Below are 230,686 nucleotides of genomic sequence, written 5' to 3' on the forward strand. Positions count from 1 at the left end.
ATGGCGATGCAAACTCGTGAGCAGCACATCCGCCGCGAGAAAGCGACATCGAACATCTGTACGGCTCAAGCACTGCTTGCGAACATGGCTTCTTTCTTTGCTGTGTATCACGGCGCAGAAGGCTTACGCACTATTGCTCGTCGTACGCATCACCTAACGGCTATTTTGGCGGCAGGTTTAACGAAAGCAGGTTACGAGCTAGCTCATAACAGCTTCTTCGATACCATCACGCTAAACACAGGCGACAAAACGGCAGCATTGCTTGAAAAAGCACAGCAAGCCGACATCAACCTTCGTCAACTTGATGGCCAAATCGGTATCAGCCTTGATGAAACCACGACAACTCAAGACCTAGAAGCGCTATTTGGCGTATTCGGTGCAGAGCAAAACGTGGAAACGCTGTCTGCGGAAATTGAAGGCAACGAATTTGCAGCAATTCCAGAAGCGTGCCGTCGCGAATCTGAGTACCTGACTCACCCTGTATTCAATACGCACCACAGCGAAACGCAAATGATGCGTTACCTGAAGCAGCTTGAGAACAAAGATTTCTCGCTGACTCACGGTATGATCCCGCTAGGCAGCTGCACAATGAAATTGAACGCAGCCGCAGAAATGATCCCTGTCACTTGGCCAGAATTTGGCGCGATTCACCCATTCGCACCACTAGACCAAGCGGCTGGTTACACAGCACTTGCTCAAGATCTAAAACAGAAGCTATGTGAAATCACTGGCTACGATGACTTCTCTTTGCAACCGAACTCGGGTGCATCGGGCGAATACGCGGGTCTTATCGCGATTCAGCGCTACCACGCTAGCCGTGGCGAAGGTCACCGTAACGTTTGTTTGATCCCAAGCTCTGCACACGGAACTAACCCAGCCACAGCTTCAATGATGTCGATGAAAGTCGTGATCGTTAAGTGTGATGACGATGGCAACATCGCAATGGACGACTTAGCGGCTAAGATCGAGAAACACAGAGACAACCTTTCAAGCATTATGATCACCTACCCTTCTACGCACGGCGTATACGAAGAGCAAGTGAAAGAAGTGTGCGAAATGGTTCACGAGGCTGGCGGCCAAGTTTACCTAGACGGCGCAAACATGAACGCGCAGGTAGGCTTAACTTCTCCAGGCTTTATCGGTTCAGACGTTTCTCACTTGAACTTACACAAAACGTTCTGTATTCCACACGGTGGTGGCGGTCCGGGTATGGGGCCTATCGGTGTGAAATCGCACCTAGCACCTTTCTTGCCAGGTCACATCGAAAACGGTGTACAGGGCGAAGATTACGCAGTAGCCGCAGCCGATTTAGGCAGTGCTTCGATTCTTCCAATTTCTTGGGCTTACATCGCGATGATGGGCACACAAGGTCTAACGGAAGCAACGAAACTGGCGATTCTAAACGCAAACTACATCATGGAACGCTTGCGTTCTCACTACCCTGTTCTTTACCGTGGCACCAACGGCCGCGTAGCGCACGAATGTATTATTGATATTCGTCCGCTGAAAGAAGAAACCGGCATCAGTGAAGAAGACATCGCAAAACGTTTGATGGACTACGGCTTCCACGCGCCAACCATGTCGTTCCCAGTAGCGGGTACGTTGATGGTTGAGCCAACGGAATCTGAAGATTTGGCTGAGATAGACCGTTTCTGTAACGCGATGATCGCCATCCGTGAAGAAATGTCTAAAGTGAAAGACGGCGAATGGCCACTGGACAACAACCCATTGGTTAATGCCCCTCACACTCAAGCTGACTTGTCTGAAGACGAGTGGAACCGCCCTTACTCACGTGAGCTGGCGTGCTTCCCATCTGCGCAAGCAAAAGCATCGAAATACTGGCCAACGGTTAACCGCGTAGACAACGTGTACGGCGACCGTAACCTTATTTGCTCTTGCCCAAGCATTGAGAATTACGAAGACTAGTTTTTAGCTGATCACAGATAACCAAGTTGGAAACTGTGATAACCGAGTTGAAAACCGACAACTAAGTTGGAAACTAACTTGAATAACAAAAGGCGAACCAATTGGTTCGCCTTTTCTTTTGGGGTCGTTCTAGCACATATGAATAACCAACTTAATAGCGTTAACTTAGCTGTGATCTGCTCCAGCAAGACTGGACACTTCATTAAGCGACATTTTGCTGTTCAAAGTTAACTGGGCTTAGATACCCAAGAGCACTGTGCCTTCTCATCCGATTATAATCAACCTCAATGTACTCGAAGACCGTTTGGCGCATCTCATTTCTTGTCATGATCGGTTCGTATTGGATCGCCTCGACTTTCATAGAATGGAAGAAGCTCTCAACACACGCATTATCCCAACAGTTTCCTTTTCTACTCATACTTTGTTTTAGGTTATAAGCACTTATTATGTCCCTATAGTCTTTTGAGCAATACTGGCTACCTCGATCACTATGGACAGTAACATGCTCAGGGAACCCTCGACGGAACAGAGCCATTGATAATGCATCGCAGACCAGAGTTGCCGTCATCCTCGTATCCATTGACCAACCGATCACTTGTCGTGAGTAAAGGTCGATGATGACAGCCAGATACAACCAGCCTTCGCTCGTGGCAAGATACGTGATATCTCCCGCCCATTTTTGATTCGGAGCCGTTGCGTTAAAGTCTTGAGCTAGCAAGTTCGGCGCTACGGGCATCTTATGCTTGCTATCCGTCGTACATTTAAACTTGCGTGCCGCTTTCGGCGTTAAATCCTGACGCTTCATACTGGCGGCAATGGTTTTAACATTACGGCTATCCCCATTCTCAGCTAGCTCTTTCTGGATGCGCCTTGAGCCATCACGCCCCTTACTATTGTCAAAAGCTTTTTTGACTTTTTCATCAAGCTTTTGGCGTATTGCCTCACGCTGGATGTACTTGTGGCGATGCTTAATCCAGTAATAGAACCCACTTCGTGAAACTTCGAACACCTTAGCCATGCGGACCACATTGAAACACAGAAGGTGTTCTAGCATAAATTCATAGCAATCTACTTTAGATTTTTCGCGAAGTAGGTGGCGGCCTTTTTTACGATATCTAGCTCTTCAGCTTGCTCAGCCAATTGCCTTTTGAGCTTGGCGACTTCGGCAGCGAGATCTCTTTCACGCTGACTGGTACTGGTGTCTTTTTTAATTGCCTTACGCCAACCGTAGATCTGGGATTCATGCAACCCGAGCTGCCTCGCTGCCGCAGCAACTCCCACTTTCTCTGATAGCTTCAAAGCTTCTGCCTTAAATTCAGGGGAATGTTTAATTCTAGTTTTTTTGTTAGTTGTCATTGTTCACCTCGTTAGTGATTGTACTCACTTAACTTGGTGTCCAAAACTGCTGGGGCGGATCATTCTATTGAAGAGAGAGTTTTCAACTTAGTTAACCAAACCTGATGGCTTCATTTGCCATTAAGCGGTGGGAGTTTGCAACTTGGTTATTTTTGAGAAGTATTCCAGATGTCTGATTTAGAAAGCTAGCTAGTTTCCATCTTAGTTATCTGTGATCATTAGCAGTGCCAGAGAATTCTAATTTTAGACAAAGTGCCTAGTTTGGAGGAGATCTAAGCTTGGTATATTTAAAAATCAGACAAATTTCGGTTTGTCTGATTTTTTATTGCTTGTCACTATGTAATCATCCCCTAAACTAGGGACATTTAGAATTAGAGTTCTTCGGTTTAAACTAAACCAAATGGAGAACACTGATGAAAAAATCACGCTATACAGAAACGCAAATCGTCAAGATTCTGAAAGAAGTTGAGGCTGGCAGGTTGGTCAAAGAGGTCTGCCGAGAGTATGGCATATCAGATGCCACTTACTACAACTGGAAGTCCAAGTACGGCGGCATGGAAGCCTCAGACGTGAAGCGACTGAAGGAGCTTGAGGATGAAAACCGACGCCTGAAGCAAATGTTTGCTGAACTGAGCCTCGACCATAAAATCCTTAAGGATATCGTCGAAAAAAAGCTGTAAAAGCCCACGATTCGGCGAGAGTGGGTGGATTACGTCAATAATTGTCACTGTGTGAGTCTGCGTAGGGCTTGTCGTTTAGTCGGCATCAGTGACTCGGTCTATCGGTATCGACCAGATAAGCACCGAGATACCCCTGTGATTGCCGCCTTGCAAGAAGCCGTTGAACGTTATCCTGCATATGGTTTTGGCATGTTATTCAAAGTGCTTAAGCGATGGGGGTATCGCTGGAACCACAAACGAGTGCATCGACTCTACTGCGAACTGAAGTTGAATAAGCGCCGTCGTGGAAAGAAGCGGCTACCAACAAGAGAGCCTGCCCCTCTCTGTGTGCCAGAAACGTTCAATCAATGTTGGTCAATGGATTTCATGAGCGATTCACTGATGTGTGGTAGACGCTTCAGGACGTTCAATGTTATCGATGACTTTAACCGTGAAGTGCTGGCCATTGAAATTGACTTGAATCTTCCCGCTCAAAGAGTTGTTCGCGTGTTGGAACGCATCGTCGCCTGGCGAGGTTATCCGAGTCAGTTACGTATGGATAACGGTCCAGAGTTTATCTCAACGGCTTTAGCTGAATGGGCGGAACAACATGACATACAACTCGAATTCATACAGCCAGGCAAGCCCACACAAAACTCGTTTGTTGAAAGGTTCAACCGGACCTATCGAGATGAAATACTCAACATGTATGTGTTCAGAACGTTAAAAGAGGTACGTGAGCTAACAGAAAACTGGGTTCGAGAATACAACGATGAACGTCCCCACAGCTCGCTGGGTGACCTGACCCCTTGGGAATATCTTGCTAAGTTGAAATTGCCGGAAGACTCTAATTTAGGGTGTCACTAAAAAAGGGATGTTTACACAGCTATTAAAATGAAATCAGGCACAGTTTGTGTACTAGGCGACCTTATGATGATGAGCCATACGGCTATTTATAGAGCTTTTGGCGATAGGGACGCTGTAATTCATTGGGGTTACATTAATGCTGCTCCAAGATAGACTTTGGATAAGGCTAGCAATGTATTTCTTGTTTTAATTTGTTCGAGAATGCGTGATTCTGGGCAGCAATCAAAATTTTGACTTATCCAGCGGTCATCTTGTGAAAAGACATCAATGGGACTCAAACGTTTTCCAAGTTCTTCCATTTCATAGCTTTTACTAGAACATCAGGCTTTTTTACGCTAAACAAGTCAATGAAAAAGGGTTGATAATAGACAATGATAATTTATCCTTTTTGCAAATATCTACATATCCACACTACTCATGTATAAGCAAAGCACTATTGTCCCTAAACTAATTGTGCTTTTTTGTAAGATAGGATACATTTTGAAAAGTGATTAGTTTAACTATTTGATAATAATAGCAATAAGGTGGTTTGTGGTTAGATGCTGAATTCAGAATGTATACAGCTTGATTCTTCAAAATCTTTACATGTCATAGAAATCGAATCGATAACTGAAGATACAAAGAAGCTATTAGATACATACTTTGTGTCGATTTGTGAAGGTGACTCAGATAGTAAGATCGACTTAGTTAAGAAGAGACTAGCAAAGTTCCTTGAAACTAAAAGTGTAGAGATACAGATGGGAGCTATTGCCGAGTTCTTTGTTCATCTCTACTTGAATCAGCTTAGCTTCAAGCAAGAGTTTTTATTCTTCAATTTGGAAGAAAACTCAATAAAGAAAGGCTTTGATGGTTTGTTTTCTAAAGACTATGAAACTTTTTTAGTAGAAAGTAAATCCGGAGCGCTCTTAACAAAGGGGATCAGCCATAAAAAGAAGCTTAATACAGCATATACAGATTTAAAAAACTATGTGTCCGGTAAGTGCGAAAAGGGAAAAAATAACCCTTGGAAAAACGCATATAATCATGCTAGTCATATTGATGTAGGAGCTGAAAAAGGAATAAGGAAAAAAATAGCAAAGCTTAGAGACATGTATGATTCAGGTAAGTATACAAACATTAAAGATTATAAAATAATTCCTTGCTCAACTATTTTTTTAAATTCAGTTTTGAGCAGTAATAAAAATTCCGAAATTTTATTAGAGCATGAATTCTTAAAGGAATATGATTGCATGTCATTGGACGCTATATGTATATCAAAAAATGGTTTAGAATTATTTAAAAATTATCTAGGTGAATAGTTTGGCAATTTCTTTTAGTTGGCTTAAAGATAATGACATATTTTTCTCTTCTATGAGAAAAATGTCGCTCAATACTCCTTTGAATATTGAGGAAATGGAGTACATGCTGGGGTGTGCAGTACTTTTTCTTGAAGAGTATCGTAAGGATAATCGCAGGCATTTATATTTTGAACTTGCTTACTTTATCGTCCTTAAGTGTGCAATCAACAATAATGTTTATGAGCCATTACTTGATGTTAGTGCCAACTTTGGCTTGTATCCAATATCAAAATATATTACTAAACACAATCTATACCATATTAATGCTTCTTCTGAATTTAGTCTGTCTTACCAGTTAAGTAAATTTAAACACAATGATATTGTTGAAACATACGAACAAAGAAATTCTAGAGTACAACTAGTTGAAAGCCAAGATGAAGAAAACTGCTATATTGCACCTACATCTTTTGGAAAGAGTTCTTTGATTACAGAGATTATAAGAGAAAAAGATTTTAATAAAGTTGCTATAATTGTTCCAACAAAATCTCTTTTAATCCAAACATACAAACTAATTAAATCAAACTTTTCAAAAAGGAATATAATATTCCATGATGAAATGTATGATGGATCAGAAGACTTTATCGCGATATTTACTCAAGAACGAGCGTTAAGGCTTCTAAAGGACGAAAGGGTTTTTTTTGATTTGTTAATTATTGATGAAGCCCATAACCTATTTAGCTATGACTCTAGAAGCTTATTACTAACTAGGCTTATCAGAAGAAATAGAAAAAGGAATCGAAAATCAATCAATTACTACTTATCACCTTTAATATCTAGCTCAGATAATCTAAAGGTTGATAGTAAACAAGAAATATTCGAAAAAAAATCATTAGTAACATTAAGGAGCCTGATATATATGAATATAAAGAGTCAGGTGAAGTAAGGAAGTACAATCGATTTCTAGATGTCTTCTTTGAATCAGGGAATAGTAATAGCTATCTAAATTATATAATTAATAATAGTAAAGAGAAGAACTTTCTATACCTTCGGGCTCCCAAAAAGGTGGAAGAACTATCTATACTCCTTGACTCGAAGTTAGAGCTAGTAGACTCTCCTAGCTTAGTGGAGCTCTCTGATGTAATTTCTAAGAATGTTCATAAAGACTTTTATTGTGTTGAATACATAAAGAAGGGATTGGTTTATCTCCATGGAAAACTACCAGATTTAATTAAAGAATATTTGGAGTATAAATTTTCAAAGAATAAAGATGTTAAATATGTGGTTGCTAACTCTGTAATACTTGAAGGTGTGAATTTACCTGTAGACAATATGTATATAATGAATACGAACTCACTCGATGCAAAATCTCTAACTAATTTAATTGGTAGAGTCAATCGATTGAATGAAGTATTTGATGATGGAAGAAAATCTCTAGATAAACTTCAACCTAGCGTTCATTTTGTTAACTCAGAAGATTTTAACCGTAAAGGTGGAAATATGGAGAATCAAATTATAAAGCTAAAGAGTGGCGTATTCAAAGATAACCTAGAGAATCCTCTTTTAGTGAATTTTGATATAGAAAAAATGAAGCTAGAACTCGAAAAAGCTAAGAACAGAAATAATATAGAAAAAGTTCTAACTTTGGAGAAAAAATTATCCGAATATCGAGAAATTAAAGGTGTTGAAGATTTTCTTATAACCAGTGAATTGGATGATAATAATAGAGTTAAGAAAGTTCTTCTTGAGTCTGATATTCTTTCTTTTTACTCCAGTCCTGAACAGGTTATAGATAGACTTTCAAGTAAAGCAGATATGATAACTCTGCATCCAGAGTGGAGGGATTCTCATATAATAGATAAAATTTATTTATTTTTTATCCAAGGCTTAGAAAGTTACTTTGCTAAGATGGATTTTCTCCGATTGCAACATATTAAAGCGCGGGATTTCTACAAGATGTTTACCGGAAATCTCCACAGACTAAGTTTAAAAGAGCATATATCTGATACTATTAGTTACTTCCAATCGATAAAGTACCTTCCACAAGGTAGAGAATTCTATATTGGGGACTCTTATGGAGAAATCGGTAAGATAAATATAGATGGTAGGAGAGGAAAGCTTGTTTACATTGATCTTTCGAGTAAATCCAACAAAGAGCTTGCGAATATCGCGTTAGTTAAAATAAAAATAGAGAGTGATTTTGTATCATATACATTAAATAACTTTGTTAATGTAATGTATGATTTGGATGTTATTTCTGAGGAAGAATATGAACTATATATTTATGGGACTACAAATAAGTCTAACTCTGAGTTTGTAAAGCTAGGTATTAGTGGCTCTTTGATAAATAAGTTAGTTCGAGATAAGCAAATAAGAAATTTATCCATTAATGAACATGGATTAGTAGAGTTTAATGATGATTTCTCGAAATATATTAGTTCTCAAGATGACCTCATAAAGTTCGAAATAAGTAAATTCGTGGATATTTAATTTAACGTGTAGAAATCGAATATTTTGACTTCATTTTAAATGAAAATCACCTTATCCTAAAGTTGAGATAATAAGCTATTGCGAGCTATAGATCGGTGAATTGTAATTCACTTCACCGACTAGCTCTTTTGAACGCATAAAAAGAACTTTAAGGAACACTCACTCTAAGAAAATACGAAACCCATCAATTACAGTGAGTTGTGCCTAGATCCACAAACGAATTAACGGGGACACTCACCCTAAGAAAATACGAAACCCATCAATTACAGTGAGTTGCGCCTAAATCCACAAAGGCTGTACTAGCCCGTTTTCCACTCTAAAGCTTTCGCGTAGGGTGAGCTCTTTTCTTTTTAAAGAGAGCTTCGTGAGAATAACGGGGACACTCACTCTAAGAAAATATGAAAACCATCAATTACAGTGAGTTGCGCCTAAATCCACAAAGGCTGCACTCGCCCGTTTTCCACTCTAAAGCTTTCGCGTATGGTGAACCCTCTTCTTTTTAAAGAGAACTTCGTAACCATGACCAAAGCCCGTGCTCAGTTAATCAGCCTAGAAGCAACACCCTATTATCATTGTGTTTCACGCTGTGTGCGGCGCTCATTCTTATGCGGTTACGATTCGCAGCAAAACCGATGTTTTGAACACCGTCGAGGCTGGATTGAAGAGCGATTGCTGAAACTGGCACATGTATTTTGTATCGATGTATGCGCCTACTCCATTATGAGTAACCACTACCATGTTGTTCTTCATGTCAACCAAGAAGATGCGCAGTCTTTGTCTGACCAAGACATTTGTGAAAGATGGCTGAGCTTTCATACTCCTCCATTGCTGATTCAAAAGTGGTTAAAACAAGACGCTCTATCAGAAGCCGAACTACTAAAAATTCATGACATTATTGGCACTTGGCGTGAGAGATTGTCGAGCATCAGTTGGTTTATGCGTTTACTGAACCAGTACATAGCCACGCAAGCCAACAAAGAAGACGGTTGCACAGGGCATTTTTGGGAAGGGCGATTTAAAAGCCAGGCGCTTCTAGACGAATCAGCCCTCGCCGCCGCCATGGCTTATGTCGATTTAAATCCGGTTAGATCCAACATCGCAGGCAGCCCCGAAACGTCAGAATACACTTCCGTGAAAGCCAGAATTGATGTTCTTAAAGAGAATAACATCTCCTCCCCCTGTTTATATCCGTTCGTAGGTAACCCTCGAAAAGATATGCCACAAGGTATCCCTTTTAGATTGATGGATTATTTGGAATTGGTCGACTGGACTGGTAGGCAAATTCGCGACGACAAACGGGGAAATATCGCTAACACTCTCCCACCTATCCTTAATCGATTAGGCATTAGCCAAGAAACGTGGCTAAACGCCTGCACTCAGCTGGAAAGAGGAAATGTGATTGGTAAGGAACATTCGATAAAACATGCGCTACCAGTGTTAAAACGAAAGCGAGTCTCGGGCTTTCGGCTCCCTGATAGCTAATCGCGAGAACTAGCTCGGCTGCTCCCTAATCTAATATTCATTCAAAGCATGCTTTGGCAACTTCGTTTACTTAAAAATCGTGAAAAGTAATTGAAACGGAGCGTATTTACCAAAATCTAATCTAACAAGCCAAGTGATTTTTTCAGGTATCGATATTTAGGCTGGTTTTGTGAAATTGACTCGGCTATTTCTAAATTTCCTGTCCTTACTTTTCTTTCTATTTATTTTTCTCCTGCTGTAATTAACACCTTCCCTTTTTTGCCTGACCTGGAGGGCAAAATTTGCCTTCTGGTTGTTCTGACTTGGGCTGCTCCTTAGTTCCAACTTTAATTTCAACGTCATCGACTTCACCTTCGACGCGTGTCAACTGGCATCCGTTTAACAAGAAAGCAATAAAAACTAACGAAATTATACTTTTCATATAAGCTCCATTTAAAACCAATAAGACAAGATACTGATATCTGTTTTTATTATGTACAAGTGTTGTCCTTAATTTGTCCCATCTCTTAAAATTGATACACGCTCGCCGTACTCTTCAACTGCCTGTCCCATTTAATTCCTGCCTTACGCCAACCGTAGATCTGGGATTCATGCAACCCGAGCTGCCTCGCTGCCGCAGCAACTCCTACTTTCTCTGATAGCTTCAAAGCTTCTGCCTTAAATTCAGGGGAATGTTTAATTCTAGTTTTTTTGTTAGTTGTCATTGTTCACCTCGTTAGTGATTGTACTCACTTAACTTGGTGTCCAAAACTGCTGGGGCGGATCACTCCAAGAGTAGGTATGAAAAGCTATGCTACCAAGTCAACTCACTCGAATGTAAAAATCTTCCGATGCACAAATGGGGCAGACCCAGTTCCCATGGTACCTTTATGGCCATTTTCTCACGCGCCTGTCGACAAACCAGAGTTTAGGCTCGATTCATCAAGCGGCGTAAACTTTGAATCCCATAAGCTATTATCCGGTGTCGGTTATGTTAAGAACCTCCGTTCCGACAGTTGGGGTCATTTAAATCGTGCAGCAATTGCCAACCTAAATCGCCCTGTGCGTATGAAGTTTCACAATCGTCACCAGGTCACCTTTAGCCAGCGCTGGTCAGATAAGATCGCATCAGCGATCATCACACTATTGAAAGATGCTGGATACGGAGCATTAGTAACAGGACAAGGGATAATTGTTGCGGGTCTCACCTATTACGACCTACTCGCCAGAGCAATGGAGAAAGTCGCCAAGTCCTCACAAAAACTTGCTGAGCAGACTAAAGGACTACTAGGTCACATGCTTGTATTCGCAGGAAAAGTGGCGAAAGACGTAACCGATCTTTCTTACAAGTTTATTAAGTGGGTATTTGAAGTAACCGTTGCTAGGTTATATCGAGCAGTAAGACAAGCAATAGCCTAGGCTAAATCGGCTGAGGCTTATAGTTAAACATTTGAAAAGCTTACTCTAGAATATAAACTCCAAACAGCAAAAAGAGCCAACAGTTTTACTGCAGGCTCTTTGAGTTTACATGTAGTGCTCTGAATAGGTCTTCTTTATACCCAAACAACCTCAAAGCAATCGGTTCTGCGAGAATAGTTTGGGTATAAACTTAGTTGATGTTGCTGAGCATCTCTATCAATTCAATTTCGGTTTCTGGGATCTTCGCCAATTCAATAGAGGGAGAGTTTCCTCCCTTGAGCATATAGGCGTTTTGTGTACAGTGATCATAGTGAAACCACTTACCATTCACGCACACGTCGGTGTAACACCGAGGATCATCCTTTAATTTCATATAACACCTTTTTAACACTGAATAACAATTACAACCTACTCGCAACATATGAAACTCAGCTTGATCTAGATCAAACTGAATGGAATTGGCGCACTGATTTCATAATTACAGTTTATTAAATGACAAAATGGCAAGCCATAAGCGTTATCGACACAAGACTTAAACACCCTCTTATCGCGTTCCAGCGCCCCCATTTTTCAAGGTAATGTTGCCATGTTTGAATCAGTTGGGTACCTGAATCTTTTAACCGATTATTGAGTGGAACATTAAAAAATAACGTTATAAGAAAACCGGATATGGCGAGCCCTGCGCCGGACAAAAACAGTAACATTGTTGGACTTTGTTCTTGGTACAAGATGATCAGAATGCAAAGAATGCTGCTCAATGGCGAAGAGAAAAATACCGTCAAGAACCCCTTATTCAAAATGACCTCATTGATTCTCACCATTACCTCTGGTGTCTTTCGCTCTTTCAATACAGGCATAACCGTGTTGTAGAAAATGAAATAAAGCCCTGCAAGTAGCGATGTTGTAACAAAGGTGACAATTTCCAGCACCATCAACAATGAATCAAACACACTCTTCTCCTTTTCGTTTGGGTATTGGGTAGTTGGGTAGATAACCAAGCTGTTGAATCGGTAATTGTGTATTTAATAGAAATAGGCAATCATTTGATTTGCATAAAGTTCGCAATTCTTTGCAGGAAGTACAAAAATGCCTAACAGCAATCTAAGCGCTCAAGATCGTCTGCGGAACAAAATCCCCCATCAAGCAGAGAATGTATCCCCACTTGCTTATCTATCGATGAGAAGCGTCTTTTATACACACTCCCTGTTAGAAGAGCCCTGGGGTATTGCTATACCTAGCATTCCTTCCAGCTGCATGTTTCACCTCATTACGAGCGGTACCGCCACCTTAAACATTGCTGAGGAAAGCATAGAGCTGCAAGAAGGCGATTTTATCCTCCTACCCAAAGGAAACGGGCACAGTTTTGTGGATAGGAAAGGGTCTAAGGCAGTCAATCTTTTAGATTTAGAGATAAAGAAGATAGGAAATCATCACGAGCAGCTAATTATTCAGGGATATGGTCGCAAAACTCAGGCATTGTGCGGTACGGTAGTGTTCGACAGCGAGCTTGCTCATTCCATTACCAAATCGATGCCTGATTTCGTTTTCATTGGTTCTGATTCACACCTCTACTCCACCCTTTCCCAAATTGTATCTTTGATTCAGCAAGAGCTCGCCAACGAAGAGTTTGCATCCAGTATCGTCATCACCAAATTGGCTGACATCTTGATTCTTCAGAGTATCCGAGCTTGGATTTCAGAACTTCCTGCAAATGATCAGTCTTGGATCAACGCTCACTCAGATAAACATTTAGCAAAGGTAATGGCAACCATTCACCACTCCCCAGCTTCAAACCTTGATGTTAATACACTTGCCAAGATTGCTGGGATGTCTCGGACCGCTTTTATTGATCATTTCAAACAAGTAGTAGGTTCAACACCCAAAAAGTACGTTACCGATTGGAGACTGAATCTCGCCAAAGATAAGCTCACCAAAGGGAATGAATCCATTATAAGTATCGCGATGAGCGTTGGTTATCAATCTGAAGCTGCTTTTAGTCGGGCGTACAAAGCGGCATTTGGTTTTCCCCCTTCCCAAACCAAGAAAGCCTGATCTTGTGAGGCGCTTTGTCACTTCTTACATAAAGAAACAGAACAGACTAATTTTAAAATCCACAAATATCCATTTATTCAGATTATTAACCTGAATAAAAATCACAAACACAGTAATTAACTCTAAAATAATGCACCAATCTGCTTACTTTACAAATATTGCCTGATAAGTTCGCTTTGCTCTCAGAAATGATACAGAGAGCCCTATTCTCATACACATCTGTTCATTAACCGAGTGTATAGGGAAGGTAATAAATCTATAAAAACAGGTAATTAAATATGATTTTAAAAAGAAGCTTCGCTGCCCTCGCCATTTTAACGGCTTTTAACGTCTCCGCTTACGAACACTACTCCGTGTTTGAAGATTATGTGGACTCCAATAGCGTACAAGCAACCACCGCTCGCTTGACTCAAGTCGCGAAAGAAGCCGGTGGTCAAACGACAGTCGCTGGTGCGTATTCTTACGACCATCTGGGTAGAGTGACTCAACGAGATTACGCAGACAGCACTTTTGATTATGCATACAACGAACAAGGCTTATTGCAGTCTGCTCGCGCATTGATGAAGCACGGTTCAATCAATAGCTACGTACGACACACAAAAGAGAATTTCATTTCCGACTACAGCTACAACGATCTAGGGCAAGTCACGTTCGAGAACAAAAAAGTGTTTCATGACGAAGCAACGAATTTAGATGGCACACCTATCGCGTCATATCGAATTCAATACACGTACGGGGCAGATGGTAAGTTGCTTCAGCGTAGACAAGCCCCAATTACTGGGGAAGATACCGCCGTTAGAGAGTTTCACTATTACTACCATGAAGACGGGAAGCTAAGAAAAATTCGTGAAACTCGATTCTCTACACCAAAAGAAAAGAACACATTGCTCCTTCAGTACCACCCGAATGGGGAGATTAAAAAAGCGACCCAAAAGCTATTTGGTAAGCCAACAAAAACCGTTGAAATGGAATATGTCGATGACGGCTCTCTCGTATATGGTGTGTATTACGCCGATCCAGTCAAAGAATGGAAAGTGGACGTAGACTTCTTTGGGTTGGCATTTCACCCAATTCGCAATCTGAAGCAAACTGTAGAAGGGAGCGTAACGAACTACAGATACCAGTACCACAACCTTGACGGCGACGTTCTGCCAGACAGTTTGGAGCTATTACTCACCTTCCCAACTGGGGCGAGCACAACGTTGAATTATAGTATGAGCAACAAGTAAAGAATATCCAGAAACAAAGGCGAGCAACGTAGCTCGCCTTTTTCTTTACAAAAAGCGAACCTTATTAATAAACTGACCTCTAATCTTGACCAAACAAATGAATTCGATAATAACAATCAGATGCTTAAATAATTAAATTAGATTAGATATTTTGAACATTTTCGCTTGAGTTTTGTTCAAATTATCTGCAGTTCATAATAAAAACATAAATATAAAATAAGGAAAATGGACATGAGCCATACCATGCGCTTTTCACTACTTGCTGCTTTAATTTCAGGTGTACTTTCCCCAGCCCATGCAACGCAAATCCCCAAACCTAACGAAGCAGCATTACAAAAAGCCGTACTAGAATCGGCGGATGAAACAGTGCCAGAAACAGGTGCTTCAAATGCGCCACTCTGGCTGCGAAATACCGCTTTGTCTCCAGATGGAAAAACCTTAGCTTTTACCTACCAAAGCAAGATATTTTTGGTTTCAAGTCAGGGGGGCGATGCTAGGTCGATCACCAATGGGGACTTTTACCCGCATAATTTGATGTGGTCACCCGACAATCAAACACTCGCATTCGCAGCAAACCCTTATGGTAACGATGATGTATTCACGATAAACCTTAAAACTGGCCAGATGGCTAGACACACATATCATTCTGGTTCAGATATTCCCACTGGGTTCAGCGAAAATGGCGATGCTTTGTTGTTTAGTACTTCAAGGCTAACCAATAAAACGCAAGATTTTTATAGCTTGCCAGAAGGGTCCTTGTACCCTCTCGGGAATCAGCTATATCGTGTCGCACTTCACTCCAATCAATCCTCTGCGGTTCTGAGCGTACCGGCGAAACATGCGGTTTGGAATTCCGATGAAACAAAGTTGTTGTACAACTCTCCACACAAAGACCAGCAATATCGCAAGCATCAACGTTCTTTTGCGGTTCCGAATATCTGGCTTTATGACGCCACCACAGGTAAACACAGCCAGCTCACTGAAGATCGCATCGCGGCACAACAGCCCATTTGGAATGCAGATGAGTCTGGCTTTTACTACCTCAGTGAGCGTGATGGGAATTTCAATGTGTGGTTTTACGATTTAACAACCGCAGAAAAGTCTCAACTTACACATTTGTCTACGCACCCCGTCCGCCATCTGTCTGTGGATGGAGAGGGCAACCTCGCGTTTTCATATAATGGTGAGCTATACACCCAACTGCATGATGATAAAACGTCAAAGAAAGTGAACATCAATATTCACAATTTCACCGTACAGCCAAGCCAATACCACTTCACTAATAATGCCACCAGCTTTGTCCCATCGGAACTCGACGTAGGTGAAATGCTGCTGAGCGCCTATGGGGATATCTATGCTTTCGATGCAGAAAAAACAACGGTAAAAAACATAACCAATACGATTGGTGCGGAAAAACACGTCGAATTCACCTCAGACGGATATGGCGCTATTTACAGTGCACTAAGGGATGGTAAATGGGGACTCTATACGGCATATTCTCAAAAAGAAGAAGAACGACTGTCGAAAGCAATCATTACTGACGAAGCCCCTTTTCTTGTTTCTGAAGAACACAATTTAACCCACCCCAAATACTCTCCGGATGGGAATAAACTCGCGTTTATTGTCGATGGAAGAGCACTTCATGTACTTGATATCAGTGACAGTAATGAAGAGTCTGTATTAGACAAAATCGAAGACGCACTTACTTCTGAAGATGATGAAACCGCAAATTTAGGCGTGGAGCTTATTTCTGCGGAAACAGTCAGTGAATCAAACCGAATGGAGTTTTCTTGGTCTCCCGATTCTTCACAACTTGCTGTGCATTTATCGCCTAGCCCGTATGTGGAGCAAATTCACGTCGTGCAAGCGGATGGAAGCGAGTCTTCAATTAACGTGTCTCAAAGTGGCTTTTACAATGGCATGCCACAGTGGAGCGCTGACGGCAGAATTCTATTTTGGGAAACATCAAAGTACGGTACAAAATCGGCGGATGGCGAAGACACCGGATTTACCCTTAACGGTATCTTTGTAAATAATCGCGCAAAGAAAGATTTTAGAGACAACATCGAACCGCCAGAGGAAAACGAAAGTGCACCGAGTTACGCTTTCAACGCCAACAATATAGAGTATCGCGAGGCATTCCACCTCCCCTTCTCTACTACCGTCATTGGTGCGCACTTAATGGGCGACCACTTGCTTGTCATCGATATGTATTCAGACCCATCAGGTGAATACAGTACACGAGGGTTTAGCTACAACATCAGAACCAACGAGTCTTCATTGCTGTTTTCTGGTCTCCCAGAAGCCAATAGTGTTTACATCTCATCGAACCAAGAATTTGCTTACCTACTCACAGAGTATGATGTGATTGAAGTAGATACGAATTCTGGTGAGCCCCTATATCACGCCATAGATCTCCCTGTAGATTTTGACGTGGTACCAAGGAGAAAAGCCGCATTTGACCAAATCGTTACCCAAACGAAAGAGCAATACTATCGCCCCGATATGGACAATGTGGATTGGGACTTCTATAGCGACAACTACCGAAAATTTCTACCTCACATTAACAATGACCTCGACTTTGCCACCATTTTAAGTGAGCTCAGTGGCGAGCTGAATTCTTCTCACACTGGGGGTTATGGCAGTCCGAAAGCGCCTATGCGTTACGACGAGACGGCATCACTTGGGTTAGTGTTTGCTGAAAACATTGCACCCTCGTTTACTCTCACAGAATCTTCGAATACGGATGCAAAATACAATGCCGACGAAACTGCGGACGAAACTGCCGAAAAAACGACTGAAGAAGAGACTTTGTTCAACCTTGTCATTAAGGAAGTGTTGCCCGGTGGCCCTGCCGACATTGAGGACGTCGTGCTTAAAACAGGTGATCGCATTACTGCTATAAATGGAAAACCCGTTTCTAACCTCGCTGAACTTTCTCAAGCTTTAAATAACAAAGTAGACACGCCTGTCGCCGTTACTTTAATGAGAGGAGAAAAGAACACTTGGCAGCAAGAAATCACACCAATGAGCGATGGCGAGCAATATGGACTGGTTAGCAAACGTTGGGAACTGGCAAGACGCGACCACGTTCTTAAAACAAGTAATGGCAAAGTTGGTTATGTCTACCTGCCTGACATGTCTGCTCATAGTTTTGAGCACCTTCGAGCAGAAGCGCTTGGCCGCTTAAGAAACACAGAATCACTGATCATTGATGTACGCTTTAACCGAGGTGGCTTCTTAGCCGATACGTTAATTGAATTTCTAACCGCTCAAAAAGCAGCGGTTGTCGTTCCGAAAAAAGGTAAACCCGCTTCAGATGCAAGCAGACGTAGCTGGTTAAAACCTTCGGTAGTGATAGCAAACTCCGCCTCTTATTCAGAAGGTTCTGCGTTTAGCCAGTATTACCAAGATCTGAACGTCGGCCCTATTATTGGTGAGCCTGTTCCAGGGACAGGCACGGCTGTAATGGGTGCGTTCTCTTCAGTATACCCTGACGTTTTCTTTAGCTTCCCTTACCTTCCATTAAAAACATCCGACGGTCGTTATTACGAGAACCTTGAACTCATCCCAGATATTCAAGCCTTTAACCGACCTTCTGAAATTGCTGTTGGTAAGGACACACAATTGGATACCGCTATTGAAGCAGCATTAAGTCAAATTCAGCCGTAAAAGGCGCGTTAGAAATGTCATTTAAACAAAGCCTTTTCTGAACTAAGGCTGATGTTGATAAATATTAAGGCGAGCATTGCGGCTCGCCTTTTTTTTTAGTTGGGGAGATAAGAATAGTATTCACGATGGCGGATATTTGACGTTATTGACCAAATTTGACGATACCAATCCAATAATTATCAAAGCTCTTATTACTTTGTAAGATATCAACCATTTTGGCTAGCTTGAGTTACGGTATGCGTCTTTTTAGAGTTTGATTGCTCTCGCTGTCTATAAATTCACCCAAAAACTCTTAATTTATTGATATTATTTACTTAATTATAAATAAATCGATTCCCCTTTTCCGTAAAACAAATTTTGCTATTTTGTTAATCTGGAATTAAGTGCATATTTCCATACAAACCCAATATGAATAGCAATTAAACTCATATCAACCCTCACCATACACAACTTATTGATTAAGAAGAGTTTTATGACGTTATCTTTACCCCTCACTGTTTCTAGCTAGCTGATTTCTCACAAATTTGTAGGAATTCAGCGGATTGAGACTATCAGGTCCAATGAGTTAAATTCTTTTGGGAACATTCCCGTTCATGACGCGATTGAGATTCCACTATTCTTGCTGCCTAAACGAAAAAATCATGCGTTAACCGCAAGTGTCTTATGCGGTAGTTGCCATTGATTTATCAGTTATTGGAAGCCCAATCAAAGCACACCGACAACGCTCATTCCCTATTTGAACGTACCCAAAAGAAGAAATCATAGAATGACAAGCTCTCACAAAAAAAGGTTAAATCGCCCACATGTTGCCATATTAGGTGCGGGGATTTCAGGCTTAGCCATGGCTCACGAATGCCGTAAGCGTGGATACAATGTATCCATTTACGATAAGGAACAGCAGACTGGGGGGAAATGCCTTGGTACGGTTGTTCATGGGTGTGTACACGAACTCACTCACAGACAACTTTTTGCAAAGAACCATAATTTACTGAACTTTTTGAAGGAAATACCAACGGAGACTGGAAGCTGTTTTGACTCCCTGTATCCGCAAGAGAAAGTGCAGTTTGTGTGGGGCAAAAAAGGCAAAACCATGCAATTTCAACGTCGCTACTTTCGTCACGTCGAAAAGCTCATGGATGACGCAAAATCTGCCTACGCGATGCTCTACTCAAAAGTCCCGGTTCAAGACGTACTTTGGTTTAAAAAACAGTTAGAACAAACCTTTTCTGCGGAAAAATTGCTGAGAACACCCGTTAGTGAATATTTTGAATATCAGCAAAGACCTAAGCTAGCTCAATTCCTAAAACCCGTACTACTCGGTTGGATTGGTGCAACAGACAGTACACCAGCGCTATCGGTGTTAGATCTGCTTAACAATAAAACGGGGACGTTTCACCCTGATTCTCCAAACGCATACAGCCTAGGAATTCGCGAACCTATTGGCGATGCCATTATTGCTCCTCTTACCGAGCACCTAATACAGAGTGGCGTGCATTTTTACCTCGGATGCGAAGTCACCTCGCTGAAACAGAATGAATCTGCCACATCGATTTCTAGTGCTATCACAAAAGAGGGGGAAGCTATCGAAGCCGATTTCTTTGTGCTGGCATTGCCTGCTCATGTTACTGAAGCACTGATCGGTAATCACAGTAAAGCGCTGGATTACAATTATGTATTTAGCCACGGCTTCCAATTTCATTTTTCTCAAATGCCCGCCAGTTTAAAGGGAAAAACTGTGGGTATAGCGGTCGATTCGCCGTGGGGACTGAGTTACCACATTACCAGTAGAAAAGTGGGTCAAGTTGAGCGAGTTTGCTTGTCCGTTACTGCTACCGATTTGAACCATGCTTTGGGGGTTGTATACCAGCGCCCTATGCTGGAGTGTAACGAGCATGAAGTGCGAACTGAATTGCTGACTCAACTCTTCGGAAATACATCTTTAGCCGAAGAAGACGCTTTTATGAGTTTTCATGTTGGATTAGGCGCAAAACTGGTTCCAGAGGAAGAGTTAGAAACAAGCTACAAAACATGGTTTAAGGGCGGCACTGTAAGAGACGATCAGGGAAACAAGCAACGCTGGGTTATTCAGCACGCTCTGACTCACCCGACAGCAAAAAGCATGCAATCCTTATCAGTTGACGCCTTTCACAATCTATTTTTGGTTGGAGAGTACCTCTCAGATTCAAAACAAACTTGGCGTGTCCCCGTGACCCTCGAGCGTTGTATTGAAACGGTCCGATTAAGTGCTGAACAGCTGAGTGCAAAAGAGGACGTCGCATGAACAACCGTGTTTATGCACCACTTTCCTCAGTTCTGTTCTTAGCGATTTGTTTTATCTATGGCAGTGGTTTCTATCAACTAGTACAAAGCTCCGTACTCTTAACTTTGTTACTAACCTTGGTCTTTCCAATCGTTTTTTGGCCGCTCATAAAAAAGGTCGATAACGACGATGAAATAAAACGCATCTTGTTTCTAGAAACAGGGTTTAATTTGCTGTGTTTTTTGGCAATAAGCCATTGGATTCAAGTTGGCTTCATCGACAAAGGGTTAGTTGTCTTTTTCCTATTTCAAGCTGGCGGTTTTATATTCGTTCAGTTAAAGAAACAGGCAACGATGTCGGCATTAATTTCATTGTGTTTAGCCGCAGCTATTGCTTACTGGATCATTGAAAGCACTCAGACTCAGCTAAAAGGTGATGGCGCGCTGCTTTTGTTTGGTCAAACCGTGCCATGGCAACTCAAAGTGATTTATGGCGCATGGTTAGCTCAGTTGCTGTTGGTGGAATACCGGTATGTGCTTCCTAAAATCACGCTTATGTCTTGTCACATTGCGTCCTACTTTATCGCCATTCATGCAGATGATTTTTTTCACGCTCGCATAATTACGGCTAGCCACTTACTGTTCTTAGCGCTTTGCTTTGACTTTAAGTCAATGGATTGGGGAGGACGTCAGTTCGCCACGTCGACGATGATGCAACAATTCGTCTCTAGGTCCTCGGTACAGCATGCTTTGTCGGCAAGTTTATTAGCCATCGCTTTATCCAGTTTGGGGACATTGCTACTGTTTCATTAACAATGAATTGATTAATTTAACAAGGGGGACGTCTGTTCCCCTCATAATTCTTTGATATTCACAAAAACAGTCACACTCGCTGGTCACATTCCCCCAGTCCTGACACATTTTGTCAGTAAAACAGAGTATTTTAATAGTTCAGTCAACTTTCTGGATCCCATTATGTCACCCTCAACCCAATGCCTGTGCGGCAAAGTATCGCTCACCGTGACCTCCCCTAGCCCCAATTTTAATGTGTGCCATTGCCATTCTTGCCAAACATGGAATGGTGGACCTTCGCTAATGGTGCCATGTGGAGAAGAAGTGGATATTATTGGGAGTGAATACGTTAAAGAGTACGACTCTTCAGAGTGGGCAGTACGCGCATTTTGCTTAGATTGTGGTACGCATTTGTACAGTCGATTCAAACAAACGAATCAATTTAATGTTCCTGCTGGGCTATTTTCCCAATGGGAAGCGTTGGATATGGCAATGCAGTATTTCATCGACATTAAGCCAAGTTACTACTGTTTTTCAAACAACACGCCAACAATGACGGAATCAGAGGTTTTGAACCATTTTTCGTCAACACCCAAGTAACCCTGAGATGCTTGGGTCTAAAGGCTAACGCAACACAGCCATTAAGAAGTAACTCGCGATTCCAAACAAAGACAAAAGCCCTGAATGTTTGGTATTCAGGGCTTAACAGAACTAAAACAAAGTTTATGGATTAAAACTCAAAATCGACAGCAGCGTAGAAAGTACGTCCAGTATCTACGTAGCCGTAATCGACATCTTGCTCGTCGAAGCGGTAATCCGTTAGATTGGTAATACCGGCTTTAACAGCAAAATTACCACTCACTTGGTAACGACCACCCAAATCAACGGTAGTAAAACCTGCCAAATCTTCTCGGCTCCAGTTAAGCTGTTTTCCGGTGTATTTCACGTCGGTAAACAATGATAACTCATCAGATGTGGCCCAATTCAAACCCGCATTCGCCGCCCATTTTGGTGTAAAGGGCAGTTCTTCATCGGCTCTCGTATCTTTACTGTCTGTATAGGTTGCGTTGGTTGTTAGGTACACCGTATCGGAAAGATCGATCTCCCCTTCAATTTCAAAGCCTTTTGTTTCCACTTCATTACGGTTGATGTTGGCAATGATCTTTTTACCGTCTGGCGAGGTTCCTTTGTTTGAATCCAAGTCGCGATCAATCATGTCCTTCAGCTTGGTTTGATACACCGTACCTTGCACAAACCATGTTGGCTGAGTGTATACCGCCGTTAATTCAAGAGACTTAGAGGTTTCTGGTTTGAGATCTGGGTTACCTGTTAGGTAACAACTACCACGACAGCTGATCATGAAGAACTTATCTGAAGAACGCCAAATAGCCGGTGCTTTAAAGCCCTCTCCATATCCACCTTTGATCGTCAGATTTTCTGTCGCTGAATACACAAGGTACGCTCGTGGGCTAAAGTGGCTACCAAATTCGTTATGCTTGGTGTAACGACCACTCGCCGTTAACGTCAGATCGTCATTTATCGCAAATTCATCCTGCAAATATACCGCCGCCTGATGGTTTTTCTCGCTGTCGGTGTAAAACTTGGTGTGGGTAATTTCTGTGTGGCTGAAATCAAACCCAGCGGTTAGCGTGTGGCTACCCAAAGCTAAAACTGTTTTGCCATCTACGTTATGGTTGGTTTGCGTGCCCGTCATAACGTCTGGAAGCGCTGGGTGAGCGTTATCTTCAATGATTTCTGCTTTTTCGAAATAGTAATTTAGGTTGGAAACACCCCAATCCGATACTCGCTCATAACCTGCACCCACATCAGAACGCTGACTTTCGTAGTAACTGGTACCTGCACCTGGCCATGGGGCGACGCGGTCATCTTTCACGTAACCGAGATCAAACAAAACAGTATCTTTTTCAGTCGCAAGCCAAGTTAGCGTGGTATCAAAACTTGTTCTTTCTTGCCCTTCTTGAACCGCTGACGTCGCAGTGCGTTCGTCACTGGCTTGCCATACTTTACGATCACTCACGTCTATCGACGTATTGAAAAGTAACTTATCAGGAATCACAGAACCGCTAGCAAACAAGTTATAGCTCGCTAATTCACCCCCATCTTTTTGAGGTTTTGAAAACGCCAAGCTACCAGCAACAAACGTCTCGTCCGTGGGCTGTTTCAGAATAATGTTTACAACCCCACCAATGGCTTCACTTCCGTATAGCGTAGACATAGGACCACGAACCACTTCGACACGATCAATCGCGCTCATTGGAATACTCGACATGTCGAACGCACCACGAACAATGGCGTCTTTTGAGTTCACTTTTCTTCCGTTTACTAAGATCAGCGTATAGTCCGAATCTAAACCACGGATTTTAATAGAAGGCTCATCCCCTCCGCGAGAATCAAGCTGAAGACCAGCGATTTTACCCAACGCTTTTGTAATGTCCGTTGCAGGAATTTTACTGATTTCCTCAGAAGTAATTACACTGACCGACGCAGGTGCTTGCTCTATGGATACCTGATTTGTCGTTGCTGTAACGACCATTACCTCATCTTGAGCTACGGCAGGTGCAACTGATAGCGCTGCCGCGACCGCGCAGCTTAACTTCAACAGTTTCATTATTCGTCCTTTATGATTTACTACTTTACTGGCATTGGAAACAAGCGTTTAAGCCCATCGACCAACGTAATACGCCAACTGAAATAATCGTGTCCGCTGGCAAATTCTTTGAGCATCACCTGATAGCCTTTATCTTTAAGCACTTGATGCATGTTTCGATTGGTCCCCAAAATATTGGCGAAGTCTGGTTTGACTTCGAAGAGACCAGCATTCAGATAAACTTGAATAGGTTTGTGGGGGCTTTGTGAGATTTTCTTTGTTAGCCATTCAGAGTCTTCATGAGACCACCAGAACGATCCCGATTGGCTCAACACCTTGCCGAAAACATCCGGATACTGGTGCGCTATATAAAGCGATGCTAACCCGCCATAACTCGCGCCAGAAAGGACGACCTGTTCAGAGTTTGGCGATATTTCGTGATGTTTCGCCAACCAAGGAATAAGCTCAGTTGCCATCATTTTTGCAAACTCCGGATTGGGTGGCAACTCGGTTCCTCGAAGCTTTCGTGAAGGGTTGTTAACAAACACGGCTCTCATTGGAGCAAGTTCACCCGCTTCTATCAGGGCGTCTAATACGAATGGGGTCAGTCCTTTATCTAAAAAGGCGTCACCATCGAAAAGGATCAGCAGTGGCGTATCCGCATTCAATTTTTGATCGTTAAAAGGACGGTAAATAGATAACTTTCTAGAGTTATCTAACAGCTCGCTAGAAAAGGTATGATGAGTCAATTTGCCTTGTTGGGATACGGCACCGTCTAGCCAATGGGCACTCGGTGGATTTCCACTTTCAATTGTAGAGTAAACTCGCCCCTCTTCGGGAACTGGCCAAGGGTTAAGATTGTTTGGGTCAGCTTGTAGAGTTGCCAAGATTGCCCTACGTTGCTCCCACCCTTGCGGGCTCTCTAACCGAGGCATGTTTGGCGCAACTTGATAAGACAATCGAAAATCTTTAGGCACTCGGTATGATTTATACCAAGTCTTGCTGTTTTCCATACGTGACAAATGCGCGTGCCCATCGTACGGCGCACCCAATAAGCGGACGTTGTTTACGTCACCTTTCCATAGAAAAGTAAGAAGAACTTCATCACCGGATTGGGGTTCTATGAGTGGTGTGCCATGCGCTTCTATCTCTGTCCAGAATCTCTCTTCTGCCGAGGTTTCATTGTCATCAATTGCGTTTTGCAACCTTTTCAGCCTTGGACTCAGGATGGGTTCTGATGGGTTGACGACTCTATCTTCTTTTAGTGGGACATCCCAAAGCGAAAAATGAACATTGGATGCCTTATTCCCTGCCTTAACCTCAATCGAATACGTATCGGCGTGTTGAAGGTAAAGATAGATTTCTTCTTCGATTCTCTTTTGAGAGGAATAGGTCGTTAAATCTTGTGAATCTCCTACTTGTGGCTCACTTGTATGTGCATCTATTGTATGTAGCTCTCTAGCTTGCGCACGATTAAACAACGATTTAGATAATGACTGGTCACTGCGATAAACTTTGATACTGGCGAGATCACCATCGTAGGAAAATGTACCTCGTATGTACTGAGAACGGTTTGAAGTGACCGAAATACGAGTCGTCTCACGAGCTTCAACATTTAATTCAATGTGCTCAGTCGTACCAAGATTAAGGGTTAAATCTTTTGTTTTTTCTTCCGCGAGCAGGTTTCCCGTACTCATCAGCCCTAGCGAGATTAAAGACGCTGAAGTGGTAAACATTCTCACAATCGCCACCAATAGTAATAATTATCATTATCGTCAATTTGGCGCGATTATACTTGGAGGGATGAACGGGTAAAGAAATGTTACATTTATGAGACGCTGACTATTGTATTACTTTAACTAACTAATAAATATGAATTTTTAGAATGGCATACTTTTTAGAATGATTTTCATGTCGAGCTCAGATTTTGCTTAATTCAACTGCTCGACATGAAAAGTGACTCTCTGATAAAAGCTTAAAGCTCTATCAAAAGCTTGCCTTTGTTCTCGCCAGTAAAGAAAAGATTCATTGCAGACATTGCGCTTTCAAGTCCATTCAATACATGTGTTCTGTACTGAATCTGTCCATTCATGACATACGGTGTTAGCTTTTCTAGCAACTGAGGAACCTGATGAAGGTGATCCGGCATGGCAAAACCTTGTACCGTGATTCGTTTTTTGATTAACGGAATCCAGTTGGGCCCTGCTGAAGGTTCTGAAGCTGTATAGTCAGCGATCATACCGCACACAACAATTCTTCCGTGAGCATTCATTCGGTCAAATATATGGTGCTGAATAGGACCACCTGTATTTTCAAAAAACAGGTCCACACCATCTGGCGTCAATGATTCGAGTTGAGATTTCAAGTCATCTTTCTTGTAATTGATTGCCCCATCAAAGCCTAGTTCATTGACTATCCAATCTGCTTTTTCGTCACTTCCAACCACACCAATTACACGTAAGCCCTCTGCTTTTGCAAGCTGGCCAACGATGGAGCCTACCGAACCTGCAGCACCGGTTACTACTATTGTTTCACCCGACTTGGGTTTACCTATATTAAGTAGCCCTTGAGTGGCAGTTAAACCTGGTAAGGCGAAAACGGAAAGTGCCGTTTCTGCATCGATGTCATTCGACACCTTGTTGATACCCTGACCATTGGTTATTGCGTATTCAGTCCAGCCCATCATTCCCATCACTTTGTCGCCCGCGGCAAACTCTGAGTTTTCAGACGCTACGACTTCGCCAAAACCGCTAGAGCGCATACGAGTGTTCAATGCTACAGGTGGAATGTAGCTTTCCTCATCGGGCATCATCCAACCTATCATGGCAGGATCCATCGACATATGAGTTTGTTTAATAAGGAACTGTCCTTCGGAAAGTGCTGGAGTTTCACTCTCAATAACCTCAAACATGTGAGGCCCAATAGGGTTGCCGTCTGGACGTGCGGTAAGCAAAATTTCTTTATTTAGCGTCATTGTTTTCTCCTTAGATCGTGTAAGCAGTATTGCACAATGATTCATTTACAAATAGGCTGCATAAAGCGAATCACTTTTGCTTTAAAGGCAATAATATGGACAAACTAAAAGCACTATCCTACTTCGTAGAAACGGTAGAAAAAGGGAGTTTCTCAGCAGCAGCAAACCACTACCATGTTCCTGCTTCTTCCATTTCACGACGAATTGCCGATCTCGAAGCCGAGCTAGGCGCACAGTTACTTGTCCGAAGCACGCGATCTATCTCGCTGACAGAAGTAGGCAAGCAATACTACCAGCAAGCCCAGCATATACTTGAACAAGTGCACTTTTCCGATCAACTGGTTAAGCATTATCAAAGTGAACCGACAGGTGTATTGAAAATCAGTGCTATGGTGGGGTTTGGTGAAAGCATTCTTCTTCCTATTCTCGACGACTTTTCTAAGCACTACCCCGAAATTATTCTTGATGTTGTGTTAAGTGATGAAATTTCAAAACTGGAAAAGGATGACGTGGATATCGCCATAAGAGGTGGCTACGCACCAGACGAACGCGTCGTCGCTAAAAAGTTAATGAATAACGATTTCGTTGCTGCCGCTTCTCCAGCCTATATCCAGCAAAATGGTAAGCCTACTTGCACGTCCGATCTCGTTCATCACCAAGGTTTATTTTTTAAAACGCCAGCCGGTCCAACACCTTGGTTAAGTGAAATTGACGGGCAATGGCAAGACGTATCTGGAAAGGTGAAACTGGTAAGTAATAATGGACACTGGTTACTAAACAAAGCCATACAAGATGAAGGTATATTGATGCTGCCTAAATGGGTACTTCAGCCCAGTTTTGAATCCGGCGTATTACAAGAGTTAACCTTCGATCAACCCTTGCAAATAAGCCACGGTAGAGATTTTGCCATATTCCTACTTTATCAAAAACTCGAATACTCAATTCCTAAAATCAAAGCCGCTGTCGATTTCATTTGTGAGCAAGTTAAGCTTCAGTACCCAAATTAGAATTCACAATGACGATTCATCCTTATGGCTTAAACCGCACCATGGGATGTCTGTTGGTAGAACAACTATGACTCGAACTAGATTAACGTCTGGTCGATAGCGCCAGCCCCACGCTCATCCAAAGTCACCTTGGCCACCGCACCATTGATTAAGGTTAAGTTAGGAGGAACATGCCCAATATCCATGTCGTAGATCACTGGAATGCCAAGGTTACCCAAATGCCTTTCTAGTACTTCTAGGTAACTGAGTTCATTCTGATTACTGGCATCTTTGGCACAATTTCGCCCAATTAAGATCCCGTTAACGGAACTAAATACGTGCCTAAACTTCATGTTTAAAATTGCACGAGCAAGTTCAACTGGCGGCATTTCAGCATTTTCTAGATACAACAAAATACCCTTTGGCGCTTTCTTTGCAAAAGCATTGAGATCGAGATATTCAGTATTAAACAAATGATGCAGAGTATCCCAGCACCCACCAAGCAATCGACCTTCTAAACAGTATCCTGATTCGGGCTTTACGAGCCATTTCCATTTGGTATTGATGTTACATTCCAATATAGCTTGTGGGTTCTCAGTAATTGGTGGCCATGTCTTTGTATGCTTTTCGGAAGCGAACTGGGTAAAGCTCTCCCCTTCATTTTGTGAAAGGTGCGTTAAAGTAGTTGAAACCAAAGGATCTGTCGCATTTTGAGTGAGATCCATCAAGTTTGAGCAGTGCACAGTAGCCCAGCCCAACCTAGAAGTAACCACCGATGTGATTGTACTAATATCGGAAAAGCCCAGTATCCATTTAGGTTTCGCGTTAGCGAGTTTTTCGAAATCAAGATATGGAAGCAGCTCCATCGCCAATTCTCCACCCCAAGGTGGCGCAATAGCATCTATCTCATCATCCATTAAAAACTGCATCAGTTCAGAAGCTCTTTCTTCGGCACAAGCACTGACGTGTTTACTCTGCCCTCTTAAGCAATTCCCTTCTATCACTCTAAACTGCAACGAGTTGAAATATTCGAGAACAAATTGATACCGCGATTCATGCGCTTCGCTAATTCCAGAAGAAAATGCCGTTACACCAATCGTGCTTCCGGCGATTAAAGGGGCTGGGTATTTCATACTATTCAGTTTCCTACAAAAGTTAGTCATTCAGCTTCAATTTTTTGAACCCATATGATGGACAGATTTTTACTATGCACTGAGTCTCAATTCATCACAAAAACAAATGAAATGGATTGCATTTAGTGGTCATATAAACACATTAAATCAACACGTTAATGAATGTAAGGATAACTAACAATTATGAAAGGAATGTTAGATAGAAAAGTCGAGCGCGGTCATATTCATTCTTTTCTTAATAGTTCTCCCTCAAATAGCCAGCTATTTTGGATTAATGGTCCTATAGGTTCAGGAAAAACGACTCTACTGAGGTACATTGCAGAGCGTTACGCTAATAATGTTCTATGCCTTAATGGAGAAAACAGGTTATTAAGATGCAATCAAAATGAACAAAATAAAGAATTTCATACCTTATCAACTTTGGTGACCCATATTTCACTAAGTCATCCAATGAAGTTCCACAAGGCATTATCTATTTCAAATGATATACCTGCTCTACCGCCGCTATGGAAAATAGTTTTCAAAGTAACTAGCCTGATACCAGAGATGCAACAAGTTAATGGGCTATTTGATGGCGTAACACGGCAAGGCGAAGAGCTAGAAACTAAACTTAGAAATATTGTGACTCCAAACCTTGTGAAGGAAGCAGTTTATGACCTTATCTTGGATTTCTTTACCGAAAAAATAAAGCAGTCTAGCTTTACTGTTATTATCATTGACGACATTCAATGGATAGACCAAAGATCATTAGAAATACTACTTCCAATTATTAACGAATTATTTAACAAAAATTATGGTATTTATGTTTTTTGTCTAGTCATGATCAATGCCCTTCTATTATAAGAGATAAGTATATAAAGGATTTGGTTTGTGACTATTTCTATAATAGTACTCAAATAATTAGCCTAGACAACTTAACTAAAAGTAAAATGTCTGAGATTTTCGGTGAAGCAAACAAAGAGCTCCCAGTTGATTTAATAGATAAAATACATAGAGAAACTGAAGGTAATTTTGAGAAGTTAGGGAAGATTTTAAGAAAAAGCAAGGAAGAAATTCATGAGATTTACGAAGAATTAGAAACCAAAAGATCAAAAGGAAGCTATTATGATGACTCCTTTCAAAAAATCACCGAACAAAAACCTTATCTAATATATATTTTCTTTATTTTATCATCATTCAAAAATAAGTGCACCACAACGACTTTAAATATCTTGTTAGAATCTTTATCTCTTAGGTTAAATTTTGATTATAATTCAAACCAATTGAAGCTAGATTTAAGTGATTTGGAATCATTATCTGAGTTAAAAATGTCAAACTATTTAATCGAGTGCCATACAGAAAGAAGCGAGCTAGCAATTAGAATGTTAAAGGTTCGTGGTGAATATGAGAAATCTATAATAATTTTATCTCAAATAATTATAGACTACACTATAGAGAATGACAGTGGATTATTAACAGTTGCATTTTCGAATCTAAAGAAAGTAAATCCAAATCTAGTTATTAATGAATTTAGAAAGTTATTATTGAATAAATATGATTACCTATTTCATCGAGAAATAATCGTATCAATTAGTATGTCGGCACTTGAACTTAGTAACGACAAAGTAATAGAGAATTTTTCTCTTTTAACTAAACTAACAACATCCTTGGCAAGGAAAAATGAATTCCTATTAGCTTCTAAATTAGGTCGTAAATTAATAAGATTAAATACAAATAAAAATTTATCGTATAGCTTTTTGTACGACTATATGAAGTCAATGAGAGAGTCTGGACAAATTAAAAACCACAATGAAGTAAAATCTATTTATCAAGTGATGGTAAAAATGTCTACAAATTTATCAGAAAACTTGAAAGCAAAACCCTTTACTGTTCAATTCTTGAGCACTTAGGTAAATATGATTATATTAGAAAAATATATAAGGATATCGATAACAAAACTAAAGACCTAGATTTCAATAACAAAAACGACATTATAATCAATGCAATAGCAGTACGAAATAAAGGATTATCTGAGTTTCATGGTGATATTATCAACACATATCATGACGCATACTCAATGCTAGAAAGTATATCATCAAAGGATAGAGAAATTACGCTGCTAAAAGCAGCATTAGCTAATCACTGTGGGCTTGCCAACTATTATCGAGGAAGTCAGAAAACAGTTATAGATTTTTTTGCCCAATCTCATAGTCATCTGAAAAGTTTGTCTTTGTACCTGGAAACTCCTATAAACAACATCGCTTGTTCTCTTATATTGATGAAAGATTACAATAAAGCTTTGGACTTTATTGAAAGGGCTGAAAAATACATCTGCAAACCTATTTATCAAACACACTCAATTGCAATTAATAAGTCAATTATTTATTGGGAGCTTAATGAGAGAAAACTTGCAATTAATCAAATAGAAAAAGTTATCAATAGTAATAACATTCCTGACCCAATGATACTTGCTACTGCTAATGTAAACTATGGATACTTTCTATTTAAAGAAAACAAGTTTCATGAGGCGGCATTAAAATTTAAGGAGTCAAGAAAATTTAAATATAGATCTCTTCATAATGAGTATAAATTTGTTGAATCAAAACTTGAGAAACTATGTTTGATCAAAGATGGTTTTCTCAGCTCAGAAGACTTAGGTGACGTATCTTTGATCGACTTTAAGGATGTGTTATCAATACCACACAGAAAAATATATAGACCCGATACTAATTCATTGTATGTCGATTAATCTTTTATATAACAATGATTTTAATATACTGCTATTTCGTGATTGCTTTTGTAAATCAGTTTTTAAAGTACTCTTAAGTGAGTGTTCAAATAAATTTATAACTGGTTTGGCATGTATTATATGAATGGATGATTTGATGTTGTTATACTCTAAACTAAGTTTGAAGTATGGGGAATTTCTTTCATAATCGACGATATCTTCGTCAAAAAATATAACATCAAATTTTTTTAATTCAGTGCAGCTAAATAAATCATAATTATCGCTGTAGAATGGTGACCTTACTTCAACTTTATTACCTTTCCACTTTTTTAAACCTTCAACAAGTGAATTGACACATCTTTTGGGTTCAACTGCTACGACTAATACATTTAAGTCATTTAGTTTTTTTGTATTTTTATATATACTGGACAAATAATTAATAGCCGTTGTTGGATGAGATTTTTGTCCATGTCCGGCAGATATCACTGGAACACTAGAACCTTGAATAAGGTCATCAAAGTAAGATTTAGAATTGCAACGTATAGCTATTAGGTCAACATATTGGCTAATATAACCAGTTATACCAGACAGTGGCTCATTGGACATGTTTTTTTCTATTAACTTTTCATACATATCAAAACTCAAATGAGACCCTCCCAATCTTAAAAATGAGGAAACAAACCCAGCTCTAGTTCTTAAGCTATCAGATACAAATAAAGTTGCTAGAATTTTAGAACGTAGTGAATATGCATTTTCATGATAATAATCTTTAATTGTTGCTTCATTTCTACAAATATCCAATAATTCAAAGACTGTAGATTCTATCTGATCTTTAGATATGTCTTTTATACTAACGAAATGATCCATAATTGTTAGTTATCCTTACTTTTTCATTATGGCACTCCTGAGGTTTGATTTTTGTAGTTTCTGTTGGAGTAAAGTGTCGGATACGTGAGTATAGATTTCGGTTGTTGAAATACTGCTGTGCCCCAACAGTTTTTGTACGTATCTCATGTCTACACCGGCCGCTAGAAACTCACACGCAGCACTATGGCGAAACATATGAGGAGTGGCTTTAAGATTGGAATTGGTTTGGTTTGAAATATTTCGAACTAACTTTCTTGTAAATTGTGTTGAAGCTGGTTTTCCACGGCTATTAACCAAGAAGTTGTCGTGCTGAGGTTCAACTACGTGTCTTAATTCAATGTAACGCCTAATTAAGGTGCACAACTCGTTATCTAAAATATAAACAAAGCGTTCTCTAGAGCCCTTACCCATAATCTTAATCTTCTTCTCAGGCAAGCTGACATCGTCTAGTTTTATTCCCGCTAGCTCTCCTACTCTGACCCCTGTCGTAACAAGTAGCTCGACTACAACAAGCGCGGTGAAGTGATTTAAACCTTTCCCATTTTGAATATGTTTATCTATAAATGGCTGTTTTCTATCTTCACCTGTATTTGTCGAAGATCTTGCTTGGTTTAGAATAGATTTCAAATCGGACTTTGCAATGTTTCTGGGGAGATGCTTTGGTAGCTTTAAATTGAGTACAAACTTGTGGAAAGGGCTTGCATCAATGTGTTCTTCAATTTCTAGCCAAGAAAACATCGCCTTAGCGCATGCTAACTTCCTCTTTATCGAAGTTGGTTTAAGTTGATTTTGGGTAAGATAATCAAGAAACTTTGAAATGGAATGCTTATCGATATCCTTCAGCAAAACATTTATGCCAAGGCATTCCATCAATTGACGTAAGTCGATGCGATACGCTTTAATCGTATACGACGATAACCCTCTGATATCCTTGCAGTGTGATAAATATCTTTCGGTTGCTTCAATCAAAGTGTACATGGGCTCTCCAGTTTTATGTTCGTGCTGGTATCGAAAATGCCCTTTTAACAAATCTATCATTACAAATGCAATGATATGTACTCACTTCTACATTAAACAGATTACTTACTATCGAAATCGGAAACGACCAACTTCACAGTATGAAAGATAGGTAATGGGTTGTTATCAGCTTGCTACACCTAGAATTTCAGCATACAAAGCAACAATCAAATCGATATGTATTTGTTCACTTCACAAACCGAATGACTAGTTATATTATTGTTATATAAGAACTTATTACAATAAAACAATACGCCATTCTTAGTTTTCTGTCACATATGGCTACTACTTCCTAACGCGTCAAATAGGAAGATTATGTCACTTTTGGAATTAATCATTTTCATTTATTCCCTATATCAATAAAAACGAAAGCGCTACATTCACGCCGATTTAACATAAATAACACAAGTATAAAAATTACTTAGCTTCAGCTTAATCCGCTAAACATGGAATGTTCTGAAGCCTTTAAGAGGTCCTACATATGAGTGAAACACTATTAGCCTTAATCGCATTCTCGCCCATTGTGGTGGCTGCGATTTTGCTGGTTGGTCTAAATTGGCCAGCAAAGAAAGCCATGCCCGTAGCCTTTGGGTTAACTGTCGTTATTGCCCTTTTGTTCTGGGACATGTCTACCAACCGAGTTCTTGCTTCGATATTCCAAGGGTTAGGGATTACCGTTTCTGTATTGTGGATAGTGTTTGGTGCCATCTTTTTGCTTAACACCTTAAAACATACCGGCGCTATTTCCGTTATCCGAAATGGGTTTACCAACATCTCCCCCGACAGACGAGTACAAGCGATCATCATTGCTTGGTGTTTTGGATCGTTTATTGAGGGCGCATCTGGGTTTGGGACACCTGCTGCCATTGCCGCCCCCCTTATGGTTGCCATTGGCTTTCCAGCGCTAGCCGCTGTCTTGATGGGGATGATGATTCAATCAACTCCGGTTTCATTCGGCGCTGTCGGCACGCCTATTATCGTTGGCGTAAACAAAGGGTTGGATACACACAATATCAGCGAAGCGTTGGCTGCGAATGGTTCGACGTGGGATGCGTACTTACAACAAATTACCTCCAGTGTTTCCCTAATTCATGCGGTTGTCGGCACATTAATGCCTGTATTAATGGCAATGATGTTAACTCGATTCTTCGGAAAAAATCGTAGCTGGACTGAAGGGTTGGATATTCTTCCATTTGCGGTATTTGCTGGTCTCTCTTTTACCGTCCCTTACGCATTAACCGGTGTGTTCCTAGGCGCTGAATTCCCGTCACTGATCGGTGGCTTGGTCGGCTTGTCTATCGTTGTACTCGCAGCAAAAAATGGCTTCCTCATTCCAAAGTCCAAGTGGGATTTTGAAAAAGAAGATAAATGGCAAGCTGAATGGCTTGGTACGCTAAAAATTGATCTAGAAGATAGCAAGAGTAAGCCAATGAGCCTTGCGATTGCGTGGCTTCCGTATGTGTTGCTTGCCGTTATTCTCGTTGCAAGCCGCGTAAGTGTTGATTTGAAAGATATGCTCAAGAGCGTCAGCCTATCATTCGGCAATATTCTTGGCGAAACAGGCATAAGCGCTGCTATTCAGCCTCTTTACCTGCCTGGTGGGATCTTGGTGTTTGTCGCATTACTTGCCACGCTCATTCAGGCTCGCAACGCAACGCCTCTTGTAAAAGCGTTTGGCGAATCAAGTAAAACGTTGATTGGCGCGGGTTTCGTTTTGGTGTTTACCATCCCAATGGTACGGATCTTTATCAACTCAGGTATTAATGGTGCCGACCTTGCGAGTATGCCAGTTACCACCGCAAACTTTGCTGCTGGGCTGGTTGGTGATGCTTTCCCAGCGTTAAGCGCTACAGTTGGTGCTTTAGGTGCGTTCATTGCAGGATCCAACACAGTTTCGAACATGATGTTCAGCCAATTCCAATATGAAGTGGCACAGACGCTTTCTATCTCTAGTGCGGTTGTAGTCGCGCTTCAAGCTGTTGGTGCCGCTGCCGGTAATATGATTGCCATCCACAACGTGGTCGCTGCTTCCGCTACGGTTGGATTGCTCGGTCGTGAAGGTGCGACACTTCGCAAAACAGTTATCCCAACTTTCTACTACCTTGTTGTTACCGGAGTGATTGGCATGGTGGTGATTTACGGTCTCCGAGTTACGGATGCCTTAATGAAATAAGAAATCGTTCTAAAAGTAGATTAATGGGCGCAAAGACGCCCAATATTCGGCGCTAATGCCATTTGTTTTTTAACTCTTAACTTGCTCAACGCCCACGAACCTAAGAGTTAGATATAGAAATCAGGATAGAAATTATGATTATCTCCGCATCGACTGATTATCGCGCTGCAGCAAAAGCAAAACTGCCACCCTTTTTGTTTCATTACATTGATGGCGGCTCTTACAATGAGCATACCTTAAGACATAATACTGATGACCTTTGCGACGTAGCATTACGTCAACGCGTTCTCCGGGATATGTCCGATCTCAGCCTAGACACTGAATTGTTTGGCGAGAAGATGTCACTTCCAATCGGGCTTGCTCCTGTCGGTTTAACAGGCATGTATGCACGCCGTGGTGAGGTTCAAGCCGCTAAGGCCGCTGATAAGAAAGGCATTCCTTTCACCATGTCTACCGTGTCAGTTTGCCCGATTGAAGAAGTCGCTCCAGCCATAGAGCGACCAATGTGGTTCCAGCTATATGTATTGAAAGATCGTGGCTTTATGCAAAATGTACTTGAACGAGCCAAAGCGGCGGGTGTGACGACGTTGGTCTTCACCGTGGACATGCCCGTTCCTGGCGCTCGATACCGCGACATGCATTCTGGAATGAGTGGTCCTAATGCTGCGATGCGCCGAGTATTCCAATCAATGCTTCACCCGAGTTGGTCGCTTGACGTGGGTGTTCTAGGAAAACCACACGATTTGGGTAACATTTCGACCTATCGTGGTGAGCCAACCAAGCTTGAAGATTACATTGGATGGTTAGGCGCTAACTTCGACCCATCAATCAGCTGGAAGGACTTAGAGTGGATCCGAGATTTCTGGGATGGTCCGATGGTTATTAAAGGCATTCTGGATGAAGAGGACGCCAAAGATGCGGTTCGATTTGGTGCGGATGGCATAGTCGTCTCTAACCACGGCGGTCGACAACTAGACGGTGTTTTATCAACGGTTCGTGCTCTCCCTAACATTGCAGATGCCGTAAAAGGAGACTTAAAGATCATGGTCGATTCTGGTATCCGAACGGGATTAGACGTTGTTCGCATGCTGGCACTCGGTGCTGATTTTACACTACTCGGTCGTTCTTTTGTGTATGCGTTGGCGGCACAAGGCGGTGCGGGCGTAGAAAACTTGCTCGATTTGTATGAAAAAGAAATGCGCGTTGCTATGACTTTAACTGGCGCAAAAAGCATCTCCGATATTTCCTCTGACTTATTGGTCGATCTGAATAAGCAGACACTTTAGAACACCACTTAAAATAAAAAGTGCGAGGGATTTAACAAAATTGCTCGCCTTTTTGTTCATTCATCGCCAAAATACGCCCCTCCTGACCATCTAGATTATCAATACTCATGAAAAAATCCCTACTACCATTGGCTCTGCTGGCTATTTCTTGTGCCTCTCAAGCAGAAGAAGGTTACTACTTCGGCCTGGGCTACAACATTTCAACTTCAGATCAAAACGACAGTAAAACAGGGTTAAGTGCAAGCTTCGGGCATACATTTCCGCTTGGAAGCACCTTCATGATGTCTTCAGAGTGGCTCTATACCGATTTAGGCAAACACAATGACTATGAACTTTCCAGTATCGCATGGAACTTAAAACCGTCACTGCCGCTTAGCGAAATAATGCACATCGCAGGTGTTTTTGGCACTAACTACTATTTCCAAGAAAGCAGTACTGATAAAGACAACAAATTTGGTATTTCTTACGGAGCTGAAATTGGATTGCGACTCACGCAAAATATTGCTGTGAATACGGGCTACAAGATCTTTGATGCGAAGTCAGAACTTTCATCAATGTACGCTGAATTCCAGCTAAGATTCTAGGTCACTAGTGCCAAAGATTCATGAACTGAATTGAGTCATTCTGCAATTGAAAATGCCGACTTAACGTCGGCATTCATTATTATTCAACACAGATAATCCACTCCATTAGAGATTCCCTTTCGCATTTTAACCTGCGAGTTTGCTCTCTGCCTTCGCTTCGTATTGCTGATACGTTTCCGTAAATTCTGGTAACACGGACATAAGAGAAACAAACATGAGTAAGGAATAAACAACAGGTAGAAGCACAGACATCACTTTAATTATGGAGCTCGATGGAAATGGAGCGTCACCAAAGCGATTATCGACTGTGTCACCGGGTGCAAGACAAAGAGGGAAATTGAGCACCGGTATCCACGCAATCAATACCAACCACGGGGAAAAGCCGATATCCCTTAACCTTTTTACAATGAAAAGAACATAGAAAAAGAAGGTAATGGGCATAACAAGAAACCCAAACTCACCCAATAAATTGGGCAATAGCAAACAAGCGGTAGCCCAACAGGCAAACTCTGTTCGATTTAACCGGCCTTTAAGCTGATAGAACTGAGGCTTGGTTTCTTTTAGGGGTATATCTGGGGAACGAAGTAACTCTGATTCCGTCATTTTTTATCCTGATTTTAGTTTTTATCTAGCCAACTTTTCTTGTACAGGTATGGGAAATTCGGTTTGAAATATAGAGAAAAAAGTAAATGCGTTTTAACTAATATACTAAAGCCTTTAGCAGTTAAGACTCTCCTAATTTGAGCCTTGAATACGCATAACTATTCAATCTATAAACAAAGAAGCACCCAATGAAGAGTGTTAAAACACCCTGACCGACAAGATTTTTTTTATATACCCAAGTGACCTCAAGATGCAGGGTTCAGAGCCTCATATTCTGTTTCAATTCAAGGAAAAGAACGCTGTGGAATGACGAGTCCTTTCCAAGTTCTTTGACGAGGAAGTGAGGCAGAATATGGGCTCCCAAGGGCGAGTTTAACTGGCTTTCATACTTCGTTATCGATTCTTGATTTAGAACCACTAGATCTTCAAATCGATGCCTTGCCTGAAAGCCAGTTCCCTATTCTTTGGTAGGGAAGCCGCTGAAACAAGCATTTTGAGGTTACTTGGGTATCATGAACAACAATATAACGGCAATTCAAACATAGTCAGGGAAAATCGCATAAACACGCGATACTCTTAACAGTTTTTAAATCTTCTAAGTAGCGCTGCGAGTTCAACTTCATCAAGATGTAAATTCGGATATGCGCGTAACAGACGAGACGGAAGGTTTGAAATGGCGCTCTTTTACTTTTGCGTATTCAGCATCAGTGAAAAACGCTTCTTTTGTCTTCTCATCAGGAAAAATCAAAGTAAATACTCGATTTATTGCCTCAGGTGTTTGCGACTTTAAGACTTCAGAGACCACAAAGTCATAGCCAAATTTGCCTCCGTAACTTTTTAAGATGGGCATCATCGCTTCCCTGTATTGACGGTAACCTTGTTCGTCAGAGACCTCTATTCCAATTAACATTTCAAAAGCCATAATACATTCCTTCTGTTGAGATTTAGACATCCTATCAAGGGTTTATTTATGCGATGTTAACTGGCAATAGACGTTTGATTTTTTCCATCGCCCTCAAAAAAACCGGGTGACAATCTGCTAACGCTTTTCCTTCTAAGTCCTGCCAGAAAAATTGAAAATCGTGTCCGCCGTCGTCTAACGTATGGAATGTCCATCGTTCTGGTTGCGGGTTGACCTCGCAATATACAAAGTGCCAAATATGCCCTCTGTAACCTGACTCCCATCGCCCCAAATATTGAGTCCCCAAAACGTGGCTTAAACCAGATTCTTCCGACAGTTCTCGTATAGCCGCTTGTTCATAGGAGGTATCTTGAGGCTCAACTGTACCTTTAACAATCTGTATCCCAGCAAGGGGATGCTTGAACATTAGCAGCTCCCTTTTCCCTGCTTTTTGCCTAACCACCACTGGGCAAACTTTCAGAACGCGACTTTCCAGTTCGGCTTGTTCATCTAAAATCAATCTGTTAACTCCAGTTGCCAATAGCTCACATCGATCAGTTCACCAAACTTCAATCCAACCTTCTTAAACTCCCCCACTTTTTGAAATCCTAGAGATTGATGCAATGCGATGCTCGCGTCATTTGGTAAACTCACCACACCTAACACGTTACGGATACGGCGCTTTGCGAGAATAGAGATTAAGTGAGAATAGAGAGCTTTCCCGATACCCTTGCCTAATGCGTTAGGTGAAACATAAACCGAAGCCTCAGCTGTATGCCGGTAAGCACTTCGGTTGTTCCATAGCCCTGCATAGGCATACCCGAGCACCTTTTCACCCTCCACCATCACAATCCAAGGTAAAGAATAGCTTTGGATTTTACCGACTCTTTGGTTCATTTCTTCAGTTGTAACTGGCTTTTCTTCAAACGTTGCGGTGCTGTTTACAACAAAGTCATTGTAGATGTTTGTTATCGCCTCAATATCTTGTGAATTTACATATCTGATTTCCATATCCACTCCTTCTTCCCTTTATACCCAAGTAGCCACAAGATACTTGAGTATATAAACACCGATCCTTTATGCAGTAATGTGGATTTAACATATATTCAAATTTTTCGAACAAAATAGTCAATAAAGACGTATTTTTCATTCATAGGTATTTAACCTCAGCTTTGGATGAAAAATAGCATAACTCATTGAATTAACGCAGTTAGCGGATAGCAATTCAAGGCTCTCTACTTCAAAATCAGGAACGAAGTGGAATGACGAGTCCTTTCCAAGTTCTTTGACGGTGAAGTGGGACAGAAGATAAACTCCCAAGGGTGAGTTTGCCTAGTACCTTGAGGTAGCTTGAGTATAAGGTTCGTCTAGTTCATCAAACAAACAATCTTTAGGGTAAGGCAACGCCAAGTCGGGCATTTTGTCTTTGCTAAAATATTGCAGTGCTTTTGTTTCTTCGTCCAACTTTTTACACGGTAACCCAGTAATATGACATCGAAACAGTATAACGGTGTAATCGACTCGGTCTCCATTAGGATAAGTAAAAGAGAACCCTTCGCCACCAAATGTACCTAAGATTTTCATTGCCGAGACCGTATACCCTGTCTCTTCCAATACTTCACGCTTTATCGCTGCGCTTGGCGACTCACCAGGCTCTATCATCCCTGCTGGCAAGCTCCAAGACCCATCTTGTTTCTGTTGAAGCAGTAGGCGTTTGTGCTCATCTAAAATGACAGCTGCGACACTAGGAATCAACAGCGGCTTGTTCCCTATAAGAGATCGAATTTCTTTAATATAATGACTCGCACTCATTGCTTTCCCTTAAAGCTTACCCAATATAAGTAACTGAAATTTTATAGAATAACGGAACATTCATGCCCAACATCAGACCCGCAAAATCAGAAGACATACAGAAAATCGCTGAAATCGAATCCCTATGCTTTCCAGAAAGTGAAGCGGCTTCTCTCAAGAGCTTTACCGAACGATTCCAGGTTTTTCCTGAATGCTTCTTTGTATTAGAAGTTAATGGAGAAATCGCTGGGCACATAAATGGATGTAGATACCACAAAGCCGAATTGCCCGACGAACTTTTTGAAAATGCCAATCTTCACAATCCAAATGGTATGTACCAAACCGTTTTTGGCTTGGCAGTCGCTCCTTCCCACCAGCGTAAAGGCTACGCGTCTATACTCACAAAGCATTTAATAGAGGTTTGTAAACAGCGCAACCTCACTGGCATGGTTCTGACTTGTAAAGAACACCTCATTCCTTTTTACCAAAACCATGGATTTACTTCTCAAGGTCAGTCTGATTCCTCGCATGGTGGTGCACTGTGGTACGACATGACTATTGAGTTTTAACTAGGCGGAAAGGCGTTAGGTCTATCTCTTCAATCTCACACACCGCTTTAATCGTAGGGTGGTGGCTTAATGCTTGAAGGTACGTTGCAAGATGAGGAAATGTCATCGGATTTTTCTCAACTGGCAGCGACCATTCAGCCAGCATAAACAAGAAGTAATCACAAACCGATATGCTATCGCCAATCAGGTATTCGTGCTTCGATAATTGATCATTAATCACCGACAATGCATTCGCTATTTGAACTTCTTGCGCCGCACGTACATGTTTGATTGTGCTTTCATCATTTGTGTGGCGATGCGGGTAATAGTAAACCATAAGCTCTGCTTGCAACGTGTTGTTCAAGTAAGCAAGCCATTGAAGAAAAACAGGGCGGGATTTATCTCCGACCAGCGGAATTAACTGATGTTCTGGATGACTCTCAGCTATGTGCATGCAAATAGCTGGGCTTTCAAAAATCGGTTGTCCATCGTCAATTAGGGTTGGAATTCGCCCAGCAGGGTTTAGCTTTAAATAGTCCGCTGACTTTTGAGAATTGGATTTTTTATCAACCAAAACCAGCTCATAAGTCAATTGCATGTGATGCAGTAAAAAGTGTGGCGCTAAACTGGCATTGTTTGGGTAATAGTAAAGTGTGTACATCGTCATTCCTTTTGAAAGTGTTAAACAGCCGTTTTAACACCATTCACTTCGTCTGGTTCAGGGTTACTCAGAAAACGTCTGACCTTAATCGTATCCTTTCCTTCCATAATGCACTTGGCTATTCGATGCATCCCATCAAATACGCGAAAGTCTTCGGTTAGAATAACGGGATAGGACAAGTCTGCATTCAGGATTCTTTTACAGTGTTCCGCCACATTTCGACAAGTTGGTAACGGACCTTCTAGACTAAACCATGTGACCTCATCAGGACCACATATGTCGCTGATGGCGATTTCTTCAACTGGAAGAGATTCAGCTAAAGCCCATATCCGATCAACATACCAAACTGAACTCACTCCATCATTAATTTCACCGTAGCGCTGTTTGCTCATTCTGAATCCTTTCTCTTATTAGCAACGCTAGAAGGTAATAAGCAAGGAGCTAATCGTCAAACAATCAATAAGAATATGCCCGTACAATCAAATAATTAAATGAAATATTTGGCGAGTTTACAGGGTGCAATAACGAAAAGGTCAGCGGCAATTTAGTTCCATGTAAACCGAAGTAGGGTCATGTTCGTAGTCGCCATATACGTCTCGGCGTTTAAAGCCAAAAGTTTCATACAACTTTATTGCCGCAACTTGTTTATTGCCCGTCTCAAGGCGAATGGTGCGTACTCCACGTGCATTCGATTCAGTGATCAAATGGTCTAATATGCCTTTAGATAGATTTTGCCCACGGAATTTCGGTTTAACATAAATACGTTTGAATTCGCCGTAGGTTTTGTCTGCTTTCTTAAATACAACCGCACCGCAGGCAGCCAGTTCCTCGTGTATGTAAACACCAGCAAAGTAAACATTCTCTGAGTTTAGTGCGCCGAGTGGAAGTAAATCATTGGAATCTTCTGAATAAAGTGAGTTCATTAAATGATCGATTTCTTCAATGATCTCCGGCACACCAATATTATGTGGGTACAGCTGAATAATATCCATATCAAATACTATAGTTCAAAGTAATAATTTGAATATACCATGGCAATTTCAGTTAGTTATTCTTATTTAACTCTTATAAAAGCCAACTAAACTGTCTAAGGAACGGATACACAAGCAAATGACTCTGGCTTAATTTCACCAGTTATAGAAGTGTCGTATTTTAGAAAAGTTTGATCGCACTCGCTGCTTTCCCATGGTAAGCAGCTAGAGAGTGAAATAGTGCAAGTTTGTTCAAAGCAGCCCGCCTCTAAACGGTTTATATGATTTTGCATGTTGTTACCGACTAAACTGGCGATCACGTCTCCCACCGTATTGCTATCCAAATAACAACTGCGTTGATCTTGTCTTAATGGCACTTGAGCGAATTGGAGGACTTGGGATATTTGAGGGGTTGTATTGGCGATATTTCTCACTGCGAGCTGGGAATACACATCGTTGCCATACCACCCTATCACCAACGTTAAAACCAATGCCACCAGTACTTTCATTCCATTGAATCCCTCTGCAATTTGAGGGACTCACTATACCTATAATGGTAACCCGTTATAGGCTCATAATTGAGAAACGCGTCGCGGCTCCGCTTAATTATGCACTGATTTGATTAAGGCAAATCAGTGCCTGAACAATCACCGCTCAACAGAACTCTTTCTTTTATTTGCTTTGTGGAACTTGAAAGCTCGCTCGCGCTTTGTCGACTTCTAGACGCTTCGAACATTCTAAAGCGTGATCATTAATTAACCCCATCGCCTGCATAAAAGCGTAGGCGGTTGTGGGTCCTACAAACTTCCACCCTCGCTTTTTTAGTTCTTTCGATAGAGCGATCGACTCCGAAGACGTGGATGCTGCTTGCGGTTTAAAATCAGCGGACAGTTTTTCTTCATATCGCCACAAAAATGCTGCAAGTGATCCCTCTTCCGCAACCAACTCTTTTGCTCGTTTCGCGTTAGTGATCACCGCTTCAATTTTCCCACGATGCCTTATAATGCCTGCATCTTGTAATAAGCGCTCAACGTCTTTTTCATCAAACTCTGCTACTTTGTAAAAATCGAATTGCGCAAAGGCTGCTCTCAAATTCTCTCTTTTAGACAAAATAGTGCGCCAGCTTAAACCCGATTGAAAACTCTCTAAGCAAAGCTTTTCAAACAACCTTTTGTCGTCAGAAACCGGAAAGCCCCATTCTTTATCGTGATACTCAAAAAAATCCGGCGCTGCACTACACCAACCGCAGCGAGGTAATCCATCTGGTCCCGTTACCGTATCTGCCATACTATTTCCCTTCCAAAAATTGCAAATTTTTATTCCTTTTGTTGCTTCACTATGTGTTGCTCTCAATGCTTAGCGTAATGGTTCACACCAAAGCTATACACCACTTTTAACATAAACAAAGCACTGACAATCTCCATCCAATTTGGAAGTTGAAGAAGTGGCAGTAACAATAGCTCCACACACATAACGGTGGCACCAATAAATGTTTGAGATGAGCTTCCAGCATAGCGATTCACGACCGTGGCGAAACCGATAGTAAATGCCCAGACGATGCCTGCTTCTAGAAGGGGACCTTCCAACAACCAAGCAATAAGCAGGATGTGAACGTGGCTAACAATAAAAACTATCCGCGCTTTGAGTTTGCTCGCATAGTAATTGTTTGTTCCTCGGCTAAAATTAGCAATACAGCCGGCTAGAACATCAGCCACGATGATGAAGCCAACGATAGTCGCAATGAGCCCCCTACCCTCATCAATATTCGGCAAATAGTACGACGTGTAAATTAGCCAAGTTCCCAACGTGGCAAACAAAGCGATACAAACCACTTCAAAGTAAGTTTGCTCCTCTCCCAATACTTCATGTAAAGACGGATGAACCTGAAAACTTGTCATAGAAAACTCCTTCCTAATCTTTCTGCTTTCAGGCTATCAAACCTTGTAATAGCACCAAATTAATACCGTGACACCTCGTATCCCCGAAAGCCAATTTCCAAGCTGCATAGAAACGAAATCTAATAGATAAAACTAACATTCACCGGACTTATATCAATTACAGCAGCGGTATATTCGCTCCAATATAAATAACACTATAAAAATGCGACATGAAATTACTTGCTCCCACCCTCTTGATAACATCATTCATTTTCGCGACTCAGACGCGCTCAGCAGATGCATTAGATTTGTCTAATCATACTGAAGCTCAAAGCGATATTGCAGAGCAAAGCGTTCTAGACAACTTAAGCTATTCCGCGTCAGCTGGATTAATTAAAGCAACCTATCAGAAGCAACTCTATACCTTGTCGCCGTTCAAAGAAGGGCATTTTGGGTTACGAATGTACCGCCAAACATTGGACCCACAATACAAATATGCCATTTGGAGCGACCTCGCGCGCGTAGCAAGTAAACTCAATCGCTTTAGTGAAGAAGTACATACGCCAGAGCAAATCCATGAATACTCTATTCAGAGACTTTCTCGTTACCTCGACGATCGCGATGAACGCAGTTTACGCAGGTTTAACGCCACCAAGATGATGCCAGAATATATGTACCTAGGTGTGGGTCTTCTAGGTTCTATGGCACGGGCAAACGAGTATGGGCTGCAACACAAAGCAGACGCCAAGCTTAGATCCGTTATTCGCCGTTTTGATTTTAAAAAATACGCGACCAATTCGACCATGATCGAAGCGTGGGCAGCACAACTTGCGAATCAAGTGTATTGGCTTCGCCAGTTGGGGGAACAGGACGTTGTCACAGAATTCATTGAGAGCTTCCGTGCCACCTATCCAGATGAAAAGGATACCGAACTCACTCGGCAGCAATTTGGCAACAAGCTTTATGGAATGACCCATATTATCCTTGCAGACTCAGGCTATTACCAATATCCAGTTTCGGAAAAAGAACATCAGTGGATCTACGATTACTTTAGAAGCAATATCTCGCTTATTCTTGAAAGAGCAAAAGAGGATGTGATAGCCGAAGTGGGGATTTCATTCTTGCTCGCGGGTTTGGACAATGATCCCGTTGTTGAAAAGACAAGGAAAGCCATCAAAGCTTCCATCAATCTGGAAGCCGGATTGGTTCCATCGGTTTCAGGTAGTGTCTCACTTTCTGGTGGTGAACATCGAAATGTACTAGCCATTATGTTGCTAGACTGGAAAGGCACTAACGCTGCCCCCAAATATCAGAAACACGGTTCGGTTTTCTCTTCACTTCCCTATGGGCTTGAACCGAAAGATATTGAATCGAGAAGCCTAGCTAAGACACCTCATTAGCCTGAATTTAGGGTCTTCAGACCCTAATCTTTTGAAACGCCATCTAGCCTTTTACCCATACTCACTGACTCATCCACCGCATAACCCAAGTGTTTGTAAAAGGCGATCACCTTCTCATTGGTGCTTCTAATTTGGAGGTTAATTTTAGGGCAACCTTTCGCTAAAAGCTTTTCTTCCAGTGCATCCATTAGCGCTTTTCCTGCCCCACTGCCCTGAAAACTTGGATCCACGGCTAAATAGTTTGCCCAGCCTCGATGCCCTTCATACCCGCCCATAACACTTGCCGTGATTTGACCGCCTTGCTCTAGCACCAAAAATAACTCGCGGTCATGAGCAACTTTTATGTCTATGTCTTTACTGGGATCGTTCCACGGTACAACCAATCCACAGGCATTCCATAATTCGATGACTCTCGATTTATCTGAGTCCTTAAATGTCCGTATTTTCATATTCGTCCTTTATTCAGCTAATAATGCTATTTATATATTCGATTCTTGATTTAGAAACACTCGTTCTCCAAATCGATGCCTTACCTAAAAGCCAGTTAACTCTTCTTTGGTAGAGAAGTCGCTGAACCTAGCATCTTGAGGTTAATTGGGTATTGTATCTCAAGGTACAAAAATAAAAGGGCTGAGAAAACACAGCCCTTTAAAAATCAACAAATTGAGTATTTAAGTACCCTTTGTCCCTCTGGCTCTACTAAAGCAATATAAAGAGACCCGCTAAACACGCACTCATTAGGTTTGCCAACGTACCAGCCAATACCGCTTTAAAGCCCAAATTCGCCACTTCAGAACGTCTCTCTGGCGCAATAACACCAATAGAGCCCAGCTGAATGGCAATTGACCCAATATTCGCAAAGCCACACAATGCAAAAGTAACAATCACTTGAGTGTGCTCTGAAAGCGCACCTTTGTTTGCTACAAAGTCGATAAAGGCGACAAATTCATTCATGACCACCTTTTGACCAATGTATGAACCCGCAGCAAGTACTTCACTTCCCGGAACACCAATTACCCATGCTAATGGCGCAAAGATATAGCCAAAGATAGCTTGGAGAGTAATGCCTCCAAAGCCGACCGAATCTCCTAGCGATTCCAATCCTGTGTTCACCATTGCAATCACACTAACAAAAGCGATAAGCATGGTTCCAACCGCAACAGCGACTTTCATTCCATTCATTGCGCCACTCGCCAATGCATCAATCACATTACTTTGCTCAGCTTTGTCCATTTCTACATCAAGATTCTGCGCAGGTGTTCCTTGCTCTGGCACCAAGATCTTTGCCATCAGTAAGCTGCCCGGTGCCGCCATGAAACTCGCAGCGATCAGGTATTTCAATTCCACACCCAACCCTGCATAGCCTCCTAAAACACTGCCCGCAACAGAAGCCATACCACCCGCCATTACGGCGAACAATTCTGATCGTGTCATCTTGGAAAGAAACGGACGGACTAGGAGTGGAGATTCCCCTTGAGACAAGAAGATATTACCAGTCGCAACGAGGGATTCTGCTTTGCTCGTTCCAAGAAACTTTTGGATCCCGCCACCTATAAATTCGATGACTTTTTGCATAATGCCAAGGTAATACAGCGCCGAGATTAGCGCACTGAAGAAAATGATGATCGGCAGAACTCGAACCGCAAATATGAATCCGGTGTTGGCAAGATCACCGAACAGAAAGGCGATCCCTTCATCGGTAAAACCGAGCAAACTCGACACTCCACTACTCAAAGTGGTTAAGGCTGCTTGCCCCCATGGGAAATAAAGCACTAACGCAGCAAACCCAACCTGAAGCATCAAAGCACGCGACACGGTTTTCCAGTTTATGGCTTTACGATTTTCAGAAAAAAGAAACGCACAAAGTAACAGGGTAAAGACACCCAAAAGGCTAAATAGAATCGTCATCAGATTTCCTGTTATCGGCAGCAAAAAGTGGAAGCATTAAATTGCAGAGCGGAATACAGAAAACAAGTTTGACTGGGCATGGTATGAAACCAACCCACGGGAGAATAGGACATAAAAGTCATTGAATGTTCACCTTTACAAGCAGTTAAAAATAGCTGGTCCGGTCCTTGGGGTCATTCACATGCCCTATCGAGCACTCCTTGTGACGGCTTGTATTGGTTATTTATGATTCATCGCTTTGAACGAAAAAACGATGAATTAATCAGCCTCGGCTTATAACCGAGCGAGAAGTATAGAGAATAAATTGAGATATTCATCGCATTTTTATACGCAAACGTTCGCGCGACCAATACTTAAGCAATTTTAGGATTCACTCTCCTTTGCAATCGTTTGGCTCATTCCCAACCCATTTCCAATTCTTAGAATCCAAACAAAATGCGCTGATTTAGCGGTGACGTTACACTCTGACCAAATGGTGCTGCCACATTGTAAGAGAACACTTACAAATACATGATATAAATGTGATTTCTACGAATTGTTTTGGCTCCGTTATCCATGCATCATATTCAATATGGAATGGAAGGAGCACAGCATGGATAGCAAGCAAATTTTGGTCGTAGATGATAATTTGGAGCTCCGAGAAGCATTAACGGACTATTTAGGACGCTCTGGATTTACCGTTGTGAGTGCCGAGAATGGTACCCAAATGTGGCAATTCTTAGCTGATCACACACCAGACTTAATCATCCTAGATATCATGATGCCCGGCGAAGATGGGTTCACGCTGTGTCAAAAGCTAAGAAAAACCTCAGATATCCCCATCATTATGCTCACCGCGGTCACAGAAGAAGCCGACAGAGTCGCTGGCTTGGAGATGGGCGCTGATGATTACATTACAAAATCATTTAGCCCGCGGGAGTTGCTTGCAAGGATAAAAACCATTCTCCGTAGAAGCCAAATATCCTCAGACAATGCGATTCCTAAATGCATCCGCTTTGCTCAATGGGAGCTCAATACGGTAACAAGGCAATTGATCCATTTATCCACTCAAGCCACTAAACAGATGTCTGGTGCGGATCTTTCTCTTCTCTCATTATTTATTAGAAACCCCGAATCGATATTGACCCGAGATGACATTGCCCGAGAAATTTGGGGGAGAGATGCCGACCCATTAGAAAGAGGCATTGACGTTCAAATTAGCCGACTTCGCCACCATTTGGATGATAAAGATCGTTCGCTCATTCTGACCGTCCGCAGCAAAGGTTATATGCTCACGTCAGGCGTAAGCTATGAACATTAACCTCATTCCGCGATCCCTTGCTTCGCGGACTTCTCTGTTTCTTCTTGTCGTTATTGTGCTCGCCCAATTGCTGTCTGGTGCGATTTGGTATCAACAATCTGCGAACAAAGACAAACAAGGGTTACTCAATACAATAAGAAGCTTAACGCTTAGTGCGTCATCTACGGTGTCTTTCTTTCAAACACTTCCTTCGGAATACCGCCACCTCGTTCTCAACCAACTGCGCAATATGGGCGGTACACGCTTTTTTGTTTCACTCAATAATCATCAAATCCCGCTTACGCCAATTGCAGAAAGTGAAAGAAAATCTCTGGTTATTGATGAAGTCAAAACAGTACTCGGAAGCGAGCTGGATAACGTTCGAAGCATGAGCATTGATTTCACTTTGCGAGAACACCTAAAAGTCTTTAACAACGAATTGCCTATCGATGAGCTTCCCTTATTGTGGGCACATTACACTCTTTCTTACGGTGACATTAATCCGCCTATATTAGTGATGCAAATTGAAGTAGCACCGAGTGAATGGTTCTACCTCGCTGCTGTTTTACCTGCCCCTTATGTCAATTTGGAAACGAGTTTTTTCGACATCAGAGAGTGGCTCACCATGTTTTTATCGGCATTTTTATTACTCGGTTGTACTTGGCTGGTTGTTCGAAAAGAATTACGTCCAATCCGAGCGCTGGCAAAGGCAGCAACTTTGATGTCTAGCAAGCTAAAGGTCCCAAATGTCAAAGAAGAAGGCAGTTCTGAGTTTCGCGCCGCCATCCATGCCTTCAATAAGATGAATCGAAGAATTGATAGCCACATAAACGATCGCGAAATGCTATTCAGCGCTATTTCTCATGATTTAAAAACCCCTATTGCGTGTTTGAAGCTACGCTCCGAAATGCTCGACAACGCTGAAGACAGAGAGCGTTTTTCCAGAATCGCCAACGATCTGGATTTGATGGTAAAGGGTGCGCTGCAATGTATAAAAGCCACGGATATCCATGAAGAGATCGAGCTCATCAGTATCCCTGCTTTGTTAGAACACATCATTAGCACCACGCAAAATGGTAGTTCAACAATCTTAGTTCACACACACAATGCACAGCCCTATGCGGGTAAACCTTTAGCCATGAAGCGCTGCCTACAAAATCTTATTGATAACGGCATTAAATACGGTCAGAAAGTTGAAATCGATGTCAACGACTCAGAAGAATCACTGGTTATCAATATATGGGACCACGGAAAAGGAGTAGAACCCGCGCTCATTGACAAGATCTGTGAACCTTACTTTCGTATCGAAAATACCTCCGATAAAGAAGGAAATGGTCTTGGCCTCACTATCACACAAAGTATCGTTAAAGCGCACGGCGGTCATCTTTCTTTTCAACCCGCAACAACCGGTGGTTTATGCGCAACACTGACACTCCCAAGAGGTTAACAAGATGATTCGTATGGTTTTTGCGGCAACGCTATCCGCATTTTCAGTCTCAGCCACGACCACAACCGCTACGGAAATGGAGTTCCTACATTGGTGGACATCACAAGGCGAAACAAAAGCACTCAATGTGCTCAATGAACAGCTGCATTCACATAATATTGAACTGCATAGTGCTTCCGTTGTTGGCGGCGGTGGAGACAGCGCGATGACGGTTCTGCAAGCAAGAGCATTAGCAGGAAACACACCTCACTTTGCGCAAATAGAAGGGCTTGCTATCCGTTCATGGGATGCCATTGGGATTTTGCATAACTTAAATACCACTGCCAAAGCTCAAGGGTGGGATCAACACTTGTACCCGCTGGCACAGTCTATTAACCACACCGATAACGGGTATGTCGCACTTCCTATTACATTACATAGAATGAACTGGCTTTGGGTTAATCATAAAAACCTTCGCGCATTAAACCTTGAAGTGCCCTCAAATTGGGATGAGGTATTCAATGCGATGGACAAAGCAAACCGTCAGGGCATTACGCCACTTGCTATTGGCATGCAGCCTTGGCAAGTCGTTCAGCTCTTTGAAAATTTGCTTTTGGCAAAAGGAGGCGTCGATTTTTACTACCAAACGCTCGTGCAGCTTGATTCCACCAGTTTAAAGTCCGACACAATGCAAGCTATCTTGCGTGATTTTCGTAAGCTCAGTCAGTTTGTTCAAAAAACACAGCCCGATTCAAAATGGGATACCGCAACGCAATCTCTTGCCGAGAATCGCGCGCTCTTTCAATTAGGGGGAGACTGGATACTGGGTGATCTCATGGCACGTGGTGTAAACGTTCCAGAAGACATCGGGTGTTATGCCGCACCGCAGACCCAATCGGTGTTTTTGTACAATATGGATAGCTTCATTTTTATGTCGCGGAAATCTTTTGATCAGCAGCAAGCCAACAAACTCGCTAACGTAATGGCAGACAAAGACTTTCAGTCTTCCTTCAATCGGTTAAAGGGCTCGATTCCCGTTCGAAAAGACATTTCACTCAGCAATTTTAACCCTTGTCAGCAGCAATCTCAGCGCGATTTCATTCGAGCGACCATCAATAACCTCGCGGTACCGAGCATGACGGATTCCATGGCGGTCAATCCAATAGAGCAACACGCCATCAATAGTGAGTTGTTCCGCTTTTTCAAAGACACCAGTATCTCGGTAGATACTGTCATTACACGCATCGTTTCCATCGCCAGCAGTAATTAACCCCTAACGAAACATTTCTGCGTTGCTTGGCGATAGGGCTGGCAAAAACAATAGGTAAAAAAATACCCCAGATTACGTCTGGGGTATTGGATTTTATGAATCAGTAATTTTCCGTGCTACTCGTCTTTTAGCTCCACCAGCTTAGTACTGCCGCCGTGGAACTTCTCGCGTTTTCTCTGCACCATTGCGTAGAAGCTTGGAATCAAGAACGTACCCGCAAGAAGCACACAAAGTAGACCGCCCACCAAAGAGACACCCAATGAGTTTTGACTAATGTACCCCGCTCCGGATGCAAAAATTAGTGGTGTGATACCCAGTATGAACGACCAAGACGTCATGTTAACCGCGCGGAAACGCAGCTCACCGCCTTTAACGGCTGCTTTTTCAATCGCGACTTCTTTATTTTCCCGCTCTAATTTCGCGAACTCCACAATCAAAATGGCGTTCTTGGCGGCGAGCGCAATAAGCAGAACCAAACCTATCTGTGCGTATAAGTTAAGCGGTATACCCGTTAGATTCAGTGCAATGAAAGAACCTAAGGTTGCAACCGGAACCACCAAGATGATCGCCAGTGGGATCGTCCAGCTTTCGTACTGAGCAACCATAAACAGGTAGATAAAAATCAGCGCAAGGGCGAAAGCATAAATCGCCTGATTACCCGCTAACTTTTCTTGATACGCCAAACCTGTCCATTCGTATTGGTAACCATGAGGCAACACCTCAGCCGCAACACGCTCCATTGCCGCAATCGCGTCACCGCTTGAATACCCTGGTGCCGCTTCCCCTTGGATAACCGCAGAACGGTACATGTTGTAACGCCATGCTACATCTGGCTCAAACACTTGCTCATAGGTGACTAAAGTGCTCAGTGGAATCATTTCGCCTTTTTGGCTGCGAACATGAAAACGACCGAGATCTTCCATGTCAGTACGGTGCTCCGCGTCGGCTTGCATGGTGACGCGGAAGTTTTTACCAAACATGGTAAAATCATTGACGTAGATCGAACCCAAGTTCCCTTGCAATGTTTGGAAAATCTCGCCTAAAGGGATTCCGAGTTGCTTCGCTTTTTGACGATCGATATCGAGATAGTAGTGCGGAACGTTTGCACGGAATGTACTGTAGGTATAAAGAATTTCAGGCTGCGCGTTGGCTTTTGCCATCACCTCACCCATAACCTGAGCCAAGTCACTGCGATCTCGACCTAGCGCATCTTCCAACACAAATTCGAAACCCGATCCTGCTCCCATACCCGGTACGGCAGGCGCCCCCATAGCAAACACAACGGCTTCCGGAATTTCTTGTGCGGCACGAGCATTAATCCGTGCAGTCACAGCAAAGGAAGAATGATCCCCTTCCATACTGTTTCTTTGGTTCCAATCTTTTAACTTAACAAACAGCGATGCACCGTTTGAAGCGGCGGCTCCCGTAAGGAATGCATAACCATTTGCTACCGTTACACCTTCAATACTCGGCTCTTGATTGATTAGGTCCATCAGTTTTTCTGTTGCCGCTTCGGTTCGAGACAATGAAGCAGAATCAGGAAGCTGAACGTTAACCAACATAATGCCTTTGTCTTCTTGAGGTACAAACGCAGTCGACGTTGTTTTCGCGAGGTAAGAAACCGCCCCCACCGCTACGCCAAAGAACACCAATGCTAGAATCGCTTTTTTAACTAAAAAGCCAGCTGCGTTTCCGTATTGCTGGGTGATCTTGTCTAAGCCGCGATTGAATGCTTCAAACCATTTTGCCGTATTACCGCCTCCCTGTTTCAATACCAACGAACACACTGCTGGTGACAGCGTCAGTGCGTTAATGGAGGAAATTACAACTGAAATACAAATGGTCAGGGCAAATTGGCGATACATGATACCCGTGATACCAGGAAGCATCGCTACGGGGATAAATACAGCTAAAAGAACCAATGTTGATGTAACGATTGGACCTGTTACCTCTTTCATTGCTCTTAAGGTTGCTTGCTTAGGCGATAAGCTTGGATCGCGCTTCATGATCGTATCGACATTTTCGATGACCAAAATGGCGTCATCTACAACGATACCAATCGCCAAAATCAAACCGAATAACGTCACGGTATTAATCGTGAAGCCTGTCGCCAACATTATGGCAAATGTACCGATAAGTGATACTGGAATCGCAATAACCGGAATTAACGTCGCGCGTGCACTGCCAAGGAACAGATAAGTGACGGCAATAACCAGTAGAATGGCTTCGATTAAGGTTTTAACGACCCCTTTTATCGACTCTTCAACAAACAGCGTTGTGTCATAGCTGGTTTCATAAGCCATACCTTCTGGGAAGGTTCCTGATAACTCCCCTAAACGATCCATGACCAAACCGCCGCTTTCCAAAGCATTAGCGCCCGATTGCAAGCTTAGGACAACGATTGATGCATCGTGCCCGCGGAATAATCCGGTTCCGTTGTAGAAGTTTTTGCCAAGTTCCACTCTTGCAACGTCTTTCAAGTACACAGCGGAACCATCAGGATTCGCACGAAGCATGACACTTTCAAACTCTTCTACCGTTTCCAACCGCCCTTTAGTAACCAAGTTAAACTGCACGTCCTGAGGGTTGGCATATGGCGCAGCACCAATATTACCGGCAGCAACTTGCACGTTCTGTTCAGCTAAAGCGGCATGCACATCAGAAGTCGTCATACCTAAGCTTGCGAGTTTTTCAGGGTCGAGCCATACGCGCATTGCATATTCACCGCCGCCAATTACGCTCACATTACTGATGCCTTTTACTCGAGCAAGCTGGTCTTTCACATTCAGGTTGATGTAGTTAATCAAAAACTGGTCGTCGTACTTATCTTCAGGAGAAAAGAAATTCAGCACCATAAGAAGATCAGGCGAATTTTTCTTCACCGTTACCCCAACCATTCGTACTTCTGGGGGTAATTTTGACTCGATTTGGGTCACTCGGTTTTGCACATTCACCTGTGCCATATCGGGATCAGTACCAATATCGAAAGTCACGTTTAAAGAATACGAACCGTCGTTCGCACTTTTGGAAGACATGTAAATCATATCTTCCACACCATTGACCGACGTTTCTATCGGATCGGCGATAGCCTGCTCCACTACTTCAGCACTGGCACCGGTGTAATAAGCCGTGACATTCACAGATGGTGGGCTAATTTCAGGGTATTCCGAAACAGGCAGTACCAGAAGAGACATCGCCCCAGCCAGTGTCAGAATAATGGAAATAACCAGTGCAAACTTCGGGCGCTGGATAAAAAAGCGACTAAGCATAGTTAGGCTCCAGTGTTAGCGGTATCTGAGTTTGTTACATTGACAGGCATTCCATTTCTGACACGTTGCAAGCCTTGTGTTATCACACGCTCATCTTTCGCTAAGCCTTTGGTAACAATGACGCCTTCAGCCGTCTGACGACCCATTTCAATATTTCGGCGTTCGGCGATGTTTCCTTCTGTGATAATCATAATGAAGTTACCTTCAAGATCCGTTTGCACAGATTTTCTCGGGATAACGATAACTTCTTCAGCACTTTGTTCTTGAATCGCAACTCGAACGTGTTGACCTGGTAACAAGGCGTGTTCTGGGTTATTCACACTCGCTCGAAGAGAAATGGTTCCCGTATTTAGGTTGATGCGGTTACCGATAAAATCGAGCTTCCCTTTGTGTTCGTAAACATCACCGTTCTCAAGTTCAATCAGCACGTCTAACGCGTTGGCTGCGCCAGCCCCATCGCCGCTCACTTTGTCCATTCCAAAATCTAAACGTTCGCGCTCACTGACGTTAAAGCTGGTATGAATAGGATCAAGGCTAACAATCGTAGTAAGGGGACCAGAAGATGGAGATACGAGGTCACCGATGCTAACGTTGCTACTGCTGATTCTTCCCGAGAATGGCGCAACAATTTGGGAGTGAGATAAGTTCACGTTAGCCAATTTTAATTGTGCTTCTGCCGCCTCCACTTGCGCCTCAGCGCCAAGCTTTGTTGAGGTCAATGAATCGAATTCTGACTGTGAAATGTTCCCTTTAGGAAGAAGGTTCTTACCTCGTTTAAAGTCCAGTTCCGCTTTTTTAAGCGCAGCGTTTGCTTGAGATAAAGAGGCTTTTGCTGTCGCAACCTGAGCTTCGAACGACAAAGGGTCAATTTGGTACAACACGTCCCCTTTTTCGACAAACTGCCCTTCAATAAACAAACGTTCTTTTAGATAACCGGAGACTTGAGCGCTGATGCTCGCATCTTCTACTGCTTCAACTCTCCCTACATACGTCTTACTTTGCTGGTGCATTATTGTGGTTGATTCCACTACGACGACATTTGGCGCAGCGGCTTGTTGATTTCCATTTTCTGCTTCACCACATCCAACCAAGATTAATGAGCTGACTATTGCCAAGCTAAGTAATTTCTTTTTCATGTATTTACCAATTTTTGAAATGCAGATTATTAGGGTCTGTTGACCTTTCAAGATGATTCTTAAACCTAAACCGTTTGGCTCTGTGATTCTCACTGCCCACCTTTGGGCAGAAAAGCACGTATTCTCACTCTATGATGACACTTTATTTTGTTAGATTGCTTCAAATAATTCACGTAATAATGTGTCAAATTATTGCAAAATAAAATCATCGCAAGCCAATGATTACTAATACTACCTAAACAGTAGTATTACATAAAACGATTTGAAATATTAATGTATAAAGATAGAAGATTTACGTAGGGAATAACAAACAGCTAAAGGGGGTTACTCCACTCGCGTATTTAGGAGGAAATTGGATAGATATTGGAATAAACTCAGTTTGCCTCAACCTCTGCCAGCCAAAGCTTTGCTATGTATTGAGAGAGACTATCAGCATAGATATCCCTAAAAAGTGAGACTACATTCCTTTGAACAAATGCTGAGAGGCGCGACTTACAGGAAGTTCACAACGACCGATTTTAGCAAACATTCTCCCAGCAAGATCTTTCTTCACCTTATCTATCGCTGGCACTGAAATGATTGTTGAACGGTGTATTTGCCAAAAACGATTCGGATCCAGCTGATCGAGTAACTCCTTGAGTGACATCCGAATGACATATTCATCAAACCCATCATCTTCCTTTCTACAATATACAGAAACGTATTTATCTTCCGACTTAAAGTACGCAACATCATCAATAGATACGAGGTGGATCTCATCTCCCAATGACGCTCTTATCCAATGGAGATAATTTTGTGTGGGGTTCGATTGCTCTTTGAGTTGTTCGAATAAGGAGTGTAAATCGGGTTGCGAAGACTGGCTTTGTTCAAGTTTTGCTTGCACTTTTTGGCAGGCTTTGAGTAACCGCTCTTCATTTAAAGGTTTTAGCAAGTAGTCTGCGGCACTTAGATCAAAAGCCTTAACGGCATATTCATCGTACGCTGTTGTGAACACAATAAGGGGTGGTCGCAGCAATTTGTTGAGCTTGGCTGCCAACGATATCCCATCAAGCTCTGGCATTCGAATATCCAAAAAAACCACATCTGGGTCGTGCTCCAGTATGGCTCCAAGCGCGCTTTTACCATCCTGAACTTTCGCAACTACATCAAGCTCTAGCCAAACGTCGGACAGCATTCTTTGAAGATGATGAAGCAACAGTGGTTCATCATCGGCAATTAGGGCTTTTACTTGTTTTACCATTCTATGTCCTTACACCAAACTAAGTTTTAAGGAGCACTTCCAGTGCCAATTTGTTAATGGTGACTCGAGACGTCACACCATGGGTATCATTCTGTATAACAGCAAGTTTCGCATCTTCGCCAAGCAGTGTTTTCAAACGAGCACGAATGTTTTGCAACCCAATTCCATGGCCACCTGATGCATTATTGCTGACTAACCCTACCCCGTTATCACTGACTTCAAGAATAATATCAAACTGATTTTGCGTAACATTCACATTAATATGCCCACGGTTCATGCTGGGTTCCAACCCGTGTACAACAGCATTCTCTACAAGTGGCTGTAATAAAAAAGGTGGCACCATTAACGCTTCGGTTGATTCATCTTTTGTGACAGTGTAACTCATAAGCTCACCCAACCTAATTTGTTGAATGCCCAGATACGCCGAAAGCAAATCCAATTCATGTTCCAGCGGCACAAATTGTGTTCTATTTTTCCGCAATGTGGCGCGAAGCAAGTCAGTTAAACGAGAAAGCATTTCTCTTGCTCGCTCGGGATCACTTTCTATTAAAACGTTGATGTTTGCTAATGTATTGAACAAGAAATGCGGCTCAATCTGACTTTGAAGCTGCTTAAGCTCTCCTAACACAAGCGCTTTTTCTTGATCGGCTTGGATTCTACGAGCTTTTTCAAGTTCGTGTTTCGCCTGAATGTTTTGCTCATAGGAGTAGAAATAATAAAAACAAAATGCCGTGAAAATAAAACCCAACATAACAATGGGTTTCATGTCCTCGTAGGTCGAAAAGTTTGAATACTCACTCACCCAATAATGCGCGTTAACACTTCCACCCAGCATAGACAGTATTAACGACAATACATTTACGATCCTTGGCGAAAGTTCTGGTGTGATAAATGTGATGATTCTTGCGCCAAGGACAGCGCTGTATCCGTATCCAAGGCTGATCAATAAGTGCTTATAGTAAGGCGCGTCCCAAACGTAAAACGTTACGGTAGCGATCATCACACAAAATAATGATGTAAAAGTGATGCTCTTAACCCACTCATTTCGGAGCACACCAAATTCTGTAACCATTAAAATTTTCCCTTAAAATTTAACAAAATCATACGGCTAGTTTGTAGATTTTTATAGACTGAGCCTGATTTTCCACCATAAAAACGTGCGGCAAGCTCCGTCTCAAAACGAGCATTACCATCGTCATACCACTCCATTCCAATTCTAGGTGTGGCTATTACTCCTCCGTCTTCCGGTGCAACAATGACGTCGACGGTAGGTGTGATCTTTTCAAACCACGAGGGCGCACTTTCCCAATTTGTGCCCTGCCAATTCTGGGTATCCAATGTCCAGTGAAGCATCATGTTATGTTGGACCAAGTTTGCACCCGAAAGCCCAAAAGCATAGGAATTGGCTAACCCATCTTGGTGATAGTCGTTTCGCAAAGAGGTGGCGCTTTCGAATGCATTTTTCCATTCATCATCACCCCATGCTCGGCTGTCGAACCAATACTCTGCAATCACACTATGACCTGAATAACTACTCCAGGTGACCCCTGTTAACGCTTGATAAGCAACGTCTTCCTTTCCAATTTCTACGGGTGAAAAGAGTGTCTCTGGCTGTACGTATGTCATGTGTTTACGTTGAATAACTGCCGAAGAATGCCATGCCCATTCGTGTCCAAATACCGTCACCCAACTGCCACCAACCAGACCTTGGCGCACATTGTCACAATAAGCGAGTAACTGATACTCGCTATCACCTTCTAAACCGTAATAGCGAACTCCTAGACCATTTTGTTCAGACGCTTCCTGCAACTCGCTCCCTTCTTGCTGGATAATCGAGGAAGTCGTCGCAAGAAGTGTCCATTCTCCTTTCGCTCCATAGTGAGAAAGGCTAAATAGCCCCACTCCTTCCTCAACCTGAATACCAACAGGGTTGCGACGATAAGGATTAAATACATCTAATGGGCGGTAGCCATAAGCCACACCGTAATCTTGCCGAATTTTCCCAACTGTAAAATCCCAGTATTCACTACCCAGCCCCAACTCTCCTTGCCAAAAAAGCTCACGTACAATGATTTGATTTTCATTGTTTTCACCATTTTTTGACTGGTAAAGGTCATCTGCTAGTAACGCGAATGTCCCAGAGACAGAAAATCCACTTAACTCCAGTTCCAGTAAGGCATCTACGCTTTGTGCTTTGATTTCACCACTTGAAAAGAGTGGAGAGTTTGATCTTGGCAAAATGGAGTCCGCACTCACTGTCCAATCCCAATTTGCACTAAGCTCGGACGCGTTCAAAGAACCGGATAGCAAAAAAGCGATCGAGACGATATTTAAGCGAGTCACGTTACAGCTCCGACACACTATTTCGCACTAAATACGACGGGTTGTAATATTTTTCTTCCAGCTCAAACGGTGAGATTTCTTTATATTCTATCTGGGTTTTTTGGTTTGGCTGAATCTTATCCAGTAAAGTCATAGCGACAACAGCTCTCCCCCCATTACGTTCACCTTTAGTAAACCAAGCTTCTTTGGCGATCTTTCCAGACTTCAAAATCAAATTGGCTTTAATTGGAAAGTCTGTTTCGGGTGCAAGCCAAAGTTCTATGGTGTGGTAGCTTGCTCCTTTTGTTTTTGCGGTCAAAAGCAGTTTATTGCCTTCTATTTCACTACCATCGGGTTTGGTCACACTTTCGATTTGCTCAAACACCCCTTCGTAGTCGTCACTCCATGTCAGGGTTGATATATCACCGACAGACGCTTCTCCCAGTAGTTTTTGCATAGGTGTAATTCGAATAGGGCGGCGACTCTTTGGCATCACCAGCCAATAGTTATCTTCCAGCATTAACATTTTTTGTCCTGCCTCTACCTTAGATTTAAAAATCACGAGAGACTGCCTTTGAGGGCGTGTGTAGACGTGGTATTGGTGCGTTTTTTCTCTTTCATTGTTTTTGAAAAGATGTACAACAGACACGACTTTAGAGGACTCGTCTTCCATGCGATATTCATCCGCCTTTTTGAGTATTGCATTTACGTCAAGCGTTGCGACATCGACAGTTGCGTGTACTTGGCCAATCGTCAGTACCAACCCAGCCCCGCTCATCATGACAAGTAATACGATTCTGGAAATAAACTTAAACATACGCCAAAGCCTCTGTAATAGGTTTGTTTGCGCCCTTACGAGCAGAAAGATAAGCAGCAATGATGCAAATGATCATGACGCCAAGAGTCGAATACGCAGCTAGTTCTGGGGAGAAATTGATTTGCAGCGGATAACCTTCACTGTGACCCGGAGGTGGTGGCATATCGATATCGACAACTAGCAGCAATAACCAAACACCAATACTGCCAATCACTCCTAAAATGCTTCCAAAGAGCGCCAGCAGCCCAGCTTCTTTTATGAAGCCAGAGATAATTTCGCTAGAATACGTCCCAAGAGCGGATAACGTGCCGATTTCACGTGTTCTTTCAGTCACCGACATTGTCATGGTGTTGAACAGAGACACGAAGACAACTAAACCCATCACCAATCCCATGATGCCAAATATGCGGTCGTACAAGTCTTTGACTTTCTTGTAGAAGAAAGCGCGTTCTTGCCAAGGAGTCAATTGGTAGGCTTGCTCGGAAGACGTGTTATCTATCAAGGATTGCACCTGTGCTTGCACCGATGAGGTTTGCTCTGTTTCAAAAAGAAAAACCGATAAAGTGCTTATCTTTTCAGACACCAAAAGCTCTTGAGCAGAATTGATATGAAGATATAGCTGGCGCTTGTCTAATTCTGGTATACCTGTTGAATAGATACCGCGAACCATAAAATCCAGAGCATTAAGCGCGCCATCACTTGTGGTAGCAAGAAGAGTCACCCAGTCGCCAACTTCTACTTTGAGGTTTCGAGCCAATTCATAGGCCAGCATTATTTGAGGCTCTTCAGGGTTATATCGACTCGAACGAGGGCTAGACAGTGTTCTCCCCTGTCGAACATCGAGAAAAGGCCCTTTTAGGTCGAATTCTTTCTCATTAACGCCATTACCAACAAAGATGGTTGACTTGTTTCCATTGGAAATCAAACCCGTAAAGTAAATTCGGGGTTGCACCGATCGCACCTCATCCAAGGACATTATCTTTCCAACAAGTGCCTGAGTATTGGATAGCCCATTGGAGAGCGGCATTTCTTCATCTTCTTCAAAAAAACCTGGCTGGCTGAGTGTTAAATGCCCAGTGTCCCTAGCGGTAGACTCTTTGAGTGACTGATAAGTAAAAAGACCGAACCCACCTGCGCTCACCATAGCGAAAACCGCGATAGCCACAATAAAAACGGACAGTGCACTTCGGCGACCATTTCGACGAAGGTTTAAAACCGCATGGCGGAGCCCTTCGAATACACTCCATGCTGAAAGGGATGTGGTTAGCTTACCCATTTGAGCGCCTCCTCTTGGATATGCCCATCAAAGAGAGCAATCGTTCTGTCACAACGATCCGCCATTCTTTGATCGTGCGTCGCGATAACAAAAGTGGTGCCAAACTCTTGACCTAAAGATTTCATGATATCAATCACCAACGTTGCGCTTTCGCTGTCTAAGCTGGCTGTCGGTTCGTCCGCAATAACGAGCTTGGGTTTGTTCACTAACGCGCGGGCGATAGCGACACGCTGTTGTTGTCCGCCCGACAAATGATCGGGTCTATGATGAATAAACTCTGCCAACCCAACTTTTTCTAATATGCCTTCCGCAAGTTCATGTTGTTCGCGTTTGGAATACCCCACCAGCCTTAGTGGGTACATGACGTTTTCTAGTGCGGTCATCACTGGCACCAAATTAAAGCGCTGAAATATAAACCCCATTTCAAAGCGGCGAATACGCGCCGCTTCTTGAGGCTCTTTTGGCATCGGTTCACCGCCAAACTCGATTTCGCCGGAGTAATCGGTATCAAGCAAACCTAAAATATTGAGCAGTGTGCTTTTACCAGAACCAGAAGGACCACAAAGCGCGAGCATTTCACCTTTGCGAATGTTACCCGTCGCGCCTTTCAACGCTGGAACATCGATCATTCCAAGTTGGTAGTTCTTCTTTATATGATGGAAACTAATCATATTTCCCCCTTACACCTTCTCTAACAGAGATTGGGCTTTTTGGGTTTCGGGGTGAGAAGCATTTTTCTCTTTCATCAGCGCCAACCATGCATTGGCGCGGTCGATATCTTCAGCGCGAATGGCGGTCTCAATGGCAAAGGTGTAGATCCAAGACGTGGCTTCAAAAGGGGCTTGCTGAAATTGCGATTCACCAAGTAAGTCAATAAACAAATCGTAGCCACGATCGAAGTGATTAAACATATCAGGGAGTTGGCTATAGGTTGCAGCAGACAATGCTCGTGCCAAATACGTGTCTGGCAGACCTTGTATAACCGGCTGTGATTCTAACGGGATAGATTGCGAAGCGATTAAACTTAATCCTTTATCTATCGTAACTAGGCCTTGCTCCACATATTTCATTTTGTTCCAAGGCATCCAGGCATCGCGTCCTTGCAAGGTTTGTGTACTGCCTAGGTAAACAAGGCTTAGAGGTTTGGCACCTTCGTTTTGGATCAATTGGTTTAACTGTTTATAAACCAGTTCGACTTTGTCCGTATCGCCTTGCGCGGCTTGATTATATTCATTAATTAACTCGTTGGATGGGTTAGCGACAACTTGCGACATTCCAGCAAAAAGAAGTGACGAAATAACGAGTGCATTTTTTAAGACTTTCATAACCGATATCCATTCTGTAGTTGGTAAAGCTACTCTATTGCTCATGGACGCTCGGTTCTGTTGAATGCGACAAACGGTCGATATGAGGAGTGAATGGTTTTTCTGCCTATACTCAATATTTGTGTAAATTTTAGAAATCTAGGCATTTTTTTTGCTTAACGTTAACCGGACACACTATTTATTTGCCGCTTGTGAAAGAAAATGGGCAAAAAACGGTTCTATATGCCTGTTAAAAGGTCATGGATGTAAATTATGAAAAATATTGTCGCACTCTCATTAGCATTGGTATCTGGTTCAGCATTAGCAATGGAACCAGTTGAGGAATATGGAATTATTGGCGCAAGCGGAACGTTTGGGCAGTCGATCTATTCAACAGAAGATTCAGCGCAGTTTGGTGTAACACCCAATCTGTTTTATTACGGTAATCGCGGATTTATTGATGGCAGCCTGGCAAATTATAACCTCTTGCCGTACGTAGGCATTTCAGGAAATTGGCGATTCGCGCAAGTATCCAACACATTCGACACAATTCCGAATGGAATCGATGAACGAGATGGCAACTTGGAACTGGGTATTACACTTGGAACTCCGGGTGCCCGGATCACCTACTTGCAAGACGTGATGTCTGTGCACGGAGGAAAAGAGATTCAGGTTCACCTTGGTAAAACATTCGATACCCCGATGCGTCGCTTCACGTTAACACCTTATGTAGAACTGGACTGGAGAGACAGAAAATTGTCTCAGCACCTATATGGTGTAAGCGCTTCAGAATCAAGTGCTTCCGGATTGATGAAGTACGACGCTTCAAGCAGCTATGTGTATCAGGCTGGTGTAATTGGCTTGTACGATTTTTCTAAAAAGCTAGTGATCATCAGTAAAGCTCGGATGGAAAGCCACGATGATGATAGCCCAATTGTTCAACGTAGCTTCGGTTGGTCTTTTGAACTGGGTCTGACGTACAAGTTTGCTGGGAAATAATGGCGAATTTAACTATTAATGTTAGTTAATTTCACCTGACTGATCATAGCAGTCTATATAAATCAATAAGTTAAAAATGGCACGCATATTGAAATAGTTATATTCAATTTTGTGTGCTTTTTAATTTGATTTGAATGGATTTGATTATGTCTTCAGTGTCTAAAAGGTTCTCTCTAAGCAAAGTACTTTCCTCTACTAATGTGTTCTCTCCTGTAAAAGGGGTAAATGCGCTACTGTTCACCATCGCTATCATTTCACTGATTGTCGCCGACTCTGCGCTGGCAGATGAAGAACGCGCCTTTCCAGTCGACGATTTTCACTCCCTTTCTGTTGCTAAAGATGTCAGCGTATCTGTGATTTGTGGCTCCGCTCCAATGGTTATTGCCAAAGGTCATAAAGATGTACTCGATGATCTGGATATTGACCAATCTAACGGAACACTGTCTATTTCTAATGATGGTGAAGATCCCGGTATATTTTCGAGTAAACACCTTGATATCAGTGTTATCACCAACAAACCAATTGATGATATTCAGGCGATCATGGGTAGCCAACTTCAAGCTCATCCCTGCGCAATCTCAGATAAAAACCTACATGTCGTCGCCAGCATGGGTGCAGATGTAAAAATAGAGGGCAAAGTCCAATATTTAAATGCAGAATTTTCAATGGGTGCGAATTTTAATGAAAAGGAATCGGATCTCCAAATAGAGCGAGCGAATGTGGATGCCGCAATGGGTGTAAACGCATTTCTCTGTGGGGCTAAGTATGTATCCGGAGAACAAGCAGCAGGTACGCTACTGAACATAGGGCAAGATACACAACAAAATATATCAACCGCGATGGGGGCAGCGGTTTCTAAGTCAGGTTGCAGCTAATTTATACCCATTAATTAAGTTTGAATAATCCTAAATATACGTACACAATAGGTTTTACATTAAACCTATTGTGTACTAGAATCGACATGCAGAAAAGAAAAGTTCCGTCCATACGACGACAGCAACGCGATGCACATCATGTTTTTTATATCAAATACCTCAAAACACGTAAATTTCTAAAAAAACTGTAACGAATTCCGCCAATGTTTAGCCCTACCGCAAACAGGAGTGAGTTAAGTTCCGTTCAAACAATAAACACTTTTTTTCTTTTTATATTTCTTCCTAAAACCACCATATCCTATTGTTAATTAAGAATTTATATTTATCCCAAAATCTAAATTTTGACGCTCTTCAAAACGATTTCCGCTAAAAATTCGCGACAATAAATTTCTCATTAAGCTTATTCACGTACTCAATCGAACCAAGATTTCGGTGTGCGAGTATCCAGCGGCCTATCAGTGCTGGCACACCAAAAAGCTATGTATTTTAGGAGTTAACATGAATAAGATTTTTAAACCTAGCCTTATCGCAATGGCAGTCAGCAGTGTTGCATTTACCGCTTTTCCAACCATCGCCGAAGAAACCGATGCCAAGTACGACGTATACGGCATTATTGCTGTTCAAGCTCATTATCGTGACTACGAAAATTCCCCGAGCCTAACAGGCTTTCAAACCAATAATGAGAGCCGAATTGGGTTTAGAGGTTCTAAACAATTCCAAAACCTTGGACCTAAATTTATTTGGCAAATTGAAGGGGGTTATGTCGATCCTTCTTATTCTGATCACACATCAAACGGTGGTTTTGGTGAAAGGGATACCTTTGTCGGATTCGAAGATTTTGAGTCGTTTGGTCAAGTTCGAATTGGTCGTGTATTAACACCACTTTACGAAGTAGTTGACTGGCCAGGTGCTAACCCAGGTTTGGGTGATGTTTGGGATTGGGGTGGCTTGATAGGCGGTGCAAAATTCCAAGACCGCTCATCGAATACCGTTCGTTGGGATTCACCAGAATGGGGAGGAATGACATTTGATGTGGCGTACGGCAGAACTAAAGCCGCCGCAACTGGAAGCGATGAAGGTTGGTGGCAAGGTGCAGCAGCGCATTACAAAGTCGGACCTTTCCAATTTGATGCTGCATATGAAGTAAACCGAAACACAGCGGAAAGCTTCCAAGATGGTACGTTAGACACTAGCGCACACGATCCGAGTACCAAACAAACCTTCAACCGTGTTTGGGACAACAATACTTATTTAGTCGGCGTACAAGGCTGGTTTGAAAACGGTATTTCCTTCTTTGCACAATATCGAATCCAAGATGCTGAAGTCACCGAAGGCATTGATTCTGGCCGTGAAGAGAAACAAAACGCAATGACATCGGGGCTCATGTACAACACGGGTGACTGGCAGTTTAAAGTCGGCTACACCAAAAACTTCGAACTTGAAGTCAATGGTGAAAAAGTGGAAGACAGCTCAGACGACGTTATCTCTGCTCAAGCAATGTACTTTGTAGACCCATCTGCAGTGCTTTACGTACGTGCTCGCGACGTCACAATGGGCGGTAATACTGTCGATTCTGGCAATACAGGTATGACATACGATCGCTGGAAGTCCGATTCTTTCAACGAGGTTTCCATTGGTGTTGAATACTACTTTTAACCTATTTAAATCATAATTTCAGGGCGAGTTTATACTCGCCCTACTCCGTTTTTGTATATTATTTTTCCGGTGCTTCTTATGCGAATAACACATACATTCACTTTACTCTTGGCGCTTTTCTCTTTCTCAACAGTCGCCTCTACTCATCGTATAGAAATCAGTAAGGAGATGACTCCTAGAACCTTAAACGGGCAGAAAGTCGAGAGTAACTGGATAAAGTCAGACTCATCTGTCGAGCTGGATTCTGGTATTAACCAGCTTGTCGTGACAATTGGGCAAATTATTGTAGAAGATGGGCGACGAACTAAATATTACTCTCAACCCTATATCCTTTTATTCGAAACGAATGATTCACTTTCCCTGAGCTATAAAACATTCCGCACCATAGAAGATGCTCGTCAATTTGAGAAAAGCCCGCAATTTGAACTTACCGACTCGACGGGTAAGCAAGTCAGCTTTAAATTAGACTCTGTTCATATAGGTGGGCTTCAAACACGTCAAGACTTCGAATCTTCAATCAAAAAATACAACGAGAATGGGCGAGGAGAAGCTGTGCTTAGCCACTCAGAACCTATTTCTTCCTTAAGTTCTTCCATAAGCTCAAAAGATACTCACACTATTTCAAGTGTAAAATCTGGGTTTTTGTCCCTTAATGAAATGGAGCAGAGACGCTTTATGAGCTGGGCAATGGAAAACCTTAAGTAGCGAGCCTAGTAAACAATGTGGGGACCGCAGACCCGCAAAGCTCTAGCTACTCCAAATGGGGTGTAGCAACTAAAATTACCAATATGCGAAAGCATCATCAGAACATTAAATGTGAAAGAAGACACACCGTATAAATTGATAACTACTTTGATTCTCAAAATAGGAAGTCAAAAAGCAATGACATAAACTTGTTTAAAAACAAAGAAATACGTTAGCAATATATTGGCATCACCTTTGCAATCTAAAGCATATAGCGCAAAGGAAACCACATGCCACCAATTAACCCGACATCTGAAATTGAAACACACAGAGGCTCAGCAATTGCACTGACGACCTTATGTGCGGCTATTGGGGTGCTTTGGTACTTTGTCCCCCACCCCGCGATTCCAGTTGCTTTGGCGGTGGCACCGTTTGCTCTGCTTCTCACCATTCACTACCCGGTGTTACTGGCACTTTTATTTATCGTATTTTCGTATTTTCGTCTTCACGAAGCGTTCCCATTTCTCATGCCTTTCAGAATCCCGCTTCTACTTTCGCTTGGGACGTTGTTTACTTTTTTTTGGCACATTGCCATTTCAAGAAGTATTCAATTCAAACCGTGCAAAGAGCTAATGTGGCTAGCACTCTTCTTCATGGTGGTCACAATGGGTATTGTATTCGCGAGTAACAAAACGGCGTCTATCAACTATTTCACCAGTACTTACGTAAAAATCGCCATTATGACGCCAGTATTAACGTGGATCCTGACCAACCCTAGCCACTTTAGGCTCGCCATCCGGCTGTTTTGTTTTGCTGGGTTGGCTGTTGCTTTCGTGGCAATTTCGAACAAGCTTGCAGGCATCGGAATTGTCGAGGGTAGCCGAGTCACAATAGGGCGAAGCTTTCAATCCGTACTGGGCGATCCGAATGACCTGTCGCTCGTACTTTTATTCCCATTCTCATTTGCGATAGCGCAAATCCTTGCCCCAGGAATGACGCGGTTAGAAAGATTGCTAGGTATTGCATCAGCAGTGTTCATTGTTTGGGCAATTATTGCCACACAAAGCCGAGGCGGTCTGCTGGGAATGGCTAGTGTTGTGGGCATCTTCGCTTACCGTAGAGTGAAATCCAAATCACTGCTGATAATGGGAGGCACGGTACTCATGATGGTGTTGTACCTAGCGGCCGGTATCAGTGGAAGGAAGTCTGGAGGCGCTGCTGAAGAAGGCATAGATGAATCCGCAATGGGCAGGCTTCATGCGTGGGAAGCGGCTTTTAAAATGGCGGTAGATAACCCGTTAACAGGCGTGGGAATCGATAATTACCTCTACAACTATTTCTTCTACAGCAGTTACTGGGATGGGATGAATCATGCCGTCCATAGCTCTTGGTTTGGCGTTCTTGCTGAATCCGGTTTTTTGGGGCTAGTACTGTTCATTGCCATGATCGTCACCATGTTTAAAACATCCATTTCTTCGGTCAGAACGGTCAGCGAAAACCCTGATAATTATCCACCAATCACCTACGTAATGAGCGAAGGGACGCTCGCTGGGCTCATTGCATTTTGTGTATCCGGCTCTTTCCTAACTCAAGGGTACACATGGCCTATATACATATTACTTGCACTCACTGTCGCCAATTTCAATTACATAAATCAAAGTAAGGAGACACAAAATGGACAATAGAATACCGTCGCTAGACGGACTTAGAGCCGCGTCCATTGGGTTGGTATGCTTGGGCCACTTGGTCGGCACAGTTAACTTCCCTACTATTTTTGGTCCTTTGCAAAGCTTGGGAAACTTTGGGGTAAAAGTGTTCTTCGTAATTTCAGGTTTTTTAATCACTACCTTACTTTTAAATGAGCTTAAAAAAACGAGCCGAATTAACCTGTCTCAGTTCTTCATTAGACGCGTATTCCGCCTCTTCCCAGCTTTCTATTTTTATATTTTATGCATCGCTATCGCGGAGCATTTGGGCTGGCTTTCCCTCATGCCCGGTGATCTATTCCATGCCGTGACGTATACGATGAACTATCACCATGAACGCGAATGGTGGCTCAATCACACATGGTCTCTTGCGGTAGAAGAGCAATTTTATTTGCTGTGGCCATTACTCCTTACGCTACTTGGTCGTCACCATGCTAAATACCTTCTTGTTGCCACGATTATTGTTGTGCCGTGTATAAGAGGATGGATGCTTTTTGGTTTGGAAAGCTCACCTTCGGCATTAACGCGTGAATTTCAAGCTATTGCTGACGCGCTGGCTATGGGGTGCGCATTAGCCTATCTAAAAGAAAGTGGATTTAAATTACCCAACTACTTTGCATCCGCGTGGTTTGTTGTCGTGCCCGTCTGCATGATTCTGATTCCAAGTGTGATGTACAAAATCCAGCCCAACTGGTTTTATATTGGTGGACAAACGTTCATCAATGTCTGTGCTGCATTAATGATTTTGCGCTACAGCCAGTTCAATCAAGGTCTGAGTTTCAAACTATTAAATAGCAAACCCGCAATTTGGCTTGGTGCACTCAGTTACTCACTTTACTTATGGCAAGAACCTTTCCTCAACAGTTGGACGCAAGCATGGTATGCCACTTGGCCAATTAACCTTGTACTCGCATTTGGTTTTGCACTGATTTCTTACTACTTAATTGAAAGACCTGGATTGCAGTTGAGGAAAAAATGGCAATCATCCAGATCATCACATCGTGGTATTTCTATTGATAAGTCGAAAGCGTAGCAAAATTGAGGATAGCCATAGAAATGTTAAACCCAGTTGGGATTAAAGCAGGAATAGCACTACGCTAGAGTGACGTAACAACAGATACTTCACGACGGCACTTATTCAATAAGGAGTTCACCATGGAATTGGGCGCTTTTTCTGTCAGCTTGAACGTAAAAGACCTTCAGGCATCAAAGCAATTTTACCAAGCACTCGGGTTTTCAGTTTTTGCGGGAAATGAATCTGAAAACTGGTTAATTCTATCTAATGGCGATCATAAAATTGGGCTATTTCAGGGGATGTTTGAGAAAAACATGCTGACATTCAACCCAGGCTGGAAACAAGATTGCAGTACATTAAGTGAATTTTCTGACGTGAGAGACATTCAAAATCACTTAAAAAAAGCAGGGATTGAATTAACGATGACTGCCGATGAATCGACATCTGGACCCGCTAGTATCATGCTTGAAGATCCCGATGGTAATCCGATTCTTTTAGACCAACACGTGTAACATCACGAAAACACTTACTTTTCCTTGAGAATAAGCAACGTTAGGAATAGTTTGAATACCCTATTCACTCAAGGTAGAAGCGGTAATGATCTCTGTTCACTATTCATACCGAGAAGGCGATAACAAAGAGCCTTCTCATTTTTCCTCAGAAAATGCGACCGTAGAGCACGTCGCATCCATCATTGCTGAATACCCGTGGGATACTGAAGGGGAATTACCCAGTGAAGAGCACGCTGGTGGCGCTGTATTCATTGAGTTTACAAATAGTGACAAGCAAACTGCTCTTTTCCAATTAGTCCCCATTGGTGAAGGTCGCTGTATGTTGTTTGTCGACGTAATACTTAAAAAAGGGTTTCTTGGATTTATTGGGAAGAAAGCAGTATCCCGAACGTTTGATGACCATTCCGTTGTAGAATTCAGCAAAAACATAAAGGCTTATTGTGAGTCGAGCATCAGCGAACTTTATGGCAAATTCTCCTAACACTTAAGCTGCCAAAAAATCTAATCGAGATACATTGAGGCATATTCGCAAAACCAGCGGTTGACCGTGGAGTGTATAGGCAAATTTTCATTCCCCACACGACTAAAAACACTGAATGGTATTTTGTAGTCTTTGGCAAGCAAAGCGCTTTCTTTTTTGATTAACTCCCCTTTTTCGACCCAATATCGAGTTCTATGTTGTGGCAAATATGCCCAACCATTTGTGCGTAGAAAAGTAAGCAGTAAGCTGAAATCATTAATTTTTCTTGTGTGGTTAGCAAATGATTTAATGATGCTATCGTTGCCTCGTTCTTCTAGCTGATACTGAATACTGTTGTGAATATCATCCATAGATATCAACTTTTTTGACGCCCAGTTGGAGTCTTTCCCCACATATAGCCCAAATGGGACATAACCTAAATGTGTAAACTGGACTGGCTTTTCTGCATAAGCCATTCCTTTGCTCGATAACAATGCAAAATCCATCTCACCAGCCATCAGAAAGTCCAAACATTCTTCGCGACTACTGGCGATCCAATGTACGCGAAGATTGGGGTAATGCAGTAAAGATAGCGCTTCTATTTTTTCGATAAAATCCACTGGAAAACAGGACTCATAGCCAATTTTCAGTTCATCAATGCCCTTTTCAAACAAAGAATGCCCGTACTGCACTAATGATTGGTTCTGAATCGTTACAATTCGGACCTGATTGATCAACTTTTCTGCATATTCAGTAGGAACCGCTTTTCGCCCAACGATTGAAAAGAGTTCCAAGCCTAAGCAATCTTCATAAGCTTTAACCAGCTCTCTTATTGTCGTCCTGTCTTTTTTAAGTCTTTTTGCGGCCGCACTGTACGAACCATTTTCATATACCTCAACAAAGGCATTCAACTGATCGAGCGTATGCATAGTCATCCTGCAATTTGAAGGGATTTCCCCATCAAGGTTGGTTATTAGATGGAGATGTTAACACGTTAATATTAAACCAAACACCCAACGAATACTTCTATGACCACTCAGCACTTAGCTCTCAAAAAAGGTAAATCTGGATATATGAATATCGCTTTGCTAAAAAGTGCCCTCATGATTGCCATACCTGTCACGCTTCAAACTTTATTCTTTTCGAGCAAAGGGTTAATAGATCTAATGATGATCGGTCAACTTTCAGAAGAGAACATAGCTGCCATGGGAGTGGGCAGCCGAGCACTCTTCGTTGCAACCATTTTACTTTCCGGTGTCACTGCCGGCGGAGCAATGCTGGTTGCGCAGTTTCATGGTGCGCGTAAGGAAAAACGAATAAGCCAAAGCACAGCACTTACTTGGCTTATGACCAGCCTTTTTGCTATCGCTCCTATGCTACTTTTTGCTACTTATGGCGCTGATATCGTTGGGTTATCGTCTGGTGATGATATTGTGCGCCATCTTGGTCACCAATATTTGACAATTACGGGGATAAGCCTACTTTTTATCGCTTATTCCACCAGTATAGCCGCGGCTCTCCGTTCAACACATCAGGCAACATTAGGCAACATTAGGCACCCTATTTAGCATCGTTGGAATCACTGTCAATGTGTTTTTAAACTGGGTACTTATATTTGGTCACTTGGGTGCGCCAAGCATGGGGTTAAAAGGGGCTGCCATTGCAACATTAATTGCAGCTGGCTTTGAAGCGTTATGTATCTTTGTGTATCTATATGCTTCCAAACACCTTCTAGCTTTCAAAGCACGTGATTTATTTGCTTCTCTCCGCCCAAAATACATCCGTCAATTTTGGACGCTTTCTCTCCCAACTACATTCAATTTCTTAGTTTGGGCAGGCGGACTATTCACCTATACCGCGATAATGGGTCAAGCAAGTGACATAGGGCTAGTCGCTTTAGCCGTTATGATTCCGATAGAATCCGTTGCTCTTGCGCTGCTCGTGGGAACAGCAAATGCATCGTCGGTTATCGTAGGCAATCAAATTGGGGCAAAAGACTATAATGCAGCCTATTACCAAGCAGTAATTTTCACCGTTGCAGCCATAGTCCTTACCTTGTGCGTTGCTGTCGCTTTGTACTTATTACGAACACCAATTCTCAACACATTTACTTCCCTTTCAGCCGAAGCCCGACTGTTGGCAGAAACGTTTTATACAATTTTATGCTTCGGGATTGTGTTGAGGTCACTACCGACCAATATGGTTGTCGGCGTTCTTAGGGCTGGGGGCGACGTTAGATTCTGTTTGTATCAAGACATATTTACGCAATGGTTTTTTGGCATACCTATCGCTGCTTTCTGCGCTTTATTCATCGGTCTGCCACCAGAAGTTATTTACGCTACATTCTTTTTGGAAACACTTTTCAAATGGGTAGCATGCCTGTATCGCTTTCGCAGCAAGAAATGGATCCATCAACTCGCACACTAAGGAATATTGAATATGAATACCTTTTTGAACTGGCTACCTACAATAATGCTGTATTCCGCCGTTATCATGGTCAGCATTTATATTCACTTCAACTACCTGAAGGATGAGAAAGGTCGTGAAGCATTTTTGAAGTCTCTGTGGGAGGGTATGAAAAACACATCGCACGCCGAAAACTTAAGAAACCTTGGTTACGATTTAGATAAGGACACATCTGACCAATCGAAGCGCAACTAGTTTTGTTCCAATAAGGTCGTTTTTATTGGGCGTACTTTAATCTGCTGAAATCTCACTGAGACTATTTTTTACACATCACTCTCAACCAAACATGATGTACTACCCAAAAATGTAATATGTGAAAATCTTTTTGCACTTTAAAAATAAAGTTATGAGCTCAAATTGCAGAGAGTTATCTTACTGGAATATTGATCACCCTAAATGTTCTAAAAACAAGTTTGACGCTCCGTAATGTGGCTCCTAAAGTTTGCTATACCCGTTGTTGTTCTTATTAACAATAAGCGGTCCGTCAAACACTAAACATAGGAGCCATCATTATGAAAAGAGCCAGTTCAGCCTACCGCCTTCAAATGATCAAAGAAGTCGCTACACGGAACCAAGAGCAACCTAATGATGACCCTATGGCAAGTTACATACGGCAAATCCTAGATGAAGAGCCGCAGAAAGAACAACACATGGAATCGCAGCATCGTTTTATTGGCGCACATTTTGACGAGCAAGCAGGTGGGTGGGTAGACGATCGTTGGAATATGAAGTAATGGATTCGCTTCAGGCTTAATTGAAATAGTGGTCTTCTCTCTATTCGATCGCAAATGGAGATCCAAAATGAATAAGGGGGGAAGACCAAATTCCATGAAACTTGGATATTTGGTCTCGCTGTGAGGCTTATTACTCAGGGAGATCCAAATGAATTTCTCTTCTACCTTGAATATTGAGACCTTCTTTTGTAAAAACCTCAGAGAAATGTTTTTTGAGTAACACATCCATCTCCCCAGACTTATGAAAATCAGCAATCGCAGCCTCTAGAATTGGTTTAAGGTGCTTATTTTTATGGGATAGATAGATTCGAAAATCACGCTTGTAAACAAATACGAGGTTTTTTTCTATATCTAGATAGGGATGTGCATCAGCTTCAGCAGAAATTTCTATGATTGATCTTGAGAAGTAGTCTATCCCTCTCGTTTGAGCTGATAACATTTTGTAAATTCTGGGATTCCAGCTCCCATCCAATTCGTAAGTTTTTAACTCATTCGTTTGCCAGATGGCAACATCTGACCAACCCTCACCAAAGCCACCAACTTTACCTGTCGCTCTAAAATCCTCTAACGTTTTTATGGGATCAAAGTCCTTCTGCTTGCCTTTAGGAATAAACAATACTCTGTACCCCTTTAAGCCATTGGTTATATCAACTTCAACAGAGGCAAATTTATTATCCCAAGTAGAACTCTGACCTCGCCAATGAAGTGACAGACTGTCACCATCGCTTAGAAGAAGCATGACTCTTTTATGTGGTAAATCATTAATACCATTAATAGTAACGTCGTACCCATGATGACTAAGTGACTTAGAAATAAGTTCGGATACGTAGCCGTAATTGTCCCTGATAGCCAAATTCAGATTGATGCTCTTCGCTTGGATACCTAACGAGGTAAACACAGATAAAGTCAGGAGAACTACTATATACGGTTTCATAAAAAACTATCCGACTTAACAGTTGGTGAGCTAAATATGAAAATAATAGACAAGAAATGCTTTGTACGCCAATAGCCGAAAACTACCATGCTACTGTAGTCCGAATCTTTTGAAGCAAAACTTAGGCATGGAACAAACTGACTATGACACTTAAACCGAACAAAGACACCTAAAATAAAGCAATAAAATCAAAAGGATAACCAACCCATATAGAGTGTTACTTTGAGTCAGCACAAATAACTAATACAGACTATTCTAATGATAGTATTCTGGTATTTGATGGTAATTTCAGCGCATACTTTAGGTGTCTCATTATAAAAGCAATTTTACATAATAAGATATCAAAGAATTGCCTACACTCTGGCAACACGGCAGGTATTATTCCTGCTATACGTATAGGCTAGGAAAATGAATAATAATCACATATCTATTTACTCCACAACTCAAATACGTGATGGGGAAAAGCTAGCAGCACAAAAGCTTGGCATTCCGATGTATGAGTTAATGGAGCGAGCTGGAAAAGCAGTATTTCGCTTGATTAACGACAAATTCACAACAGCAAAAAGACTGCTGGTTGTATGTGGTACAGGGAATAATGGTGGCGATGGCTATGTCGTCGCAAAGTTAGCAAAGTTGTTTGGTCATGATGTGATGCTGTGGCACGTGGGTGACTCTGACAGATTGACGGGAGATGCACTCACCGCCCAACAAGGTTGGCTAGGTGTTGGTGGAGAAATATTGTCACCGAGCTCATCGTTTCCCAAAGAACTCGATCTTATCGTAGATGGGATGCTTGGGACGGGTTTATCTGGCATAGTCCGACGCCAATACGCCGAAGTCATCGATAAAATAAATCAGCACCCTGCGCCTGTTATTTCTATCGATGTGCCTTCCGGGCTTTGTGCTGACTCTGGCGAAGCACTAGGGGCAGCCGTTGAAGCGGCATATACCGTCACGTTCGTTGGTTTGAAACGAGGATTAATCACAGGAAAAGGGAAAAACTATACAGGTATCTTGTCTTACGACAGTTTAGGTACCGACGAATATTTTCAGCAAAACGTTACTTCCCAATATAAAGTGATTGGTGGTCAGATTCTGAAAGACACATTGCCCCACCGCAAACCCAATAGCCACAAAGGCAACTTTGGTCGTGTGCTTCTTGTTGGAGGCGCACACGGCATGGGCGGCGCAATTACTCTAGCCAGCGCCGCTTGTGCTCGCACGGGAGCAGGTCTCACCAAAGTCATCACCTATAAAGAGAATGCCCCTTCTCTCTTAGCGGCTTATCCCGAAATAATGATCGATCCACATATGGGCAATAAGCACCTTGTAAACGAGTCGCTGCAATGGGCTGATACCTTGGTACTCGGTCCAGGTTTGGGTCAGCTTGTCTGGGGTAATGAGCTTTTCCACCTATTTCACAATTTAGCGCTTCCCAAAGTGCTCGATGCTGACGCATTAAATTTCTTGGCAACTCAACCTGATAAGGATCAACGACGAGTTATTACTCCTCATCCAGGTGAGGCAGCGCGCCTCTTAGATTGTTCTGTACAAGACATTGAAGACAATCGATTCCAAGCCGCTAAAGATCTTCATGAAAAATATGGCGGTGTGATTGTTTTAAAAGGCGCTGGAACCGTAGTTTATGGTGGCGATACTTTTTGGGTATGCAACCAAGGAAACCCTGGAATGGCAACTGGCGGAATGGGAGACGTATTAAGCGGAATCATTGGAAGTTTACTTGGCCAAAAACTGAGTATGATCGATGCAGCATGTTTGGGGGTTTGGCTACACAGTAACGCTGCAGATAACTGCGCACAAAATGAGGGGCAAATAGGCATGCTCGCCAGCGACCTCTTCCCGTACATTCGGTCGATCTTAAATGGACATACTTAAACACTCACGACGTAATGTGAATTGAGTAGCACTCCAGCGAGGAACACAAAATACTCCTCGCTGACTTCATTAACTTGGAGTAAATTATCCTTTATATACAATCACTCACATTAGTAGTAATGATCAGAAAATACGCCCTAATCTGTCTTTCCTTATTGAGCCTAACGCTTCCTTTTATGGCTTTCTCTGCTGTAGACCTTGTTAAAGTTGTAAAATCAGAGCGCACAATGACACTGCTAAGTAAGGGGGAAGTCGTCAAAGAATATCGAATAGCACTGGGAGGCTCGCCAAAAGGGCATAAACAGCAAGAAGGTGATCAAAAGACGCCTGAAGGACGATATATACTCGATTACAAAAAAGAAGATTCAGCCTTTCACCGTTCGATGCATATCAGCTATCCAAACGCAAAAGACAAAGCCAGAGCAAAAGCTCTCGGTGTCGACCCCGGTGGGTTCATCATGGTTCATGGAAACAACCCAGAAAATCGACTTCTACAATTTGACTGGACAGAAGGCTGTATCGCGATAACAGACGATGAAATGGACGAGTTCATGGACCTTGTTCAAGTGGGTACTCCGATAGAAATTACGTGGGAAGAGTAATTTATTAAACACTCAGCTCACTAGAACTTTCGCTCCTCTTGGAAGCCCATGTCACTACCACTTCAATAATCCATTAGATTTTCTAATCCAATTCATAGAAAAGTATCGTGTATTTGCCCTGCATTCCCCCTTGTTAACGATACTCTTTACTCTTAATATCTCGACAACTTCGGGGTGTACCTTTTTATGCCCCTGAGGTTTAAGTGGATAAGAAAAAATAAGACGCTTATTTTCCTGCTATATCCTGATTTTCTTCGCTTTCTCATTAGGAGTAGTAAAGATGTCTTCTTCGGTACCCTTGGTACGATTGACGTTTTTAATCGCCATTCTTGCTGCAGTGGGTCAAATGACTCAAACGATGTATGTTCCATCCATTGGGCATATGGCAGCAGAGTTCATTGTGAATCCTGCGGCATTACAAGCAGTAATGGCTTGCTTTCTTATTCCTTATGGTTTGTCCCAATTTGTCTACGGTCCGCTATCTGACCGGCTAGGCAGAAAGCCTATTATAATATCGGGTCTCATCATTTATTTGTTGGGAACACTCGTTACGTTGTTTGCCCAAGACTACACGCTATTTTTACTCGGCTGTTTTATTCAAGGCGCGGGGATTGGGTGTGGCGGCACTATGGCTCGTACTCTAACCAGAGATTGCTTTGAAGGTACAGACCTGCACCGAGCAAATAGCCTGATCAGCATGTGTATTATATTTTGCCCTTTACTTGCACCATTGCTGGGAGGGTACTTAACCGAAACAACGGGCTGGCGAAATAGTTACTTATTTCTTGCCTTATTTGCAGCTGCCGTTTTGCTCACAATGATAACGAGTTTTAAAGAAACACTGCCTATAGAGCGCAGAAATGCCGCCCCAGTTTGGGAAAACTATCGATACGTATTGGTAAACCGTCGCAAGGTTACTTAGTGTGCCTTGTTGCTATGTTCTCTGGTGTAGCGGTATTTGAAGCGGCGGCAGGTGTATTGTTAGGTGGCACGTTGAAGCTGCCCGCTACCGTTGTAAGCTTGCTATTTATCGCCCCCATTCCAGGATATCTAGCGGGAGCAGGGCTTTCGAGTGTTATTGCACGAAAAAGCTCTGAAAAACACGCCTTGATATACGGGATGGTTGCAGCAGTCATTGGCTCAGCAATCGTTTTGATTCCGGGGCTTAACGACAAAACCACTGCGGTGACACTAGTAGGTGGTGCGACGGTATATTTTTTGGGCGCTGGCATTTTGTTCCCTGCCGCGACGACAGGTGCATTAACCCCATTCTCTTCTCATGCTGGCACCGCAGGTGCGCTCCTTGGAGGAATGCAAAATTTTGGTGCAGGGATCGCTACAATGGCCGCATCTGTGCTTCCTGCAAGTAACCAATTACCTCTAGGCATCATCATGCTTATATGCGCAATTTTTGCGATGTTAGGGTTGATTTGGGTAGACAAGAACCCTGAAATACAAACCGATAGGCAAGTAACTGCGATTTAGATCCAGCTTTGTAAACTCTCTTTTTAAACTGTAGTAAAAGTGTAACAAAGGATATTTAGCCTCACTATATTCACTCACCTCATAAATAAAGCGATAATGCTTTTATGGTGAGAACAAATATCATTTACAGTTACGATAATTATGACTAACATTATTTAGTCATTAAAAATCGCAGTAGAGTATAGATTGAAATATAAGTTAATTTCCCCTCGCATCACCTATATTTGGTTAACAGGCATCTTAGTTGCTCTACTTTGCTTTTATACAATTAATTTCTATGAAGGCAAGCGAGCACAATATAGCTTAGAGCTGAAAACAAACGAACAAATTGAAGCCCTAGAAAACGCCATAAGTGCTTTAAAAACTGTACTTCATTCTACTCGTGACTTTCTTCAAATCAGCAATGATCTAACATCTGAGCAATTCCATAAATTACTGCGTGATAGAACAGGGATTGGTTCAGGTATACATACTATTTTTTGGGCACCGCTCATTTCGACTAGACACCCTGCTGAAAGCGACATATTAAAAATAAAAAGCAGCCAACTTGGCTATGCAATACACCCTGATATTTCAACCAATTATGCATGTTCCAATTGGTTGGGGCTTCATGCATTCCCCGTGCTGTATGCATCCCCTCAGTTTGAAGGAAGTGAATTTTTAGGTAAAAGGTTGGAAAGCCACTGTCCAAATAATAAAGCGCTAAGACGAGCCATTGAAATTAATGAGGCAAAGGCGTCTACTTTTTACCATGAAGGAAAAAGAGGACTGCAAATATATTTGCCCGTACAATCATCACAAGGACAAACACTGGGTATCTTGGTGATGAACATCATTTTATTTGAGTTCCTTGAGCTGACTTGGCAAGATGAATTTTTAGCCAAAAACATTGAAATCATTGTACAAGATGAGAATAAAAGAGAATTATTTCAAATGCGCCACCCAGATCAAAAAGACAATCTTTTTGGTCTTCTAGAATTTCCATCAGTAACTAGAAGTTTATATTTTCCTACATTAGATAAGTCTTTAGTTATCACAACAATTTATTTGGATACCGATTATCGCCCATTTATTTATGGGGCAGCTTCCTGCTTCTTAATCTTTATGTTAACTCTCTCGGTTTCCGTTAGCGTTAAAAGCTATGCTAGCCGTTTACAAGTGTCGAATAAACTTGTTGCTGAAAAAACACAACGGCTTAGAGTTCAAGCCACACACGACTCACTAACAGGGCTATTCAATCGGCAAGCACTAGCAGAACAGTTAGAAGATTTTATCAGCCAAATCACCCCAACGGGTGGCAATGGCTTTGCCATTCTGTTTATCGATTTAAATCGATTCAAAATTGTTAATGATTCAATGGGTCACACGATCGGAGACTTGCTGCTACAACAAGTTGCTCAGCGATTGATCAACAATGTCCGCAATGACGATATCTGTTATCGATTTGGTGGGGATGAATTTATCGTTTGCCTCAGGAATAAACTTAATCGATACGACGTTAGTAACGTCTGTCAGCGCTATCTAGCGGCACTGACGGAACCCTACTACTGTGACGGTCTCTCATACAATATTGGTGCAAGCATCGGTGTCACAACGGTCAATTCACCCACTCAAACCTTAACCAACATTCTACGAGAAGCCGATACCGCCATGTATCGAGCCAAAAATTCATCATCGGATCATGTTATTTTTTATGATGACACTATGTTTGATCAGGCCAAGCAGCGCTTTACTGTAGAAAACGAATTGAGCGAAGCACACAGCAAAAAGCAGTTACTTCTTTATTATCAGCCCGTTTTCTCCGTAAGCTCTGATACGGTTACGGCATTTGAAGCTTTGTTGCGTTGGAATCACCCAGAAAAAGGGTGGATCTCACCTGCTGTCTTTATCCCCGTAGCTGAAGAAACCGATCAGATTATCGAAATAGGTGATTGGATATTAGAAGAAGTTTGCGACACTATTCAGCAGATATGGGACAAGTCGCCTTCTGGCACATGTCCTCGAATCAACGTGAACGTTTCGGTGAAGCAGCTTAAGTCAGGTCATATCGTTAAAACACTTCGTAGCGTTCTTAAAAAGTATCGGTTCCCTAACTCCCTTCTGGGTATAGAGATCACTGAATCCACACTACTCAACCACTCAACAGCCAGCAACACGCTTAAGCAGATAAAAACGCTAGGAGTATCACTGTATCTTGATGATTTTGGTACTGGTTACTCGTCTTTGGCTGTGCTTAACGACTACCCGTTTGACGTTTTGAAAATGGATAGAAGCTTCATATGGAAACTGAATAAGAAAGGAGATAAATCCTCACAGCTTTGTGAAGCCATTATCAAGATGTCGCATTCAATTAACCTAACAGTAGTCGCAGAAGGGGTCGAAACTCAAGCTCAATTCGATATGCTCAAAAGCTACCAATGCGACTATATCCAAGGCTTTTTGAAAGGAAAACCGGTGGCAAAATGTGAAATGTCACGCTTTATTGTCTCTTCAAGCGCAGCTAAGCAATTATCAAATATCGCGTTAAAGCATAAGAAATCTGAAAACGCTTAGCCGACGCTAAGGTGATTACTTAATCTGAACTCGGGATAAGCGGTGACTAATCCGCTGGATAAACAACACCTATCTGCTTTCTGACTTCTGTTAGTACTTTCGCCGTTATTTTTGAAAGCTTCTCGGCATTTGAATCCGTTGCGTCACCGTTGACTAGCTTGGCAAAATATTGCGCTTCATACACCATGCTCATTTCGTTAGAAGGCAATGTTATGTTTTGTGTTGCACCACCTCTTGGTTTGATTTCAATGTTCTGTGCTTCGGACAAATGATGAATAACAATGTTGCCGTTCTCACCTTGTATCTCACTGGGTATCGCTGAATCCGCTACTTTAGAATGCGTAATCACCACATCAAAGCCATCATAGTTAAGCAACACACTGCCCTGACCATCGACCCCAGATTCTAAAATTGTCGCCGTCGCGTGCACACTCTTAGGTTCGCCAAACAGGCTTATTGCGCTCGCGATGCAGTAATAGCCAATGTCCATTGTCGAACCGTTCGAAAACTCGGGGTTAAATGTATTTGGGTTTTCACCATTCAGATATTTTTGGTAACGAGAAGAATACTGGCAGTAATTTAGGATGGCTTTGCGTACAGGAGAGATATCAGAAAGCTTGTTTTTGACTAACTCAAAATTGGGCAGATAATTTGTTTTAAACGCTTCAAATAGAACGACATTGTGTTGGTGTGCCACTGCGAACATTCTTTCAACTTCTTCATAATTGGATGCCAATGGTTTTTCACAGATAACGTGCTTTCCATGTCGCATCAATGCAATGGCTTGTTCACAGTGGAAGGAATTAGGGCTTGCGAGGTATACGGCATCAGTATCGTTGTTTGCACATAATGCATCAAAATCCGTAATGATCGTCTTGCAACCGAAGTTTTCAGCAAACGCCACTCCCGTCTCGTGATTTCTGGAATAAACCGCGGCCAAAGAGTACTGCTCAAAGCTCAACGCGGCTTTTACAAAATGCTCCGTAATCCAATTTGTCCCTACTACTGCCAGCTTTATCATTTGTTTCCCTAATTAGTTAACGTCGCTTAGTCCCTAATAATCATCTTCTTAAAAGGCGTCATTTTCAACACCATTTCAAGTAAGGATTTGTGACAGAAACAACCTAATGATCAACAAATTATTTACAATTCCGACCCAATGCTCTTCAATAAAAATATTGCTCGTACTCTGAGCTAACAATTTGGAGACGCTATGACTGGCAGTAAACCCATCTGGGTCCCGACCTCTGAAAGAATAGAAAACGCGTTAATTACAGACTTCATTCAACAACTGAATGCTCGGTATGCGTTATCTATTTCTACTTATGACGAGCTTCAACAGTGGTCGGTGGATACCAGTTCCCAGTTTTGGCAATTCTTATGGGATTACCTTGGGGTTGTAGGGGTACAAGGGAAAACCATCAACGAACTGGGTCCTTCCAAATGGCAAGAAAGTGTCATTAGCAGAGATACGCTTTGGTTCCCCGAAGCAACATTAAATTATGCTGAAAACCTTTTAGCTGGATCATCGGTTTCATCGCAATCCGATGCGATAGAGTTTTACAACGAACGAGGTGAATCGAGTACCTTATCTTGGAAACAACTTGAAGAACAGGTCTCAACAGTTCAACAATGGCTTCAAGATTGCGGGGTCAAAAAAGGCGACGTGGTTGCGGGCTATCTCCCCTACCTTACTGAAACCGTCGTCGCCATGCTTGCAACAACAAGCTTGGGGGCTATTTGGACGTCTACTTCACCCGACTTTGGTATAGACAGCGTTCTTGAACGTTTCGGACAGGTGAAACCTAAAGTTCTGTTTTGTTGCGATGGTTACTCCTTTGGAGGGAAGAATCATGATATGCGAAACAAAAACCAAGCACTCGGCGAGCATCTCTATTCACTAAAACAGATATGCCAAATTGAATACCTAAATTTGCCACCACTAAAGGGCAGCATAAGCTGGACTGAGGTCATCACGCGCTTTTCGCCCACAGAGATTGAATACTGCCCAGTAGGTTTTAACGATCCTTTATTTATTCTTTATTCTTCTGGCACGACAGGAAAACCCAAATGCATCACCCACTCTGTTGGTGGCACGCTTCTTAACCACAAAAAAGAGCATCAACTTCATTGTGATATCAAGGCAGGAGATCAGGTGTTCTACTACACCACATGCGGCTGGATGATGTGGAATTGGCACGTTTCTGCACTTGCTAGTGGTGCAACTTTGGTGGTGTTTGATGGCAGCCCTGTGTACCCAAATGAGGGGATTCTGTGGGATATTGCGCATCGTGCTGGTGTGTCACTGTTTGGCACTTCGGCAAAATATCTCGCGGCGTTAGAGAAGAACGGCTATTCGCCGAAACAACACTTTGACCTCAGTACCGTTCGAACGCTTTGCTCGACAGGGTCGGCGCTCTACCCCGAGCAATTTGACTACGTATATCAACATATAGGGCAAGATATTCATCTCGCCTCTATTTCTGGTGGCACCGATATTTGCGGTTGTTTTGTATTAGGAAATCCAATCTCCCCCGTTTACAGGGGGGAATGCCAAGGGCGCGGACTCGGGCTCAATGTCGACGTCGTTGATGATAATGGACTGCCTCGTCGTTCAGAACGTGGGGAATTAGTCTGCTTGAACAGTTTCCCGAATCAGCCAGTTGGTTTTTGGAATGACAGCGGTGAACGTTATCACAACGCTTACTGGGATAAATTTGAAAACGTGTGGCACCACGGAGACGATGTGGTACTAACAAGCAACAATGGCATGGTCTTCTATGGTCGCAGTGATACCGTGCTCAATCCAGGTGGCGTGCGTATTGGCACTGCTGAGATATATCAGCAAGTCAATCAATTGGACGGGGTAACTGATTCCATAGCTGTCGGACAACAATGGGATGGCGACGAGCGCATCATACTGTTTGTCCAGTTAGAAAAAACACACTCACTCTCCGATGATTTAATCGCCTTGATTAAAAGTACGCTTAAAACTCGCTGTTCACCACGACATGTCCCAGCGGTAATCCTTGCGGTAAGTGACATTCCAAGGACGAAGTCCGGCAAGCTCGTTGAAGTTGCGGTTAAGGAAGTCATACATGGCAATGAGGTCAAAAACATTGGCGCCATTGCCAACCCTGAAGTACTCGGGGAAATCGCCTCGGTATTTGGCCGGATCTAACACCGAGTCAAACAACCTTAGTTCAATCAGCACCCAAACCAGCTTTACATGAAGCTGGTTTCTACTCGATCCGTTACGAACTGTCGTAAATGCTTGCAATATTTGCTATTTTTTAATGACGTCTACCCATAAACCTCTCTGGAATTACGCACTTTATGAACCTTTCTCAAGTTGAAGCCTTTTGCACCGTAGCTGACGTTGGTTCGGTTTCTGAAGCAGCTCGTCAACTCGAATGCAACAGAACCAAACTCAGTATGGCGATAAAAGCGCTAGAGAAAGAACTGAATACAGAATTGTTTGTGCGCTCTGGCAACCACCTTTCCCTCTCAGAAGCGGGTAAAGCAATTTATAAAGATTGCGAAAGTTTACTGGTGACACAAAAGAGGATCGTGCAAACTTGCCGCCAAGTATCCGGTGAATTTAATGCAGAAGTATGGATTGCGCGAGACGACTCACTTCCAGATGAACTATGGCAAAATCTAGCGCACCAGATAAACAAAAAATTTCCTGCCACCTCCTTTAATATGGTTCTCGCATCGAGCGGCGACCTCGCTAACTTGGTCGAAACACAGCAAGTGGATTTCGCATTCGGTGTCGATTACGAGCGAACGGATGACCCGCGTGTCACTTACCATCCGATCGGTAAAATTCGAATGATGTCTGTCTGTCGAACCGGGCATCCTTTAACAAAAATGCGCCGTGTCGCAGATGAAGATTTACGAAATGCGATGCAAGCGTCCATCGCCTACCTGAACGAAAAAGATAATCCAGAACTTCAGCCTTTTTCACTTCGCTATATTGGCTTTTCAAGCTTTGATTACATGCTCAGTACCATTCTCGGAGAAGATGCCTGGGGCGTGTTACCTGAACCCTTGATTCGCCCCCTGCTTCGTCAAGAAAAAATCGCGGTAATTAAGCATACCTATGGTTTGACTCAAGAAGACTATTGCATGTTCACCGCAGCAGGAATGACAGAGGACGCCGCCATGGTTTGGCTGGCCGACAAACTCAGTGACTACCTTTTTGATTTCTAACTCATCACTGACCGTCAAATATACTGTCACCATAATAAATCATCAAAGCATTGATTTTAAATGATTATATTTTCAATCGTAACTTAACCGGCTTTTGCTCAGTCAGTTTTTGTTTGTAAAATGTCCATCTAGCGCGAAGAATGAAAGTGTATTAACAACCGAGACATTTTATGTGTGCTAGGACAAGCAAAAACGAAAACAGCGTATTAACCTTTTCAGCCCTTTTAGCCTCTGGCTTTGCATTCGGTGGCTTGATTCTTGGATTATGGGTAGGTTCGCTGGTCATTGTTTTTGATGGTGTCTACTCCTTAATTAGTCTGCTGTTAACTTTATTGTCACTAGCCGCCGCGTGGTACATTCAAAAGCCGTCTGATGCGCAATTCCCCTTCGGTCGCGCGGTTATCGAACCCATTGTCATTATTATCAAAGCAACATCCATTCTCGGTGTTGTGGTGTATGCCTTGTATTCAGCAATTGAAGCCCTATTGACAGGCGGACGTGAGGTCGATGCTTCTATTGCAACACTATTTGGTGTCGTGAATGTGTTAGGTTGCGGATACGCATGGTGGGTCATTGCTCGTAAAAGCAAGCAACATTCCTCTGGATTAATTGAAGCAGAAGCCAAACAGTGGCAAATGGACACCTTACTGAGTGTCGTCGTTACAGCAGGGTTTGTTGTCGCGTGGTTTGTTTCTATTTCTCCATATAGCGAATATGCCGTATACGCCGATCCAGCTATGATGGTGTGCATGTCTTTCTATTTTATTAAAGTACCGTTTGATATGTTGAAAGACGCACTTCGTGAATTACTGATGATGTCGCCCAATAAAGAACTGTGCCAAAAAGTGGATAAAGGCATATCGGCAGTAGAGCAAGAAATGCCGCAAGACATTCATGTTACTGGCGTAGCTAAGATAGGTCGTGAACTGAGAGTGGATGTAGATATTCACACCAATAAGAAAACCATCGATATCGGTGATATAGAACGCACAAGAACCAAGATCACTCGCAGGCTTTCCGCCCTACCCTACGATCTGCAACTCAATTTGAACGTCTGCTAACCACTGCCCAAATGACACACAAAACGCGCTAATTTAAGCGCGTTTTTTAATAGGTGATATAACCCAAGTAACCTCAAGACGCTGGGTATAGTTATAGAGCTATCAATATCTTTAGATGAACTGAGATGAATCAAAGTTTTTATAGCGAAACAACTTTAAAGTTGTATTATAAATACATCTTTAAAATCTAAAGGTATGAGCAATGTTAAACATCACCGACATGAGAGTCGAAAACAAGATTCCCCCTATCTTACGCCTTGGTTTTAGACCATTCTTTCTAGCGGGCCCGATCTACGCAATTATCGCTATAGTTGTCTGGGTATTTGCTTTTCAGAACGGTCAACCTAGCGACTTAAATGTCCCTGCATTATGGTGGCATGTACATGAGATGTTTTTTGGTTTCGCTATGGCGATTGTGGCTGGCTTTGTTCTCACCGCGGTACAAAACTGGACTGGTGTCAATGGAACGAAGGGGTATCGGCTAGCGGCAATTTTCTTGTTGTGGTGCCTTCCTAGAGTATTGTTTTGGACACCCGCTCCCCTCTGGCTCATCTCTATCATCGAAGCCATGTTTCTTCTCGCGACAGCTTATGAAATTGGTTATCGAGTATTTAGAACAAAAGGCTGGAAAAACTTATTCTTTGTGCCAATGTTTTTGCTAGCCATAGGCGCTAACTTCGCAAGCTACGCGGCCATTAAAGGTTTGCCCCCATTTCCTGCAAGTGCTGTATGGCAATCGATGATGTGGTGGTTTGTGTTGTTGCTCTCCATCATGGGGGGAAGAGTCATTCCGTTTTTTACCGCCAGAAGATTTCAGTTCGAAAAACCACAACCCATTGTTTGGCTAGAGTGGGTGGCAACACTACCTTTGGTACTTTTATTTATAACGAGCTTTTTCCCTCTTACAGATCAACAAATTGGGCAGTGGCTTATGCTGATTGCCGCGGTAGGTCAATTTTATAGAGTGGCTCGTTGGAAAACATGGAAAACCTTCTCTGAGCCCTTGGTGTGGTCGCTACACTTAGCTTACCTTTGCATTCCTATTGCATTAACCGTTCGCGGGCTAACTTCTAATGGCTTTGTAAGCCATACTATGCTGCATCTCATCGCGTTAGGTGCTCTCGGTGGTTTAATTCTCTCTATGATATCGAGAGTTACGATGGGGCATACTGGTCGAGAGATTTACAAAGGACCGAAGATGAGATTTGCCTTTGCAGCGTTAATCTTAGCTGCTGTGCTGCGTAGTATTGGTGTTTCTGTAGCACCATCAGCCATGATGCCACTGATCCACACATCGGCATTGTTGTGGGTTGTCGCATTCGCCCTATTCGTATGGAAGTTTGCCCCAATGCTTTGGTCACCAAGAATCGATGGCAGACCAGGCTAAGACCTTAGAATTCACCCAGCCCCTTTTATATGGGGCTGGTCGGTCAATAACCTTAATCATTACAACCTATCGAGTAGTGCTTTAACCAACTTATTAATCCCAGCAGACGCTTCAGAAATCGATTCAGCTAACATATAAGCTGGCGTGGTAATGAGCTTTCGTTCTTCATCAACAAGTATATCTGTCACATCGCAGTTAACGTGCTTTGCACCCATAGATTCCAACGTCGACGCGGTTTCTGCATCTTTCCCGATCGTCAACTTAACTCCTTCCCCGTAAATTTTGGGCAATAGCGCTGGCGCAATACACATATACCCCGCAGGCTTGCCTTCATGAGCAAATGCTTTGCATACGTCAAGTACTGAACTATGTACGCGGCATTCCTTGCCATCAAACGCGAATGAAGACAAGTTTTTAGCTACCCCAAACCCGCCAGGTACAAGGAGCGCGTCAAACTCGCTTACCTTTAATTCGTCGATATCTTGAATATTCCCTCGTGCGATTCGTGCAGATTCAGAAAGAACATTCCGAGTTTCAGCTGTTACTTCCCCGTTTAGATGATTAACAACATGATGCTGTTCGATATTTGGTGCAAAACAATGCCAAGAGGCTCCATTTTGCTCTATCGCGAACATAGACAATACGGCTTCATGAATTTCAGCTCCGTCATATACACCACAACCACTTAAAATAACTGCCACTCTTTTCATTCTTTTTCCTTGCCTTATCTGACGTTCTCATCGACCAAATTCTCACTATACCCAAAGAAATTAAACAAAAGCGCGATCACCGTCAGACAAAAACGGCCTGCTTAAAAGCAGGCCGTTAGATTTGATCATTATGGATAGCGTGTTAGGAACTAAGCCGCTAAAACGCTATCGCTCAAAGCTCCTATACAACACTAGAGCTTAAAGAAAGAAAGCTGATGTTTTTGCTGTTCTGCCAGCTCAGATAATTCACCACTTGCTGTCGCACTTTGGCTTATACCCGTAACATTTTGGTTAACAAGCTCCGACATGTTGTTGATGTTGCGGTTAATATCTTGTGTTACCTGAGATTGCTGTTCTGCTGCAGTTGCGACCTGAGCGTTCATATCATTGATATCCGCCACCGATTCAGTAATCCCTACCACGGAATCATTTGCTTGATTACTCAGTGATTCGTTTAACTTCAGCATCTCCAAGCTGGTTTGCATACTTTGGTTAGCTAAACCAGATTTAGCTTGTAGCTCTTCAATAATGGCTTGGATTTCTTGCGTTGAATCTTGCGTACGTGCCGCCAGCATTCTCACTTCATCCGCTACAACGGCGAAGCCTCTGCCCGATTCTCCAGCGCGTGCTGCTTCAATCGCTGCATTCAACGCTAATAAGTTGGTTTGCTCAGATACACCACGAATTACTTCAATAACATTGTTGATTTGCTCTGATTGCTCTTGAAGCTGAGTCACCACACTTGCCGCCTCATTCAATGATGAAGACATTTGCGCGTTCGCATCTTCAGCTTCTTTGAACACATCTAGGCTCGATTTTGCCAATTGGTCAGCTTGCTTAGCCGTAGAATCCGCTGCTGTCGCATTGTCGGATACGTTATCAGCCGTACTCGCGAGCTCTGTTACCGCGGATGCAACTTGTTCCAACTCATTTTGTTCTTGCTGAGCATTTCGTTCCGCTTGCGTCATTACTGCTGCCAACTCAGTTGATGCAGAAGCAACATCTTCACTGATGCGTGTTAGCTCTCCTACCGTTTTGTGCAACTGAGAAACCGTGGTGTTTACATCAGCACTTAGCTTAGCAATCTCGTTGTCACCATCTTGATCGGCTCTTACTGTTAGATGACCAGCCGCCAGCTTGCGCATAACGTCTTGTAACTTAGTGATAGGTGTTACGATCAAGCCCGATAACCACCATGCCACTATTAGAGAAATAGCAAATACCGTTAACAGAATGTAAGTAGCATTGGATTTAACTTGTTCGTTGCGTCTTAAGCTGTCGTCCAAGTGTTCCATTGCGTATTCATTAACTTGCTTCGATAGCGCGTTGATCTCTTCCACCATATCGTTACCAATTTTCCGGTATTCAGAGATAAACGCATCAAACTTAGCATCTGATAGTGTACCGTTATCGTGTTTGTTAAGAATTGGCACCGCTCGGTGTGAGTAATCTACGTATGCTGAAATAGATTGTTTCACCTTATCGACTTCACGTTGAAAAACGGTTGTTTTTTCAAGTTGCGATAATTGCTGAGTAAGAAACTGCCCTTTCTCACGTAGGTGTAATTGAAAGTCGTCTCGGCGGCTAGGATCGTAAATTGCGTAAACAGCACTGATCCTTAACGGGTATATAGTATCGTCTAGCTTGGCAAGGGTATCTTTATAGAAAACTAATGAGCTTACATTTTCTGCCATGTCTTTTTGTTCAGCTTCCAGATTCGTTTTTGTTATCCAAAGTGAACCAAATAAAGCGATGACAAGAATAAGTACCGGGATTAGGACTTGAACTCGAATTGATATATTTTTCAAAGAAAATGGCATAGGTACCTCATACAGTTTGTTAACTGCATCCCTGCTGGTCATATATAGAAGGCAGGAATATAGAGCAGCACCTCATTTTTGTCCACAATAAAAACAAGCTTTACTCATTTTAATTGGTTAAAATTTAAGCCATTAAATTGACACGCAGTCAGTAATATGGCGTTTTTTTATTTGTTAGTGATCTATATATCAAGTAAAGGTCAAAAACATAAAATAAATAGAATTATTTAAATTTGTTACAGTTGGTTAATAAACCGTATATTAGCCTTTTCACAATGAAAAAGGTTATCATTTACATAACAATAAGTTACAGTAACATCTAGCCGTCCACACTTCTAACAGTCTTTTAATCGAGAAATGTTACACCGAAGTTGCATGTATTGGTGTTTATTTTAATTGCTGAATAAACATTCAAATTCATCTCTTTTAATAAAAAGAACTTATTAAAACCAAAAAATAGAAACCATAGAAAGGATATAACAATTATCATCTAAGTATGACAAGTTATAAAAGCCCTTTTGTTTTGGAAAATATATCAATATTTTAATTGACCTTAATTTTAATGCTGTTACTAACGTTACACTTTAAATAACTTATAAAATTAGTGAGTCACTTTGTGTATATATCCAAGTGACCTCAAAGTGCAGGATTCAGAGCTCTATCCTCTGTTTCGATTCAAGCCTCTCTACTTCAAACTCAGGAGCGCACTGGAATACGATACAATCACCACACTACTGTCACAAACTGTCACCCATCGAATCCATCCTCTCTTTATAATACATACGTAGAAAATGTCTCTAACATCGGCAGGTGAACTCATGCTAACGATTCGGGTCAATTAATCCTGCGTTAATGGCTGCCTGACATGATATCGGCAATCCGTATGATTTGGTTGTATGTACTGAGCGGGTTCTTACAAGTAATCTTCAACGTGGTGTTTTTTACTAACACTTAGCTAATCAAACCAATCGAATGGAACCATAAATACATCGTATTGTCATAACTGACTGTTATTACACAAGTTTAATATTGGCACTTAGTTTGCAAAAAGTCTCGAAAAACGTTGTGCCCGTAACTGAGTTGATTGAACACTCTGCCGTGCGTCAATCTTTGAACTGTTCATTCAAAACACAACGAAACCGGATCTCATTTTTACCCGTATTAGAGATGAACTTAAAGAAAAAAGGGAAAAAAATGTCTAAAAAATTATTACGTTGGTTGGCTCCAGTAGTAATTCTTGGTGGCGCTTATGGCGCTTTCAATGTAATCGCAGCAAACGGACCAGAAGCGGAGGAAAAGAAAGAGGTTGTCACCATTCCTCTGGTTCAGGCTGAAAACATATTCCCAAGTGACCACCAAGTCATCATTTCAAGCTTTGGCGAAATTTCTCCCGTAGAACAGACACGACTTTCCGCTCAAGTATCAGGGGAAGTAACAAGTTGGCACCCCAATTTTGTCGCTGGTGGGATAGTGAAACGCGGTGAGGTTTTATTTCAATTAGAACGAGATAACTACGAAGCAGCGGTCTTACAAGCAGAAGCATCACTCGCGAGTGCAAAAGCCTCACTCATAGAAGAGCAAGCCAAAGCAAAGGTTGCTGAAAAACAAGCAAGAAAGCTAAACAAAAAACAAGTGACAGACTTGTACCTAAGAAAACCTCAGGTGTTGAGTGCTCAAGCACAAGTAAAATCAGCACAAGCTGGTTTAAAGCGCGCCAGACGCGATTTAGAAAACTGTACTGTGATTGCACCGTATGACGCGCTCGTTGTTTCACGAAATATAGGTGTGGGTCAGTATGTTTCGGCAGGCTCTGAAGTCGCACAACTCAACAACATTGAAGCAGCGGAAGTCAGTATCCCTATTGCTGGGTTCGATAGTTCATTCCTTCCTGAAACTCTCAGAGGTATCAGAGCAACCGTTATTGAAAAAGGTGTTCGCTCCATAGAGCGTGAGGGCTTTATTTCTCGTGATCTCGGCATAGTCGACAGCAGCACGCGAATGGTTAACCTTGTGGTCCAAATTGAAGATCCATATGGCGTAAACTCGAACAGACCTATCTTAAAGTTCGGCTCCTACGTACAGGTGCGATTTGCTGGCAAAGAGCTCAAACACATTTATCGTCTTCCACAAGAACTTGTGAACAATCGAACTGTTTGGATCGTGAATGAAGAGAACCAACTAGAGCCAAGAACCGTTAACGTTTTACGTGAAGAAGGTGAGTTTTTCTTGATTGGTAGCGGCATTAAAGAGAAAGATCAGGTGGTTCTGACGTTACCTGAATACCCACAGAAAGGCATGAATGTCGAAATCGCCCAATCAGGGTCTGAATCCGCTAGTGTTGCGAAATAAGGACTGATTCATGGACATGGATACAAACAAACCGACTCAACCAACGGAAAAAGGGTTGATTGCTTATTTCGCTAATAACTCAGTCGCTGCCAATTTAATGATGATCTTCATTATCATCATGGGCGCTGTGAGCTATTTCTTCATTCAAAAGCAGATGTTCCCAAACAGCGAAGTTAACTACGTTAACATCAGTGCTTCCTATCCCGGTGCTTCCCCTCAGGAGATTGAAGAAAGCATTTTGATAAAAATTGAAGAATCGCTGAAAGATGTAACAGACATCAAAAAAGCGGTTTCTACGGCTTCACGTGGCAGTGCGCATCTGTCGCTGGAAATTGACGTCGATGCTGAACTCAGTGACGTGTTAGATAAAGTGAAGCAAAAAGTCGATTCCATTGCCTCCTTCCCTGCATCAATGGAACCCGTCAACGTATACCAAGTCGAATGGCAGCAAGATGTCATCGAAATCGCTCTGGTTGGTGACAAACCGCTAACAGAGCTAAAGCCTTTGGCGAAAGTTATTGAAGACGAACTGCTTCAACTCAGTAATGTTGCACTCGTCGATTTAAGCGCACCAGAGGATGAAATCGCCATCGAGGTTCACCCTGATACACTAAGAAAATACGACCTAACATTGAACGACATCACCAATGCCATTCAGCGTTATTCAGCGAATTACTCAGCAGGAGAAGTCAGCACCAATACAGGTATGATTTCTGTTCGAATTGAAAACCAATATTACCGCGGGGAAGAATTTCGCCACATTCCTGTAAAAATTGGCGCTAATGGCGCAAAAGTTCATCTTCAAGATATTGCCACGATTAAAGATGGGTTTGTCGAAGGTGAGCGCCACTTCAAATACACAGGGCAGAACGCAATTTACCTTTCCGTTCAAGCAACCAAAGATCAGAGTATAATTCCCGTCGCGGAGTCAGTAAAAGCGTACATAGAACATAAAAACAAGACGTTACCTGAAGGGATGAAAATCAAGACCTTAGTGGACATGACGTACTATTTAAATGCGCGCTTGGATATGATGCTTAAAAACCTACTCCAAGGTGCGGTGCTTGTTGCCATCATGCTCAGTATTTTCCTGCGTGTAAAACTGGCGTTTTGGGTAATGGTTGGTCTTCCTGTTTGTTTCTTAGGTGCCATGATGCTTATGCCCATTGTTGGCGTCAGCATTAATATTATTTCTTTGTTCGCCTTCATTATGGTGCTGGGTATTGTCGTCGATGATGCCATTGTTATGGGGGAAAGCGCCTACTCAGAAATTGAGAAACATGGGGGCGGCGTTAACAATGTTGTCCGAGGCGTAAAAAAAGTCGCAACACCTGCTACTTTTGGTGTTCTAACGACCATTGCAGTATTTGCTCCATTTATTATGTCGACAGGGCCGGAACGAGCGTTCTTTTTCGGAATTGCATCGGTCGTTATCCTTTGTCTTATCTTTAGCTTGATTGAGTCAAAGCTCATTCTGCCTGCTCACTTAGCGCATACCAAGTTTACGCCAATTAAAGAAGGCGGTTGGCGAGACCGATTTAACAAGCGCTTCTTTGGGTTTGTTAATGGTCCATACCGCAATTTTGTTACACTCTGCACACAGTGGCGCTGGACGGTTTTTGCTACCTTTATCGCTATATTAGCCGTCAGTTATGCAATGATTGCTTCGAATCACGTACGTGTCGTCCCCTCCCCTAAAGTGCCTCATGATTTCCCTGTTGTGAGAATAACAATGAACGACAGCGTGTCCGATGAACAAACCATTGAAGCATTGCGCATTATTGAAGATGTTATATGGGATGTTGAAAACAAAACCATTGAAACTCATGGACAGGGAATGATTAAAGATCTGCTGTCGATGAATCGTGGCCGTACCAAAGGAAGCATTGTTATTCCATTGGTTGATGAAGAGCTTCGCCCATTCAACACCTTCGAACTTTCCCGTCGCTGGCGAGATAGGCTACCTGTTATCCCTGGTCTTAAATCCATCTCAATCATCGATGATGTTACTGGTGGAAGTGGCGGTGATGAATTCGGTTACTTACTATTTGGCTCAGATATTGAAACGTTGAACAATGCGGGTCGCGAGTTGATCGCGAAACTGCAAGAGCAAAATGGTCTTTATGACATTTCATCTTCCATCGACACAGGCAGTAAAGAAGTCCTACTTTCTCTTGCTCCAGTTGCCTACGACTTAGGCTTAGATCTCTCCGATATTGCTAAGCAAGTTGGTGGCAGTTTTTATGGAGGGGAGGCGCAACGAATCATACGCGATGGTGAAGAAGTGAAAGTAATGGTTCGCTACCCTAAGCTTACGCGTGAGGCATTTTCTTCTTTACGATATGCGGTTATCACAACGCCATCCGGCAATAAAGTCATGTTGGGTGATGTGGTTGAAATTGACCAAAAACCGGGGATCAGCAGCATCCGTCGGGAAGAAGGTTATCGCACCGTCTATGTTTATGGTTCGATAGATGAAGAGGTGGTCGAGCCAAACGAAGTCGTCGAATTGGTTGACTCTACGTTGCTTCCAGAAATAACCGCGAAATACCCTGGTGTTAAAACTCAGCTGGGCGGTTCAATCGAAGAGCAGCAAGCGCAACAAAATGAACAAATGGCTTTCTTCATTGCGGGGATGATCATTGTTTATATTCTGCTTGCTGTACCTTTGAAGAGTTACGCACAACCGCTGATCATTATGTCGGTGATCCCGTTTAGTTTAACGGGTTCAATATGGGGACATTATTGGTTTGGTTTAGATATGAGCATGATGTCCATGTTTGGTTTAATCGCCGCTGCGGGTGTTGTGATTAATGATTCGCTAGTGATGACCGACTACGTGAACCAAGCCAGAGCAAAAGGTCTATCGGTGAAAGATGCGGTTATTGAAGCGGGTTGTGCTCGCTTTAGGGCGATATTACTGACCTCTATTACGACATTTGCTGGTGTTCTTCCTATTATGTTCGAAACCAGCCTTCAAGCGCGATTTGTTATCCCGATGGCGGTAGCGCTTGGCTTTGCCGTTTTGTTTGCTACTTTACTCACGTTGGTTTTGGTTCCATGTCTCTATCTCATACTGCAAGACATTGGAAACCTATTTATCCGCATGAAGGATTTCTTCTTAACCTTCGTTTCTAGATCGGAAAAAGAAGAAAGATCCATTAGCTAAAACGAATCAAAACGCAGCGCACCGACGCTGCGTTTTTTCTCTCGCAATACTTTTATGTCCCCGTCCTGCCTTTCAGCTTCTTTTCCCAGCTAGGTTTATCTGCGCTAGAATTTACGAGCGATCTAGAGATTATCGCCCTAGCTGTAAATACTTAACCTTGTATATCAAGCCAAAAATGCCTTAGGTATAAGACCCCGACGAAATAAGAATCCATCACTTCACATTCAAGTAAAACGCTCCTTTCAAAATTCCAATATTGCTGCTAGAAATTTATATAGGACGATGGTTTTTTAATCAAAACAAAGACTAATGCAACACAAAAACTCAGATTCACACGGAGAGTGTACATGGTAAGAAAGATGGTAATGGCTTTAGGGTTGGTACTTCAGTGCTGCGTCGTGTTTGCTTCTGATGTTATCGAATCAGATAGGCTTGTTGGCTTTGGGGAAGCAAAGTACCCCGTAGGATTTAAACACTTTGACTTCGTTAACCCTAACGCTCCCAAAGGCGGGAAAGTCACCTACGCACAAATTGGCACTTACGACAGTTTTAACCGCTATGCCTCAAGGGGGGATTCCGCGGCAGCAAGTGGCGAGCTCTACGACTCCTTATTTTACTCATCGACAGATGAACTGGACACCTCCTACGCTCTGATAGCAGAAAAAGTTCGCTATACCCAAGACTACGACTGGATGGAAGTCGATATTCGCCCTTCTGCAAAGTTTCATGACGGAAAACCTATTACTGCTCATGATGTGGAATTTACCTTTCAAAAGTTCATGACACAGGGCGTTGTTCAATACAGAACGTATTACAAAAACGTCAAATCCGTGAAAGCTATCAGCGACACTACTGCGCGAGTAGATCTGAATACAGGTAACAAAGAAATCCTGTTCTCACTGATTCGTAACATGTCTGTCCTACCTTCTCATTACTGGAAGGATAAAGACTTCTCAGAACCATTAGATACACCACCGATAGGCAGCGGTCCATACAAAATAACCAGTTATAAGTCAGGGCAAAGTGTCACTTATAGCCGCGTAGAAGATTATTGGGGAGAGTCGCTCCCTGTAAACATAGGCAGAAACAACTTTGATACGGTTGTTTACGACTATTATCGCGATGACACCGTCATGCTGGAAGCGTTTAAAGCCGGTGAATACGACTATCGAAGAGAGAACATATCTAAAAACTGGGCGACCGCTTACACCGGAACCAACTTCGACAAAGGCTACATTAAAAAAGAAGAAATTTCTCACTCCATTCCACAACCCATGCAAGGCTTTGTGTTTAACGTCCAACGCCCTGTTTTTCAAGATATTCGAGTTCGAGAAGCTCTAACGTATGCGATGGACTTTGAATGGATGAACAAGAACTTGTTCTACAATCAATACTCGCGAACAAGCAGCTATTTTCAAAATACCGATTATCAAGCGAAGTCACTTCCCGACGAACAAGAACTGAAAATTTTAGCCCCCTTTAAAGGCAAAGTACCCGACAGAATCTTTACTGACGTGTACGTACCTCCTTCTACCGATGGCAGCGGGCGAATTCGCGCACAAATGCGTACCGCTTTCAAATTGCTCAAATCCGCAGGTTGGGAGCTGAAGAACAAAGTCATGACGAATGTAGAAACGGGTGAAACCATGACGTTCGAACTTCTTATCTATAGCCCCAGTACCGAGCGACTTTCTATCCCTATTCAGAAAAACCTGAAACAAATGGGGATTGAAATGAAAATTCGTACTATTGACACCACGCAATATTTGAAACGTTACCGCGACAGAGATTACGACATGGTGTTCGCACAAATCTCTTCAGGAAATTATCCCAATCCTAATACCCAATTGGTATGGCACAGTAAGTTCCTAGAAAGCACCTATAACCGCCCAGGCTTGATTGATTCCACTATTGATAGCCTGACTGAAGCTATTGCAGACAATCAAGACAATCCTAATAAGCTCATTTATTTAGGGCGAGCACTCGATCGGGTTTTGCAATGGAACTTTCTTGCCATTCCGACTTGGCACATTGGTATTTTCCGCGTGGCTTCTTGGGACAAATTTGACCGACCTGCAACGCGACCTGCGTATGACTTAGGGCTGGATACTTGGTGGATCAATACCGATAAGGCTCAAAAGCTGCCAGAGAAACGTCGGTAACATTCTTGATGCCACCTCTCACAGGGTGGTGCTTCATTTATCTAACGATATTCAACTCTGGTTCAACGCAATTAGCGAGAACAAGAGAACGGCATAGAAAATAACAAACTTAAAAGGATTTATGACAGCCTATATATTTCGAAGGTTATTGCTGGTAATCCCAACATTGTGGGCCATCATTACGATCAATTTCTTTGTCATCCAGATTGCGCCTGGTGGTCCTGTTGAACAAGCTCTGGCTCAAATTGAGGGGCTGGAATCTGGCGTGATGGAGCGCTTTACTGGCGGCGGTCAAGAAATAGCCCAAAGTGCACCAGCGGATGACGCATCCGGAAATTATCGCGGTTCACGTGGGTTAGATCCTGAAGTGGTTGAAGAAATCCGAAAACAGTTTGGGTTCGATAAGCCATTGCACGAACGCTATTTCACTATGCTTTACAACTACGCCACATTCAACTTTGGTGAGAGCCTTTTCAAAGGCGGCAATGTCATCGACCTTATTGTAGAACGGCTTCCCGTCTCCATTTCCCTTGGGTTATGGAGCACCATTATCATTTACTTTATCTCCATTCCGTTGGGTATTCTAAAAGCCATTCATCATGGTTCGCGCTTTGATATTTGGAGTAGCGCCCTAGTTATTATCGGCTACGCCATCCCAGGATTTTTGTTTGCCATCATGCTCATCATTCTGTTCGCCAGTGGTAACTACTTCAGTTGGTTCCCACTCAGAGGTTTGGTTTCTTCGAATTTTGATCAACTGACGTGGTATCAACAAATCATTGATTATTTCTGGCATCTAGCGCTTCCGACACTTGCCATGGTAATTGGTGGATTCGCGACGCTCAGTATGCTCACCAAAAACTCGTTCTTAGACGAAATCAACAAACAATATGTGGTTACCGCTCGGGCAAAAGGGCTGGATGAGCAAAGCATTTTGTATAAACACGTTTTTCGTAATGCCATGCTGATCATAATCGCTGGCTTTCCTAGCGCCTTCATCAGCATCTTTTTTACAGGCTCAATGCTAATCGAAGTCATGTTTTCACTGGAAGGTGTTGGGCTGCTTGGCTTTGAATCAACCATTCAACGTGATTACCCTGTCGTATTCAGTACCTTGTACATCATGACGCTATTAGGGCTGATCTTAGCGATTATCTCCGACCTTACCTACTCTTGGGTCGATCCAAGAATCGATTTTGAAGGGAGGTAAACATGAGCCCACTATTCGAAATACGATGGCAGCGATTCAAGGCAAATAAACGAGGTTACGTGTCTCTATGGCTATTTAGTTTGCTGTTTTTCGTGAGTTTATTTGCCGAACTTATCGCCAATGACAAACCGCTGTTCATCAGTTTTGATAATCAATGGTACTACCCCGTCGCCATTCAGTACGCAGAAACCGACTTTGGTGGTGAGTTTGAAGCAGAAGCTGACTATACCGACCCTTATGTGACCGATCTCATCGAAGAAAAGGGTTACATCATTTGGCCACTGATACGCTTTCACTATGACACGATCAATTTTGACCTAACGCAGCCTGCACCTTCGCCACCAGACGACGTGAATTGGCTAGGCACTGATGATAAAGGCAGAGATGTGCTCTCCAGAATTATCTATGGCTTTCGGATCTCTGTTTTGTTCGGATTCGCTTTAACCATCGTCTCCAGCGTCATAGGAGTAGTGATTGGGGCATCTCAAGGTTATTACGGTGGAAAGTTAGACTTATTTGGTCAGCGATTCATTGAAGTTTGGTCTAATATGCCGACGCTCTTTCTGCTCATTATCTTATCAAGCTTTGTAGAACCCAATTTCTGGTGGCTACTCGGCATAATGGTGTTATTCAGTTGGATGGGTTTGGTCGGAGTGGTACGAGCTGAATTCCTTCGTGGTCGAAATTTTGATTACGTTAAAGCGGCACACGCGCTTGGAGTCAGTGACCGCAGAATCATTCTTCGACATATGTTGCCTAACGCCATGGTTGCCACGCTTACCATGATGCCATTCATTCTATCAGGCTCTGTTACCACCCTTACCTCGCTGGATTTCTTGGGCTTTGGATTACCCGTTGGCTCCCCTTCCCTTGGTGAATTACTGGCGCAAGGAAAAGCAAACCTTCAAGCGCCTTGGCTAGGTTTTTCAGCGTTTGTCATATTGTCTATTATGTTGAGCTTACTCGTGTTTGTTGGGGAAGCTGTACGTGATGCATTCGATCCACATCAACAGAGGTAAACATGTCTGAGAGCGTATTGAAGATTCGTAATCTATCCGTTGGGTTCGGACGCAAAAATGATGTGGATGTCATCACGCACGGAGTGAACCTCTCTATTCAAGCAGGCGAAACGCTCGCTTTGGTCGGCGAAAGTGGTTCGGGGAAGTCGGTCACTGCTAACGCCATTTTGAGATTGCTACCAAAAGGAAGCACGCAATACCTATCTGGCAGTATCTTATTTGACGACAAAGATCTCCTTACCTGCAGCGAAAGGCATCTTCGCGGTATACGTGGCGGAAGAATTGGAATGATTTTTCAGGAACCCATGGTATCGCTCAACCCTCTTCACAAAGTCGGACGCCAATTGGTCGAGACGGTAGAAATTCATAGAGGGCTTAGAACAAATCAAGCGCGAGAACTCGCACTTAAATGGCTAAACAAAGTCGGCATACGTAACCCAGAAATTAAGATAGATGCCTATCCTCACGAGCTATCTGGCGGGGAACGTCAGCGTGTAATGATTGCATTAGCACTCATCAATGAACCCGAATTGCTAATAGCAGACGAGCCGACTACGGCACTGGATGTATCTGTTCAAGCCCAAATACTGGAATTGCTCAAATCTTTGCAAGACGAGCTAGGAATGGCAATGCTGTTCATCACTCACGATTTAAGTATCGTAAGGCAAATCGCCGATAACGTTGCTGTGATGCAACATGGCAACCTTGTAGAGGTGGGCGCAACCAAGGAGATATTTGTTCATCCTGAACATGTCTATACCCAGCAGCTCATCGAGTCCGATCCCAAAGGCTCTCCAGTAAGTGCTGACGTAAACGCCGAGGTGTTAGTCCACGCTGAAAATTTAAGAGTTTGGTTTCCTATTACAGGAGGAATTCTCAAACGCGTCGTATCTCATATCAAAGCTGTCACAGACGTCAATTTCAGTTTGCGAAAAGGGCAAACGGTAGGACTAGTCGGTGAAAGCGGTTCGGGAAAGTCCACCACAGGTATGGCGATTCTTAGACTCTTAAACAGCGAAGGGATAATTCAATATGATGGTGAATCAATAGAAAGCTTCGGGCGAAAACAAATGCTTCCGCTGCGAAAAAAAATGCAGGTGGTATTTCAAGACCCATTTTCCGCACTCAACCCGAGAATGTCCGTCGCTCAAATCATTGGTGAAGGGCTGAAAGTTCATCAAGACCTATCTGAATCAGAGATGGATAAGCAAATCTGTGAAACGATGGAAGAAGTAGGATTAGATTCAGCAACTCGTCACCGTTACCCAAACGAGTTTTCTGGTGGGCAAAGGCAGCGTATCGCCATTGCGAGGGCAATCATTCTTAAACCTAAGTTTATTCTATTGGATGAACCGACTTCATCGCTAGACAGAACCGTTCAAGCTCAAGTACTCGACCTCTTAAAATCACTTCAGCAAAAGTACGAACTGACTTATCTTTTTATCAGCCACGACTTAAATGTTGTCAAATCACTTTGCCACTACACTTTGGTGCTTAAGGATGGTCAAGTGGTAGAGCAAGGTGTAACAGAAGACTTGTTCCATTCACCCCAGCAAGACTACACTCGCCAATTGGTAAGCTTGTCTGATTTATAGCGGTAAGGTAGCAGTCATTCTACAGGTCATACTGATACCCACGGCTTTCAAACCAGTCCCCTAGAAAATTAAGCAAGGTTCTTACTTTGGTGTTAATTTGAATATCTTGATGCACAACCAAGTGACAGGGTAACTCGGAGATGGGAAGCGCTTCCAATACTTGAACCAGTTCACTGGATGTTTTCGCCAACCCTTTATGCGTCGCGACAATTCCCGCCCCTTGATTCAACAACGCCCAGTGCTGTAATAAACTGTCCGTGCGATAGCAAAAATCGTTAAGTTTTAATTCCACGCCATGCTGGCGAGCTTCATCAATAAAGCTTGTCATTCTATCGAAACCAACCAAACGATGCTTTGCAAGATCGACTATACCCATTGGCAAACCATGCCGTTCAATGTAGGCGCTATGTGCATAGAAACCAAGTGGAATGGATGGGAGCCTTCTAGAAACCAAATCTTGTTGTCGATGGTTAAACATTCTCACCGCAATATCTGCGTCTCTTTTTGACAAGTTTGTCGCTTCATTGGATATCACGACTTCAAACTCTATCTCTGGATGTGATTCATGAAAGGCTACCAGCGCTTTAGGGAGTAGAAAGTGCCCAAAAAGCTCATTCACGCTGATACGAATCGCGCCCTTGAGTACACCACTATTTCCTTGCGCTGAGCGTAAAAACTGATCGGCAGATTCAGACATACGCTTCGCCGATGCCAAAAGAGCAACACCATTCTCGGTTAATTCGAGTCCTTGAGTAGAACGTTCAAATAACGCGTAACCGAGTTCCTTTTCAAGACGCTGTATCTGACGAGTGAGCGTAGGCTGCGATAAAGACAAAGCTTCTGCAGCTTTTGATAGGCTCCCCTGCTCTGCAACGACCAAAAAATGGCGAACCCATTGCCAGTTGATATTCATTTATGAATAGCACCTATAAGTTTCTTTCGATTCAAAATTCAAATAACTATAGCAATAATCGCATCATTGATCAGAACTTCAATAAGGGAAACGGTATGGCTACGTCAAATATCAGCAAAAATTTGGCTCAAGTGAAAAGGAAAAGTGATGAGAAAAGTGCACTTATTTTAGGAATTACCGGCGGATTTGGTCGCTATGTGGCGCTAGCGCTTAAAGAAAAAGGCTGGAAAGTTACAGGCGTGACTCGCTCTTTGTCTAAGCTGGATCCTGAACTAAAACAATTCGACATTTTAGAGGGCGATGCGACAAACGAACGCTACCTTTCAGAAATAGCCAAGAACCATCAGGTACTGGTATATGGCTTGAATCCGGAATACCACCTTTGGAAAACTTACGCACAAGCCTGGCTTAAAACCACTCTCAACGTTGCCAAGTCTAATGACATGGAAGTCATCTTTCCTGCAAACGTGTACAACTATAATCCCACTCAATATTCAGAGGTCTCCGAGCAATCTCCAAACGATCCAATATCGCAGAAAGGTAAGATCAGGGTAGACATGGAGAATCAAATCCGCGTCTTTTGTCAATCAGGTGGCTCTGCGCTTATCATTCGAGCAGGAGACTTTATTGGTCAGTACGCTCCCAGTGCGTGGTTCAATTTTCTGGTTAACATGAAACCCAATAAAACCGTACTGCAATTACCTAGTGATAAGAAAATTAAGCACACATGGGCTTACTTACCTGATTTAAGCGTAGTGGTGAGTGATTTGCTTGAGCATCGCCTATCCGGAGAGGAAACGTACCACTATGCAGGGTTGAATGTCAGCTTTGAAGACATTGAAAACAGCCTTTTGAGAATACGCGGATTACCCGTGTCGACGAAGTCTTTCCCTTGGTGGTCTTTGGCTATTATTGGTCTGTTTTCACCTAAAATGAAGGCGGTAAGGGAAATGAGGTACTTATGGCAACACCCTCTGAAACTGACTGACGAAAAGCTTCAACTCATGTTGAATAAAGACGTTAAGTGCAGCTCTCTTGACGAAGTGATCGAAGAGATGACGAAGAATTACTAAACTGTTGAAAAGAGGTTCAAATTAAAAGCAAAAAGGCAAACCTATTTGGTTTGCCTGTTTGATTCATTCTTAGCTTTTATGGAGTCGAAAAAGCCTGGGAATTTTTTGCGGATTCTAATTTGCTCTGCTGCCATATGCTTTAGGCTAGGACCTTCGTTCAGTTTAATCACGAGCTCGGTCCCGTCTAAACGCAAAACTTCTCCAATGACGTCAAAAGACTCGCCGCCACTCAATATCAAGGTTCCCTTTATTTCCATCCTCTTTTTCACATCAACTTCGGATGAAAATAGTAACCGCAGCCCCTTTTCAGATATCTCGGTTACTGGGAACTGTTTATTCCAAGCTTTGATTCTTGGTCGTTCCGACTTCGGATACCTTAAGCGGTAATATTGTCTGGATTGTTTAGAAATACTGTGTCCCATCTATGCTTTTTCTGTATTTTAAATACTTACAGTAAGTAGCTTAACAGATTCCTAAATCGAGTTCTTCTTTATCACTCAGCTCATTATTTCTGAGCGACACCCATCAATACTGGCAACGATCCTTTGTCAGAATCTACGTGGAAAGGTGTATCAATAGTAACGCTACTGAACTTCGCTTTCGTCAACGCTTTCTTAGCTTGACTCTGCGTTAAGCCATAGCTTTCACTGTCGCTATCCACTAACCAGTCCCAATGAATAAACAAACCACCGTCATTGAGCAACGAATGAATTATCTTTGCCGATTCTTCGAAGTCATCCAAAAACCCACATACAGAAGAAGCCACAACGATATCAAACTGACCACGGAACGCTGGGTGATAAGCCACTAAACCACGAGTAAGCTCATCAACAACAGGTTCTACGTTCAACAATTCTTTCGCATCCAATTGCTCGATCATCTTCTCAGACGAATCCAAAGCGACGATTTCTTTAGCCAAAGGTGAAAGCTTTTGAGTGAGCAACCCTGTGCCACAACCAAAATCCAGTACTTTCAATCCTTCTAGGCTTACTCTTTCTTCGAGCTGTTCGAATGCTTTTTGCGCATAATTCGCAGTTGCCGCATCTTGCTCCCAGTTCTCTGCGTATTCATCCCATTCGTTGGACATGGTATTTTCCCCAAAATGTTTACAAGCTTATACCCAAAAATCCTGTTTAAAGACGACACTGCCAATGTTTTTAGCAAGATACTTGGGTATAAGGGACGTATAGACTAAACCAAAGCTAGCCTAGATACACACTCACCGATACAAAAGTTCACCAAATCGGGCGTTAAGTCTAATTTGTATCAACAAGCAGTTGAGATTATTTTTCTACTTCGTTTCGAATTCGGTTAAAAAGAAGACTCAATTGCAATATTTTAACCGAAATGTCATCTAAATTAGCGCCAACCAATTTCGTTTTAGAAAACTTTGGGGGGAGGATTTGAGAATAATGAAGCTTGTTGACTTTCATAAGGATGCATATGACAACAGATGGAACGATAAGAAATCACAAAATTTTCAGAACAAATAACGGTAACCCAAATATCAAATAGCGAACTTTATTGGAATCAGCACGTGATACCCAAGCTACATCACTTTTCTCAAACTTTAAGTTGTATAAAATACCCGCAATTGTGCATTGTTTAAATCCTTAATTGATTGTCGGAGTTACCTAACTTTTTCTTTCCTTTCCTGATTTCGACCAATTGTTTCTCGATTTAAACACCTGTGACAAAAACGACATAAAATAACCATAAGATGTGCTTTATCAGACCAATCCAACGCCTTGGGTCTAGGGTTGGTTGCAAACAAGCCATCTTTGAGTCTCAAGGAGTCGAGTAAGTGATGAGTGTTTTTTTACGCCTGTTGATTGTTTTTTTTGCTTTATTTTCTTTTCCAAGTTTTGCCGCCGAATCTTCCACCAGCTATACCTCTTCTGGTGTAGGCTATGCTGCGTTGATTATTTTTGGGTTTGCTTATTGCCTTGTCATGGCAGAAGAGTACCTGCAGCTTCGTAAGTCTAAGCCCGTACTTTTAGCAGCAGGTTTAATATGGATTATTATTGGGTTTGCGTTTCAAGCAGACGGTCAGATAGAAACCGCTAAGCATGCCCTCGAACATAACTTGCTGGAATACGCGCAATTGCTGCTTTTCTTACTTGTTGCGATGACCTACATCAGCGCGATGGAAGAACGAAGACTGTTTGATGCGCTGCAAGCATGGATGGTGAACAAAGGGTTCAATCTGCGAACGCTTTTCTGGATCACCGGCATACTCTCTTTCTTTATCTCCCCTATTGCAGATAACTTAACCACCGCGCTTCTAATGTGTGCTGTTGTCATGAAAGTTGGCGGGAACAATACACGCTTTATCAATCTCGCTTGTATTAACATCGTTGTTGCCGCAAATGCGGGGGGCGCATTCAGCCCATTTGGCGACATCACAACCTTAATGGTTTGGCAGGCTGGGCTCGTTTCTTTCAGCCAATTCCTAACCTTGTTTATTCCTTCGGTCGCGAACTACGTTGTTCCTGCGGTTATTATGGCTTTCTTTATTCCGAAAGAGCAGCCAGACGCCATTAAAGAAGTGGTGGAACTTAAACGCGGAGCAAGACGCATTGTTGTGTTGTTTTTGCTTACCATTGCTACGGCTGTCGCATTCCACGGCTTCCTACACTTCCCTCCCGTCATTGGGATGATGATGGGTTTAGCCTATTTGCAATTCTTTGGATTTTTCCTTCGAAAAACATTGCCGATGTCCTTGGCGAAAAAACGCGCCAAAGCTCAAGCCTCACACGATGAAGAAGCGCTGCGCCGGTTAGGTTCTGTTGTGCCGTTTGACGTGTTCCGACGTGTATCGCATGCCGAGTGGGACACACTTCTATTCTTCTACGGTGTTGTTATGTGTGTAGGTGGTTTAAGCCTAATCGGTTACCTTGGCATGGTCTCTGAAATTATGTACACACAATGGGATCCGGTATGGGCAAACATTATGGTAGGAATACTTTCTGCCATCGTAGATAACATTCCTGTTATGTTCGCCGTACTTACCATGCAACCGGAAATGACACTCGGCAACTGGCTGCTTGTTACGTTAACTGCGGGTGTCGGCGGAAGCTTGCTTTCTATTGGTAGTGCTGCTGGCGTGGCACTAATGGGTGCTGCACACGGAAAATACACCTTCTTTGGACACCTAAAATGGGCGCCTGTCATCAGTTTGGGCTACATGGTGAGTATTGTTCTGCATCTTATGATCAACGGCTCGCTGTTCTAGTCTGGCTAAGTGTTCTAGTTAAGAACTTTGGTTCAGCGATTTAGAACAGCTGAATGGTCGAGTATAACGGCACGTATTGGATAGGTGGCAACCTGTTTGCCACCTTTCAATTAAAGAATCATGTAAACGATTTACATTATTTTTTTGGCTCTATTTTAATGAATTACATTTTCAGCAATGAAAAGTGATGTTAAAGAATGTCTTTTGTTTCCATCATTAGTTACATTACCCACTCTCTTTCTATTCGGGCTCAGTAAATGGCAACTATCAAAGACGTCGCGAAAGCAGCTGGTGTATCTGTCGCCACGGTATCACGTGTGATCAATCGCTCACCGAAGGCGAGTACCAAAGCTATTGAATCGGTAAATATTGCCATGGCTCAGTTGGGATATCGACCAAACGCAAATGCCCGCGCTTTGGTTAGCCAATCCACCAATACCATGGGCGTACTAGTAAGTGATGTATCCGATCCTTTCTTTGGCACACTCATTAAAGCAGTAGATGATGTTGCTCATACACAAGGAAAACATTTGCTCATTGGCAATGGTTACCATAATGCTGATGAAGAAAGGGAAGCCATCGAATTGCTGGTAAACAGCCGCTGCGAAAGCCTTGTGATTCACTCGAAAGGCCTAACCGACAAAGAATTATTAAGCTACACCAAAGAAGTTCGTGGGATGGTTCTGATCAACCGACAAATCCCTGAAATATCGCACCGTTGCATTGCCTTAGACAATTACAAAGGTGCTTATCTCGCTACTGAGTATTTGATTCGACACGGGCATATTAACATTGCTTGTATTTCATCTTCTCATCACATTGAAGATGTCGATGCTCGAATTGCGGGCTATCTTGCCGCTTTAAACGATCACAACATCAAACTTTCTGATAAATACATTGTGCATTGCAACCCCGATAGTGAAGGCGGTGAAGAGGCGATGACGCACCTGCTCACTCAGTCCTTACCCATTACAGCCGTATTTGCGTATAACGATTATATGGCGGCAGGCGCTATGTCTATTTTGGATGAAAATGGACTCGATGTACCCGAAAATGTATCGGTGATCGGGTTTGATGACGGCCCCATTGCTCGTTACTTAACACCGAAGTTAACCACTATTCGCTACCCTATCCAGATGATGGCAGAACAAGCCGCACGATTGTCGCTTGATTTGGCTAACGGAGAAACCGTACATACCGAACCTGTCATGTTATCCCCCACTCTAGTGAGAAGAAACTCTGTTGATAAAGTTCGCAGTTGATAACCGACACAGTTAATAAATTGCGTAGTTAACAAAGATCTTAGTTAACAAAGCTCTTAGTTGATCAGTTCGCTGGCACTCGAAATCAACGCGTTTCATTGTCGTCTAAGGCATTGAGCTAACAGAAAAACGTCTGCTCCATTTACGCTTTTACGCTTGTATCCTGTTCATATTCACATTTCTATCTATAAAATGGTACTCATCGCCTCACTTATTTGATTAAATCTTAATCACCACATACGCTTAAAAGTGATGTTTTTTCCAGATTGAGAGTAAGGTTAATCTAAATAGGGAGATTGTATGACCAAGCAATCAAAGAGCTCAAATGTAGAAGTTGAGCCTAAGAAAAATGATTCCGAGCAATTAGCGCAAATTCAACACCTTCTATTTGGTGAACGAGCCGAATACATTGAAACCGCTATTGAGGATCTTTCTGAGCGAACAAATCAAACCTTTATACAGATAGAGAAAAAATTGGATGCCATTAATCTGCAAATATCCAAGCTGGCAGACTCTTTAGAAGGGCTCGCTCAAACAAGCCAACAAAGCAACAGCAGCCTCGAGATGCACTTTACTCAGGAAGTGGGAGAACTATCTCAACAGCTTCATGATAAACACGAAGAAGCCCTCAATAAAATTGACAGTGTTTCGGAAGACCTGAAAAACAACAAAGCGGATAGAAAAACATTAGCGACACTGCTTTCTACCATGGCCGAAGATCTCGATGGGAATTAAATGATCAATCGGGACAATTCGAAAATTGAGGAACTTCGTTCCTTAGTGCTTGGAGAGCAATACGAAAACGCTCTTAATGATTACATCGATAAAAATGACGAAACCGGTCGCGTGGCGGACGTCATCGTAGAAGCTATTAAGCAAAGAAATCAAAAAGATAACAAGGTCACTGAAGAACTTTCTCCCATCATCGACAGCGCTATCGAAGTTTCCATTAACAACAACACGCAACGCTTCGCGGATATTCTTTACCCAGTCATCGGTGCCGCTGTGCGGAAATCGGTCAGCGCCACTTTCAACCAACTGGTTAACTCTCTCAATCAAGTTTTAACCCAAAACTTCAGTTTAAAATCCATCAAATGGCGCTATCAAGCATGGCGACAAGGCATCAGTTACGCCCAATTCCTCTTAATGAAAACGTCTGTCTTTCAGGTTGAACAGGTGCTTTTGATCCACAGGGAAACGGGGCTTCTACTGAATTCAGTCGCAAATGAAGGAACGGAAACCAGCGATCCAGAACTTGTTTCCAGTATGCTCACGGCCATTACTGATTTTGTATCCGACTCCTTTAGTAGCGACAGTAATGACACATTAGAAGGTGTTAGGCTTGGCGACTTACTGCTCAAGATTGAGGTCGCTCCTCATGTCATATTGGCAGCTGCCGTTAGAGGGATCCCAAATCAGCTGGTCGACACCACTATTTCCACCACTGTCGAAAAAATCGAGCAAGATTTCTCCGACACGCTAGTGCACTTCAGTGGCGACAATGAAGAGTTTGCCTCTTCGGCTCCTCTGTTAGAAAGCTGCTTACTTAAAAACACACTCGAAGATAACGCAAAAGAGCGCTTTCCATGGCGGCTATTTGCAGTGTTGCTGGTTTTCATTGTGGTCGGGTTATACAAACTATTTGTTCATATTAACGTCAGCAACGAACATGACATCACTCGTCAAGTCTTTGAGTATGAACCTAATTATTTGATTGTCGAATCCATTATTCAGGACGAAAACATCGCCCTTTCTGTACTTCGTAAACCAGGTTCACGAGCGCCGAGTGACATCTTAGAAAATATTAACTACCTTCACACAACCCAAGCGGTTGACGACAAAGTCGTTGATTTCAGTGAATCGGGTGAGTTACCTCAATACAATCTCACCATTATAGATGTGGTGAGGCATAACCTCATTTCCTCTTTAAGTGAGGGAGAATCTGCTCGTATTTGGCTATCTGATCGCACCGTTAATGTTTCTGGTGAATTAAAGCCAAATACATTGGAACAACTCAAACGCTACATAACAAAAATAGACGACAGCCTTACGCTGTCTGTCCAAGGTGTAACCCTACTTCCTTCAGAGCCTACAGCATCAGAGCAAATGGAAAGAGGATTTCTTCAACAGCAACTCACAAGTTTGATTGGTGATGGCGAAACCATCGCTTTAGATTTTGAGCAGGATAAGGTTTCGCTATCAGGTGAAGTTTACCCAGAGACACTAGACAAAATTCGTCGCTATTTAAGCCGCAAGGAGTTAAGCCTTGGTGTAGAAATGTCGGCTCTAACGACGCTTACAAAGTCACCCGATTTCCAAAAACAATATGACCAACTCTCTCTATTACTGAATCAAGTTCGGTTCCAATACGAGCTCAACGTGGTTACCCCAAAAAATGACAAATCAGAGATGGTAAGGTTTGTGAGCCAAGCAAAATCACTTATACAGCTCGGGGAAACACTTAATCCACCACTTACGCCTATATTTATAGTGACGGGGTATTCCGACGATATTGGTTCCAAAGAAAGAAACATTCAGCTAAGCAAACAAAGGGCGTCCAATGTTAAACAAATCATGGTGGATAATGGCATCAATGAAAACCACATTATTACCCTAAATATCAGCAATATAGAGTCAACGGAAAGTATCTCATCTGCATTAAGAAGAGTCACTATAGATGTGATAAACAAGGATTTGTGAGCATAAGAGGCCACACATGAAAGCAAAGAAGATCTGCATGATTGGCGCGTTTGCCGTAGGGAAAACCAGTTTAGTTCGGCGTTTTGTCGAAAGTATTTTCACTGAAAAGTATCACACGACAATTGGTGTGAAAATTTCGAAGAAATTTATCGATTCAACGCCAGAACCTGTACAACTGCTGGTTTGGGATATCGAAGGAAAAGACGTGTATACCAACATCAATGTTTCCTATTTGAGAGGAGCATCTGGCGCGATGTTGGTTGTCGATGGAACCCGCCCAGACAGTCTGGAAGTGGCCAACGAGCTAAGAACACTGATCAGTGACAACTGCAATGATATTCCGGTTGTATTGATGCTGAACAAATGCGATTTGGAAGACGATTGGGTTATCGGACCAGACAAAATAGCCACACTAGAACAAAAAGTCTCTACCTTGTTTAAATCCAGCGCAAAAGATGGAAAAAACGTTGATGAAGCGTTCCAAAGATTAGCCGAATTGATGCTGGAACGTGATTAAGCCGAGGACAACACCATGAACCACTTAGAAGCAGTATTGACGTCTTTAAATTATGTTGTCCTACTGCGAAACCAAGACAAGACCTTTACGTTATTGAACCCTTGCGCTAATTGGTTTAGTGAACTCTACTATGATCAAACCGAAACTAAGTTTGATGCTAACCTCATTGACCTATGCCTTGCTTTTCCCTTCATCGAAAATTTCATCATTGATGCCGACTCCGTTTGGTGCAAACCTGAATCAGAAGAATCCATCAGCTCTGGAGTCTGGACTGAATCTAATGCAGAAGGAGAAGAGATTCAACTGACTGCCATTGCTTCGAACAACAACAATTGCAATCTACTCATTATCGAAAATCGAACCGAGCATTTCAAAGTAGAGCAAGACATGATGCAAAAGGCTCGGGACATTGCATTACTTAATGAAAAACTGGTGACAGAACTTAATCATAGACAGCGAAACCTTCAATCGGACATTGCCCAATTATTTGATGAAAATGCCAGTATGAAAATCATCGGTGATGCGATCAAATCTGAGCCCGCGGCCGTGATCATTTTCAACTCCAAGAGCAAAGTGCTAAACATCAATAATGAGTTTAAAAAGCTTTTCCAAATAGAGGATATCGCCAGCTCTCAGCCTTTGGCACTGCTTGAAAGATGGTGTGGAGAGGCAGAGCCCATTTATCCGGAAATGAATCGTGTATTAACCGCAGGCTCTTATTGGGAAGGCGAGTTCTCCACTCGAACCATTAGAGAACAAAAACACTTTATTCGGCTGAATATTGCACCGATTAAAAACGAACGTCAGCAAGTGACACACTTTGTTTGTATCATCCACGATATTTCAAACCTTCGCCTAGATGAAAAGCATGACAGTACAAATTACACTGGTTTTGAATACACCACCCAACTGCCCAATCGGCGCTATTTTTGGCGGAAAATTCAAGAAAGGGATAAAGCATCTCGGAAAAACAAAACGACCTATTCCGTGTTGTATATCGACTTAGATTACTTTAAACGCATCAACGACAAATTTGGGTTTGAACAAGGAGACAATGTTCTAAAGCTCATTGGTTCGCGTATTTCGAGATGTGTAAAACAAAAAGACTTTGTTTCTCACCTTGGTGGTGATGAATTTACCATCATCGCGTTTGGTGCTGCCGAACAGCTTAAACCCATGTCGGACAGGCTCCGTAGGTCGATCAGCGAACCCGTATTGATCGACGAAACGTCCGTTAGTATTACAGCCAGTATCGGTATTGCCACCATCGAGGATTCAATCAGCCTTGTGGAAGTGGTAAAACATTCTGATTTAGCCATGTCGTCGGCGAAAGAGCTAGGAAGAAACCAATGCCGTATTTACACCGAACAGCTGGATCTCACGTTTTCTCTTAGGCTGCAACGTGAACATGATATTCATGATGCGATTAAAAACGATGACTTTCATTTGCTATACCAACCTAAAACGAATGTTAATGCCAGCGACGAATTTAACGTTGAGGCACTCGTGCGCTGGGAACACAACACAGAAGGCACGATTTACCCTAACGACTTCATACCCATTGCCGAAGATTCAGGTCAGATCATTCCTTTAGGTCGTTGGGTTCTAGAACAAGCCTGTAATGATGCCAAAACGCTGCTTGATAAAGGCATAAACATTCGAATGGCAGTGAATGTATCAACGAAACAGCTCAAGCACCCCGACTTCTTTAATCACGTAGTCAAGGCATTGGAGAAGAGTGGATTACCATCAGAAAACCTAGAGCTAGAAATAACAGAGAGTGGTTTGCTTGCAGATATAGACTCCATCCTTGATGTGCTGCATCAAATCCGACAACTCGGAGTCACCGTCGCGCTTGATGATTTCGGCACTGGCTTTTCTTCACTCAACTACTTACGCCAAATGCCCGTTGATTTTATTAAGATCGACAAAGAATTTGTTGACGAATTGCCAGCTAATAATCAAAGCATGCTGATCACTACATCTCTTATAGAACTCGCGCATAGCTTAAATCTTAAAGTGATCGCAGAAGGCGTTGAAACGCTAAAGCAACTCAAATGCCTCACCAATGTGAATTGCGACTACATTCAAGGCTACTACTTCTACAAGCCCCTTCCGTTTAAGCAACTGGAACTGGCTTACAAAACCGAAATGGATGAGAAGCGGATAGTAAAATCAAGCCCTTAGATTGTTAAGGGCGTATACTCAAACCCGTACAAACATTGGTTAATTGTTTGGGTTATCTTTGTATCTCTTTATTCGATCGCTCGTCGCATTTTTTCTATCTAATATGTAAACCATCAAGACAAACGCTTATATATCCAAATAATCTCATATTATTTATCGATAATTCCTATCGATACTCTTTCTAACATAAGAGGCGTAAATATGAATAAGTGGGTAAGTTTTCTTCTATTGTTTTGGGTATCCGCTGCCCAGTCATCAGACATGCTGCAATGGCCTGAAATAAAGCCTTTTACATTGACCTCGTCGGTACTAGGTGAAGAGCGAAACGTGTGGGTTTCACTTCCAAGCAGCTACAGTGAAAACCCTAACAAACACTACCCTGTGATCTACACGACCGATGGAAAATACTTACTAAAAAATCTACAAGGTGCCATGTGGGCGCTAACAACTCGTGCTGATGTACCCGACGCAATTTTAGTTGGTATCGAAAACCCAGGGCAGATCCGCGCGCGCGACTTAACGCCGACAGTAATGACTGGGGGCAACGTGCCTCCGAGCGTCGTTACTGGTCAAAGTAAGCATTTTGAACGATTTATTGTTGAAGAACTTGTTCCTTGGGTTAACCAAGAATATCGCACCGATGGATTTGACGTATTGGCTGGTCATTCTCTTGGTGGGCTTTTCGCACTTTCAAGCTTACTTTCTCCTGATGCACGAGCGATTTTTGAAGGCTACGTAGCAATAGATCCATCTTTATGGTGGGATGACCAAGTCATGGTAGAGCAGTTTACAGATGCCGCTGCAAATTTCCCTTCTAACCAACATATGGTCTACATTTCTGCTGCTTGGGAAGAGGACATTCCAGCCGACATTATGGAGCTGTACATACAACATATTGGTGGTATCGATTTGGTTTCTAAGATTATTTCTAACCAATTCACTATCAATTCCACCTACCAAATAGAAACCACTGAAACGCATCCGTCGGTAGTATACGACAGCTTGTTCCATGGTATTCGATCTGTGTATCAATGTTACCCTTCTGTGTGTGCAAAATAGCTGCTCTCACCTTCCTCGGGGAACTCTGGCTATACTGAATGACTGTTTTGTGCCATTGAACCCCAATTAAAAATCAATCTAAACCCTATGCCCCTATACCCAAGTAACCTCAAAATGCTTGGGTATAGATACAAGGGGCTTAGCAAAGTAAAAACGAACGACGTAACTCGTCCATCTTCAATCTTCAATCTTCAATCTTCAATCTTCAATAATTTACCAATTTTCAATAACCTATCAAATTTTGTAGTTTATAATTTCTCATCACCTTTGTAATATCCCTTCCGAAACACCCCTAGTGTTGTGGGGTACAAAGGATATTACATGCATTTATCAAAACGTCATTTTGCTCTATTTTCTACAATAGCGATTACCGCAGGCTGTTCATCGACTCTCAATTTAGAAAACCAACATTCAAAATTGGCTATGGAGAGCTACATTTCCAGCTACGGATCCAAGCTCGGAAAAGCGTGGGCTTTTAAAGGGGAAGCCTATGTTCTGAAAGAGGGTCGACCTTTATTTCATGTAAATACCGAATCAAACAAGCCAGAAAATTATCTTATTGGATCAATAACTAAATCACTGACTGCCGTGACCATTTTGAAGCTTACGGACGAATATCAAATTGATGTTGATGCACCCATTGGTGACTACTGGACGACGTTACCGGAAAAATTCAAACCCTTAACGGTGACTCAGTTGCTCAGCCACACTTCAGGGCTGGGTGATATCCCAAGCCTATATGAAGAAAACGCAAGCAGTGAACCACAAGAAGTGTTCAAATCAATTGCCGCTTCACCTATTTATTTCGAACCAGGCAGTTATTACCAGTATTCTAATGCTGCTTACTATTTACTTGGTCTGTTCATTGAGGAAGTATCGGGTAAACCTTGGTTGGAATATATGGCTGAAAGCGTCCTAACCCCTGCTGGTTTGGATTCTATCGGCTTTTCCTCACCTTCTGTTATGGGCTGGACTCGCTTCGATAACCACTTGAAGCCCGCGAGTGAACCCTCTGTCGATATAGGTCAAGCAGCAGGTGCATTGCGCTCATCCAGCTCAGACCTTACAAAATTTGCATACCAATTGACTCAATCAGATATTGTTACGCCGCAACAGTTCGAGTACCTGACGATGGACCACGTCGGCATTACTGAGGTTCAGCACGGCGCTGGATTCAGCATTCAAGACATTACAGGAATCAAAACCGTAGGGCATGGTGGAAAAATCCAAGGATTTACAAGCCGATTGCAGTTTGACTTAGGCGGAAAGTGCATTGCGGTTGTTCTTTCAAACAACGAGCGTTTTAGTGCATCTAAAGTAGCAAAAGACTTGACCGAAATCTGTTTAACGGGCGAAAGCGTACCACCCGCGCAAGAACCGACTATTGTCGCCCCGAGCGACGCTCTAGTTAAAAGCATTGAGGGGAGTTATACCCTATCACCTTTGCCACAAGAAATTGTCGACCTACTTGGTGAAGAGTTGGTGAACCAAATATCCAAAATCTCACTCGCGCCGAAAGGAAAAGGGATTGAGTTGTCTAACGATGCCGGCGCACAACCGCCAGCGCTACTATTGGTAACAGACAAGAATGAACTTATCGAGTTCGACCATGGTATATCGATCAAAAGCCAAGATAATTTTGAAAACTTTATTCTTTCACAAGGTGGATTGGCAGTAGAGTATAAGAAAAATGAGAACCGTAAATAGCAGGCTAAGCTAAGTAGACTAAGTCATCTTGTTAGAATGAAAATACAAAAATAAAAAGAGAGGCTGTTTTCACCAGCCTCTCTTTCAAAGGTTTCTAAGGACAACCACTTAGTGGACAGATTTCAATCCAGCGTAAATCTTCAGAGTTACCCCATAGATGACAGGTTCCTAGCCCTCTTACGTTCGCCAGCGTTTTATCAGCTGCAAACGCAGTTAGAACAAGAGAGGCGTGCACACTATCTTTGTGAACAGAAAAGCGGCCAGTCGTCGCGCAAGCAGGGCGATTAGATTCTGAGTTACCGGCGATATTAAACAAGATTGCATCATTAACCGACGCAATATGAACAATCTTTCCACCTTGGCTGTTTCCAACCGCGAACACTGAAGAACTAAACAATAAACCAAACAAGACTAATAAATATTTATTCATTTCCATTTTCCCAATTGACGTTAATTTTAACCGGCTGGATCAAACTGAGTAACTATGCAGTACCCTGTCCCATTTTCCCGACCAGCGACATAAACGGTTCCTGATGTTTTACCTGCTGCCCATGCTGTTAACACAACAGAAGTAATTGCCGTATGTTCCTGCTTTATCTTCATCCAGCCATAGGGGGAACCCGCGCATTTCGAAGGTAACCCTGAATCCATCATAATCATAATGCCTGAAGTCACAGCGGTAAGGTTACTGATTTTGCCCGATTTGTAATAATCGGAAGCAAATGCGCCAAACGGCAAAAACAATAGAACGAGCCAAGCCAACTTTTTCATAAATACCCTTATTAATGTGTAATGTATCTAACCAACTCGGTGAACACGAATATACCCGTGAGCACAATCTCCCCTCGCATCAAACCCTATATTCACTTTCTCTTTTGATGCATAAGCCGTTAATAATCGAGAAAGTAACATTTGCCTTCTATCACTCGGTACCGTATCCGGAATAACAAAATAATTAGGTTTACAAGTTGGGTGAGATTTAGGTTGATTCTCTAACGTTAAATATATGTAGTCACCATCCGTATATACAAAAACACCTTTAAGAACACCAGTCATATTCGAGTTATAATGCGCAAAAGCTGTTCCGCTCGCAAATATCAATAATACCGATTGCAATACAATGAATATCCATTTCTTCATAATTTACCTACTATTTAAAAATACGTTTGTTGAAGTGCAATAAATGCCCCTTCGCCACTGCCATCTTCAGAGTGAATTCGGACCTTTTTACCCGAAATCTGCGCAGCCATAGCAACACTTAACACTTTATCGATAAACTCAGGGCTATGGCGGCTGAATGTAAAGCGGGCAATGCCATTACAATCTTTGTTTAGGTGGGTAGCGCTATCATTGAAATAAATACGAAGAGATTTGTCTGTTTTAAGATCGTAAACCTTGACCCCTTTTAACGTACCAAAACCGATATCTTTTGCATTAACAACAGGCGCTAGAAAAATTAACGCCAATAAAATTATTGGCATTATTTTCATAATTTTCACTCTTTAAATTTAAGAAAGTTAATTAATTCTAATCATTAGTTCTTATTGAGAAAAATGTTTATTACTTTGGATAAACAAATATCCCTTCAATTGAACAACTCCACCACCCTGTATGGTTTGTATTTTCATAGCGGATGACTCCCTTAAAGCTTTTCGTAGTCATCATGGTCAGTAATAACGAGTAGTACTCTTTGTAATTTGGGTTACTTTTACTGAGCCGACCGCCCTTGCCACCGTGACAACCTGGCATTGCACCTGCTTGAAATTCAATATACAACCCATCACCTTTATCGTGATGAAACCCAACTGGATATAGAGTTTCAATTTCAGGCCCAGTTTTTACTTGTGCTTGAGCCGTAAAAGCACACGCAACCAAAGCCGTTGCGAGTATTCTCTTTTTCATTGTCTATCCTTGAATGAAAGAGGCTTGCTTTCACAAGCCTCTTTTCCTTCTATTGGTTGCCTAACACGTGTTCCAGATCGAACACGGGAGGATTGGCGAGGACTTCCTCACGGGTTGGACCTTCGCCTTTGATGACCCATTCAGGGATATAGTCACTTTGAAAGGAGACCGTTTTCCCTGTGTGTCGGTAATGTACCGCAAGAAATGCCATGATGTGATGATGGATGTATGCCTCTGAGCCAAATAAATCGAGAGACTCATCACCTTTTTTCTGACCAGGTTGAGGTGCAAAGTAGGCATAGTATTCGTAATTTGCCTCCATAGCTGCTTTGACTGTGGTATCCAGATCCGTTTTGTCGTAACCCCAAGAGTGCGCAACAATGCTGTAAAGCGGCATAAATAGAAACTGGTAATAGCGCTCTACAAATTCTTCAGATTTCGATTCAATCACACCCATTTGCAAATACGGATACAAATTATCCATCAAAGCATCGCGAACGCTTTTATCTTGCTCGTTTGCGAAATACGCCTTAAACAAGTCAAAAAAAGCTTCACACACCTCGGGGACCGGAGACGTCATTGCACTCTTAAAGTCGGAAAAAGCAAAGTCTAAGATCTCCTTCTTACCTTCTTCAAAGCCAAGTAAGGTGTTTAGGCATAATCCTGTTAAATAAAACTCTAAGTTTATAAGCGAGTCCTCTCCAGCCAATAACGTAAGTTCTCGTCCCATATTGCTCACAGTAACTTCCTGCTCGGCACGCCGATGTATGCGCAACACCATTTGGTAGCATTCCGCAACATAAGTTAGAAGATACTGGCAGTGGTAATCAGAAATACCTAAAATAAGAGAATTTGCCCAAGAACCACGCTGACCACAGTCGCATTTAACGGCGTTTTGATACAAAGCGGAAGTGAATGTTTGGTGGAAAAACTCATCTATGTCATGTAATTCATCGCACAAATCCTCTACTTTTGAATTATTCCAGCCTTTGGATTCAAGATGTCGCTTGTAATGATTTTGGTTAAAATCAATCATATTGTCGGTACCTCAATTCCATCTTGCTTATATGCCGTAATTGTCAGTTTTCCTAGATTACCACTGCTGTCAATACGCTGATGCACCACCTTGTATTCCAGCCTCCCAGTTCTGACAGCATTTTTTATTGCTCTCATTGTCCTTTTAAGCGCAGGGTCTTGTGTTTCTTGGTATCGCTTGGCCATATGGGTAAGCATGCTATTTGTATAATCGCTATGCCCCTGCTCAAAGCGCTCATCACCAACCTTGTGAGAGGATTTACTTGGCGTTGCATTTACCCCAGCTTTTGCCTCCACTATCGTGACTTTGCCGTTGCCGTCGACATAAACTTGGTCGAACTGGTAGTTCCCTCCATTTTTCTGCCCTGTTGCTACAGTGGCTAGTGGTCTACCCCAACCTTTGTCTGAAGCGACCTGCTCTGCCGCTGCTTCACCAATTTGAGAGGCATAGAACTTCGCTTTCGCCGCTTCGTTGACTGGGTTGGCACCATTTAGTGTATTAGTATCCGTTGTTTCAGAAAGGGCTTTCGCTTTGTTTCTTTCTTCTAGAAGTTCGCCAACCGTCATGGTACGTGTCTTGTCGTTTAACGGTCCATTGTCGATATTTTTATACACCTCAAACTCGCGAGATTTGCTATTTAATACACTGGCATCAATGTTAATAGTTTCAGGATCACCGATCGTAGCCCCTTTCTGCGGCACAATGTTGTCTCTAGTGACAAAATTATTACAGGTTGGGTGATAATTTTGCTGTTCACAGAGTTCTTTATATCGCTCTGGATGCATTTGGGAATTTGGAGTATTTTGTTGATATTCCCTGTAAGAATCCCACTCCGTATCCGACATACCTTTTGGTTTAACGATATTGTTTCCATTGACCTCGATTGGTTCATGGACGGCTTTACCTGTAGGTTCCACTTTTCCAGTTTGCGGATTCTCAGCAAAGCTAAGTTTGAGCTCATCAATATGATGCGCCAGATCGGGGTAATCCTCCTTCAGTTTGTCGGATACTTTATCGGCAAGTTTTGCAAATGGAATCTTTTTACCCGCTACGTTAAGCCCTAGCTCAATGGCTAGATCTAGGAGAAGATCATATGGGTTAAGTTTCTCCGCACCTTTGTAAATTCTGTAGAATTTCTTGAGGGTTTGCCCTACTTCGTAGGCTGTCAGTGCTGCATTGGCTAGTAATGCGGCTTTTATCAAGAATGGGATCAAGAAGAAAGCGTTATTCTGCGCGGCATTTCCGCCCGCTTGCGCCCCAATATTGGGATCACCACCAGCGGCAAACACTGTGATTCCAGCAACAAGCTTCGAAATATTGACCCCTTGTTTACGAAGGTCTTCCAGTTCAGCTTGTTTGCGCTTTAAATACTCGTTACCACTTATGCCTTCTGTAGACTCAAGCTCTCTTAAGGTGTCAGCCGTAAAGTTACTTACTTCATCTTCAAGTGCTTTAGTTTGTTTTTCCAATTCAGGGCGGTAATGTTCATCAGCAATAAATTCACCAATCACTCCTCCTAGAGCCCCCGCGCCACAATCTGCTTGTACTTGGTCGCGATCCCCCCCGTTTACAGTAGTTACCAACGCACCTAAGCCACAACCAAGTGCGGCATGTGAGATATATTTAGTAGCAGCATTAATAGGATCTTCGCCTGTTTTATTACCTTGAGCGTCAACACCTTTGGCAGCCATACCAATTTGGTTCGCAAGGTTCTTACCGACTGTGGCTACAGCAGCCTGACCGATGGCATTAAGTGCCACTTTATCTAGGTCATCCACATGCGTGAACCCATCGCCAGACAACAGGCTATCAACATTTGCAGCGACAACAGAGTGCAACACCGCATTGGTTGCCTGAGTTGTCCATTTCGCAACCTCTCCTGCGTCACCAATAAAGTCTGGAACAACGTTATCAATAAACTCTGAACCGGCGACTGATTGCTCTACAGACTTATTAACATCTCCCATTAGAGAGGTATCTATATAGTCCATGACGCCGGCTGTAACCATGGCTGTGGCTAGATTACTGAAAGATTCAGAAGAAGCCATTTCACTCAATACATCACTAGGTGATTTACCCGCAAGTAACCCAGACATTGCTTGATTTGCCATGGCGTTCAGACCAGCATTAAGCGCACTGTACAATGCACCTTGTAATCCTGTTGTGCCAGCACCCAATGTCGCTATCCCTGCACCGCCAGTAGCCGCTGCCACCGCTAACGCAAGAATCGCCATACCTGCCGGAGTTAAACCTTTATTGTCATAATCCCATGTTTCCGCAACAGCCTTGATTTTTTGCCACTCAAGGCTCAGCTCAGGATTAGCTGCAATGGTGTCTTCCGCCGTTTGGATCCAAGACATGTCCGGAGATTTCTTGAGTAACGCTAAGGTGTTATCAAAGCTGCTTGGGTCGCCAATAACTTCGATGTTGATACCAGAGCCGGGTTCCAATACCAAACCACCTTTGGTTACGAACTGGTTGTAGTATTCATACTGCTTCGAGAAACCTTTGCCTGCATTTCTAAAGGCAAGTTGCCCTTCATAAGACTCCGTTTCATTCTTCTCGTGATTCTCTAGATAGGCTTTGAAGTTAATCGTGTCACCTGCAAGAACTTTGGTTAGCCCTTCACTTTCTAGGTTTACAGCTTGTAGTGTAACTGGACCAAACTCCGAGCTTATGATCAGGCTATGACCAGCCTTTAGCATGGTACGAACGATATTTGCTCGGCTTTCCGATTCAGAGCTTTTTTCTGTCGTTCCAAATAAACCACTGCTGCTGGCTTCAAAGGTTTTCTGGTAGCTAGAAGTATCTGTTGCTGCAACCAGAACAATGCCCATATCAGCAAGCAGTTCTAGAATGCCTTCACTTTCGATAAGCGCACCTTCGGCATAAATTGCTTGCTTAGAAACGATAGAGAGTAAATCAACCGCAGAAAGCTTAGTTTGAATGTTCTTCAACGAACTGGAAGAGTCCGTCCACTTCTCACCTTGCTGGGCATGCTGTTGTCTTACTGCCTTTGGTAATAGCTGAACCGTACCGTTCGCTTTGATTTGGAGTGTACCGTCCGAATTTAAAATACCTCCTGAGACAATAACATCACCAGCACTTTGGATTTTTAGGCTATCAACACCGGTAATCGTCGCTAGTTGCCCTGCAAGCTCAGAAAAACCATGCTCGTAGTTGTGGCGGTATACTAGCGTTTCGTTAAGGATTTTATCAGCAATTAGTTGAGTTTCTCGTCCACCGATAAATCCAGATAAGTTTTCAACCTCACCTGCGCGGACAATCAACTCTCCTTCTGCGGATACATTACCTCTGCGATTGACAAACTTATTGTATGCTCTGATATACAGATCCCGCTCAGATAAAACGTTGCTGCCATCCACATAAAAATTATGTGTTTTAATGATCCCTGATTGGATGTCTAAGGTTGTATTAGTTACCTTCGTACCTAACGTTGCTTGAGTTAGGTAGACAAACGGGATCACAATTTCTTGTCCTGTAGTCAGCTCCCTTATTTCTGGCCAAATCATGTCTTTGGGTAGAGCGTTTATTTGCGCCTGTGTTAAGTTTTGCCCAAATTTTACAGTTGGATTTTTCTTAAACCACTCCAAGCCATTCTTGTACAACAGGCGGATCATACCGTTGTAACCCTTGTCCGAAGGCTGATCGCTTAACGCTCCCACTGAAATGTAACTACGATTAAGAAGTTGGTTCAGTTGAAGCCGCACAACATCGCGTTCCACATAAGGCGTACCGATAAATTTTGGCTTACTCGGTGCTTTGGGAATAAATGTGGTGATGTCGCCTACGTTGATCGGAATCCACTTCATTCCATCGAATTGTATGGCATTATTTTGAGTGGCATTCGCATAGAAATAACTAAACCCATCAAAGATATCGGGGATTGGATACGGGAAGATTTCTTTGTATGTATAGTTATTATTACTAGGCGCAATCTCTAAACGTGCGGCCGCGTTTAACGAGTCCTCTAGCAGTGTAACGTCTTTAGCAAACTGTATACCCGCGTAAACTGGCATACTCCATTGAGCTGCTAACGTTACCAGTAAAACATTCGCCGTGAATTTTTGAGGGTTGCACTTCATTTTTGGAAGAGCATTCTTGATTAATTTTTTCATATTGATGCTCTCTTAGAAGTTACCGTAAGTGATAGTACCTGAAGTAATAGTTCCCTCTTCATTTCTCTCGGGCGTTGCAACACCTGTTACATCAAATACACCCGAACCCAAATAGAAAAATGCAGGCACCTGATCGGTATTTTCTAGCGAAACCAAATACTGCGAAGATGTTGTCCAGCGATGTGTACTTCGGCGTACACACCACCTCCACACTCTCTTTGAGCAATAGGTTCTTGAGTGGTGGTATATTCGTGTCCCTATCACTTTTTTACGAAGTGTTAAACCAAAATTCTCGAATGCAGTTAAGCGACCTTGCATACCACCAAGAACTTCAAAATTCCCTGCTAGATTGCTAATTTTGTTGCCCTTAATATCAAGATTGTGACCTACCAATACTCTTGCTACTGGACTATTGGCTGCCAACCATTGCACATTTTGATTTGACGTATTGTGGGTTCGGCCAGCTATGTAATACCGATGATTCTCAAATAGTGGTGTTGTAAGAGCAAAGTCCCCATTCAATACCTCTAGACTTCCTGAACCATTTTGTAGCGACGTTGAAGCCTCAATTTGCAACGTATTTTCAGCAGAAATCGATACTTCATGAGAATTTTCAATGGTTGTTAAGTCATCGGCTGGATCACTGTTCGTATTTCTCGCTCCGCGATTATTGTATTCGTTGATGTCTTTGAACAAGTCCAGTCTCGGGTTGGAATTGATCACTTTGGGCGATTTCAAAGCAATATTAAACCCAAAAATATAAGCTTCACGCTCTGTCGTAGACCAATATTTCCTACTGCCTACAGGGCAAGCTTGTACTTTACGGCTCATGATAGTGCCTGCACCGATACCTAAATCCACTTTATCGCTAGGAATATGTAGGCCGGCTCCATATGCCTGATATTGTTGTGGTAAGCAATACCAAGGTTCACTTTGTCCATTTTTGATTTCTAAACCAGACGAAAGGTAAACATTGTTCCCGACTAGCATGCCTCTGTTTACATTCACCAACGATAAATCCGCTTGAATAAAAATATCTCGACTTGCGAAAATTTCACCACCAGCTTTCCAATTGAAGTCATCACCATCAGGTTTCCCTGCGTTATAGAAATTTTTTGCGCTTAGACGTACATCACCGGCTGTTATTAAACCACCGTTGTAGATATTGTCCTTAACCGCAAACGATACCGAGTCAGCATCAATGCTAGCTTTCTGAAAGGAGTCGCTGGAAGAAGGTGAAATGTATAAATTGCTACTATTCAATGCCACCTTTGAGGGAGAAACGATGGTTGAATCTAGTAATGTGATTGCCCCATACGAGGTAAGTTTGATCGAACCAAATGGGATCACAGACTTATCTTTATGTGAACCCACAATAGAAATATCAGCTTTGGTATTCAAAATAGGCAAAGCTGAACTGGCAAGGGTAATATCACCGGGTGCATGAATGTAAAGACTGCCAGCGTTGATGTTGCGATCAATCGTTAACGTGTTGTTTTTGCTTCCACCATTCCATGTCGACTCCAATGTCTCGTAGTCGACAATGTAATCCCCTACGTTGATTCGAAGATGGGTTTGGGCGGCAACGTGGCTTCCATTTGAATCCAGAGTATAACCACCACCGCTAAGCTTTTTCACTTTTACAAACGTATCGATGGGTGCATATTGAACAAACCTCTCACTGACCAAATCAATAATGTCGGCATCGGAAGTGGTTAGCCCATTGCCTTGAATGGTTATGGTGCCATTCTTTGTTGTGATTTCTTGATGGTTATTGCTTAAAGAGCCTGCGGCGAGCGTGACTCTCCCAGCGTTTTTGAAGTTACATGAATCGCATACAATCCCTGAAGGGCTCACAAACAATAGGTCGCTTCGTTTACCTAACACCTCGATGTTACCAATCACCATCGGCTGACTAGACAGGTTTTCGATGATCGTGAGGTTAGAGGGCTCAATAAGCTTTGAATTAATCTTCGGGTTGTTGTTGATATACAGGGTGTTGAATCTGTTTATGAAATGGGAAAACTGAGTTCGACTGAAAGTCACATTTTCTTTTGTTTCAGGGTAAATGTAATTTACCCTAGCTCCATCTGAAGTTTTTTCCGGTCTAACGCTTCCTTGTTTCACGCCAATTACTGTGTCAGCGGGGACATAACCTTCCCCAGCAGAAGTAAGCCCAGTGGGAAACAATAGGATAACGGAGGCGAGGCAAGCGGCTACTTTGTACGAGATTCCCCTACGTTTAAACTCAACTGACTTGGTTATTTTCTTCATTATTTTCCACTACTTAAGTTATTTAATGATTTGTTTTTGATAATTCTAACTTTAAAAGGCAGTGAATTTATAAGCTCTGGTTATGGTTGTAAATGATGTTCATAACGTTTCTTAAAAAAGAGACACCCTTTCCATTTAAGCTGTGACTCTGGAGCAGCCGCTTTGGCGCTGTTAAATAAAATTCAAACCTATCAGCCTCTTCCTCATTCCCAACAAAAAATTTGCAATTCTCGGCACCGAATTTCACCTCAAACTTCGACTCACTTCATTGTTAAAAAGATGTTGTCAATGATAATTTTGTCGATTTACTTATCATTTATTTTAATTCAATGACATTTACCGAGTTCATATAATATCCTCCACATATATATAACTAATAAACACCATTAAAAATAAATTATTTTAATTATCCTTTTCAATATAAGATTAAATAAAAAGGAGAACCTATAATGAAAAAACTGAATGGCTTGTTATGCTGTATTCTTTCTTCCTCAGTTTATGCAGGAAATGACAACATCATCATTGATAATATAAGTAACTCACCTATTTATGGTGCCTTTCAATCAGCGATTATGGATAATATATCCGCTGACTCTCAAAACGGAACTATATACTCAGGAGAAAACCACCATTATCTCCCAGGGGATGACTTTTTCTCTTCAACCACGGTAAATATAAAACCTGGGGACACCATTAAGAAAGTGGGTGTGTTCGATCATGTAACGCAGAGCTATATCCTATGCGATGAAAACGTGATCTATTCTGGAGAAACGCAGTACCTTTACAATGGCGTCGATTGCGTTAAGCAAGAAAACAAAATCGTTTGGATTGAGCATGTTCCAGGAGAAATCAACCAACTTGTCCGCGCCAATGGAGATGGAACGAATACCCAAGTCTTTGCACAGCGCGAAGGCTTAACCACCGTTACCTATAACGATGGCAAAATCTACACTCGTATATCGGGCTTTAATGAAAATGGTATCGGGGTTTATGACTTGGATGGAACGTATCTTGGTAATCAAATCCAGCTGGCGGTAAGAGGTTTGGGGAATACCGCTGTAGACCCTATCAATAATTGGATTTACAACAGTACTGAATTGATGGATGTAATTGTAAGAAATGACTTGTTTGGGGACGGCTCTGACAGCAATGAGAGCAGCCATGTCATTTACGATCCGGTTCAAGAAGGCTGCATGGCAGACTGCATTCCAATGGGATTAGGTATCAGCGAAAAGACACACTCCTTGTTTTTTGGTGTGGGGGGAACTGATATGTACCCTGCCCAATTATTTCGTTCGGAGCTGGGTGAGCACACGAGTGTGAATCGTACCCTGTTAGCAAATGAAGAATCAGGAATCATAGCCGGAACGTATTTTGGCATAATGAACATCGTTGTAGACGAGTTGAATCAAAAGATATATTGGAATACTGCAAAAGCAGTACAGCGAGCAAACTTCGATGGCTCTAACTTAGAAACTCTGTATTTAGATGAAAGCCATGATGGAAACCTATTTGCATTAGGGATTTCAGAAGATTCGAAGTATTTATTTTGGTCAAATCTAAACAATATTCATCGATTAGATTTACAAAGTAATGAAGAAAATACAATTATTTATTCAGGGAAATATCATATTCTTGGGCTATCAGCATACTGATCATATGTCTAAATGATAATTTCACTATGAATTTATTGAAACCTGACTACTTAGGTGGTCAGGTTTTATTTATCGCGCCCCAAAATGTAATCAATCTCAATACACAAATTGAAATGAAGTGGTATGTAGATATGATTCACCTGCCTTTAATAAACAAGCAGACAAATTGCGATTTGGAGAATTAGGGAGGCACTGAGTTTCAAGAGCAATACCGCTGTGAATATTGTATGCCTCCTCTTTTCCTATCGTACCTGCAAGATAGTTTCCGCTGTAGATTTGAATCGCTTCTTGGTTCGTCGAAATATTCAACACTACTGCGGAATCAGAAGATATTAATGAACACGCCTTTGTCTGAGTTGGCTGTTCTTGATTAGCGCTTTCAATTGAGCCATTAAGAATAAAAGAATGATCGTACCCTCCGACCTTTTGTTGATGTTCATCGAGTAACAAATCCTGCTTAATGCTTTTTGTAGTATGAAAATCAAAGCCCGTTCCTATAACACTCATAGGTTCCGATTCTGGAATGCCTTCTGCATTGACGGGTAGGTATTCATCGGCATGAACATTTAACTTGTGGTTAAGGACATCTCCCTGCCCGTCCAAATTAAAATAGGCATGGTTAGTTAAGTTAACAACCGTGTCACCATTGGAGTACGCCGAATATTCGATGAGCAGCCGATTATCTTCACTCAGCTCATACTTTACTTTTACCTGTATCTGACCAGGAAAACCCTGATCGCCATCGGAAGACACCATTGTTAGCACAACGCACTGGTTGTTGTATTGCTCAATAAGCCAACGCCTTTTATCGAACCCTTCTGTACCACCATGCAAACTATGCGGTGCTTGGTTTTGCGAAACTTGGTATTTCTTATCATTCAGTGTAAAGCGCCCATTTTCGATACGATTTGCATAGCGCCCGACGCTAGCGCCAAAGTACGCGGTCTGGTGATAGAAATCATCCATGTCGTTTACGCCTAAAACCACGTCCCGTGGGCCACTTTCTAGGGGTAAAATGCAGGTTAACCATGTTGCTCCGATGTCCATCACAGACACCGACATGCCTTGTGAATTAGTCAATGTAACCACCTTGGGTGGCTTACCGTCTCTTGCTATTCCTTTCATAGTTCAACGACCGATGTGCCAGATTCGGCAGAACATATGTGCAGCTCGGCATGTAGCCCGAATTTATCAAAATAACTGGGGATCACGTCTTTCTGAATAAGTGGAATGGCTTCTTTAGGGGCAAGTGCAATAACACAGCCACCAAAGCCTCCGCCCGTCATTCTTACGCCACCCGTGCTCCCTATCAAATCGTCGATTTTAGCCACCAAGTAATCAATTTCTGGAATAGTGATTTCAAAATCTTCTTTCATCGAACGATGGGATTCGCGCATCAGTGCAGACAGTGCTTCGACGTTACGCTGTTTCAACGCCAAACTGGCGGATACCGTTCTTTCGTTTTCAGTGATCACATGCTTTGCTCGGCGATAAACCACGTCGCTTAGCTGATCTTTAGCAAAGTACAATTGCTGTTCTGATACGTCTCTCAAAGCCGGAACATCGAAGAATTTTGCAGCTTCTTCGCATTGTTGGCGTCGCGTGTTGTATTCACTGTCTACCAAGCCACGCTTCTTGTTGGAATTGATGATTAGAACCCCCAATTCGTCTGGCAGCGAGATTGGTAACGTTTCTAATGTTCGGCAATCGATAAGCAGTGCACTGCCCTCTTTGCCTTTTGCTGAAATCAACTGATCCATGATGCCGCAATTACAGCCTACAAACTGGTTTTCGGCTTCTTGTCCGTTAAGCGCAATGTCTTGTTCGTCAATATCGAGGCCGTAGATCTCAGACATGGTTTTACCAATCGCGACCTCCAGTGACGCAGAAGAACTCAATCCTGTTCCTTGGGGGATATTGCCTGAAATCACCAGATCTGCCCCCTGAAAGACGTACCCACGATGGCGTAAATGCAGTACAACGCCACGAATGTAGTTCGACCACATTTTATTTGGCTCATTTAATATCGGTTCTGCGATATTAAACTCGTCGTATTCACTGCCATAATCCAACGCAATGACTCTGATTAAGTTGTCTTCTCGCTTTTTAGCTGCCACAACCGTTTGATAGTTGATGGCACATGGCAACACAAACCCATCATTATAATCGGTGTGCTCACCTATCAGATTTACTCGCCCAGGAGCTTGAATTAAGTGACTAGATTCTTGCTCAAACGCATCGATAAACGAATGTTGTACGTGTTTCACCAGTTCGTTCATGTTTTCTCTCCGAATCATTTTACCAAGTGATATCAAGCTTGCTTGTAATGCACATCACTCAGTGCAGATAACTTTTCTGCCGCTTGTTCTGGCGTTAGATCTCGCTGATATTCCGCAAGCATTTCGTAGCCCACCATAAATTTTCGTACGCTGGCATTGCGTAATAGCGGTGGGTAAAAATGGGCGTGTAGTTGCCAATGATCAATGTCGCGCTCGTCTTTAAAGTACGGAGCAAAGTGCCACCCCATCGAATAGGGGAACGAGCATTGAAATAGATTATCGTATCGAGTTGTTAAGGATTTAAGTGCTTTGGCAAGATCCTCCCTCTGTGCCCCATTCAGCTCAGCAAAACGCTGCGCTTTAAACTTCGGGAGCAGTAATGTTTCGAATGGCCAAGATGCCCAGTAAGGAACAACGGCAATCCAGCTGTCCGTTTCGACAACAACCCGCTCTTGCAACGCTTGTTCCCTCAGCGCGTAATCCAACAGTAAATTACTGCCATGAGAGTCTCTGTACTCCCATAACAACCCATCTTTACGTGCGATTTCATTCGGTAGAAAGCTGTTCGCCCAGATCTGACCATGCGGGTGAGGCTGAGAACACCCCATCATTTCACCTTTATTTTCGAAAGCTTGTACCCAAAGGTATTCTTTACCGAGTTCTGTCACTTGAGCGTCCCAAGTGTTTACCACTTCCGTAATTTGACTCACACTCAATTCAGGCAGTGTTTTGCTATGGTCGGGAGAAAAACAAATCACTCGGCTAAGTCCATTAGCCGCACCACTTTGAAAAAGTGGGTCGTCCGATTTTTCTGGTGCAGGAGAATCTGGCATAAGTGCTGCGAAATCATTTTGGAACACAAAACACCCTTTGTAATCTGGGTTCACTTCTCCTGACACGCGTGTATTCGTTGGACATAGAAAACAGTCAACTTGATAGCTTTCCTCGCTACCCAGTTCAATTTCATCACTTTGCCCACTCCATGGGCGTTTTGCTCGGTGTGGAGAAACCAATATCCATTGCCCAGTTAATGGGTTGTATCGTCTGTGAGGGTGCTCCTTGGGGTCAAATTGACCTAAATTCATTGCTTAATTCCTTGTGTATACGTTTACAATTTATATTAAAATTCTTTTCATCCAGAGATTAAATCCAAGATTACTCGCCGATTCAGCCGTTCATATTTGGCTTCAACGTGATCTGGTAGTGGTATGAATGATCCGTAAGTAGAAATTCTGAATGAACACTTGGCGTCCATGAATCATCGCCGCCAACCCCCATGTGGGCTCCGTCTACGTTCACATACATCAACCCCGTTTCGATTAATTCATTGGTGTGTTTTACTTGCCCAACGTGTTGGGGGTTGTATTGAGACATATTCAAATGAATCGGTTGTGAAATCGGTGCACTAAGCGTGAAATCACCAATGGTCGCTCTGGTCACATCACACCTCAGCCCTGCTTCAGTCGGGAATATATAAGGGGTGAACCAATCTCTGGCGGCTAATTGATAATGCCCTATATGTGCCGAAAGTTGTCGGTCGGGGTAATTTTCATGCGGTCCTCGCCCAAACCAATCGACAGACTGATTGCTGTCTGAAAGCGCGAAAATCAAACCGACTCTAGGCAGAGAAGGCAGCCCAGAAGCCACTTCTACTTTTACACATACTTCCAGTTCGCCGGAGAACCTTACGTGATAAACCCAGCGCGTTTTGATCAAGCAAGATGTTTTATGGCGGTGAGAAAAATCCGCTTCAATTTGCACGTATCCACCCATGTGTGTGGCGTTGAAGCGGGTGCAGTTTTGTGTCATGTCCCATAAACCTGCGCTTTTCCAACGAGAAACCCATGAGTTGGGATCAACATGATTTGCTTCGCTAGTTCCTATATCGTTGTCCAAAGGCGCGCGATAAAAGTAGTCTTTTGGTGGCTCTGCCATTACGTTTTGACCGTTCACTAACCACTGTGCGATAAGCCCGGTTTTCTTGTCGAATCGAACGCTGAATTCCTGCCCTACTATTTCTACTTGGTCAGCCATCACATTGAGTTGGACGTCGCCATTTTTCTCTGGGGTTTCACTATCAATAAGAGTTTTACTGCTTTCAAGCGACGTTATTGTCGGTACATTGAGTTGCTCACTGGCGACTTCAAAACCAGTATCCGCCCATGGCTGATCGTTACTTAGCACCACGTGCAAGTTAAGGTAACGCTGCGCATTCGCTTGAGTTGGCAAATTATGTTCAGACAACACAATAGATTCTTTTTGATTAGGGACGGTGTTTAACGGCAACTGCCCAAGCTCAACAAGGTTATCTCCTTCAAGGAGTTGCCAATGCAGTGTGAATGTCGCATCCAATGGAAATAAATGTTCATTGGAAACACGAATCTGCAAATTCTGTGCGCTTACTAGTGAGAACTGGAAAAACTGCTGCGCCTTTTTCACCTCTATCAATGTTGGATGAGGGGTTCTATCAGGAAAAACCAACCCATTGATGCAGAATTGCCTGTCGTTAATGCGGTCGCCAAAATCGCCACCATATGCCCAATAGGTGGTTCCGTTATCGTCTGTTTTTGTTAGCCCTTGATCGACCCAATCCCATATAAAGCCGCCCTGTAATCTTGGGTAATCTCGAAACGCTTCCCAATATTTATCAAAGCTGCCTAGGCTATTCCCCATAGCGTGCGCGTATTCGCACAAAATGAGCGGGCGCGACTCATTCGGTAGAGCAATCCATTTTTTGATGCCGTATTTGTTAATTTGCTCAGGGTCTTGGTTAAATGCCACATCGTTTTCAACACGTGAATACATAGGCACAATGATGTCGGTAGCCGACGTATCAGCGCCACCACCTTCGTATTGAACAGGGCGAGTCGTATCTGCGCTTTTGATCCATTGATACATGGCGTGGTGGTTGCCACCAACCCCTGATTCATTACCCAAAGACCATATGATCACACTCGGGTGATTTTTGTCTCGCTCCACCATTTGCGTAGCGCGCCTCATGTAGGCAGGAAGCCATGACACATCGTCTGAAAGGCGGCACATTGGAAACTGACCATGGGATTCTATATTGGCTTCGTCTACCACATAGAGCCCGTATTGGTCACATAATTCATACCAATAGGGATGATTCGGATAGTGAGCGGTTCTAACTGCGTTGAAGTTGTTTTGTTTCAGTAAAAGCACATCTTCCAACATGCTTTCTTTCGAGACTGCATGCCCAAACTCAGGGTGATGCTCGTGCCTGTTTACACCGCGAATCAATAAGGGCTGACCATTCAACCGAAGCAGTCCGTCAATAATATCGACTTGTCGAAAACCGACGGCATACGCTTCACAATCGAGTAAATTTTCCGCGTCATCAAACAATGAAACCACACACCGGTAAAGGTATGGCGATTCTGAACTCCATTTATTTGGATGACTCACTTGAATACTGTGATGCGTCCTGTCGCTCCATCCGCCTTTTTCATCGACCAACACTTCTCCTGTACGGGCAAAGTCTGATTCCATCACGCTTTTTCCTTCAGAATCATAAAGCGCGATACGTGTTTTTAGCGTGGATACATCGCCATGAACGTGCGTTCTTACCTTCAACAATGCATGACAATACGACGCATCCAGTTCAGTTTGAATGGCAACATCGTCGATTCGTTGTTTCGGTTTTTTGAGCAAATAAACATCGCGGAAGATGCCGCTCAACCACCACATGTCTTGATCTTCGAGATAGCTCCCATCCGACCACCGCATAACCATAACGGTGATTTGATTCGAGCCTGATGCGATGTGTTCGCTCAAGTCGAACTCTGCGGGTAATCGGCTGTCTTGCGAATACCCTACCCATTTGCCATTACACCAAAGATGAAAAGCAGAATTGACACCATCAAACACCAAACGAACTTGCTGCTCTAAATCTTGCTCATCGAGCATAAAAGTGTGGCGATACACGCCTGTTGGGTTTTCACTCGGAACGTAAGGAGGGTTGTCCTCGAATGGGTATTTTACGTTTGTGTAAATAGGAAAATCATACCCTTGTAACTGCCAATTACTGGGAACGGCAATCGTGTCCCAACTCGAATCATTGAAATGTTGACCAACGCATTGCTCTTCAACTAATTCGGGCTGAGGGAATAACTTGAAGGACCACGATCCATTCAGATACATACGTGCACCATCGCCGCCTAACACCGCTTCTTTGTGTTCAGAATAAGCGTGTAACGGGGCATGGGCTTTAAGAACATTGTGATGTGTGATGTTCTGATTTTCCCATTCTCGAGCCGTTAAAATATCCGCAAACTGTCTCATGGTATCGCCTTCAAAATAAAATCTTGTGGAACGTAAAGTCTTGGGGGACATAAAGTCTTTTGAAACATTAAGCCCTAAGAGACATTAAGCCCTAAGAAACATATAGTCCTGAGAACATACAGTCTTGAGAAACATAACGTTTCAAGGCTCTTTGATGCCCAATTTAAAAAGAGAAAAGAATGCCGCAGCCCTACACTGCGGCAAATCAAACCGATTTACTTAAAGGTTCTTTGACGCGCTTTTTCAAGGCGCTTCAAAATCTTGTCTAGGCGCTCAGGGTGAACCATAAATTCTTGGAACCCTTTCATCCCTTCTTTCGCCATCGCAGGATCGGTATCTCGGTCGTAAAACTGTGCTGTGCCTGCTGCACTGCTTAACATTGCTACGCCTTTGTTCAAGAACGGATCGTCCTTAACTGAGGCCTTTTTGTTGGTTGGAATTTGAAGAATGCTGTCGTTAATCAATGATTGAATTTCAGGAGTCGCGACAAACGCTAGGAATTTGCGTGCTTCTTCTTTGTTCTTCGCTTTGCTAGGAATATGAATGGTATCCATAGGCGCGTCTTCGGCTAAGCCCACAGATGAATCAATCACAGGGAACTGGAAGAAGCCCATTTTGCCATCCATTTCTGGTGGGAAGTTTGGCGTGATGAAGTTACCAATTAGGTACATCGCGGCTTTTCCGTTGTAGAGGAAAGGCTGCGCTTCTTGCCAAGAGTAGGACGCGTGATTTTCCAAAAAGTAACCAGGCTCAACCAATTCAGCCCACTTCGCAAAGGTCTTCTTCACACGTTCATCGGTATAAGGCACTTTTCCATCCATTAGCTGAATGTGGAAATCCAAACCATTGGTACGAAGGTTCAAGTAATCAAACCAACCCGCAGCTGTCCACAAGTACTTGGTTCCAATGGCAAACGGAGCCACGTCATTCGCTTTCAATTTAGCGGCAGCGGATTTTAGGTCGTCCCACGTTTTAGGCTCTGAAATACCAAATTTTTCAAACAGATCTTTACGGTAGTAAACGCCCCATTGGTAATAGGTATAAGGCACACCGTATTTCTTCCCATTGACCGACATAGCAGGCGCAGCGGAAGAGAAATCTTCGTTCATACCATTTTGTGCCCACAGATCACTGACGTCTTCTAGCAACCCACGATCCACAAATGTTTTCATACGGTTACCTGCAAACCAGAACACAACATCTGGTGGCGACGTCACCAACCAATTGCGGATCGTCGTTTTGTACGACTCGTGGTCATAGAGGTTGTATTTCACCTCGACATCCGGATTTGCCTTTTGAAAGCGCGCGACGACTTCATCCCATGCTTTCTTTGGCGCAGCGTCCGATGCATTTGAGTTAATCACCAGCGTACCAGCAACAGCGGTACTGGCTATTGAGGCTGCGAGCATCACCGAAGTCGCAATGTGTTTCACGTAGTTCATAATAAGGTCCTTGTTGTTGAGCGGTGCTCTTTGTGATCCAAAATAGGATTATTATTGTTTTACTTTTGCCAAACCCGTTGAAAATCTTATGCCTTAGTTTCGATGCGATTATCCTTTTGTCGCCCCGAGTGTAAGCCCGGCAATAAAGTGGCGTTGCATCGTAAAAAATAGAACAACTGGCGGTATTGCCGCGACAACAGCGCCAGCAGAAATAAACTGCCAAGAAGCCAACCACTGACCGCGCAACGCACTTAGCCCTGCTGTCACCGGTCTTACTTCGTCACTTTGTACTAACACCAGAGCCCAGAAAAAATCATTCCAAATAAAGGTGAACACCAATACCGAGAGTGCAGCCAGTGCCGGCCTCACGAGTGGCAACACGACATGCCAGAAAATTCGCCATTCGCTTACACCTTCAACACGAGCCGCTTCGATCAACGCATCAGGGATTCCGACAATAAAGTTACGCATAAACAAGGTGCAAAACCCTGCCTGAAAAGCGATATGGAATAAGATCAATGCCGAACGTGTGTCGTATAAGCCGAAAGTTATCGTTAGATCGCGTACCGGAATCATAAGGATTTGAAATGGAACAAAATTCCCGGCAATGAAGGTGGCGAATATCCAGATATTGGCTTTGAAGTTAAATTTTGCGAGGGCATAACCACCAAGAGTAGACAACGCAACAGCACCTGCAACTGCGGGTAAGGTAATCATAAGACTGTTAAGTAGGTACTGCCCCATCGGGGTTGAAGTGAACACTTGCGAATAATTTTCGAAAAATTGTATCTCGCTTGGAATACCCCAGTAGTTACCTTTGTTGATATCTTCGATGGATCGAATAGACGTCATCATTACCGCCATAAGAGGAAGCAGCCACATCAGAATCGAAATAGGCAAAGCAACACGATAGCTAATATTGGTAAAGCGCCCGGCTTTTTGAATGGGTTGTGGGTACATTACTTTTCACTCCTCAACATACGCCACAAGAAGTAAGCGATATAAACGTCCATGATTAAGAACAGAACAACGGAGACAGAAGCTCCATACCCCATTCGATAATTGAAAATCGACTCTTCATACATTTGATATGCCAGAACAGAAGAGCTACCCCAAGGACCACCTGCGGTCATGGTTGCCACTAGATCGAAAGATCGAAGTGCGCCAATAACGGTAACGACAATGGCAATAAAAGTGGCGGGTCTGAGCTGAGGGAGGACGACATACCAAAGCATTCGCCATTTTTTTGCGCCATCCAAACGCGCCGCTTCAATTTGTTCAGGATCGAGATTGTTCATCCCAGTGAGATACAAAATCATGCAATACGACACCTGAGGCCACAAACCAGCGGCAATAATGCCGTAGGTGACATAATCTTCATCCGATAAAATTGCGATAGGTTCGAAACCCATGCTTGATAAAGTGATGTTAAATAAGCCGAATGTCGGATCGTAAAACCACGCAAATACCAGCCCAACAACTACTTGCGAAATAACAAATGGGAAAAAGAATAAAGATTTAACAACCCGAATGCCTTTAACCTGCTGATTAAGGAAAAGCGCAATTGCTAGCCCTGCGGGGGGCGCTATCATGAAAAAGATCAGCCATAGAAAGTTATTTTTCAAAGAGGTATAGAAAGCTTCGGATTCAAACAGCTCGACATAGTTACCCAATCCAACCCATGTTTTTTCGCCTAATCCATCCCATTCAAAAAAACTCAACCAAATGCTGTCTATGATTGGGTAAATCACGTAAACCAGAAAAATCGCCATTGCAGGCAACAAAAATAACCACGGTGTATATCGCCGAAGTGTACTTCTTTTCCTCTTTGCTGAAGGCATCCCGTTTCGGGGGTATATCGTTTTCACAGATTGTTCCATTTTCATGCATTCCTTTTCAATTTTCGCCCAAATCGCTTTGAATCAAAGTAGAAGCGATTTGCGAAAAAATGCTGCCTCTTACCTGTGTGTATTATCAATATAGGATCATCGGCGTAATTTTGCACAGTATAAAACCCAAAATGTAAACGTTTCCACAAAATTCATCAAAACGGGGCCTTTTTAGTTGATCACGATCAACTATTATTAACAAGTCGCTAACAAAAAACGCTCGTTCACGTATTTTAAATTTTAATTATTTCTATTTGCTTGTACTTGGGAGTCCAAAATGGCAGACATCACTCTACAAAACGTCATAAAAGAATATGGCGATATAAGAACGATTCACGGCGTAGACTTAGAGATCAATAATGGTGAGTTTGTCGTTTTTGTTGGTCCTTCCGGTTGCGGGAAGTCAACTCTACTCAGGTTAATCGCAGGACTTGAGGAAATTACCGATGGGACGATTGAAATAGAAAACGAAATTGTTAACGACGTCGATCCTGCTGAACGTGGCGTCGCCATGGTTTTCCAATCATACGCGCTCTACCCCCATATGACCGTAGAAGAAAATATGGGCTTTGGGTTGAAGATGACGGGTCACTCTAAAGAAAAAGTGGCAAAACAAGTTGCTGTTGCTGCAAAAACGTTACAACTGGACCCACTGCTTAAACGTAAACCAAAAGAGCTGTCGGGCGGTCAAAGGCAAAGGGTAGCGATTGGTCGCGCCATTGTGCGTAACCCTAAAGTGTTCTTGTTTGACGAGCCGCTTTCCAATTTGGATGCTGAATTGCGCGTGGAAATGCGTCTTCAAATAGCGAAGTTACACCAAGAATTGCAAAACACCATGGTATACGTAACGCACGACCAAGTTGAAGCTATGACATTAGCCGATAAGATAGTCGTATTACGGGCGGGCAATGTAGAACAAGTAGGAACGCCACTCGATCTGTATCATCACCCCATCAACGAATTTGTCGCCGGATTTATCGGTTCGCCCAAAATGAACTTCATCCCCACACAATTAATTTCATATTCAGCTCAAACGCTCACATTAAAGTCCCCCGACGATTCAATAATAACCATCCCGTATAAAAACGAATTGTCTGCAAAGCCTGGAGAATCGCTTACTCTCGGAATAAGACCCGAACATCTCATAATTGGAGAAGAAAGTGATATTCAATTCCAATTCAATAGCGAAGTAGTAGAAAGACTCGGGAACAGTACTTATATGTTTGGGCAATCATTGGGGATCGATGGATTCACAGTGTATTCACCGGGTGATCAAGACGTTAGTAAATATCAGTCGTTAACGCTTGGGTGCCAAGCTCAAGATATTCATCTGTTTTATCAAAACGGTCAAAATGTAACAGCAAAATAACCAATTCGGGAGGGTTTTCCTCCCAACTCCCCTCCAAATCAGTGTAAAAAATTGTTTCAACCATTTCTCTAAATTCACATAATCCACCCATATTTTTTCTCACTTTTGATGCTTGTGAAATAAGCTCATTTTTGACGTGATCATCATCACACTTATGTATTGTGCAACCTAGAAAAAGCTCATAGATAGTTTTATTAGTATGTCATAATCCGCCGAATATTAGCTCGGTATTCATAAAACTGATAATACATAACACTGAGTGAACTAACGTTTGTCGGAATTTATTTCCGTGAATAGCTCTATTTTCGACTAACAATAAATTTACTTACCAACGTGTGAGGGTAGCTATGCGATTAGGTTTTAAAGCACGAATAAACTTGAGTGTTGTCTTGCTGGTAGCGGTATCTCTGTCAATTTTGGCAACGATTAGTATCATCAACCTTAAAGACGAAATGATTGCTGGGCTTCAAAATGCCACTCAGCAAAAACTGAACAGTCATGTAAAAGAAATTGAAACCGAGATGGAATCGAAAATTCGAACCATCCATCAGGGGGCTTTGCATTTCAGCAATGACCTAAGCGATCAAGAAAACATAGACCGAGTTCTTCTTCTCTCTGAAACCTCTTTGATCTCGGCAATAATGATTGCCTACACCGACGGTCGTAACTACATGTCTGATGACGGCGGCATTAAAGAGGTGACCGACCGCTATCTAACCCGCCCTTGGTTTACTGATACGGTGCAGAGCAGAAAAACCATCACCAGTGATATTTATCAAGACATCATCACCAAAAAACAAGTTATGAGCATTTCAGCACCGGTCTATCAAAACGGTGAGTTAATTGCTGTGCTGATCGGTGACGTAAATCTGGATGGCATTGTTAACCAAGTGGGTTCTATGCGATTTGCTGGTGGTGCTGCAACCTTGTCTGATCGTAACCACAAATTTTTTGCGAGTGATGACCCTACCGATATTGGCAGAACACCTTCTCAAGTTAGCCCTACTTTCCAAGTGATCGAAAATGGCTTCCGCTCTGGTCAAAATGGTTTGGTTCAATTCCCTTACTTAGGCATCGACTTTGATGGTTACTTCCAACGTATTAAAGTAGATAACGAGAACTTCTGGACCCTTATGGTCTTTGTTGATCAAAGTACCGCATTATCTGATGTCAACGACGCAGTGAAAGCATCGATCTTTGTTGGGCTGTTGCTTCTAGCCATCTCAACCATCATTATCTTCTTTGTAATCAATCAATTGTTCCGACCATTAGATCACTTGAAAGCCGCGGTGTTGGATCTTTCAAATGGAAATGGTGACTTAACAGCGCGCCTTAAGGTCGAGCAAAATGACGACTTAGGCCAGATTTCTGAAGGCTTTAACAAGTTTGTGTCTAACCTTCAAAACATGATTGGCGAGATCACTCAATCTAGCGCTCAAATTTCTGAAGGAATCCGAACACTCACCACATCGGCTAACCAAAACGAGCAAATGCTGCTTTCGCATTCGGCAGAAACCGAACAAGTGGTTACCTCTATTACTGAGATGAGTGAAAGTGCGCGTTCAGTAGCTGAAAGTGTGCAGCAGTCTTCTCAAGTTACCGTATCCACCGCCTCTGAAGCACACAATTCAAAGGCCGTGGTTAACAATGCTGTTCAAACGGTTCGCTCTTTAGTGGACGAAGTAGAAGAAATGGCAGAGCGTATTCAAGTAATGAATACCGATGCCAACCAAATCAGTGCGGTACTTTCCGTCATTGGTGACATTTCTGAACAAACAAACCTTCTTGCGCTTAATGCTGCGATTGAAGCCGCGCGTGCAGGCGAACAGGGTAGAGGCTTTGCTGTAGTAGCAGATGAAGTTCGTGCCCTCGCTGCTCGAACACAAAACAGCACCACTGAAATTTCAGACATGCTAACTCGCCTTCTGGATGGCACCGACAAAGTCGTGAACGCGATGGAGACGACAAAAGAACGCTGTAAGATCACAGCAGAAAAAACGTCAGAGGTTTCTGGCAGCTTAGATATTGTCTCTAACTCAGTAAATCAGATTGACGACATCAGCAGCCAGATTGCGACGGCGACTGAAGAACAAAGCGCCGTTTCAGATGAAATTTCACGCAACATGCTCGCCATTAGAGATATCGTCGAGTCGCTTGTTTCGAGCGGTCAAGACACGGTATCCGTGACACAGTCACTCTCAAAATCCAATGCCCACCTAGAACATCTAGTCGGTCAATTTAAAGTTCAATAAACAAAAGGGCATCAGAAATGATGCCCTTTCTTCTTGTAACAAAATATTTCCATAAGGATATAGATACTATGGACATTTCTTTGTTGAATGACGCACAAGCAAACCACACCACTCAAGAGTTTACGAAGCTATATAACGAAGTATTTCGTGATTTCTTCTCTCGCGACGAAAACTTGTGGCCGGTCTACAAAGATCCTGGTTTTGCCGCTCTTAATCATTTTCGTTCGAAACACCTTCAACCAAGCGAACGTTTGGGTGCATTTTCCAACAGCTCTGAACTTCATGAGGCTTTGCTGAATCAAAACCATGTGCCCGCAAACCGCATGAAGCCAACAGGAAAGCCAGACGACGTACTGGCATTTGCTGCAGCGTTATCAAAAGACTGGGAAAACCCCTCTTCCGTTGAAAATGTTATTACCATGCCATCCGATCCCGCAATTTATGGCGCAATGATGGGAACGCTCGCAAACCCTAATTTGGTTTACAGTGAATACGCTGGAATGGCAGAACAGCTAGAAAAAAATGTGGTTCGCCAGATTGCCAACGTAGTCGGTTACGATCAAAACGAATCAACAGGGCTGTTCACCCAAGGCGGCACATTCTGCAACCTATATGGCTATTTGCTTGGTCTTCGAAAATCACTACCTAAGGCTATTTATAAAGGGCTAGATTCCACTCGCGACTACCGCATTTTGAACTCACAAGGTGGTCACTATTCCAATATGACTAACCTTTCGCTGCTTGGTATCGACATCACCAATAAGACTATTCGAATTAAGGTAACAGAAAGCCACGAAATTGATTTGGTCGATCTAGAACGCAGCATGCGCGCATGTTTCGACGTGAATACCGTGGTTCCAACCATCATGCTAACGATGGGCACAACCGATACCTTTGCAATTGATCAGGTTAAACCGGTGTATGACCTTCGCGAACGCCTGTGTAAGGAATACGACATCGCAGTAAAACCGCATATTCATGTGGACGCCGCTGTAGGCTGGTCGATGATGTTCTTCATAGACTATGACTTTGCTGGTAACCCAATCGGTATTAACGAAGCAACATTGAGCGGTATTGAAAGTGTAGCTGCTCGTATGCGTGAACTGAAATACGCAGATTCATTTACCGTTGATTTCCAGAAATGGGGTTACGTTCCTTACACGTCTAGCCTTGTGATGATTAAAAACAAGAAAGACATGGACGCGCTTAAAAACGATCCTAAAAACTTCTCTTATTTTGAAAACGATCTTCAAGAAGACACTCACCTTCAGTCCACTATAGAGTGTTCTCGTGGTGCGACGGGCTTGTTTGGCGCTTATTCAGCACTCAAATACATGGGCTTAGAAGGGTATCAGACGCTTATTGCTCACAGCCTACAAAATGCGAACTACATGCGCCATCAGTTAATGAAAGACTCAGCATGTAAGGTCGTGGTGCCGGAAAACCAAGGCCCTAGTGTGACTTTCCGCCTGTATGACCGCAATGTTGTTAAAGACGCGAATGAAGAGTTTGAGTTAGAACGACACAGCACCAACAATGAAGCGATAAAATCACGTATGGAACACAATAGTGAATTCCATCGCCATATCTTTAACAACCGTGGCAAAACAGGCTTATACACCAACTGGGTAGAATTTATTTCACGTTCTAATTATGTAGGACGAGGGATTTATTCTTACATCCCAGGTGAAAAAGCCGTCTTTATGAACCCTGCCACGCAGCGAGAGCACATAGAAGCATTCTTAGAACGTTTGTACTATTCAAATCATAAATAGTTCTCAAGCCATAAATAGCTCTCAAGCTATAAATAATTCGGACCATAATTTAGAGTGTAACGTTGTTCTCATGCCTAACCGCATGAAATTGTTCAGTTAACTCAAGTTAAAACTCAAAGCCGGTATCCGCCGGCTTTTTCATATCCAGAAAATGATACATAGGCTACAATTCCTTTTAAAAATAAAGGATAAGCAATGAAATCAGCAATCATATTACTCACTTCTCTCGTCGCATTTAGCGCCGTCGCTAAATCTGACCTTTCAGCCAACATGAAGCAAATGAAGCTGGCTTTTAACCAGGCAGCCGAAGCAAGCTCAGTAGAAGAGATGAGAGCACCTATCGAAGAATTTGAAAAACTCGTTTTACAATCTGCAAATGCGAGCTTCCCACCAGAGCGTGAAGAACTTTTCCAAAGCGGCTTTAGCAAGCTCACAGATGCTGTTGATAGGCTCGAATCAAAATTAGATAACGATGACCTTAACGGTGCGAAAACGATACTGAGAGAAATAGACGACCTGAGAAAAGAATACCACGACAAAAAGAAGCCCAGTATTTGGTCGACGTTGTTTGGCTAATCGGAACGATACTTTCCTAATGAACCCGGAGTCCACAATGGAATACATCAGTAAATGTGAATGTGGACGTTGCTCTGCAAAGATCGTTTTGAGCCAGTCACTAGAAAATTATGAAGCAAGGGCTTGCCAATGTGAATTTTGCTTGCCCCGCAATGCAGCGTATTTATCCGTTCCGCTGGGTAACGTTACTCTTAGCCCTGCGTCTAACTTAAATGCAGTGACTCAAGGCTCCGGAGTGTGGCTCGCTTTTGGTAGTATACTCAAGCTACCTCAAGGTGCAGGATTCAGAGCTCTATCTTCTGTTTCAATTCAAGGAAAAGAACGCAGTGGAATGACGAATCCTTTCCAAGTTCTTTAACGATGAAATGGGACAGAAGATAAGCTCCCAAGGGCGAGTTTGCTTGGTTTTCATGCTGCGTTACCGATTATTGATTTAGAACCACTAGATCTTCAAATCGGTGCCTTGCCTGAAAATCAAGCAATTCTCGCTGAACCTAGCATCTTGAGGTAGTTTGAGTATATAAACACTGTGATGCATTACTTGCAGTAACGTATAACACAGATACCGCAACCAAAGGGGCATTTAACGCATCGTTATTACTCGCTAAAGACAAATCACGCATCAAGATCACACCTGCGTCACCTCATCTTCTACCTGCTGAAGCAAAAGTCGCTCGTTGGCGGTCTTTATGGATGGATACCATTTTCGACTCAAAAACATAGGACTCAAAATGAAGCATTTATTGGGCTTAGGACGCACCTCACTCCTCCTTTCTTTAAGTACTCTGTTCTCGCCTTTTTCACTTGGGTTCGATTTAAACAATTACTCAACCTCATTAGATTATGCGCAAGTTAAGCAGGTGAAGGCGGTACAAAATGCAAACAAAAGTTGGTGTTTTCACACAACCGTAAGACACAACGACCAAAGTTGGGAGCATTATGCCGACGAATGGCAGGTCATCGATTTGGAAGGCAATGTTCTGGGTGTTCGCCCCCTCGCCCACCCTCATGACAATGAGCAGCCCTTTACGCGCAGTAAGTGTGGCATTCAAATACCTCAATCTATTACCAAGGTGGCCGTAAGAGCCAAATGCAACGTACATGGTTATGGCGGAAAGCCAATCATACTCGATCTCACCGCATCGAAAGGTGATGGATATTTAGTACGCCGTATCAATGAGTAAACGTTAAAGTAAGGGAACGGTGTTGATGAATATATCCAATGTATATCCGATCGGTACTGTCGTATTTATCTTGTTTATGGGGCTCGGGTCGTCATCGCTATGTGCTCAAACGAGCCAAATATTGCTCACAAACGGAAATACGCAAGAGTGGGAACAGGAGTCCTTTTCAGGTCAAACGCGTTACGAAACCGTGAAGCTGGACGATAAAAAAGTGTTAAGAGCGGTTAGTCAGGGTGCTGCATCTGGATTAATTCTAGCGAAGCAAATTAACCTACTTGAAACCCCTTACCTAAATTGGAGTTGGCGAGTAGAAGAGAAGCTTCCTCAATTGGACGAACGTTCAAAAAATGGCGATGACTACGCCGCTCGGCTCTATGTAGTAATTGATGGGGGGTTAATGGCTTGGCGGACCCAATCCCTTAATTACGTATGGTCCAGCTCGCAAGACAAGGGAGAGGTTTGGGACAATGCGTACGTCGGTTCAAAAGTAAAAATGCTCTCCGTACAGGGAGTCAAATCACAGACTCATCACTGGTATAGTGAGAAACGCAACGTATACCAAGATCTCATTACTTACGTTGGCGACAAAGGCAGCGACAAAGCAAATCAAAAAGCCTATCAATACATTGATGTTGTCGCCATTATGACCGATACCGACAACAGCCAATCAAAAGCGGAAACCTATTACGGGGATATCGTCTTTAGCGCTAATTAGGCACTGACTTTGGGGCGTTTTTTAGCTATTCAGAAATGTATTCTCAGCCTATACCAAACAATCATATTTACATTATTGATATCAAATGGTTAGATAGCATCGCTTTACTTAAAAAGCGAAGGCTCAGAGAGGCGTAGATAATAAATGATTAAAGCGGTTTACTTTGATTTAGACAACACCCTCGTTGATCGAAATGCGAGTATCGATCGCTTTGCTCTGAAGTTCTATGACCATTTTTCCAAGCAATTAGTTGAGAGTGATATAGATAAAATATCTTCATTGATTAAAACACTGGATAATGGTGGCTACCTGAAACCGGACTCTCCATACAAACGGATCTACACCGCTATCGCCTATGAACTCCCCAAGCAACTGAACTGGCACTCCCCTCCTCTTCCCATTGAAATCGAGCAGTTTTGGAAAAATAACATTCCTGAATGTGCCGTTGAAATGAACCATGCACATGAACTGATTTCCACACTCAAGGAAAAAGGTCTCCACTTAGGCATAATTTCAAATGGAGAGGAGTGGAGCCGTCAACGCACAGCACACGCTACGTCATTTTCACACCATTTTTCTCAAATAATAAGCTCTGAAAAGGCCGGCTATAAGAAACCGGATAGCCGAATTTTTATAGAGTCAGCGAGAAGTGCTGGCTACTCTACGAGCGAATGCATTTACGTTGGTGATCATCCGGTAAACGATGTACAAGGCTCAATAAATGCCGGAATGAAAGCCATTTGGTTATCAGGCTATCACCCTGCGCCTCACAACTCTTTACTATTCGAACATGCAAGAAACTTAAAAGAAGTACAGCTTTTATTATCTTAATTCAATCAAATTACATTAATTATAAACTTGTATACTCAAGCTACCTCAAGAAGCTAGGTTCAGCGAGAATTGCTTGGTTTTCAGGCAAGACACCGATTTGAAGATCTAGTGGTTCTAAATCAAGAATTGGTAACGCAGCATGAAATCCAAGCAAACTCGCCCTTGGGAGCTTATCTTCTGTCCCATTTCATCGTCAAAGAACTTGGAAAGGACTCGTCATTCCACTGCGTTCTTTTCCTTGAACTGACACAGAAGGTAGAGCTCTGAACCCTGCATATTGAGGTAGCTTGAGTATGTGTTAATCCCAAAACATAATCTAATATTAATTTCAAATAAAAATAGAAAAGAAATACTAATATAAAATAGCAAAAACTTTTATCAAAATAATATCCCCACTCTAAAAATGTCTACTACTCTTATTCCAGCAAATATCTTCATTTGTATATAAATCTAATTATAGTCAAAGATAATATTTGCGATACAAACTATAAACTCGTTAAGTTGGAATTAAATATGAATAAAAAAGTAGATGAGAACGATCTATTTATAAAAAATAAAGAAGATAATAAATCGTTATCGGTTAACACGGATAATCTGTCAAAAATTGAAGGGAAGTATGAGCCTTCCGATAAGTTTGAATTTAAAACTGTTGAAGAGTTCTTTGAAGATGATGGGCAGATTCAAACCTATCGAGATTGGTCTACACTCGGCTTCGTTTTAGGCTGTAACCAGCCAACGGACAACAGCATCGAGCTTAAGTTTGAAACCGATGAAAGCACTCCTTGTGCCATTCTAATTAGCTTCCCGACCCCGACAGTATTCAGGTTAAGGTTCCACCCACTAGCAGAGAACGCCGAGTTTTACCCTAAAGCAAACTCCAGATCCATCGTTATGGATAGTGAGCAACAACTGTGCAGCAGTTTTTCTTCACCTGCTTTAGAGATTGAAGAGACAGGCATAGATTTCACGGTGTTCGTTAAGGATTCTGCAACAAACATCGCAACCATGAAACTGGTTATCAAGAAAAATCCATATCAGCTTTCGGTCTATAAGTTTGATGGAAGCGATTATATTCTGGCACACCAAGATGCATTCAACTCTATTTACTATCGCAAGAGAGTAAAATACTCAGATGATCTTGGCGAGAAATTAGAATACTCAATTATTCAAGCGAAGGAAATGCCAGAAAAGGCGAAATATATTGGGTTTGGTGAAAAGGGAGGCGAAAACTTCATTAGAAACGGAAGTAGGCTAACGTATTTTAATTTTGATAATATGCGTTATAGACAAATATATAATAATGGACCAAAGGATATACGAGAACCATTATACGATTCCAATCCATTTTTCCTTGAAACAAATCGCTATGATGACAAAAAAGTCGTTTATGGAATATTTGTCGATAATTTATCAGAAACGTTCTTTGATTTGGGTAGCTACAACTACAACAGAGAATACCTGTTTGGTAGTATTTACGGCGACCTAGACTACTACTTCTATCTTGGTGAAGATACGCAAGATGTACTGAAACAGTATTATAATTTTGTAGGTAAAACGCGCTTAAAACCTCGCCACAGCTTGGGTAACCAGCAAGGGTGTTACGGTTACATGAACAAATACGACCTCGAAGATGTGACCAATGGCTACCGTGGAAACAGCATTCCACTTGATGGGTTACACGTCGACGTCGATGTTCAATTTAACCATTGTACGTTTACCATGAACGAAGATTCCTTCCCTGCTGATACATTTGATACCCTTGCTGGTCGCGGCATCAAATGCAGCACAAACATTACTCCAGTCGTCAGTTACGTCAACTTCGACTACAAAACCTTTGAAAGTGGCGCCAAAAACGGGCTGTTTATCTCTGCCGACCAAATCAACGGCGGAAGCTCAAACTCTGAAGCAAGCGAAATTTTCTATCAAGGCGGTGTTTACTACGGTGGTGAGCGAGGAACATTTGGTCACTACCCAGATTTTGCACGTAAAGAAGTACGCCAATGGTGGGGTCAACAGTACCGCCTACTCTACTCCCGTGGATTAGAAATGGTTTGGCAAGACATGACCACGCCAGCAATCCCCGACCCGAGTGAACAAGAAAACACATACATCTACGCACCATGCGCTGATGATTACTGGCGTATTCCAGACAAAATTACGGGCGACAGCCGTTCGTTACCTTTCGAGCAGCTCGTCTCCGATAACTCGTTGAAGAAATACGAAGGTGAATCCAGCAAAGCCAAGCAAAGACTGGCGAAAGGTGACCGAGCCCCAGCTGCATCGATCAGAAACTTGTACTCTTACAACCTCCACAAAGCGACTTACCATGGTTTGAATACGCTATGGCTAATCAACCCATATAGCTTTACCACGGTTGGTGAAAACGGGATAACTGTAGAGGAATCGCAAAACATCATTAACGCGCTTGTGAAAGATAAGAAACTAGAACTTATTGATGCAAGCCACCAGCTGTATAAAGTGCTTACTCCATCCAAAGCTAAGCTCGCACTTCCTAAGTCGCTCAAGCAGTACGAAGCTGAAGTCCAAGCCATTCTCGAGCAATCTCTGACCATCGAAGCCAGACGTGCCAACAAGCGTAACTTCATCGTTGGTCGTGGTGGGTTTACAGGCATGCACCGTTTTGCGGCGCTTTGGACTGGTGATAACGCGTCTGAATGGGACTTCCTGCAAATCAATATTTCGCAGGTTCTCGCATTGGGCATGGCGGGTCAAAGTATGTCTGGTCAGGACATTGGTGGATTTGAGCCTGCAAACGGCACTGCACAAGAGTGGGCGGATCCGGAACTGTTCAGCCGCTGGATTGGCGCAGGTGCATTCCTACCTTGGTTTAGAAACCATTACTCGCGTAAAGGCACCAAGAAATTCCAAGAACCGTACAAATTCCAAGACGTTATCGATCAGGTAAGCCCAAGCGAAAAATACCTTTATGAGGCTGTACTGCCTATATCGCAGTACTACGTTCAATTGCGTTACCGCTTGATGCAGGTGTTCTACGATGGTTTGTTCAAAAATACATTGGACGGTTTACCCATTGTGAAGCCCCTTATCGTATCCGATGGGCATGACAACGCGCTATACAACGACAAAGCAGGATACCTCAACAACGAATTCATGGTTGGGGACAGCTTGTTAATTGCACCGGTCCTTAAAAAGGAAAACACAGGTGCGAATGGCTATCGTGATATCTATGTACCAAGTGGCAGCCGTTGGTATTCATTCAAAAACAATACTCAGCCGTTGTCGGCAGCCGTTGAAGGCGGAACCGAGATCATCGGTTACAACGCTCAAATCAGTGCATCGCCAGACAAAGTACCTTTCGTTGTGCCTATCTATGTTCGCGAAGGGGCTATTCTACCAACCATTGAACTTGAGCAATATGTTGGCGAACTGAACAAAAGCCATCAGATGAACCCAGTTACGTTAAACATCTATCCGGGTAAAGAAACGGAATACATCATGTTTAATGATGATGGGGAAAGCCGTTCGTCCGCTCCGAAAGGTCTGGTCGAGCAAGGTGCGGATCCGCTGGCCAACAGTGAGTTCAGAAAAACACGTATCCACCATCATTTTGTTAACGATAAGCAGCGTGACATCAGCCTAGCATGGTTGCACAACAACTATGCTCCACTGGAAGATCACTACTACGTCGCTATTCAAGATGATCCGGACTACCCAACCGAGCCACTATCTTCCATCAAATTGGTGTCTGCGAACATATCACCTTCCGTGGATGAACACATTGAATTCATCAACGTTGGATCGGACGAAGCAAACGCAGAAGCGCTTGCAAACAGCCAAACAAACGCTTGGTACTACAACCACAGCATTCGTACATCGTTTGTGAAAGTGTTCTTTGATCCTTCACTTCAAACGCTTACGCCTGTGGCAAGTGACGTTCACCAAGATGCTTACAGCCTAGCAGATGCGCCTAACTACACATTGCAGGTCACGTATAAGTAACCGCTGTTTCCCATAACAGAAAAAGCAATGCTATCGCCACCCAAGCAAAACCTTTTGTTTGGGTGGCTCATTTCAAAAAGAAATTCAACAAATTTTGCGTTGGGATTAATACCCAACATGAATCAAGGAAAAACCATGATTAAAACTTTCCGTATTGTTGCCGTCGGATTGCTCGCAATCTCGGGGTCAGCAATTGTAAGCAATGCCGCAGCAGAAACAGAGCCAGAAGTACCAGTCAGTGACGAGTATTTTCAATCGGTATTAGTCAGCAAAGACTTTACGTTTGAAGACGGCTATATGATTGAATCCGCCGATTTTACTGGCGATGGCTATCCCGACATCGTAACGTTTGGACTCGGTGCTTATTCAAAGGTATTGATTGATGACAATGTCTATTCGTACCCGTTGAAGTCAAAAATATACTTATTTGAAAACCCTGGAATCGAGATTGATCAAGGCGACCAGTCGTGGAAGCACAGAGTTATCGCGGATCTCGATACGCCTGTTGCGTTGAATAAAGTCGATATCGATGGTGACGGAGACATTGATATTTTGATGAGCAACGAATATGGCAAAGACGTTAATGAACCTTTAAACGGTGGAGGAGCGTACTTTTGGTTAGAAAACCCAGGAATGAAAGGTATAGAGCAAGATAAGCCATGGGTGAAGCACCTTATTGGTAATCACACGGCGATGCACCGAATTGTGGTTGGCAAATTTACGCAAGACACCACACCCCAAATCATTGCCATGCCCGTCACCGGAAAACAACACAATGTTCACGCTGCAATTCCCCTTGCTATTCATACGGTTCCAACCAACCCTAAACAAGTAGAACCTTGGGATAAAACCATCATTATGGATAGCTATTTCCATGTCATTCATGATGCTTGGGTAGGGAAAAATGACGCCCTAAGCGATTTTGATGTCCTATTAGTGGGCAGCCAAGAAGGGATCAATTGGCTCTATTTTGGCCGAGATGAGAAATGGCACATCGAGCCTGTGAGTAAAGGTGAAACGGATCTATCGCCGTACATTAACCCCGTAACAAATGAACCCAAAACCGTGAACTGGTTTACCGGAGCCAATACGCCAGCTCCAGGGAAAGTAAATGGACAACCGCACAAATTTATCGCTGCAATCGAGCCTTTCCACGGCACCAAACTCGCCACATACGTAAACAAAGACGGGGCTTGGCAGCGAAATGTCATTGGGCAATTTGGTGAAGTGGATTCCCAAGGTTTTGGGACTGGACACTACATGCTGACTCATGACTTCGACCAAGATGGAACCGACGAATTTATTGGTGTTTTCTTACGTCCACCCGCAGGGCTTATTTACGGAAAGGTCAGCGATCTTGAAAGCAACTCATTCGATGTCGTCAGGGTGTTTGAGAAATCAACTGCACGTGCAACGCTGGCTGATTTTAACCAAGATGGAAAAAAAGACATCGCCACCATTGGATACAAAGTCCGCTTTTACTATGAAGAAGACGAACCTCAGCTCTACATCCACTTAAACATTATCGATTCCAACAAGTAAAAGAGATTATTCCCATGAAATATCATAATGAGCAATGCGCGCGCAAAATAGACGTTGATTTTGGATGCAAACATATCACTGGCGCCTATATCGAAGCTGCCGAACTTTACCCCATTGGCGAACGCACTATTATCATCAACGTAAGTGATGAAGACATTGTTCTATCAGGCGACCCAGTGACTCGTTTAGCCCCTCGTAAATCATTGGTTTCACAAGACACGACCATTGTTTCGGCTAAGCAGGTATTGCTTGTAAACGTCGTGACTCAAGAAAACCTTGGTAATGTTGTCCTTCAAGATGGCTGGCAGCTTGCTAGTGACATTTTTGGTGAGGGCTTAAATGGTGTTCCACTTTGGCGCTCACCCATCACAACCGTTGGGAGTGTTATTCAACCAGACATTGCTACGTTCGATCAGAGCCCTCTTCCTGTTTGTGATATTAAGGTCAACCTTTGGTATGCGCCATCACGTACCGACTGCGCCATTCACAACCATGAAACCGACGATTTTATTGAGTATCACACTCAGATAGTTGGTGTAGGAAGGATGCAAAAGTTCAAAGATGAACGAAAAGAGTCGCTTTATGAAGACATCATTTTAGCGCAAGGGAATACGCACGAATTGTTCTGCGTCGTTAGTGACCCCGTAGAGCAAAGGTATGACTACCCTTGGCATCAATACTATTCAGACACCGACTGCATCTGGTTGGTAACGGAATTGCATCCTAGAAGGTAAGCTCCATCCTTTATTGTTTTATCATTCATAGCTGAGGTTACTTATAAAAAAATCCGATAAACAGTGTTTATCGGATTTTTCATGCGCTTTATAGCATTATTTAATGCCCATCGAGCTCTATAGATAAGCAGGCTAAATCCATTAAGACCAAGCCATATATCAAAATCACCAATTATGAATAACTATCTCACCGCGGTCTGGCGTTGCATCGAAGATAATGGATTGATCATCCCATTTGAACGCAAGAGCTTGTCCTGCTTGCTCCACTTTCTTAACACCAAATTGTGCTGGCACTTTCACTTTCAGTGTCAGCGGCTCGTCGTAGACTTCATCGGCTAGGGTATCGGTTAAGTTTAGCGTCATCACTTTTTCATCTACGCTGACTAAATCGACAGTCGCAACCGCTTTTTGCTTGTGATATTTCACTGCTTTTTCGAACGTGGTTACCCAAGCATCATCTTTGGATTTCACAATATCCAGCTGATTTTCAAACACATCTTGCGGAACCAAATCACTCCAGTCGGCGCCGCCATCTGGTCCGACAATACTGTGCCAAGTTAGGATATACAAACCGCCTGACTCCAATGCAAAATCCAAGACAAATTCAAATTTTTCCAAGTCTTGAAGAATGTAAGCATTGGTTGAACGAAGGTAGTAATACGCCCCTTCCCATGTGGCAAAGTCGTAAGGCATCACCACATATTTAGCCGGATCCCATGCCCGCGCTGCAATGAAGCCTGTGTCGTGAAGATATTTAGCAATATCGCTATTGTAGCTACCAAATGGATAAGCAAATGTTGTTGGGCGCTTACCCGTGTTCGCTTCAATTCTGTCTGAGGCGAACTTCACTTCATCATCATAACGATCTGGAGTAACTGGCGGGTGCGTTATGCCCTGCCAGTCGGTGTAATCATCGTTAAAATCGTGGTGAAGTACCGTATGGTTAGCCATTTCAATGCCAGCATTATGACCTTGAACGATAGGCTCCCATCCTAGCCATTCTGCCGTTGATGTGGTGACAAATATCGTCGCTGCCATATCACGTTCCATAAGCTGAGGAATCGCAATGTCTTTCTGACCTGGCGAGTAGTCGTCGAACGCCAGTACCACCGCTGCGTCTTGGAACCCCTTCCAATTCGCAATTTCGTAATCCAGTTGAGTGCTTGCCATAGCAGGTGCCGACAAAAGCCCAACGCAAGCCATCATAGTTAACTTATTGATAGTCATCGTATTATCCTTGTTGAACAACCGACAACCATCCTGTGCTACTTATACGCGATCTTCAAAGTTTTATAAAAGAACTGCAATCAGACACTCACCCAAACATGTAATTGATAATTAACATAATTTCCGAGACCTTCAGCAAAGAAAATGCCGTGGGTATAGTTTCTAATCTATAGTTCTTGGTTTTTCTTTGATGCGCTCACAATGAACTTTTCGACCTCGGCGTAGAAAAGCGATGGATCATTTTGCACCCAGTGATTCGCGCCTTTAAACGAAACATTGTTTAAGGTTTGTATAAAGTTAAGGGCTCGCTCGCACCCCTCTAGGCTCTGGGTTCCCCAAAAATAAGTAGTGGGTATTGATAGGTTTTCGAATATTTGCCCCCAACTTACAACACCACGGCTATCCTGAGTATCATGTTGAGCATAGATCTCACTCGCCGTTTCTCCCAACACTAATGGGTCACAACGCCTAAGCGAGGACAAATACTTAACCCCAGCACCATGATGCCATTTAAGGGTAAACCGTTTTGCGAACCCTTCACCTTTCACCCACTCAGAGAATTCCGCTTTTGTTAATCCCGAATATTGTTCCGCTATGATTTGAGAAAGAATGATGCTCTCTTCATGAAGCCCGCCTTCGGCATTAATGAACCCCTCAACGATACGATTCGTATCAAACTGGCAGACCAGCGTGGAAATGTCGCCTCCCCATGAGTGCCCGAGTAGGTAGCATCTATCAATGCCCATTTGATCTAACGCTTTTAGAATACGTTTTGCTTGCGTTTCCGTGGAATGGGAAGAGCAAGAAGCAGGTGAATAGCCATAACCACACATGTCAAACATGATTAGGTTGTAATTGGGCAGCCAATCAATGGCATCAGCGAAGCATTGATGGGACTCACCTAAACCATGAATAAGGACGAGTGTTTCTTGAGATTCTACCTTTTGCGTGGATAAGCAATACAGGCTATCCCCATCTATTTGTAACCATTTTTCGACTAACACTTATTTTCATGCTCCCTTTTGATATTGCTTAATCTTAACCAACCCAAAGCCTATTGAAACAAAAAAAAGTGCGCGATAAGCACACTTTTATAAAATATTTATGGGATAAATTATTGGTATTTTGCTGCTGTAATAAATTGCCCAAAAGACTCACACCAAACTATCACGCTATTAAAGTTTTCTGGCTTGATACCTGCTGGTACTTCAACAACGAAATTCTCAAAAGTTTTCACGTCTCCCACTTGAACCATTTGCGATTTTATCCGATTGAAATCCGATTCTGTCTCTACAAATTCTGGCGAAAGATAGAGCTTGTAGTCTGGCCCTGGAGCAAGTTCTCCTTCCAGAGTGATAAAATCTGAACCAATAGAAACGGCTCCTTCCCCCCAATGAAGCGCATCACTGTCTTCGAGTTCTTTTTTAAATTGAGCAGTAAACAGTGTTTCAAGGGATTTCTCTTCTATCACAGCCGTACTTGGAGCTGGCGGCGCAGTAAGAATAGGAAGCGCATAGATACCGGCACCAAACCCCAACGCCCCAACAACGCCGTGAGTAGCAACAAGTAGAGCCAACGTACGTATTTTCATTATATTCACCTGAGTAAAGATTAAACCTGTGGTTTTGAACTTAGCTGGTTATTGCTAGACGCCTCTAAGCGCTCTACCTCTTTGTTGAGTTCTGCAATTTTTTCACTCATTAACTTATGGCATCTATCCGCCAGTTTTCTAGCATCCGCTAGCTGATAATCCGACACATCAATGGGTTCCAGCATTTCAGTAATCACTATGCCATTGTTGATGCGGTTGAGTGAAAACTTATTATGAGCATTGCTGACGCACATTGGCGTAATAGGCACACCCGCTTCGATTGCAGTACGAAACGCCCCTGTTTTAAAAGGCAACAAACCACGCCCTTTGCTTCGGGTTCCTTCTGGGTAAATCCATACAGATAAATCACGTTGATGAATGGCTTCTGCTACTTGCTTAATTGTATTTCGGGCTTTGGACTTGTCTTCACGGTTAATCAAGATGTTGCCTGTAATCCAGTAAAGCTGACCAAAGAATGGAAGCCACAACAAATCCCGTTTTCCCAAAGTCACGGTTCTTGGGCGTAACATGCCGGGAGAAGTGACAAAATCAAACACGTTCTGATGATTAGAAATATAGACACTGTTATCAGGTGTTGGTGCATTCTCCAACCCACGCTGAACCAGCTTTATGCCAAAGAGCTTATGGAGCTGATTAAACCAACGGCAAAATGTATAAACATGTTTAGGGTTTCTAGGGTTAAAAGCACAGTATAGGCAGGCACATATAGTAATAACGACCAAAAACACCCCAACTAACAATAATCGTAGAACAGCAAGCAAAACTCTCTCCTTATCGAGTATGGCGGCTAAAACCGCACTAATTCAGATTGTTATACTCAAGCTAACTTAATATGAAAAGTTCGGTAACCGTTAATTGAGTGCAGAGTTAGAGTTTTCACTCAATCTCAATCAAATGCAACTTTTGCTCAGCCATCATCTTAATGCCTTAGTAACCTCATTGATTGCAAAAATCGCCTCGAAAGATCAACAGACCCTAATTACGATCATATTAATATTCAACATACTATCCTCCGCCTATATCTATCCTAACAACTTCTAATTATTAACAAACCCTCGAATAGGTAAACTCGGCTTATGTTAAACAAAACAGTATTGGCGCTGGCAGTGACCGTTCTGCTTAGTGCCTGCGGCGGCGGTGGTTCTTCTACCAATGAACCCGTACAAAAACCCACACCAACACCAACACCAACACCAACAAGCAAAACGATAACCGTCATCGACGGCTACCTTAGTAATGCCGCCGTATGTATTGATAGAAATAAAAATGGTCAATGTGATAACGGCGAGCAACTGAGCACAACGACTGATGCTTCTGGAAAGATAACCATTGATAAAGCGGATTTTGCCCACCCAGTCATTGCACAAGTGATTGCAGGTCAAACTCAGGACTCAGACAATCCGGGTTACCTAAGCCATTCCTATGAAATGATTGCTGGCGCAGGTGAAGAGAGCATTACACCATTTACGACGTTAGCAAAAATCCACAAAATGGACATGTCGGCGTTAGCTGCAAGCTTAAACCTTCCTTTAGATGCTTTCACCGGAGATTATGTCGCTAAAAAGACGTCAAACAACGACTCCGCCAAAGCACATTTGTTTGCACGCGCCATCACTCAACAATTTAGTGAAAACCTTTCAGATGCGGATGCCAACGAACTGCTCACAATGTCTGGCAAGTTAACGGCAGAAATAGCAAAGCTTGTTAACGAAGGTAAAGATCTGGATAGCGTGGATCTGGACTTCGATTCTGATGGTAAGGTCAAAAGAAAAGACAAATACCAAGGCTTAACGAAATATCTCGAATCTGGAAAGTTTTGGGTATCAACACTCAACAACAATGATTACCTGCTGCAAACAGCGAATTTTGCAGATGGTAAAATGAATGGCTCTCTATTTGGCGCAACAGACAAACCTTATGAGATAGCGGGTAAGTCTTTAACGTTCACTGACTCAAATACGTCTATGGACTTCTTCTATGTCACGCCAGAATTTGCATTAAGCTTTTCTTCCATCAACCATTTACCTCTGATTTGGAGTAAGCAAGATTTCGTTTCCGGTGTTGAAGCTGATGTAAAGGCATCGGATTTAATAGGTAAACGCTGGTACCACATCCGCGATATCATCGACGTTGACCAACACGCACAACTTCAATTGGTCGAACTTCACTTTAAAGATGCTCAAACCGTTTCAGTGAAGCCCTATAAGGAAGAAGCGTTTGATGCAAGTTGGACGTTTACAGAAGGCACGCATAGTAATGGTGCAACAAAACAGACAATAGCGATCTCCTTTACTAACAATGCCCAGCACGACAGCTTGAATAGAGAGGCTGCACTCACACTCGTCACCCAGCTCCAAAGTAAAGGGGTTATTCTTGTCGACAACACGTCAAGTCAGTTGAAATCGGATAACCTGCTTATAAAAAGTAAAAAGTTTGCATACTTTATCTATGAAGAATGGGCACGAAACACTGCTCAACCAATTTCAGATTTACATGCTTATCTTACAAAAAGACCAATGTATATCAGTGAATTTCGTAATAGCGCGGGCAGTCAATTCGACACCATTTTCTTTAGCTCTGAGAACCAACTTTCAACCAGTTATTGTGGCGGGTCTTCTGGGTGTAAAAATACCCCGTACACAATCGCAAACCAAACTCTCGATTTTGACCAATATCAGTTTGAATTTATCGATACGAATACAACCTACTTGTTAAGTTTCGACAAAAACGATGAGCTGGCAATTTGGACAACGCCACAATTTTGGAGAACATCCAAAAATATCGATGATTCGTTTGTTAAGGGAAATACTTTCTATCACCTTCGAGATATTACCTCTTCTACCCAACATGCTATTCCTGTTTTAACCACACTAGCGTTTGGCGACGATAACACCGTCACCATTACTCCAGAGGGCGAAACAGGGTTTACAGCAACATGGGAAGTCAAAGATTGGAAAGATCACAATCAAAAAGAGTACCGCATAATTGACATTGTTTTCCCTGAAGGAGAAAAGGATAGACCGAGTTTGCGCAAAGAAAACGGAATGAGACTAGAGGTTTACTTCTCAACACCTAACCTGTCTTTAACCGACAACCACGCAAGCATTGCTATGAATCGAGATAACATGCTCTTCTCTAACGAAGCCCTAGCGAGATCAATTTATACTCGTTGGAAAAAGTAAATTCTTTGAGAATGTCTTCATTTATAAAGGCTGCGTTTTGTAGCCTTTTCTTTGGTTTTTTCTAACTTTAAACAAGCTAACTTCCTAATCCGATACGATCGTAATGGTCCGACACGTGTAGCTACCCACTCTACAAACCGAGATAATCCGCAGATCACCCTATAAAATTCGCAAATATCGGTTGAGCCATAAAATTCATAGAAATCATTTTCCTCCTTCAACGTCGGTCTCTTTCTATTCTCTGAATTTGATACATGGTAGCTATTTGGCTTACAGAACTTTGCTGTTTTCATTCTTTCCCTCTCCTCGGTCTGATTTGCTAAATCATCTCCAAAAGATTCTGTTTTGATCGATAAACGAACCAAGTAGAGCATCACTCTTCCTTGACTCAATACCAGAATACGGTTCATCATCTTTTTATCAATGGAGTTAAATGAAAGGCTCTTTTCATGAATAAAAAGAATGTTGACTGGAATGATTTACAATTATTCCTTGCTGTGGCTCGTGAAGGCGGGCTTTCTGCTGCTGTAAAATCCACTCAGCGTAGCGCGGCAACGTTAGGAAGAAGAATGTATGCCCTAGAGCGGGGAATTGGGAAAGAACTGTTTATTCGACACGATAGAGGTTACGAGCTTCTAGCCGATGGTAGAAAGTTGCTTGAAGAACTCACCAACATTGAAGCAAAGATCCTTAACCTAACCACTCCCGCTTCCCAGCAAGCAGATAGGCCTCTTGTCAAAATATCCGCAGGGACTTGGACAACCTTATTCCTTATAGAAAACCTCAATTCGCTGTCAGAAGTATTGCCAGATATTCGCCTACGATTTGTCTCTACCGAAAAAACGTTAAATATCACTCACCGAGAGGTGGTTATTGGGATCCGCAATACTCGACCAACAGAGGAAACGTTAGCTTGTAGGAAACTAAAACGGGTAGACTTTGCACCCTATGCGACGCATTCCGCACAAGATACTTGGATCAAATTGCAGGCAGATGTTCCATCAGCTCGGTGGCTTGAACGCCATGCTAGCGATGACGTAATTTGCGAGGTAAATGAACCAAGAAACAGCCTTGATTTGGCACTAGCAGGGAAAGGCATAGCCTTACTCCCTACGTTTATTGGTGATGCTCAACCTTCACTCGTTCGAGCCGGAGCCATCATTGATGAGTTAGGACACGATCAATGGCTAGTCACTCACCAAGATGATCGCTATCTTCCTGAAGTCCGCGGCTTGATCGACAGACTGTGCCAATTTTTGGTGTAACCTTGAATTCAGCGGTCTTTTAACGCTGCGCCATCGGATGATCGGGATTCATCTGAAGCAAATCCCAAAGGTTTCCGTACAAATCTTCAAATACGGCGACGGTGCCATAATCTTGTTCGCTGGGTTCACGCACAAAATGAATGCCTTTTTCTTTCATGCTATTGAAGTCTCGCCAAAAATCATCGGTGCGTAAAAACAAAAATACCCTACCGCCCGCTTGGTTTCCAATAAACGGTCTTTGCTCAGGCTTTGATGCTTTCGCCAGTAATAATGCTACGCCATCGGACCCCGGAGGAGATACCACAACCCAACGTTTATCCTGTTCTGGTTGATAGGTATCTTCTACTAATTCGAAGTGGAGTTTATTGATATAGAAGTCGAGTGCGTCATCGTAATCATCAACGACGAGAGAAATATGGATGATACTTTGTTTCATGTGACTGCCCCTGATATTAAGTGGCTACATGTTATCAAACCGTATTTGAGAACAAAGAGAATATTAGGACTAACCAGAATTCCATTCAGTCATGAACGAGCTAATTTGAATCAATTATGAGACTTAAGGTGACTCTTCATCCCATAACGTCATTGCCACATTTGATTGAAGTAGTGTTTACGCTCTATTTTTCAGTGAATTAACAACCAACAGACTTTGGTTTCGGCTTTTAAGGTTGTGGTTGTAATTGCACCATTATTGAACAAACATTAATCAAACCTACCTTCTGGGGCTTTTTTATTTGGCTCTGGTTGATGATCCAATTTCTCGAATGCTGGTATGAGAGGGAGGAACCCATGTGCTATATATTTGCTGGTCAATCGCCAGAGAATTATCAATTTGTCTCGCGCTCTGTTCGCTTAGGTGGTCATTCCACCAGCGTTCGGCTTGAGTCCAAGTTTTGGACAGTTATTGATGAAATAGCGACAGTTCAACATATGACAACGGGTCAGTTTCTTTCATTACTTTATGATGAAGCCACCGACTTGCATGGCGACATATCCAATTTTGCCTCATTGCTCCGATGCTCCTGCGTAATGTACCTTTCTCAGCCAGAAAAGGTACTCAAAACCGCTAAGCAGCAACTTCACGCTCAGGCTCATTGATCGAGTGAAGTTCTAAATACCGCTCCCCCCTAATATCGGTATAGGTGCGGGTACATGTTAATAAAGTTACATTTTTTTAACATGTGGTAGCATACTACCACCACCTCTCAGTGGTTCACGTTTATATTGATTTAAAAATCAATAACAGCAAAGTGAGCCACAAATGACAAAAGCCATTCACACCATGATTCGAGTACTTAACTTGGATCGCTCCATTCAATTTTACTCGACCGCCCTTGGGTTAGAACTCGCAGATCAATATGAATTTGACGGGTTTACCTTAACCTATTTGCGCGATCCTAATTCCGGATTTGAAGTCGAACTGACCCTGAATCACGGCCGAGATTCTCCTTATGAACATGGCGATGCCTATGGCCACTTAGCGGTATGCATCGACAATATCGAGCAAACTCATCACTCGTTAACTGAGGCGGGATTTACCCCTACTCCCGTTAAGTCGATGCAACATAACAACAAAACCATGGCGACGTTCTTTTTCTTAACCGATCCCGACGGTTACAAAATTGAATTTTTGCAAAAACATGGTCGATTCCAATAACGGATTACACTGGAGGTCGTAAGGATGAACGATCAAAATCTAAGTAGAAGAAAGTTTCTAAAACTCTCTTCAGTTAGTGCAGCAACAGCGCTAACACTCAGCCTTTCTGGATATTCGCTTGCTGGGCAAAAATGGCAAATGAAGGTCTCGAAACTCAATACCGAAGAAGCCAACTTACTATTGGCATTATGTCGACGTATCTACCCTCACCCGCACCTTGCTGATTTCTTTTATGGCGCGTGTGTGGAAAGCCTCGACGGGCAATTGTCTGGCGACAGCCTTGCCTCCTTTAAACAAGGATTGTCGACGCTCAATAAGAGTGGATTTTCTACGATGTCCGTAACGGCTCAAGACGCCGTTTTAAACAAGCTTTCCTCTGAACCTTTCTTTCAAACAGTGCGAGGCAACATGGTGGTTTCTTTGTACAACAACCCAAAAATTTGGGCGAAGTTTGGCTATGAGGGTCCTTCCTTTTCAAAAGGAGGATATTTGCATCGCGGTTTTGATGACATTGATTGGCTGCCAATGGAAAACAAGGAGGTGTCCAATGGCTAAATTTGAACTTGCTGACAGCAGCGTCGTGGTCGTGATTGGGTCCGGCGCAGGCGGGGGGACGCTCGCCAATGAGCTGTGTCAAAAAGGAGTAAAGGTGGTGTGTTTGGAAGCTGGCACGCACTTAAATTACGCCAAAGACTTTAAAAACGATGAATGGCACATGTTTGGCAAAGAAGCGTGGCTGGATAAAAGAACGACCTCTGGCACATGGGAAGTTGCACGCGATTTCCCTAACTTACCCGCTTGGATTTGCAAAACCGTTGGCGGCTCAACCCTCCATTGGGCAGGCGCCAGTTTAAGAATTCAAGAACACGAGTTTAAGGCTCTCACTCACTACGGCGAAGTGAAAGACGCAGCGTTACTCGATTGGCCAATTACCCTTGCCGAACTCGAACCTTACTACGATAAAGCCGAAGACAAAATGGGGGTCACGCGCACTCACGATATACCTGGCTTGCCGGGGAACAATAACTACAAAGTCATGGAAGCGGGTGCCCGTAAACTCGGCTATAAGCAAGTGCATACGGGTAGAATGGCGATTAACTCTCAGCCTCGTGATGGCCGCCCTGGCTGCATGCAACTTGGGTTTTGTTTCCAAGGATGCCGCATGTCGGCTAAATGGTCGACGCTGTATACAGAAATCCCTAAAGCAGAAGCCACAGGGAATTTCGAACTGCGCTCAAGCAGCACAGTGCTAAAAGTCACCCATAACGATAAAGGGCTCGTAGACGGTGTGCTCTATGCAGACAAAGACGGTAACCAACAGCACCAGAAAGCTCGAATCGTCTGTATTGCAGGTAACTCCATTGAGAGCCCAAGAATATTGCTCAACTCTGCTTCTAACATGTTCCCAGATGGCTTAGCGAACAGCTCCGGTGAAGTCGGCCGAAACTACATGCGCCACATGACAGGATCGGTCTACGCGGAGTTCAGTAAGCCGGTTAACATGTACCGAGGCACCACCATGGCGGGAATCATTCAAGACGAATCGATTCACGATCCTAGCAGAGGGTTTGTGGGTGGATTTGAGATGGAAACCTTGTCTCTTGGCTTGCCCTTCATGGCCGCTTTCCTTAAACCCGGAGCATGGGGTACCGATTTTGCCAACTCAATGGAGCAATATGAACACATGGCAGGCATGTGGCTAGTCGGTGAAGACATGCCACGTTCCTCGAATCGTGTTTCACTGAATTCCGATGAACTGGACGCTAACGGTTTGCCCATACCTAACGTGCATTACGACGATCACCCTAATGATGTGGCGATGCGGGAGTACGCTTATGAAAAAGGCGAACAAGTGTATGAAGCCGTCGGGGCAATCAAAACCCATCGCGTTGTGCCTTATCCTTCCACTCATAACCTAGGGACAAACCGAATGAGTGAGAAAGCAAAAGATGGTGTGGTTAACCGTTGGGGGCAAACCCACGATATCAAAAACCTCTTTGTATCGGACGGTAGCCAGTTCACCACAGGTGCGGCGGAAAACCCTACGCTAACCATCGTGGCACTCGCCATAAGGCAAGCGGATTACATTGCAGAGCAATTGGTAGCTCGAGCTCTATAGCTTAGAACTCAACACCGCAGTACTGTACTGCGGTGTATATTTATGTATGGTTAGTCCACCAGCCCTTCTTTATCAAAGAATGGGAATGGTCCTTCATAGTCTCCAATGTAGCTAACATGGCTCAACACTCCCTTGTCATCTACCTTGAATAATTGAATTGCCTTAGGTTCCATTTGAAACGCTGGGATCCCTTCTTTATCAAAGTCTAATGCGACGCTATGACTGTGCGAAGGCCCAACCCAAACTGGCACGCCCTTCCAAATGGCAGTAATAGTACGATGCAAATGCCCCGTTATAATCCCAACCACTGAATCAAACGGTGCAATAACGTCCCATAATGCCTCAGCATTGTGCAAGTTTTGTACATCCATATGGTTTATTCCAACTTCCATCGGAGGGTGATGCACAAACAAAAGTACGGGTTTGGACGTCTCCTTCAATTTCGATTGCAACCAATTTAAGCTGGTGCTAGCAATACACCCATGCGGCTTTTCTGGTATCGATGAATCCAGCCCAATCAGCAGACAATGCTCTGTTTCCAGTGAGAAGTTACACTCAACAGAATCTTCAAAATCCACCAACTCTCTTAGCCCTTCACGTAAACGAATCTTGTGATCGTGATTGCCAGGAATAACGCGGACTGGCGCATTCAACTGGCTTAGCTCGCGCAGAACAATGGCGTATTCTTCATCTAAGCCAAAATCGCCTAAGTCGCCTGTAATAACAACCAAGTCGACATTCAAACGGTTGATGTGTTGGACCGCATCTTTAAGGCACTGCAATGTATCCACTTTTTGATACGCGAGTTTACCTTCCTTCTTAATATGTAAATCAGTCAACTGAGCAATCAGCATCTTTGCTCCCTAATAAAATAATGTGTTGGCTGTTTACGGACAAATTCACGACCTGCCCCAATTCAAAGTTTTGGCGATCAAAACAGTCAACCGCAACCGGATTCTCTAAATCACACTCTACGGTCAGCCTCGTCCTATCACCCAAGAATGCGAGATGAGTAATGTGTCCGCTAAGAGAGTGGTCTCCTGAATCTGAAATGTACATGTCTTCCGGTCGGACCATGACCGTCATGACTTCACCCTCTTCATTATCATTCGGTTGCGATAATGGGAGGGTTTGCGCATTAGAGAGTTTAAGCGCTGCACCGTTTTTCCAGCCATCGAATCGGTTGGCCTCTCCGATAAAATCGGCCACAAACGGAGAATCGGGCTGACGATAAATTGCTTCTGGCGATCCAATCTGTGCAATCTCACCATGATCAAGAACAGCGATACGATCGCCAATCACCATGGCTTCTTCCTGATCGTGCGTAACATAAACGGCGGTAATGCCTAATTTTTTTAGCAGCACTTGAATATCATCTCGAAGACGTTTGCGTAAAAGAGCATCCAATGCAGAAAGTGGCTCATCAAGCAGTAACACCGCAGGCTCTACGATAATGGCTCTTGCTAAAGCCACACGCTGCTTTTGCCCGCCAGATAGTTGCGATATGTCTCTCTGAGAATAGGGTTCTAGATCAAACATAACCAGCATCTCTTGCAGCTTTTTCTTTCGTACTTCCTCTGATACACCTCGGATTTTTAAGCCATATTCAATATTTTGAGAGACGTTCATATTGGGAAAAAGGGCATACGATTGAAATACCATTCCAACGTTGCGCTTTTCAATTGGTAGTGGCGTTACGTCTTGTTCTCCAAACGAAATGGAACCGCCACTGTCACACTGCTCCAAGCCTGCGATCATTCTTAGCGTGGTGGTTTTTCCACACCCAGAAGGTCCTAGCAAAACAAGGATTTCTCCTGGGGCGATATCTAGGCTTGTCTCCTTCAGCGCCACTGAACCATTGGGAAATGTCTTTTTAACATTATTGAGGGTAATACCCTGTATTTGATGTGCTTGACTCACTTACATTGCTCCTTTATTTGAATTTCGTTTTATCAGCTGAGTCGCCACTAACAGTGGAAGCAACAAAAGCAAAAATATAAGCGTATAGGCTGATCCGATTTCAAGCCGCATCGAGGCATAGGCATCAGCAAGCCCAACTGGCAGTGTTTTCGTTAATGGTGTGTGCAGCATCCAAGTAAGGTTAAATTCCCCTATGGATAACGTTAGTGTCATTAATGTACCGCTCACAATACCGGTAATGCAGTTAGGGACGATAATATCGACAAATCGTCGCCAAAAACCCGCGCCCAAACTTGCTGCACCTTCTTCTAACACTTTGAAGTTAATGCTGTTCAGCGCTGCAAGAATCGCATTCACCATAAATGGAAGCGTAAACACCACATGCCCAACTAAGATGAAAGCCCAACTGGATCTAAAGGTAGAAAAGTGTCCATAAGTGGTGATCAATCCGATGGATATTGCCAATCCAGGAACGGCGATGGGTAACGTAATCAGCTCTTGCAGCATTTCTGTCAGCCGGCTTCGCTGCGCCGCCAAATAATACGCAAGCGGCACCCCTACCACTAAGTTCACGACCACCGCAGCTAAGGCAATAAATAACGTTAACCACAGCGTTTGCGAGTACAGTTCCCAAACTTCAATAACCCAACGAAACGTAAGCCCGCTTTTTACGCCCACAAAGTAATTATTTGTTAGCCCAGCAAGAACCGACATAGCAACCGGAATGACCAAAAACGCACAAACTAAAATGGTGAATAAAAGAGGAATATAAAAGGTGTAATCACGCTTCATTTTTACGCTCCCATATTGATCGATGCCATGCCATATCGCTTGGCGATACTCAGGCAAATCCAAGTGACACCACCGAGCACAATGCTTAATGCTGCGGCCATGGGTAAATTGGCACTTAACGTAAACTCGGTATAAATCGTCATTGGAATTACATTAAGATCGGTCGCTAGAGCAAAAGCAGTACCAAATGCTCCCATTGATGTTGCAAAACACAGAGAGCCGGAAGAGATCAAACCCGGAACTAACGCAGGTAACGTGACATCTTTAAATGTTCTCAAAGGGCTAGCTCCTAGAGAACGAGCCGCCTCCATTAAGCTGTAGTCCAACTTTTCAGCCGCCACCATGACCGTTAAAACGACTCTTGGAATGGAAAAGTAAAGATAACCGATAAACAATCCAGCAATGGAGTACGCAAACGTCCAGCGCTCTCCAACCAGCAATAGCCCTAACTCGGCCGAAGCACCTTGTCTTCCCGCCAACATGATGACAAAAAAGCCGATAACAACACCTGGGAACGCCAGTGGAAAGCTGATCATTGCAATCAACCACCGCTTCCCAAAGAAGTCATAACGAGTTAAAAACAAACCACATACGATTGCGATTACCAACGTCAACAGTGTCACCGTTACGGAGAGCACAACTGTCGACCACAAGCTTTGATAATATTGTTCATTTGCAAGAATGTCGTAATAGTTCCCTGCCTCTGAAAGCAAGATAAGCTGCACGACAGGTATGAGAAAGAATGCAATGCTCACCACCAAGGCAGGCAAGATTAATATTAGGTATTTATTCATTTTAGTACTTATCTATTTGCGAATTTTATTTGCAGGAAAGTGTTTAGGGCGATGATTGATCGCCCTACTTTTCTTATTTCACTTCTTTTAAATAACGCTGTGCAAAGTTCGTTTGCGCACTCGCCATTTTTGCAAAATCCACCGCTGACGCTCGCTCATAGTCACTATCTGGAAGGAATTTCTTCTTCGTTTCGGCGTCCATTGCAGACGTTATGACAGGTCGTAAAAACGCTTCCGCCCACACTTTTTGCCCTTTGCTAGAAAGAACAAAATCTAGAATTTTCTTTCCATTTTCTGGGTTGGGGGAATTTTTCACTTGGCTCATTACATAGGGAACGACGAGCGATCCTTCTTGAGGGATAACAAATTCAATGTTGCCATGATCTTTATACTTAGCGCGGTAAGCATTAAAGTCGAAATCCAACAGAATTGGGATCTCTCCAGACAGCACGCGCGCGTAAGACGTTTGCTTAGGCACAATTGGCTTGTTCTTTTTCAACTTTGAAAAGAACTCAATCGCTGGATCAAAATTTGAAAGGTCGCCGCCCATTGCACGATTTACCGCCACCGCTCCCGCATAGCCGACAAAAGCACTGGTTGGATCAAGATACCCCACCATGCCTCGGTAATCCGAACTTAGAAGATCGGCCCAAGATTTAGGGACAGGTTTCCCCTCTAGTGCATCCACATTGACGAAAAAGCCTAACGTCCCTGAATGGATCGCAAACCATTTGCCTTCAGAATCTTTCAAGCCTTCTGGGATTTGTTCCCAGTTTTTCGGTTTATAACCAGTAACAACACCCTGCTCTGCCGCTTTAATACCAAAAGACACACCGTAATAGGCGACATCAGCCACTGGGCTATTTTTCTCAGTAATCAGTTGAGACAAGGTTTGACCTGAATTTTTGTTGTCCATAGGAATAGAAATATTCAATTCCTTTTTAATTAACTTGAGTTGCCCGCCCCAGTTTGCCCATTCAGGTGGGCAGTTATAACAAGTCGCGTCAGAGGCAAGAACAGGTTGTAGCGCTGTTGCCAACGTCACTACCGTAGTGGAGATTACGGCCAAGCCTAGCTTGGAGTATGACTTACGTAACATGGTTTTCACTCCTTGTTGATATTCATGCTTAAATAACTTTACTCTTTGATTTTCATAATCATTATGGATTCAGTTAGGCGTTACATTGGCTACTGTGCCAAGTAACTTTAGCTGATGTCCCACTTCAATCTGCCTGCAAACGCTCCTTGTTTGCCTATTGGCAACACGTTCATTTAGAAGTAGATCGACCGCTACTTCGCCCATTTTTTGGTACGGAACAGAAACTGTCGCCAATTCTGGGTGAAACAAATCACCAAACGCCATTCCATCAAACCCAACAACACTGGTTTCTTCAGGCACATTAATACCCAACTTCTTCAATGCTTTTAAGGTTCTCAATGCCAGTAAATCGTTAGTGCAAAACCATGCCGTGGTTGCCATCTCAGCGAATAAGGCTTCGACTTGGGCATCTTGATCTTGGGTCTCATAAGGCAGCTCGACATGAGCCAACGTAGAAAGATCGCATCCCAATTCCTTTAGTGCGTCTGTAAACCCCGCATAACGAGCACGACCTCGATCAGAGGCGGAAAAGTTCATGGTAACCACGCCAAATTCTCGATGCCCTTTCTCGTAAAGAGCAAAGGCCACATCACGGCTTGCTTGATAGTTGTCTACATACACACACGCTTCATCTGAGAGACTTTGGTTGTGAAGCAGGCAATAAGGAAATTCGAACTCTCTCAGCAAGGAGAGCGCTTCATTGTTTTGATGAGAGGACACCGTAAGCAGGACGCCAGCAACTCGCTGACGGAGCAAAGTAATTATGCCCTGCTTTTCAAATTCACCATTGTATTGAGTATCGATGATCAGTACTGAATAGCCGTAGAAACGCGCTTTGGACTGAATAGCGGAAGCAATTTCAGCAAAGATAGGATTATTAATGCTCGGAATCATCAAACCGATTGTAGGGTTCGTATTCAACGCCACACCAGAGAAAGTCGTGCGCGGAGAGTAGCCCGTCACCTCTATCACTTTTGCAATTCGTTCTGATGCGTTGTTCGCTACCAGCTCTGGCGCATTTAAATAACGAGAGACTGTTGCTGGCGACACATTCGCAAGTTGCGCCACATCCTTGATGTTCATACTGCTCTATATCCATTTATGCCCATGCGTTCCCTATGGATAAAGAATAGAAGTTAAACATGACAATTACATTAAAATTTATTTCATTTACGCACCATTTAGCTTCACTTTATTGAATTTTAGCGTCACATTTAGAACAATTAGCAAATGAAACCAATTTGTTTCATATGATTTTGATTAAAATATTATTTAGGTGGAATTTTGACCAATATCTCATTTCGTATTCAGGAAACGTGCGTAATAGGGACTTGAAACACTTGTTTTGACGATGTGTCTTGCAGAATTGTTCAATCAGATGGCGCCCAGAAGGCTCCAAAGCGATAGCCAAGAATGATATTGAATGGGAGTGGGTATGCGTTACATCGATTAAGACGGTATTGACGGATTAAATAAATCAAAGAGGACCAAATGGCTTTCGCCCCACGAAGAACCTAACCTAAAGGGTCGATCGGGGGGCGAAAAAGTGAGTCGAGATTTAGCGTTTTCTAAACGTTTGGCTGGGGCTTTCACCAAAACGAGCTTTGTATTCCGCACTGAACCTACCCATATGAGAAAACCCCCACCTCATCGCGACCGATGTTACGCTGGTGGCTTCACTGGTCAGTAAATCATTTCTTACATGATCCAGCCTCAAGTTTCTCAAATATTGCATTGGCGTGGTTCCAACGAAATCTTTAAACCCACTGTAGAGGCTGCGAATACTGATACCGCAAACTTGAGCGAGTAATTCGACGGAAATAGGCTCATGGGCATGCGCTTCCATATACTCTTGAGCACGCTTAATATGACGAGGACGAATAGACGTGCGTTGAGTCACTTTCTCTTCACTTTGAGAATGTTTGTGGTTTAAAAATAATGTGGTTGCGGTCAGTTGATTAAGCTGGCTAGTGATCAACTTGTTTTCTCGAAGCGAAGGATCTGAATTAGCGTAAAAATCGAGTAAATAGGAAAGCAAGCAATACCACGCTGGGCAGTCTTGCCACCTAAAACCAACGTCGAAACGGATAGGATCGTCGATATCATGCCCCAAAATTCCGATCGCAGTACGCTCCATTAATGAGCGTGATATCCGAACCATAAATTGATCGTTGTCGTAATCCCAAACCATGTCGGTTTGAACTTCAGGGTTCAACACGGAAGCCGTACTTTCTGTCGATTCAATTTTCTCAGAGCCATTGGTTACACACGCGTGACCATGAATTGGAATTTGGATGCAGTAATAATCTTTTATCGTGGGAATATGAATGGAAACGCTCGAACCATATTTTAAGCGATACAAGGAAATATCCCCCAATGGCATGTAATGCATACTGGCATCAAGGCGACCGTTGTTGTTAATAACATTAAGCTCGTGCGGTGTCATAACACGCCCGACACTCGCTTTGGCTTCATCTACGTTGCTTGAGCTAAACAACAAATGGCTTGATTCGTCTAATCTCTGGCGAAACGCACGAACACTAAAACGAGGAGACTCAGTTGCGTACTTCATCGTTGCTCTCCATCTTTTATTTGTGCCTACTCAGACAAAGCCTATATCCCGTTTTTACTCATACCGGGTGCACTATAGGCTCCTTCTTCAGAAGGCTGCTTCCATTGCATTGAGTCTTTTTTGCGTGAGCTTGGTGTTTAAACATTCGGTTTATACCCTGCAAGCTTTCTACAGTTAGTAAATGGCTTTCCTAGCCCTAACTCTCAAAGGCTACCCCGTTAATGTGAAATCAACCGTCAAACCCATCACCTCATGACCCTTAACATAATATTAACATATTACTCAATACTGACTGTGCCTGTTATCCGTATTTTGCTCAAACTATCCATATAGTGCAGTTTTTGACCTTTCCCCCATTTCACTTTTACCACGATGCCTTTTCAATTTTTGGACTTTTCTTCTCCGCCTTTACTTGTTTAGGGCGTTACTAGGTGCATATTTCATATCCGCTTTTTGCCAAGCCTATCCTAGCCGTGCAATAACCCCCATTTTCTATTTAGGCGTCGCATTGTCGCGGTTAGATCACTGGCTAATACTGAAACCACACAAGAAAGTTCAAGGATGAGCAATGAGTGAACCAAGGTCGGATGCAATCATAATTGGTAGCGGCGTAAACAGCTTAGTATGCGCTGTTTTGCTTCAATCAAAAGGCTGGACAGTCCACATCATAGAGCAATGTGAGACCGCAGGTGGGGCAGTAAAGTCTGGCGAATACACGCTTGATGGCTTTCGACACGACTGGGCAGCAATGAATCTTTCACTTTTCGCAGGCTCACCTTTTTTTCAACAATTTGGCGAACAGCTAAAAGAACACGGCTTAGAACTCGTTGAAGCACACCATTGTTTTTCGAGCGTATTTCCAGACGGTAACTGGCTAGGCATCAGCAAAGATTCAATCGAGAACGCCAAAAGAATCCGTGCCTATTCAGACAAAGACGAAGCAAGCTGGAACCACCTCACCGAGAAGTTCTCCGTACAAGCTCCATTAATTGTTCCGTTTTTACAATCCCCTTTTAAGCTCGCCCCATTAACCAAACATATTTGGCAGCTTTACCGTAAGGAAGGCATCCAAGGAATGTCTGATCTTTTGCGTTTGATGGTCAGTTCTCCACGAGAATGGCTGGATACTCATTTCGAGTCGGAACACGTAAAAGCAACGCTCGCGGCTTGGGGGATGCACCTAGATTTCGCACCAGACATTGCGGGCGGGGCTATTTTTCCTTTTCTTGAATCGTTTGCTAACCAAGCTTTTGGCATGGTGATAGGAAAAGGCGGCGCAGACTCCATTATACGTGCCATGGTGAGCTTCATTGAATCGCAAGGTGGCACACTAGAATATGGCACGCGCGCTTCAAAGATCATTACATCTCAAGGTGAAGCCATTGGGATAGAAAAAGAAGACGGGAGAGTGCTCCTTGCGAACAAAGCCGTGATCGCCAATGTATCCCCATCAGCGCTTCAGCGTTTGGTTGGCAATGAAGGTCCAAAAGAGTCATTGACGTGTTATGACACTTTTCGGCACGCGCCAGGCACTATGATGATTCATGTCGCCATAGACAAACTCCCCAATTGGACGGCGTCCCAAACTTTAAAAGAATTCGCTTATGTACACATTGCTCCGTCCATGGATCAAATGGCGCAAACCTATCAACAAGCCATGGCAGGCATACTACCCGAACATCCGGTCATTGTTGTCGGACAGCCAACCGCGATTGACCCAAGCCGTGCACCTAACGAAAAACACGCGCTGTGGATTCAGGTCCGAATGCTCCCTTCCGACGTACTTATCGATTCCATTACTGGTGAATCAGTCAAAAATTGGAAAAATCTCGCAACCCCTTATAGCCAACATGTGTTGGACATCATCGAGCAATACGCGCCGGGATTCAAAGAAAGCATTCTCTCTAAACGCGTGGTATCCCCAACCGATTTAGAAGCCGACAACCCCAATTTGGTGGGAGGCGATCAGTTGTGTGGCAGCCATCATCTCAATCAAAATTTTTGGTTTCGCCCCGCCTTTGGCAAATCCGATGGTTCGACCCCGATATCGGGTCTTTACCATACTGGTGCCGCAGTGTGGCCAGGTGCAGGCACGGGCGCAGGAGCTGGGTATTTACTTGCCCAAAAACTGACGACGTAACCAAACCGAATGGTCGTAATAAGAGTAAAGCAACACACGTGAAATAGACGCGAGCTCAGTCATTGAAAAACACTAGGAGTGTAAAATGAAAATATGGAAGTTGAGCAGTAGGATAACTGGGACACTAATGATTGTGTGCCTTGCGCTTATCCAAACATTTTCCCTGCAAGCGAAACCCATCGACGAGTTGGTTATAGCCTCGAATGTGAACTTGCCCAGCTGGGATCCTACAACAGGTCCTTCATCGGTAAACCCAACAATTCAAGGTATTTATCAATCGGTATTTGATCAGTTCATCGCGCAAAAAACGGATCTGAGCCAATCTCCTGGTTTGGTAACCAATTGGGGCTGGTTAGAGGACAAAACCAAAATTTACCTCACTATTCGAAGTGATGTGAAATGGCACGACGGGACACCATTGACACCGGAGGATGTGGTTTGGTCCCTAGAGCGAGCAGGAAACGAAAGCAGCGGTAACCCCATCCAATTTATCTGGTCTACGCTTGGCAATTTTCAAGTTGAAGGCAACACCATTATCGCGGATGTAGTTCGATTTGAGCCCACCATTTTCAAATGGATGAGTTTTCTCACTGGGTATGTCCTGCCTAAACACTACATTGAAAAAGTCGGTCAAAAAGGATTTGAAGCCAACCCAATCGGTACCGGTCCCTACATGGTGGAAAAATTCGAGCGTAACGCTTACATCCGTTTAAAAGCCAACCCAAACTATTGGGGAGGCAAGCCAGAATTTGAATACGTGACCATTAAGTTTGTCACCGATGCGTCGGCACGAGTGGCCGAAGTGGAATCTGGCAATGCTCACGTGACACTCGAAATCCCGTACGAAGAATACAACCGCTTAACACGTAAAGATCAGCTCAAAGGTGTCGCTTCCCCCGTTTCGGACATTGGGATGATTTTCTTCAATGATATTGACGCAATGAAGGATCCAAACGTTCGCAAAGCCGCGGTTCATGCAGTCAGCAAATCCGCCATAGTTGAACGACTGCTAAAGGGTTACGGCATTGCCATCGACACCTTACAAACATCCCTCTACAGCGCGTACAACAAAGAGATAAAAACGCCCTACGACCCTGAGAAAGCCATCGCTCTACTTGCTGAATCGGGCTATTCAAAATCCAACCCAGTGACGTTTACCATCCAAACCACCAAAGGGTTCAAACCTAAAGATTACGAAATCATCCAAGCGATCGTGGGGCTATGGCGCAAAGTCGGCATCAATGCAGAAATCGAAGTGTACGAAGTAGCCAAGCATTACGAATTGCGCGCCGCAGACAAACTGGCACCTGCCGCATTCTATAACTGGGGCAACTCCATTGGCGACCCAACAACCTCAACAGGATTTGCCATGTTTGGTCCTTCACCTCACTCGGTTTGGGATGGTGAAGATCTCACCGCGATGATAGGTCCGCTTTGGGGCGAGAAAGATGAAGCGAAACGGATTGAAGGCTGGAAACAAGTCGACAAGAAGATTGCAGAAGATGCGTTGGTTTTGCCACTTTTCCAATACGTCCAACCCATCGTACATGACCCCAGAGTTGCGGTAGTACCCCATGCTTCTGGTGCGTTACTTCCTCACTTAATGACGCGTAACTAAGATCGATTGATCGAATATGGAGAAGAGGCATTCGTGCCTCTAAAACCCTATGAATTTTCGAACACTACTATTAAAGCTTGGCGCGATACTCATTACCTTGTTCGGGGCCGCGATCATCGTATTTTTTGTTATACGTGTCGTGCCGGGTAACCCCATTGCGATGATGTTACCCCCTGGAGCGAGCGAAGAAGATATTGCTCGGCTTACTGCTATGTATGGGTTGGATAAGTCCATATTAGAGCAATTTGTTATTTGGATTTCAGGCGTAACAAAAGGCGATTTTGGTACCTCCATCACTACCCGCCAGCCTGTACTTGAATTGGTGCTAGGCAGGCTGCCCGCCACACTTGAACTGTCGGTTATGGCCTTGGTTTTCGCTGTTTTGCTTGGTGGTGCGTTGGCATTATCAGGTACGCTATGGCGAGGCACCAAAGTCGAATCCACCATTGATGTGACGAATGGCATCGCGCTCTCGGTGCCCGATTTCTTATGGGGTTTACTTTTAATTTTGCTCTTTGGTGTACTTTGGCCGCTATTCCATATTTCGGGACGAATTACCCCTTCAATGGATGCTGACTTCTATACCTCATTCTTGTTGCTAGAAAGCTTGGTGACATTACGTTGGGCTGAATTTTCTGACTTGCTTTCCCATATGTTTATGCCCGCACTTGCACTGGCAATTCCACTTGCCGCGATTATTGCTCAGCTCCTTAAACAATCGTTAAAAGAAACCATGCATCTCGACTACATCACTCTGGCTCGGACTCGGGGGTATAGTGAAGTTTACGTCATCGTTCGAGAAGCCTTGCCGAATGCCCTACTACCAACTTTGGCGCTTGTAGGCGTTCAGTTTACTTTCCTTATTGGTGGAACAGTGATTGTTGAACGGCTTTTTTCCTACGAAGGGCTCGGTAATCTCGCAATAGATGCGGTCATAAATCGAGATCTTCCCCTAATCCAAGGCATCGTCATTCTGTTTGCCTTGATATTCACACTGGTCAATTTTGTTGTGGATTTGACCTACTCATTACTTAACCCGAGGTTACGACATGCTTGATGGACGCAGTAAAATAAAGCAAAGAGCTGGGCTGAGGTTATGGCTATCAAGCGGTTGGTTATTGCTTTTGGTATTAGCTGCATTGCTTGCCCCTTTAATTAGCCCACATAACCCGTTAGAACAAGATTTGTTCACCTCTCAACTTCCACCAGCTTGGCTCCCAAGCGGAGAACAAGGGTATTGGTTGGGTTCTGACTCGTTAGGGCGAGACGTATTATCTAGAATCATTTATGGCACAAGAGTCTCCCTTACTATTGCTATTACAGCCGGAATTTTGACCTGTGTTATTGGGTCGCTTCTTGGGCTGATTGCCGGTTACTACCGAGGCTGGGCAGATGCCGTGATTTCACGAGCGACAGACATATGGATGTCGTTTCCACCTGTGTTATTTGCCATTTTACTGATTGCCGTCATCGGCACAGGCGTAGGCTCCGTCATTGTCGCCATAGTGGTGATTGACTGGACACGCTTTACGCGGGTGGTGAGGGCGGAAACCTTAAATCAGTGCTCGATGGATTACGTGTTATCCGCTCGCGTCGCTGCCAGGCCAAAATTTAATACGCTGATAAAAGAAATCTTACCGAACCTTCTTCCCGCCATCAGCGTGCTTTTAACCTTGGAGATGGGCATTGCTGTGATTGTGGAAGCAATACTCAGCTTCGTTAATTTGTCTTTGTCTTCCGATTTCCCAACATGGGGCGGCATGATTTCTGAAGGGCGTTCGGCTATTCATCAAACTTGGTGGGTATTGGTGTTTCCCTTGATTGTGTTGTTTCTAACAGTATTGAGCTTTAGCCAACTCGGCGAAGGTTTAAAAGAAAGGTTTGATCCGGTGCTACGATGAATACTTACTTAAAAATAGAGAGCTTGTGTGCAACCCTACCAGATACATCTCCCGTTCTTCGGAACGTCTCTTTTTCAGTAGAAGAAGGAAAAGTGCATGGTTTGGTCGGCGAAAGCGGCGCAGGGAAAAGCATGATTGGTCGCGCGATTTTCGGCACGCTTCCAAGAGCGGTGTCGATGAATCAGGGCAACATCATACTGGATGGAAAGTCGCTGCAAGATTTTACCCCAAAAGCCCGAAGACAATGGATTGGGCAAAACACTGCGCTCATCCCTCAAGATCCATTAACCGCACTCAACCCTTCAAAGCGTATTGGCAGGCAAATAACGGGGCGATTAGTCGATATTCTTGGCTGGTCAAAACGAAACGCCCAAATGAGAGCTTTAGAGTTACTTGAAGAAGTGGGTATCCCTCATCCCGATAGAGTAATGAAAAGCTATCCGCATGAATTATCTGGCGGCATGAGACAGCGTGTATTGATCGCCGCTGCCTTTGCGGCACAGCCCAAACTCATTGTTGCCGATGAACCCACGACAGCATTGGATGTGACGGTTCAAAAGCAAATTCTTCGATTGATAAAAGAGATGCAAAGCCACCACAACACCACGATTTTGTTTGTAACGCATGATCTTGGTGTAGTCGCAAAAGTATGCCAATCGCTGTCGGTACTTTACGGTGGAAAAGTCCTCGAAAATTCTTTGGTTAATGACTTCTTTGCTGAACCCACCCATCCGTACTCTAAAGCGCTGCTCGATGCGACACCAAAATACACCAGCCCAGATCAGAGCTTAAAACCCGTTCCAGAGAGCGTTATTCAGTTAACAAAACTGGAAGTAATCAAAGGCAGTAAGGAAAGCCGCCATGCCTAATAATTTGTATGAAATTAGAAACTTAAGGGTCAGTTACCCTGATATGGCAAATAAACCGTTATTTGGGTATGCCCCCCGAATCGACATCATAAAAGGCGTCAGTTTCGATGTTCGAGAAGGGGAGATTTTAGGTATTGTTGGCGGATCAGGTTCAGGAAAATCGACGCTCGGTCGCGCTATGCTACGTCTATTAGACAGCGACTCGGGCAATATTCAATACAACGGTGAAGACATCACCCACTGGCCTGAAATCGCGTTACGAACGTTGCGTCAGCAATTTCAAATGATTTTTCAAGATCCCATGTCGTCACTTAACCCGCGACACAAAGTCTCCACCATTATTGGGGGACCACTGAAATTGCATGGCTTTGAACAGGTAGAAAAGCGAGTGGAAAACGTATTAGAAATGGTTGGCCTACCCACCTCGTTCAAATTCCGATATCCCCATGAGCTTTCGGGTGGGCAAAGGCAACGAGTGGGCATTGCGCGAGCAATCGCTTTGGAACCTAAATTTGTACTCGCGGATGAGATATTGTCGGGATTGGATGTTTCCTCTCAAGCTCAGGTGCTGGCGTTGCTAGAAAGGTTACGAGAAGAGCTTAATTTCACCATGGCGTTTGTCAGCCACGATTTGTCTGTTGTGCGCCGGTTATGCGACAGGACAATGGTGTTGAAGTATGGAAAAATTATAGAGCTTGCCGACAGCGCATCCTTGTTTTCTTCGCCTCAGACGGCGTACACAAAAGAATTGCTGGATGCGATTCCTCTTCCCGAAATTAAACCAGATTGGTTGGAAAAGCGAGCTTAAAAAGGCTTTACCCAACAGAGGAAACAACGTTAGCTTGCAGAGACAAACTGCATCAAATCATAAGTTAACGTTGTAACCCCATGAAGTTACATCACTTCCTTTAAATAGTCGGCAAAACGCTTACCAAGAGTCTGCTGGAACGCCTTACGATCAAAGCCTTCAGGATCGTTTGCTATCGGACCCAGTTCGGATTTTAAATATTCTGGATATGTCGTTAAAAACGAATAGTGACCTGCATTAGCTACCTTTAAGTAGGTTAACTTCCCTTTACTCTCCAACCCCTGCCTGATTACATCAGCATTGTGCGCCTCTGTTAATTCATCGTCCTTTTCTGGCACCAGCAACATGGTCGGAATGTTCACGTTATGTAACGCCTTAGCCGAGATAAAGGGAGCGCCAACTGGCGCCATCAGTATTTGCGCTTTTATTCGTATATCCTGACCACTTATCACAACGTTTTTCGTAAGGTCATTGCTACGCACTGGCATGCAATAAGGATCGGAAATGGTCGGTGTATTTTCACATAATTCCACTAAGTCTTGGGTGCGAGCGATTGCCCCAGAAACCACAAGAGCCGTATAGCCCCCCATAGAATGCCCTAACACCGCGATTTTCTGAGCGTTTGTGTGGGCAGCTAGGCTTGGGATAGACAAAATTTTATCAATGGTTTCCGATATGTGCTTAGGTCGGTTGATATAGTTTTCAGCTTTCCCTTGGTTGGAGTTATCCAGATAATTGTTTTTGGGATGCAGGGGCATTGCCACGATAAACCCGTTATTAACTAGAGACATAGCAATGTCTTTGTAGGAAAGGTTGCTTCCTCCAGATCCATGTGACAAAACAGCAAGTGGGAAACGACCCTCTGCTATCTCTCCACCTATCGCAACATTCAGAGAAAAGGGACCAAAAGCCACAGATTTGGCTGGCGATGAGGTTGGATAAAAAACCGCAACTGGCAGCTTTTCAGTTGTGTCTTTTAGTACGACACTCATTTTGCGGAAACCAACATCATTCGCATACGAGGATGTCGATATGAATAGAAATAGAGCTATCACTAACCTGAAATAATGTCGCATTCCAATCCTTTTAAATGACGATTAACAGAGTGTGTATAACATGCGCTTGTATAAAATTGAGCCTGTATAAAATCGAGTATAACTAAGGATTCACTTTCTTATAAATCACAACGTGAGAAAGGAACAGGTAAGAGTACCTTTCATTAACTCGAAGTTTATACTCCACCTCATCTTCCGATAACTTTTCCCACGCTTCACCGAAGTATTCATTGATGTCATCCACCGCTTCATTTTCATCTTTTAGGTGTTTTTTGTTCCACTGATAGGTGCAAGACAATACCAAAATGGCATCTAACTTAGTGGCATCCATTAACGCACTGACGATATTTTTCGGTGATTCGCATTGGTCCAATACGTTTAGACAGACACAAAGATCAAACTTGTCTTGCACTGTACCCGTTTCAAATGTCGATTCTATTAAGTTGAAGTCGATATGAGAACACGTACTGGCTATTGGTGCGGCATCAAACTGCAAGAAACCTCGGTCACCCAACCCTTTGATATAAGGGAAATCACACGGTCCGCCATCGATAAGTAGATGTTTAAAGTTAGAAATAAACCGCTGCGAAGGTTCCACCGCCGTGACAGAGCGAATACTTGGAAGGCGTTGAGCAAGTTCGTAACAATTTCGCCCTAGCGCTACCCCTACTTCTAAAAACGTTTCAGGGGAAATATTTGCATTTGAAACCGCATCAGCAATAAGCGCTGAAGTCTTTCTTGAGTGTTCTGAAAAAACAAATTTGTCAGGCACATTTTTGGAGCGGCTTTCAAGTGGCGTGTCTATTCCTAGTTCACGAAGCTTATCCAACCATTCGATTTCAAAATAGCCAGCTAACCACTTTTTTTCTAAATAAAAGTCATCCATAAATACCGCTCCTTAGTATATCCAAGTAACCTCAAGGTGCGACGTGCTGAAGTACTCAAGAACAAATGATGATGAAAATTAGTGACAAGAAAGGTCAGCGCGTTACAAACCAAATCCTACTTTTGGTTGTTTGCGTACCGAACGGACTCCCCATGGTGATAAATCCGGCTTTGGCTGACCGACAAAATCCCCCAAACATATGTACCCTTTTGCCAAGTAACGATATAGGAAATCACCGCCATCCAACGCACCCGTTTTATCATCTCCCTGAGGTAGGCGAATGCGGGCGACACGAAGATCGGATACGGTTTTGAATGCCGGATAGGCTGATGAGTTTATTTTGTGGGAATCAAGATCGTTCAATAGTGCTTTATCTGACATTTTTGCCGTCGTTCGACTAAAAATCATGATGAGACGCTTCTGTCGTTCAGACGACACGATGAGCATTTCCATTTACATATTCCATATGAAACAAAAAAGTATATAGGAAGCACTTCTCCAAGACTATACCCAAGTAACCTCAAGATGCTAGGTTCAGCGGCTTCCCTACCAAAGAATGAGGAACTGGCTTTCAGGCAAGGCACCGGCTTGAAGATCTAGTAAGTCTAAATCAAGAGTCGGTAACGAAGCATGAAAGCCAATTAAACTCGCCCTTGGGAGCACATATTCTGTACCACTTCATCGTCAAAGAACTTGGAAAGGACCAGTCATTACGCTACGTTCCTGATTTTGAAGTAGAAAGGCTTGAATTGGACCAGAATATGCTGCTCTGAATCCTGCATCTTGAGGTCACTTGGGTATACACCCTATGAAATTACAGATTGCATAAGACGTAACATGAACCTATGCTTTCGCAGTACGCACGTTGTCCATCGATTCAATCTGACGTTTCCAATCACAATAACACAAGCGGTCATAAAGTTAGCCTTGATGGCATCATCTTGAGATCACTTGAACCTATAGAAATGCAACCATCAAACGAAATAGTGAACTATGAAAAATTGTAATCAGTGCGGTAAATGCTGCATCAAATACGGTGATGGAGACTTAGCAGCAACTCAGGAAGAAATCGATCTATGGGAGCAATTTAACCCTGAGATATTCGAATACGTTAAAGGCAGCGAAATATGGTTCGATCCTAAGTCTGGCGAAAGACTCAAACAATGCCCATTTCTCGAAATTGCCCCAAAGCGTATACCTCAAGAACCAAACAGATACACATGCAGTATTTACTTGGACAGACCCGAAGATTGCCGTCATTACCCCAGCTTAATCAACGAAATGGTCCGAGATGAATGTGAAATGATAGAAAGCACTGACTTAGCCAACCCCAAAAAAGCACAAAGAGAGCTAGACAGAATGATGCGAGATAGCCGACCTTCTAGCTTTTCATAGGCTGCCATCAACATATCAACCCATTTAGTAAGTACGAAAAGAGCCCTGCCATAGACATTGTTTGATTATGCTTCAATCTTAAGGTTGACGCGCTTACAAGTTCATTCCCTTTTCTAACCACATTGAGCTGATGTACTGCCCTTTTTTCTTAGCATATTCATTGAAAACGCCAACTTCTCTGAACCCAAAACGTTTATGTAGCTCGATAGAAGCCTCGTTGGGTAGGGCTATGCCGGAGAGCAACCTATGAACACCTTGCTTTTCAATCGCAGAAAACAACCGAGAATATAGCTTTGAACCAACGCCACGCCCTTTGGCGTCCGGTGCCAAATAAATCGTAACTTCTACGGTTTCATCAAAGGCCGACATTGCTCTGTAGGGTTGTGAGCAGGCAAACCCCAAGACCTTGCCACTCTCCACCGCAACGTAAATTTGATGCTTAGAACCACGAGAAAATTGGGAAAACCATTTTTGCCGATCTTCTACCGTGAAAAGAGTCTCTTCAAAACGAGCATTCGTGTGTTCAATATAGAAGTTGAAGATATCAGTAATACACGGAACATCTGAGGATTCCCCGAGTCGAATTTCCACAGCCACCTCCTGATTGTGCCCTGCCATCGATTTAGCCACCAAATTGAAGCATCGAATAAATAAGATCTCTATTTGTATTTTCAGCCATTATTGATGCATAAAAAACCCGCTCATTTTCAACAAAAAGCGGGTTAAGAAACTCAATGGTATTGTCTTTAATTCATGATCATTTTGACCGCCACTACGAGCAATAATCCTGCAAAAATTTTCTTAATGGTAGAAACGGGTAAATGATGAGTCGCTTTCGCGCCTAAAGGTGCGGTAAACCAAGACGTACATACGATGCCGAACAACGCGGGTAGATACACAAATCCAGCAAAGCCATCTTCTAAGGAAAAATGAACACTCCCTGAGCTGATATAACCTATTGAGCCAAATAACGCGATAACAATTCCGCAAGCCGATGCACTGCCAATCGCTTTTTTCATGTCCAGCGAAAAGAAGAAGGTTAATAAAGGGACCAAAAGAGCCCCACCACCAATACCAATCATGGCAGACAATCCACCAGTAATCGTCGTCAGAATCGTTAACACGCTTTTCCCTGGCATTTGACGATCGGAAGGTGCGCTATTTTTACTGCTTAAAAACATCTTTAAAGCAATTAGCGTTACACTTACGGCAAACACTATACGAACGATTTGTTCTGGCAGTAGCGATGCCATAAAGCCACTTATCAACGCACCGAAAGCAACGCCTGTCATTATCCAAGGCGCTAGGTCCCAAGGTACATTTCCGTTTTTATGGTGAGCAATGGCTGAAGAAGTTGAAGTGAATAAGATGGAAGCCAATGACGTTGCAATCGCAGTTACGACCACCTGATCAGGCGGTAAAACTTCAAACTGAAATAAAATAACACTCAGTATTGGCACAATCACCAACCCACCGCCAATACCTAACAAGCCAGCCAAAAATCCAACAACACTGCCTAGTAACGCGCAGCATACAATCAACAACACCAATTCACTCACCCAGTTCACCTCTAAAATATGATAAGGAGCTATTTAACTGCAGGTATGCAGCCATTTCGCATCAGGCCAATTAATATAACTGACACCTGTTAAAATTTACAAACACAATAGATCATGAATATTTCTCATGTTGATTTTGAAATAAATACATTTTTATTAGTGAGCTGAAGCACGTATAAAACACTCTCAGCTTTAAATTATAGAAATATTACAGTTGATTTCTTCATAGAACTTTTGGGTATAAATAATAAAAACTATGAAGACAACTCTTTCGATATAAAAAAGAAAACTTAAACCCTAGAAAGAGTACGGAATAAACTCAGCGTTCACCTCAGGAAATAGGTTACTAGATCAACATGAAAACAGATTTTACTTTTACTATAAATAGCATTTGTCTCGATGAAAACTATCACCCATCTAACAGCACGCGGATAACGACCAACTTTGCTAACTTAGCGAGAGGCGACAGCCGCCAAGAGAACTTGCGTAACGCATTAAAGATGATTGACAATAGTTTTAATGCCTTAGCGCATTGGGACAACCCAAAAGGGGATCGTTACTCTGTCGAGCTAGAAATCGTTTCTGTCGATATGGATATCGAAGGCAGTGGGCAAGCTTTCCCTTCCATTGAAGTATTAAAGACGTTTATTGTCGATCATAATACCAACGAACGTATTGAAGGTATTGTCGGAAATAACTTCTCCTCTTACGTGCGAGATTATGATTTTAGCGTATTGTTGCTAGACCATAATAAAGATCAGCCTCAATTTAGTATTCCTGGAGATTTTGGTGAACTGCACGGGAAGCTATTTAAATATTTCGTTAATTCGAATGTTTACAAAGAAAACTTTAAGAAGCTGCCTGTAATTTGCCTTAGCGTTTCTGATAATAAAACTTACCAACGCACTGAAAATCAGCATCCTGTTTTGGGCTTCGAATATCAGCCAAACGAGTCATCGTTGACTGAGCAATACTTCCAAAAAATGGGATTACAAGTTCGCTACTTTATGCCGCCAAATAGTGTTGCACCTTTAGCATTTTATTTCTTTGGCGATTTACTTAACGATTACACCAATCTCGAGTTGATTAGCACAATCAGCACGATGGAAACATTCCAAAAGATTTACCGACCTGAAATATACAATGCAAATGCTGTTGCAGGAAATTGCTACAAGCCGAACCTAAAGAACCAAGATCACTCGCTGACTCAGATTGTTTACGACCGTGAAGAACGCAGTAAGTTGGCTATTGAGCAAGGCAAGTTTGCTGAAGAACACTTCATCAAACCTTACCAGAACGTTCTAGAGCAATGGTCTGCGAATTACGCGCTTTAATTCAACACAAGATACAGCAGCATTTATTATGAAAAAATTATTACCTACTTCAACTTCTGGTAGCTTGCCAAAACCTTCATGGCTCGCTCAACCTGAGAAATTATGGTCTCCTTGGAAACTGGAAGGCAAAGAACTGACTGATGGCAAGCACGATGCACTTCGCGTCTCTTTACAAGAGCAACAGTTAGAAGGTATCGACATTGTCAGTGACGGCGAGCAAACACGCCAACATTTCGTGACCACTTTTATTGAACACTTGAGTGGTGTTGATTTCGAGAAACGCGAAACAGTTAAGATTCGCGATCGCTATGATGCAAGCGTCCCAACCGTTGTTGGCCCTGTTTCTCGCCAAAAACCGGTGTTTGTTGAAGACGCTAAGTTTTTACGCCAACAAACGGATCAACCGATTAAGTGGGCACTTCCTGGTCCTATGACGATGATCGACACGCTTTATGACGCGCACTACAAAAGCCGTGAAAAGCTAGCTTGGGAATTTGCCAAGATCCTTAATCAAGAAGCGAAAGAACTTGAGGCTGCTGGCGTTGATATTATCCAGTTTGATGAACCAGCGTTTAACGTATTTTTCGACGAAGTGAACGATTGGGGTATCGCAACGTTAGAAAGAGCCATTGAAGGGCTGAAGTGTGAGACTGCTGTGCATATTTGCTACGGTTATGGCATTAAAGCTAATACAGATTGGAAAAAAACGTTGGGCACCGAGTGGAGACAATATGAAGAAGTCTTCCCTAAGCTGCAGAAATCGAATATCGATATTATCTCACTAGAGTGTCACAACTCCCGCGTACCCATTGACCTGCTTGAACTCATTCGTGGGAAGAAAGTAATGGTAGGGGCTATTGATGTAGCGACCAACGAAATTGAAACACCTGAAGAAGTCGCTGACACCTTAAGAAAAGCGCTAAAATTTGTTGATGCCGACAAGCTTTATCCGTGCACCAACTGTGGTATGGCACCCTTATCCCGTGAAATTGCGAGAGGCAAACTCAATGCCTTGAGTGCGGGTGCAGAGATTGTTCGAAAAGAACTCTCCGCTTAAAGCTGGAATTATCCTTTAAACAACCAGCCAAATAAATAAATGCTCAAAGCTATTCATTGCTTTGAGCATTTTCGTTTAGAGAGTAACTACGATTTACCTCTTTGAAGATTTGGCTCCATAGCAGAAAGGTGCGACTTGAGTTCATTAGCCCAATTATTTCTCACCACCTCATCAGTTAGGATTTTTTTAGAGTGATCTGCTCCAGCAAGACTGGACACTTCATTAAGCGACATTTTGCTGTTCAAAGTTAACTGGGCTTAGATACCCAAGAGCACTGTGCCTTCTCATCCGATTATAATCAACCTCAATGTACTCGAAGACCGTTTGGCGCATCTCATTTCTTGTCATGATCGGTTCGTATTGGATCGCCTCGACTTTCATAGAATGGAAGAAGCTCTCAACACACGCATTATCCCAACAGTTTCCTTTTCTACTCATACTTTGTTTTAGGTTATAAGCACTTATTATGTCCCTATAGTCTTTTGAGCAATACTGGCTACCTCGATCACTATGGACAGTAAACATGCTCAGGGAACCCTCGACGGAACAGAGCCATTGATAATGCATCGCAGACCAGAGTTGCCGTCATCCTCGTATCCATTGACCAACCGATCACTTGTCGTGAGTAAAGGTCGATGATGACAGCCAGATACAACCAGCCTTCGCTCGTGGCAAGATACGTGATATCTCCCGCCCATTTTTGATTCGGAGCCGTTGCGTTAAAGTCTTGAGCTAGCAAGTTCGGCGCTACGGGCATCTTATGCTTGCTATCCGTCGTACATTTAAACTTGCGTGCCGCTTTCGGCGTTAAATCCTGACGCTTCATACTGGCGGCAATGGTTTTAACATTACGGCTATCCCCATTCTCAGCTAGCTCTTTCTGGATGCGCCTTGAGCCATCACGCCCCTTACTATTGTCAAAAGCTTTTTTGACTTTTTCATCAAGCTTTTGGCGTATTGCCTCACGCTGGATACCTTGTGGCGATGCTTAATCCAGTAATAGAACCCACTTCGTGAAACTTCGAACACCTTAGCCATGCGGACCACATTGAAACACAGAAGGTGTTCTAGCATAAATTCATAGCAATCTACTTTAGATTTTTCGCGAAGTAGGTGGCGGCCTTTTTTACGATATCTAGCTCTTCAGCTTGCTCAGCCAATTGCCTTTTGAGCTTGGCGACTTCGGCAGCGAGATCTCTTTCACGCTGACTGGTACTGGTGTCTTTTTTAATTGCCTTACGCCAACCGTAGATCTGGGATTCATGCAACCCGAGCTGCCTCGCTGCCGCAGCAACTCCCACTTTCTCTGATAGCTTCAAAGCTTCTGCCTTAAATTCAGGGGAATGTTTAATTCTAGTTTTTTTGTTAGTTGTCATTGTTCACCTCGTTAGTGATTGTACTCACTTAACTTGGTGTCCAAAACTGTTGGGGCGGATCAAATTTCAACTTAGCAAGATATTCCCAAGGGGTCAGGTCACCCAGCGAGCTGTGGGGACGTTCATCGTTGTATTCTCGAACCCAGTTTTCTGTTAGCTCACGTACCTCTTTTAACGTTCTGAACACATACATGTTGAGTATTTCATCTCGATAGGTCCGGTTGAACCTTTCAACAAACGAGTTTTGTGTGGGCTTGCCTGGCTGTATGAATTCGAGTTGTATGTCATGTTGTTCCGCCCATTCAGCTAAAGCCGTTGAGATAAACTCTGGACCGTTATCCATACGTAACTGACTCGGATAACCTCGCCAGGCGACGATGCGTTCCAACACGCGAACAACTCTTTGAGCGGGAAGATTCAAGTCAATTTCAATGGCCAGCACTTCACGGTTAAAGTCATCGATAACATTGAACGTCCTGAAGCGTCTACCACACATCAGTGAATCGCTCATGAAATCCATTGACCAACATTGATTGAACGTTTCTGGCACACAGAGAGGGGCAGGCTCTCTTGTTGGTAGCCGCTTCTTTCCACGACGGCGCTTATTCAACTTCAGTTCGCAGTAGAGTCGATGCACTCGTTTGTGGTTCCAGCGATACCCCCATCGCTTAAGCACTTTGAATAACATGCCAAAACCATATGCAGGATAACGTTCAACGGCTTCTTGCAAGGCGGCAATCACAGGGGCATCTCGGTGCTTATCTGGTCGATACCGATAGACCGAGTCACTGATGCCGACTAAACGACAAGCCCTACGCAGACTCACACAGTGACAATTATTGACGTAATCCACCCACTCTCGCCGAATCGTGGGCTTTACAGCTTTTTTTCGACGATATCCTTAAGGATTTTATGGTCGAGGCTCAGTTCAGCAAACATTTGCTTCAGGCGTCGGTTTTCATCCTCAAGCTCCTTCAGTCGCTTCACGTCTGAGGCTTCCATGCCGCCGTACTTGGACTTCCAGTTGTAGTAAGTGGCATCTGATATGCCATACTCTCGGCAGACCTCTTTGACCAACCTGCCAGCCTCAACTTCTTTCAGAATCTTGACGATTTGCGTTTCTGTATAGCGTGATTTTTTCATCAGTGTTCTCCATTTGGTTTAGTTTAAACCGAAGAACTCTAATTCTAAATGTCCCTAGTTTAGGGGATGATTACAAAGATATAACACGTGTGACCAGACACTTAAAAGATACGGATCATCATCTAACTCATCACCATGCCACCCCCAACCCAGCCAAATGCTGTCGTTAAAATAGATACCATCAGAACAAAGAATAAGATTGTCGCCGTTAAACACAGCCCACGAAATGTCTTCTTCTTCAGATTTTCGATCTGTATGCGACCACACATCATCATTCAAATCTGTTGGTGGACTCCAAGAGTGCGTTTTTACGTAGCCATTCAACCTAAATTTTCTAAGCTCATCTTTCTCGTTTTTATCGAGTTGGCTATAGCGTGTAAACCGGAGTGAACTTGGTAATTCAGTATCTAAGAGATTATCAATACTGCTATTCGTATCAATTTTTGGGCAGTTGCAGGGATCAATGAAAAACCTTGGCTGTCTGTGAACAACTTCTGTTTTTCAACATCAGCTTCTTTAATCAGAATTTGTAATGGGTTGGCTTCTTTACCTCTATGACGCTTTAGTCCTTCAAGCAAAATGGAGGTAATTTCTTGTTCCCAACCTGGAACCGCAAGGTAGAGGTGATCAAATTTCGGATGAATACCATTCTTGATCGCCGAGGCGACACCAAGGATTTTTCCTTCACTTTCTAGATATAGCGTTTCACCGTACGGGCTATTTGGTTCACACAGAGGAATTCTGTCTAACTCATTTGAGTCTTGAAAAATATTCAGCCTTTCTCGACTACTTTCTTCAAATTGTATCGGTTTCAAAATATATCCTTTGGCAACCTTTGATACAGCAACCATCAATGTACAATAGATGAAATATTGCACAACACACAGAAAACTCACTGCGAAAAAATTCCAACTGTTGTCTGTCTACTTAAAATTTTTAACTAGGTGTCGCTTTTAATTTGAATTGACCACCACTTGGGTTTACTTGATACATACGAATGAGACTTGGGATGTAATTCCTTTCGGTTGGGGGAATCAAAAGACCCAAGCACTAACGCAACAACTGGTTCATCATCAATCGCTCCAAGCGTGCTTCCACAAACAACGCAGAAGCTCCTTGATGAATAATCCGATGTTCTCCAAAGGTTGGGCTCGCCTCCAGGTCCATCCCATGTAACATTATCTTTACTAAATTCAACCCATGCTTGAGTCAATGAACCTGAGTGGCGCTGGCAGAACTTGCAGGAACATGTGTGAGGGTTATTCGGAGTGCCAATTGCAGTAAAACGAATGCTACCGCACAAACATCCACCCTTGTGTATTTTTGACATTTTCTAACTCCCAAGATAAGTAATGTAAGCACTTGAAAACTATATAAACAGCAAATCCAACATAACCACATATACCACGTGTAGAGCTTCTTTATTCAGCTTTTTTTAGCCACTTCATTACTCTGTGAGCGATTTTGTGAGAAATGATAAAAATGATTCTAGTGGATAATGTTCCAATATCAGTTGGCATTCATATTCGTGTTTTTCATAAAAAGGTTTCGCCTGAACACTCACCGTATCAACCAGATTTCAATTCTGCGAGCTAAACACTACACCAGCGTAAGCTTAAAGTACCTCGCTTAAGCTATCTGCTTAGAGCGTTTTTTTTTATTGTTGCTGCGACGTCATTATGTTTTTAGACATGTCGTACCCTGTAGTCATAAACCCAATTTCCTCATATAACTTGAGGGCTCGCTTGTTATTGTAAGCAACTCGCAAGTTAATCCTTGCAATATCCAAGGCTTTGAGATGACACTCTAATTCCAAAATTGCCTGAGTTCCAATACCTTTGCCCCTATGAAGATCCAATACATAGAAGTCATATAGATAAGTGGAACCGTCATCTGTATTAATTGAGTGCCACAGATACCCAACCACCGTTGGCTTACTGTCTATTGTAACCTCAATACACAACAAATCATGGTTAGTGGTTTCCAGACCTTCTGGTAAACTCCGGCTTAAATCTTTTCGTGCCTTTTCGATGGCAAGATTTATTGGAAGGCTGTAGCTTTCCGAAATATCCTTTCCGTAGTCATTGATGAATATTTCGCTGTAGTCTGAGTACTCTTCTTCTGACATTTTTCTTAGAGTAACCATATTAACCTCTAGATAATAGCTAAATACGCACAGGAATATAACACCCGCTTAAGTGGCTGCCAACGCACAAAACAAGTCGCCGCATGACGCCTTAAACACTAAATTCACCGCAAACCAACAAAACCACGCGTTGGTTTGTAGTTTTAAGCTTTGACTATGGGTGTAGTCAACACCTTAAAACCATTGGCTGGTATCGGATTCCATTTTTCACTTGTTCACTATCAATCGGTTGAAAGCCTAGACGTTTGTAGAAACCTACAGCATTAACGGATGCTTTCAGTTCAATGCTTAATGCCCCACTACGTTTTTGCATTTCACGTATCAAGCCCGTTCCAATCCCTTTCCCCTGACTCGTTGAGCAAACGTATAGCTGGGCTATATAATTGCTTCGCCTCCAAGCGATATAACCCACCAATACACTGTTGCTACCCGCTTTTACTGATGCATAGATATTTGCATTCGTAACTTGCTCAATATCTGCTTTACGAGCACATCGCATAGCTTTCTGACCCGTTGAATTTAGGCAAGGAATGACAAACTCTTCGTTAACAGCCTCACCTAACGCTAAGATGGATTGGTGGTCACTTTGAGTTACAGGTTCATAGGAAATATCCATTTATCCTCCTAACGCTGGTGTACCTTACAAAATAGACGCGCGTTTCTTTGGTCCGTTTGAGCTGTTGTCGTGTTTATTTTGCCAAGTATGCCTGAATAGTTATTGTATTAACGTGGCATACGTTTGACGAGACAGAAATATCTTCCACGCGCCAGTCAAGATAGCCTTCTTTAAATACAGAGACTTCATAAGTTCCTTCACGCTCATACGCGCCGAGTAAAGCTGTAGAATCGTCACATCCAGAGCCAGATGGATTCTTTACTTTATCGAAAAAATCACCATCACGAATTACACTTGAAGCTCCACATGAGATATGGAGCCCTGTTTCTTTATCTATAACTTCAACCTTAATACCCGGCTCAACATAGCCGCTACATGCTATAACTTCACCATCAGAGGTAGTTTTAAAACCACAACCTGATAAAAATATACAGCTACATACCAATACCTTAAACAAAGTATTATTCATAATCTCCCTCAATAAACTGGTGTATCCAGCAAAAACCTAGAAATGCCGCCTCTTAAAAAATAACTCGCTCATATTTTTCAAATCCATTGAAATCCTATTTACTACGATAAAAATGCGAGTGCACAGCCCCCTAAAATACAAATGTCACTGCAAGCCCAAAATACTACACGTTGTTTGTCGATTTGAAGCTTTTGTTAGCCGCTAACTTCCAAAGGCTACCGCTTACTCAACAAGAACTTACGCAAGTTTCTCTCTGCACGCATAACAAACAGAATAGACACTTTGTCACCGTCTTGTTTATAGAAAACACGACATGGATTAACGACAACTTCACGATAACTTAAATGCTCTAATTCGGGTGGAATACGACCTGACTCTGGGAAAGTTTGTAGACGTTCGACTCTGGAGAAGATCGTTTGTACTAACTGCTTTGCCGCAACAATATTTTCAAGTGCGATGTATTCAGCGATATCATTGAGGTCAGATAACGCTGGTTCAGTCCAGATTACTTCAGCCATTTTGACATTTTGTCCTTGGCTTCATCATGACTTACCACTTTACCGTCAGCTAGTGCACGCTCACCTCGCGCAATACCTTCAAGAATAGCTAAACGATTTTGCATAAATTCGTAGTCATCAACATCAACTAGATACGCAGATGGCTTACCATGCTCAGTAATTAACACTGGTTCTTTGGTGTCGTGGAGATCGGCGAGGATCTTAGTTGCTTGACGTTTAAGTGATGTAACTAGTTCTACTTTCATGAGAGCTGCTCCAAAGGAATACTAAAGTGATACTATTCTATCACTTTGAGTATAGCAAGCTCCATGACGGCTAACGCCAGCTTAAACCGCAGACAACGCACAAAACAAGCTGATGCACTGCGCCCTAAACACTAAAACCCCTGCTGTAAACATCCCTTTTTTAGTGACACCCTAAATTAGAGTCTTCCGGCAATTTCAACTTAGCAAGATATTCCCAAGGGGTCAGGTCACCCAGCGAGCTGTGGGGACGTTCATCGTTGTATTCTCGAACCCAGTTTTCTGTTAGCTCACGTACCTCTTTTAACGTTCTGAACACATACATGTTGAGTATTTCATCTCGATAGGTCCGGTTGAACCTTTCAACAAACGAGTTTTGTGTGGGCTTGCCTGGCTGTATGAATTCGAGTTGTATGTCATGTTGTTCCGCCCATTCAGCTAAAGCCGTTGAGATAAACTCTGGACCGTTATCCATACGTAACTGACTCGGATAACCTCGCCAGGCGACGATGCGTTCCAACACGCGAACAACTCTTTGAGCGGGAAGATTCAAGTCAATTTCAATGGCCAGCACTTCACGGTTAAAGTCATCGATAACATTGAACGTCCTGAAGCGTCTACCACACATCAGTGAATCGCTCATGAAATCCATTGACCAACATTGATTGAACGTTTCTGGCACACAGAGAGGGGCAGGCTCTCTTGTTGGTAGCCGCTTCTTTCCACGACGGCGCTTATTCAACTTCAGTTCGCAGTAGAGTCGATGCACTCGTTTGTGGTTCCAGCGATACCCCCATCGCTTAAGCACTTTGAATAACATGCCAAAACCATATGCAGGATAACGTTCAACGGCTTCTTGCAAGGCGGCAATCACAGGGGTATCTCGGTGCTTATCTGGTCGATACCGATAGACCGAGTCACTGATGCCGACTAAACGACAAGCCCTACGCAGACTCACACAGTGACAATTATTGACGTAATCCACCCACTCTCGCCGAATCGTGGGCTTTACAGCTTTTTTTCGACGATATCCTTAAGGATTTTATGGTCGAGGCTCAGTTCAGCAAACATTTGCTTCAGGCGTCGGTTTTCATCCTCAAGCTCCTTCAGTCGCTTCACGTCTGAGGCTTCCATGCCGCCGTACTTGGACTTCCAGTTGTAGTAAGTGGCATCTGATATGCCATACTCTCGGCAGACCTCTTTGACCAACCTGCCAGCCTCAACTTCTTTCAGAATCTTGACGATTTGCGTTTCTGTATAGCGTGATTTTTTCATCAGTGTTCTCCATTTGGTTTAGTTTAAACCGAAGAACTCTAATTCTAAATGTCCCTAGTTTAGGGGATGATTACAGAGGCACAACTACTTGAAACAGTACTACTGACCTTAATGCAAGATGTACCTGGATTAGCCGAATCTGTACCACCATTTACAGCAACAAAAACTACTTTTGTATTATCAGATACTTTCAGTTCTGCTGTAGCTGAAAGTGAAATTAGAGCTGAAAACAAAAGAACAACCGATTTAACCAACATACCTATCCTTATTATCATTTACTACGCTAGCTATAGTTAACCTCGAAGATAGCTAACGCCAGCTTAAACCGCAAACAACGCACCAAACAAGCCGCCGCACTGCGCCTTAAGCACTCATTAAAAAGCTAAATTTAGTATGTAATATCATTGAGTTAGAATACATTTCCATATTTTTATAAACCACCATGTTATAAAATATTTTACCTTATAAACCAATGAGTTAAAATTTGTTTTGGGGAAAGGATTTTTAGGCTTTTCCCTAGCTTTTTACACTCTATTTCATGGGGATTTTTAACAAATTTTTGGACAAAAATGAGTTATAAAAAATCAAACATTAGCAAATGACTAATAACTTCAGATATGACAAATATCTAAACCTGATAGACAAAACTGCTACCAAAAAAGCAAAAGACAAGACCTGACTCTATTGGTTTTTGCTCTGGAATACGCAACCACATTCATTAAAATTATTTTATATGAATCAGATATATAGTAAGATACAAGAAATTACAACTAATGAAACGGAAGAATGTCAGAGGATACCCCCGCAAGCCCTAGCATCTACAAGACAATCTTTTTTGTAAGCTTTATAACATGCTCACTTTTTTGCATTGTGTTACTGGCGTTACTCGTATGTTTACCTTCCCCATCACTGCTATCTTACCTCGGGTATGCCGACTCCGTTGCACTTGCTAATGCTGACAATATCAACGATCCGTTCACATCCCACATTGTTGGTGAATTGGTCAAGAGTGGGACATTGATCAGCCTTAAAGATGTATGGTCATTTCAAACTGGTTTTTATCAAACAATAATCACCTTTCTTATAGCCATTAACGGCTTGGTCGCTGCAATATCCGTGATTTACATCAAAAGCACATCAGAAGAAAAAGCCGAAGAAATCACAAAAAAGTATATGCATAGTGACACTTTCAATCACGTGCTCAATACAAAGGTTGAAAATGAGGCGGAGTCACAACTACGAGTTGTACAAAGTGAATTAGAAACTACTGTTGGTGAATATGAGACGTCAGTAAGGGCTGTAGGTGGTGCTTTTGACCGCTTACAACTCTTAGAAACAGAAAACCAAACCCTACGCCAACAAATAAAAATCATTTCAGAACGTGTTGCTCAGTTAGATATGACCGAATCTGAAGGCAAAGAAACCCTACTTGTCAAAAAGGAACAATAGATGGCATTCGTTAGAAAATCTGGTAGAAAAACTCAAGCGAATACTGAATTTGAAGAGTTGTCGACTCCTGAACATCTAATAGCACTCGCTAAAGATAAGGGACTAGAGACTGATCCTGTCAATGTATCTGAATTAGCCAGACACCTAGGGATTGCCGTTAGATATGAGCCAATGCAAGATGAAGAATCAGGCTCACTAAAGAAAGAGAAAAAGTCAGGTAGTTGGGTTATGACTGTTAACTCACTACACCATCCACATAGACAAAGATTTACGATAGCCCACGAAATTGCACACCGCATACGCCATGCTGCTAACAGTGATTGCTTTGAAGATAAAACTTTCTTTAGAAATGGGGACACAAACTGGATGGAGGCCGAGGCCAATGATTTTGCAGCATCACTATTGATGCCTAAAGATGCTTTCGATAATTTTATTGCAAACGTATCGTCAAAGGTTGAAGATGTTGCTATGCACTTCCAAGTGTCATCTCATGCCGTTCGAATTAGAGCCAAAGTTCTTGGCTATGACGGACATAATCTATGAGTGAATTTGTCTATTTTCCGATCATAAAGACGAGAGATGGTGAACTTCGTTGTTTTGAACATATCAATGATGATGATTTTTCAAAGATTTTGCCAATTTATGAACTAACAAAATCGAGAAAAACGAAAAAAGCACCTGATGGTGATATCTATCGTCGCATGAAGCAGATTGCTGAAATACAAAAAACACGGCCATTCATACTTGATTTGAGTACAAATGAAAAATACATCAACCCTCAAATTGATCAATTGTTATCAGAACACAATGGCTTTAGAGAGTGGCAATATTTCTTGTTTGATCTTCATTGCGACTTGAACATTATCCCTATGGTTCACTTGTATGAAGATGATGACGGTAAGTTCGAAGACGTTGAAGAATTCGTAAGAAATGCTTCTGCCAGGACTGATTTTCTGGCGGTTAGATTGCCATATGACTTAAGTGACGAAGAAGTTGAATACTACTTAGATCCTATAGCAAGTAACTTAAACGAAAATTGTAAACTCTACGTAGTTTTAGATGCTGAATTCGTTAGAAAGAAAGCCATTAGTGATGTAGTTGATACTTTCCTTGAAGCGTGTTCTGGTACTAAGTCATTCGCAGATAAAATCGAAGCCGTTGTTATGCTCTGCTCTAGTTTCCCATCGAATGTCGCTCAAACTGGTGGTGAAGATATTGCAGGTGAGTTTAGGATCTGTGAAGAAGATATCTATCAGGGTATTAGTGAAGAGTTCCCAATAAAATATGGTGACTACGTTTCAATTAACACCGAGCAAATTGAAATGAAAGGCGGCACTTTTGTCCCTAGGGTTGATATTGCATCTTTAGACGGAAAATCATTCACTTATAAAAGGTATCGTAGAAATAATGGTGGGTATGTAAGAGCCGCAGAGCACACCGTTAGAGATACAACATCATATAAACCGCTTGGTGTTTGGGCTGATGAAGAGATTCAAGTGGCAGCAAATGATAATCCATCAGGTATCAGCCCTGCATTTTGGATATCAGTTCGCATGAACTACTACATTAAAAGCCGAATTTTACTTAGAGAGTCAGATGATTCTACGCTTTAGTGATGACGGGGCTTTCTTTGTAATTGTGTATATATCATCCGACGTCAAATGAAGAGTGGTTTCTTGTTTCAATAGTTTTGAGACCACTCCATATCTTTCATTAAAATCGTTTCGTGATAACTGTCTTAATGAATCTAAAGTATTGTTTTTTGATACGTACTCGCATAACTCATGCTTCGATCTTAAATTGCTTCCTTTCGATAGCGAACTCAATTTTTGAACACTTAGCGTACTGGATAACACTCTTTTATCGTGTCGTTTGAACTGTTTTGATTGGCGAACATGAGTAATTTTGCCACTTTCGACCAGTAAGATGCCTACATCTCTTGAAATCGTTGCTCGTACTTCAGCCAAATTGCTTGGCTCACACACAACAAAGCAAAAATCAAAAAACTTTTTATAACTTTCAATTTGATAACTCAATCTAGATACAGTGTCACGAGCACCTTTTATTTCAAAGGCAGTTAAGTAGCCATCATCCAGCAATGCTAGATCCGCTCGTCTTTCACCAAATTGAAATGAAAATTCAGAACCAACAACAAAATTTTCATACTTTTCTAGAAAGTACCTTACTAGTAGTTTTTTAATTTCTAGCTCTGTCATCTATGCCACTTAAACTGTATATACAAACAGCATTATCGTATATCACTTGACTATCAGCAAGCATATTATTGACACTCTTTTTATTGGTATTTCTCCCGAACTTTGGGGTCAGGTCTTGTCTTTTGACTCTTATTACTTTTTGTATATCAAAGTTGACTGAGTACCACTGTGATTTGGACGCGTAACTCTTTTTGGGGCACTTCTGAGTTAAGAAGTGCCATCTGTGAAGGTTCTGGACAAAACCGTGCCAGTGCCTTTGCTAATTTAGCAATCCACGAATTACTTAAAGTATGACAAAGAACAATCACCTCTGACTTGTCGACACGGGTCTCTATGGATGGCAAACTCTACTACATTTTATTAAAGTCTTTTGATTGTTCAAAAATCACACCTAATGCTCTCATGAGTTTATCAACATCACAGTCTGCATTTTCTTGGTAGGCTAGGTATTCATTCTGTACCGTTTGCTTAGCGTGAAAGACATTTTTTCCCTTACCCGTTCTACCACTATCATCAAGTGGATTGTGGTATAGATTTACCCCAAGATATTGAATGTTAATGCTGGAGCCATGACTAGTAGTCATTTGTCTTTGAGCAAGCATTTGGTTGTCTGATTCGATTGATTTACATTCTCCTTTTGGAATATAATCTAGAACTTCTTCCAGTATCTCTTTCTTTTCAGAGTACTTTTTCCAATCTTCATTATCTATGTAGTCACACCACTTATTAAATTTCGTCAACGGGGCCTTATCTTGAAAGTAAACAAGTAGTCCGAAATCTGGCTCACTTGTTGCATACCGAGTTAGAATTTGTAGAAGACCTTCAAATATGTAATTATTTGTTTTTCCTAACTTTGCTTCTACCAACCAGGAAAAGTCGCCATACTCAATAGTAATGTCGATTTTACCTCGCCTATTTTTTTCTGTACTAGCACTGAAGGATTGCCCCATCATCAATCCTGCTAGCAGTGAGTTCAATTCTTCTTCACCAAAAGAGTAATAGCGATTACCAGATTGCTCTACTATCGCGATACAGTGTTTCATTGCATAAATGGCGGACTGGAGAAACTCCTCGTAGGTACTCGGAGCTATTGCGTTAGTAAACCCTTCGATAATATCTTCAGGACTGTGGCTAGCTAGATATTCGTCACAGGCGGGGTCATCAGAATAGTCATAATCACTTACCACTCAAATTCCTCATACTCAGCTTCTACTTTTCTAACAAAGTAGAACTTCAATCGTCTCTTATCGAAATGCTCCAAATCGTGCGAATCCTCAGTGACAAAACTATCAGCTGAGCATCTGATACCTTTGTTGAAGTCGTTTTTTGAGATACTTATGACCTCGTCGTCATGAGTAACATAAACATACTGAGGCTCTAAAAGAGACACATTGGAACCACAAAAGAACCTTGCTAAAGCTAAACTTGATTCCGTATCAAGCTCAGTAATTTTCTTTATCTTAGTGAGCGGATAGTAGAAGTCATCCTTCTCACAGTCTAAATACTGCAAGAATTTAATAGCCTTTGATTCCATCCCATTTGGGAATATGGCCTTCTCTGTTATGAACTCGACAACATTAGACTTCATATCTAAACATTTGATTTAATTAAGTGATTTATGGTATACAACGCTTTGGCGTTACCAATCGGATTTTCCAAAGTAAAATGACTGCACGTATTGTAATCAGAATTAGGTTCGCACTCTAGATGTAGTCTAGTCGTAACCAATAGATTTTTCTTTGTGGTACGCTTTTTAAATTGAATAATAAGCCCAACACACTTTACTGCTTCAACCTTTTCTCCTGCTTTATGATACTTCTGTTCTCTTAAGCAATTGTCAGTTTTCCGTTGATTCGAGCGAGGCATCAGTGTTCTATTCTTAACACTGATAAACTTGGTATCTACGACTTTGCCATAACCATCTTGCTTGTAGAGGCTAACGATAGCCTTTTCTAATTGCATAATCGTTAGAGACGTAAGATTGATGCCGCTAACTCTTAGAACATCATAGAAGGCTTGCCTTAGCCTGTCTAACGTTTCTTCTATGTCCTTCTTGTATGTTTCACCAGAAACTCGCAATTCGATACGATCATTGTTGAATGGAACATAAACTACTTCATAGACATGCTTGATTACCTCGTCATCCAACATCACAGTTCTTGGCTTTCCATTCTGCTGAACAACAATTGGAACCTTTATCTTCTTGATTTTTGGTGTACTAAAGTAAACCGCCCAACCATTTGTGTCCTTTTCAATCGCAGTAAGCACAGGGAAACCTGTGCTAGTCATTTTCCCTGTATGCTCAAACGGAAAAACTTTTGAGTAGTCACTTGGAGTAATAACTAGGTTATCTAACGCTGTACGAATATCAGCAAACGTTTTAGCGTCGCCCTGAATCAACTGAATTATGTGCCTATTGGTCAGGTGGAGAGCTTTCGCGACTCTTTTAAGCTTCGGCAAAGCATCCGCCACTTTCAGCTTATCGTTTTGATCAAACAACTGATTCATCATTTCTAGCTTAGTGGCTTCCCAGCTATTTGATGTATCCAGCCCTAACTGCGTTAAGTAGATTCTCGCATAGGAGTTCTTCGCAAGACTCTCCATGTAGGAAAATAAATCTAGAATATTGTTTTTTTTAACTAGTGCGACAGACATGCACAACCTCCATATGCTACCCGTTTAATTTACCACCCCATGTACTAATGGGTCTACATATAAAGAATGGACAGAGTCACAATCCAACAGCTTTATTGTCTATACACCTCTCTAACTAGAAAAGTTAAGTGACACACCCAGAGATGGCGCACCACATCATTTCATCTTGGATGATAATTTTCAGATAAGTTTTGATATGGCAAATCGACATGAACAGAATGTGAATGATTATCTACTCTAATGAGAAAAGGGGCATGTTTAAGCTAGAGAATTAACTAGCCCTTATCTGAGCATGGACGTACTAGCTTACTGTCATACAGCATTGATCTAAAGCGAATTTAGGATTATGCACTGCCTAATTATTATTTTCTCATTGGTTAAAAAGTCTTTCTACCGTTTTCATTGCTAGAAACATGCGAATGCGTCCATTATGTTCACACAATACTTCAAAGCCAAATCTTGCATAGAATGCCTGTGCTGAATCGTTCAGACAGTCCACGACAATAGCATACGCCCTCATATGGTGGTTAACTTCCCAAAGGTACTTTAGTGCACGAACTAAACTGACTTTTCCTAGCCCAGAGCCCTGAAATTCCTTATGCACAGCTAACTGAGCTAAAAGAAATACTGGAATGGGATATCGAGGAAGTTTCTTTGCTAGTTGCGCTGGTAAGGTTTCTCGACTGATTGAACTAGGCGCAACACTGTAAAATGCACATATTGCAAACTTCTGATTAAGCAATGGCTGAGCACTAGGAAGAATCATTGTTCGACTAATACCTGCTTCCATATGCTTTGCTGCTTGAGTTCTGATGAATGTATTTAGCTCCTGCTCACCACAGTCGAATGAGTTTCGGTCGTGATATAATTTACTAAGTTCTACAAACTCTTTACCACAACTCACTTGATACCGCTCTCATCTGTGAATTTTGCAGCTTCCAACAAAGCTTGATTTGGCGCTTTTGCTTTGTCACAAGCAGCCATAAATTCGTCAAAGACACTATCCTTAACCACGATACTTTCGTGCTCTTCAATTACCTGTGTTGCATCTTCGTCCATAAGCCTAACTACATATTCAGTTAAACTTTTCAGACCAAGCAATGCTGATGCCTTTTCAGCTTTCGCTTTTATCTCTTCATCAAGGCGGATATCTAAACGTGCTGTTGCCATAATTCCTCCAATGTACGGACACATTCCGTAACGACAGAAATTATAGTTCAAACATTGAACAGCTTCAACTTGTACGGAAAGGTTACGGATAAAAAACACGTCATAATCTCGATACAATACGACGCATTAACTCGTCGGGAACTGAGTCAGATAACTTTTAGCACGTTAGCAGCATATGAATGAGAATTTAATCTAACAAACTTTGGGACATTTCCGAGTCACAAAGTCCGCATTCCCACTTGCGATCACCAAGCAATTCTGTCGATGCGCAATCAAAGTTAGTCAGTCCTATGTTACAGAGCAACTGTTAACGATTTTTCATCCTGAGTAGAGATTATTAAACCCGACCAAAAGCTTTGAGAAAGTTCTTGGGATGTTGGTGAAACCTTACATGATCGGGGTGATTAACCCTCCTCTTTCCCTTAAAAGGCGGCGCAATGTATCCCCAATTTGAACATCTTGAGAAATATATTACATAATCAATCTGTGCATTTTGCCACTGGTCAGTAACAACTGTGTTTCCATCAAAGCATCCTACCGACTTTACTTGAATCCGGTAGAATTTGTTCCCGTCAGAAATAAGCACATCGGTCTTCATACCATGATCTATCATAGGCATAAATACTTCCCAACCATCTTGTAATAGCCAGCTTGCCAATAGGGTTTCGTAAGAGATGCTTTTGTAATGCTTTTTAGCTTCAGAAGAAGTGTGGAGTGTTTTTACAGGCATAGTAATATCCTAATTACATGCTGAGTGTCTTTTTAGCACAAGACAGACAGCGAAGCATCCCTTGTGGGAAAACTTCAATTAGGATTCACAATGGCTCTATTGAGATCTCATCAGCTAGTAATGGGAGCTGCCCCTAGTCTTCTACCTATTTGGTTACCTTGACTATTAATACTAGAGTTCACGTAACGTGAGTGAATCGGTCAGTGTCATATTAACATAAACAAAGATCGTAATTTCGTCAATTCCACTAATGGCAAGAAAGCTTCATTAGACAGATAAACTCACAGAAACCCAGAATAGTAGACACCACACTAATTAGAAAATGTAGGTCAAACGACCTTCCGCAAAGTTTGATGGAAAAATGTCCTAATTTAAAAGGGGCAAAATCGAGTCAGTGCAGATCATATTCAATTGTGTTGTTTTCTACGCATGTCGCCACCAGCAATACGATTGGTCATAGGTTTATTGTCCATGTGTTGCGAACGTCCGGATAGTTTCATAGAAAAGCATCAGTGCAAAGGCGATAAATATCACACCCGTTACTCGCATTATCAATCCATTGTTGATGTTTATAATCTTTGCTATCTTCGCGCACAGTATGGAATACACGATATGAATGGATGCTGTGACCGTTACCAGCGAAACCGTGAGGTTAATGAAGTTCGCACTAAACGTTGATGCCGAGTTGAGGTAAACGGGATAAATAGCCAAGAAGAACAAGATTGTTTTCGGGTTTAACAGCGAGATGTAAAAACCTTGAAGTGCAAGGTTGGAGTCTAGAGTAACCCCCTCTTCTTCTGAGGTAACATCCACTGTGTTGTTTGCGCTGACTATTAACTTTAGCCCTAAGTAGCCAAGGTAGCAGGTTCCACACAGCCCTATCAGTTGGTATGTCCAAGGAGCTATGCTATAGGAATAAAGTAAGCTAACTATGGCTACCACAGACGCACATGCTAAGCCCAAGCCAATACCTATTATGAGTGGCACTGTCCGCTTCACCCCATTGGTCAGACTTTGGTTAATTACCGCAAGTGTACCTGGACCCGGTGTGCCTGCTGCGACGACGCACACCGCTAAATACCCAACGAAGTCAATATTAGTCATAGTGTTTTTCTTTCTGTGTTTCCATCAATGTCATAGGCCAGTTTAGGCACCAGCCGCTGTCCATTTTGAACACACCCAGAATTTGTTCAGCCGCAGCCATGGTCATATCTGATGTGTACTCAGGCTTATTAGAAAGCAGTTGATTTAAAAATTCACCGATGTGTTCCTTCTCCTTAAAGTGCCATCGCAAAGGAATATCAATAAAGTGAGGCTCACCCCACCCCGACAGTTTGCACATACTACGGGCAAATGATTTGCTTAAAAAACTAACTTCATGACCGGTTTTACATGCTCTAGCGACAAAGTCGTCAAAGTATTCCGCCACTGGCGATCCAGAAAAGATGTCAAAGATGAGGCATCTCGCGCCCGCTTTGGACATTCGATTTAATGCCTTCATCGTATCTGTCTTACTACTTACGTGATGGAACGCGCCACGGGTCCATATCAAATCTAACTCGGAATTTAAATCGATATTCATTGCTTCAGCAGCTTCACAATGAATTTTTATGTTCGTAAAGGCGCTGTCGTATATTGGCTGTAGTTGCTCCAGAGATGGGTCAACAACATGAAGGGTCCCACTCTCACCAACAAGCTTTGCGATTTCAAAGCTAAAGAAGCCACTACCTGCACCAATCTCAAGAATTTTGTTTCCTATCGCTGGCGTTAAATAATCAATCATGACTTGTAGGTCTTCTTTCCATACTCCTTCAAAGTTGCTGATTGCCATTTTATAAGACTTAGATCTAACAGCATTGAACTCGACAGTTTCCATACTAGGTTCTCTTTTTACTATGATCTATTATTAATATCCGAAATCCACCTGTACAAATATTGAAAATAAATCCGTTTATATTCGCAATAACTGGTCCTTTATGTAACACGGCTCGCATTTATTATGGATGGAGCTTTATAGCAACACATTGTATTCAATTGGTTTATCCATCTAGAACTGCGTTGTAAAAAATAATTATTCAATTAATCGAAATATGCACAAGGAAGTCAGCGTATGGAACTGAATAAGTCCGAATACTCATTGATTGATGCTTACGACGGTATTGAATTTGTTAGTACTGTTTATGGAAGACAGCCTTTCCCGTTGCATCACCACGAGGGGTACGCTATAGGCATGCTAGATCAAGGAGTCCAGCGCTTTGGAATGAACGGGAATAATTATAAGTCGAGTTCAGACCAACTGGTGATTATCAACGCTGATACTAGCCACACGGGGGAGGCCGTAGGACACACACTTTGTTCTTATAAAGCCATTTATCCTACCCCAGAGCAGATTCAGTCTATTTTAAAAGATACACCGCACGCTAAATATGGTTGCCCTTTTATCAGCGACCCGATTGTCACTGATAGTCGAACCAGCCATTTTTTTCGGATGTCCCTCCAAGAAATCAATCAGCCAACGTCTCGGCTGTGTTTGGAGACTTTACTGTACGGATTCGTTCTTTCTTTGCTGGTCAATCAGTCGGGAATTGGTGTATTCAAAAGAGTTCCTGAAGCATCTCCCAATATCAAAAAAGCAATGGATTACATTCAGTCTTTCTACGATAAGAATATTAGCTTGGACGAACTATCGTTCGTTTCCAACTTAGATAAAAATACTTTGATTACTGAGTTTAAACGATTGCTCCAAACCACGCCTCATCAGTACCTGATTCAAGTAAGAGTTAACAAAGCCAAACAGCTATTGAGAAAAAACCAAAAACTTTCACATATCGCATTCAAATGTGGATTCTCAGACCAAAGCCATTTCACTCGATGTTTCAAGCAATTTACGTCAGTGACGCCGAACATGTATCGCAAATCGATTCTCAGTTATATATGAGTTCAATCCCAAACTGATTAAGATACCAACACTGATCTAGACGAGTTTAAAGACGCTGGTCTCTTATTTGATGGAAACCGTGTACTCCTGTGGCGCAAACAACCATCAAAAGACGGGGCAATATTGCTTTAGAAATAAAAGCCTCTATGTATAAGTAAGTTAAGTGACTTAGGTAGAAAATTCAGATTAAAACAAACTGTAAGCTTGAGCTTTTTGAGCTATATTTTGAATGTATGTAAACCATATAGGTGTTTATAAATGGATGCAGATCAAAAAGCATTGATTGAAGTCAGTAATCGCTACCAGCTATGCAGTGAAGTTTACACTCATGCATTGGAAGGTTTCCTTGAAGGAAGAGTTAAAGAGGATGTTTTCTCAAGAGCTTGGGATGAAAAAGAAAATGCGTTCGAAGATCTTTTTAAAATTAAACAACGCCTTATTAAAAGAGATGTGCTCTTATCTGACATTAATAACATCATTAATACATGAGGCAGCCCTAAGTTTCCCTTCTTTTCGTTCATCCAATTCTCGCGCCTACCTTGATGGCTCTCAGTCTATTTCTATTAACTCGCCTACCCTAAACCCGGTATGTGTGCATGCTCCTATTCCAGCTCTTCAAAAAATAAAATATCAGGTGTTGCGAAATCGTAGGGTCATAAAAACGTTGCTTTCAACAGAGAGTCTTCTTCCATGCGGAGGACAGGTGAATGATACCGATTTGTACAACGCAGCAGGCTATTGCCTTAAAGTCATCGAAGGCGATTCAGGTGAAGCCAACAACAAGCTATTTACCGCGACGCCTAGTATTGAGGTGATGAAGCAACTTGGTTACAAACTAGATGACTCTGGTTACAACTACGGAAGCACTTATGGCGCTACTTACAAGGAATCTCGAATAGACGGTGAGTTTGCTCGCTTTCGTTACGATGGATGGGGTTGGGAAAACGATCCAACGAGCTCCAACTATGGTCAAGGTGGTCAACTGGACCGATACTGTAACGGACTTGGCTATTTAAAATTCATGGGACGTACCAATTGGAAAAGACCCAACCGATATGAACTTTACAGCTTGGTTTATCACTTAGGCGACTTAACAGCAAACTACGGCTGGCCAGGATATTACGACTATTGGACGAATCACCCAGCTAAAGACAGCAAGTTTTACCCTGTGGATTTGGTGAATAATATTACTAGATCTTATTCAGTAGGGTTAAAAAACTATGCGTCTTGTGTTTCTTATAACGACTAACGAAAGAAACAACTGACTTCCAAGCCAGCAGAACCTCTGCTGGCTTTTTTATTCACTTGTATCGAAGGTCTCTCTTAAAAAGATAATGCATTGTTAATATGAGACAGTTCTAAAGCCGACAAACCGTCTTACCCAAAAAAAAATCACTTTACCACGGCAATTTTCCTCACACTGACATGTCAACCTAGATAGGCCGATAATGGAGAGCCACCCCATAAGTCGCGATCGCAAATAGACTGACAACAGTCTCTATTGAAATTCTGATCGTACTGGTCCCCGTCCCCAAATAAAATGTTTCTAACACAGTGATATTGGTAGCGGGAGTGTAAACATCCCTTTTTAGTGGCACCCTAAATTAGAGTCTAATATTGATGGCGAAGATCACTATGGGAACCTCCTCACTAATGGGTTTTGCTAAACCATTTTAGGTAAGAACTTAGCTGACCATTAAAGAGGAGATGTGACATAAGTTAGCTAGCTGTGGAGCAGGGCTTTAAGACGTGTATAACTCGTGTCTAAGCACTCACATTGACACACTATGTAATCGAGTATGCGCTTTAGTGTTATGATTAAAAAACATATCATGCAATGCGCATATTGAAGAGTGATACTCATGGTCATTAACGACAAATTGAACATTCACATTTCTCATTGAAGAATGGACTGCGATTGGTGTAATGTCTTGTTCGACTAACGCTAACACTCCTTTTGCTAGTGCTTGATTGGTATCAAACTTAGAGCCGATCGCAGAGATCAGGGCAACCATTCGACCTTTAATATTTGCGTTAGGGAATCTTTTCTCCGCTTGGTACAGTACTTTATTCAACGCATCGCTAATACCTGTTAGGTAATAGGTCATAGAGTTCGCGTTCATCTCTTTACCAACTAGTTTCACTCGAGCATCAGTGATTATTTGCATTAAGTCACAGCTGACATTGTCTACGCTGCCAACCATGGTTTGGTCGAAAAGATGCAAAGCAAAGACTTTTTCTTTACCTGCAATGATTTCTACCTTGTCCATTGTTGGTCGAAAAGCACAAGAGATAAGGGTACCTTTATGGTGAGGCTCAAAGGTATTCTTGATTTTAAGTCCTATTCCACTTTCGCGTAACCCCGCGGCAGCATTAGGGTGAATCGCCTCCATGCCGAGATTAGCAAGTTGATCAGCCACGTCGTAGTTAGTCTCACCCAGAGGTCGTACTTTATTGGTTCCAACAATCCGAGGATCAGCCGAGCTTAAATGGTACTCTTTATGGATAACTGCTAAATCGGCACTGGTTAATGACGCGATACGACTAAATGTAATTTCACTATAGCCGCGGTCATAAGTGGACATTAACCCCTCTTGGCAAGAAGCGTATCCAGTGACAATGGGTAACTCTTTACTCGTATCGATGTCTGCAAATACATTAAGAATACATTCATCTAAACTACTAGGCACCTGTGTATCCCAACCTGACAGATCAACAAACTTGGCATTTACACCAATATTTTTCAGTTTAAGTGCTGTGTTGTAGGCGCTATGTGCTTCACCGATAGAGGCGAGAAACTCCCTGACTTGAGGAAGGTAGTGTCGCAGAGAAAACTGACCATACTGGCAAGTTTCCATTATGTTAGAGATACAGACTTTCGCTTCAGAAAAGCGAGAGCGGATAAACTTATCCGCACGAAGACGGTTCATAGGGTCGGCAAAGATATTCTCGTTAACGAGCAACATTCTTTGTTCTAGGTAGTCAAGTGCTTGCTGCCAACTATCATCTCGTTTAGCGACTAACTGATACACACCCGGCTTGCCGGTTTTTTTGCATTCGAGCAAGGCATCGGTGATCCCACCGTACGCGGACACCACAAATACTCGGTTGTATGTCTCTTTGTCGCTATTTTTGATCAAAATGTTGTCTAAAACAGCATCGAATGCTGTCATTGATGTACCGCCGATTTTCTCTACGGTATAAGTCATGGTGGGTCCTTTTGATTGATTGGATTAATGGGAAAAGGCTAAACTTATTGCCCTAGCCACTAGGGGACATTTACTCAATGAACGGGGAAACGCCTTTTCATCATGGGTTTCTTTAACCGTGGTTGATGGATTAAACACGCACGCCATTACCATATTTTTTCCTTTGTAAACACGGAGGTAGTGCTCATCCTCATCACGCTGGTCTAAAATATAGTGAGATTTGGTGAGCCAGACATTTGCCAAGCGAGCAGTGTACTGAGGTGATTTTCTTTACGAAAAAAAGTAAAACCATAAATATCAACATCATAGCGAGTCAAAAGATACGTTTGGCGAAAACCAGTTGGCTGCAAGAAATTGTAATAGGAAGAATTGGTTTCCAGTGGCGAGCTATGAGGTTAAATATGTCATCACCATCTTCTGAACTAGGGTCACTGAATACTCCATTATGGTCGGGTTCTTCTCCAATTTCAGGGTAAGCAACGCAAGGTACAAATATAATCATAACAGCACTCACTTATTTCGTACTCTAAACAAATAAAACTCCTATCATCATGCAAAAAGTGAGTTAAAAAGCAAATAAACCCTAGACTTACACCTCTTAATGTGATGTGGATCTCAATTATGTGAGTTTTATTTACCCAACCAACTCATAATTTACTATGACATCTAATGTTTAGTGCTGTAATCTTTTTTTGAAAAAATGACAATACAAGTTCGTTATCTAAACTAGCTCCTAGATATCTTATCGGTCAGGTAGCAACATTTCCCAACCTCATAAAATATACTTAAAATTCTTATAAAACAGAACATTATAGATGCAAATCGATAATTTTGATGAATAGAACTTAAAGAAACTCTATTGAGAATGGTGAATAACACTATCGTTGGAAGCTGTTTAAAAATAAAACAATTTTACTTAGAGTACTAACCATAAATATAACAAACATACCTCACTAGAGATTGTTTGTATGAGTCTCACAATGGGAGTTAAGGGATCCTAGTAAGGTAATTGACGAAGACACCAAACGTGCTTTTACCCTGATGGTTTCTGGTGTTGATAAGAGTAAGTATTTTCGGAAGCTGGTTTTATTCACTGATGTTAATCATATATCTCTTTACTATCGCTGCTAACTCAAGTGACTGTTTATATACCCTAATTGCTTTTGAGTGTTTCGAAGATTAAACTGCCTTAGCTTCAAACAAATGGTTCATTGGATTTATTACACAATCAGTAACATAACCAATTTCCGGCGATGACAGGAATAAAGTTATAAAATAGCATTTTTTTTGAGAGAAAACTGACTCCGACAGTGTTTCCAAATATAGAACTACCGATATAAACCGCGAATAAAAATCTTGCCGCTTCCCCTCTAATAAAACTCAGCAGGCAGATAAATAAATAGCATAAGTATTATGACTCCTTGTCTAATAGTACTTTGCTAATTACATAATTAAATATGTATTAGGTCGAGAGATAAGTAGGAGAAACCATGTTACTATTGAAATTTTATTCGTTATTTTTAACGTATTAAATCAATTAATTAAAAGACTAATTATCCATATTTTTTACAGACTTATTCTCGACTAAACGAGGAATCTTATCTCTACTGTGAGTAGATTTACTGCGCTTTTGAAGGTACATATCTTTGTCGGCACGATGCAGAGTACTCTTAAACGGTAAATAATCTTCAGGTCCCGATTGAGCGATACCGATACTCAGCGTCACATCTTCTCGAGAAGCCGCAATTTCTTTTTCTAGACGTGGAATATAATTACACTTGGCGCTTTCTTGAGTGCAACCAGGCATAACTACGACAAATTCATCTCCTCCAACTCTGAAACAACAGTCTACGTTTCGAGATACTGAGCGGATGCAATCTGAAACTAGAACCAAGATTGCATCACCTTCTTCATGACCATGAGAATCATTAAAGGATTTAAAGTCATTGATATCTATATAAATCAAAGAAATTGGTTCATTTTTCAACTTCGCAATTTCAAACGATTTATTAGCTTTGATATCTAAGCTTCTTTTATTTAAAAGATTGGTTAACGGATCAAGTCGTGTTATTTTCTCCAAACTTCGAGTACGTTCAATTACCAAAGTTTCCAAATCATCTACATATTTATCCGATCTTTCTCGCTCGATTTCTAACTCAGTCATCATACTTTTTATATAAGTATCAAAAACTAATGATACATCAAAGTCGATAAGTCGTAGTAGAATATTTCCTAAATGTTTTGCATATAGCTCATCTGAAAAATTGACATCTATTGTTCTGATAAGTACGCCTTTTAAATAAGTAATAGCGGATAAGTACATTTTGGGGTCTACACCAATTCGTTTGTGAACCAACCCAATACGTAATCTGTTCTCTACATACTCCAAATCTATTTCTTTAGAAAACAACTCTAGAATATAGCGTTTCTGTGCAGAGATTAGACGCTGCAACGTTCCAGAGTCTCCAATTAAATTTGCAATCTCAGGAATCGCTGTTTGATTTTTATAAAACGTTGATACAATATCATCTAATTGACGCTCTATGAGACCGCGTAACTCTTTACGCGAATCAAGATCTTCATCTGTTATCCGGAACAGTCTCATTCGTTGCTTCAAATCTGAATCGGTGATTTTTTGCTGCTCTACTAATGATTTATCAGTGACATTCATTAAACTCTAGCCTACTTTTCTAATATTATACAAAGTGTAGTACATTGTTTTAAAATACAAAGTATAACTTCATCAGAATATCCTCATACAGAACACTCCAAAGGCATATACCTCCGATTGCTCTTGATGTTACGAACGAATAAACAGATCAATATGTTCAGGAAAAACTCCACTGATTCGTTATTAATAACAACCCTGTCGAGGTGATTTCCGATTAAAAACTGGTGATCTTCAAAACGCTTAAGTTTAGTGTTCAAAATCTGGCTATCTTCAACTCGCTTCAAAAATGTGATGGATAGTTATTAATGCTGTGGATAAGAGCTGCAATTGAATTGCATAGAGTGTCAGAATAAATTTGTTTCTACTCTTTATCGAAACTATCAACAATAATAGCTCCCATTGACGCAGGCATAGTAATGACAATAATTCGCTTAATTGCAACGAGTGGTTCTTCTAATAGTGGTAATTTATCAATGCAGAACAAAACTAAAGCGACCACAAATGCGGTCATCAGATAAGCAATCACAATTCGAAAGCAAAATACCCACTTTCTTTGGGCAACAGTGCGTTGAAACACATTCTCATACGTGTAAATCCCTAGAAAAATGATAGAAAGAAAAAGCAACATTGTTAGATTTTTACTTGGTAAACTTTCTCCTAATCGCCACGCTTCCTCGGAAAATGATATAGGTACAGCAAGGGCAAACGCTCCAACAAAAATCTGGCTTGCATCTTCTACATTAAAGCTAAACTTCATTTAAACACTCCTTCGTTTGTCATTACATAAGAAATAAATTCACCACTTTACTCAAAAAAATCATAGCCTAGCGTCAGTCATATCTTTCGTTAGCCTATTTTATTCAATTATCTTAGTCTTATTTAGATGCTAACTAACTCGATATAGAATAGTGAATCGCTCAGTTAAAATTGTCCACTTCTTCAAGTAGAAGTACACCCCGAGCAGCCCTGTACAACCAACACAAATACCGACAACTAGCCAAAAAACAATACCACTTTCTATTCCTGATCCAATTTTGCTATAATCGAAATGTAACCACATGTCTGATTGTTCACTGCTTAGACGGTTCACCTCTGACCAAATCAACGACTTGCTACCACTTAAACCATCTAACAGCATAGCTGTTTATGTGTCCGCTCGGTGCTTTACTGAATAGACAGATTGAGACCTTTTTCCTCTCGCAGGTAAGGGAAGGGAAGGGAAGGGAAGGGTTAAATTTAAAAGTCCAGTAAAGAATTTTCTGTCACTACTTAGGTGGGTCATAAAGTGATAATAATTGAGTAAACCAGCAATGCTACGGCACAACGGAGATAGGCTAATTGTGCTCATAATATACTCTCTATAAGAAGTAACATAGAATGAAAACAATTTTCTTACATAAGGCTCGATATCGACACCACTTTCAGTACCTTTACATTATTCCGGAAAGATAAAATCAACTGAATTTCTATAAACGACTTATAACAATCCACATATTATATTGGAGGGCTGAACTGAGGAAGGGAGTTGGCACGAAATATATGCTGCACCAACAACGAATAAATGTGAACACCTTGAGTATGACTGTCATAAAGAAAGCTGGTGACAACCAGCTTTCTCTTGTAGCAATACAGATTTACGTGTTAGAGAGTTCTTTAGCCGTGTTATCTAAATCAGAGGCAGACATCTCAATTTGCCCAATGGACTGTGCCATACTGCTTGACATGTCATTGATTTGAGAGAGGCTTTCATTAATCATATTCGACACTTTAGACTGTTCATCCGTGGACTGCGCAATTTCCGAATTCAGTTTATAGATCACCCCTGTCGTTTCTTTGATTTTATCAAAAACGTCTCCAATTTTATCGATGCCCGATTGCGCAGTTGACATTAACCCTGCTGCTTGGTTTATCGTCCCCCCCATTGTGCTTGTTTTTTCTTGCAGGCTCGCAATGATTTCCTCAATTTCGTTGGTTGACTCCTGTGTTCTCTGAGCAAGTGAACGTACTTCATCGGCCACAACCGCAAAACCACGACCTTGTTCACCCGCTCGCGCCGCTTCTATCGCAGCATTCAATGCTAACAGGTTGGTCTGTTCAGCAATCGATTTGATCACATCCAGCACGCCTGAAACCTGAGCACTCTCAGAAATCAACCCTTCCATCGCCTTTTGAGTTTGCGAGAATTCGGTCTGCAGCGTCGTCATGGAGTCTACTGCCGTTTGCATCGAAGATTGCCCTTCACTGACATTCTTATCATTTTGCGACGCTTCATTTTCGGCGTGAACCGTTACATCAGTGACTCGCGTCAACGCTGTAGACATTTCTTCGACCGCCACTAAAACGGAATTCGTTTCTTGTGTTAGATTGTCTGAGTTTTTCCGACTTTCTAATACCACTTGATGGGTTTGCGTCGCTAAATCTTGAACACGTGAAGAGACTCGGTATGTCATTTCTTTGTTTTGACTCAAAGAATCAAGCATGTTGTTTATTTGAGACGCGATCTCTCCAAGCTCCCCTTGATCTACGTTAGTTATTCGAAGGTTTATATTGCCGCTGGCTTCAATGTCTCTGAGCTGATTACTAATTAGGGTCACGGGGCGAGATACCGCGCGAGTAATCATCCAAAAACCGATTAGTGCCGCCACTAACATCAATACCATCAAGAGCAAGGTGATCATTACCGATTTGTGCAACGAATTAAAATCTTGGAGCAAATGCTGATAAGTCCGACTTTCCAACTCAGAAAAAAAACCGTCAATGGGTTTCATGATTTTAGCTTTCTCTACATGGTACTGTTTACTGTGAAGTAATTTAGCGGCCATACCTGTGTCTGGTTCTGATCGAACACTGTACTGTCCCGTGTTAGGATTTTGAAAAAGACCTTTCACCGCATTCATGGCTTTCACTTCCAGATTAACCAGCGCATCAGAATTGTTTTGAGCCTCTTTTAACAGCGAAAACTCTTTGTCGGAAAAACCAAGATCTTGCATGCGTTGTTGTATGGACACTGTCCGACCATCCGGCTTGGGTTTTTCACCATAATTGATCACCAAATCCCAATAGATTTGATGGTATTTTTCAGGCAGGGGCTTTTCACCGTTACGAATGGCAAGGATGTCCATGTACATGCTTTCGTAATCATCGTTACCCGTTAGCGCATACGTTCTCGCCAAACGCGTCAGATCATCCGAACTTTGTCTTAGCTCATCGGCAACCTGATACGACTGGTAACGAGTTTCTGACGTTGATTTAAGTTTGTCAGCAGAGCCCAAAATCGTCCAACCCAATGCTATGGTTATTATTGCTATCATCGCCATGGAGCCAAATACGTATGCCATTATTGATTTTGTTTTCATTAAAGTCTTCCTTTCTCACACTTGCTATCAATTACAACTCTAATCCAAATTTAAGAATAGGCTAATATTCTACATACGCCATTCCTTTGTCCATAAATTGATAATCGTGTAAGCAATTGTTTGGACGTACTATTGTTGGATCTCACTCAAGGTTTCCAACGGCTATTAGAAAACAGGATACTCATCGAGCCTACCACCTTAAAAAGTGTGATTGTGCGTATGGAAGAAAGTAAAAAAAACCCGCCTGTTAGACGGGTAGGAGAAGTGACTCAAAGTTTATAACACGACTTTACTTAAAAAATCATAGTCGCGTATTTCTTAAACCGCAATCTTGTTTACGGTAACGAATGGTGCGAGGGCGCGTGTGAGAGTAGTGAAGCGACCAGTTTTTGGTTGAGGTGAAGACCGTGAACGCTTTCCTTGCCGTAACGTAAACGCTGTCGAATCGATCGCCTTAGGGCACTGGGATCCAGAGACAGAGAGGGATAATGTTGGTTAAAGCGGCGCACCGCTTTTTTGACCATGACCATCAATTGCGCGTCCCGCCCCTTCCACGCCAACCAGTACGCCGTCATCAGCTGTTGTCGCCTATCCAGTACGTGCCGTTCGTAAGACTTGAGCGCTCGATTGGTGTCGTACTGTTTCATCAAATCGCTGTCCGACAAACCGCCCGCCTGTAGAGCCAGTTCGACCCACGTGAACGCTGACGCCTCCTTGTACGCCAGCCCTTTACTGCTGAGCGCCCCTTCTTCGTGATATCGGTACGCTTTCATCGGATCACGGACAAACTTTGGCATCACCATTTCGACGCCACGCCAGTATTCCCCTTGCGCCATTTTCTCGCTGCCCCGGATCCCCGAAAGTACAATGCCCCCTAATACCGGTCCCGCTACCTGCCGAGCGTAAAAGCTCCATATTTGTTCGCCGTCAAGGTCGCGAGTCGGATCTCTGATCCACAATTGGTCAAGCGAAATACGGGGGGATAACCCAGCCCCCCCAACACCGTAAAGTATCCCATTAACCAGGGTTTTATTGCCGAGCGCGTTGTAAAGATATCGTTTAAATTCCGTTTCCGCATCCCAAGGCACATCGTCGTCTCCCATAGCTGCATTCAATGCATTCGCCATCCCATACACTAGGGAAAGGGGCAAGGCAGAAACGCCCCCTAACAACGAGGTCATGGCAAGGGTACCCACCAATTGTCGTCGAGCTTCTGTCCGCGTCTCTTTGTTCATCCCGCGCATAGACAAGTACGCGTTGCGCATCAAATAGTACGTCATGCTCTGGCTGTACTGCTTAAATTGGGTCAGTACCTTCATGAATGGCGGCTGCATGTACCTTGCCCGATTGGCATTGGTGTAATCGAAGTGTGCTTTCCACGTGGCGTCTTCCGCGAAATGGGTGGCATCGGCATGCGACTGTCCGTCGGCTCTCGCCAGCCGATACGCCGCTATTGCCGTGGTTTCACGGTTGTAAACCTCCGCCTGATGAAACAGTCGGGCGATCCAGTTCATCACTCGGTCGTAACGCGCGTTGTACTCCCAGTTTTTCGACTCGGCTATCCCAGCCAATTCGTGTGATTGGGTCACATCCAAGAGTCCGGTATCGTGCCACTGTTGATAGGCTTGCCGCTCTTCTCCTTGTAACTTTCGCTTTACACTGCCTTGAGTCAATGGGTAGCTCGCCATGGTGCGGAGCAATTCCCCAGCCGCTCGACGTAAACCGAATCGACTCGCCAGTATCGGCAACGCCACCACCATATTCTGGGTCAGGTTGACCATCGCCGCCGCGGGGGAGGCGCCCAACATCCAGATGAATCCCATGGACGTCAGATGCTGAGCCACCGTGGAATGCGAGGGGTTCATGATCCATTCATGACGTTTTAACAGCTCTTCCGCGTAACGGCTGGCTTGGTTACTGTTGCTCACCTGCGCCGCTTTTTTGGTGTCCGCCGCCAATTGTGACAAGGTGTCGGAATACTCCAACCTCGCCAACTGATACGCGCCTCGCATCATGTTGGACGCCAACGCGCGCAACGCATCGTTACTCCACCCTTTGGTCTTTTTTCGGTGCAGAAATTGCTTGCGCATGGAACGCGTTGGCAAGGACTGCAAATACAATTGGTAGATGGTGTCCTTTAACTCACTTTTTTTCAGATCATTGAGTTGAGTATCGTCAACGTGGTGCATGAGATCGAGAACAAAATTCAGACTGGCGCCTTCCATGGGAGACAGCCCCTCAACCGCGCGCCCTGTGGAGACGGTAAACCCAGCAGTGCGCAATCTCTTTGAGGCGTCTTGCTGCGCCTTTTCAGACTCGAACATCAGAAAGTGTTTTTCACCCTGCTCATCCACCGAGCTCAACCAATACTCTCCAAATCGCGCCAAGGGAAAATACGGGGCCATGACGCTTTGCAGTTCAAACTGCAACTTCAAATCGGCTAAGCGCTTTTTCTTGAGCCGATTATCAATGTCGGCGCGCTCAATCTGTTGCTCTAACAATGTTCGGTATTGCCTGTGTCGAGCCTGATAGGCATCACGCATGGTCCGGTAGTGTTGTTTCGCCTCATCCGGCAAAGCATCAAAACGGGTTTTCAACGCCTGATGTTTTACCTGACGTAATGGCTCTGACTCCAGTTGTCGCCGATACGCCTTGAGTTCACGCATTTGCGCCGAGGTTTTGTGGCTGCCCTCATTCACCTTTTCGAGGTGGCGAATGGCTTTCTCGAGCGGGGCTTTGGCACTGACAAACGCCCCATCCGGATCCACGCCATCAACGGTCGCTAGGTGCGCGATGTCGAACAGCGTGTCAGCCGTTTGCTGATGTTTCGATGCCCATTTTTGTATGCGCTGTGCCATCTCACCCGCTTCGTACGCCCACTGGTTGCGACGCGTGAGCATTTGATGCACGGTATTGACGTAGTGTTGCACGCTCGGAAGCTGGGACTGAGACAGATCCGCCAACTGACGCAGGGTGATCGCCCCCAACCCTTTACTCCCCCCAAACGTCTGTTTTGCGGCGTATCCGATGTGGCTGAGGATTCCTTTGAGTCGGCGTTGAGGGGTGGTCGCATTCAGTGCCGCTTCAAAGCTTGCAGACTTAGTGCGTGAAAACATCACTTCAGAGCTTACTGTGTTTGGACGAGCCGACTTATTCGCTATCCTTTGCTCCAAGGTATCGATGAGATGAAGCAGCTCAGAACGGCGCACGGTCGAAGGAAACCACCCTAAGCGCTTGAGGGCAGCCCATAGCTTACTCAGCAACGCGTCCCACCAACGTTTTATTGCGGGACGCGTTTGCTCTGCCGCTAACGCCATCACTTCTTCGGCTTGCTCCGCCAGATTGAGCTCGCCATACCGGGTACGCACCTCGTCCCACAGGGGCTGAAGCGAAGGGTGATGACGACTGCCCTGTATCGCGCGCAGGATCGCCACGTGCTCGTGCTCTCCCAACACGCTCCGCAGACCATGGTGAACCAAAATTTCATGTCGAAGCGCACGCCTCACTTGCTCAGGGGATCTCAAACTCGACGCCACTAAAGTGACCGTCTGTGTCGACGGCTCATACACCGCATGTACCTCCCCTCGCCCCTTATCATAAGGCAGGTCTGACGCCGTCTTAACTACCTTGATACGAACTCGGGTCTCTCCTTGATAGTGCTTGAGCCAGTGTCGTGAGATACGCGCCACCTGATCAGGCGCTAATGATGCCTTGCGCGACTCGGCGGACGTTTGAGCTGACTTCGTTCGGGAAAACAGCTGAACGTGCTCGCCGTTGACTTGTGTATCTAGGACCTCAAACAGGCGATCAAACGCAGGGGCGATCTCGGTATTAAGCTCCGATTGTGTCGGGTACGCGTAATCCATGTCGCTATCGTGTCCAAACTGACGCTGCCAGTCGGCTTCATTTAAGACGTTGGCAAGGTAGTCGTTGGTGATCCCCACATTGCGATTGCGCGCGATGATGTACGCTTCAAATGCGCGCGCCGTCATTTCTGTCATACTCGCCCAATAGGGTCGTGATTTGAACCTATCCAATCGAGCACTCCGCTTGGGCAGATCTGTGCGCATCACCGCCTCGCGCAATTGTTTAACGCTTTGAGTCAATGCTTGTCGCAATGCTTTTTTCTCTAGTGGGGTATGCGCGATGTCGGTCAAAAACTCGCTGAGTGCCGAACCCTCTCGGCGTCCAAGGTGATGGTCAATGGCGTGAAACCATTCGTGAGCCAATGAGCCCGCGCCTTTCGGTTTGGTCAGGTTGATCACCAAGGTGCCTGGCTCATAATGCGCCTTGGCTTTTCCTTTCCCTCGTGCGCCAAACGCCAAGCCCAGAGTGCCGTTGAGAGACACCGCTTTGGGAGGCAGATCCAGTGCGTCGGCCAAGTCGACTAAAGCATCATGAGCGTCGTTCAGTTCCGCCTGACGGCGCTTGTCTTCCACCCAATTGCCAAACTGCACCCCTCGAAATCCAAAGGTACGAGTGAAGCTCTCGGGGGTCACTTTTCCTTCGCGTCGGGGCTTGCCCGCTCGCCGACGGTTGTGCGGCGTTCGTTGCTCTTGTGTCAGCTTTTTGCGCAGCGCCAGCACCTCTTTTTCTAATGTGTCACGATGGGTGTTCAGGTGCTCGCGCGCCGCTTGTGCTGACGCAAAGCCACCAATGAGTCGAACATGTCGTTTCCCGACGTCAACCCCAATGAACCTTTCAGGGTGTGGATCCCGCGTTCGATACACCTTCAGGTTCACTTTCCGCCGTCCGGACTCTGCAGCGTCATTGGGATCGCGTACCCACTGTTGGAGTGCCGTCACCATCTCCGCTTCCGTGCTAACTCTTTCGGTTAGCGCCTGACGTTTATTGCCTTCGGTGGCGTGGTAAAAGGTTCGAGCGGGCGTGAACCGTGCCCCATTCAATTGCGTATATTGCCCACGATTGACCTTCAGCTTGGCAAGGCGTGTCAGTTGCTCTGGCGTTAGGCCTTGTGCGGCTTTCATCAAGATGGGGAGGTCAGTATGAGCGATGGCTCGACTGACCGCATCCGGAAGCGACTCATCAGCCAATGGCTGAACGAGTTGGCGCGAAAGGGCCAAGGTTTTCTCAACGGATACGCGCCATGACGCCACCTTGGATGCCAGTTTCGGCTTAGGTGGAAGACGTTCACGAAGCACCGACAAAAGCAAAGCACGCTCCGGCGGGACTTTCTGCTTGATCAGAGCGGATAAGTTAGGCTTGGGAAACAGCTGGCTCAGCGGTTTTCTGCGCCATTCTTCGTCACTTGGGTGGTGTTCCATCGCCTGCCCGTACTGTCCCCACAGATGCTTTCTCGCCCCGTGTAGGACGTCCCCAAAATCCACAATTTTCTCTTGTGGGGATAGCGCGGCAGCATCAGGTGCCCGCACCGAAGACGACGAATGGGGGCTCGGTTCAACGTCATTCGGTTCAGTCGGTGGGATCGGTGAAGGCGAGCGAGGCGTGACTGGTAAAGCCGCCGCTTGAGGTTGAGGATTATGAGGAGGAGATGGGGACTCATGTTGCGTCGGGGTAGGACGAGGGGGAAGCGAGTCTGTCTCCAACTCAGGTTCAGGCGCGTTGGAAGACGGTTTCGCCTCGGGTTGAGCGACCACGCCTTTGCCTCGCCACCCTCCGATCATCCCCGGTACCGAACCGGTGATCGCCCCCACACTGAAGCCTTCTGCCATCGCCGCCTTTGCTCCCTCCAATGGCGCACGATCCGTACCCACAATGGTATTCAACTGAGTATTGGCGGCATAGGTGTGACCCAAGTTTTCCGCTGACTCCGCGCTCCCTTCGGCTAAACCACTGCGCACCCCACTCTTGAGGATGCCACCGCGCAGTCGATTGGTGAGCGCACCGAACAGCACACGATCCCCCAACGCCCCCACTGTACTGCCCGCTATCGCCACCGGATCCGACAATACCGCCGCACTGACGCGTTGGGCGGTCGCTTCCTTAGCTTGTTTTAAGATCTGCGTCGCGTTTTTGACCTGTGCTTGCCGCGCTAGTGCGTTGACTTGATGGCGAAAATACGGCGAATGGGCTGCCAGCCAAGCGGTGTCCATATCTTTGACCTGCGTAGCCACGTCTATTGCAGTTGCCCCCAATGATCCCGTCAGCCCCGTCCCTATGGCGGTGGCGCTCGCCATATGTCGCACGACCTTTTCAGCCACCTGCTGGGCCACGTTAAGACTTGCCCCGCGTTTGAGCATACTGCGTGTGATGGCTTGACCCAATGTGATCCTAGCCGCTTGCCCTACCGCGCCTCCGGGGATCAGCATTCCCGCCATGCTTCCCAGTCCATTGGCAATCTTCATTGCCCACACATCGAGGTCGCCTGCGCCTTCCCCCCACGTCAAATTCCCCCCATCGGTTTCGGTGAACAACGGCGTGCGCAGTGCGGTTTGTCCATCGTCCGTCATGCTGCGGCGAAGTGCTTGACTGCCAGAATGCGCTAACTCGCGAAGACTGCCTCCCAAACCTAAGGTTTGCTCCGCCACCTCCCCGACACCCGCCGCCAGATCCGCCGCACCCACACCAAAGGCTTTAAGTGCATCGGTTACGGTCACGTCTGTATCGGGTCGGGGCTCAGGAGGGGGAAGCAGTTGGAAATCTTCAGGTAACTGAAAAGATGTCATCACGTCGGTTTGCTCAGCCATGGCTGTTCACCGTGAGCGTGGGCTCATTGCCACGTATGTATCTCATCCAACATCGCTTCCTGACGCGGTGTATTGGCTCTTGGTTTGGCACTGGGTAGACTGCCGCCTGCTGGCACCTCATCGCGCAATCCCATCGAGGTCGCCACGTCTTTGGCGTTTAAGCCTTTGGCAATGCCAGCTGGTATGGTGGGCTCATCTTTGATCAACAGCTGTTGGACCAAGGCTTCGTCACGTTGACGCTGCTGATCAGCCAGTGCCCGCTGGTAATTGAACGCCAGTACGTCTGGGGTGAGACGCGCCACATCCCACCCTTTGCGTTGCAAAGCCTCTAAGAAGCGTTGCTTGGTCTCATCCCCTTGAGCCCACGCTGCTGCGCGGTTGCTTTGTTCAGCATTCGGCACTTTCAAATACATCGCGCGCAGCTTCTCTTGCTGGGCATCAAATTGCTCGTTGAGGGTCTTAATGTGCTCGGGGGTCGGATCCAACATTGCCGCTAGGGCTTTCGAGCGTTCTTTTTCCAACGCCAAATACGCTTGCCGATATTCTCGACGGACACCACGCGTGTCTCTGGACGGTGCAAAGAGGGTTTGATACGCCGACGAAGCCTGAGCCTGACGGCGCAGAGCGAGCTGTCCCGTCAGATCGCGAATGGCATCTTCCAATGGGAGGATGTGCACTGGATCGCCCGCGTCCGTGGTTCGGTTCCGTGTGATGGGTCTCGGATGCCAACGCCCTGAACCATCCTCCACCTCCGCGGTCAAAACTAACCCGGGCTGGTTCCCAGGCAGGTCCGGCTGGATGTCTTTGGCCAACACGGGAATGCCCATTCTTGCCGCCCGGATCCGACGCCCCGTATTGGGATCCCTTTGCCCGACGACCGCCTCCAAATTTTTCTGATACACCGTACCTAGGGCGCGGACAAATGTCTCATCGTCAAGCGGAATGTCCCCTTGTATCACCTTTGGTAGCGCGGTTTCCAATGTGGCAAAGGCGTCCTCGACATCCGGACGCAAATACCGCCTAGGATCATAAGCGCCGCCTTTCACTTCACGGGAGTCGAACACGGCATCGACGTCACCGCCCTGCAACCAACGCCCCCAACCGGCTTGGATCAGCGGCTGGTTTTCTTGCAAGAATGCCCGTTTTTTTTCCTGACCCAATCGGTATTGACTGAGTTTTCGTTGGGCTTGATGCGCGGCTAGCTGCATCTCCTGAGTTCGGCGAGTCCGCTCGTCTTGCGCTCTCAATCGACCGCCTTTGCCGTCTTTCCCGTACTGGTACTGATGCCGTTCGGCTTGTTGCTGAGCCTGTTGTTCACGTCGTTTCTCTTCCCGTTCACTTTCGGCAAACCTGAGTGCCAGCGCGTTATCCGCTCTTGCTTGGTTGGCTTCACGCGCACGATGCCGCTGCATAACATCATAGCCACGTAAAAACCCATCCACTAAACCACGGGTATCAAGCCTCATGCCCTCATCCTCTTAAAACAGTTCACCGAGGATCCACCCCGACACAGCCCCCAATACGGCGCCTGAGGGACCGCCTGCCAACAGCCCGATGCCTGCGCCAGTCCCGGTTGCCTGTAGGGTTTGTGCGGATTTGGCTTGTCGAAGACTGCGATCCATCATCGTTCGTCGAGTGTCTCGTTCTGACGCGTCCCGCAGCCCACTGAGCGCCATCTGCTTGGTCCGTCCCGCCTGACTGAGTAAGCTGTAGCCCATGGTTGCCTCCTTAGTGTCCTCGGATCCCCATCCCTGCCCCGGACAGCATGTGCATGGCTCGTTGACGTTCGTGATCGCGCAACGCGTTTTTGGTCCCGACCGCCGACAACGCCATGCGAGCGTCATCCGCATGCCCTGCTGTCTCAACCGATAACCCATATCTGCCCATGCGGTTTTGTTGTCCCTGTCTGGCCGAGCGCAGCGCCGCTTGGCTATGGTCATCCGCGCGCCTCAATTGCGCTTTTAGCAACGCCCCACTTTGGGACACCTCAAGCCATTGTCTTTGAATAGGGTAAAATCGAGCTTTCCAGTCTTCGTATTGCTCACGGGTGATCTTGGCGTAGCGATCGGCAGCCATGCCCATTACGTCTCCTTAGGAATACAGCGATCCCTTGTGGTTCATCGTTGGGTGGTACGGTCTGGGTGACTGGGTGCTGATCCCGTCGGTCACCGTCCCCCCCGTGTCTTGGTAGAGCGCGTGACTCAACCCCATGCCAGCGGCGGTACCCGCGCCATAGAGCAACGCGCTTTTTTGATTAAAGGCGGTCGCGGCATCCTGACCGGCTCGTCTCAATGACAATTCCGCCACCTCCCCCATACGAGTGAGGTTTTGTGCCTGTTGCCCCATCCCGAGCGCGTTTACATCGCTCAACCCTGCAACATAGCGGTCTTGCTCCGATGCCTGAGCCCGATTGATGGTGTCGGTCTGTCCTTGAGCCTGCGCCAAAGTGAGCTCGCCCAACTGTCCAGCAAATCGCCCACTGTTGGGGTTGGTGCCTGCCGCCGCCAGTCGCTGCGTGGCATGACCACGGGCGCGACTGAACGCTTGGTTGTAGCCCAGCTCAGCTGACGATTTCGCTCGCTGCATGCCTGCGTCGTTTCCCAATGCCTGCACACGCTGGATAAAAGTGTCTTCAAATCCTTTGAGTTCATTCTGGTACAGATCCCAATATCGATTCGCGATCTCGGCTGCCGCTTTCTCTTGCTCCGTTTCCTTCACTTGTGGCACTGAACGTCGTCCGCCCATGACACCCTCCGCTGCCAAATATGGAGCCGCCCTCGCTGTCCAACCCGTTGAAAACCCGCTGACTCAAGGTTGGGGGCTAACGCGGATACCACTGTCTGGCATTCGATGCCCTCGGCACCAATCTGTCGTGCCAGCTCCGTCACGCACTCGTGGTAACAAGCCACCGCCTCGTCACACCACCCCATTGCAAAAAGCACCACAACCCACGTCCCATCTTTGCGCGCACAGGGCTCTAACACCACAAAGCCATCCAAATTAAAAAACAAACTGGCACGCCCAGATGTCAAGGCTTGGTCGATTTGTCGAGCAAAGCGATGCGCATTGCGTTTTTCCGTGGCCTGGATCTGCGGGAGTAAATGCGCTCTGTGGGTGCACCAACTTCCCTTGTATAATTCAGAGCAGCTCATACACTTTCCAGGTGGCGCGTGTTTGCGCGCGTGCTCGACATCGCGCGGTACCAAAACTCAATTGAAAAAATAACGTTGCAGGCGTTGTCCAACGCGTCACTATGTAAGGGCGATCCGCTTTGACCGACCACCAGATGGTGGCAGGATAACTGATGGCTACCCAGTTATGCGCTTCAACACCGCCTGTAATGTGGCACTCCACCACGTAAGTCCGTCGACTATCGCCCCACGCCGACGCCACAAACCCCGTATCAACTGGCTGTGCGTAGTCCCACTGGAACCCATACCGATCCATGTCTCCGGTACGAGACGGGATATCCGTGCTCCCCTGCGCCACCAAGACTTTTGAGCCCACCACCTTGCTCGCATTAACCGTACCGTGGAACGTCCCGCTGGCAGCTTCTAGCCGACCTTTGAACACACAGTCACGCCCCACCGTTAACCGATCCACCTCCCCACCGGACGCAATCAAATGATCGGTGTACACGCGCCCATCGTGGGTAATACGGGTGTGGTAACCTTGGTACGGTCCCCCCGACCCGACATTGAGCTCCGCCCCGTTAATGACAGCACCGGTTAAAGTGGGCGCGGTCATCGCAATGCCCGCTTTGACTTCATCCGCCACAATGGTCTGCGCGTTCAGCACTTGAACCGTAGCCGTCTCAATCAGGGCTTTGGGAATGACCACTTGCCCGTTGTCGATGGCGAATGCAGGCTGCAATGCCGGCGATCGGCGGTTGGGATCAAACACAAACACTTGCGTCGCGGCAATGGCCACTTGTGAGAGACCGTTGGTGCCCGCCACCAATCCGATCCCTGCAGTGATGTCACCCGCACTGACTTTGTGCGCCCAGAGGGAACGATAGGCTTGACTGCCCTGTCTATCGAGTTGATTGAGCGCATGACTATGACTCTCATCAGCCTGACTTAACTGTGCAATCAGTGGTGAGCTGCGCATCTGCTCCGTGAGTTCATCGATGATGGGCTGCACGTCGGATGAGGTTTGCCCACGTTTCCCCGTCACATGATGAAAGGGTCCCACAATGCCCCGAATGTTAACGTGCCGTATCCAGTAATAGTAGACGCTGCCGGGTCGGACAATGTCACCCAAAGTCGTGGCAGGCGTTGTGGCGATCCGCTGTGCCAACCCAAGGCTGTTGCTGCTTGCGCGCCAAATCTCAGTGTGCGCATGCCCAGCGTATAGAGCGGGTGCCCAATGCAATAGGATCGCACCAAACCCACCACTGACAGACAGAGAGCGAGGCACCGAGGGACGCTCGACGACCTCTTGCTTTGGCTTTTCCCTTTGATGGGGGATAGCAGCGTAGTGACCCCGTGCTCGCCGATTGAGCTGCACCATGCCCAATTGCGAGAGATCGCGCAGTGTCAGCGCTTTATCTAAGCCATCGCCTCGCTGCCCAGTCAACAGCTCCACGTTTTCATACAAGGATTGCGCATTGCGCCCCGCTCGATATGGGCTCGACGTCATTGGAGCGCTCGCATATCACTGGCAATTTGAATGCGCTCGACGGGGGAAGTGCCAGTAATCGCAATTTGCCAGCGGGCTGCCCGCACGGCGGGAAGACGAAAAGGACGCGTGGTTACCTGCCCTAGACTCAGCTGCAAAATCTCCACCCCATCCGCATAAAACGTGACACTGAGTCGCTCCGGTGCGGGGCTGTCGATTTGAGCGCAGCTCATTAACGCGCCAGAAGACAACACAAACGGTTTCGAGCGCCAAGTGTACGACTGGAGTGTCTCAGCGCTTCGCCAACGTCGGATTTGATGTCCACTGGCAAGATAAAGCTGATCGGTCACGCCGTGATAATACGCCGCATCCCAACGTTCAGACACACGAGTCAACGATTGAGACACGGGATCGAATAAGAAGCTGCCACCTTGGTGTGTCGCAAAATACTGACCTTCTATTGACACCGCTCGAATGGTGTCAGGCGATAGCGCCTGCCACGTTTGGCGGTCAATCACCGCTTCACTCAGCAATTCGCCTCCCTCACTGGACACACTGACCAATCCATCAGGGCTGGCGTACACGACCGTGCCCCGTAATACCACCATCGAGTCAGCGCTGACACAAGCTTGATGGATATTGAGCTTGGTGGCGGTCATGGCGCTTGGTGTGACGCCGGAAAAAACATAGGGCTGTCCCGTGGTGCCAACCACCAGTGAGGTGCCCACGGGTGACATCGCCACAATGTCATTCTGCGTCGTCAGACGGTAATTAGTTGGCCACGCGTAGGGAAGATACGCTTCGCTGAACATGACTTCGTTGCCAGCAAATCCGGCACAGATCCCGTTGGCCATCAGGCATAACCCGCTCAGGTTGGCATCGGGTAATGCAAATGTATCCGTTTCTAAAACCGCGCCGCTGACGGTCGCGTGAGTGTCTGAAAACGTGGAGACTGAAATGGGCAATTGAGCAACGAGTACGTATTCGCTTATCCCCGCACTGGTGACAGATCGATAAAGACGCGTGTGCGTGAGATTGTGCCGATTGGTACCCGGTGTCGTCAGGCGCAACGTCACAGTTGAGCCTGGTTGTTCTATCAGTACTGGCGTAGAGGGTGGTCCCGGTGCCCCTTCTTCCCCAAACTGCGTGACGTACGTTTGCAGATACACCCTGTCTTCGTCATCCACCATCGCCGGTTCGCCCGCGGGAGGCGGTAAGCCCGTCGATGAATCAACCGCGGTGATCACCGGAGCCGTCTCCGGCGCCGGTACCCCCAAGTCATACCAGGCCTGCGGTCCCACCCCTTGTGCATTCAATGCCCGCTCTTGAGACGTCACTTTGGGTTTCCCTTGTCCCGTCCAGTAGATACGTTGGTGGGGATCTTGCGCGATTGGGCTGGGGATGGCGTGTACTCGTGTTGCCCAAGCGAGCCAGCCTGAATCTTGATACTGAACGAAAGTGCTGGCGGCGATGGGCAGGGTCAACGCCAGCGCATCTTGACGGACAGGCTCGACGACACCCGAACCGAACTGGCAGTCCAAAGCGTGTGTTGCCGCTTCATTGGGCAAAAGGTGTGGAGCCAGTCTGGGGATCTCTCCTCTCATCATCGGAACGTCAATTCTCATGGGTTCCCCTCTGTTGACCGCGACGCCGAGGACCGTGCCTACTCATACCCACCCTGACAACGTAGGTCGCCCGCACTCCGGAAAATCTGGGTGTTTAACGTAGTCCACCAATCGTTTTCTGTCCTGCAACAGCTGATAATATTGATCGTCGGTGAACGTCGTGACTCGCAGGTTACTATAGTGCTCTGGGATAGCTCGGTCTTGCTGGTAATGGTTAATGGCCTCTTCCACTTTAGCCACTTGCTGTCGTTGCCAAGTGATTTCGGTCTCCGTGAGCGCTTGTTTTTTTAGGGCAACATTCACCACCCACGTGCCCGCAGTGTCGTCCCATTGATCCATTGGGGCTGGCACCAGTAGAGTATGCGTGTCTGGCAATGGTCCCAACGCGGTGATGTCATAGTCTTCACCGTTTCGATCTTTGCAATAAGCTCGCTTGCCACGATAGTCAATCACGTATTCCCACTGTGTCCCTGTAAACCGGCAAGTTTTGCCAGCTTGTTGAGGTGGCGGTTTGATGTGGGTCGACATCGCTGGCAACCCCGTATGGGCTTCAATAAGCATGTCACTCCCCCCTAGCAACGTGCCCAATTCACACAGGTGGTATACAGTTATCATTCGGTCTTGAGGCGAAAATTGAAACGCCATTACGCCGCCCTCACTATGTACATAAAGGCAATATTTTTTACTCGAACTTCATTGGCAATAGGCACCTGACGTGACGCGTTAAAGTTGACGGTACCGCAATTATTACGGTCGGTATTACTTGGCGTCGCCCCCAGGTTGGGTGCATTGGAAGATTTAATAAACGCTCCATTGGCACTGCCGCTCCAACCGAATGATTCACTGATACCAATGATGTTACCAGTTAAGTTCCTCATAGCATCCCCCTGTGACGAAAGAATAGCTCGACCAGCGTCCACACCCCGCCCATTGTCCCAACCTTTAATGACATGCGCTCTCAAATCCGGAAGTTGTCCGCTTGGGTAAGCGCTGGCGAGGGATGGGTACGCATTTAAATCAAAAGTTTGTCCTCGGCATTCCAGATAACCACTTGGAACAGTTGATAACGGAGATGGGCGCGGTACCCAAGCGGGACAAATATCGTCCAGTGCCGTTCGTAAATTGTTGGGACTGTAGACGCGTTTTCTAGCACTGCCAGAGCCGTCATACACGTGTGTCCCCCACACACCGTCGTGTCCGAGTGCCGCTTTGGGGACGCCATTGTCACACCAAACGGCTTGGTGTCCCCCCGCCATGGTGCCACCAGTTGGGTTGTTGGTGTGTTTGTAGGCCAGCCCATACAAATTACCAAAATCCGCTCCGGTTGAGCTGTTGCGGTACGCCGCCCCCATGGACCAAATGTGGTCGGTTTTGGACGCATCGTAAACCCCGAATAGTCCCCGATTGCGAGCCGTTGAGACAAGGTCACCGCTGAACGAGTCGTTGGCAGCGGCACTTAAAAACCGATGATCGGACTCTGAACGACTGTAAGCGCCAACTTCTGCCGCCGTCGGTTTGATACGAGAATTGTAGCCACGTCGCCAGCCCGGAGCGTACCCAGAGCCGTGATCCACGTAAAGGTAGTCTGCATTCGCCACAGCCCCGCCCGTGGTCGTAGAGGGTGTGGTCACTCGGATCATGTAGTGGGCGGCACTGCCGAGCACTTCAATCACACAGCCAGCAAGGTGAATGTGTCCTAAGGCGCTCCCGAGATCGGTAATGCGCTTGTTATTGGCGTAGCTCCAAGAACATTTGGTGAACCAGTAGGGCGAATCAAAACACCCCTGCCCTTGTAGGTAGGTGACGAACTGCGCCGTTGTCCAATCGCCCGCCCCTGTGGTTAAGCTCGCGCTATAAGCACGACCAAATCCAGTGGCATCAATCCCATCCAGTCGTTGAGCATCGGAGGCTTTTTCCGCTTTTAATAAATACCGATTGTCCGACGCTTGACGACCATAGAATTCATCGGTAAACGCCAGCGATTTGGTGCTCCAATTCGCCTGCCCAGCAGCGCGGGAGGTAGCAAATTGCAATCGACTGGGGAAGGCATGACTCACAAATAAGGCGTGGTAATACTTAGCACCACCACGATGACCCCACGTGAGGTAGTCACAATAATCCGCATTTGGGGCAAACGTTCCGGCACTGGTACTGTTGCAACGCAGTCCACCGTCCGCCGGTTTCCAGCTGGTGTCGGTATTTTGCGCTACAGCGACCGCAGGTCCTTGTTTCGGCAAATAGCGTTCATCATGATCATGGGCGACCACGACCCCTTTATCCTGCTTACCATCCAGAGCCAATCCCGTGGTGTACCTTACCCAATCTAGCCCGCTTTTTAGTGCGAATGGGGTGACCGCTTTATACTGAATGTCGCTGTCATAATCGTGGCTAAGAACCGTCGCCCCATATCGATTGGTCTTGGCTAATGTAAAGGTCCATTTGGTGTCCAACCCCGCCGATAGGGCTTTTTCCGACACCGCCAAATCGGTGCTGGCTCCATCAAAGCGTTGACTCAGGAAGGCACGAAATGCGCGCCAAAATTGCGGTAAACGAACGAATTTCGAAAACACCGCTTTCTGATCAATGTCGCTGTCCGTCGCGGCATTGTTTTTCAATTCAAACCGATCCACCGCGCCATCCAGCGCCACTTTAGCTTCCTGAGCCAGTCGCGCGCTGTCGGACGCCGCCGACGCTTGCGTTTGTGCACGTGTCGCCTGTTGAGTGGCAAGGGTTGATTGCTCTGAGGCAAGATTTGCGTGCCCCAGCGCTCGATCCGCTTGTGTATGAGTTTGTTGCGCCCATACGGACACTTGATCGGCATGTTGCCCTACCGTACCAAGACTCCGTTGCACCGTATCATGTTGACTCTGTACCTGAGACGACAAGCGTTGGATATTCGCCAGGTGCTGGCGCACTTCCAGCACGGATTCCGGTAATATGGGCGCAGTCAGTGCTAACGCCTGTTCAATGGTTAGCTCACCTGTCACGTCCGCGTTGAGGATTATCCTACCCAGATATTCAACATCGCGTCGCTGATTGACCTGAGCATACACATCGTACTCCCCCGTTTTCACGGAAAACTCATAGTACCCATGTTGGTCGGTCTTGATTTGCGTGCCGGAAAACACCAAGGCAT

General features: G+C 43.5%; 197 protein-coding genes and 7 pseudogenes (2 of these 204 running past the window's edge). 95 read left to right on the plus strand and 109 right to left on the minus strand.

Features of this window, described 5'->3' with window-relative positions; genetic code table 11:
* Nucleotides 1-1,926, plus strand: the 3' portion of a protein-coding gene (gene gcvP / locus LDO37_RS24490; RefSeq protein ID WP_126606962.1) for an aminomethyl-transferring glycine dehydrogenase. 939 nt of this gene lie to the left of the window's left edge; only the last 1,926 of its 2,865 coding nucleotides appear in the window; its start codon lies off the left edge, out of view; it ends in the stop codon at nucleotides 1,924-1,926.
* A gap of 202 nt (nucleotides 1,927-2,128) precedes the next feature.
* Here the strand turns inward: gcvP and LDO37_RS24495 are convergent.
* Nucleotides 2,129-3,282 (minus strand): IS3 family transposase gene (locus LDO37_RS24495; protein ID WP_224056044.1). Its coding sequence is split into 2 segments (ribosomal slippage): nucleotides 2,129-3,036 and nucleotides 3,036-3,282, totalling 1,155 coding nucleotides; the frame shifts between segments, so codons are not numbered across the junction.
* Nucleotides 3,283-3,695: 413 nt separating this feature from the next.
* Between LDO37_RS24495 and LDO37_RS24500 the strand changes: the two are divergent.
* Nucleotides 3,696-4,808, plus strand: a pseudogene (locus LDO37_RS24500) (IS3 family transposase).
* 128 nt (nucleotides 4,809-4,936) lie between these two features.
* On the opposite strand, the gene LDO37_RS24505 reads toward LDO37_RS24500, so the two are convergent.
* Nucleotides 4,937-5,107, minus strand: a complete 171-nt coding sequence (locus tag LDO37_RS24505; protein WP_185829714.1) for a hypothetical protein — start codon at nucleotides 5,105-5,107, stop codon at nucleotides 4,937-4,939.
* Between the two features lie 240 nt (nucleotides 5,108-5,347).
* Here LDO37_RS24505 and LDO37_RS24510 point away from each other — a divergent pair, with 240 nt between their 5' ends.
* From LDO37_RS24510 to LDO37_RS24525, 4 genes are all read left to right on the plus strand, one after another.
* Nucleotides 5,348-6,106 (plus strand): hypothetical protein, encoded by a 759-nt coding sequence (locus LDO37_RS24510; RefSeq protein ID WP_224055475.1) that lies wholly within the window; start codon nucleotides 5,348-5,350, stop codon nucleotides 6,104-6,106.
* A gap of 1 nt (nucleotide 6,107) precedes the next feature.
* On the plus strand, nucleotides 6,108-7,028 hold the full coding sequence (locus tag LDO37_RS24515) for a DEAD/DEAH box helicase family protein (protein WP_224055476.1): 921 nt from the start codon (nucleotides 6,108-6,110) through the stop codon (nucleotides 7,026-7,028).
* A gap of 119 nt (nucleotides 7,029-7,147) precedes the next feature.
* Nucleotides 7,148-8,572 (plus strand): helicase C-terminal domain-containing protein, encoded by a 1,425-nt coding sequence (locus tag LDO37_RS24520; RefSeq protein ID WP_224055477.1) that lies wholly within the window; start codon nucleotides 7,148-7,150, stop codon nucleotides 8,570-8,572.
* A gap of 519 nt (nucleotides 8,573-9,091) precedes the next feature.
* Nucleotides 9,092-10,054, plus strand: a complete 963-nt coding sequence (locus tag LDO37_RS24525; protein ID WP_126609956.1) for a transposase — start codon at nucleotides 9,092-9,094, stop codon at nucleotides 10,052-10,054.
* 241 nt (nucleotides 10,055-10,295) lie between these two features.
* Here the strand turns inward: LDO37_RS24525 and LDO37_RS24530 are convergent, their stop codons facing one another.
* Together LDO37_RS24530 and LDO37_RS24535 are read right to left on the minus strand one after the other, a co-directional pair.
* On the minus strand, nucleotides 10,296-10,475 hold the full coding sequence (locus LDO37_RS24530) for a hypothetical protein (RefSeq protein WP_224055479.1): 180 nt from the start codon (nucleotides 10,473-10,475) through the stop codon (nucleotides 10,296-10,298).
* A 139-nt stretch (nucleotides 10,476-10,614) separates the two neighbouring features.
* Nucleotides 10,615-10,758 (minus strand): annotated as a pseudogene (locus LDO37_RS24535) (transposase); the annotation flags it as partial.
* Nucleotides 10,759-10,834: 76 nt separating this feature from the next.
* On the opposite strand from LDO37_RS24535, the gene LDO37_RS24540 reads away from it, so the two are divergent.
* Nucleotides 10,835-11,452, plus strand: coding sequence for a hypothetical protein (locus LDO37_RS24540; RefSeq protein ID WP_126609625.1), 618 nt, complete (start codon nucleotides 10,835-10,837; stop codon nucleotides 11,450-11,452).
* A gap of 190 nt (nucleotides 11,453-11,642) precedes the next feature.
* On the opposite strand, the gene LDO37_RS24545 is transcribed toward LDO37_RS24540, so the two are convergent.
* Together LDO37_RS24545 and LDO37_RS24550 are read right to left on the minus strand one after the other, a co-directional pair.
* Entirely contained in the window at nucleotides 11,643-11,825 is a 183-nt protein-coding gene (locus LDO37_RS24545) for a hypothetical protein (protein WP_126609626.1), read from the minus strand.
* Between the two features lie 115 nt (nucleotides 11,826-11,940).
* Nucleotides 11,941-12,402 (minus strand): anthrone oxygenase family protein, encoded by a 462-nt coding sequence (locus LDO37_RS24550; RefSeq protein WP_126609627.1) that lies wholly within the window; start codon nucleotides 12,400-12,402, stop codon nucleotides 11,941-11,943.
* Nucleotides 12,403-12,538: 136 nt separating this feature from the next.
* On the opposite strand from LDO37_RS24550, the gene LDO37_RS24555 reads away from it, so the two are divergent.
* The 6 genes from LDO37_RS24555 to LDO37_RS24580 all read left to right on the plus strand — a co-directional run bounded on the left by LDO37_RS24555 (nucleotide 12,539) and on the right by LDO37_RS24580 (nucleotide 22,056).
* Entirely contained in the window at nucleotides 12,539-13,504 is a 966-nt protein-coding gene (locus tag LDO37_RS24555) for an AraC family transcriptional regulator (protein WP_126609628.1), read from the plus strand.
* A gap of 278 nt (nucleotides 13,505-13,782) precedes the next feature.
* Entirely contained in the window at nucleotides 13,783-14,733 is a 951-nt protein-coding gene (locus LDO37_RS24560) for a hypothetical protein (RefSeq protein WP_126609629.1), read from the plus strand.
* A 231-nt stretch (nucleotides 14,734-14,964) separates the two neighbouring features.
* A complete protein-coding gene (locus LDO37_RS24565; protein WP_126610151.1) occupies nucleotides 14,965-18,405 on the plus strand; it encodes a S41 family peptidase in 3,441 nt (1,146 codons plus the stop codon).
* A gap of 766 nt (nucleotides 18,406-19,171) precedes the next feature.
* Entirely contained in the window at nucleotides 19,172-20,686 is a 1,515-nt protein-coding gene (locus tag LDO37_RS24570) for an NAD(P)-binding protein (RefSeq protein WP_126607784.1), read from the plus strand.
* Nucleotides 20,683-21,477, plus strand: coding sequence for a hypothetical protein (locus LDO37_RS24575; protein ID WP_126607785.1), 795 nt, complete (start codon nucleotides 20,683-20,685; stop codon nucleotides 21,475-21,477). The genes LDO37_RS24570 and LDO37_RS24575 overlap by 4 nt, the downstream gene beginning before the upstream one ends.
* A gap of 162 nt (nucleotides 21,478-21,639) precedes the next feature.
* Nucleotides 21,640-22,056, plus strand: a complete 417-nt coding sequence (locus tag LDO37_RS24580; protein ID WP_126607786.1) for a GFA family protein — start codon at nucleotides 21,640-21,642, stop codon at nucleotides 22,054-22,056.
* A gap of 130 nt (nucleotides 22,057-22,186) precedes the next feature.
* On the opposite strand, the gene LDO37_RS24585 is transcribed toward LDO37_RS24580, so the two are convergent.
* From LDO37_RS24585 to LDO37_RS24595, 3 genes are all read right to left on the minus strand, one after another.
* Nucleotides 22,187-24,085 carry a TonB-dependent receptor domain-containing protein gene (locus LDO37_RS24585; protein ID WP_126607787.1) on the minus strand — a complete coding sequence of 633 codons (1,899 nt, stop codon included), beginning with the start codon at nucleotides 24,083-24,085 and terminating at the stop codon, nucleotides 22,187-22,189.
* Between the two features lie 20 nt (nucleotides 24,086-24,105).
* The gene (locus tag LDO37_RS24590) at nucleotides 24,106-25,800 is read right to left on the minus strand and encodes an alpha/beta hydrolase-fold protein (RefSeq protein ID WP_126607788.1); all 1,695 of its coding nucleotides are present in this window, start codon (nucleotides 25,798-25,800) and stop codon (nucleotides 24,106-24,108) included.
* A gap of 239 nt (nucleotides 25,801-26,039) precedes the next feature.
* Entirely contained in the window at nucleotides 26,040-27,038 is a 999-nt protein-coding gene (locus tag LDO37_RS24595) for an NADP-dependent oxidoreductase (protein ID WP_126607972.1), read from the minus strand.
* Between the two features lie 95 nt (nucleotides 27,039-27,133).
* Between LDO37_RS24595 and LDO37_RS24600 the strand changes: the two genes are divergently transcribed.
* A complete protein-coding gene (locus LDO37_RS24600; protein ID WP_126607971.1) occupies nucleotides 27,134-28,045 on the plus strand; it encodes a LysR family transcriptional regulator in 912 nt (303 codons plus the stop codon).
* A 77-nt stretch (nucleotides 28,046-28,122) separates the two neighbouring features.
* Here the strand turns inward: LDO37_RS24600 and LDO37_RS24605 are convergent, their stop codons facing one another.
* The gene (locus tag LDO37_RS24605; protein WP_126607970.1) at nucleotides 28,123-29,157 is read right to left on the minus strand and encodes a S66 family peptidase; all 1,035 of its coding nucleotides are present in this window, start codon (nucleotides 29,155-29,157) and stop codon (nucleotides 28,123-28,125) included.
* A gap of 183 nt (nucleotides 29,158-29,340) precedes the next feature.
* Between LDO37_RS24605 and LDO37_RS24610 the strand changes: the two genes are divergently transcribed.
* From LDO37_RS24610 to LDO37_RS24620, 3 genes are all read left to right on the plus strand, one after another.
* Nucleotides 29,341-30,000 carry an AAA family ATPase gene (locus LDO37_RS24610; RefSeq protein ID WP_224056064.1) on the plus strand — a complete coding sequence of 220 codons (660 nt, stop codon included), beginning with the start codon at nucleotides 29,341-29,343 and terminating at the stop codon, nucleotides 29,998-30,000.
* Nucleotides 29,967-31,046, plus strand: a complete 1,080-nt coding sequence (locus LDO37_RS24615; protein WP_224056065.1) for a hypothetical protein — start codon at nucleotides 29,967-29,969, stop codon at nucleotides 31,044-31,046. Before LDO37_RS24610 ends, LDO37_RS24615 begins: the two co-directional genes overlap by 34 nt.
* A 167-nt stretch (nucleotides 31,047-31,213) precedes the next feature.
* Entirely contained in the window at nucleotides 31,214-31,885 is a 672-nt protein-coding gene (locus LDO37_RS24620) for a hypothetical protein (RefSeq protein ID WP_224056066.1), read from the plus strand.
* On the opposite strand, the gene LDO37_RS24625 is transcribed toward LDO37_RS24620, so the two are convergent.
* Both LDO37_RS24625 and LDO37_RS24630 read right to left on the minus strand, forming a co-directional pair.
* Entirely contained in the window at nucleotides 31,868-32,731 is an 864-nt protein-coding gene (locus tag LDO37_RS24625) for a hypothetical protein (RefSeq protein WP_224056067.1), read from the minus strand. The two genes, LDO37_RS24620 and LDO37_RS24625, sit on opposite strands and share 18 nt — an antisense overlap.
* Before the next feature lie 15 nt (nucleotides 32,732-32,746).
* Nucleotides 32,747-33,709, minus strand: coding sequence for a tyrosine-type recombinase/integrase (locus LDO37_RS24630; RefSeq protein WP_126609521.1), 963 nt, complete (start codon nucleotides 33,707-33,709; stop codon nucleotides 32,747-32,749).
* Nucleotides 33,710-34,229: 520 nt separating this feature from the next.
* Here LDO37_RS24630 and LDO37_RS24635 point away from each other — a divergent pair.
* From LDO37_RS24635 to LDO37_RS24645, 3 genes are all read left to right on the plus strand, one after another.
* Nucleotides 34,230-35,921 (plus strand): L-lactate permease, encoded by a 1,692-nt coding sequence (locus LDO37_RS24635; protein ID WP_126609138.1) that lies wholly within the window; start codon nucleotides 34,230-34,232, stop codon nucleotides 35,919-35,921.
* 134 nt (nucleotides 35,922-36,055) lie between these two features.
* Nucleotides 36,056-37,207, plus strand: a complete 1,152-nt coding sequence (gene lldD / locus LDO37_RS24640) for an FMN-dependent L-lactate dehydrogenase LldD (RefSeq protein WP_126609139.1) — start codon at nucleotides 36,056-36,058, stop codon at nucleotides 37,205-37,207.
* A gap of 107 nt (nucleotides 37,208-37,314) precedes the next feature.
* Nucleotides 37,315-37,791 carry an outer membrane beta-barrel protein gene (locus tag LDO37_RS24645; protein WP_126609140.1) on the plus strand — a complete coding sequence of 159 codons (477 nt, stop codon included), beginning with the start codon at nucleotides 37,315-37,317 and terminating at the stop codon, nucleotides 37,789-37,791.
* Between the two features lie 126 nt (nucleotides 37,792-37,917).
* Here LDO37_RS24645 and LDO37_RS24650 read toward each other — a convergent pair whose 3' ends face one another.
* The 5 genes from LDO37_RS24650 to LDO37_RS24670 form a co-directional block, all read right to left on the minus strand.
* Nucleotides 37,918-38,394 (minus strand): DUF805 domain-containing protein, encoded by a 477-nt coding sequence (locus LDO37_RS24650; RefSeq protein ID WP_126609141.1) that lies wholly within the window; start codon nucleotides 38,392-38,394, stop codon nucleotides 37,918-37,920.
* Between the two features lie 622 nt (nucleotides 38,395-39,016).
* Nucleotides 39,017-39,316, minus strand: coding sequence for a DUF1330 domain-containing protein (locus LDO37_RS24655; protein WP_126609142.1), 300 nt, complete (start codon nucleotides 39,314-39,316; stop codon nucleotides 39,017-39,019).
* A gap of 46 nt (nucleotides 39,317-39,362) precedes the next feature.
* Nucleotides 39,363-39,761 carry an NUDIX hydrolase gene (locus LDO37_RS24660; protein WP_224056086.1) on the minus strand — a complete coding sequence of 133 codons (399 nt, stop codon included), beginning with the start codon at nucleotides 39,759-39,761 and terminating at the stop codon, nucleotides 39,363-39,365.
* Nucleotides 39,762-39,811: 50 nt separating this feature from the next.
* Nucleotides 39,812-40,306, minus strand: coding sequence for a GNAT family N-acetyltransferase (locus LDO37_RS24665; protein WP_126609143.1), 495 nt, complete (start codon nucleotides 40,304-40,306; stop codon nucleotides 39,812-39,814).
* A 321-nt stretch (nucleotides 40,307-40,627) separates the two neighbouring features.
* The gene (locus LDO37_RS24670; protein WP_126609144.1) at nucleotides 40,628-41,107 is read right to left on the minus strand and encodes an NUDIX domain-containing protein; all 480 of its coding nucleotides are present in this window, start codon (nucleotides 41,105-41,107) and stop codon (nucleotides 40,628-40,630) included.
* 62 nt (nucleotides 41,108-41,169) lie between these two features.
* Here LDO37_RS24670 and LDO37_RS24675 point away from each other — a divergent pair, with 62 nt between their 5' ends.
* Complete coding sequence (locus tag LDO37_RS24675) at nucleotides 41,170-41,655, plus strand: GNAT family N-acetyltransferase (protein WP_126609145.1); 486 nt, start codon at nucleotides 41,170-41,172, stop codon at nucleotides 41,653-41,655.
* On the opposite strand, the gene LDO37_RS24680 is transcribed toward LDO37_RS24675, so the two are convergent.
* The 6 genes from LDO37_RS24680 to LDO37_RS24705 all read right to left on the minus strand — a co-directional run bounded on the left by LDO37_RS24680 (nucleotide 41,642) and on the right by LDO37_RS24705 (nucleotide 45,164).
* On the minus strand, nucleotides 41,642-42,295 hold the full coding sequence (locus tag LDO37_RS24680) for a glutathione S-transferase family protein (protein WP_126609146.1): 654 nt from the start codon (nucleotides 42,293-42,295) through the stop codon (nucleotides 41,642-41,644). The genes LDO37_RS24675 and LDO37_RS24680 overlap by 14 nt on opposite strands.
* Before the next feature lie 20 nt (nucleotides 42,296-42,315).
* Nucleotides 42,316-42,687: a chromosome partitioning protein ParB gene (locus LDO37_RS24685; RefSeq protein ID WP_101111026.1), complete on the minus strand. Its 372-nt coding sequence runs from the start codon at nucleotides 42,685-42,687 to the stop codon at nucleotides 42,316-42,318.
* A 141-nt stretch (nucleotides 42,688-42,828) separates the two neighbouring features.
* Complete coding sequence (locus LDO37_RS24690; protein WP_126609147.1) at nucleotides 42,829-43,287, minus strand: GNAT family N-acetyltransferase; 459 nt, start codon at nucleotides 43,285-43,287, stop codon at nucleotides 42,829-42,831.
* Between the two features lie 95 nt (nucleotides 43,288-43,382).
* The gene (locus LDO37_RS24695; protein ID WP_126609148.1) at nucleotides 43,383-43,775 is read right to left on the minus strand and encodes a hypothetical protein; all 393 of its coding nucleotides are present in this window, start codon (nucleotides 43,773-43,775) and stop codon (nucleotides 43,383-43,385) included.
* 163 nt (nucleotides 43,776-43,938) lie between these two features.
* On the minus strand, nucleotides 43,939-44,553 hold the full coding sequence (locus LDO37_RS24700) for a DNA-3-methyladenine glycosylase I (protein ID WP_224055484.1): 615 nt from the start codon (nucleotides 44,551-44,553) through the stop codon (nucleotides 43,939-43,941).
* A 62-nt stretch (nucleotides 44,554-44,615) separates the two neighbouring features.
* On the minus strand, nucleotides 44,616-45,164 hold the full coding sequence (locus LDO37_RS24705; RefSeq protein ID WP_126609150.1) for a hypothetical protein: 549 nt from the start codon (nucleotides 45,162-45,164) through the stop codon (nucleotides 44,616-44,618).
* A 209-nt stretch (nucleotides 45,165-45,373) separates the two neighbouring features.
* On the opposite strand from LDO37_RS24705, the gene LDO37_RS24710 reads away from it, so the two are divergent.
* Nucleotides 45,374-46,543 (plus strand): DUF3541 domain-containing protein, encoded by a 1,170-nt coding sequence (locus LDO37_RS24710; protein WP_126609151.1) that lies wholly within the window; start codon nucleotides 45,374-45,376, stop codon nucleotides 46,541-46,543.
* A gap of 23 nt (nucleotides 46,544-46,566) precedes the next feature.
* Here the strand turns inward: LDO37_RS24710 and LDO37_RS24715 are convergent, their stop codons facing one another.
* Complete coding sequence (locus LDO37_RS24715) at nucleotides 46,567-46,992, minus strand: GNAT family acetyltransferase (RefSeq protein WP_126609152.1); 426 nt, start codon at nucleotides 46,990-46,992, stop codon at nucleotides 46,567-46,569.
* A gap of 250 nt (nucleotides 46,993-47,242) precedes the next feature.
* The gene (locus tag LDO37_RS24720; RefSeq protein ID WP_126609153.1) at nucleotides 47,243-48,451 is read right to left on the minus strand and encodes a NupC/NupG family nucleoside CNT transporter; all 1,209 of its coding nucleotides are present in this window, start codon (nucleotides 48,449-48,451) and stop codon (nucleotides 47,243-47,245) included.
* A 592-nt stretch (nucleotides 48,452-49,043) separates the two neighbouring features.
* On the opposite strand from LDO37_RS24720, the gene LDO37_RS24725 reads away from it, so the two are divergent.
* Genes LDO37_RS24725 through LDO37_RS24735 form a run of 3 tightly spaced genes read left to right on the plus strand, consistent with a single transcriptional unit; the run spans nucleotide 49,044 to nucleotide 52,426 of the window.
* Complete coding sequence (locus tag LDO37_RS24725) at nucleotides 49,044-49,751, plus strand: response regulator transcription factor (RefSeq protein ID WP_101111015.1); 708 nt, start codon at nucleotides 49,044-49,046, stop codon at nucleotides 49,749-49,751.
* Nucleotides 49,741-51,177, plus strand: coding sequence for an ATP-binding protein (locus tag LDO37_RS24730; protein WP_224055485.1), 1,437 nt, complete (start codon nucleotides 49,741-49,743; stop codon nucleotides 51,175-51,177). The genes LDO37_RS24725 and LDO37_RS24730 overlap by 11 nt, the downstream gene beginning before the upstream one ends.
* A gap of 4 nt (nucleotides 51,178-51,181) precedes the next feature.
* Entirely contained in the window at nucleotides 51,182-52,426 is a 1,245-nt protein-coding gene (locus LDO37_RS24735; RefSeq protein ID WP_126609155.1) for an ABC transporter substrate-binding protein, read from the plus strand.
* Between the two features lie 116 nt (nucleotides 52,427-52,542).
* Here LDO37_RS24735 and LDO37_RS24740 read toward each other — a convergent pair whose 3' ends face one another.
* The 9 genes from LDO37_RS24740 to LDO37_RS24780 form a co-directional block, all read right to left on the minus strand.
* Nucleotides 52,543-55,695: an efflux RND transporter permease subunit gene (locus LDO37_RS24740; RefSeq protein ID WP_126609156.1), complete on the minus strand. Its 3,153-nt coding sequence runs from the start codon at nucleotides 55,693-55,695 to the stop codon at nucleotides 52,543-52,545.
* Between the two features lie 2 nt (nucleotides 55,696-55,697).
* A complete protein-coding gene (locus LDO37_RS24745) occupies nucleotides 55,698-56,831 on the minus strand; it encodes an efflux RND transporter periplasmic adaptor subunit (protein WP_126609157.1) in 1,134 nt (377 codons plus the stop codon).
* A 457-nt stretch (nucleotides 56,832-57,288) separates the two neighbouring features.
* On the minus strand, nucleotides 57,289-58,071 hold the full coding sequence (locus LDO37_RS24750) for a LytR/AlgR family response regulator transcription factor (RefSeq protein ID WP_126609158.1): 783 nt from the start codon (nucleotides 58,069-58,071) through the stop codon (nucleotides 57,289-57,291).
* A gap of 19 nt (nucleotides 58,072-58,090) precedes the next feature.
* Nucleotides 58,091-59,143 (minus strand): sensor histidine kinase, encoded by a 1,053-nt coding sequence (locus LDO37_RS24755; RefSeq protein WP_126609159.1) that lies wholly within the window; start codon nucleotides 59,141-59,143, stop codon nucleotides 58,091-58,093.
* Entirely contained in the window at nucleotides 59,143-60,414 is a 1,272-nt protein-coding gene (locus LDO37_RS24760; RefSeq protein ID WP_126609160.1) for a hypothetical protein, read from the minus strand. Before LDO37_RS24760 ends, LDO37_RS24755 begins: the two co-directional genes overlap by 1 nt.
* 1 nt (nucleotide 60,415) lies before the next feature.
* Nucleotides 60,416-61,210, minus strand: a complete 795-nt coding sequence (locus tag LDO37_RS24765; RefSeq protein ID WP_126609161.1) for an outer membrane lipoprotein-sorting protein — start codon at nucleotides 61,208-61,210, stop codon at nucleotides 60,416-60,418.
* Complete coding sequence (locus LDO37_RS24770) at nucleotides 61,203-62,486, minus strand: ABC transporter permease (protein WP_126609162.1); 1,284 nt, start codon at nucleotides 62,484-62,486, stop codon at nucleotides 61,203-61,205. Before LDO37_RS24770 ends, LDO37_RS24765 begins: the two co-directional genes overlap by 8 nt.
* Nucleotides 62,474-63,157: an ABC transporter ATP-binding protein gene (locus tag LDO37_RS24775; RefSeq protein ID WP_126609163.1), complete on the minus strand. Its 684-nt coding sequence runs from the start codon at nucleotides 63,155-63,157 to the stop codon at nucleotides 62,474-62,476. The genes LDO37_RS24770 and LDO37_RS24775 overlap by 13 nt, the downstream gene beginning before the upstream one ends.
* A 9-nt stretch (nucleotides 63,158-63,166) precedes the next feature.
* Nucleotides 63,167-63,811, minus strand: coding sequence for a hypothetical protein (locus LDO37_RS24780; RefSeq protein ID WP_126609164.1), 645 nt, complete (start codon nucleotides 63,809-63,811; stop codon nucleotides 63,167-63,169).
* Between the two features lie 252 nt (nucleotides 63,812-64,063).
* On the opposite strand from LDO37_RS24780, the gene LDO37_RS24785 reads away from it, so the two are divergent.
* The 8 genes from LDO37_RS24785 (at nucleotide 64,064) to LDO37_RS24820 (ending at nucleotide 71,718) form a co-directional block, all read left to right on the plus strand.
* Nucleotides 64,064-64,789, plus strand: a complete 726-nt coding sequence (locus tag LDO37_RS24785; RefSeq protein WP_126609165.1) for a MipA/OmpV family protein — start codon at nucleotides 64,064-64,066, stop codon at nucleotides 64,787-64,789.
* Nucleotides 64,790-64,935: 146 nt separating this feature from the next.
* Entirely contained in the window at nucleotides 64,936-65,664 is a 729-nt protein-coding gene (locus LDO37_RS24790; RefSeq protein ID WP_126609166.1) for a GIN domain-containing protein, read from the plus strand.
* 498 nt (nucleotides 65,665-66,162) lie between these two features.
* Nucleotides 66,163-67,320 (plus strand): porin, encoded by a 1,158-nt coding sequence (locus LDO37_RS24795; RefSeq protein WP_126609167.1) that lies wholly within the window; start codon nucleotides 66,163-66,165, stop codon nucleotides 67,318-67,320.
* Nucleotides 67,321-67,398: 78 nt separating this feature from the next.
* A complete protein-coding gene (locus tag LDO37_RS24800; RefSeq protein ID WP_126609168.1) occupies nucleotides 67,399-68,025 on the plus strand; it encodes a YccT family protein in 627 nt (208 codons plus the stop codon).
* A 269-nt stretch (nucleotides 68,026-68,294) separates the two neighbouring features.
* Nucleotides 68,295-69,689, plus strand: coding sequence for an O-antigen ligase family protein (locus LDO37_RS24805; RefSeq protein WP_101111001.1), 1,395 nt, complete (start codon nucleotides 68,295-68,297; stop codon nucleotides 69,687-69,689).
* Nucleotides 69,679-70,743: an acyltransferase family protein gene (locus LDO37_RS24810; RefSeq protein WP_126609169.1), complete on the plus strand. Its 1,065-nt coding sequence runs from the start codon at nucleotides 69,679-69,681 to the stop codon at nucleotides 70,741-70,743. Before LDO37_RS24805 ends, LDO37_RS24810 begins: the two co-directional genes overlap by 11 nt.
* A 122-nt stretch (nucleotides 70,744-70,865) precedes the next feature.
* The gene (locus tag LDO37_RS24815) at nucleotides 70,866-71,237 is read left to right on the plus strand and encodes a VOC family protein (RefSeq protein ID WP_101110999.1); all 372 of its coding nucleotides are present in this window, start codon (nucleotides 70,866-70,868) and stop codon (nucleotides 71,235-71,237) included.
* An 85-nt stretch (nucleotides 71,238-71,322) separates the two neighbouring features.
* Nucleotides 71,323-71,718, plus strand: a complete 396-nt coding sequence (locus LDO37_RS24820; protein ID WP_126609170.1) for a hypothetical protein — start codon at nucleotides 71,323-71,325, stop codon at nucleotides 71,716-71,718.
* 20 nt (nucleotides 71,719-71,738) lie between these two features.
* Here LDO37_RS24820 and LDO37_RS24825 read toward each other — a convergent pair whose 3' ends face one another.
* On the minus strand, nucleotides 71,739-72,626 hold the full coding sequence (locus tag LDO37_RS24825; protein ID WP_185829900.1) for a LysR family transcriptional regulator: 888 nt from the start codon (nucleotides 72,624-72,626) through the stop codon (nucleotides 71,739-71,741).
* Between the two features lie 144 nt (nucleotides 72,627-72,770).
* Here LDO37_RS24825 and LDO37_RS24830 point away from each other — a divergent pair.
* The 3 genes and pseudogenes from LDO37_RS24830 (at nucleotide 72,771) to LDO37_RS24840 (ending at nucleotide 74,897) form a co-directional block, all read left to right on the plus strand.
* Nucleotides 72,771-74,124 (plus strand): annotated as a pseudogene (locus LDO37_RS24830) (MATE family efflux transporter).
* Nucleotides 74,125-74,136: 12 nt separating this feature from the next.
* The gene (locus tag LDO37_RS24835; protein ID WP_126609172.1) at nucleotides 74,137-74,358 is read left to right on the plus strand and encodes a hypothetical protein; all 222 of its coding nucleotides are present in this window, start codon (nucleotides 74,137-74,139) and stop codon (nucleotides 74,356-74,358) included.
* Nucleotides 74,359-74,675: 317 nt separating this feature from the next.
* Nucleotides 74,676-74,897, plus strand: a complete 222-nt coding sequence (locus tag LDO37_RS24840) for a hypothetical protein (RefSeq protein WP_126609173.1) — start codon at nucleotides 74,676-74,678, stop codon at nucleotides 74,895-74,897.
* A 130-nt stretch (nucleotides 74,898-75,027) separates the two neighbouring features.
* Here LDO37_RS24840 and LDO37_RS24845 read toward each other — a convergent pair whose 3' ends face one another.
* A complete protein-coding gene (locus LDO37_RS24845) occupies nucleotides 75,028-75,831 on the minus strand; it encodes a hypothetical protein (protein WP_126609174.1) in 804 nt (267 codons plus the stop codon).
* A 408-nt stretch (nucleotides 75,832-76,239) separates the two neighbouring features.
* On the opposite strand from LDO37_RS24845, the gene LDO37_RS24850 reads away from it, so the two are divergent.
* The 4 genes and pseudogenes from LDO37_RS24850 (at nucleotide 76,240) to LDO37_RS24865 (ending at nucleotide 82,367) form a co-directional block, all read left to right on the plus strand.
* Nucleotides 76,240-77,727, plus strand: a complete 1,488-nt coding sequence (locus tag LDO37_RS24850) for an NAD(P)H-hydrate dehydratase (RefSeq protein ID WP_126609175.1) — start codon at nucleotides 76,240-76,242, stop codon at nucleotides 77,725-77,727.
* 119 nt (nucleotides 77,728-77,846) lie between these two features.
* Entirely contained in the window at nucleotides 77,847-78,329 is a 483-nt protein-coding gene (locus LDO37_RS24855; RefSeq protein WP_126609176.1) for a L,D-transpeptidase family protein, read from the plus strand.
* 280 nt (nucleotides 78,330-78,609) lie between these two features.
* Nucleotides 78,610-79,814, plus strand: a pseudogene (gene emrD / locus LDO37_RS24860) (multidrug efflux MFS transporter EmrD).
* Nucleotides 79,815-80,000: 186 nt separating this feature from the next.
* The gene (locus LDO37_RS24865) at nucleotides 80,001-82,367 is read left to right on the plus strand and encodes a putative bifunctional diguanylate cyclase/phosphodiesterase (RefSeq protein ID WP_126606564.1); all 2,367 of its coding nucleotides are present in this window, start codon (nucleotides 80,001-80,003) and stop codon (nucleotides 82,365-82,367) included.
* A 46-nt stretch (nucleotides 82,368-82,413) separates the two neighbouring features.
* On the opposite strand, the gene LDO37_RS24870 is transcribed toward LDO37_RS24865, so the two are convergent.
* Complete coding sequence (locus tag LDO37_RS24870; RefSeq protein WP_126606563.1) at nucleotides 82,414-83,388, minus strand: Gfo/Idh/MocA family protein; 975 nt, start codon at nucleotides 83,386-83,388, stop codon at nucleotides 82,414-82,416.
* A gap of 192 nt (nucleotides 83,389-83,580) precedes the next feature.
* On the opposite strand from LDO37_RS24870, the gene LDO37_RS24875 reads away from it, so the two are divergent.
* The 4 genes from LDO37_RS24875 to LDO37_RS24890 all read left to right on the plus strand — a co-directional run bounded on the left by LDO37_RS24875 (nucleotide 83,581) and on the right by LDO37_RS24890 (nucleotide 89,030).
* The gene (locus LDO37_RS24875; RefSeq protein WP_126606562.1) at nucleotides 83,581-85,548 is read left to right on the plus strand and encodes an acetoacetate--CoA ligase; all 1,968 of its coding nucleotides are present in this window, start codon (nucleotides 83,581-83,583) and stop codon (nucleotides 85,546-85,548) included.
* Nucleotides 85,549-85,703: 155 nt separating this feature from the next.
* Complete coding sequence (locus LDO37_RS24880; RefSeq protein WP_101110989.1) at nucleotides 85,704-86,582, plus strand: LysR family transcriptional regulator; 879 nt, start codon at nucleotides 85,704-85,706, stop codon at nucleotides 86,580-86,582.
* Between the two features lie 170 nt (nucleotides 86,583-86,752).
* Complete coding sequence (locus tag LDO37_RS24885) at nucleotides 86,753-87,643, plus strand: cation diffusion facilitator family transporter (protein WP_126606561.1); 891 nt, start codon at nucleotides 86,753-86,755, stop codon at nucleotides 87,641-87,643.
* A 202-nt stretch (nucleotides 87,644-87,845) separates the two neighbouring features.
* On the plus strand, nucleotides 87,846-89,030 hold the full coding sequence (locus LDO37_RS24890) for an NnrS family protein (protein ID WP_224055489.1): 1,185 nt from the start codon (nucleotides 87,846-87,848) through the stop codon (nucleotides 89,028-89,030).
* A 59-nt stretch (nucleotides 89,031-89,089) separates the two neighbouring features.
* On the opposite strand, the gene elbB is transcribed toward LDO37_RS24890, so the two are convergent.
* Both elbB and LDO37_RS24900 read right to left on the minus strand, forming a co-directional pair.
* Nucleotides 89,090-89,740 (minus strand): isoprenoid biosynthesis glyoxalase ElbB, encoded by a 651-nt coding sequence (gene elbB / locus LDO37_RS24895; protein ID WP_126609460.1) that lies wholly within the window; start codon nucleotides 89,738-89,740, stop codon nucleotides 89,090-89,092.
* Between the two features lie 191 nt (nucleotides 89,741-89,931).
* The gene (locus tag LDO37_RS24900) at nucleotides 89,932-91,560 is read right to left on the minus strand and encodes a methyl-accepting chemotaxis protein (protein WP_101110985.1); all 1,629 of its coding nucleotides are present in this window, start codon (nucleotides 91,558-91,560) and stop codon (nucleotides 89,932-89,934) included.
* A 1,194-nt stretch (nucleotides 91,561-92,754) separates the two neighbouring features.
* Between LDO37_RS24900 and LDO37_RS24905 the strand changes: the two genes are divergently transcribed.
* The 6 genes from LDO37_RS24905 to LDO37_RS24930 all read left to right on the plus strand — a co-directional run bounded on the left by LDO37_RS24905 (nucleotide 92,755) and on the right by LDO37_RS24930 (nucleotide 103,064).
* Entirely contained in the window at nucleotides 92,755-93,909 is a 1,155-nt protein-coding gene (locus LDO37_RS24905) for an efflux RND transporter periplasmic adaptor subunit (protein WP_126608636.1), read from the plus strand.
* Between the two features lie 16 nt (nucleotides 93,910-93,925).
* Nucleotides 93,926-97,078: an efflux RND transporter permease subunit gene (locus LDO37_RS24910; protein WP_185829864.1), complete on the plus strand. Its 3,153-nt coding sequence runs from the start codon at nucleotides 93,926-93,928 to the stop codon at nucleotides 97,076-97,078.
* Nucleotides 97,079-97,425: 347 nt separating this feature from the next.
* Nucleotides 97,426-99,240 (plus strand): extracellular solute-binding protein, encoded by a 1,815-nt coding sequence (locus LDO37_RS24915; RefSeq protein ID WP_126608634.1) that lies wholly within the window; start codon nucleotides 97,426-97,428, stop codon nucleotides 99,238-99,240.
* 121 nt (nucleotides 99,241-99,361) lie between these two features.
* The gene (locus LDO37_RS24920; protein WP_126608633.1) at nucleotides 99,362-100,450 is read left to right on the plus strand and encodes a microcin C ABC transporter permease YejB; all 1,089 of its coding nucleotides are present in this window, start codon (nucleotides 99,362-99,364) and stop codon (nucleotides 100,448-100,450) included.
* A gap of 2 nt (nucleotides 100,451-100,452) precedes the next feature.
* Entirely contained in the window at nucleotides 100,453-101,469 is a 1,017-nt protein-coding gene (locus tag LDO37_RS24925; protein WP_126608632.1) for an ABC transporter permease, read from the plus strand.
* A 2-nt stretch (nucleotides 101,470-101,471) separates the two neighbouring features.
* The gene (locus LDO37_RS24930) at nucleotides 101,472-103,064 is read left to right on the plus strand and encodes an ABC transporter ATP-binding protein (protein WP_126608631.1); all 1,593 of its coding nucleotides are present in this window, start codon (nucleotides 101,472-101,474) and stop codon (nucleotides 103,062-103,064) included.
* Between the two features lie 19 nt (nucleotides 103,065-103,083).
* On the opposite strand, the gene LDO37_RS24935 is transcribed toward LDO37_RS24930, so the two are convergent.
* On the minus strand, nucleotides 103,084-103,977 hold the full coding sequence (locus LDO37_RS24935; RefSeq protein WP_126608630.1) for a LysR family transcriptional regulator: 894 nt from the start codon (nucleotides 103,975-103,977) through the stop codon (nucleotides 103,084-103,086).
* A 95-nt stretch (nucleotides 103,978-104,072) separates the two neighbouring features.
* Between LDO37_RS24935 and LDO37_RS24940 the strand changes: the two genes are divergently transcribed.
* On the plus strand, nucleotides 104,073-105,050 hold the full coding sequence (locus LDO37_RS24940) for an NAD-dependent epimerase/dehydratase family protein (RefSeq protein WP_185829863.1): 978 nt from the start codon (nucleotides 104,073-104,075) through the stop codon (nucleotides 105,048-105,050).
* A gap of 41 nt (nucleotides 105,051-105,091) precedes the next feature.
* Here the strand turns inward: LDO37_RS24940 and LDO37_RS24945 are convergent, their stop codons facing one another.
* Together LDO37_RS24945 and LDO37_RS24950 are read right to left on the minus strand one after the other, a co-directional pair.
* Nucleotides 105,092-105,472 carry a PilZ domain-containing protein gene (locus tag LDO37_RS24945; protein WP_126608628.1) on the minus strand — a complete coding sequence of 127 codons (381 nt, stop codon included), beginning with the start codon at nucleotides 105,470-105,472 and terminating at the stop codon, nucleotides 105,092-105,094.
* An 83-nt stretch (nucleotides 105,473-105,555) separates the two neighbouring features.
* Complete coding sequence (locus LDO37_RS24950) at nucleotides 105,556-106,137, minus strand: class I SAM-dependent DNA methyltransferase (protein ID WP_126608627.1); 582 nt, start codon at nucleotides 106,135-106,137, stop codon at nucleotides 105,556-105,558.
* 720 nt (nucleotides 106,138-106,857) lie between these two features.
* Here LDO37_RS24950 and nhaD point away from each other — a divergent pair.
* The 8 genes from nhaD (at nucleotide 106,858) to LDO37_RS24990 (ending at nucleotide 117,717) form a co-directional block, all read left to right on the plus strand.
* Nucleotides 106,858-108,285, plus strand: coding sequence for a sodium:proton antiporter NhaD (gene nhaD / locus LDO37_RS24955; protein ID WP_101110974.1), 1,428 nt, complete (start codon nucleotides 106,858-106,860; stop codon nucleotides 108,283-108,285).
* 257 nt (nucleotides 108,286-108,542) lie between these two features.
* Nucleotides 108,543-109,547, plus strand: a complete 1,005-nt coding sequence (locus LDO37_RS24960; protein ID WP_126608626.1) for a substrate-binding domain-containing protein — start codon at nucleotides 108,543-108,545, stop codon at nucleotides 109,545-109,547.
* 300 nt (nucleotides 109,548-109,847) lie between these two features.
* The gene (locus LDO37_RS24965) at nucleotides 109,848-110,282 is read left to right on the plus strand and encodes a hypothetical protein (protein ID WP_126608625.1); all 435 of its coding nucleotides are present in this window, start codon (nucleotides 109,848-109,850) and stop codon (nucleotides 110,280-110,282) included.
* On the plus strand, nucleotides 110,283-112,247 hold the full coding sequence (locus LDO37_RS24970) for an OmpA family protein (protein ID WP_126608624.1): 1,965 nt from the start codon (nucleotides 110,283-110,285) through the stop codon (nucleotides 112,245-112,247).
* A 16-nt stretch (nucleotides 112,248-112,263) separates the two neighbouring features.
* Nucleotides 112,264-112,764, plus strand: a complete 501-nt coding sequence (locus tag LDO37_RS24975) for a Rab family GTPase (RefSeq protein ID WP_126608623.1) — start codon at nucleotides 112,264-112,266, stop codon at nucleotides 112,762-112,764.
* 15 nt (nucleotides 112,765-112,779) lie between these two features.
* Nucleotides 112,780-114,951 carry a sensor domain-containing protein gene (locus LDO37_RS24980; protein ID WP_126608622.1) on the plus strand — a complete coding sequence of 724 codons (2,172 nt, stop codon included), beginning with the start codon at nucleotides 112,780-112,782 and terminating at the stop codon, nucleotides 114,949-114,951.
* A gap of 201 nt (nucleotides 114,952-115,152) precedes the next feature.
* Nucleotides 115,153-116,010, plus strand: a complete 858-nt coding sequence (locus LDO37_RS24985; RefSeq protein ID WP_126608621.1) for an alpha/beta hydrolase — start codon at nucleotides 115,153-115,155, stop codon at nucleotides 116,008-116,010.
* 321 nt (nucleotides 116,011-116,331) lie between these two features.
* Complete coding sequence (locus LDO37_RS24990; RefSeq protein WP_126608620.1) at nucleotides 116,332-117,717, plus strand: serine hydrolase domain-containing protein; 1,386 nt, start codon at nucleotides 116,332-116,334, stop codon at nucleotides 117,715-117,717.
* A gap of 94 nt (nucleotides 117,718-117,811) precedes the next feature.
* On the opposite strand, the gene LDO37_RS24995 is transcribed toward LDO37_RS24990, so the two are convergent.
* The 8 genes from LDO37_RS24995 to LDO37_RS25030 all read right to left on the minus strand — a co-directional run bounded on the left by LDO37_RS24995 (nucleotide 117,812) and on the right by LDO37_RS25030 (nucleotide 127,068).
* Complete coding sequence (locus LDO37_RS24995) at nucleotides 117,812-118,147, minus strand: hypothetical protein (RefSeq protein ID WP_224055490.1); 336 nt, start codon at nucleotides 118,145-118,147, stop codon at nucleotides 117,812-117,814.
* A gap of 26 nt (nucleotides 118,148-118,173) precedes the next feature.
* Nucleotides 118,174-118,488 (minus strand): hypothetical protein, encoded by a 315-nt coding sequence (locus LDO37_RS25000; RefSeq protein ID WP_224055491.1) that lies wholly within the window; start codon nucleotides 118,486-118,488, stop codon nucleotides 118,174-118,176.
* Between the two features lie 27 nt (nucleotides 118,489-118,515).
* Nucleotides 118,516-118,857, minus strand: coding sequence for a hypothetical protein (locus LDO37_RS25005; RefSeq protein ID WP_126608358.1), 342 nt, complete (start codon nucleotides 118,855-118,857; stop codon nucleotides 118,516-118,518).
* A gap of 14 nt (nucleotides 118,858-118,871) precedes the next feature.
* The gene (locus LDO37_RS25010; protein WP_224055492.1) at nucleotides 118,872-119,207 is read right to left on the minus strand and encodes a hypothetical protein; all 336 of its coding nucleotides are present in this window, start codon (nucleotides 119,205-119,207) and stop codon (nucleotides 118,872-118,874) included.
* A 70-nt stretch (nucleotides 119,208-119,277) separates the two neighbouring features.
* Nucleotides 119,278-119,619 (minus strand): hypothetical protein, encoded by a 342-nt coding sequence (locus LDO37_RS25015; protein ID WP_126610070.1) that lies wholly within the window; start codon nucleotides 119,617-119,619, stop codon nucleotides 119,278-119,280.
* Nucleotides 119,620-119,668: 49 nt separating this feature from the next.
* Nucleotides 119,669-120,655: an Imm49 family immunity protein gene (locus LDO37_RS25020; RefSeq protein WP_126610069.1), complete on the minus strand. Its 987-nt coding sequence runs from the start codon at nucleotides 120,653-120,655 to the stop codon at nucleotides 119,669-119,671.
* Nucleotides 120,652-124,794: a DUF637 domain-containing protein gene (locus LDO37_RS25025; RefSeq protein WP_126610068.1), complete on the minus strand. Its 4,143-nt coding sequence runs from the start codon at nucleotides 124,792-124,794 to the stop codon at nucleotides 120,652-120,654. Before LDO37_RS25025 ends, LDO37_RS25020 begins: the two co-directional genes overlap by 4 nt.
* A 12-nt stretch (nucleotides 124,795-124,806) precedes the next feature.
* The gene (locus LDO37_RS25030; RefSeq protein ID WP_224055493.1) at nucleotides 124,807-127,068 is read right to left on the minus strand and encodes a filamentous hemagglutinin N-terminal domain-containing protein; all 2,262 of its coding nucleotides are present in this window, start codon (nucleotides 127,066-127,068) and stop codon (nucleotides 124,807-124,809) included.
* Nucleotides 127,069-127,517: 449 nt separating this feature from the next.
* Between LDO37_RS25030 and LDO37_RS25035 the strand changes: the two genes are divergently transcribed.
* Entirely contained in the window at nucleotides 127,518-128,723 is a 1,206-nt protein-coding gene (locus LDO37_RS25035; protein ID WP_224055494.1) for a hypothetical protein, read from the plus strand.
* Between the two features lie 96 nt (nucleotides 128,724-128,819).
* On the opposite strand, the gene galM is transcribed toward LDO37_RS25035, so the two are convergent.
* The 7 genes from galM to LDO37_RS25070 all read right to left on the minus strand — a co-directional run bounded on the left by galM (nucleotide 128,820) and on the right by LDO37_RS25070 (nucleotide 138,626).
* A complete protein-coding gene (gene galM, locus LDO37_RS25040; RefSeq protein ID WP_233448353.1) occupies nucleotides 128,820-129,812 on the minus strand; it encodes a galactose-1-epimerase in 993 nt (330 codons plus the stop codon).
* Between the two features lie 32 nt (nucleotides 129,813-129,844).
* Nucleotides 129,845-131,002, minus strand: a complete 1,158-nt coding sequence (galK, locus tag LDO37_RS25045) for a galactokinase (RefSeq protein WP_126610234.1) — start codon at nucleotides 131,000-131,002, stop codon at nucleotides 129,845-129,847.
* Between the two features lie 32 nt (nucleotides 131,003-131,034).
* Complete coding sequence (locus tag LDO37_RS25050) at nucleotides 131,035-132,087, minus strand: UDP-glucose--hexose-1-phosphate uridylyltransferase (protein WP_126610233.1); 1,053 nt, start codon at nucleotides 132,085-132,087, stop codon at nucleotides 131,035-131,037.
* Between the two features lie 82 nt (nucleotides 132,088-132,169).
* Entirely contained in the window at nucleotides 132,170-135,304 is a 3,135-nt protein-coding gene (locus LDO37_RS25055) for a beta-galactosidase (protein ID WP_126610232.1), read from the minus strand.
* A gap of 215 nt (nucleotides 135,305-135,519) precedes the next feature.
* On the minus strand, nucleotides 135,520-136,746 hold the full coding sequence (locus LDO37_RS25060; RefSeq protein WP_126610231.1) for an ABC transporter substrate-binding protein: 1,227 nt from the start codon (nucleotides 136,744-136,746) through the stop codon (nucleotides 135,520-135,522).
* Nucleotides 136,747-136,854: 108 nt separating this feature from the next.
* The gene (locus tag LDO37_RS25065; RefSeq protein ID WP_101110953.1) at nucleotides 136,855-137,706 is read right to left on the minus strand and encodes a carbohydrate ABC transporter permease; all 852 of its coding nucleotides are present in this window, start codon (nucleotides 137,704-137,706) and stop codon (nucleotides 136,855-136,857) included.
* Nucleotides 137,706-138,626 carry a carbohydrate ABC transporter permease gene (locus LDO37_RS25070; protein ID WP_126610230.1) on the minus strand — a complete coding sequence of 307 codons (921 nt, stop codon included), beginning with the start codon at nucleotides 138,624-138,626 and terminating at the stop codon, nucleotides 137,706-137,708. The genes LDO37_RS25065 and LDO37_RS25070 overlap by 1 nt, the downstream gene beginning before the upstream one ends.
* A 286-nt stretch (nucleotides 138,627-138,912) precedes the next feature.
* Between LDO37_RS25070 and LDO37_RS25075 the strand changes: the two genes are divergently transcribed.
* From LDO37_RS25075 to LDO37_RS25125, 11 genes are all read left to right on the plus strand, one after another.
* Nucleotides 138,913-140,004 (plus strand): ABC transporter ATP-binding protein, encoded by a 1,092-nt coding sequence (locus LDO37_RS25075; RefSeq protein WP_126606543.1) that lies wholly within the window; start codon nucleotides 138,913-138,915, stop codon nucleotides 140,002-140,004.
* Between the two features lie 347 nt (nucleotides 140,005-140,351).
* Nucleotides 140,352-142,256, plus strand: coding sequence for a methyl-accepting chemotaxis protein (locus LDO37_RS25080; protein WP_126606544.1), 1,905 nt, complete (start codon nucleotides 140,352-140,354; stop codon nucleotides 142,254-142,256).
* Between the two features lie 68 nt (nucleotides 142,257-142,324).
* Nucleotides 142,325-144,031, plus strand: a complete 1,707-nt coding sequence (locus LDO37_RS25085; protein ID WP_126606545.1) for a pyridoxal phosphate-dependent decarboxylase family protein — start codon at nucleotides 142,325-142,327, stop codon at nucleotides 144,029-144,031.
* Between the two features lie 195 nt (nucleotides 144,032-144,226).
* Entirely contained in the window at nucleotides 144,227-144,607 is a 381-nt protein-coding gene (locus LDO37_RS25090) for a cytochrome b562 (RefSeq protein ID WP_126606546.1), read from the plus strand.
* Between the two features lie 37 nt (nucleotides 144,608-144,644).
* Nucleotides 144,645-144,965 (plus strand): hypothetical protein, encoded by a 321-nt coding sequence (locus tag LDO37_RS25095; RefSeq protein ID WP_126606547.1) that lies wholly within the window; start codon nucleotides 144,645-144,647, stop codon nucleotides 144,963-144,965.
* Nucleotides 144,966-145,338: 373 nt separating this feature from the next.
* Entirely contained in the window at nucleotides 145,339-145,791 is a 453-nt protein-coding gene (locus LDO37_RS25100) for a hypothetical protein (protein WP_126606548.1), read from the plus strand.
* Between the two features lie 25 nt (nucleotides 145,792-145,816).
* Nucleotides 145,817-146,506 (plus strand): DUF3047 domain-containing protein, encoded by a 690-nt coding sequence (locus tag LDO37_RS25105; RefSeq protein ID WP_126606549.1) that lies wholly within the window; start codon nucleotides 145,817-145,819, stop codon nucleotides 146,504-146,506.
* A 144-nt stretch (nucleotides 146,507-146,650) separates the two neighbouring features.
* The gene (locus LDO37_RS25110) at nucleotides 146,651-147,337 is read left to right on the plus strand and encodes an HAD family hydrolase (RefSeq protein WP_126606550.1); all 687 of its coding nucleotides are present in this window, start codon (nucleotides 146,651-146,653) and stop codon (nucleotides 147,335-147,337) included.
* 513 nt (nucleotides 147,338-147,850) lie between these two features.
* Complete coding sequence (locus LDO37_RS25115; protein ID WP_224055496.1) at nucleotides 147,851-151,318, plus strand: TIM-barrel domain-containing protein; 3,468 nt, start codon at nucleotides 147,851-147,853, stop codon at nucleotides 151,316-151,318.
* A gap of 135 nt (nucleotides 151,319-151,453) precedes the next feature.
* Complete coding sequence (locus LDO37_RS25120) at nucleotides 151,454-152,860, plus strand: hypothetical protein (protein ID WP_126609203.1); 1,407 nt, start codon at nucleotides 151,454-151,456, stop codon at nucleotides 152,858-152,860.
* Between the two features lie 14 nt (nucleotides 152,861-152,874).
* Entirely contained in the window at nucleotides 152,875-153,594 is a 720-nt protein-coding gene (locus LDO37_RS25125) for a hypothetical protein (RefSeq protein ID WP_126609202.1), read from the plus strand.
* Nucleotides 153,595-153,759: 165 nt separating this feature from the next.
* Here LDO37_RS25125 and LDO37_RS25130 read toward each other — a convergent pair whose 3' ends face one another.
* From LDO37_RS25130 to LDO37_RS25145, 4 genes are all read right to left on the minus strand, one after another.
* The gene (locus tag LDO37_RS25130) at nucleotides 153,760-154,821 is read right to left on the minus strand and encodes a polysaccharide deacetylase family protein (RefSeq protein WP_101110938.1); all 1,062 of its coding nucleotides are present in this window, start codon (nucleotides 154,819-154,821) and stop codon (nucleotides 153,760-153,762) included.
* A 167-nt stretch (nucleotides 154,822-154,988) separates the two neighbouring features.
* A complete protein-coding gene (locus LDO37_RS25135) occupies nucleotides 154,989-155,825 on the minus strand; it encodes an alpha/beta fold hydrolase (RefSeq protein ID WP_126609201.1) in 837 nt (278 codons plus the stop codon).
* 110 nt (nucleotides 155,826-155,935) lie between these two features.
* Nucleotides 155,936-156,412: a DM13 domain-containing protein gene (locus tag LDO37_RS25140; protein ID WP_399481372.1), complete on the minus strand. Its 477-nt coding sequence runs from the start codon at nucleotides 156,410-156,412 to the stop codon at nucleotides 155,936-155,938.
* A gap of 20 nt (nucleotides 156,413-156,432) precedes the next feature.
* Entirely contained in the window at nucleotides 156,433-157,194 is a 762-nt protein-coding gene (locus tag LDO37_RS25145) for a 1-acylglycerol-3-phosphate O-acyltransferase (RefSeq protein ID WP_126608943.1), read from the minus strand.
* 315 nt (nucleotides 157,195-157,509) lie between these two features.
* Here LDO37_RS25145 and LDO37_RS25150 point away from each other — a divergent pair, with 315 nt between their 5' ends.
* Nucleotides 157,510-159,615: a hypothetical protein gene (locus LDO37_RS25150; protein ID WP_126608942.1), complete on the plus strand. Its 2,106-nt coding sequence runs from the start codon at nucleotides 157,510-157,512 to the stop codon at nucleotides 159,613-159,615.
* A 17-nt stretch (nucleotides 159,616-159,632) separates the two neighbouring features.
* On the opposite strand, the gene LDO37_RS25155 is transcribed toward LDO37_RS25150, so the two are convergent.
* A complete protein-coding gene (locus LDO37_RS25155) occupies nucleotides 159,633-160,028 on the minus strand; it encodes a hypothetical protein (protein ID WP_126608941.1) in 396 nt (131 codons plus the stop codon).
* A 36-nt stretch (nucleotides 160,029-160,064) separates the two neighbouring features.
* Here LDO37_RS25155 and LDO37_RS25160 point away from each other — a divergent pair, with 36 nt between their 5' ends.
* The gene (locus LDO37_RS25160; RefSeq protein ID WP_126608940.1) at nucleotides 160,065-160,880 is read left to right on the plus strand and encodes a LysR family transcriptional regulator; all 816 of its coding nucleotides are present in this window, start codon (nucleotides 160,065-160,067) and stop codon (nucleotides 160,878-160,880) included.
* 19 nt (nucleotides 160,881-160,899) lie between these two features.
* Here LDO37_RS25160 and LDO37_RS25165 read toward each other — a convergent pair whose 3' ends face one another.
* Complete coding sequence (locus LDO37_RS25165) at nucleotides 160,900-161,316, minus strand: VOC family protein (RefSeq protein WP_126608939.1); 417 nt, start codon at nucleotides 161,314-161,316, stop codon at nucleotides 160,900-160,902.
* 356 nt (nucleotides 161,317-161,672) lie between these two features.
* Here LDO37_RS25165 and LDO37_RS25170 point away from each other — a divergent pair, with 356 nt between their 5' ends.
* From LDO37_RS25170 to LDO37_RS25185, 4 genes are all read left to right on the plus strand, one after another.
* A complete protein-coding gene (locus tag LDO37_RS25170) occupies nucleotides 161,673-161,981 on the plus strand; it encodes a ribbon-helix-helix domain-containing protein (RefSeq protein ID WP_101110932.1) in 309 nt (102 codons plus the stop codon).
* A gap of 163 nt (nucleotides 161,982-162,144) precedes the next feature.
* Complete coding sequence (locus LDO37_RS25175) at nucleotides 162,145-162,540, plus strand: VOC family protein (protein WP_126608938.1); 396 nt, start codon at nucleotides 162,145-162,147, stop codon at nucleotides 162,538-162,540.
* Nucleotides 162,541-162,564: 24 nt separating this feature from the next.
* Nucleotides 162,565-163,095, plus strand: a complete 531-nt coding sequence (locus LDO37_RS25180) for a twin-arginine translocation signal domain-containing protein (RefSeq protein WP_101110930.1) — start codon at nucleotides 162,565-162,567, stop codon at nucleotides 163,093-163,095.
* Nucleotides 163,088-164,659: a GMC family oxidoreductase gene (locus LDO37_RS25185; RefSeq protein WP_224055497.1), complete on the plus strand. Its 1,572-nt coding sequence runs from the start codon at nucleotides 163,088-163,090 to the stop codon at nucleotides 164,657-164,659. Before LDO37_RS25180 ends, LDO37_RS25185 begins: the two co-directional genes overlap by 8 nt.
* A gap of 50 nt (nucleotides 164,660-164,709) precedes the next feature.
* Here LDO37_RS25185 and LDO37_RS25190 read toward each other — a convergent pair whose 3' ends face one another.
* The 7 genes from LDO37_RS25190 to LDO37_RS25220 all read right to left on the minus strand — a co-directional run bounded on the left by LDO37_RS25190 (nucleotide 164,710) and on the right by LDO37_RS25220 (nucleotide 171,836).
* Nucleotides 164,710-165,513, minus strand: coding sequence for a phosphodiesterase (locus tag LDO37_RS25190; RefSeq protein ID WP_126608936.1), 804 nt, complete (start codon nucleotides 165,511-165,513; stop codon nucleotides 164,710-164,712).
* Nucleotides 165,491-166,579, minus strand: a complete 1,089-nt coding sequence (locus LDO37_RS25195; RefSeq protein WP_126608935.1) for an ABC transporter ATP-binding protein — start codon at nucleotides 166,577-166,579, stop codon at nucleotides 165,491-165,493. The genes LDO37_RS25190 and LDO37_RS25195 overlap by 23 nt, the downstream gene beginning before the upstream one ends.
* On the minus strand, nucleotides 166,580-167,371 hold the full coding sequence (locus LDO37_RS25200; RefSeq protein WP_101110926.1) for an ABC transporter permease: 792 nt from the start codon (nucleotides 167,369-167,371) through the stop codon (nucleotides 166,580-166,582).
* A 2-nt stretch (nucleotides 167,372-167,373) separates the two neighbouring features.
* On the minus strand, nucleotides 167,374-168,165 hold the full coding sequence (locus LDO37_RS25205; RefSeq protein WP_126608934.1) for an ABC transporter permease: 792 nt from the start codon (nucleotides 168,163-168,165) through the stop codon (nucleotides 167,374-167,376).
* A 73-nt stretch (nucleotides 168,166-168,238) separates the two neighbouring features.
* Entirely contained in the window at nucleotides 168,239-169,264 is a 1,026-nt protein-coding gene (locus LDO37_RS25210) for an ABC transporter substrate-binding protein (protein WP_101110924.1), read from the minus strand.
* A 69-nt stretch (nucleotides 169,265-169,333) separates the two neighbouring features.
* Complete coding sequence (locus tag LDO37_RS25215) at nucleotides 169,334-170,347, minus strand: substrate-binding domain-containing protein (RefSeq protein WP_126608933.1); 1,014 nt, start codon at nucleotides 170,345-170,347, stop codon at nucleotides 169,334-169,336.
* A gap of 475 nt (nucleotides 170,348-170,822) precedes the next feature.
* Nucleotides 170,823-171,836, minus strand: coding sequence for an AraC family transcriptional regulator (locus LDO37_RS25220; protein WP_126608932.1), 1,014 nt, complete (start codon nucleotides 171,834-171,836; stop codon nucleotides 170,823-170,825).
* Between the two features lie 568 nt (nucleotides 171,837-172,404).
* Between LDO37_RS25220 and LDO37_RS25225 the strand changes: the two genes are divergently transcribed.
* The 6 genes from LDO37_RS25225 to LDO37_RS25250 all read left to right on the plus strand — a co-directional run bounded on the left by LDO37_RS25225 (nucleotide 172,405) and on the right by LDO37_RS25250 (nucleotide 179,172).
* The gene (locus LDO37_RS25225) at nucleotides 172,405-173,976 is read left to right on the plus strand and encodes a phytoene desaturase family protein (protein WP_126608931.1); all 1,572 of its coding nucleotides are present in this window, start codon (nucleotides 172,405-172,407) and stop codon (nucleotides 173,974-173,976) included.
* An 85-nt stretch (nucleotides 173,977-174,061) separates the two neighbouring features.
* A complete protein-coding gene (locus LDO37_RS25230; RefSeq protein ID WP_126608930.1) occupies nucleotides 174,062-175,594 on the plus strand; it encodes an ABC transporter substrate-binding protein in 1,533 nt (510 codons plus the stop codon).
* Nucleotides 175,595-175,643: 49 nt separating this feature from the next.
* Nucleotides 175,644-176,651 (plus strand): ABC transporter permease, encoded by a 1,008-nt coding sequence (locus tag LDO37_RS25235; protein WP_126608929.1) that lies wholly within the window; start codon nucleotides 175,644-175,646, stop codon nucleotides 176,649-176,651.
* Complete coding sequence (locus tag LDO37_RS25240) at nucleotides 176,644-177,495, plus strand: ABC transporter permease (RefSeq protein ID WP_126608928.1); 852 nt, start codon at nucleotides 176,644-176,646, stop codon at nucleotides 177,493-177,495. The genes LDO37_RS25235 and LDO37_RS25240 overlap by 8 nt, the downstream gene beginning before the upstream one ends.
* Nucleotides 177,492-178,364 (plus strand): ABC transporter ATP-binding protein, encoded by an 873-nt coding sequence (locus LDO37_RS25245; RefSeq protein ID WP_126608927.1) that lies wholly within the window; start codon nucleotides 177,492-177,494, stop codon nucleotides 178,362-178,364. The genes LDO37_RS25240 and LDO37_RS25245 overlap by 4 nt, the downstream gene beginning before the upstream one ends.
* The gene (locus LDO37_RS25250) at nucleotides 178,357-179,172 is read left to right on the plus strand and encodes an ABC transporter ATP-binding protein (protein ID WP_126608926.1); all 816 of its coding nucleotides are present in this window, start codon (nucleotides 178,357-178,359) and stop codon (nucleotides 179,170-179,172) included. The genes LDO37_RS25245 and LDO37_RS25250 overlap by 8 nt, the downstream gene beginning before the upstream one ends.
* Nucleotides 179,173-179,258: 86 nt before the next feature.
* Here LDO37_RS25250 and LDO37_RS25255 read toward each other — a convergent pair whose 3' ends face one another.
* The 3 genes from LDO37_RS25255 to LDO37_RS25265 form a co-directional block, all read right to left on the minus strand.
* Nucleotides 179,259-180,164: an alpha/beta hydrolase family protein gene (locus tag LDO37_RS25255; RefSeq protein ID WP_185829884.1), complete on the minus strand. Its 906-nt coding sequence runs from the start codon at nucleotides 180,162-180,164 to the stop codon at nucleotides 179,259-179,261.
* Nucleotides 180,165-180,330: 166 nt separating this feature from the next.
* Entirely contained in the window at nucleotides 180,331-181,113 is a 783-nt protein-coding gene (locus LDO37_RS25260; protein ID WP_126608924.1) for a methyltransferase domain-containing protein, read from the minus strand.
* A gap of 102 nt (nucleotides 181,114-181,215) precedes the next feature.
* Nucleotides 181,216-181,566 (minus strand): hypothetical protein, encoded by a 351-nt coding sequence (locus LDO37_RS25265; protein ID WP_126608923.1) that lies wholly within the window; start codon nucleotides 181,564-181,566, stop codon nucleotides 181,216-181,218.
* A gap of 540 nt (nucleotides 181,567-182,106) precedes the next feature.
* Between LDO37_RS25265 and LDO37_RS25270 the strand changes: the two genes are divergently transcribed.
* Complete coding sequence (locus LDO37_RS25270) at nucleotides 182,107-182,508, plus strand: YkgJ family cysteine cluster protein (RefSeq protein ID WP_126608922.1); 402 nt, start codon at nucleotides 182,107-182,109, stop codon at nucleotides 182,506-182,508.
* Nucleotides 182,509-182,601: 93 nt separating this feature from the next.
* On the opposite strand, the gene LDO37_RS25275 is transcribed toward LDO37_RS25270, so the two are convergent.
* On the minus strand, nucleotides 182,602-183,099 hold the full coding sequence (locus LDO37_RS25275) for a GNAT family N-acetyltransferase (protein ID WP_126608921.1): 498 nt from the start codon (nucleotides 183,097-183,099) through the stop codon (nucleotides 182,602-182,604).
* A gap of 155 nt (nucleotides 183,100-183,254) precedes the next feature.
* Nucleotides 183,255-184,067, minus strand: a complete 813-nt coding sequence (locus tag LDO37_RS25280; RefSeq protein ID WP_126608920.1) for a sulfite exporter TauE/SafE family protein — start codon at nucleotides 184,065-184,067, stop codon at nucleotides 183,255-183,257.
* Nucleotides 184,068-184,423: 356 nt separating this feature from the next.
* On the opposite strand from LDO37_RS25280, the gene LDO37_RS25285 reads away from it, so the two are divergent.
* Both LDO37_RS25285 and LDO37_RS25290 read left to right on the plus strand, forming a co-directional pair.
* Entirely contained in the window at nucleotides 184,424-185,401 is a 978-nt protein-coding gene (locus tag LDO37_RS25285) for a DUF1852 domain-containing protein (protein ID WP_104401582.1), read from the plus strand.
* Between the two features lie 28 nt (nucleotides 185,402-185,429).
* On the plus strand, nucleotides 185,430-186,458 hold the full coding sequence (locus LDO37_RS25290) for a methionine synthase (RefSeq protein WP_126608482.1): 1,029 nt from the start codon (nucleotides 185,430-185,432) through the stop codon (nucleotides 186,456-186,458).
* Nucleotides 186,459-186,680: 222 nt separating this feature from the next.
* On the opposite strand, the pseudogene LDO37_RS25295 reads toward LDO37_RS25290, so the two are convergent.
* The 11 genes and pseudogenes from LDO37_RS25295 to LDO37_RS25345 form a co-directional block, all read right to left on the minus strand.
* Nucleotides 186,681-187,834: pseudogene (locus tag LDO37_RS25295) on the minus strand (IS3 family transposase).
* A gap of 28 nt (nucleotides 187,835-187,862) precedes the next feature.
* A protein-coding gene (locus tag LDO37_RS25300; RefSeq protein ID WP_399484739.1) for an IS3 family transposase occupies nucleotides 187,863-188,977 on the minus strand; the annotation gives its coding sequence in 2 pieces (ribosomal slippage) (nucleotides 187,863-188,725 and nucleotides 188,725-188,977; 1,116 coding nt in all).
* Between the two features lie 407 nt (nucleotides 188,978-189,384).
* Nucleotides 189,385-189,792 (minus strand): hypothetical protein, encoded by a 408-nt coding sequence (locus tag LDO37_RS25305; protein WP_126606447.1) that lies wholly within the window; start codon nucleotides 189,790-189,792, stop codon nucleotides 189,385-189,387.
* Nucleotides 189,793-189,917: 125 nt separating this feature from the next.
* A complete protein-coding gene (locus LDO37_RS25310; protein WP_126606446.1) occupies nucleotides 189,918-190,307 on the minus strand; it encodes a GFA family protein in 390 nt (129 codons plus the stop codon).
* Between the two features lie 117 nt (nucleotides 190,308-190,424).
* Nucleotides 190,425-190,556, minus strand: a pseudogene (locus LDO37_RS25315) (GNAT family N-acetyltransferase); the annotation flags it as partial.
* Between the two features lie 78 nt (nucleotides 190,557-190,634).
* Nucleotides 190,635-191,123, minus strand: a complete 489-nt coding sequence (locus tag LDO37_RS25320) for a GNAT family N-acetyltransferase (RefSeq protein WP_126606445.1) — start codon at nucleotides 191,121-191,123, stop codon at nucleotides 190,635-190,637.
* Nucleotides 191,124-191,289: 166 nt separating this feature from the next.
* Complete coding sequence (locus LDO37_RS25325; protein ID WP_126606444.1) at nucleotides 191,290-191,739, minus strand: GNAT family N-acetyltransferase; 450 nt, start codon at nucleotides 191,737-191,739, stop codon at nucleotides 191,290-191,292.
* Nucleotides 191,740-191,812: 73 nt separating this feature from the next.
* Nucleotides 191,813-192,208, minus strand: coding sequence for a hypothetical protein (locus LDO37_RS25330; RefSeq protein WP_126606443.1), 396 nt, complete (start codon nucleotides 192,206-192,208; stop codon nucleotides 191,813-191,815).
* Between the two features lie 215 nt (nucleotides 192,209-192,423).
* A complete protein-coding gene (locus LDO37_RS25335; RefSeq protein ID WP_126606442.1) occupies nucleotides 192,424-192,726 on the minus strand; it encodes a type II toxin-antitoxin system RelE/ParE family toxin in 303 nt (100 codons plus the stop codon).
* The gene (locus LDO37_RS25340) at nucleotides 192,714-192,971 is read right to left on the minus strand and encodes a type II toxin-antitoxin system Phd/YefM family antitoxin (protein WP_005448240.1); all 258 of its coding nucleotides are present in this window, start codon (nucleotides 192,969-192,971) and stop codon (nucleotides 192,714-192,716) included. The genes LDO37_RS25335 and LDO37_RS25340 overlap by 13 nt, the downstream gene beginning before the upstream one ends.
* Nucleotides 192,972-193,131: 160 nt before the next feature.
* Nucleotides 193,132-194,243 (minus strand): IS3 family transposase gene (locus tag LDO37_RS25345; RefSeq protein WP_224055501.1). Its coding sequence is split into 2 segments (ribosomal slippage): nucleotides 193,132-193,991 and nucleotides 193,991-194,243, totalling 1,113 coding nucleotides; the frame shifts between segments, so codons are not numbered across the junction.
* A gap of 66 nt (nucleotides 194,244-194,309) precedes the next feature.
* On the opposite strand from LDO37_RS25345, the gene LDO37_RS25350 reads away from it, so the two are divergent.
* The 4 genes from LDO37_RS25350 to LDO37_RS25365 all read left to right on the plus strand — a co-directional run bounded on the left by LDO37_RS25350 (nucleotide 194,310) and on the right by LDO37_RS25365 (nucleotide 197,305).
* Entirely contained in the window at nucleotides 194,310-194,540 is a 231-nt protein-coding gene (locus LDO37_RS25350) for a hypothetical protein (protein ID WP_224055500.1), read from the plus strand.
* Between the two features lie 720 nt (nucleotides 194,541-195,260).
* The gene (locus LDO37_RS25355) at nucleotides 195,261-195,692 is read left to right on the plus strand and encodes a hypothetical protein (protein ID WP_224056068.1); all 432 of its coding nucleotides are present in this window, start codon (nucleotides 195,261-195,263) and stop codon (nucleotides 195,690-195,692) included.
* Nucleotides 195,693-196,235: an ImmA/IrrE family metallo-endopeptidase gene (locus tag LDO37_RS25360; protein ID WP_126610256.1), complete on the plus strand. Its 543-nt coding sequence runs from the start codon at nucleotides 195,693-195,695 to the stop codon at nucleotides 196,233-196,235.
* Nucleotides 196,232-197,305, plus strand: a complete 1,074-nt coding sequence (locus LDO37_RS25365; RefSeq protein WP_126610255.1) for a beta family protein — start codon at nucleotides 196,232-196,234, stop codon at nucleotides 197,303-197,305. Before LDO37_RS25360 ends, LDO37_RS25365 begins: the two co-directional genes overlap by 4 nt.
* Here LDO37_RS25365 and LDO37_RS25370 read toward each other — a convergent pair.
* The 9 genes from LDO37_RS25370 to LDO37_RS25410 form a co-directional block, all read right to left on the minus strand.
* Nucleotides 197,285-197,908 carry a sce7726 family protein gene (locus LDO37_RS25370; RefSeq protein ID WP_126610254.1) on the minus strand — a complete coding sequence of 208 codons (624 nt, stop codon included), beginning with the start codon at nucleotides 197,906-197,908 and terminating at the stop codon, nucleotides 197,285-197,287. The genes LDO37_RS25365 and LDO37_RS25370 overlap by 21 nt on opposite strands.
* Nucleotides 197,909-198,258: 350 nt before the next feature.
* On the minus strand, nucleotides 198,259-199,095 hold the full coding sequence (locus LDO37_RS25375) for a hypothetical protein (RefSeq protein WP_126610253.1): 837 nt from the start codon (nucleotides 199,093-199,095) through the stop codon (nucleotides 198,259-198,261).
* Nucleotides 199,089-199,496 (minus strand): hypothetical protein, encoded by a 408-nt coding sequence (locus LDO37_RS25380; protein ID WP_126610252.1) that lies wholly within the window; start codon nucleotides 199,494-199,496, stop codon nucleotides 199,089-199,091. Before LDO37_RS25380 ends, LDO37_RS25375 begins: the two co-directional genes overlap by 7 nt.
* A 2-nt stretch (nucleotides 199,497-199,498) precedes the next feature.
* Nucleotides 199,499-200,563: a hypothetical protein gene (locus tag LDO37_RS25385; protein ID WP_126610251.1), complete on the minus strand. Its 1,065-nt coding sequence runs from the start codon at nucleotides 200,561-200,563 to the stop codon at nucleotides 199,499-199,501.
* Between the two features lie 370 nt (nucleotides 200,564-200,933).
* Entirely contained in the window at nucleotides 200,934-201,467 is a 534-nt protein-coding gene (locus LDO37_RS25390; RefSeq protein ID WP_126610250.1) for a GNAT family N-acetyltransferase, read from the minus strand.
* Entirely contained in the window at nucleotides 201,464-201,733 is a 270-nt protein-coding gene (locus tag LDO37_RS25395) for a type II toxin-antitoxin system TacA family antitoxin (RefSeq protein WP_126610249.1), read from the minus strand. The genes LDO37_RS25390 and LDO37_RS25395 overlap by 4 nt, the downstream gene beginning before the upstream one ends.
* Nucleotides 201,734-202,070: 337 nt before the next feature.
* Complete coding sequence (locus tag LDO37_RS25400) at nucleotides 202,071-202,463, minus strand: hypothetical protein (RefSeq protein WP_185829958.1); 393 nt, start codon at nucleotides 202,461-202,463, stop codon at nucleotides 202,071-202,073.
* Between the two features lie 462 nt (nucleotides 202,464-202,925).
* Nucleotides 202,926-203,567, minus strand: coding sequence for a LysE family translocator (locus tag LDO37_RS25405; RefSeq protein ID WP_126610248.1), 642 nt, complete (start codon nucleotides 203,565-203,567; stop codon nucleotides 202,926-202,928).
* Nucleotides 203,560-204,339, minus strand: a complete 780-nt coding sequence (locus tag LDO37_RS25410; protein ID WP_126610247.1) for a class I SAM-dependent methyltransferase — start codon at nucleotides 204,337-204,339, stop codon at nucleotides 203,560-203,562. Before LDO37_RS25410 ends, LDO37_RS25405 begins: the two co-directional genes overlap by 8 nt.
* Before the next feature lie 234 nt (nucleotides 204,340-204,573).
* Here LDO37_RS25410 and LDO37_RS25415 point away from each other — a divergent pair, with 234 nt between their 5' ends.
* The 3 genes from LDO37_RS25415 (at nucleotide 204,574) to LDO37_RS25425 (ending at nucleotide 206,650) form a co-directional block, all read left to right on the plus strand.
* Nucleotides 204,574-205,401, plus strand: coding sequence for an AraC family transcriptional regulator (locus tag LDO37_RS25415; RefSeq protein WP_126607258.1), 828 nt, complete (start codon nucleotides 204,574-204,576; stop codon nucleotides 205,399-205,401).
* Between the two features lie 258 nt (nucleotides 205,402-205,659).
* Nucleotides 205,660-205,890 (plus strand): hypothetical protein, encoded by a 231-nt coding sequence (locus tag LDO37_RS25420; RefSeq protein ID WP_126607257.1) that lies wholly within the window; start codon nucleotides 205,660-205,662, stop codon nucleotides 205,888-205,890.
* A 214-nt stretch (nucleotides 205,891-206,104) separates the two neighbouring features.
* Nucleotides 206,105-206,650, plus strand: a complete 546-nt coding sequence (locus LDO37_RS25425) for a DUF1566 domain-containing protein (RefSeq protein ID WP_224055510.1) — start codon at nucleotides 206,105-206,107, stop codon at nucleotides 206,648-206,650.
* Nucleotides 206,651-207,173: 523 nt separating this feature from the next.
* Here the strand turns inward: LDO37_RS25425 and LDO37_RS25430 are convergent.
* From LDO37_RS25430 to LDO37_RS25475, 10 genes and pseudogenes are all read right to left on the minus strand, one after another.
* Nucleotides 207,174-208,610 carry an aspartate kinase gene (locus LDO37_RS25430; RefSeq protein WP_126610152.1) on the minus strand — a complete coding sequence of 479 codons (1,437 nt, stop codon included), beginning with the start codon at nucleotides 208,608-208,610 and terminating at the stop codon, nucleotides 207,174-207,176.
* 24 nt (nucleotides 208,611-208,634) lie between these two features.
* Nucleotides 208,635-208,823 (minus strand): annotated as a pseudogene (locus LDO37_RS25435) (ectoine synthase); the annotation flags it as partial.
* Between the two features lie 1,336 nt (nucleotides 208,824-210,159).
* Entirely contained in the window at nucleotides 210,160-211,281 is a 1,122-nt protein-coding gene (locus tag LDO37_RS25440; protein WP_224056069.1) for a GGDEF domain-containing protein, read from the minus strand.
* 361 nt (nucleotides 211,282-211,642) lie between these two features.
* A complete protein-coding gene (locus tag LDO37_RS25445) occupies nucleotides 211,643-212,038 on the minus strand; it encodes a DUF2391 family protein (RefSeq protein ID WP_126608518.1) in 396 nt (131 codons plus the stop codon).
* Between the two features lie 877 nt (nucleotides 212,039-212,915).
* On the minus strand, nucleotides 212,916-214,637 hold the full coding sequence (locus LDO37_RS25450) for a methyl-accepting chemotaxis protein (RefSeq protein WP_126608517.1): 1,722 nt from the start codon (nucleotides 214,635-214,637) through the stop codon (nucleotides 212,916-212,918).
* 335 nt (nucleotides 214,638-214,972) lie between these two features.
* Nucleotides 214,973-221,305, minus strand: coding sequence for a PLxRFG domain-containing protein (locus LDO37_RS25455; RefSeq protein ID WP_126608516.1), 6,333 nt, complete (start codon nucleotides 221,303-221,305; stop codon nucleotides 214,973-214,975).
* Between the two features lie 23 nt (nucleotides 221,306-221,328).
* Entirely contained in the window at nucleotides 221,329-222,066 is a 738-nt protein-coding gene (locus LDO37_RS25460) for a hypothetical protein (RefSeq protein WP_126608515.1), read from the minus strand.
* 717 nt (nucleotides 222,067-222,783) lie between these two features.
* Nucleotides 222,784-222,930 (minus strand): hypothetical protein, encoded by a 147-nt coding sequence (locus LDO37_RS25465; protein ID WP_224055521.1) that lies wholly within the window; start codon nucleotides 222,928-222,930, stop codon nucleotides 222,784-222,786.
* A 103-nt stretch (nucleotides 222,931-223,033) separates the two neighbouring features.
* A complete protein-coding gene (locus LDO37_RS25470) occupies nucleotides 223,034-223,381 on the minus strand; it encodes a hypothetical protein (protein ID WP_185829854.1) in 348 nt (115 codons plus the stop codon).
* Nucleotides 223,382-223,396: 15 nt separating this feature from the next.
* Nucleotides 223,397-224,050, minus strand: coding sequence for a hypothetical protein (locus tag LDO37_RS25475; RefSeq protein WP_126608514.1), 654 nt, complete (start codon nucleotides 224,048-224,050; stop codon nucleotides 223,397-223,399).
* Here LDO37_RS25475 and LDO37_RS25480 point away from each other — a divergent pair.
* On the plus strand, nucleotides 224,049-224,309 hold the full coding sequence (locus LDO37_RS25480; RefSeq protein WP_126608513.1) for a hypothetical protein: 261 nt from the start codon (nucleotides 224,049-224,051) through the stop codon (nucleotides 224,307-224,309). The two genes, LDO37_RS25475 and LDO37_RS25480, sit on opposite strands and share 2 nt — an antisense overlap.
* Before the next feature lie 134 nt (nucleotides 224,310-224,443).
* Here LDO37_RS25480 and LDO37_RS25485 read toward each other — a convergent pair whose 3' ends face one another.
* Nucleotides 224,444-225,415 (minus strand): phage tail tip fiber protein, encoded by a 972-nt coding sequence (locus LDO37_RS25485; RefSeq protein ID WP_224056087.1) that lies wholly within the window; start codon nucleotides 225,413-225,415, stop codon nucleotides 224,444-224,446.
* 142 nt (nucleotides 225,416-225,557) lie between these two features.
* Between LDO37_RS25485 and LDO37_RS25490 the strand changes: the two genes are divergently transcribed.
* Nucleotides 225,558-225,767: a hypothetical protein gene (locus tag LDO37_RS25490; RefSeq protein WP_224055525.1), complete on the plus strand. Its 210-nt coding sequence runs from the start codon at nucleotides 225,558-225,560 to the stop codon at nucleotides 225,765-225,767.
* A 175-nt stretch (nucleotides 225,768-225,942) separates the two neighbouring features.
* Here the strand turns inward: LDO37_RS25490 and LDO37_RS25495 are convergent, their stop codons facing one another.
* From LDO37_RS25495 to LDO37_RS25505, 3 genes are all read right to left on the minus strand, one after another.
* Nucleotides 225,943-227,094: a hypothetical protein gene (locus LDO37_RS25495; RefSeq protein WP_317982756.1), complete on the minus strand. Its 1,152-nt coding sequence runs from the start codon at nucleotides 227,092-227,094 to the stop codon at nucleotides 225,943-225,945.
* Between the two features lie 498 nt (nucleotides 227,095-227,592).
* Nucleotides 227,593-228,195, minus strand: a complete 603-nt coding sequence (locus LDO37_RS25500; RefSeq protein ID WP_126608510.1) for a hypothetical protein — start codon at nucleotides 228,193-228,195, stop codon at nucleotides 227,593-227,595.
* Nucleotides 228,195-230,686: the 3' portion of a phage tail protein gene (locus LDO37_RS25505; protein WP_126608509.1), read on the minus strand. The gene runs 91 nt beyond the window's last position; only the last 2,492 of its 2,583 coding nucleotides appear in the window; the start codon falls outside the window, past its right edge; it ends in the stop codon at nucleotides 228,195-228,197. Before LDO37_RS25505 ends, LDO37_RS25500 begins: the two co-directional genes overlap by 1 nt.

This window comes from Vibrio penaeicida, assembly GCF_019977755.1.
In the GTDB taxonomy this organism is placed as follows: domain Bacteria; phylum Pseudomonadota; class Gammaproteobacteria; order Enterobacterales; family Vibrionaceae; genus Vibrio; species Vibrio penaeicida.

Bases quoted from the DNA above. Each gene is read 5' to 3' on its own strand.
- LDO37_RS25475 (WP_126608514.1), bottom strand. From the start codon at position 224,050: ATGGGCGGACGACGTTCAGTGCCACAAGTGAAGGAAACGGAGCAAGAG.
- LDO37_RS25395 (WP_126610249.1), bottom strand. From the start codon at position 201,733: ATGGCAACAGCACGTTTAGATATCCGCCTTGATGAAGAGATAAAAGCG.
- LDO37_RS24915 (WP_126608634.1), top strand. From the start codon at position 97,426: ATGGTAAGAAAGATGGTAATGGCTTTAGGGTTGGTACTTCAGTGCTGC.
- LDO37_RS25440 (WP_224056069.1), bottom strand. From the start codon at position 211,281: ATGAATGTCACTGATAAATCATTAGTAGAGCAGCAAAAAATCACCGAT.
- LDO37_RS24925 (WP_126608632.1), top strand. From the start codon at position 100,453: ATGAGCCCACTATTCGAAATACGATGGCAGCGATTCAAGGCAAATAAA.
- LDO37_RS24930 (WP_126608631.1), top strand. From the start codon at position 101,472: ATGTCTGAGAGCGTATTGAAGATTCGTAATCTATCCGTTGGGTTCGGA.
- LDO37_RS25245 (WP_126608927.1), top strand. From the start codon at position 177,492: ATGAATACTTACTTAAAAATAGAGAGCTTGTGTGCAACCCTACCAGAT.
- LDO37_RS25165 (WP_126608939.1), bottom strand. From the start codon at position 161,316: ATGAAACAAAGTATCATCCATATTTCTCTCGTCGTTGATGATTACGAT.
- LDO37_RS25200 (WP_101110926.1), bottom strand. From the start codon at position 167,371: ATGAAGCGTGATTACACCTTTTATATTCCTCTTTTATTCACCATTTTA.
- LDO37_RS24620 (WP_224056066.1), top strand. From the start codon at position 31,214: ATGCTAGAAAGTATATCATCAAAGGATAGAGAAATTACGCTGCTAAAA.
- LDO37_RS24770 (WP_126609162.1), bottom strand. From the start codon at position 62,486: ATGGGTAAGCTAACCACATCCCTTTCAGCATGGAGTGTATTCGAAGGG.
- LDO37_RS24780 (WP_126609164.1), bottom strand. From the start codon at position 63,811: ATGAAAGTCTTAAAAAATGCACTCGTTATTTCGTCACTTCTTTTTGCT.
- LDO37_RS24745 (WP_126609157.1), bottom strand. From the start codon at position 56,831: ATGAAAAAGAAATTACTTAGCTTGGCAATAGTCAGCTCATTAATCTTG.
- LDO37_RS25240 (WP_126608928.1), top strand. From the start codon at position 176,644: ATGCTTGATGGACGCAGTAAAATAAAGCAAAGAGCTGGGCTGAGGTTA.
- LDO37_RS24775 (WP_126609163.1), bottom strand. From the start codon at position 63,157: ATGATTAGTTTCCATCATATAAAGAAGAACTACCAACTTGGAATGATC.
- LDO37_RS24825 (WP_185829900.1), bottom strand. From the start codon at position 72,626: ATGCATACGCTCGATCAGTTGAATGCCTTTGTTGAGGTATATGAAAAT.
- LDO37_RS25285 (WP_104401582.1), top strand. From the start codon at position 184,424: ATGAAAACAGATTTTACTTTTACTATAAATAGCATTTGTCTCGATGAA.
- LDO37_RS24690 (WP_126609147.1), bottom strand. From the start codon at position 43,287: ATGGATATTATTCAGCTGTACCCACATAATATTGGTGTGCCGGAGATC.
- LDO37_RS25035 (WP_224055494.1), top strand. From the start codon at position 127,518: ATGAAAAAACTGAATGGCTTGTTATGCTGTATTCTTTCTTCCTCAGTT.
- LDO37_RS24805 (WP_101111001.1), top strand. From the start codon at position 68,295: ATGCCACCAATTAACCCGACATCTGAAATTGAAACACACAGAGGCTCA.
- LDO37_RS25155 (WP_126608941.1), bottom strand. From the start codon at position 160,028: ATGATGAACCGTATTCTGGTATTGAGTCAAGGAAGAGTGATGCTCTAC.
- LDO37_RS24940 (WP_185829863.1), top strand. From the start codon at position 104,073: ATGGCTACGTCAAATATCAGCAAAAATTTGGCTCAAGTGAAAAGGAAA.
- LDO37_RS25230 (WP_126608930.1), top strand. From the start codon at position 174,062: ATGAAAATATGGAAGTTGAGCAGTAGGATAACTGGGACACTAATGATT.
- LDO37_RS24935 (WP_126608630.1), bottom strand. From the start codon at position 103,977: ATGAATATCAACTGGCAATGGGTTCGCCATTTTTTGGTCGTTGCAGAG.
- LDO37_RS25060 (WP_126610231.1), bottom strand. From the start codon at position 136,746: ATGAACTACGTGAAACACATTGCGACTTCGGTGATGCTCGCAGCCTCA.
- LDO37_RS25350 (WP_224055500.1), top strand. From the start codon at position 194,310: ATGATTACAGAGGCACAACTACTTGAAACAGTACTACTGACCTTAATG.
- LDO37_RS25215 (WP_126608933.1), bottom strand. From the start codon at position 170,347: ATGAACATCAAGGATGTGGCGCAACTTGCGAATGTGTCGCCAGCAACA.
- LDO37_RS25130 (WP_101110938.1), bottom strand. From the start codon at position 154,821: ATGACTATCAATAAGTTAACTATGATGGCTTGCGTTGGGCTTTTGTCG.
- LDO37_RS24580 (WP_126607786.1), top strand. From the start codon at position 21,640: ATGTCACCCTCAACCCAATGCCTGTGCGGCAAAGTATCGCTCACCGTG.
- LDO37_RS25325 (WP_126606444.1), bottom strand. From the start codon at position 191,739: ATGGATATTTCCTATGAACCTGTAACTCAAAGTGACCACCAATCCATC.
- LDO37_RS24720 (WP_126609153.1), bottom strand. From the start codon at position 48,451: ATGACGATTCTATTTAGCCTTTTGGGTGTCTTTACCCTGTTACTTTGT.
- LDO37_RS24750 (WP_126609158.1), bottom strand. From the start codon at position 58,071: ATGGTAAAACAAGTAAAAGCCCTAATTGCCGATGATGAACCACTGTTG.
- LDO37_RS24970 (WP_126608624.1), top strand. From the start codon at position 110,283: ATGATCAATCGGGACAATTCGAAAATTGAGGAACTTCGTTCCTTAGTG.
- LDO37_RS25110 (WP_126606550.1), top strand. From the start codon at position 146,651: ATGATTAAAGCGGTTTACTTTGATTTAGACAACACCCTCGTTGATCGA.
- LDO37_RS24700 (WP_224055484.1), bottom strand. From the start codon at position 44,553: ATGGCAGATACGGTAACGGGACCAGATGGATTACCTCGCTGCGGTTGG.
- LDO37_RS24680 (WP_126609146.1), bottom strand. From the start codon at position 42,295: ATGTACACACTTTACTATTACCCAAACAATGCCAGTTTAGCGCCACAC.
- LDO37_RS25220 (WP_126608932.1), bottom strand. From the start codon at position 171,836: ATGAAGTACGCAACTGAGTCTCCTCGTTTTAGTGTTCGTGCGTTTCGC.
- LDO37_RS25260 (WP_126608924.1), bottom strand. From the start codon at position 181,113: ATGGATGACTTTTATTTAGAAAAAAAGTGGTTAGCTGGCTATTTTGAA.
- galK (WP_126610234.1), bottom strand. From the start codon at position 131,002: ATGAACGAACTGGTGAAACACGTACAACATTCGTTTATCGATGCGTTT.
- LDO37_RS25065 (WP_101110953.1), bottom strand. From the start codon at position 137,706: ATGTACCCACAACCCATTCAAAAAGCCGGGCGCTTTACCAATATTAGC.
- LDO37_RS24765 (WP_126609161.1), bottom strand. From the start codon at position 61,210: ATGTTTAAGTTTATTTCCAGAATCGTATTACTTGTCATGATGAGCGGG.
- LDO37_RS25480 (WP_126608513.1), top strand. From the start codon at position 224,049: ATGACACCCTCCGCTGCCAAATATGGAGCCGCCCTCGCTGTCCAACCC.
- LDO37_RS24820 (WP_126609170.1), top strand. From the start codon at position 71,323: ATGATCTCTGTTCACTATTCATACCGAGAAGGCGATAACAAAGAGCCT.
- LDO37_RS25455 (WP_126608516.1), bottom strand. From the start codon at position 221,305: ATGGCTGAGCAAACCGACGTGATGACATCTTTTCAGTTACCTGAAGAT.
- LDO37_RS25470 (WP_185829854.1), bottom strand. From the start codon at position 223,381: ATGGCTGCCGATCGCTACGCCAAGATCACCCGTGAGCAATACGAAGAC.
- LDO37_RS25430 (WP_126610152.1), bottom strand. From the start codon at position 208,610: ATGACTTATACCGTAGAGAAAATCGGCGGTACATCAATGACAGCATTC.
- LDO37_RS25255 (WP_185829884.1), bottom strand. From the start codon at position 180,164: ATGAGTGTCGTACTAAAAGACACAACTGAAAAGCTGCCAGTTGCGGTT.
- LDO37_RS24635 (WP_126609138.1), top strand. From the start codon at position 34,230: ATGAGTGAAACACTATTAGCCTTAATCGCATTCTCGCCCATTGTGGTG.
- LDO37_RS25415 (WP_126607258.1), top strand. From the start codon at position 204,574: ATGGAACTGAATAAGTCCGAATACTCATTGATTGATGCTTACGACGGT.
- LDO37_RS25485 (WP_224056087.1), bottom strand. From the start codon at position 225,415: ATGCGCAGCTCACCACTGATTGCACAGTTAAGTCAGGCTGATGAGAGT.
- LDO37_RS24950 (WP_126608627.1), bottom strand. From the start codon at position 106,137: ATGTCCAACGAATGGGATGAATACGCAGAGAACTGGGAGCAAGATGCG.
- LDO37_RS24785 (WP_126609165.1), top strand. From the start codon at position 64,064: ATGAAAAATATTGTCGCACTCTCATTAGCATTGGTATCTGGTTCAGCA.
- LDO37_RS24975 (WP_126608623.1), top strand. From the start codon at position 112,264: ATGAAAGCAAAGAAGATCTGCATGATTGGCGCGTTTGCCGTAGGGAAA.
- LDO37_RS25170 (WP_101110932.1), top strand. From the start codon at position 161,673: ATGTGCTATATATTTGCTGGTCAATCGCCAGAGAATTATCAATTTGTC.
- LDO37_RS24715 (WP_126609152.1), bottom strand. From the start codon at position 46,992: ATGAAAATACGGACATTTAAGGACTCAGATAAATCGAGAGTCATCGAA.
- LDO37_RS24835 (WP_126609172.1), top strand. From the start codon at position 74,137: ATGAATACCTTTTTGAACTGGCTACCTACAATAATGCTGTATTCCGCC.
- LDO37_RS24990 (WP_126608620.1), top strand. From the start codon at position 116,332: ATGCATTTATCAAAACGTCATTTTGCTCTATTTTCTACAATAGCGATT.
- LDO37_RS25405 (WP_126610248.1), bottom strand. From the start codon at position 203,567: ATGACTAATATTGACTTCGTTGGGTATTTAGCGGTGTGCGTCGTCGCA.
- LDO37_RS24875 (WP_126606562.1), top strand. From the start codon at position 83,581: ATGACTGGCAGTAAACCCATCTGGGTCCCGACCTCTGAAAGAATAGAA.
- LDO37_RS25090 (WP_126606546.1), top strand. From the start codon at position 144,227: ATGAAATCAGCAATCATATTACTCACTTCTCTCGTCGCATTTAGCGCC.
- LDO37_RS24605 (WP_126607970.1), bottom strand. From the start codon at position 29,157: ATGAAATACCCAGCCCCTTTAATCGCCGGAAGCACGATTGGTGTAACG.
- LDO37_RS24945 (WP_126608628.1), bottom strand. From the start codon at position 105,472: ATGGGACACAGTATTTCTAAACAATCCAGACAATATTACCGCTTAAGG.
- LDO37_RS25150 (WP_126608942.1), top strand. From the start codon at position 157,510: ATGTTAAACAAAACAGTATTGGCGCTGGCAGTGACCGTTCTGCTTAGT.
- LDO37_RS24850 (WP_126609175.1), top strand. From the start codon at position 76,240: ATGAATAATAATCACATATCTATTTACTCCACAACTCAAATACGTGAT.
- LDO37_RS24890 (WP_224055489.1), top strand. From the start codon at position 87,846: ATGTTAAACATCACCGACATGAGAGTCGAAAACAAGATTCCCCCTATC.
- LDO37_RS25030 (WP_224055493.1), bottom strand. From the start codon at position 127,068: ATGAAGAAAATAACCAAGTCAGTTGAGTTTAAACGTAGGGGAATCTCG.
- LDO37_RS24995 (WP_224055490.1), bottom strand. From the start codon at position 118,147: ATGAATAAATATTTATTAGTCTTGTTTGGTTTATTGTTTAGTTCTTCA.
- LDO37_RS24645 (WP_126609140.1), top strand. From the start codon at position 37,315: ATGAAAAAATCCCTACTACCATTGGCTCTGCTGGCTATTTCTTGTGCC.
- LDO37_RS24885 (WP_126606561.1), top strand. From the start codon at position 86,753: ATGTGTGCTAGGACAAGCAAAAACGAAAACAGCGTATTAACCTTTTCA.
- LDO37_RS25360 (WP_126610256.1), top strand. From the start codon at position 195,693: ATGGCATTCGTTAGAAAATCTGGTAGAAAAACTCAAGCGAATACTGAA.
- LDO37_RS25380 (WP_126610252.1), bottom strand. From the start codon at position 199,496: ATGAAGTCTAATGTTGTCGAGTTCATAACAGAGAAGGCCATATTCCCA.
- LDO37_RS25095 (WP_126606547.1), top strand. From the start codon at position 144,645: ATGGAATACATCAGTAAATGTGAATGTGGACGTTGCTCTGCAAAGATC.
- LDO37_RS24595 (WP_126607972.1), bottom strand. From the start codon at position 27,038: ATGACGCTAAATAAAGAAATTTTGCTTACCGCACGTCCAGACGGCAAC.
- LDO37_RS25445 (WP_126608518.1), bottom strand. From the start codon at position 212,038: ATGAAGTTTAGCTTTAATGTAGAAGATGCAAGCCAGATTTTTGTTGGA.
- LDO37_RS24755 (WP_126609159.1), bottom strand. From the start codon at position 59,143: ATGGTTACAGAATTTGGTGTGCTCCGAAATGAGTGGGTTAAGAGCATC.
- LDO37_RS24965 (WP_126608625.1), top strand. From the start codon at position 109,848: ATGACCAAGCAATCAAAGAGCTCAAATGTAGAAGTTGAGCCTAAGAAA.
- LDO37_RS24710 (WP_126609151.1), top strand. From the start codon at position 45,374: ATGAAATTACTTGCTCCCACCCTCTTGATAACATCATTCATTTTCGCG.
- LDO37_RS24545 (WP_126609626.1), bottom strand. From the start codon at position 11,825: ATGAAATTAAAGGATGATCCTCGGTGTTACACCGACGTGTGCGTGAAT.
- LDO37_RS25320 (WP_126606445.1), bottom strand. From the start codon at position 191,123: ATGGTTACTCTAAGAAAAATGTCAGAAGAAGAGTACTCAGACTACAGC.
- LDO37_RS25190 (WP_126608936.1), bottom strand. From the start codon at position 165,513: ATGCTGATTGCTCAGTTGACTGATTTACATATTAAGAAGGAAGGTAAA.
- LDO37_RS24525 (WP_126609956.1), top strand. From the start codon at position 9,092: ATGACCAAAGCCCGTGCTCAGTTAATCAGCCTAGAAGCAACACCCTAT.
- LDO37_RS25490 (WP_224055525.1), top strand. From the start codon at position 225,558: ATGTCACCCAAAGTCGTGGCAGGCGTTGTGGCGATCCGCTGTGCCAAC.
- LDO37_RS24910 (WP_185829864.1), top strand. From the start codon at position 93,926: ATGGATACAAACAAACCGACTCAACCAACGGAAAAAGGGTTGATTGCT.
- LDO37_RS24705 (WP_126609150.1), bottom strand. From the start codon at position 45,164: ATGACAAGTTTTCAGGTTCATCCGTCTTTACATGAAGTATTGGGAGAG.
- LDO37_RS25070 (WP_126610230.1), bottom strand. From the start codon at position 138,626: ATGGAACAATCTGTGAAAACGATATACCCCCGAAACGGGATGCCTTCA.
- LDO37_RS25180 (WP_101110930.1), top strand. From the start codon at position 162,565: ATGAACGATCAAAATCTAAGTAGAAGAAAGTTTCTAAAACTCTCTTCA.
- LDO37_RS24735 (WP_126609155.1), top strand. From the start codon at position 51,182: ATGATTCGTATGGTTTTTGCGGCAACGCTATCCGCATTTTCAGTCTCA.
- LDO37_RS24815 (WP_101110999.1), top strand. From the start codon at position 70,866: ATGGAATTGGGCGCTTTTTCTGTCAGCTTGAACGTAAAAGACCTTCAG.
- LDO37_RS24560 (WP_126609629.1), top strand. From the start codon at position 13,783: ATGATTTTAAAAAGAAGCTTCGCTGCCCTCGCCATTTTAACGGCTTTT.
- LDO37_RS24800 (WP_126609168.1), top strand. From the start codon at position 67,399: ATGCGAATAACACATACATTCACTTTACTCTTGGCGCTTTTCTCTTTC.
- LDO37_RS24570 (WP_126607784.1), top strand. From the start codon at position 19,172: ATGACAAGCTCTCACAAAAAAAGGTTAAATCGCCCACATGTTGCCATA.
- LDO37_RS25420 (WP_126607257.1), top strand. From the start codon at position 205,660: ATGGATGCAGATCAAAAAGCATTGATTGAAGTCAGTAATCGCTACCAG.
- LDO37_RS24795 (WP_126609167.1), top strand. From the start codon at position 66,163: ATGAATAAGATTTTTAAACCTAGCCTTATCGCAATGGCAGTCAGCAGT.
- LDO37_RS25020 (WP_126610069.1), bottom strand. From the start codon at position 120,655: ATGATTGATTTTAACCAAAATCATTACAAGCGACATCTTGAATCCAAA.
- LDO37_RS24730 (WP_224055485.1), top strand. From the start codon at position 49,741: ATGAACATTAACCTCATTCCGCGATCCCTTGCTTCGCGGACTTCTCTG.
- LDO37_RS25250 (WP_126608926.1), top strand. From the start codon at position 178,357: ATGCCTAATAATTTGTATGAAATTAGAAACTTAAGGGTCAGTTACCCT.
- LDO37_RS24855 (WP_126609176.1), top strand. From the start codon at position 77,847: ATGATCAGAAAATACGCCCTAATCTGTCTTTCCTTATTGAGCCTAACG.
- LDO37_RS24665 (WP_126609143.1), bottom strand. From the start codon at position 40,306: ATGGAAATCAGATATGTAAATTCACAAGATATTGAGGCGATAACAAAC.
- LDO37_RS25025 (WP_126610068.1), bottom strand. From the start codon at position 124,794: ATGAAAAAATTAATCAAGAATGCTCTTCCAAAAATGAAGTGCAACCCT.
- LDO37_RS24880 (WP_101110989.1), top strand. From the start codon at position 85,704: ATGAACCTTTCTCAAGTTGAAGCCTTTTGCACCGTAGCTGACGTTGGT.
- LDO37_RS24565 (WP_126610151.1), top strand. From the start codon at position 14,965: ATGAGCCATACCATGCGCTTTTCACTACTTGCTGCTTTAATTTCAGGT.
- LDO37_RS25055 (WP_126610232.1), bottom strand. From the start codon at position 135,304: ATGAGACAGTTTGCGGATATTTTAACGGCTCGAGAATGGGAAAATCAG.
- LDO37_RS24870 (WP_126606563.1), bottom strand. From the start codon at position 83,388: ATGATAAAGCTGGCAGTAGTAGGGACAAATTGGATTACGGAGCATTTT.
- LDO37_RS25400 (WP_185829958.1), bottom strand. From the start codon at position 202,463: ATGCCTGTAAAAACACTCCACACTTCTTCTGAAGCTAAAAAGCATTAC.
- LDO37_RS25085 (WP_126606545.1), top strand. From the start codon at position 142,325: ATGGACATTTCTTTGTTGAATGACGCACAAGCAAACCACACCACTCAA.
- LDO37_RS25410 (WP_126610247.1), bottom strand. From the start codon at position 204,339: ATGGAAACTGTCGAGTTCAATGCTGTTAGATCTAAGTCTTATAAAATG.
- LDO37_RS25075 (WP_126606543.1), top strand. From the start codon at position 138,913: ATGGCAGACATCACTCTACAAAACGTCATAAAAGAATATGGCGATATA.
- LDO37_RS24510 (WP_224055475.1), top strand. From the start codon at position 5,348: ATGCTGAATTCAGAATGTATACAGCTTGATTCTTCAAAATCTTTACAT.
- LDO37_RS25080 (WP_126606544.1), top strand. From the start codon at position 140,352: ATGCGATTAGGTTTTAAAGCACGAATAAACTTGAGTGTTGTCTTGCTG.
- LDO37_RS25225 (WP_126608931.1), top strand. From the start codon at position 172,405: ATGAGTGAACCAAGGTCGGATGCAATCATAATTGGTAGCGGCGTAAAC.
- LDO37_RS24655 (WP_126609142.1), bottom strand. From the start codon at position 39,316: ATGGCTTTTGAAATGTTAATTGGAATAGAGGTCTCTGACGAACAAGGT.
- LDO37_RS24670 (WP_126609144.1), bottom strand. From the start codon at position 41,107: ATGAGTGCGAGTCATTATATTAAAGAAATTCGATCTCTTATAGGGAAC.
- LDO37_RS25270 (WP_126608922.1), top strand. From the start codon at position 182,107: ATGAAAAATTGTAATCAGTGCGGTAAATGCTGCATCAAATACGGTGAT.
- LDO37_RS25000 (WP_224055491.1), bottom strand. From the start codon at position 118,488: ATGAAAAAGTTGGCTTGGCTCGTTCTATTGTTTTTGCCGTTTGGCGCA.
- LDO37_RS25115 (WP_224055496.1), top strand. From the start codon at position 147,851: ATGAATAAAAAAGTAGATGAGAACGATCTATTTATAAAAAATAAAGAA.
- LDO37_RS25050 (WP_126610233.1), bottom strand. From the start codon at position 132,087: ATGAATTTAGGTCAATTTGACCCCAAGGAGCACCCTCACAGACGATAC.
- LDO37_RS24920 (WP_126608633.1), top strand. From the start codon at position 99,362: ATGACAGCCTATATATTTCGAAGGTTATTGCTGGTAATCCCAACATTG.
- LDO37_RS24840 (WP_126609173.1), top strand. From the start codon at position 74,676: ATGAAAAGAGCCAGTTCAGCCTACCGCCTTCAAATGATCAAAGAAGTC.
- LDO37_RS25100 (WP_126606548.1), top strand. From the start codon at position 145,339: ATGAAGCATTTATTGGGCTTAGGACGCACCTCACTCCTCCTTTCTTTA.
- LDO37_RS24650 (WP_126609141.1), bottom strand. From the start codon at position 38,394: ATGACGGAATCAGAGTTACTTCGTTCCCCAGATATACCCCTAAAAGAA.
- LDO37_RS24610 (WP_224056064.1), top strand. From the start codon at position 29,341: ATGAAAGGAATGTTAGATAGAAAAGTCGAGCGCGGTCATATTCATTCT.
- LDO37_RS24585 (WP_126607787.1), bottom strand. From the start codon at position 24,085: ATGAAACTGTTGAAGTTAAGCTGCGCGGTCGCGGCAGCGCTATCAGTT.
- LDO37_RS24905 (WP_126608636.1), top strand. From the start codon at position 92,755: ATGTCTAAAAAATTATTACGTTGGTTGGCTCCAGTAGTAATTCTTGGT.
- LDO37_RS24540 (WP_126609625.1), top strand. From the start codon at position 10,835: ATGAAAAGCTATGCTACCAAGTCAACTCACTCGAATGTAAAAATCTTC.
- LDO37_RS25160 (WP_126608940.1), top strand. From the start codon at position 160,065: ATGAATAAAAAGAATGTTGACTGGAATGATTTACAATTATTCCTTGCT.
- LDO37_RS25140 (WP_399481372.1), bottom strand. From the start codon at position 156,412: ATGAAAATACGTACGTTGGCTCTACTTGTTGCTACTCACGGCGTTGTT.
- LDO37_RS25365 (WP_126610255.1), top strand. From the start codon at position 196,232: ATGAGTGAATTTGTCTATTTTCCGATCATAAAGACGAGAGATGGTGAA.
- LDO37_RS24575 (WP_126607785.1), top strand. From the start codon at position 20,683: ATGAACAACCGTGTTTATGCACCACTTTCCTCAGTTCTGTTCTTAGCG.
- LDO37_RS25330 (WP_126606443.1), bottom strand. From the start codon at position 192,208: ATGAATAATACTTTGTTTAAGGTATTGGTATGTAGCTGTATATTTTTA.
- LDO37_RS25340 (WP_005448240.1), bottom strand. From the start codon at position 192,971: ATGAAAGTAGAACTAGTTACATCACTTAAACGTCAAGCAACTAAGATC.
- LDO37_RS25265 (WP_126608923.1), bottom strand. From the start codon at position 181,566: ATGGAAATGCTCATCGTGTCGTCTGAACGACAGAAGCGTCTCATCATG.
- LDO37_RS25205 (WP_126608934.1), bottom strand. From the start codon at position 168,165: ATGAATAAATACCTAATATTAATCTTGCCTGCCTTGGTGGTGAGCATT.
- LDO37_RS24960 (WP_126608626.1), top strand. From the start codon at position 108,543: ATGGCAACTATCAAAGACGTCGCGAAAGCAGCTGGTGTATCTGTCGCC.
- LDO37_RS24555 (WP_126609628.1), top strand. From the start codon at position 12,539: ATGCCTAACAGCAATCTAAGCGCTCAAGATCGTCTGCGGAACAAAATC.
- LDO37_RS24980 (WP_126608622.1), top strand. From the start codon at position 112,780: ATGAACCACTTAGAAGCAGTATTGACGTCTTTAAATTATGTTGTCCTA.
- nhaD (WP_101110974.1), top strand. From the start codon at position 106,858: ATGAGTGTTTTTTTACGCCTGTTGATTGTTTTTTTTGCTTTATTTTCT.
- LDO37_RS24740 (WP_126609156.1), bottom strand. From the start codon at position 55,695: ATGCTTAGTCGCTTTTTTATCCAGCGCCCGAAGTTTGCACTGGTTATT.
- LDO37_RS24505 (WP_185829714.1), bottom strand. From the start codon at position 5,107: ATGGAAGAACTTGGAAAACGTTTGAGTCCCATTGATGTCTTTTCACAA.
- LDO37_RS25125 (WP_126609202.1), top strand. From the start codon at position 152,875: ATGAAATATCATAATGAGCAATGCGCGCGCAAAATAGACGTTGATTTT.
- LDO37_RS24790 (WP_126609166.1), top strand. From the start codon at position 64,936: ATGTCTTCAGTGTCTAAAAGGTTCTCTCTAAGCAAAGTACTTTCCTCT.
- LDO37_RS25015 (WP_126610070.1), bottom strand. From the start codon at position 119,619: ATGAAAAAGAGAATACTCGCAACGGCTTTGGTTGCGTGTGCTTTTACG.
- LDO37_RS24530 (WP_224055479.1), bottom strand. From the start codon at position 10,475: ATGAAAAGTATAATTTCGTTAGTTTTTATTGCTTTCTTGTTAAACGGA.
- LDO37_RS25210 (WP_101110924.1), bottom strand. From the start codon at position 169,264: ATGTTACGTAAGTCATACTCCAAGCTAGGCTTGGCCGTAATCTCCACT.
- LDO37_RS25005 (WP_126608358.1), bottom strand. From the start codon at position 118,857: ATGAAGAAATGGATATTCATTGTATTGCAATCGGTATTATTGATATTT.
- LDO37_RS25385 (WP_126610251.1), bottom strand. From the start codon at position 200,563: ATGTCTGTCGCACTAGTTAAAAAAAACAATATTCTAGATTTATTTTCC.
- LDO37_RS25335 (WP_126606442.1), bottom strand. From the start codon at position 192,726: ATGGCTGAAGTAATCTGGACTGAACCAGCGTTATCTGACCTCAATGAT.
- elbB (WP_126609460.1), bottom strand. From the start codon at position 89,740: ATGAAAAGAGTGGCAGTTATTTTAAGTGGTTGTGGTGTATATGACGGA.
- LDO37_RS25465 (WP_224055521.1), bottom strand. From the start codon at position 222,930: ATGATGGATCGCAGTCTTCGACAAGCCAAATCCGCACAAACCCTACAG.
- lldD (WP_126609139.1), top strand. From the start codon at position 36,056: ATGATTATCTCCGCATCGACTGATTATCGCGCTGCAGCAAAAGCAAAA.
- LDO37_RS24725 (WP_101111015.1), top strand. From the start codon at position 49,044: ATGGATAGCAAGCAAATTTTGGTCGTAGATGATAATTTGGAGCTCCGA.
- LDO37_RS25290 (WP_126608482.1), top strand. From the start codon at position 185,430: ATGAAAAAATTATTACCTACTTCAACTTCTGGTAGCTTGCCAAAACCT.
- LDO37_RS25500 (WP_126608510.1), bottom strand. From the start codon at position 228,195: ATGGCGTTTCAATTTTCGCCTCAAGACCGAATGATAACTGTATACCAC.
- LDO37_RS24695 (WP_126609148.1), bottom strand. From the start codon at position 43,775: ATGAAAGTACTGGTGGCATTGGTTTTAACGTTGGTGATAGGGTGGTAT.
- LDO37_RS24600 (WP_126607971.1), top strand. From the start codon at position 27,134: ATGGACAAACTAAAAGCACTATCCTACTTCGTAGAAACGGTAGAAAAA.
- LDO37_RS25310 (WP_126606446.1), bottom strand. From the start codon at position 190,307: ATGTCAAAAATACACAAGGGTGGATGTTTGTGCGGTAGCATTCGTTTT.
- LDO37_RS24985 (WP_126608621.1), top strand. From the start codon at position 115,153: ATGAATAAGTGGGTAAGTTTTCTTCTATTGTTTTGGGTATCCGCTGCC.
- LDO37_RS24590 (WP_126607788.1), bottom strand. From the start codon at position 25,800: ATGTTTACCACTTCAGCGTCTTTAATCTCGCTAGGGCTGATGAGTACG.
- LDO37_RS24845 (WP_126609174.1), bottom strand. From the start codon at position 75,831: ATGAAACCGTATATAGTAGTTCTCCTGACTTTATCTGTGTTTACCTCG.
- LDO37_RS25175 (WP_126608938.1), top strand. From the start codon at position 162,145: ATGACAAAAGCCATTCACACCATGATTCGAGTACTTAACTTGGATCGC.
- LDO37_RS25235 (WP_126608929.1), top strand. From the start codon at position 175,644: ATGAATTTTCGAACACTACTATTAAAGCTTGGCGCGATACTCATTACC.
- LDO37_RS25185 (WP_224055497.1), top strand. From the start codon at position 163,088: ATGGCTAAATTTGAACTTGCTGACAGCAGCGTCGTGGTCGTGATTGGG.
- LDO37_RS25105 (WP_126606549.1), top strand. From the start codon at position 145,817: ATGAATATATCCAATGTATATCCGATCGGTACTGTCGTATTTATCTTG.
- LDO37_RS24625 (WP_224056067.1), bottom strand. From the start codon at position 32,731: ATGGATCATTTCGTTAGTATAAAAGACATATCTAAAGATCAGATAGAA.
- LDO37_RS25450 (WP_126608517.1), bottom strand. From the start codon at position 214,637: ATGAAAACAAAATCAATAATGGCATACGTATTTGGCTCCATGGCGATG.
- LDO37_RS24675 (WP_126609145.1), top strand. From the start codon at position 41,170: ATGCCCAACATCAGACCCGCAAAATCAGAAGACATACAGAAAATCGCT.
- LDO37_RS24630 (WP_126609521.1), bottom strand. From the start codon at position 33,709: ATGTACACTTTGATTGAAGCAACCGAAAGATATTTATCACACTGCAAG.
- LDO37_RS25010 (WP_224055492.1), bottom strand. From the start codon at position 119,207: ATGAAAATAATGCCAATAATTTTATTGGCGTTAATTTTTCTAGCGCCT.
- LDO37_RS24685 (WP_101111026.1), bottom strand. From the start codon at position 42,687: ATGAGCAAACAGCGCTACGGTGAAATTAATGATGGAGTGAGTTCAGTT.
- LDO37_RS25120 (WP_126609203.1), top strand. From the start codon at position 151,454: ATGATTAAAACTTTCCGTATTGTTGCCGTCGGATTGCTCGCAATCTCG.
- LDO37_RS24810 (WP_126609169.1), top strand. From the start codon at position 69,679: ATGGACAATAGAATACCGTCGCTAGACGGACTTAGAGCCGCGTCCATT.
- LDO37_RS25370 (WP_126610254.1), bottom strand. From the start codon at position 197,908: ATGACAGAGCTAGAAATTAAAAAACTACTAGTAAGGTACTTTCTAGAA.
- LDO37_RS24900 (WP_101110985.1), bottom strand. From the start codon at position 91,560: ATGCCATTTTCTTTGAAAAATATATCAATTCGAGTTCAAGTCCTAATC.